The organism is Flavobacterium sp. KBS0721 (assembly GCF_002007065.3).
GTDB lineage: Bacteria > Bacteroidota > Bacteroidia > Flavobacteriales > Flavobacteriaceae > Flavobacterium > Flavobacterium piscis.
In genome coordinates, this window is the sequence record NZ_CP042170.1 from 1,902,999 (window position 1) to 2,133,684 (window position 230,686).

Consider the following 230,686-nt stretch of genomic DNA (forward strand, 5'->3'; position numbering starts at 1 on the left):
AATAAAAGAGTATATTCTATCCTAAGTTTTGGATGGAGTGGTAGAGCTAAAGATTGGCAGCGTTTTGAAGAAGTATCTTTGGTATTAGCTGGTTTAGCTACTCCTCTTGTGCTTTCTGTACACACGATTGTATCGATGGACTTTGCTACTTCTGTAATCCCTGGATGGCATACAACAATCTTCCCTCCGTACTTCGTTGCAGGAGCGGTATTCTCAGGATTTGCAATGGTAAACACATTGTTGATCGTTATGAGAAAAGTTTCTAACCTTGAAGCATATATTACACTACAACATATCGAGTTAATGAATATTGTAATCATGATTACAGGTTCTATCGTAGGGGTAGCATATATCACTGAGTTATTCGTAGCTTGGTATTCAGGAGTAGAGTATGAGCAGTATGCGTTCTTGAACAGAGCTACCGGACCTTACTGGTGGGCATATTGGTCTATGATGACTTGTAACGTTTTCTCTCCACAGTTTATGTGGTTCAAGAAATTAAGAACAAGTATCATGTTTTCATTTATTATTTCGATTGTTGTAAACATCGGAATGTGGTTTGAAAGATTCGTAATTATTGTTACTTCTTTACATAGAGATTACCTTCCATCTTCTTGGACAATGTTCTCACCAACATTTGTTGATATTGGAATTTTCATCGGAACGATTGGTTTCTTCTTCGTATTGTTTTTATTATACTCTAGAACATTCCCTGTAATTGCTCAGGCAGAGGTAAAAACAATTTTGAAAGGAACAGGAGATAATTACATTAGAGAAAGAGCAAATAAAGATACACATCATGAGTAATAAAGTAATATACGCCATTTATAATGACGATGATATTTTGATGGATGCAGTAAAGAAAACCAGAGCTGCTCATCATCATATTGAAGAGGTTTTTACTCCATTCCCAGTTCACGGATTGGATAAAGCAATGGGTTTAGCACCAACAAGATTAGCAATTTGTGCATTTTTATATGGATGTGTTGGTATTTCTGTTGCAACAACCATGATGAGTTATATCATGATTCATGACTGGCCACAAGATATTGGTGGAAAACCAAGTTTTAGTTTCATTCAGAATATGCCTGCATTTGTGCCAATTATGTTTGAAATGACAGTATTTTTTGCTGCCCACTTAATGGTTATTACTTTTTATATGAGAAGTAGATTGTGGCCATTCAAACAAGCTGAGAATCCTGATGTAAGAACAACAGATGACCATTTTTTAATGGAAATTGCCGTAAATGATAACGAAGCAGAACTAGTTTCTTTTTTCGAAGGTACAGGAGCTGTTGAAGTTAAAGTAATTGAAAAGAATTAATTGTAGCTATGAAAAGGATATATAAAATAACACTTTTAGTTGGTATAACTATTTTAGTTTCATCATGCCACAATACTTCGGCACCAAACTATCAGTATTTCCCTAATATGTATGAGTCTTTGGCATATGAGCCATATTCAGAGGCAAAGATATTTAAAGGAGGAAAAGAAGGACAACTTCCTGCAGAAGGAAGTATCAATAGAGGTTTTGAGCCTTATGAATATGAAAATTCAACTGCTGGTTATGAATTGGCTAAAGCTAATTTAAAATCACCTTTGGATTCTATCGAAAGAAATTCCGGAAAGGGAAAAGAACTTTTCGAAATTTACTGTATCAGTTGTCATGGTGCAACTGGAAACGGTAAAGGTAAATTGGTTGAAAGAGAAAAATTTCTTGGAGTACCTAGCTATAAAGACAGAGAAATCACTGAAGGAAGTATCTTTCACGTTGAAACTTATGGTTTAAATGCAATGGGTTCACATGCAAATCAATTAAGTGCCCACGAACGTTGGTTAGTTGCTGACTATGTTCTAAAACTAAAAAGCCAATTATAATTGTTGAACAAACTGATCGTAATAGATATGTATACATTTTCAAGTAAATTAAAAACTTTTTCTATCATCCTAATGGCCCTTGGTATATTAGGAATTGGATATGGTTTTTTAACTGCTCCTAAAGATATTCAAGAAGTTGAGAAAATTCTAGCTGCAGATGCACATGGTTCTCATGGTGCTGCACATGAAGCAACAGCAGAAACTTCACATCAAGAAGCTGGACATCACGAGGCTGCTGAAGCTTCACATGATTCGCACAAAGGTGGTGAGCATGCAAAAGTTAATGCTGCTGATGAGCACGAAAAACATTTAACTCACGTATTGCACCAATTGCAAAATAAGCCTTGGTCAGCTTTATACGTAGCTTGTATTTTCTTCTTGCTGCTTTCTATGGGAACTTTAGCATTTTATGCTATTCAACAAGTTGCTCAGGCAGGTTGGTCTCCGGTTTTGTTTAGAGTTATGCAAGGGATCACAGCTTATTTGCCTGTAGGTTCTGTTATTTTCTTTATCATTTTAATTCTTTGCGGATTACACTTTAATCACATATTTGTATGGTTAGGTGAAGGAGTTACAGATCCTAATAGTCCAAATTATGATAAAATTATTGCTGGAAAAGCAGGTTACTTAAACTTTCCTTTCTGGCTTATTAGAGCAGCTATATTTTTAATTGGATGGAATTTATATAACTACTTTTCAAGAAAAAATTGTTTAGCTCAGGATGAGGCTAATGATGATCTTTACTACAAAAAGAACTTTAAGCTAACTGCTGGTTTCTTAGTTTTCTTTATTGTGTCTGAGTCTATTATGTCTTGGGACTGGATTATGTCGATTGATCCACACTGGTTTAGTACATTGTTCGGATGGTATGTATTCGCATCTTTCTTTGTAAGTGGTATTACTGCAATCGCATTAGTTACTGTATATTTAAAGTCAAAAGGATATTTAGAATATGTAAATACAAGTCACATTCACGATTTAGCAAAATTTATGTTTGGTATTAGTGTTTTCTGGACTTATTTATGGTTCTCTCAATTCATGTTAATCTGGTATGCTAATATTCCTGAAGAGGTAACATACTTCGTAACAAGAATTCAATTATACAATTTGCCATTCTTTGGTGCTGTAGTTATGAACTTTGTGTTCCCATTATTAATATTAATCAATACAGACTTTAAACGTCTTAGCTGGGTAATTGTAATGGCAGGTGTTGTTATCTTACTAGGTCACTATGTAGATTTCTTTAATATGATTATGCCTGGTACAGTTGGAGATAAATGGTTTATTGGAATTTCTGAAATTGCATCTATACTTTTCTTCTTAGGTTTGTTTATTTTTGTAGTGTTTACTGCATTAACTAAAGCTCCTTTGTTAGCAAAAAGAAATCCTTTCATTGAAGAAAGTAAACATTTTCATTATTAATATTTAAAGAAGTAAACAGATGACAAGTTTGTTGGTAATTATAGTTTTAGTTTTATTAGCAGTTGCATTATGGCAATTGACCAAGATATTTGATCTTACTCAAGTGGGATCTTCTTCGGACGATTCTCAGGTTGCATCAGATAATGATAATAATGTTCAGGGATATGTTATGTTTGGCTTTTTAGCTTTCATATATATATTTACTATTTACGGTTTACTAAAATGGGGTAATTTAGCACTTCATACTCCTGCTTCAGAGCACGGATTGTTGGTAGATAATTTAATGAATATTACTTGGGTTTTAATTTTTGTAGTTCAGTTTATTACACAAGGATTATTGTATTGGTTTTCTTTTAAAAACAGAGGACACAAAGATAAAAAAGCTTTATTCTTTGCTGATAGTAATAAATTGGAAGCGATTTGGAGTATTATTCCATCTGTAGTTTTAGCTTGTTTAATTCTTTATGGATTGTACGCTTGGAACAATATCATGTTTGTTGATAAAGACGAAGATGTAATTGAAATTGAATTATACGCACAACAGTTCAAATGGACTGCAAGATATGCGGGTAATGATAATGTTTTAGGAAAAGCTAATGTTCGTTTGATCGAAGGTATTAATACTTTAGGTGTTGATATGTCTGATAAAAACTCGGCTGATGATATTGTAGTTTCTGAATTGCATATTCCAAAAGGTAAAAAAGTACATTTCAAAATGCGTTCTCAGGACGTATTGCACTCAGCTTATATGCCTCACTTTAGAGCGCAGATGAACTGTGTTCCAGGAATGGTTACGGAGTTTGCTTTTATTCCAACTTATACAACTGCTGAGTACAGAGAGTTGCCGTTTATGGTTGAAAAAGTTGCAAACATCAACAAACTTAGAGCTGAAAAAAGCGTTGAGTTAGTTGCTAAAGGAGGTACAGCTTTAGATCCTTATACATTTGATTATTTATTATTATGTAATAAAATTTGTGGAGCTTCTCACTACAACATGCAAATGAAAGTGGTTGTTGATACTCCGGAAGATTATAAAAAATGGTTAAGCGAAAAAACTACTTTAGCTCAGGATATTAAAGCGGCAGCAGCTGCTAAAGCACCGACTGAAGGAGCAGGGGCTACTACAGATAGTACAGCTAAAGATACTGTTAAAGCGGTAATTGATACCGTGAAAGCAGCTATAGCTAAAGTTGCTATGAAATAATATTTATTAAGAAAATTTAAAGTACACATATATGTCAGCAGAAGCGCACGGTCACGATCACGGACACGATCACGAGCACGAACATCATCATAAAGAAACGTTCATTACTAAATACATTTTTAGTATTGATCATAAAATGATTGCTAAGCAATACTTAATTACCGGTATCATCATGGGTATTATTGGTATTGCAATGTCCTTGCTTTTTAGAATGCAATTAGCATGGCCAGAGGAGTCTTTTAAAATCTTTAATGTTTTATTAGGAGATAAATTTGCACCTGATGGTGTAATGGCAAATGATATTTATTTGGCTTTAGTAACAATTCACGGTACCATCATGGTATTCTTTGTACTAACGGCTGGTTTAAGTGGTACTTTTAGTAACTTACTTATACCACTTCAAATTGGAGCAAGAGATATGGCGTCTGGATTCATGAACATGATTTCGTACTGGTTATTCTTCTTGTCTGCTGTGATTATGTTGTCTTCTCTATTTGTTGAAGCTGGACCAGCTTCTGCGGGTTGGACAATTTATCCTCCATTAAGTGCTTTACCACAAGCGATTCCAGGATCTGGAACAGGTATGACTTTATGGTTAGTTTCTATGGCTATCTTTATTGCATCTTCTTTAATGGGATCTTTAAATTACATCGTAACGGTTATCAACTTAAGAACTAAAGGAATGTCTATGACTAGACTTCCACTTACAATCTGGACATTTTTCGTAACAGCGATCATTGGTGTTATCTCTTTCCCTGTATTGTTATCAGCTGCGTTATTATTGATTTTTGACAGAAGTTTTGGTACTTCATTCTTCTTGTCTGATATTTATATCGCAGGAGAGGTTTTACATTACCAAGGAGGTTCTCCAGTATTATTTGAGCACTTATTTTGGTTCTTAGGACACCCAGAGGTTTATATTGTAATCTTACCAGCAATGGGACTTGTTTCTGAAATTATGGCTACGAACTCTCGTAAACCAATTTTCGGATACAGAGCGATGATTATGTCAGTTCTTGCAATTGCATTTTTATCAACAATTGTTTGGGGTCACCACATGTTTATTTCAGGTATGAATCCTTTCTTAGGATCCGTATTTACCTTCACAACTTTATTGATTGCAATTCCGTCTGCTGTAAAAGCGTTCAACTGGATTACAACTTTATGGAAAGGTAACTTACAATTCAACCCTGCAATGTTATTCTCTATCGGAATGGTTTCTACTTTCATCACTGGAGGTTTAACCGGAATCATCTTAGGAGATAGTACTTTAGATATTAACGTTCACGATACTTACTTTGTTATTGCTCACTTTCACTTAGTAATGGGGATCTCTGCACTTTACGGAATGTTTGCTGGTATTTACCACTGGTTCCCTAAAATGTACGGAAGAATGTTAAACAAAAACTTAGGTTACATTCACTTTTGGGTAACTGCAGTTTGTGCTTACGGAGTTTTCTTCCCAATGCACTTTATCGGATTAGCTGGTTTACCAAGACGTTATTATACAAATACAAACTTCCCATTATTTGATGATTTACAAAATGTGAATGTTTTAATTACAACATTCGCTCTTGTAGGAGGTGCGTTCCAATTAGTATTCTTGTACAACTTCTTTAGTAGTATTTTCTACGGTAAGAAAGCAGTTCAGAATCCATGGAAATCAACAACATTAGAGTGGACTACTCCTGTAGAACATATCCACGGTAACTGGCCTGGAGAAATTCCTCACGTATACCGTTGGCCATATGACTACAGTAACCCAAATCACGATGTAGATTTTGTACCTCAAAATGTACCGATGAAAGAAGGTGAAGAAGTTTTACATCACTAAAAATATTTAAAAAAGACCATCTGAAAAGAGGGTCTTTTTTTTGTATAATATCTAAATGATTAATAAATTCCAATATTTTAAAATTCCAACAATACTAACATTGTTGGAATTTGGAATTTTCTATTTAGAGCTTTTGGAATTTCCTTTTTTTATTTGAAATTTATCTATTTTACAAACTGATTACTTTGTCTATCTTTGTAAAATGAATGAGAACCTCGATCCCACTACAAATGGGTACAATCCAGAAGAATTAGATCTTGAAAAAAGATTACGTCCGCTGTCATTTGATGATTTTGCCGGGCAAGATCAAGTTTTAGAGAATTTAAAAGTTTTTGTTGCTGCAGCCAATCAGCGTGGTGAGGCACTTGATCATACACTTTTTCATGGACCTCCCGGATTAGGAAAAACAACTTTAGCCAATATTCTGGCAAATGAACTTGAAGTAGGGATTAAAATTACCTCTGGTCCTGTTTTAGACAAACCTGGTGATTTAGCTGGTTTGTTAACGAATCTTGATGAAAGAGATGTTTTATTCATTGATGAAATTCACCGTTTGAGTCCAATTGTAGAAGAGTATTTATATTCGGCAATGGAAGATTTCAAGATTGATATTATGATTGAATCCGGACCAAATGCCAGAACGGTACAAATCAATCTGAATCCATTTACATTAATTGGTGCTACAACCCGTTCAGGATTGCTGACCGCTCCAATGCGTGCCCGATTTGGGATTTCATCACGATTACAATATTATACTACAGAGCTTTTGACTAGTATTGTCGAAAGAAGTTCTTCTATACTTAGAATGCCCATCTCCTTAGATGCCGCTATAGAAATAGCAGGCAGAAGCCGTGGTACACCTCGTATTGCAAATGCTTTATTACGTAGAGTACGTGATTTTGCACAGATAAAAGGAAACGGAACTATCGATCTTGAAATTGCTCGTTATGCCCTAAAAGCACTGAATGTTGATGCGCATGGATTGGATGAAATGGATAATAAAATCCTGTTGACCATAATCAATAAATTCAAAGGCGGACCTGTTGGACTTTCGACTCTGGCAACTGCAGTTTCTGAAAGCAGCGAGACGATTGAAGAAGTTTATGAACCGTTTTTGATTCAGGAAGGTTTTATCATGCGTACACCGCGTGGTCGTGAAGTAACGGATAAAGCTTATAAACATTTAGGTAAATTAAACACTAACATTCAGGGTGGATTGTTTTAATTCTGATCAAAATGTCTGAAAATAAAAAATATAATTATCCAACCAGACTTTCAATATTGAGATTCTTTTTGGATGCAGAAGGAGTACGTAAAAATCCGATTCCTTTTCATAAAAGATATTTTGATCAGTTCGGCGATTCTTTTTCTCTTAAAATTGGTGTTTCAAAACATATAATTTTATCCAGAGATAATGAAGTTGCACAGTATATTTTACAGAAAAATCAAAAGAATTATCATAAATCAAAATTTCAATCGGTATACCTTTCAAAATATTTAGGAAAGGGACTTTTAACTGTTGATGGAGATTTTTGGTTGAAACAAAGAAGATTAATTCAGCCTGCATTTCATAAACAAAAAATGAATCAATTGGTTGAAAATATGAATCAGACTATTGCTGCAGAATTAGAAGATTTAGTAGAAGAAAAACCAATTGATCTTTTTCCTGTAATGAGTCAGTTAGCTTTTAATGTGGTAGCGAAGTCATTATTTCAGCTTTCGATTTCAGACGAAAAATTAAACAGAATAAAATTCATTATTGAAGAAGTCCAGAATTTCTTGATCAAAGAAATTAGACTTCCGCATAAAGCATGGTGGTTTTCATTAAGCGGTCAAGTAAAAAAACATCTGGAACTGGCTGAAGAAAATAATAGTATTATTCAGGGAATTATTGAAGAAAGAATGACTTCGAAAGAAGAAATTAATGATTTGCTCAATATGCTTTTGGAAACCCGATATGAAGATACAGGAGAGGGGATGTCTGTTAGTCAGTTGGTAGATGAAATTAAAGTTTTGTTTATTGCCGGACATGAAACCACAGCAAATGCTTTGACTTTTACACTGCATCTTTTAGGAAGAAATCCTGAAGTACAACAAAAGGTTTTTGATGAGATTTTAGCAATAGCATCTCAAACAAATGATCTTGTCGAGCAGCTACAGAAAATGACATATACTAATGCCGTTTTAAATGAATCAATGCGCTTGTACCCGCCTGCGTGGATTACCGACAGACAAAATGTTACTGATGATACACTTGCCGGTTATCATATAAAAAAAGAAACTCTTATTGGTGTTTCTTTCTACGAATTGCATCGAAACCTAAAATATTGGGAAAACCCGGATGAGTTTAATCCCGAACGATTTCTTGGAGAGCAGAAAAAACTTTCCATGCAATATTTTTATCCCTTCGGTGCCGGACCCAGAATGTGCATCGGAGCGGGATTTGCTATTTATGAAATGTGTTTGACCATCGCTCAAATTGTAAAAAAATACAAGATTATATCCAGTACAGATACAGTTCTGTTCAATCCTTTAATTACATTAAAACCAGTTGGAGTAGAAGTTTCATTTTCGAAAAGATGAGCATTAATGCAAAAGAGACATATTCGAATTTTATAAAATCAGAAGCAAAACGCCTCGGTTTTCTTTCTTGTGGAATTTCTAAAGCAGGATTTCTGGAAGAAGAAGCTCCACGTCTTGAAAAATGGCTCAGCAATAATCATCATGGTCAGATGGCCTACATGGAAAATTATTTTGACAAACGCTTAGATCCAACTTTGTTAGTTGATGATGCCAAAAGTGTTGTTTCGCTTTTATTAAATTATTATCCCGAAGAAACTCAAACTGAGGATAGTTTTAAGATTTCAAAATATGCTTATGGTCAGGATTATCATTTTGTAATCAAAGAGAAACTAAAAGAATTTTTGCATTCTATTCAGGAAAATATAGGCGATGTTTCAGGTCGCGCTTTTGTTGATTCGGCACCTGTTTTAGATCGTGCCTGGGCGGCCAAAAGCGGCTTGGGATGGATAGGTAAAAGTGGCAACCTTCTAACTCAAAAAGTAGGTTCTTTTTACTTTATTGCTGAACTTATTCTTGATTTAGATTTAGAGTACGATCATGCTACAACAGATCATTGTGGATCTTGTACTGCTTGTATTGATGCTTGTCCTACTCAGGCAATTGTTGCTCCTAATATTGTTGACGGAAGCAAATGCATCTCTTACTACACCATTGAACTCAAAGAAAATATTCCTTACGAAATGAAAGGAAAATTTGACGAATGGATGTTTGGTTGTGATACCTGTCAGGACGTTTGCCCGTGGAATCGCTTCTCAAAACCTCATTCAGAACCTTTATTTAATCCAAATCCGGAACTGCTTTCTTTTTCTAAAAAAGATTGGATTGAGATTACGGAAGAAACTTTTCGTGCTGTTTTCAAAAACTCCCCTATTAAAAGAACCAAGTATGAAGGCTTAAAACGAAATGTAAGATTTTTAGAATAGTATTTAAAAATTAAATTACATTTTTCTTATTTTAAGAATCTTTATTTTGAATATCATTTGTAAGATTTTTTGCATTTTTATCTTGTTTTTATTTAAAAACAGACAATATGATAAAAAATTAAGAATTTTCTGCTGTTTTGTTATGAAATAGTTAAGTTTTTTGCGTCTTCAGGTTAATTTTTGTCGATAAAAAGTGTAATTCAACGTTTATCTGTGTAGTTTGTCGACTAAAGTAGTTAGTAATTAGGTGTTTGCATACTTTCGCGCCTCCAAAACTACTAATTTAACCTAAGGACAATTTATTGTGCCTTGACTATATACATTTATGGCGCAAAAACTACTTTATTTTTGTAAAAATCCTAAAACTACTTTTTTAAGATTTTCAAAATCCATTTCACTTATTTTATCGTATCTGCTTCAAATTCTGGAAACCACAATAGGTTCTCTAGTATCCAATATTTCTATTCTTAAATTCACAGTTGTCTATGCGTAACTTTACTCTTAGTCAGTCTAAATTTTTTAGACTAATTTCTCTTGTTTTATTATTATTTATTACCAGTCAAACAAGGGCTCAGTTTTACACACAACACTTTATAGCTCCTGCACCTTGGCAATACTTTAGCAAGGCCAATGAGGTTGTAATCGCAACAGATTCCCCTTCGACAGTAAATATTACTTTAAAAAGAAGCGATGGTACTGTAGAGGCCAATTTAACGGCTAAAAAAGGAGAGCCGGCTATCTATAGATTTAAAGCGTTTGCAGCAACGCTACCTCTGAATCCATTAAACAAGGTTTTAAATGGAGCTGGATTAATTATAGAAAGTACCTTACCTACGTCTGTCAATGTACGAAATATCGCATCTGATGATTATAAGGACAATGAAAATGCAGATGCTAACATAAAAGGAAATGCAGCCCTAACAAGCTTTGGTAATGCAGGAGTTGGTATACGATTTAGAGTAGGATATTACAGAGATGGCTCTTTAGGAAATTTTGGAAGCTTTGGTGAGCAACGCCCAATTTATAGTATTATGGCTACTGTTAGTAATACTTCTATAAAGATTAATGATAAAGTTGTAACTACATTAAATGCAGGACAAAGCTATTTGTTTAAAGCGGATATGGGGACTTTAGTTGAATCGTCAAATCCAGCTGTTATGAATACATCGGCTGCTATAGATATGCCTGGTGGATGTGGTGACGGGGCTTCCAATCAAATTCCGCCCGAATCAGTTTTAGGAACAGAATATTTTCTTGAGCGTGGAACAGGAAATGATACAGCGGAACAGACTACTGTTGTAGCGACAAAAGATAATACAACTTTGACAGTAGAAGGTTATAATGCTAATGGAACTTTAGCATCAAGTAAGACTGTGACTTTAACGCAAGCAGGAAAATTTTACACTTTTGTAAATGGTGTTCCGGGTGTAAGTTTTACGGCATCTCATATTTCAGCAGATAAGAAAGTTGCTGTATATTCAGGGACTGCACAAAACTGTGAAGTTGATATTTCAACAATAGCACCGGTGTCTGAATGTGGAGGATCTAACTTTATCGAAACAGCAAAGTTTAGAAATTATCGTGGAGCAACCTTAGATTATTTTGGATATATTCTTTTAAGAAGTGCTACAGAGCCAGTAACGGTAAATGGAAAAGATATTACAACGATAGCTGGTGTCGGAGCCCGTTATCAAATAGGTTCAACGGGTTGGTACTTAATTAACTTCAATAGCAAACAAATTGGAGGACCGGATGTTCTTTCTATCGCAAGTAAGGCTAAATTAACAGTTTCGATAGTTCAGCAAGAAGGCGGGTTCTCGATGGCAGGTTTTTTCTCGAGTTTTGCTGCACAGCCTGAAGATCCAACAATGGCTTATGTTTCTGGAGGCGGATGTAATAATAATACTGCTACATTAACGACACCTTCAAATTTTGCGCCATATCAATGGTATTTTAATGGTGTTGCAATCACAGATGCAAATTCAGATTCTTATATAGCAACTAAAACCGGTTCATATTCAGTTGCTTCAACTTTAGCTTGTGGAATTCAGGCACAATCTAAACCTGTGAGTGTTACTTTATGTACTGATTTAGGAGTAAAAAATACTGTTGATTTTGCTACGCCATGTGTGGGATCTAATGTATTATTTACAGTTGAATTAAGTAATTTAGGTGTTAATAATGCTACAGGAGTTTCGGTAAATGATTTACTTCCTACAGGTTATTCTTTTGTTAGTTCAATTCAAACAGTTGGTAGTTATGACTCTGGAACAGGTGTCTGGAGTATAGGAGATGTAAATGGAGGAGTTAAACATACATTAAAAATTACAGCAAAAGTTAATGCATCCGGAATTTATACAAATAAAGCGTGGTTACCAACTACAACAGCCGATAGTAATTTACATAATAATGAAGCTAGTGTTTTAACTACACCAAATCCGTTGCCAACTGCTTCGATAACAGGAACGTTAACTGCTTGTTTTACGACTACTTTAACTGCGGTAACGAATGCCACATCACCAGCATATGTTTGGTATAAAAATAATGTTGTAATTTCTGGTCAAACATCTTCTACGTTAGTTGTAAATTCTGATGGAGATTATAAAGTAAAAGTCACTAATTCTTTAACAGGATGTGAAACAACTTCTGCTGCTTCTACAGTTAAAGTTAGTGATACAGACAAACCGGTAAAACCTGTTTTGGCAGATGTTACAGGTCAGTGTTCTGTAACAGTAACAGCACCAACCACCACAGATAATTGTGCAGGAACTATAACAGGGAAAACGGCAAATCCGTTGACTTATAATACTCAAGGAACTTATACAATCACATGGGATTTTAATGACGGTAACGGAAATACAGAAACAGCAACCCAAAAAGTAATTGTAAAAGATACCCAGAAACCTGTTCAGCCTGTTTTGGCAGATGTTACAGGCGAATGTTCGGCAACAGCAACAGCTCCAACCACTACAGATAATTGTACAGGAACTATAACAGGAACTACATCAGATCCTTTGACTTATAATGCTCAGGGTACTTATACAATCACATGGGATTTTAATGACGGTAACGGAAATACAGAAACAGCAACCCAAAAAGTAATTGTAAAAGATACCCAGAAACCTGTTCAGCCTGTTTTGGCAGATGTTACAGGCGAATGTTCGGCAACAGCAACAGCACCAACAACCACAGATAATTGTGCAGGAACTATAACAGGAACTACATCAGATCCTTTGACATATAATGCTCAGGGTACTTATACAATCACATGGAGTTTTAATGACGGTAACGGAAATACAGAAACAGCAACCCAAAAAGTAATTGTAAAAGATACCCAGAAACCTGTTCAGCCTGTTTTGGCAGATGTTACAGGGGAATGTTCGGCAACAGCAACAGCACCAACAACCACAGATAATTGTGCAGGAACTATAACAGGAACTACATCAGATCCTTTGACATATAATGCTCAGGGTACTTATACAATCACATGGAGTTTTAATGACGGTAACGGAAATACAGAAACAGCAACCCAAAAAGTAATTGTAAAAGACACTCAAAAACCTGTTCAGCCTGTTTTGGCAGATGTTACAGGCGAATGTTCGGCAACAGCAACAGCACCAACAACCACAGATAATTGTGCAGGAACTATAACAGGAACTACATCAGATCCTTTGACATATAATGCTCAGGGTACTTATACAATCACCTGGAATTTTAATGACGGTAACGGAAATACAGAAACAGCAACCCAAAAAGTAATTGTAAAAGATATCCAGAAACCTGTTCAGCCTGTTTTGGCAGATGTTACAGGCGAATGTTCGGCAACAGCAACAGCACCAACAACCACAGATAATTGTGCAGGAACTATAACAGGAACTACATCAGATCCTTTGACATATAATGCTCAGGGTACTTATACAATCACATGGAGTTTTAATGACGGTAACGGAAATACAGAAACAGCAATCCAAAAAGTAATTGTAAAAGACACTCAAAAACCTGTTCAGCCTGTTTTGGCAGATGTTACAGGCGAATGTTCGGCAACAGCAACAGCACCAACAACCACAGATAATTGTGCAGGAACTATAACAGGAACTACATCAGATCCTTTGACATATAATGCTCAGGGTACTTATACAATCACCTGGAATTTTAATGACGGTAACGGAAATACAGAAACAGCAACCCAAAAAGTAATTGTAAAAGATATCCAGAAACCTGTTCAGCCTGTTTTGGCAGATGTTACAGGGGAATGTTCGGCAACAGCAACAGCACCAACAACCACAGATAATTGTGCAGGAACTATAACAGGAACTACATCAGATCCTTTGACATATAATGCTCAGGGTACTTATACAATCACATGGAGTTTTAATGACGGTAACGGAAATACAGAAACAGCAATCCAAAAAGTAATTGTAAAAGACACTCAAAAACCTGTTCAGCCTGTTTTGGCAGATGTTACAGGCGAATGTTCGGCAACAGCAACAGCACCAACAACCACAGATAATTGTGCAGGAACTATAACAGGAACTACATCAGATCCTTTGACATATAATGCTCAGGGTACTTATACAATCACATGGAGTTTTAATGACGGTAACGGAAATACAGAAACAGCAATCCAAAAAGTAATTGTAAAAGACACTCAAAAACCTGTTCAGCCTGTTTTGGCAGATGTTACAGGGGAATGTTCGGCAACAGCAACAGCACCAACAACCACAGATAATTGTGCAGGAACTATAACAGGAACTACATCAGATCCTTTGACATATAATGCTCAGGGTACTTATACAATCACATGGAGTTTTAATGACGGTAACGGAAATACAGAAACAGCAACCCAAAAAGTAATTGTAAAAGACACTCAAAAACCTGTTCAGCCTGTTTTGGCAGATGTTACAGGCGAATGTTCGGCAACAGCAACAATTCCAACAACTACAGATAATTGTGCAGGAACTATAACAGGAACTACATCAGATCCTTTGACTTATAATGCTCAGGGTACTTATACAATCACCTGGAATTTTAATGACGGTAACGGAAATACAGAAACAGCAACCCAAAAAGTAATTGTAAAAGATATCCAGAAACCTGTTCAGCCTGTTTTGGCAGATGTTACAGGCGAATGTTCGGCAACAGCAACAGCACCAACAACCACAGATAATTGTGCAGGAACTATAACAGGAACTACATCAGATCCTTTGACTTATAATGCTCAGGGTACTTATACAATCACATGGAGTTTTAATGACGGTAACGGAAATACAGAAACAGCAAACCAAAAAGTAATTGTAAAAGATACTCAAAAGCCAACAATTAGTTGTCCGGCAACTGTAATAGTTTCTGCTGATTCTAATTCATGTACAGGATTAGGAGTGACTTTAGGAACTCCAACAACATCAGATAATTGTGGATCAGTAACAGTAACCAACGACGCACCGTCAGTTTTCCCAATCGGAAATACAATTGTGACGTGGACAGTAAAAGATGTAGCAGGAAATATAGAAACTTGTACTCAGACAATACAAGTAGTCGGTCCGATTATAGCAAATGAAGATAAAGTAGGTTCATTTAATGGATATGAAGGTGGAATTGCTATTGCTGACGTTTTAGCAAATGATTTGCTTAATTGTTCAGCTGTAGTTAGAGGTGAGATTGCTTTAACTTTAGATTCTACACTACCTTCAGTTTTAACTTTTGATACGACAACCGGAGCAGTTACTGTTAAATCAAATACACCAGTTGGAACATATTCATTTGATTATAAAATTTGTGAAGTTTCAAATTCTTCAAATTGTAACATAACAACTGTAGAAATAAAAGTTGTAGCTCCATCTATCCTTGCAGTAAAAGAAAACCTGGGACCAATAAACGGAACCATTGGCGGAACAACAACCTCGCTTATTGCTTCGGATAAATTAAATGGAGTTCAGGCAGTTATCGGATCAAATCCGGGAGAAGTGACCTTGACGGGAACGGCTCCGGCAGGACTTACTGTTAATACAGACGGAACCGTAACGGTAAATGCAGGAGTAAAAGCAGGAAGCTACGATGTAGAATATACCATCTGCGATAATAATAATCCCGGAACCAATTGTTCAACAGCAACGTCAACAGTTGTTGTAACAGCAGCAGATTTAGTTGCCAATTTAGATTCGGCAGGATCGGTAGTGGGAGGAAATACTTCTCAAATCCTTATCAATGTTTTTGATAATGATACCAAAAATGGAACAAAATTAAATCCATCGGATGTAAAACTGACTTCTGGCACAGATCCAAAAGTATACCTGACAATTGATGCCAACGGAAATGCAGTTTTAGGGGCGAACGCTCCGGCAGGAAATTATGAATTAACGTATGAAATCTGCGAAGTTTTAAACCCAGGAAATTGCAGTACCAATAAAGTACAAGTTACGGTAACAGCTCCAGCAATCCTTGCAGTAAAAGAAACTTTGGGTCCAATTAACGGTACAATCGGCGGGAAAACAACCTCGCTTATTGCATCAGATAAATTAAATGGAGTTCAGGCAGTAATCGGATCAGCTCCGGGAGAAGTGACCTTGACGGGAACGGCTCCGGCAGGACTTACAATAAACACTACAGACGGAACTGTAACGGTAAGTGCGGGAGTAAAAGCGGGAAGTTATGATGTGGAATACACAATCTGCGATAATAATAATCCTGGAACCAATTGTTCAACAGCAATGTCAACAGTTGTTGTAACAGCTGCAGATTTAGTTGCCAATCTTGATTCGGCAGAATCGGTAGTAGGCGGAAATACATCTCAAACGCTTGTCAATGTTTTTGATAATGATACTAAAAACGGAACAAAATTAAATCCATCGGATGTAAAACTAACACCGGGAAAAGATCCAAAAGGATACCTGACAATCGATGCCAACGGAAATGCAGTTTTAGGGGCCAATGCACCGGCAGGAAATTATGAATTAACGTATGAAATCTGTGAAGTTTTAAATCCAGGAAATTGCAGTACCAATAAAGTACAAGTTACGGTAACAGCTCCAGGAATCCTTGCAGTAAAAGAAACTTTGGGTCCAATTAACGGTACAATCGGCGGAAAAACAACCTCGCTTATTGCATCAGATAAATTAAATGGAGTTCAGGCAGTAATCGGATCAAATCCGGGAGAAGTTACTCTAACAGGAACGGCTCCGGCAGGACTTACAATAAACACTACAGACGGAACTGTAACGGTAAGTGCAGGCGTAAAAGCAGGAAGTTATGATGTAGAATATACGATCTGCGATAATAATAATCGTGGAACAAATTGTTCAACAGCAATGTCAACAGTTGTTGTAACAGCTGCAGATTTAGTAGCTAATTTAGATTCTGTTGGATCAGCAGTGGGAGGAAGTACTTCTCAAACCCTTATCAATGTTTTTGATAATGATACCAAAAACGGAACAAAACTAAATCCATCGGATGTAAAACTGACTTCTGGAACAGATCCAAAAGGATACCTGACAATCGATGCCAACGGAAACGCAGTTTTAGGGGCCAATGCACCGGCAGGAAATTATGAATTAACATATGAAATCTGCGAAGTTTTAAACCCAACCAACTGCAGTTCAAATAAGATAGAAGTTACGGTAACGGCACCGGCAATCCTTGCAGTAAAAGAAACTTTGGGTCCAATAAACGGAACCATTGGCGGAACGACAACCTCGCTTATTGCTTCGGATAAATTAAACGGAGTTCAGGCAGTAATCGGATCAGCTCCGGGAGAAGTGACCTTGACGGGAATCGCTCCAAAAGGACTTAGCATTAATACAGACGGAACTGTAACGGTAAGTGCAGGCGTAAAAGCAGGAAGTTATGATGTGGAATATACCATCTGTGATAATAATAATCCTGGAACCAATTGTTCAACAGCAACTTCAACAGTTGTTGTAACAGCAGCAGATTTAGTTGCCAATTTAGATTCGGCAGGATCGGTATTAGGCGGAAACACATCTCAAACGCTAATCAATGTTTTTGATAATGATACTAAAAACGGAACAAAATTAAATCCATCGGATGTAAAACTAACACCGGGAACAGATCCAAAAGGATACCTGACAATTGATGCCAACGGAAACGCAGTTTTAGGTGCGAACGCTCCGGCAGGAAATTATGAATTAACGTATGAAATCTGTGAAGTTTTAAATCCAGGAAATTGCAGTACCAATAAAGTACAAGTTACGGTAACAGCTCCGGCAATCCTTGCAGTAAAAGAAACTTTGGGTCCAATTAACGGTACAATCGGCGGAAAAACAACCTCGCTTATTGCTTCGGATAAATTAAACGGAGTTCAGGCAGTAATCGGATCAGCTCCGGGAGAAGTTACCTTAACAGGAACGGCTCCGGCAGGACTTACAATAAACACTACAGACGGAACTGTAACGGTAAGTGCAGGCGTAAAAGCAGGAAGCTATGATGTAGAATATACCATCTGTGATAATAATAATCCTGGAACAAATTGTTCAACAGCAACGTCAACAGTTGTTGTAACAGCAGCAGATTTAGTAGCCAATTTAGATTCGGCAGGATCGGTAGTAGGCGGAAACACATCTCAAACGCTAATCAATGTTTTTGATAATGATACTAAAAACGGAACAAAATTAAATCCATCGGATGTAAAACTAACACCGGGAACAGATCCAAAAGGATACCTGACAATCGATGCCAACGGAAATGCAGTTTTAGGTGCCAATGCACCGGCAGGAAATTATGAATTAACGTATGAAATCTGTGAAGTTTTAAATCCAGGAAATTGCAGTTCAAATAAGATAGAAGTTACGGTAAAACCATCAGTTTTACAAGCAAATGACGATAATGCAGGAACTTTAGATAGTAGTAAAGGACAAAGCTCAACAACAAGCATATTTGATAATGATACTTTAAACGGATCAAAGGTCAATCCTGCAGATCTTGTTTTAACGACTCTTATTCCAAATCCTAATTTGATTTTAAAAGCAGACGGTACAGTCGAAGTAAAACCCGGAACACCAACAGGTAATTACGAATTAACGTATCAAATCTGTGAAGCTTTAAACGGATCAAATTGTAGTCAGGCAGTCGTGAAAATCTCGGTAGTAAATAATCCGCCAATAACACCACTAATACAACTTATTATTAATAATGATGGAGTGGTCAGCGTTGACGGAATAAATGGTGCTCTTGAGTTTATCAATGTTTTGGATAATGATTTAATAAAAGGATTGCCAGTTAATCCTTTAGAGATTGTACTTTCAAATACACCAAGTCCATATTTTGAATTCAATTCAGACGGAACTGTAAATGTGAAGCCAAATACACCTGGCGGAAGTTATTCATTAACCTATCAGGTTTGCGAAAAGTCGAATCCAAACAATTGTGCTTCAGCAATATTGAGCGTTTTTGTAGAAGTACCTTCTGTTGCAATCATAAAAACAGCAGTATTTAATGATGAAAACGGCAGCGGATTTGCCAATGCAGGAGAAACGATTACTTATAAATTTAAAGTAACCAATACCGGTAATGTTCCATTAAATGGCGTTATAATTTCAGATCCATTGCCAGGCGTGGTAGTTTCAGGGCAAGCAATTAATTTAAATGTAAACGAATCCGACGAACATAATTTTACGGCTACTTACAAAATTACACAAATCGATATCAATAAAGGAAGTGTAAGTAATCAGGCAAGTGTTCAGGCACGAAGTGCAAAAGGAGTTCTTGTTGACGATTTATCAGATGATGAAAACGAAACGGGAGATAAGCCTACAGTTCTGGCCTTAAATGGTTGCGAAATAAAAGTCTTTAATGCATTTTCTCCAAACGGAGATGATATAAATAGTAGATTTTATATCCGAGGTTTAGAATGTTATCCTGACAATACGGTAGAAATTTATAATCGTTGGGGAATTTTAGTGTATAATATTGACAAATATAACAATGACGACCGTGCTTTTAAAGGTTTCTCTGAAGGACGTACAACCATAAAACAATCAGAAGGATTGCCAGTAGGAACGTATTTCTATATTCTGAAATACAAAGACAGCGGCTCAAATCCGCATGAACTTTCAGGTTATTTATATATCAACAAATAAAAAAAAATATGAGCGGTTTGGTGGAAAACTGAACTGCTTTTAAAAAGCCTTCTTAAATGAAAAAGATAATTTTAATTTTCATGTTTTTCACGGTTGTGTGTTCAGCGCAGCAAGATTCTCAGTATACACAATATATGTACAATACCATTGCGATAAATCCTGCATATGCAGGTTCTCGCGGAGCTTTAAGTGTTTTTGGGCTATATCGTACACAATGGGTTGGACTCGACGGAGCTCCTGAAACCAGTACTTTCTCAATAAATACACCTTTAAATAATAGCAATTTAGGATTAGGAGTTTCTTTAGTAAACGATAAAATTGGACCAACAAACGAAAATACTTTGTCAGCAGATTTGTCATACACAGTTCCAACATCTGAAACCTATAAACTTTCTTTTGGGATAAAAGCCACAGCTAATCTTTTTAATTTAGATATGAATAAATTAACTCCCGAAACTCAGGGTGATCCGCAATTTCAGGATTTAAACAATAAAATCACACCCAATATAGGAGCAGGTATTTATTGGCATTCAGATAAAGCATATTTAGGATTATCCGTGCCTAATTTTATCGAAACAAGCAGATACGATGATAATGATACTGCAATATTTAAAGATAAAATAAACTACTATTTTATGGCAGGTTACGTCTTTAATTTAGACCATTTAGAGTACATAAAATTCAAACCCGCGTTATTAACAAAAATGGTTCAGGGCGCTCCTTTGCAGGTTGATGTTTCGGGTAACTTTATGTTCAATGATAAATTTGTAGTGGGTCTTGTATATAGATGGAGTGCATCACTAAGCGCTATGGCGGGATTTCAGGTAACAGATGGCTTATATATAGGATATGGTTATGATCATGAAACAACAAATTTAAGAAAGTACAATTCTGGATCGCACGAAATCTTCCTTCGTTTTGAATTCTTTAATAATTATAATAAAATGATATCTCCAAGATTCTTCTAATAATACCTACTATGAGAATTAAAAATTTAAGTTTTACTATTTTTTTTCTAAGTTTTTTTTGCCAGATAAATGCGCAAACATCTAAGACAATAGAGGCTGATAAAAAGTACAATGAGTATGCTTATGCAGATGCTATAAAAGCATATGAAATTGTTGCCAACAAAGGTTATAAAGACGAAAAAATGTTTCAGCGCCTGGGTAATTCCTATTATTTTAATTCAGAATTCGTACAAGCTTTACACTGGTACGATCAGTTATTTAGCATGAATGAGCAGCAAGAACCGGAGTACTTGTACAGATATGCACAATGTTTAAAATCAGCAGGAAACTATTCTAAGTCAGATTCGATTTTAGAAAAGTTCAATCAAAAAACAAACACTGATCAAAGAGGTGTTTTATTTGAAATGAACAAAAATTATTTAGAAGAAATAAAGTTTAATTCCGGAAGATACGAAATTGCAGATGCCGGAGTTAATTCTAATTTTTCAGATTACGGAAGTACTTTCTTATACAATAAATTAGTTTTCACATCAGCCAGAGATACAGGAGCAGTAGTAAAGAAAAACTTTAAATGGACCAATAAATCCTTTACTAATTTATATACTGCCGAATTAATGTCGGATGGAAGTGTTGGAATTCCCAAACTTTTTCAGAAAAAAGTAAATACTAAATTCAACGAGTCAACTCCTGTTTTTACAAAAGACGGAAGAACAATGTATTTTACCCGAAACAATTTTTTAAACGGAAAAAGAGGGGCAAACGAAAAGGAAATTACGTTATTAAAACTATATAAAGCCAGTTTAATTGAGGGTGAATGGATAAATATCGAAGAACTTTCTTTTAATAGTGATCAATACAGTGTGGCACATCCTGCTTTAAGCAGCGATGATAAAACCTTATATTTTACATCAGATATGCCGGGAACATTAGGGCAATCTGATTTGTTTAAGGTAAGTGTAAATGAGGATGGAACCTTTGGTAAACCAGAAAATTTAGGTGCTTCAATTAATACAGAAGGACGAGAAACTTTTCCTTTTATCTCTGAGGATAATGAACTTTATTTTGCCAGCGACGGACGACCGGGTTTAGGCGGACTTGACGTTTTTGTTTCGAAAATAAATAAAGACGGTTCTTATGATGAAGTACAAAACTTAGGAGAGCCAATAAATAGTAAACAGGATGATTTTGCTTTTATAATTAATAGCAAAAACAGAAATGGTTTCTTTTCTTCGAATAGAGAAGGCGGACACGGATTTGATGATATTTATCGTTTTACCGAGACCCGAAGACTTATTTGTGAGCAGGAATTATCAGGTACAATTACTGATGCAGAAACAAATGAAACTCTTTCAAACGTAAACTTAATTTTATTTGATGAAGCTGGTAAATCTGCCGTTGAAGCAAAATCTAATGCTAACGGAAATTATGTTTTTTCGAATGTAAAATGCGGAAAAAAATACTTTATAAAAACATCCAAAGAAGATTATTTGTTTAAAGAAGTTTCTGTGACCCTGAAAAAAGCAACAGGTTCAGTTTCTTTGCCAATAGCTTTAGAAAAGAAACCAAAACCTATAATTGCAATTCCGGTTGTAATAAAAGCAACAAATTCTATTAAAGCAGTTAAGGTTAATATTACAGTTGGAACCGATTTAGGAAAATTATTAAAAATCCCGATGAACTTTTTTGATTTAGGAAAAGCAACAATCAAAAAAACATCTGAGCCTCAATTGCAGAAAATTGTGGATATGCTAAAACAATATCCAACAATAAAATTAGATATTCGTTCGCATACAGATAGTCGTTCATCGACCGAAAGTAATCAGATTTTATCAGACAAAAGAGCAGAATCAACGAAGAATTGGCTGATACAAAAAGGAATTGATGCAAGCAGATTAACAGCGAAAGGATACGGAGAAACACAATTAGTAAATAAATGTGCCGATGGCGTGAAATGTTCTGAAGCACAACATCAGCAAAACAGACGCAGTGAATTTATTGTTACTAATATGTAACATACCAATAAAAAAGTAAAAAGGACTTTTCTAAAACTAGAAAAGTCCTTTTTTGTTTGGAATAAATCTGTAATGATTAAAAAACATTGCGTTTTTCTTAAAAAAGTATTAAAATTCATTCATTTTTTTAAGTTAAAATACACCTAAAAGAGAATTTAGCTTATTATGTTTAAAATGAATGTGTTAAGTTCTAAAAAAACGTTTTCGTTGTTGTATATATGCATTTTTTTCTAACTTTATAGATCTAAAATTTTTCAGATATGACTGTAAATCAAATACTAAACGCAAAAGGGAAAAATGTTTATTCAGTTCTTTCAACAACAACTGTTTATGAAGCCTTAAAAGTGATGGGAGACAAAAACATAGGTGCAATCCTTGTTATCGATGATAACGATTTAAAAGGAATATTGTCTGAAAGGGATTATGCTCGAAAAATTGTATTGAAAGATAAGTCATCAAAAGAGACTTTTGTTCATGAAATTATGGAAAGCAACGTTTTTTCGGTAAAACTTTCGGATAATTTAGAAAATTGTATGGAACTAATGAGTACGAAAAGAATCAGGCATTTACCAGTTTTGGAAGATGGGATAGTAGTAGGAATAGTTTCTATAAGTGATGTCGTAAAAGCAATTATTGAAATTCAAAAAGATACCATAAATCACTTAAACTCCTATATTTCTCAGTAACAGAAATTCAAAAAACAAGCTTTATCAAATAGTCCAAACAATAGTGGACTATTTTTTTGGTTGATCTAAACGTTATTTTAAGAAAAGAAAACTTTAAAAATACGCCATTTTAAACCAAGACTTATATCTTTGTAAGCTAGAATAAAAGCTAAAATAAATGAACAAAGAGAGTAAAAGAAGAGAAGCGTTACTGTATCACTCAGAACCAACTCCAGGAAAAATTCAGGTAGTTCCAACAAAAAAATACGCAACCCAAAGAGACTTGTCTTTGGCTTATTCGCCGGGAGTTGCAGAACCATGTTTAGAAATTGCAGCAAACGTAGACGATGTTTACAAATATACAGCAAAAGGAAATTTAGTTGCCGTTATCTCAAACGGTACAGCTGTTTTAGGACTTGGGGATATTGGCCCGGAAGCTTCTAAACCAGTAATGGAAGGAAAAGGATTGTTGTTTAAAATATTTTCTGATATCGACGTTTTTGATATTGAAATCGGAACAAAAGATATCGAAGAATTTATTCAGACCGTAAAAAATATTGCTCCAACTTTTGGAGGAATTAATCTTGAAGATATCAAAGCACCGGAATCTTTCGAAATCGAAAGAAGATTGGTAGAAGAATTGGATATTCCTGTAATGCATGATGATCAGCACGGTACAGCAATTATCTCCTCGGCAGCTTTAATCAATGCACTTGAATTAGCAGGAAAAAAAGCCGAAGACGTAAAAATGGTAGTTTCCGGAGCAGGTTCGGCAGCGATCGCTTGTACAGATTTATATGTATTGCTAGGCGTAAAAGTCGAAAATATACAAATGTTTAATAGTAAAGGACTTTTAACAAAAGACAATCCTTCATTATCAGAACTTCAATTAAAATACGCTGTTGACGGAGCAAAAATTGAATTAGCAGAAGCTGTAAAAGGTGCAGATGTTTTCATCGGATTATCTTCAGGAGATATTTTGTCGTCTGAAATGTTATTGTCAATGAAAGACAATCCAATTGTTTTTGCAATGGCAAATCCAAATCCGGAAATCGATTATAACTTAGCCACAGAAACTCGTAAAGATGTTATTATGGCTACAGGGCGTTCAGATTTTCCTAATCAGGTAAATAACGTTTTAGGTTTTCCATATATCTTTAGAGGAGCATTGGATGTCAGAGCTACTAAAATTAACGAAGCCATGAAAATGGCAGCGGTAAAAGCATTAGCGATATTAGCAAAAGAACCAGTTCCAGAGCAGGTAAATGTGGCATATGGCGCGACAAAATTAGGTTTTGGTAGAGATTATATTATCCCTAAACCATTTGATCCACGATTGATTACGATAGTGGCACCTGCTGTTGCAAAAGCAGCTATGGATTCAGGAGTGGCTAAGAACCCTATTACAGACTGGGCAGCTTATGAAGAAGTGCTTCGCGAACGTATGGGGAATGATAATAAAATGGTTCGTTTGATTACCAACCGTGCTAAAATGGATCCTAAACGAATTGTTTTTGCTGAAGCAGATCAATTAAATGTATTAAAAGCAGCTCAGATTGTTTATGAGGACGGAATTGGTTTTCCAATTTTATTAGGAAATAAAGAAGTAATATTAGAGCTTAAAGCAGAATTAGGTTTTGATGCTGAATTGGAGATTATTGATCCTAAAACAAACGAAGAAGAAGCAAGACGAAACAAATTTGCAAATTCATATTGGGAAACAAGAGAAAGAAGAGGTGTTTCACTACTTGACTCTCAGAAATTTATGCGCGAAAGAAACTATTTTGCAGCAATGATGGTAAATGAAGGTGAAGCAGATGCGTTGGTAACAGGTCATACAAGAAGTTATCCAAGTGTGGTAAAGCCAATGTTGCAGTTAATAGGAAAAGCGCCCGGAGCTTCACTTGTGGCAACCGCAAATATGATGTTGACTGCTCGTGGTCCTATGTTTTTATCAGATACAGCAATTAACATAAATCCATCAGCAGAAGATTTAATTAATATTGCGATTATGACGGCCAAAACAGCTAAAATGTTTGGAGTTGAACCGGTTATTGCAATGGTTTCATTCTCAAACTTTGGTTCTTCACCAAGTCAAAGTGCTTCAAAAGTGAGAGAAGCAGTAGCCTATTTGCATAAAAATCATCCGGATTTGATCGTTGATGGAGAAATTCAGGCAGATTTTGCATTAAATCAGGAAATGCTGGCAGAAAAATTTCCTTTCTCTAAATTAGCAGGTAAAAAAGTAAACACTTTGATTTTTCCTAATTTAGAATCGGCTAATATTACCTATAAATTGCTGAAAGAGTTGAATAAAGTAAACTCAATTGGACCAATTATGATGGGAATGGGCAAACCAGTCCACATTTTTCAATTAGGAGCAAGTGTCGAAGAAATGGTAAATATGGCAGCAATAGCGGTAATTGACGCTCAGGAAAAAGAAAATAAAAAAAATAAATTAGCGAAATAGTATAAAAAATAAGGATCGAATAATATTGTCGTATTTTTATTGCATTTTTATTATATTTGACCCTAATAAATTATACTATGATAGCACATTTACAGGGGAAATTAGTGGAGAAAAATCCTACCGAGGTCGTAATTGATTGTGGAGGTGTTGGGTATCAGGTTAATATATCCTTACATACCTTTTCATTAATTCCTAATGTAGAAAATATAAAACTGTATACGCATCTTCAAATTAAAGAAGATGCGCATACTTTATTTGGTTTTGTAGAGAAATCGGAGAGAGAAATATTCAGAATGTTATTGTCTGTTTCCGGAATAGGAGCCAACATTGCAAGAACAATGTTATCCTCAATTGAGCCAAGGCAAATTATTAACGCAATCGCCTCTGGAGATGTTGTTACAATACAGTCAATAAAAGGTATTGGAAACAAAACAGCACAAAGAGTTATCCTTGATTTAAAGGAAAAAGTGTTAAAGTTGTATGATTTAGATGAAGTTTCAGTGGTTCAAAACAATACAAATCGAGATGAAGCGTTATCTGCTTTGGAAGTTTTAGGATTTGTTAGAAAAACTTCAGAAAAAGTAGTAGAGAAAATTGTAAAAGAAGACCCGGAAGCTACTGTAGAGACAATCATTAAGAGAGCTTTAAAAAGCCTTTAAATTCTATTTATATAAACGAATTGTATGCGTAAAATTTGTATTTTTTTACTGTTTTTGTCTTGCTGTAATGTTTTGCGTGCGCAAGTAAATCCAGCGGTTAAAGATACAACGAAAACTCAATTCTCTGTTGGTAAAATCGAACTGCAAGATCCACCAAGTGTAATCTCAGCCTATAAATACGATCCAATTACTGATCGCTATATTTATACCAACTCAGTTGATGGCTTTTCAATCAATTACCCTATTATATTAACTCCAAAGGAATACGAAGACTTGGTTCTTAAAGAATCCAGAAGAGATTACTTTAGAAAAAAAGCAGATGCAATTGATGGCAAAAAGGCCGGAAGTGAAGCTGCGAAAAAAGATCTATTACCTCGATATTACATTAATTCCAGTCTTTTTGAAAGCGTTTTTGGTAGCAATACAATCGATGTAAAGCCCACAGGATCAGTAGAAATGGATTTGGGTGTTCGATACACCAAACAAGATAATCCTTCTTTTTCTCCAAGAAACAGATCAAGTCTTACTTTTGATTTTGATCAGAGAATCAGTATGAGCTTAATGGGGAAAGTAGGAACCAGATTAGAGGTAAATGCCAATTATGATACTCAGTCTACATTTGCTTTTCAAAACTTGTTTAAACTGGCTTATACACCCGATGAAGATGATATTATTCAAAAAGTAGAAGTAGGTAACGTGAGTATGCCATTAAATAGCACACTGATTCGTGGCGCCCAAAGTTTGTTTGGGGTTAAGACACAGCTGCAATTTGGTAAGACAACCGTAACGGGTGTTTTCTCAGAACAGAAGTCACAAACAAAGAGTATAGTTGCAGAAGGTGGCGGAACAGTGCAAAACTTCGATTTATATGCTTTGGACTACGATAATGACAGGCATTTTTTCTTATCACAATATTTTAGAAACAAATACGACGCTTCTTTACTAAAATATCCATTTATCGACAGCCGTGTCCAGATTACAAGAATAGAGGTTTGGGTGACCAATAAACAAAACAGAGTAAGCACCAACAACAATAACTTAAGAAATATTATAGCACTTCAGGATTTAGGTGAAGGGCAAATGACGGGTATCCCTGATAATGAAATTGTTGTAGTAACTCCTACAACGGGCTTTTTTAATAATCCTATAGATTCACCAACAGATAATAGAAATAACAAATACGATCCGGCGACAATTGGTCAGCCAGGTGCTTTTTTAAATTCGAATATTAGAGAAATTGTAACAGCAAAATCCGGATTCAATAACGCTAATACAAGTGAAGCTACAGATTATTCTGTCCTTGAAAATGCCAGAAAGTTAACAACAAACGAATTTACTTTTAATGCACAATTAGGATACATCTCTTTGCAACAACGTCTTGCAAATGATGAAATCCTTGCTGTAGCCTTCGAATATACAATAGGAGGAAAAGTGTATCAGGTTGGAGAATTTGGTAGTGATGGAGTTGACGGGACTGTAGTAACAGGAAACAACAATGCAAACCAGGCCATTATTACACAAAGTTTGGTTTTAAAAATGCTGAAAAGTAATTTGACAAATGTTCAAAATCCGGTTTGGAACCTGATGATGAAAAACGTGTATCAAATTCCGCAGGCTTACCAAATCAAACAAGATGATTTTAGATTAAACATACTTTATACAGATCCTTCTCCAATAAATTATATAACGCCTGTTCAGGGAAGTACTTTTCCAACCAACCCAACAGCAGATAACAAGGTCGATCAGACACCTTTGTTAAATGTATTTAATTTAGACCGATTAAACTATAATAACGATCCGCAAACTGGCGGAGATGGTTTCTTTGATTATATACCTGGAGTAACAGTAGACGTGCAAAACGGACGAATTATTTTTACCACCAAAGAGCCGTTTGGAGAACTTATATTTAAAAAATTGCAAAACGCAGGATCTGGCGAAAGTTATAATGATCCTACTACATACAACGCAAATCAACAGAAATACGTGTTTAGAAACATGTATAAAAACACACAATCCGGAGCTTTACAGGACAGTGATAAAAATAAATTCCTTTTAAGAGGAAAATACAAATCATCAGGAAGCAATGGTATTCCAATTGGTGCGTTTAACGTTCCTCAAGGTTCTGTTGTCGTAATGGCTGCAGGAAGAAGATTGGTAGAAGGTATAGATTATAGTGTCGATTATCAATTGGGCCGCGTTCAGATATTAGACCCCTCCCTTCAGGCATCCAATACACCAATTGAAGTATCGTTAGAAAACAATTCGATCTTTGGGCAACAAACCAGAAGATTTATGGGATTCAACGTCGAACATAAAATTTCTGAGAATTTTGTTATCGGGGGAACCTATTTAAAAATGACAGAAAGACCATTTACTCAAAAATCGAGTTATGGACAGGAATCTGTAAACAATACCATTTTTGGATTTAATGGAAATTATTCTACTGAAGTTCCTTTTTTAACCCGATTAGTAAATAAATTACCAAACATTGATACTGATGTTCCATCGAATCTTTCGATACGAGGAGAAGTAGCTTTTTTAAGACCTGATGCACCAAAAGCAAGTGATTTTGAAGGAGAAGCAACAATTTATGTAGATGATTTCGAAGGCTCACAATCGACAATCGATATGCGTTCTGCATATGCCTGGAGTTTAGCTTCGACCCCCTTTGTAAATTCTATAAACGACAATACCTTCAATGCAAGTTCTAGCGCTTTAGATTACGGTTTTAAACGTGCAAAATTATCATGGTATACCATTGATCCTATTTTTTATTCCTCAAAACCATCTGGTATCTCAAATGATGATTTGTCATTAAATACAACAAGACGTGTTTACAGCAGAGAATTGTATCCAAATACAGATATTGCTCAGGGACAAATTCAGGTAATCAATACACTTGACTTAACGTATTATCCATCTGATAGAGGACCTTACAATAACAACCCAAATTTTGGTACAAGCCCTGCAAGTTCAAATTTTGGAGGAATTATGCGAGCTTTAAATTCAACGAATTTTGAACAAGGAAATGTCGAGTATATTCAGTTTTGGGTTTTAGATCCATATGTTGGAAATGCAGAAGCACCAGCGAGTAATTCAGGAAAAATCTATTTTAACTTAGGTGAAATTTCTGAAGACGTATTAAAAGACGGAAGAAAACAATATGAGAATGGTTTAGGTCCAGGTCAGATTATGGTAAATCCACGACCACTCTGGGGAGATGTTCCCGCATCACAATCATTAATTTATGCGTTTGATACCAATGCTGAAAATCGTAGAAATCAGGATATTGGATTAGATGGTTTGCCAAGTTCAAGAGAGGGAGAGGTTTACACCAATTATGCAGGAGAAGCAGATCCGGCGGCAGATGATTATACCTATTACTTAAATACTGAAGGAGGAGTCCTTGAACGCTATAAAAATTATAATGGCACCGAAGGTAATTCAGCAGTAAGTATAGATGATCCAAATAGAGGGGCAACAACGTTGCCTGATGTTGAGGATATTAATCGTGATAATACAATGAGCACGATCAATGCGTATTACGAATATAGTATCGATTTGAAACCCGGGATGCAAGTGGGACAAAATTATATTACAGATATTCGTGATGTAAGTAATGTCGAATTGCCAAACGGATCAACAACAACAGCAAGATGGATTCAGTTTAAAATTCCGGTTGCTCAGCCACAAAATACAATTGGTAATATTACAGATTTCAGGTCTATTCGATTCATGCGTATGTTTATGACTGGTTTTAGCAGCCAGATGACCGTACGTTTTGGAGCTTTAGATTTAGTAAGAGGTGAGTGGAGAAGATATACTGGGACATTAGATGCAAATGATACCGACCCAACTAATGATGGTACTGAGTTTGACGTTTCAGCAGTTAATATTCAGGAAAACGGTACAAAATGTCCTGTAAATTATGTTGTTCCTCCAGGAGTTCAGAGAGAGCAATTATACAATAACAACACTATTATCAATCAAAACGAACAAGCGTTGGCGTTGCGTGTTGGTGGTTCGGGTTTACAATATCAGGATTCAAGAGCAGTCTTTAAAAATGTAAGTGTTGACATGCGTCAGTATAAAAAATTAAAAATGTTTTTACATGCTGAATCTTTACCTAACGAAAATACATTGGAAGATAACGAAATGATTGGTTTCATTCGTTTTGGAAATGACTTTACACAAAACTTTTATCAAGTCGAAATTCCGTTGAAAGTAACCAGAACCGGAGGATCTTGTGCTATAAGTCCTGATCAGGTATGGCTTGAAGATAACAATATTGACTTAGCACTTGAATTATTGACCAGAATGAAAATTAAGGCCATGTCTATTGATATTAATTCAGGTAAAAGAGATATTAATGGAATATATTATCCTGATAATGATCCGGATGCTGCAGGCGGAGACGGAGATGGTAAACTTACACTAGGAATAAAAGGAAATCCTAATTTTGGTTTGGTTCGAAATTTAATGGTAGGTGTCAAGAGCAAAACAGATCATAAAGGTTTAAAAGGAGAAGTGTGGTTTAATGAACTTCGTTTAGCTGATTTGGAGAATAAAGGCGGGATGGCTGCAATATTGAATATTGATACCAATATGGCCGATTTTGCGACAGTTTCTGCTACAGGTAAAAAGAGTACGATTGGTTTTGGATCTTTAGAGCAAGGTGCAAATGAAAGAGATCGTGAAGATATCCAGCAATATAATATTGTAACCAATATCAATTTAGGTAAATTATTACCTCCTAAATGGGGAATAAACCTTCCTTTTAATTATGCTATCGGAGAAGAAGTAATTACGCCGGAATACGATCCGTTTAATCAGGATATAAAGTTAGATCAGTTATTAAGAGAAACTACTGATGCGGCAGAAAGAGAAAATATCAGAACCCGTGCGGTAGATTACACAAAACGAAGAAGCATCAATTTTATTGGAGTAAGAAAAGACAGGGCGCCGGAGCAAAAACCACATGTTTATGATGTTGAAAATTTTACATTCTCGCAATCATATAATCAGGTAGAGCGTCATGATTATGAAGTAGAAAGTTATCTTGATGAGCAATCGAATACAGCTGTAAATTATGCTTATACTTTTCAGCCAAAAGAAATAGTGCCTTTCAAGCAAACTAAATTCATGAAAAAAAGTGAATATTGGAAATTGTTAAGTGATTTTAATTTTAATTACCTTCCTTCTAATGTCTCTTTTAATACCAATATTTTAAGACAAAGTAACCGTCAGCAGTTTAGAGAAGTCGAAGTGCAGGGAATTGGTCTTGATCCTTTGTTCAGAAGAAATTTTGCCTTTAATTATCAATATGGTTTTGGTTATAATTTGACAAAATCGTTAAAATTAAATTATACCGCGGCATCGAATAATATAGTGAGAAACTTTTTAAATGATGATAACACCCCAAAAGAAGATTTTAATATTTGGGACGATTATCTGGATATTGGAACTCCGAATCAGCACTTACAGCAATTAGTGCTGAATTATGAAATTCCTATTAATAAAATTCCGGTTTTTAGTTTCGTAAAAGCGTCTTATTCTTATACGGCTGATTATAACTGGCAGCGCTCTTCTACTGCATTTTCTGAATATGAGGAGCAAAATCCTGATGGATCATTCTCTACTTATAATTTAGGAAATACAATTCAAAATGCGAATTCAAATACGCTTACGACAACTTTAAGCATGAATACGTTATACAAATATTTGGGATTAACGCCAGGATCAAAATCAGCTGCAAAACCAAAACCGGCAGCGCCGCCAAAACCGGGAGAGAAAATTGTAAATACGGCAAAACCAGTAACAAGCAGCAGTCCGTTTTATGATGGTATGATTGGTATTTTGACCAGTATAAAAAATATTCAGGTTAACTATACTAAAAATAGCGGTACCGTTTTACCGGGTTATACGCCGGGCGTAGGTTTCTTTGGGACATCACGACCAACTTTAGGATTTATTTTTGGAAGCCAGGATGATGTGCGTTATGAAGCTGCAAAAAGAGGCTGGCTGACCGATTATCAGGATTTTAATCAAAGTTTTACACAGGTAACTAATAAGCTTTTAAAAGTTACAGCGAATATCGATTTACTGCCGGATTTAAAAGTTGATTTGGCTATGGATCGTGCTTATTCTGAAAATACATCGGAGCAATATAGTGTTATCGACGGAAATTATACACCACTATCGCCTTATACATACGGAATGTTCTCGATTTCTACTGTATTAATTAAAACCGCATTTTCGACAAGTAGTGCAACTGAATCTTCAGCTTTTGATGATTTTAGACAGAACCGTTTAGTGATAGCAAACCGTTTGGCAGAAGAACGCTATGGTGCCGGAACAGTAATTCCAAGATATGGAGATGCCAATAATACTATTACGGATGAAACAGATCCTAATTATAAAATCTATGCTTCCAATCAGGGATATCCTATAGGGTTTACAAAAAGTAATCAGGCTGTTTTGCTACCTGCATTTTTAGCAGCTTATTCGGGAGGTGATGCTTCAAATAGCTCAACTAGTATTTTTAAAAATTTCCCTATTCCAAACTGGAGTGTGAAATATAATGGTTTAATGCGTTATAAATATTTTAAGGATAAGTTTAAGCGTTTTTCATTACAGCACAATTACCGTGCATCCTATACGATAAACCAGTTTAGGTCTAATTTTGATTATACCGAAAAACCTGACGGGCAAGATGTTAATACCAATTTCTTCAATAAAACCATCATGTCCAATGTCAATTTGGTAGAGCAGTTTAGTCCGCTTATCAGGGTAGATTTTGAGCTGAAAAGTTCGTTAAGAATCCTTACTGAAATTAAAAAAGACAGAGCTTTATCAATGAGTTTTGATAATAATTTATTGACAGAAGTAAAAGGTATGGAGTATATCGTTGGGATGGGATATCGTTTTAAAGATGTTATTTTCTCATCAAGACTTGCTGACAGCCCAACCGGAATTATCAAAAGTGACATTAATATCAAGGCAGATTTTTCGCTTAGAAAAAATGAAACACTGGTACGTTATTTAGATTATGACAACAATCAATTGGCGGCAGGGCAGAATATATGGGCATTAAAACTTACAGCAGATTATTCGTTCAGTAAAAACCTTACTGCAATATTCTATTACGATCATTCGTTCTCAAAAGCAGTAATTTCGACATCATTTCCTTTAACGAACATTAGATCAGGGTTTACACTTCGATATAATTTCGGAAATTAATTTTTTAGTTTCTAAACCGGATTTCATTAGAAGATTATTACATTTGTGGCTTAATTATTAAATTATCAATTTTCAAACATAGTATTATGAGCATACCAGCAAATTTAAAGTACACAAAAGATCACGAATGGGTAAGCATCGAAGGAGATGTTGCAACTGTAGGAATTACTCATTTTGCACAAAAAGAGTTAGGAGATATCGTGTATGTTGAAGTAGAAACTTTAGATCAGACCCTTGATAAAGATGAGGTTTTTGGAACAGTTGAAGCTGTAAAAACAGTATCTGATTTATTTTTACCTTTAACAGGAGAAATTATTGCTTTTAATGACAGTCTTGAGAGTGCTCCGGAAACAGTAAACTCTGATCCTTACGGAGCTGGATGGATGATTAAAATAAAAATTGCTGATGCATCAGAAATAGATTCATTATTATCTGACGAAGCTTACAAACAACTTATCGGTGCCTAAACAATTCCTGTTGCTCTGGGCAATATTATGCTCAGGTATTATTACTTATTTTTGTTTAACGGATTCAAGTAATATTCCTGCTGTAAGTTTTCCGAGTATAGATAAAATTGTACATTTTTGTTTTCATTTTGGATTTACAATATCATGGATTTTGTTCTTCAAAAAAGAACTTAAAGGTAAAGCTCCTGATGATTATAAAGCTTATCTGATTTCGTTTATATTTTCTGTTTTTTTTGGAATTACAATCGAAATCCTGCAAGGTGTTTTTACAGTCACAAGAGCGTCTGACGTAACTGATGTTTTAGCAAATGCACTTGGAGCTGTAGTTGGAGTTTTTACTGCAATAGCTTTCAAAAAGCAAATCGATAAAATATAAGAATATAATTACCCACTTCGGTGGGTTTTTTGTTGCCAAAAAATCAAGCTCTAAAAAGTGTGTTTTTTTCTGAATTTTAAATGTATTTTTGTCGCAATTCCATATCATCATGAATGTTAAGCAATATTTAGATTCAACCTACTTAAAAACTGCCTCGCAAGCCGAACTTTCGGAAGCAGAAAATACTATCGTGGTTAAGAATGCAATTCAGGAAGCGATTGATGAAGGTTTTAAGTTAATAATGATCCGTCCTGAACATGTAGTTTTGGCTAAGGAAATGATTTTGAAAGCCAATTCGACTTTATTGGTAGGGACCGTAATCGATTTTCCGGAAGGAAAAGAAAATCTGGAAACTAAAATTAAAGAAGCCAATAAAGCCATCGAAGACGGAGCAGACGATCTTGATTTTGTGTGCAATTATGAAGCTTTTAAAAACGGAGAAACTGATTTGGTAAAACAGGAAATCCTAATAGGAACACAAATTGGTCTTGCGAATAATAAAACAGTAAAATGGATTATTGAAGTTGCAGCCCTAACGGATAAAGAAATTATTCAGCTTTCGGCATTGATAAAAAATGTGGTAATATCCCATTTCAAAGAAGATGATTATGCATCGGTTTTTGTAAAATCTTCAACTGGTTTTTATAAAACTGAAAATGATTTGCCCAACGGAGCAACAGTTCCTACGATTATAATGATGTTAGAAAATGCATCCCCTTTGCCAGTAAAAGCTGCCGGAGGAGTCAGGTCTTATGATGATGCAATAGAAATGATTCGTTTAGGAGTCAAACGAATCGGAACTTCGGCTGCAAAAGCAATTGCAAACGGAGAAAATACCACAAATCAATATTAAATGAAAACCTACATTTACGTGAATAAGATTTTCTTATCTTTTATTTTTACATTTTCTGCCTTGTCAGCTTTTTCACAAGAGAGCAATTCTTCGATTAAACAGGGTTTTACTTCAGAACAATTTCCTGTTTTTCCAAACTGCGAAAATTTACAATCAAAAAAATTAGAGAACTGTTTTTATAAAGAAGTTCAGGATTTTGTATTTCAAAACTTTGAAGTTCCTGAAAATTTAAAACAAGCAAATTACAAAGGCGAAGTAAAAGTACTTTTTGAAGTAGATGCCAATGGAGAGTTTAAAGTAATTTATGTGAATGCTGCCAATGATGCATTATCAGAAGAAGCGAAACGTGTTTTTGGAAAATTCCCCAAAATAAAACCATCGACTTATAACGGAAAACCAACTTATTCAAAATACACAATTTCAATTGATATTCCTTTAAAAAGTGCAGATCAAATTGCTGAAGAAGCTTTGGCTGCAGCACAAATTTTAAAACCGGTAGAAAAACCAATGACAGAGCTGGACAGTATTGTATATAAAAAATACAATAATCCGGAATTCGAAAGTCATCTGAATATTCCATTCTCACACAGTTACTATGCGCAATTTGATGGCGCCATGAATCAGGTTGGGAGTAATAATCACACCGCATCAAAACCATATACCTATGCAGAGGTTTCTAAATATTACAGCTTAAAAGCGGTAAACGAATCACTTCAGAAAAATGTTTCGACTTGGTTAGGAAGAAAATTCTGGAACGAAAATCTGGTTCAGATTCAGGGCGAAGATTATTGGCTGTCCTTAAATCCTATTGTTGATTTACAAATGGGTAAAGCCTCAGATATAGATGCTTCGTACACTTATGTAAATACACGTGCCTTAAATTTTAGGGGAGGTTTAGGTAAGAACCTTAATTTTACAACAACAGTTTTTGAAAGTCAGGGACGATTTGCAGGTTATTTTAATGATTATGCCGAAACACTAAAACCTTCAGGAGGAAATCCTGCCATTATTCCCGGTATGGGAATTGCGAAACGATTTAAAACAGATGCTTACGATTTTCCTTTAGCAGAGGCCAATATTACTTTTGCTCCAAGTAAGTTTTTTGATTTTCAGTTAGGTTACGGAAGAAATTTTATTGGAGACGGATATCGTTCTTTGTTCGAAAGTGACGGAGCAAGTCCGTATCCTTATTTTAAAATCAACACCAATTTCTGGAAAATAAAATACACCAACACCTATATGTGGCTTAAGGATGTTCGTCCTGATGTTACATTAGAAAAAACCTACGCGACAAAATTCATGGCGAATCATTATTTAAGCTGGAATGTGTCGAACAAACTGAATTTAGGATTTTTTGAATCTGTAGTCTGGACAGATACTAATAACAGAGGTTTTGATATTAATTTCGTGAACCCGATTATTTTTTATCGTTCAGTAGAGTTTTCGTCATCTTCAAGAAGTGGAAACGCACTTTTGGGAATGTCAGGAAAATACAAATGGAATAACAATGTAAACTTATATGCTCAGTTTTTATTGGATGAATTTTCAGTAGGAGATATGGCTGGAGGAGAAAATAGCTGGAAAAATAAATTCGGATATCAGTTAGGGGCAAAATACTTCAATGCTTTTAAGATAAAAGATTTATTACTACAGTTAGAGTACAATCATGTACGTCCATATGTGTATTCGCATAGTGCTGTAATTACCAATTACGGACATAATAATCAAAGTATTGGACATCAGTGGGGTGGTAATTTTGAAGAATTTGTCGCAATTGGACGTTATCATAAAGGACGTTATTATGCTGATGCTAAATTTACAGTTGGTAAGCGAGGGTTAGATTTTGACACTGCCGAAGACAGTTATAACTACGGAGGGAATATTTACAAAAGTTACGATGTAGACCGACCATATGACAAAGGGGTAAAAGTAGGTCAGGGAAATAAAACAAATGTTTTTATTGCCGATATTCAGGGAGGTTATGTGGTAAACCCAATGACAAATCTCAAGTTTTTTGGAAGTTTCCTGTATAGAAATTTTGATCCTACACAAGAAACGGCAACAACTTTTAAGCAAAGCACAACCTGGTTCACGATAGGATTGCGTTCAGATATCTTTAACTGGTATTTTGATTACTAGTTTTTAATAAGATTTTTCGAAATAATTATGTTAAAGATTTGCAAGTCCTTATTCTGTAAAGGTTTTATTGAAAAAAATCTAATTTTATAGGTAAGTATTCTACAATCTAATTTGTACATTTGCACCACTCAAAAAAAACATACAAACAAATACCGTATTGAACGCTACTAAAAATACATTTTCAATAAAATCAATATTTAACGATTTCAAAGAGATTACCAAAGCTGGTTTAGCGATCAGTGTATTATTCTCTTCGATTGCCGGATATTTGTTAGGTGTTAATGATGAACATCCTTTTAAATGGAGCGTTTTACTGGTTTTGATGATTGGTGGGTATTGCATGGTTGGAGCTTCTAATGCTTTTAATCAGGTAATCGAAAAAGATATCGATTCATTAATGGATCGTACGAAAAATCGTCCTGTTCCTTCAGGTAGAATGTCTCCAAAAATGGCGTTATTTGTAGCGAGTTTGCTAACCATTATTGGTATTGCATTATTGTATACCATCAATGCAAAGTCGGCAATGTTTGCAGCGATTTCAATATTTTTATATACAAGTGTTTATACACCTTTAAAAACAGTAACTTCGTTATCGGTTTTTGTGGGTGCTTTTCCGGGTGCAATTCCTTTTATGTTAGGCTGGGTTGCGGCAACAGGAGAGTTTGGTATTGAGGCAGGAACACTTTTTTTAATTCAGTTTTTCTGGCAGTTTCCTCATTTCTGGGCAATTGGCTGGTTCTTATATGAAGATTACGAGAAGGCTGCTATATTTATGTTACCAACAGGTAGAAAAGACAGAAAGACTGCTTTGCAGATTATTTTATATACAGTTTGGCTTATAATAGCATCGTTGTTGCCTTCTTTAGGATTTACAGGACAATTATTTATAACGCCAGTTGCAGCAATATTAGTTTTTTTGTTAGGTTTATGGATGTTATTTTACGCAGTGCGTTTGTATCAGTTGCGAACTGCAAAAGCGGCAAGAACATTAATGCTGGTGAGCGTTTCATATATTTCGTTACTGCAAATAGTATTTATAGTAGATAAATTTTTAAGATAGTTATGGAAATGACAATGACAATGACAACAGGTGAAGAGCAATTAAGAAAAGCGAAATCAGCAAAACTGATTTTGTTATTTGCAATGGTGAGCATGACAATGATGTTTGCCGGACTTACAAGCGCATTTGTGGTAAGTAAATCCAGAGCCGACTGGTTGAAGAATTTTGAATTACCAACGGCATTTTATTATAGTACAGCCGTAATTTTGGGATGTAGCATTACTTTTTATCTGGCTAAAAAAGCCATTCAAAAAGATAACAGAGGCGCGACTACAGCATTGCTTTTGGGTACATTAGCTTTAGGGGTTTTATTTGTGGTTTTACAGTTTGTAGGTTTTGGACAAATTGTAAAAAGCGGTTATTATTTTACTGGAGAAGGTAGCTCAATTACTACAACTTTTTTATATGTAGTTACGGTAACGCACTTATTACACTTGGCTGGAGGTTTGATTTCACTTTTAATTATAATTTATAATCATTTTAAACAAAAATACAATTCGACTCAAACTCTTGGTATAGAACTAGGTGCGATGTATTGGCACTTTTTGGATTTATTATGGGTATATTTATTTTTATTTTTATATTTCTTTAAATAAGAAAAAAACGTAAATTTGGGAACTTTTTAACGAATATCTTTTATGGAAGCGACAGTTACTACTGCAAACAACGAAAAAACTTGGGGAGGCGGGCATGAGATCCAGCCATTAGGAGCAAGTTATGGTAAAATGATGATGTGGTTTTTTATCGTATCAGATGCCCTGACATTCTCTGGATTTTTAGCAGCTTATGGTTTTTCTAGATTTAAATTTATCGAAACATGGCCTTTGGCTGATGAAGTGTTTACTCACTTCCCATTTATGCACGGTGTTTCGGCTCCAATGTATTATGTAGCCTTAATGACTTTTATTTTGATTTTCTCATCTGTAACAATGGTTTTGGCTGTTGATGCAGGTCATCAAATGAAAAAAACAAAAGTGGCAATCTACATGTTTTTAACTATTATTGGAGGTATTATATTCGTTGGTTCTCAGGCTTGGGAATGGAAAAACTTCATTAAAGGTGAATATGGTGCTGTTGAAACAGTAGGAGGAAGTTTGTTGCAATTCGTTGATAAAGATGGTAAAAGAGTTGCTCTTGAAGAGTTTGCTGTAAAATTACCAAATCAACCGGAAGCACTTACAAGAGCTAAGTCAACCTGGTTTATGGAAAGTGCAGAAACATTGCCAACATATTCTGTAGCAGATATTCAGGCGGGTTTTAAAGCACACCCTGAATTATTAATAAGAACAGAGCATCTTACAGCGCAAAAGAAAAAAACAGTTTTATCCAGAGCAGAATCTGAAGAGCGTTTAAATACTGCAAAATATGTAGTAGAAGGAGCGAACTTAACCAGAAACGAATACGGAAGTAAATTATTTGCTGATTTCTTTTTCTTCATTACAGGATTTCACGGTTTTCACGTAATTTCAGGAATTATCATTAATATCATTATTTTCTTTAATGTATTATTAGGTACTTACGAAAAAAGAAGAAGCTACGAAATGGTAGAGAAAGTTGGTTTATACTGGCACTTTGTCGATTTAGTTTGGGTATTTGTATTTACAGTTTTCTACTTAGTTTAATTTTAGATTTTAATTATTATGTCACACGAACACGTATCAAATACAAAAAGAATCTGGTTTGTTTTTGGATTACTATCAGCAGTAACTACAGTAGAAGTTATTCTTGGTATTATAAAACCAGCATCATTAGAGTTTACTCATTTTTTAGGTTTGAATTTGTTAAACTGGATTTTTTACATCCTTACAATATTCAAAGCATATTATATAGTATGGGCATTTATGCACATGGAAGGTGAAAAAAGCAGCCTTAGATGGTCAGTTGTTTCACCAGTTATTTTCCTAGTTTTATATTTATTGTTTATTCTGTTGACAGAAGGACATTATATTTATGGGGTTTTTAAAGATTCTACTATTAAATGGAATTTTTAACATGATATTAATTCGAAAAGAGTCCCGATAACATCGGGATTTTTTTATTTTTGTACCTCAATAACTTCCGGTAATAAAATGAAAAAAAATATAGTTCTCTTTGTCCTTTTTGTTTTGCCAATTGTAGCCTATTTGTTTTTTGCTTCAGGTGTAAATAGCTTTACTAAACTTCCCACAATAACTCCTAAAATTGCCGACTTTGGTAATTGGAAATCCCTTAAAGGAGAAAAAGTAACCTTAGATAATAAAATTACCATTCTTGGTTTTTCAGGAACTGAGATTTTAAAAAACAGAGGTAACTTTTTTAATCTAAACGAAAAAATATATCAGCGTTACAACGGTTTCAAAGATTTACAATTTGTAGTCGTTTGTCCTTTGGGAACAGAGAAAGATGCGGAGAAAATTGTTGAATCATTAGGCGCTTTTACAGACGTTTCTGGTTGGCATTTTGTTTTTGCTTCTCCTGAAGAGATTAAAGTGTATTATGATCAATTGCATCTGCAAGGAAAGTTAGATCAAAACCTTGGTACTTCGAATGTTTATATCGTAGATAAAGAACGAAACTTAAGAGGGCGAAAAGATAAAGAAGAATATAAAGAGGGGTATAATACTTTTCATCCTTCTGAGTTGAGTAATGAAATGCTTGACGATTTCAAAATAATTCTATACGAATATCGTGCAGCTCTAAAAAAGAACCACAACGCAACAAAAGAACTTTAATCTTTATATCATGTTTAAAAATAAATCATATATCGGAATTTCGTTTATTATTTTAATATTCGGGATTTATGCCGTACCTAAAATTGTTGACAGAATAAACAAAGGCGAAGTTGTAAAAGGGAATCGTTTAGATAATGTAGGAGTGAAATCCAACTCTGATGCTAAATTGATGACAATAGGACCGGCGCCTAAATTTGAGTTAACGAATCAGGATAACATTAAAGTTTCAAACGAAACTTATAAAGGTAAAGTTTACGTTCTGGAGTTTTTCTTTACAACTTGCCCGTCAATTTGTCCAAAGATGAACTTAAGCATGTTAGAGATCGAGAAAACTTTCTTTGGGAATCCAAACTTTGGAATCGTTTCGATCACTATAGACCCTAGTCACGATACACCACAGGTTCTAAAAGATCATGCGAAATTATTAGGAGTAAAATCTTCTAACTGGAATTTTCTAACAGGCGATAAAGCTACTATTATGGATTTATCAAATAAAGGGTTTAATCTTTATGCGGGAGAGAATGAAAAAGTAAGCGGTGGTTTCGAACATTCAGGTTTATTTGCATTGATTGACAAAGATGGAAATATTCGTTGCAGAAAAGATGAATTTGGAAATCCGAACATTTATTACGACGGACTGGATAAAAAAGGCGTAAGAGATATTCAGGAAGATATTAAAATATTATTAGCAGAATAAAATGGAAGATCATTCATTAGAAAAAAAGTATAGCAAACTTATTGTTGCGGTTTCAATTATTATTCCGGTTGTAGTGGCTATTTTGTTCGGAGTTAAATTAAAAGATTTTGGTGTTAATGTTGAGCCGCTTTCGTTTTTACCTCCAATTTATGCGACAACAAATGGTATTACGGCTGTTGTTTTAGTTTTGGCGGTAATTGCTATTAAAAACGGAAAACAAAAGCTTCACGAACGTTTAATGACTTTTGCGATTGCATTATCGGTTGCATTTTTGGTCATGTACGTGGCTTATCATATGACTGCTGATTCTACCAAGTTTGGTGGCGAAGGCGCGATACGATATATTTACTTCTTTATTTTAGTAACACATATCTTATTGTCTATTGCAATTATACCATTGGTATTAATCACTTATGTAAGAGCTCTTGCAAAACGTTTTGACAGACATAGAAAAATAGCTAGAATAACTTTTCCGCTTTGGTTATATGTTGCGGTTACTGGTGTTATAGTTTACTTAATGATATCTCCTTATTATGTTTAAAATAGAAAATAGAATAAAGAATAAAGAAAATAGAGTAGAAGGCAAATTTAAGAGTTCTTTTTTATCGAAATGCCTCTATGTTCTATTCTCTATTTTCTTTTCTCTTAGTGCTAACGCTCAATGTGCGATGTGTCGTGCTGCACTTGCTGGAGATTCTAATGTGAAAAAAGCGGAGGCTGTAAATAACGGAATCGTTTATTTGATGGTAATTCCTTATTTACTCGTGGTTGTAATTGGAGTTCTTGTTTATAGAATGTACAAATCGAAAACAAAAAAAGCAGAATAATTTTATTCTGCTTTTTTGTTTTTAGTTAAATTGTTTGCTTACTTCAATCCATCAACAGAAACATTTACCGTTCCATTTATTTTTATAAAAGCGATAATCGCCTGGTTGGTTAGCTGGATTTTATCAAACTGAATGTCTTCCATTTTTCCGTTTACGAAAACACCTGGCATTGGCGAATAGTTTTTAAGATAATTGGCCATAGTCTTTTTACCTTCTTCTAAATTGGGCTGAATCGAATATCGGCAGCTTTCTTCCATTTTTCTTACTATATAACCTTGGCCCAGCCAGCTTGCAGTTCTCATTAACTTGCTTTTGGTGTCTAAAACATAATCAAGGTTTTCAAAATAAATTTCTTTTGTCTGAGGGTTGTATTGCGGAACTCCGTTTAAGTAAAGTGTTCCGTTTATTGATCCTAAAACATCAAGTGCAATAACCATTTTACCATTTTTGTGCCAAATAGAAACATTTTTTACCGTAATTTTTTTTCCGCCTGAACCAAATTCCTGACCTGCAAAATTTTTGGTCATGATCTTTGAAGCATCCATATAAGTGGAAATTGCAGCAATATTCGCCGAAATTTGATTTGGAATTTTTGTTACGGGTTTCAATACAATTTTACTGGCACTGAATTTAGATTCAGGTTGTTTGCCTACAATAGTTTCCATATTGCATTTCATTCCCATGTCTAATAAAAACAAATCGTTCTTAAGCTTGGCATTGGTAGAATATACTTCGACAGGAACAATTCTTAGCCAGCTCTCATAAGTATCACTCATCTGGAATGGCGTACATATTTTTTCTAATGCTGTTAAAACATTTGGTTTAAAATCCATTGATTTTTCGATCGCCTCATCAATTTTCTTTTCAATTTTCGATTTAAAAATAGAAATCGCAGGATTTACTAAATAAGTAATAGGCATGCTTTTTCCAAATACCATCATGGTAGGGCTTTCACTCCAGTCCAAAGATTTGAATTCGGTTTTAGTGTTTAATTTCCAGTTCGTCAAAGCTACTTCGCTGGATAAAGTGATTACGCCATTTAAATTAAATTCTCTAACATCGTAAAGTTCTACTCCAAGTTTTTTTGTACCTATTCTGTATTTGATAGTAGCTTTTAGAGGAAGAATTGTTTTTATTTTTTTGTTCGGGTTTGCAGGATCATTCTGGATTTTTATCGGAGCCTGTTTCCAGATTTTCATTTCGATATCATCATCTTCGATGTCGTTGTCTTCATAAATTAAACCATTCAATAAAGAATTTGTTTGATTTTGAATGTCACTCAGCTTTACCGTTATGGGTAAGTTAATAAAAGAAGGATTTGCATCGTAAACTAACGGACTTGCATCATCCGGTTCCGGTTTTAAGGTTTCTAATTTTTGAGTTGTAGAGCAACTTGTAATAGCAGTAAGTACCGTAAACAAAGAGATAATTGAAAAAAACTTCATCATTAAGATTTTTTTAAGTGATGCAAAATTAAGAAAACAATTATATAATCTTAAAAAAGTGTAACAATAGATACAGAATTGAGTCTTATTGAAATAACTAAACGGAATTATTAACGTTTTCTTACCATAAATTACTTATAAAAAATGTTATTATTGTTTTAAAATTTAACAATACCATGATCGAAATCAAAGATTTACACAAGTCCTATAAAATGGGAAGTTCAGAATTGCATGTGTTAAAAGGAATTAATTTTAATATCGAAGAAGGAGAATTAGTTGCGATTATGGGATCGTCCGGATCTGGCAAGTCTACACTCTTAAATATTTTAGGGATTTTGGATGAAGCAGATTCGGGTAGTTATATTTTAGATAAGACTCCAATTAAAAATCTAAACGAAACAATAGCGTCACGATATCGAAATAAATTTTTGGGGTTTGTATTTCAATCATTCAATTTAATAAATTATAAAACGGCACTTGATAACGTTGCAATGCCTTTGTATTATCAGGGGATAAAGCGTAAAGAACGTTACGAGATTGCTATGAAATATTTAGAGAAAGTGGGTTTAGGTTCGCATTCTCATCATTTACCAAATGAACTGTCAGGAGGTCAAAAACAGCGTGTTGCCATTGCAAGGGCTTTGGCTTCAAATCCTAAAGTGCTATTGGCAGATGAGCCAACCGGTGCTTTGGATACAAAAACTTCTTATGAAGTTATGGAACTTATTCAGGGAATTAACGATGAAGGAAAAACAATTTTAATCGTAACGCACGAACCTGATATTGCTGCAATGTGTAAAAGGAATGTGGTCCTGAAAGACGGATTAATTATAGACGATAAAAAAGTAGAACAAGTTAGAGCGTCATCTTATGTTTAATATTGAACGTTGGCAGGAAATCTTTGAAGCGATCTCTAAGAACCGGTTAAGGACATTTCTTACCGGAGTTTCTGTAGCTTCCGGAATTTTTATTTTAGTGATCCTGCTCGGCGCAGGTAAAGGGCTTCAAAACGGAATTGAAAAACAATTTGAACGTGATGCTGCCGGGATAGTTGAAGTTTGGTCAGGAACGACAGCTAAAGAATATAAGGGATTAAATCCTGGAAGGCAAATTCAATTTAGAAATAGCGATTATTCACAATCGGTTCAGAAATTTGAAGATAAATTAGAGTTACGTGCTGCTACATATAATTTTTGGGGAGGCGCATTTACTTATGGCAAAGAATCCGGAAGCTATCAATACAGAGGAGTTGATCCTGATTATGGGGCAGTAGAAAATTTGACAGTTGTTCAGGGCCGATTTATAAATAGTAATGACTTGGCAAACAATGAAAAGGTGGCCACTATTGGAATGAAAGTAAAAACAGATTTGTTTAAAGATAAAGATCCTTTAGGCAAAGAAATCGCTATTAATAACGTCAACTTTAAGGTAGTAGGTGTCTTTACAGATCCGGGAGGAGAAAGAGAAGAAGCTCGTGCGTATTTACCTAAAACAACAGTACAGCGAGCTTACGGTGGAGGAGATAAAATAAGCAATATCTTTTTTACTCTAAAGAAAACGAATGATTATGATGAAGCATTAGCGCAATCAGAGAAATTTACTGAAGACTTAAAAGCTTTACTTAGAAGTAAAAATGTTGTAGCGCCCGATGATGATAGTGGTATAAATGCATATAATTCTGTTAAGGATGCAAAACAATTTTACGATTTAAATCTTTACATCAGATTGTTTTTTTGGTGGGTAGGAATCTGTACAATTATTGCGGGAGTTGTAGGTGTTAGTAATATTATGCTTATTATAGTCAAAGAACGAACTAAGGAAATTGGAATCAGAAAAGCGCTTGGTGCATCGCCATTTTCAATTATTTCGATGATACTTCACGAATCTATTTTTATTACCACTATTGCTGGTTTCGTTGGTTTATTGGCTAGTTTATTATTGCTTGAAGTAGTTGGGCCAATGGTAGAAAGTGAATATTTTAGAAATCCTCAGGTTGATTTTAGTGTGGCTTTAACAACACTTGTTTTACTTGTTTTTGCTGGTGCTTTGGCAGGCTTTTTTCCAGCATACAGAGCGGCCAAAATTAGACCTATTGTAGCACTTAGAGACGAATAATTATGTTTAAGAAAGATAATTGGGATGAAATTTTACAGGCTTTAACAGCCAATGTTTTTAGAACGGTGCTAACTGCGTTTGGGGTATTTTGGGGTATATTTATTCTTGTAATATTACTGGCTGCAGGAAAAGGGTTGGAGAACGGTGTAAAAAAAGGTTTTGATGGAATTGCGACTAATACAATGTTTATGTGGAGTCAAACTACCTCAAAAGCTTACAAAGGCTTACCAAAAACCCGACGTTACGATTTTAGAAATAGTGATGTTGCCGCCTTAAAATCTGCCTTGCCAGATTTATTATATGTATCACCAAGGAATCAGTTAGGTGATTTTAACGGATCTAATAATGTAGTTCGCGGTACAAAAACTGCAGCATTTACTATTTATGGTGATTATCCTGAGTTGATCAAACAACAGCCAATGGATATTATAAAAGGGCGTTTTGTGAATCAACAAGATATTCTGGAGAAGCGAAAAGTTGCTGTAATTGGAAAAGGTGTTATCACTGATTTGTATGGTAAAGAAGAGGAAGCAGTGGGAACGTATGTGAAAATTAACGGAATCAACTTTATGGTAGTTGGTGTTTACAAATCGAAGCAACAGGGAGGAAATGCAGAGCAGGAGCAAAAAAATATATTTGTGCCTTTTACTACTTTTCAACAGGCATTTAATTATGGAGATAAAGTGGGGTGGATGGCTCTTACAGCCAGAGACGAAGTTTCTATTACGGATTTAAAACCCAAAATTTTAGAGCTAATTAAAGTACTACATTCTGTAAATCCTGCAGATGACAGAGCAGTTGGAAATTTTGATTTGTATGAACAATTTAATAAAGTGCAAAGTTTGTTTAATATCTTACAGGTTATTGCTTATTTTGTAGGAAGTTTGGTTTTGATTTCGGGAGTAATTGGTATTTCTAATATTATGCTTATTGTAGTTAAAGAACGTACCAAAGAAATTGGAATTCGCAGAGCATTAGGCGCAACTCCGGCAGCAATTAGAGGTCAGATTTTAGCAGAATCTATATTTTTGACTATCATTTCAGGAATGCTGGGTATTGCGGTAGCAACCGGGATTATTGCCGTACTAAATATGGTGCTGGATTCTATGCCGCCCGGAAATGATACTATGTTTGCAAATCCAAGCGTAGATCTGGGGGTTGTATTTGTCGCATTATTAATATTAGTAGGATCAGGTTTATTAGCCGGATTTATTCCAGCTCAAACCGCAATCAATGTAAAGCCTGTAGATGCTTTACGAACAGAATAAATTATCAATCAAAAATATAATCGATTAAACCAAAACAAAATGAAAAAAGGAGTAACCGTAACCATTTTAATCTTTATTGCTGTAGTTTTCTTTGGCGCACTTTACTATTTATACGCTAAAAATCAACAATCTCCAATTGTTTTCAAAACGGAAAAAGCAGAGATTAAAACAATCGTAAAAAACACAATTGCAACCGGTAACATTCAGCCTGATGAAGAAGTTCTAATCAAACCAAATATCTCAGGTATTATTGAAGAAGTATATATCAAAGCCGGAGAGAAAATCAAAGCTGGAGATATGATCGCCAAAATTAGAGTAGTAGCTAATGTTTCTAATGTTAGTAATACTCAAAATCAGGTGCAAACAGCTAAAATTGCTTTGGACAATCAGGAAAAAATCTATAAAAGACAAAAGACATTGTTTGATAAAGATGTAATTTCTGCTAATGATTTTGATGCAGCTCAATTGGCTTATACACAGGCAAAACAAAATTATCTGGCTGCAAAACAAAGCTTAGATATCGTAAAAACAGGAACAACCACATCATTAGGAAGTTATGCAAATACCCTAATTCGCTCAACGGTAACGGGAATGGTTTTGGCAGTTCCGGTAAAAGTAGGAAATCAGGTTATTGAAAGTAATAATTTTAATGAAGGAACTACGATTGCCAGTGTTGCAGATGTTGGAAGAATGATTTTTATTGGAAAAATTGACGAATCTGAAGTAGGTAAAATCAAAGAAAAAATGCCAATTGAAATTACAGTTGGAGCCATCGAAAACAAAAAATTCGAAGCCTCTTTAACCGATATTGCTCCAAAAGGAGTAGTAGAAAACGGAGCGATTCAATTTGAAATAAAAGCTAAATTAGAAAATAGAGATGCAACCTTCATCAGAGCCGGTTTAAGTGCAAATGCTTCGATCATTTTAGAGAAAGCTGACAAGGTTTTGGCTGTCAAAGAATCATTGGTTCAATTTGATAAAAAAACACAAAAGCCCTATGTTGAAGTAGAAACTGCTCCTCAAAAATTTAAAAGACAGGATTTGGTTTTAGGAGTGAGTGACGGAATTTATGTTCAGGTAAAAAGCGGCCTTAAAAACACAGATAAAATTAAGATCTGGAATCAGGGTTTGATCAATGAAGGAGAAAAGAAATAATTTGAAAGTATAAAAAGAGTTTTTGGTTTTAAAAAATGTTAAATTTGCGTAGCATCATTTTTACTGCGCTTTCATTCAAAATATATGAAAATAAATAAATATAATAGTCTTGTTTTTGCCATGCTTTTCGGGTTTGGATTATCATCTCAGGCACAATCAAAAAAATGGACATTAGAAGAATGCGTACGTTATGCATTAGATAATAATATCACTATTAAATTATCAGAGTTAGATGTAAAAAATGCAGCAATTGATAAAAAAGCGGCTTTTGGTAATTTCCTTCCTGCTGTTAATGCAAATGCTTCGCATTCCTGGAATGTTGGTTTAAACCAGAATATTACAACAGGTTTACTTGAAAATCAAACCACTCAGTATTCTTCTATTGGCGCATCTGTTGGTGTTGATATTTATAAAGGTTTACAAAATCAAAATACACTTCGCAGATCTAAACTTTCTATGATAGCATCGCAATATCAATTGCTGAAAATGCAGGAAGATATTTCTTTGAATGTTGCGAATGCATTTTTGGAAATTCTTTTTAATAAAGAAAATTTAAAAGTAAAAAAAGAACAGTTATCCATTGATCAAAAACGATTGGCGCGTTCTGAAGAAATGGTAAATGCAGGAACAATTCCGCGTGGAGATTTATACGATCTGAAAGCTACTGAGGCTACTGATCAGCAGGCTATAATTGTTGCTGAGAATAGTTTGTTAATTTCAAAATTAAGTCTGGCGCAGCTTTTACAATTAAAAGAATTTGCAGATTTTGATGTAGTCGATGATACAAAAGTAGAAGATGAAAATAATATCATGGCACAAAGCCCAATTGATATTTACAATAAAGCCAAAGAGATCAGAACAGAATTAAAACTGGCACAAACAAATCTTGAAATTGCTGAAAGAAATGTTACAATTGCAAGAGGAGCTTATCAGCCTACCTTAAGTGCTTTCTATAACTTTAATACCAGAGCAAGTTATTCTGATATTATTACAGGTTCTACTTTAAACTCTGCTAATCCAACTTCTCAGATTGGTTATGTTGAGGGAACAAATCAGCCTGTAGTACGTGATAATTATATGTCGGTTTTAGGTAAAGCTGCACCAATTTTTGATCAGTTCAATGATAATAAAGGACAATCTTTTGGATTCCAGCTTTCAATTCCTATTTTTAATGGATTTTCTGTTAGAAATAATGTAGAAAGAAGTAAAGTAAGTTTAGAGAAATCTAAAATAGATTTAGAGCAAAAAAGTTTAGATTTGCAACGTAACGTTTACACTGCTTTTACAGATGCAAAAGGAGCCTTAAATGCTCATGAGTCATCAACAGTAACTTTAGAGGCAAGACAACAGGCTTATAATTATGCGAAAGAAAAGTACGATGTAGGTTTGATGAATTCATTCGATTTTACTCAGGCACAAACATTGTTAACCAATGCTCAGTCAGACGTTATTAGAACAAAATACGATTACATGTTTAAAATAAAAATACTTGAATTCTACTTTGGAATTCCAATTGTACCAATTATCACAAAATAATTTATTATGTCAAAAAAAACAATTTATTTCTTACTTGGTGGTGCGTTAGTCATTATTGCGGTTTTAATAGGTCTTTCGAAAGCAGGAGTAATAGGAAATAAAGATGAAGGAAAAGAAGTAGAAGTTTCAAAAGTAGTAGCTTCAACGATCGTCGAAACGGTTTCTGCAACTGGTAAAATTCAGCCTGAAATAGAGGTAAAACTTTCATCAATGGTTTCGGGTGAAATTATTGCACTGAATGTAAAAGAAGGACAAGTTGTAAAAAAGGGAGATTTGCTCGTTAAAATAAATCCTGATTTATATACCTCCGGATTAGATCGTTCTGTTGCCAATTTATCGGGAACTAAAGCAGGTCTAACACAGTCTGAGGCAAGTTATAAAGAAGCAAAAGCAAGTTACGAACGTAATAAAACTTTATATGATAAAGGCGTAATTTCAAAATCAGATTGGGACAAAGCTATTTCGACTTATGAAGTAGCAAAAGCAACAAGACAAAATGCTTACTATAACGTTCAGAGTGCTTCGGCATCTGTTACAGAAGCAAAAGACAACTTGGGACGTACTTTAATTTACGCTCCTGCTGCCGGAACAATTTCGGTCTTAAATGTTGAATTAGGAGAGCGTGTTTTGGGAACACAGCAAATGGCTGGAACAGAACTTTTGAGAGTAGCAAACCTAAACAATATGGAAGTTGAAGTTGACGTCAACGAAAATGATATTGTAAAAGTAAAAATTGGCGATGAGGCAAATGTTGAAGTGGATGCCTATCTAAAAAAGAAATTCAAAGGTACGGTAACCAGTATTTCTAACTCTGCAAGCACAACGCTAACATCTGATCAGGTAACCAACTTTAAAGTAAAAGTTCGTATCCTGAAAGAATCCTACCAGGATTTGTTAGAAGGACAGCCTGATACTTACTCGCCTTTTAGACCAGGAATGACGGCAACTGTAGATATCATTACAAGAACTAAAAGTAATGTTTTGGCAGTGCCTATTAGTTCTGTCGTTGTAAAAGCAGATACTACTGCTGTAAAAGATTTAAAAATTCAGGGTCCAAGTGATGATGATAAAAAAGCAGCTCCAAAAAGCGATAAAAAATTCGAATGTGTTTTTGTAAAAGTAGGAGATAAAGCTAAAATCAGAGTCATTAAAACAGGTATTCAGGATGATACAAATATCGAAGTAATGTCAGGATTAAAACCGGGTGATGTGGTAATTACCGGACCTTACACTACAGTTTCTAAAGATCTGAATTCGGGTGATAAAGTCAAGCTTAAAAAAGCTGATTTGCCTAAGAAATAAATAAAATCTCTTTAAAGATATTGTCAACCTGAGCGAAGTCGAACGATTAGAAATTAAAAAGAACTTCGACTTCACTCAGTCTGACATATTAATAATAACATTAAAAAAAAAATACATTGTCTTTTATCCTAAATATAGAAACGGCTACTAAAAATTGCTCAGTGTCCATTGCTAAAAATGGAGCAACAATTGTTTGTAAAGAAATTGCAGAAGAAGGCTATTCTCATGCTGAAAAGCTGCATGTTTTTATAGAAGAAGTAATTGCTGAGGCAGGAATCTCGGTTCAGGATTTAGCAGCTGTTGCCGTAAGTCAGGGCCCTGGTTCATACACGGGTTTACGAATTGGCGTTTCGGCAGCAAAAGGATTGTGCTTTGCTTTAAATATTCCGCTTATTGCCATTGATACTTTAGAAACACTTGCTTCGCAGGCTAATGTTGCTGATGGGAAAATCATTCCTATGATCGATGCAAGAAGAATGGAGGTTTATAGCGAAATTTTTAATGCGAATTTAGAAAAAGAAAGAACAATAGAAGCAGAAGTTATTACAGAGGATTCTTTTGCCTCATATACAGAAAAGATTTATTTTGTGGGGGATTGTGCAGAGAAATGCAAACCGGTTTTAACTAAAGAGAACTTTATATTTTTAGAAGAAATCAAATATCCATCTGCAGCTGCAATGAGTAAAATAAGTTTCGATAAATATCAAAAAAGCGACACTGTAGATGTCGCTTATTTTGAACCTTATTATTTAAAAGATTTTATGATGGCACCTCCATCAAAAAAACAATAAACTATTTTATTTTTGAATTGTATAAGGCTGAACTGAAATTCCGGCTTGGTCTAAAGCTATTTTGCAGTTCTCTAAAGTATCTGATACTACGGATCCGTAATTGGCATTTGTCGCCCACGGACGCACTGCAAAATCTATAGAAGAAGCCGTTAAATTTTTTACAAAAACTTCCGGAGCAGGATTTTTAAGCACTTTAGGATTTTGAACTAAAACGTCTAAAAGAACATCTTTCGCTTTTTTAATATCAGAATCGTAAGAAATTGAAAAAGTCAGATCGGCTTTTCGTTCTCCCTGCATAGAGTAGTTGATAATCGTTCCGTTTGATAGAGAGCCATTTGGAACAAAAACAACCTGATTGTTTCCGGTAATCATTTTGGTAACAAAAATCTGAATTTCTGAAACTGTTGCAATAACGCCTTGCGCTTCGATCGTATCGCCAACTTTAAAAGGTTTGAAAACGATAATTAGCATTCCTCCCGCAAAATTAGAAAGTGAACCCTGCAATGATAAACCTACCGCAAGTCCCATTGCTCCTAAAATGGCAACAAATGATGAAGTCTCGATTCCTAGTTTTGCAATGAAAGTAACAAATAATAAAATTCGGAGTGCCCATATCAAAATGTCAGAAAGAAATTTTGTTAAAGTAGGATCTAAATTTCTTTGTACCATTACCTTCGTAATGATTCTGTTTATCAATCTGATGGCATAAATACCAACAAATAAAATGATAAAGGCAGAAACTAATTTAAGAGAATAATCAACTAATAAGTCAGCATATTTAGTAATATAATTGCTAACCTGGTCTGGATTGAGGTTCATATTTTTTTGAATAAAAAAACCTTCTCAAAGAGAAGGTATATTAAGGCTGCAAATATAGATATATTTCTTTTTATTAGAAAAAATCAGTCCTTATTCCTTAGGAGGAATAGTATCAATAATTTCGTCTGTTGCGGTTTCACTCTTTTCAGTGGCATCGGCTGCAGTTTCTACGACTATAGTTTTGGTTGTGCCGGCAGTTTCGGTGGTTTTTTCTTTTACAGAATCGATTACATCGCTCAATGAATCTGAAGCTTTTTCTACATATTCACTTACAATATCTTTTGCCTTGTTTGCATATTCAGCCGCACTTTCAAGGATGGGTTCTGAAGCTTCTTTTGCTTTTGCAATTGTTTCCTCGGCAAAAGTTTCTGCTTTCTCAATATAAGGAGCGGCAGCTTCTTTTGCTTGTTCAAACTTAACCTCGGCCTGATTGGCTAAATCTGTAGTTGAATCTTTGGCTGAGCCAAATAAATTCTTGAAAAATGAAGATAATCCCATAGTTTTATATTGATTGGTTTAGGATACAATATTAACTATTTTTATTGCATAAAAACGGAATAATTTATTGAAAATTAAGCAGATATGAATTCAATAAAAAAGCGCCCCATTTGAGGCGCTTTGTGTATTTATTAGAATAAATAATTATGCATTCACAGCTTCTACCTTAATCGCTTCATCATTCAACATACTTTTTAGCATATTTTCGATTCCGCTTTTTAAAGTAAAAGTAGAAGAAGGACAACCGCTGCAAGCACCTTGTAAAATTACTTTTACCGTTTTGTCTTCTTCATTATAAGAGTCAAAAGCAATATTACCACCGTCAGCCGCAACCGCCGGTTTCACGTATTCTTCTAATATATTGATGATTTGTTGAGAGGTAACATCTAATTTGTCAAATGCTTCATCTTTTGTAACATCATTTTTAGTAGCGACTTCAATTAAACTTTCGTCTAAAACAGTTCCTCCGTTTTCGATATATTGTTTGATAAAAGTTCTTACTTCTAAAGTAATTTCATCCCAATCGTTGATGTCATATTTGGTTACTGAAATATAATTTTCATCTATAAAAACTTCTTTTACATAAGGAAATTTAAACAATTCTTTTGCCAATGGAGAAGAAGCCGTCTGATCGATGTTTTTATATTCAACTGCATTTTTAGTCAACATTCTGCTCACTACAAATTTTAAAGCAGCAGGATTTGGAGTTGTTTCTCCGTAAACCGTAATAGGTTGTTTTTTGGGTGCATTTTCATCCACTTTTATGATGATGCCACCTTTGTCTACAAATGATGCAATTTGTTCAGCAACAGCATCTTTTACATCGTCCCATTCTACAATACTGTATCTTTCGATCGCGATAAAGTTTCCTGAAATATAAACGGTTTTTACAAACGGAAGATAAAATAATTGTTGTGCTAAAGGCGATGCTTGGGCTTCATCGATATTTTTAAATTCGAAATTTTGATTTTTTGTAATGAAATCTTCAAATTCAAACTTTAAGATAGTTGGATTCTGAGTTTCTTTTATGGTGATTTTTGTCATGATTTGTAATTTTCTACAAATTTACTAAAGTTATTTTCTACTAATACCTATATTTGATTTTTTAATAAAATAATTACGGCTCTTTTCAAATTAATCGTATTAAATTATGAGAGTTTAAAATTTATACCAACAACATTGCCTTTATGAAATTTAGAATCAGGGTTTTATTTGTTTTTTTAATCGCAACATTTTATTCCTATTCACAAGAAGGAATACCTGTTTACTCTGATTATTTATCAGATAATTATTACTTGATTCACCCTTCAATGGCTGGTGCTGCCAATTGTGCCAAAATAAGATTAACGGCCAGAAAACAATGGTTTGGCCAGGAAGATGCACCGCAGCTTCAAACCTTAACGTTTAATGGCAGGGTAGGAGAGCGGTCAGGAGCCGGAATTATTATTTTTAATGATGAAAACGGCTACCATTCTCAAAAAGGAGTAAAGCTTACTTACGCACATCACATTATGTTTTCGAGAGATGAACTCGATCTAAATCAGCTTTCGTTTGGTATTAGCGGAGGAATAATCCAGAGCCAGCTCGATGAAACTAAATTTGGCGGAACTTTTGACCCAATTGTTTTTGGTCAGATTCAAAAGGATTCTTATTTTAATGTTGATGTTGGTGCTTCTTATAATTATCTTGATTTTTATGCTCATGCAACCGTACAGGGATTGCTGGAAACCAGAAGAGAGCTGTATACGGATTACGAAAGTGATAACGTTAGAAAATTTTTATTAAGTGCCGGATATGTTTTTGGTAAAAGAAATAGCGTTACCTGGGAACCATCGGTTTTGTTTCAATTATTCGATAAAACGAAAGAAAAATCTATCGATTTGAACATGAAGGCTTATAAAAATATGGATTTTGGCAGTTTGTGGGCCGCATTATCATATAGAAGAAGTTTTGATGGCGTACAATATAGTAATTCAAATAACGGAGTAGCCTCTCAAAAATTGCAATATATCACGCCCATAATAGGCGTAAACTATAAAAACTTTATGTTTGCTTATACGTATTCGCAGGTTACCGGCGATGTAAAATTTGACACCGGCGGATACCATCAAATTACTTTGGGAGTTAATTTATTCTGTAAAAAGGAACGTTACGATTGTAACTGTCCGGCAATTAATTAAATTTTATCATGCTTATTAAATCTGTAAACGGAAAAACACCTTCGATACCGGAAGATTGTTATGTAGCTGAAAATGCTACAATTATTGGTGATGTTGTTTTTGGAGATTCCTGCAGCGTTTGGTTTAATGCTGTAATTCGCGGCGATGTAAATTTTATTTCGATAGGAAATAAGGTTAATATTCAGGACGGAGCTGTTATTCACTGCACATATCAAAAACATCCAACTATTATAGGCAACAATGTTTCGATAGGACATAATGCTATTGTGCACGGATGTACGATTCATGACAATGTTTTGATAGGAATGGGCGCCATCGTAATGGATAATTGTGTGGTAGAAAGCAACTCGATTATAGCGGCAGGAGCTGTTGTTACACGAAATACTATTGTACCTTCAGGAACTATATATGCGGGTGTTCCGGCAAAAAAAGTAAAAGATATCGACCAGTCAGACTTTGCAGGCGAAATTGAACGTATTTCGAACAATTATGTAATGTATTCAGGTTGGTTTAAAAACGAAGAATAGAATTCGAAAATTCCAAAAAATAAAAAATTCCAAATTCCAAAGATGTTTGACACCCTATTGGAATTTGGAATTTTTTATTTTTTGGAATTTAAAGGAACTAAAGGTTGATTCTTTCGAAAAAAGCACTTTTATAACTTTCACTTATTGGGATTCGTTTATCACTAATGAGAACTTTGTTTTTCTGAATCGATTTCACATGTTTTATATTAATGATATACGACCTGTGAATTCGGGAAAATCCTTTGCTTGAAAGCAAGTTTTCCAGTTTTATTAAACTGATTAAAGTCAGCGTGAATTTATTATCTGTTGTGTATATTTTGACGTAATCTTTTAAACCTTCGATAAATAAAATATCCGAAAAATTCATTTTGACGTTTTCATATTCTGCCCTTACAAACATAAAATCCTGTTCTAATTCAGGAGCAGTTGTGTTTTCAGAAATAGCCTGAATAGCTGTTGAGGGGTTTAAAACCTGTTGTGCACGTACAACTGATTTTAAAAAACGATGAAACGGAATGGGTTTTACTAAATAATCTACAGCGCCCAGATTAAAACCTTCAACGGCATAATCAGAATATGCAGTTGTAAAAATAACCAAAGGCTTTTTTTCGATTGTATTTAAAAAATCAATGCCGGAAAAATGTGGCATCTGAATGTCCAGAAAAATCAAATCAACATTATTTTGGTTGATAAATGAAACGGCGTCGATAGCATTATTAAAAGTACTGATGAGTTCAAGCGAGTCTACCTTTCGAACAAAATCTTCTAATAATTCAACCGCTAAAGGTTCATCATCTATAATAACACATTTCATTTGTTGACGTTTTAGATTTAAAGATTTTATTTGGTGCTCAAAAGTAGTTTTAAACCAGTAAAGTAAGTTTTAAAATTATCATAAAATACGGATTGGACTATATCATCCTTATGCCATAATTGTTTTGTTTAATTTATTGCGGTTTGAATTTTATCTAATTTTAAATTGAGATGTACACGATAATATTGATTGTCTTGTGTGATATTGAGTTCGTGCGCATTTGGATAAAGCAAATCCAGTCGGTTTTGAATGTTTACCAAACCAATTCCTGAGTTTTCAGGATCTTTAATATAGTTTTCGATGGTATTTTCTATCCAGAAATCAAGACTGTTTTCCAAAATAAAAATCTTGATTTTTACATGTGCAGCACCTTTGTAATCGGTTCCGTATTTGAACGCATTTTCAACAAACGAAATAAGCAATAAAGGTTCGATAAACTTGTTTCTGGTGTCACCGTGTACATTGATAATAATGTCTTCGATATTGTTGAGCCTTAGTTTTTGTAACTCGATATAATTCTGGATGTAATTGACTTCTTTTTCTAAAGCCACCGTTTTATTATCTGTTTCATACAGCATATAGCGCATGAGTTCGGATAAAGTTACGATGGCATCAGGGACCAAATCAGATTTCTTGTGTGCCAAAGAATAAATACTATTTAGTGAATTGAATAAGAAATGCGGATTGGTTTGTTTGCGCAGATAAATCAATTCGGTGTTTGTTCTGTGCGTTTCGGCAATTAATTTGTTTTGCTGATTGTTATAAAATTCTGTAAGAGTTCTAATAATAGCGCTTATGGTAATAATTAAAATATAAAAAAATGAAGGTCCGATTTTAAAAAATAAAGGCTGTCTTGTTGCTAACACTGCAGCCCTTACTCTTCGGCCTTTATACATTAATTTAAAATCTTCCGGCGGTATGGTGTGCATAATATTGCTTGGCTTTAATTGTCTCACCTGCGAAAAGTCAGGAATAAAATAATTAATCCTTATAATCATAAATAGCAAAATAAGAGCAAATACAAATACAAAATAAAGCCAGTATTTTTTTTCTAAAAGCAATACGGGAACCAAATAAAAATAATTAAGGTAAAACAGGATAATTCCTGTAGCCCATTGTACATAAAAGTCATTGTTGATCCTGAATGGACTTTCGTAAAACTGAATTAATGAAGTCAGTATGAAGAAAACCCAAATGATACAATGGAATAAAATTTTATTTGAACTCGTATTTCTGATAGTATCGATTGTCATTTATAATTTAATTTTTAATAAAATTAAATCATTTTTGGTTACGGTTGGTGATATGTTTTTATTGAGTTTCTCCGCTACTAAATGAGCCACCTTTAAGGCGTCGCTTTCAGTAGTAAAACTTTTAGTGTCGCTTATTACCGGAATTACAGATTGCCTGATTATAATTTTATTTTTAAAAGCAATGGAATAACCCCAACCTGACGTAGTTCTAAAGGATTCCGTTTTAAAATTTTCATTTTTTACACAAGCTGTAAATAGCAAAACCGGTAAAAGCAACATTAGATTCTTCCGGATTTTACTCCAGAAGATTTGTTTTTTTTTATTAATTATCGTCGTCACTTTGTTCGTCTAAAGGTTTAAACTCCCACGCATCATCAAAATAGGTTGAACCTACTCTTCCAAGCATATAAAAACCACGATTATTAATGGCGAAACCAACCGCATCTGTTCTGCTGGCTCCTTCCATTGGAGTTCTTTCTACCCATAAATCTGTTGATGGATTGTATTCCCATGTTGTTTTTACATTTTCCCCACCCACAATATATCCTAATCCGTTCATAGTAAAACTAGAAGCATTCGAACGAACAATTGCGTATTCATCATTATACGTATAATCATCATCTGTATCCTTATCGATGTCACGTTTTCTGGTCCAAACATCTGTTGCAGGATCAAATTCCCAGAAATCTTCCTGGTAAACCCCGTTATTAATTCCAGTTCCAAGATATACTTTGTTTGCAATTACAAAAGCAGTAGCATTACGGCGTTTATTTCCGCTAAATCCATTTACTAATGTCCATGTATTGGTCTGGTCATTGTACTGATAAAAATCTTTCAGGTAATTTCCGTCATAACCGGTTCCAAAATAAGCCTTTCCACCAGCCTGAAAGCCTACTGCGGCGTAACGTCCGGTTCCTGCAAAATCAGCTTTTTGAGTCCAGCTATTACTTGTAGGATCGTATTGATAAAAGTCTTTTAGTTTATTGGTTCCGTCGTAGCCAAGACCAACATATCCTTTATCACTAAGTGTAAAACTAGAGGCAGAACTTCTTCCAATTCCTGTAAAATCAGCTTTTTGTTCCCAATAATCTCCAGTAGAATTATACGCCCACAAATCTTTTAAATAAACGTCACCAGTATAACCCGTTGCTACATAAGCATAATCTCCAATAACAAAACTGGTGGCACTAGATCTTGCAGGACCATCAAATGCTGATTTTTTAATCCAGTTTCCTATTAAATCATCGTCGTCATCGTCGTTGCTGCAGCCTATAAAAAACAGACTCGAAAACAATGTTGCGAATAATATTCCTTTTTTTAAATTATTCATAGTGTATTAAATTTATTTATTGTTTGTATTTGATGCCAACTCCTAAAACATAACCATTACCGGTATTAAAATCATATACTTTATGATTGTCGTTTTCGATGAGGTTGTATTTTTTATTAAAATCATATCCAGCTTTAAAATTTAGAAACCAGTTTTTATCTACATTTCTTTCGTATTCAAGTGACGTAGTTATTTGCGATAAACTCACTTTCGACGCATTATTACTTAGATTATTTTCTGCGTCTAAATGATAAAAATTACCATTGAAACTATTGTTTATACTAAACTTGTTTCGAATATTGTTTGAATATGAAATTTTTGAATCTGGAAAACCAATTAGTACAGAAGCTTCGTTGTTTACTTTGTAGTCCAATGAAACAGTGGGCAGGAATTTGGGAGAACCAAAAAAGGTTGTTCTCGCGACTCCAATACTCACAAACGTTTTTGAACTCAGTTGCTGCTGAACCTTAAAACTCCCTAAAAGCGTGAAATCATTACTGTCTAAATTGCTTTGGAAATTTACCGTTGGTGTAATCGAAAAATTCAGATTTGTTGTATTTGAAAGCTCGTGAGAAAATTCAAACTTGTTCTGAATCTGATTGAATTGATCCAAATTCGCATACGTAATATTGCTGTCTAATTCATAATTCACTTTCAAATTCGAATATTCTAATGTGTTTGTTATTTTATTTTTTGAACCGATTTCTTTAGTAAACGTTATACCAATATTGGTTTCGTTAAATTTAATTTTATCAGTAGGTTCTGTTTTTACATTCGCCTTTACCGAAAAGTTCTCCTGAGCTTTCATATTGAAAATTGAAATCAAAAAAAACGAACAAATTAAAAACCTTGTTTTCATTACTTATTTATTGGTTCAAAAGTAGGTGGCTAGTGGTTTTAAAAAAAAGAAGATATATGTATGGTACTTTTTGATAGACTAAACGGTACTTTTTAAGGGTGAGTGAAGTATTTGATAGTATTAATGTGTTGTAGATCGTTTTTTGCTTTTTATAGTCTAAAAACGCTTGGTTGTATATGTTATAGTGTAGTGCAGGGGAGTGCAATTTATATTTGTTCAAAAAATTGAATATGCACAAGTTTATATTGATGTTGTTTTTGGCAGTAACCGTAATTTCATGCGGAACTGATTCTGATGCCGGCGAATTTGTTGTAGGGTCAGATTATCTTGCTGTGGGTAATAAAGTCATTTTAATTGATACCGTTACAGTCGAGATGTCTACGATAAATTTCGACTCTCTTGTTACTTCTAGTCAAAACCGCATTTTGATAGGGAATTATGAAGATCCAATTTTTGGGAAAGTAAAATCGAACAGTTATTTTCAATTGGCCTCAAATTCGTATGTATTAAATAGCAGCGGTTCTGATACAGAAACGACCAATTATGTTTTTGATTCTATTTCTATGATTCTAAAATATGATAACTATTATTATGGTGATACTACAAAGGTGCAAACTTTTAATATTCACCGACTAACTCAAAAAGTAAAGCCCAATACTGAGGATAAAAGCTTCTATAATAATTCGGCTTTAAGTTATAGTGATGAAAGTTTAGGAACAATATCTTATAAACCCAGACCAATTGAAAAAGACTCTGTCAACATTAAAATGAATGATGTTTTTGGCGCTGCTCTGTTTCAGAAATTAAAGAAAAGAGAAATTACAGATTTTGATAGTTTTAATGAATACCTAAACGGCCTGGTTCTTGTTCCGGCAACTTCAAATTCTGCCAGCGTTATTGGTTTTCACGTAACAACAAGCAAAGTCAGGTTATATTATTCAAAATATCAAGCAGATACTGAAGAGGTTCCTTTTATACTGGATTTTACTATTATTGATGCTTCAAAACAATTCAATGCCATTGCATCCGACAAAACAGGTACTTTGCTTGAAAATCTACCTATATCCAGCAGTAAGCTTTCGAGTACAGTAACAAATAGGCAGGGATTTATTCAATCCGGTGCAGGTGTCGCTTGTAGAATCGATTTTCCGAATATCAAACAGCTTAAAAAAATAGCGGCAAATGGGGCTATTGTAGATGCTAAGATTCTTCTAAAACCCGTTAGCAATACCTATTCTCAAAATTATCCTCTGGCAGATTCCTTAAAAATTTATGTGGCCGATAATTTGAACAGGTTGAGCGGTTCATTAGTAAATTCTGCTGGAACCGCAGTTTTTGGTATTCTCAATAAAAAAAGTGATGAGTTTAATGAAAACATTGGCTATACAATTCCAATTGGCACTTTTTTACAGAAAGAAATGCTCAAAGGTACTGATTCCCGATCGTCTCTTATTCTAACATTGCCTTCAATTTCTAAAGCCGTAGATCGAATTGTTTTAGGTGATCAAAAAAACTTAAACAATAAAATCCAGCTTAAAATTTATTACATCTCTTATTAAATGAAAAGTAAAATAGTGTATTTAAGTTGCTTCATGGTATTGTCGCTAACTTCGTTTTCGCAAAGTATTTCAAGTTCGCCTTATTCGTTATATGGAGTAGGTAGTATATACGATGCTGATTTTGGTATAATTCCGTCAATTGGTTCATCGGGAATTGCTTTGCCATCAGATACTTTTATAAATAATCTCAATCCGGCATCATTAGGATATTTACCTCAAAATCATTTTATGTTTGATATAGGAGGAAAGGCTATTACAACAACGTACCAAAACAGTTCGAAAAGCGAAAGCCGCAATAATTTCCAATTTTCGCATATTGCATTTGCCTTTCCGGTTACTAAAAATTCCGGATTTAGTATTGCTTTAAGACCTTATTCGAGTGCTGCATTTAAAATTTCAAACTTACAAATACCTATAGAAAATAGCCAGGATTATTACTATTTAACTGCGGCAGGTTCTGGTGGATTAAATAATTTTGATTTTTCATACGGATATCGATTAGGGAAGAAATTATCTGTAGGAGCATCGGCAGCTGTATTGTTTGGAAATACAAGTGACGACAGAAGCTTTTTGATTTCGAATTCGGTTACCAGTATTCAGAAAAAAACAACTTATAATGGTTGGCGTGGTACAGTAGGAGCGCAATATAAAATCGATTCTACTTTTACCATTGCTACTACTTTTAAGTTACCGGCCCAAATAAAAGCATCAAAGGTGCAAACGGTTCAGACTATTGCAGATGATGTAGTTACTACCGTAGAGTCTAATGCAGCATCAGATACAGATGATTATTACATGCCTTTAGAAATGGGTATTGGGATCAGTAAACGTTTTAAAAATAACCTCAACCTGACATTAGATTACGAAAAAAGTTTGTGGAGTAACAGTAATCAATCAGAATTATATGGCAATTTTGTTAATCAGGATCGATTCGCACTTGGATTTACGTATAAAAATCAAAAGAATGTTCGAAAATATTGGGATAGAATTCAATACGCAACTGGGGTAAATTTTGATACCGGCTACCTGGAAGTCGACGGAAAACGAGTCAATAATGCAGCGGTTTCTTTTGGACTTTCTTTGCCACTTGAAAATACTTATTCAGCCTTGAATATTTCATATTCGTACGGACAAAAAGGAAGTATTTCAAACAATTTAATAAAAGAAAACTATCATAAATTATCTCTCAATTTATCATTAGACGGTATATGGTTTATTAAGCGAAAAATAGATTAAGGACTAAAAGTCTTTTTGAATCACAGGATATCTATATTCTAAAATTGATTTTAAAACCTCAGGATTTGAGTTTACATAAAATACTGGCTCACTTTTTTGATTGTCAGTAAAACCAACTCTCTCACGCAAAATATTTTGAGTTTGTCTTGCCACAGCTTCTCCGGAATCAATAATCTGAATATGCTCTGGCAGGATTTTTTTTATTTGAGGAATTAGATAGGGGTAATGGCTGCATCCCAAAACAAGATAATCGATATTAGCATCGATCATAGGTTTTAGATATGATTCTAATAATTGAGTCATTTCCGGGGAATTTAAATTGCCGTCTTCAATAAGCTGCACAAGTCCGTAGCCTACTTGTTCAATTATTTTAGTGTTCTGAAACATTTCGGCTGTTTTATTGAATAGCTCACTGTTCAAAGTTCCTTTAGTGGCTAAGATGCCAATTACTTGCGTTTTTGAGTTATTGGCAGCGGGTTTTATTGCCGGTTCAATTCCTATAAATGGGATATCATAATCTGCACGAAGTTCTACTATAGCATTTGTTGTCGCGGTATTGCATGCTACGACAATAAGTTTGCAATTCATTTCAAGTAAAAAATCAACATTCTTTTTGCTAAGTGCTACAATCTCTTCTTTTGTTCTTTGACCATAAGGAGCATTTTTACTATCAGCTAAATAAATCGTTTTTTCGTTTGGAAGTAAGTGGTGAATGGCACTCCAGATGGAAGTTCCTCCAATACCGGAATCAAAAATGCCTATAGGATTGTTATTCGTCATGATACAAATTTAGTGTTTTTTGAAATAAATTAGTATTCCAATTTACGTGAAATGTTCGAATATTATTGTTTCTTAGTTTTAATTAAATGTAAAAAAAAACTGCTTAAATCCATTACAGGTTTAAGCAGTTTTTTTATTTTAAGGAATCTGTTTTTTAGAATCCTAAATCTTTTTTTACATCAGCAGTCAAGTTTGGACCATCAGATAATAAAAGAGTAGAACCATCTAATACATATTGGAAACCTTTAGCTTTTCCAACTTTTTGGATAGAAGCTCTAACTTTTTCCATTAATGGTTTTACAATGTCAGTTTCTTTTTGTTGTAATTCTTTTTGAGCGTTGTCTCTGTAGTCAACAATTCTTTTTTGCATGTCCTGAACCTCTTTAGAGCGCTCTGTGTTTACAGCTTCAGTTACAGTTGCAGCTTCACCTTCGTACTTTTTGATTTTTACTTGGTATTCGTCAACCATTTTTTTGTATTCTGCATCGTATGTACCACTTAATTTTTGTAATTGGTTTTGTGCATCCAGCATTGCAGGCATTTTCGACATAATCTCGCTAACATCAACATGAGCTACCTTAGCCTGTGCGTTCATTGTGTTACTTGCTCCTAAAATTAGTATCGCAGCAATTAGTAAAGTTTTGATTTGTTTCATCATTTTTAAAAATATTAATTAATTATTGGTCGTATTTGATTTTTGTGTTTCGGCTTCTTTTGCTTTTTTAGCCGCTTCTCGTTCTTCTAAAATTTTCTTCCTTCTTTCTTCTAATTCTTTCTTACGTTCTTCGTAAAGTTTTTGTCTTTCTGCTGCTTTGTCAACTGCGGGTACTGTAGTTGTTGGTTCAGTCCCTGTTGTTGTGGCAGGTTTTGCTGTTGCGTCAGTAGCAGTTTTGGTTGCTTCTGTTTTAGCTGGTTCAGAAACCGTGCCATTTTTTTTGGCTTCTCTTTCAGCTGCAATTGCTTTTCTTCGATCGTCGTATTCTTTTTTCTTAGCTTCCTGCTCTAAACGTCTGTCTTCAATTAATTTTTCTCTGGCAGCTCTTTTTTCATCTAATACTTTTTGTCTGTCCTGCATTGCCGGATTTTCATCAATAGCATTTTCGATTTTTTCTTTAGCTTCCTGGTCTTTCAATTGTTTTTTGGTCAATTGCTCACGCTTATCAGTTCTATTCAAAACACGTATAACCTGATCGCTAATATCAAATCTTTTATTACTAAAAAGCATGGTTAAATCTGATGATTTATCAAAGACAAAATCGTAATTTTTAGCTTCGGCTATATCCTGAACTGCTGTAAAAACCTGATCTTGTATAGGTTTTGCCAATGATGCTTTTTGATGGATCAAGTTTCCGTTAGCGCCAAATTGCTTCTCCTGATACGTCAGCATTTCATCTTCCAGAAATTTAATTTCTGTTTCCCTTTCATCAATAAGTTCCTTGGTAAGCAAAGCTCTCTCTGCTTTAAGTCCCTCTTTAAGTTTGTTGATGTCTAGTTTTTTAGCTTCTATATCTTGTTTCCACTTTTGGGCTTTTAACTCTAACTGAGCTTTAGCTTCTTTATAATCTGAAACATTTTCTAGAATATATTCCATGTCGATATAGCCAATCCTTGTCGTTCTCGTCTGAGCCTGACTTGTATGTGCTACAATCACAGCTAAAAATATAAATAAAAATTGTTTTCTCATGATATTAGTCTATTTGAAAATTTCAAACAAATGTACTAAAATTTCTACTAAAACTGTTGTCCAATAATAAAGTGAATTTCTTTACCATGTGCTTTAGTTTCTCCCGGTTGAGGATCAAAACCATAACCCCAGTCAATACCTAATAATCCAAAAGCAGGCATGAATACACGTAAACCAACACCAGCAGAACGATAAAGGTCAAATGGGTTGTAAGCTTTAAAAGTAGGGTATGATGAACCAGCTTCTAAAAAGGCCAACGCATAGATCGATGCAGATGATTTTAATGTAATTGGATAACGTAGCTCCATAGAGAATTTGTTATAGATCGTTGCTCCAATTTGCTCATTGTTTGCATTTACAGGAGTCAATGAGTTATTTTCATAACCTCTTAATCCGATAGTTTCTCGACCATCCATTGAGTAACTCTGCATTCCGTCTCCTCCTAAATAGAAACGTTCAAACGGTACAACACCTCTTGTTTGATCATAAGCCCCTAAGAAACCAAACTCCGTTAATGTTCTAAGAACTAATTTACCATATAGTTTAGTATACCAATCTGCTTTAAATTTAATTTTATAATACTCTAACCAGTTGTATTTCTTTTGATCGACTTTCCCCTGATCAGTATCAGCGCTGGCATAATCAGATCCAACACTTACAGTTCCTGGTTGTCCGCCGTTTATACTTACAGTTTTTACGTAATCACCTGTATTAAGAGGTTGCCCGTCTGCACCTGAAGTGGGTGCACCTGTATATTGTGATTTGTATTCTTTTTCGTTTTGTAAATTTCCGTAATCAATACCATTAAATAATGAATAAGGAGGTGTTACTTTTGCAGAAATACTAAAGTCTGAACCGTAAGTTGGGAATATCGGGTTAAGACCTTTATTACTTCTTGAAAGTCCAATTGTATATGCTAAGTTTCTTGACGCTCCGTTACCAAAAGTAAATAATCCTGTGTTGTAATTATTTAAGTCATAGTGTTGGTAACTCACAGATTGTGATAATACAAAATAATCATCCGGTACAGTAAGACGTTTTGCTAAACCTACTTGTAATGTTAAGATGTTAAAGCTTTTGCTCTTATCTACACTTCTTGTCGCATAATTGTTTAAGAATTGTTTACTATACGATATAGATGAACTAAATTGTACTGGTTTTTTACCTCCAAACCATGGTTCTGAGAAAGAGATACTATAGGTCTGGAAATAAGTACTTCCTTGTAAACGAAGCGATACTTTTTGTCCATCTCCCATTGGTAATGGCTTATAAGACTCTTTGTTGAATATATTTCTGGCAGAGAAGTTGTTAAAAGATAATCCTAAGGTTCCAATGAAACCTCCACCACCATAACCTCCCTGAAGTTCAACCTGGCTGGATCCTTTTTCTACAACATGATATTCAATATCAACAGTTCCTGCACTGGCATCAACATTCTTGAATTTTGGGTCAATTGCTTCAGGGTCAAAGAATCCCAATTGTCCAATTTCACGAATAGTTCTAACCAATTGTTCTTTACTGTATTTTTCACCTGGCTTAGTTCTAAGCTCACGGTAAATAACGTGGTCATTTGTTTTGTCGTTTCCTACTACAGATATTTTATTAAAATAAGCAATAGGCCCTTCTGTAACTCTAATTTCAAAATCGATAGTATCATTTACTGTTTTTACCTCTACGGCATTGATATTCGAGAACAAATAACCATTGTTTTGGTATAAATTCGTAATATCTTCTGCATCAGGTTTTGTTTTGTCGGCGATACGTTTTTCAAGTAAAACTCCGTTATACGTTTCTCCTTTTTTAATTCCTAAATAGCGGCTCAATAATTGATCCGGATAAACAGTATTTCCAAGGAATTTAATATTACCAAAATAATATTTGTTTCCTTCTTCCATCTTTATTTTAATGGCAAGCATATTTTTCTTCTTGTTATAAGTAACAGAATCATAAATAATACGTGCATCACGATATCCTTTTTCTTTATAAGTAGCGACAACTTTTTCTAAGTCGGTTTTGTATTTTTCAGGAATAAACTTTGAAGATTTTAAAATACGAAGTATATTTTTTTGCTTTGTATCTTTCATAGCAGCTCTCAATTGTGAGCTGGTAAGTTGTTTGTTTCCAATGAAATCGATACTGCTGATTTTTACTTTGTCACCTTTATCTACCCTAACGAGCATGTTTACGTGATGACCATTAACGGTATCAAGAGTATTCGTAATGGTAACTTTAGTGTTATAGAATCCGTCTTTTTTGTACTTGTTTTCTATATAATTTTTGGTTGTCGTAATTAAGTTTTCGTTGACAATTTTATTTTTGGTCAAATTATTGTCCTTAATTAGTCCTTCGACTTTACTTTTCTTGACCCCAACGAATTTTACTTCATTTAGTTTAGGAAGCTCAACAATGTTAAGGTCTAAATAAATACTGTCATTTTCGATTTTATTTACATAAAATGCAATTTCATCAAATAGGCCAAGTTTTCCTAATTTTTTAATTGCGCCACTGATTTCTTCACCAGGTACGGCTATTTCCTGACCTTTTTGAAGGCCTGAAAAGGTAACAACAGTTTGTTCATTGAAGCTTATTTTACCAACAACAGAAACTTTAGCAAGAATATATTTTTTTCCCTGATCAAAAGGAACTCTATCTTGTGCTTTAATTTGTGAAAAACTACCCAAAAGTAATAGGGTAAGGACTATTTGTACTCTTTTTTGTAACACTAAAATATTATTTAATTTGTTCACTGGTTTTTCCAAATCTACGTTCTCTTTTTTGATAACTAATAATAGCCTCATATAAATCTTGATCTTTAAAGTCTGGCCACAAGACGTTAGTAAAATACAATTCTGCGTAGGCTATTTGCCACAACAAAAAATTACTTATTCTATGTTCTCCACTTGTTCGTATTAATAAATCTACGTCAGGTAAATTTTGCGTGTAAAGATGCTCATTTATAATTGAATCGTCAATAGCGTCTATTGAAATTATATTATTTTTAACTTTATCACTGATGATTCTCACAGCATTTACCAATTCTTCTCTTGATCCGTAACTTAAAGCCAGGGTTAGAGTAAGACGTGTATTATTTTTTGTTTTGTCAATTACATCTAATAGCTCTTTTTGAGCTGATTTTGGTAATTTATCAATATTACCAATTGCATTAAGTTTGATGTTGTTTTCCTGTAAAGTAACAAGCTCTTTTTTTAATGAATTGATTAATATTTTCATTAATGCGTCTACTTCCAGTTTAGGACGATTCCAATTTTCTGTAGAAAAAGCATATAGCGTTAAATATTCAATACCAAGTTTGGCGCAAGTTGTAATTGTTTTTTTTACAGATTTTGTTCCGTTTTCGTGACCAAATGCTCTTAAAAAACCTTGTTGTTTTGCCCAACGGCCATTTCCGTCCATAATTATGGCCAAATGTTTGGGTAAGTTTGTCTGATCTATAGAGTCTAGTAAATTCATTTTATTAATATGCGCAATAGCAAGGTTTTTGTCCAAAGGTATAAGTTAAAGTGATACCTGAAAACACATACCAGTCATTATTATTTAAATTTCCAAATTTTAGTACGTTTGCACTGTTTGTATTGGGGTTACTTCCGTCAATATTATCTGTAAAAGTATAACGGGCTCCAACTTCGGCGCCTAAAACCCAGTGCGGTGCTATATTCGATTTTACCCCTAATATAATAGGTATAGCAAGTGAATTTCCGCTTTGCTTTTGCATCACATTTGGATTTGTTATGTTGCGATATAACTGATCATACATAAAAAAACTTAATCCCGAATATATATAAGGAGTCACTTTTGTATGATAATCATGAAGATTAAAATCGAAAAAATTAAATTCCAGTCCTGCAGCTAGTTCTTTTACTTTATTTTCGAAACTATACCCTCTCATGTTTCGTCCTGTTTCTTTTGAGTCAAGATCATTTCCCGCTACTGTAGATTGCGTATAGGAAAAACGATACGCATGGCGCGGACTTTTGTTCCATTTATACAAAATACCAATAGCCAGTTTTTCAGGTGCAATATAAGTAGTGCTTCCTACGTCACCAACAAAGTTGCTTCCACCAACAAAAACACCAATCTCATTGATTTGAGCATTTAGTGTAATAAAGGGGAAAAAACATAACAATAAATTAAAAATTTTCTTCATTTAATTCAAAATTGCGTGCAAATATAATAATTATCGATACGAATCAACGTTCCTTTAGTTAAATGTGCTTTTTTTTAAATTTACAATATGATTTTGAGACATTTAATGATGATTCGATACATGCAGAACGGCAAAATGTGGTATTATCGTATAGTGGGAAATTAGAAAAGGTCTTAATTTCTCTTATCTTCTCCCCAAAGTAATTTATTTCGTAAGGTTTTTAAGAAAGTTTCACCTGGAATTTCGATCATATTTATTTTAAAGTTTGTTTTGCAAATTGTTAAAACTGATTCGTTTTTTACCGAAGCAATTCTGGAATCTAATGAAACTAAATATTGGTCTTCTCTTCCTGAAACACGAAGTTTGATCTCTGTATTATCGGGTATTACAAGAGGCCTGGCGTTTAAATTATGTGGAGCAATTGGTGTAATGACTAAGCTTTCGACATTTGGAGTTAAAATTGGTCCTCCACAACTTAACGAATATCCGGTAGAACCGGTAGGAGTAGAAATGATAAGACCATCTGCCCAATAAGAGTTTAAATATTCATCATTTAAATAAGTATCAACCGTAATCATCGATGTGGTATCTTTTCGGCTCACGGTCACTTCATTCATGGCAAAATTCAGATTCTCTTCGATTGCATCGTTTTTTGGTTCACAAGTTAAACTAAGTAAAGTTCTATTAGAAATAGTGTAGTTTTTATCAATTACAAACTGAAGAAAATTATCAATACTTTCTTTAGGTACAGTTGCCAGAAATCCTAATCGTCCTGCATTTATTCCTAATATTGGAACACCAGAATTGCGAACTAAAGTTGCAGCTCTCAAAATAGTTCCGTCACCGCCAATACTAATCAGCATTTCAAAACTATTATCTAAAGAAGTACTTGCCGAAAAAGTTTTGTATTCTTTTTTAATAAGTTGTTTTTCGTAAAGCATTTTCAGAAAGTTTTCTTCAATTACCATTTCGACATTATTGGTATTGAAAAATATAAAGATATCTTTAATAATAGGTTCGGTACTATTTTGATAATACTGTCCGTAAATGGCTACTTTCATTCTTTGTAATTAGATAATGAGTCAATTAGATAATGTGGTAAATGAGTAAATTGGAAAATTTAACCATTAGAAAATCAGACAAATTAATGATCTAATTTTCTTATTGGCACATTTTCTAAATTATGCTATATGTTAAGGTACTTGTCTAAGTAATCTGAGCGTTCTTTCAGGCTATTAATATAAGCATCTTCCTGATGTTCCGAAATAATTTCATAACCATATCTTCTATAGGTCTGAATAATTTCATTCATTGGGCCAACGCCAATTTTTATGGTAATCTGTACATTTTCGAGATCAGCTTCAGATACAAAGCAGCCCAGGATTTTACCATTGTTGCTTTCTACAATTTGAGTTACCTGACCCATAGAGTAATCTAAAAGTCCTTTTTGAACGATAATGATGCCTCCTTGTTCTTTTAAAAATGGAGTTTCCTGAAAAAACTTCATGATATCCTCCATTTCATAATATCCAATGTAGGCATTATTTTCATCAAGAACCGATACTACATTAGTATGATTCTTTGCAAAAACTTCTAAAACATCGAGCCACATCATTGATTTTCGGGCAAAAAATCGTTCCAGAGTGTATTTGTAATCAATAACTTTTTTATCTGTGTCAAAAGTTTCGACATCATCAGCAGCGATACTTCCAATGAAAATTCCATTTTCCAAAACCGGAAAATGCGAAAAATTCAAATCAGCAAAAAAGTCCTGAACCGAGGCTATCGTTTCCTGACTATCTATCGCTCTGAAATCATTGGTGATATAGTTTGTAATTTCTGTCATAAATCTGTTAAGGATATTTGATGCAAAATAATCAAAAAATAGCAAAAACTGCTTCGTTTTACTTTGTATTTTTGTCGTAACAAATATAGTGTTACTAGAATTAATTATCTATTTATATGACAAAGTTAAGTGTAAATATCAATAAAATTGCAACCCTTCGAAATGCACGAGGAGGAAATGTTCCTGATTTACTAAAAGTGGCCACTGATATTCAGAAATTCGGAGCCCAGGGAATTACAATTCATCCACGTCCGGATGAGCGCCATATTCGTTATCAGGATGCACGCGATTTAAAAGCAATCGTTCATACTGAATATAATATCGAAGGAAATCCACAGCATAATTTTATCGATTTAGTTTTAGAATGCAAACCAACGCAAGTAACATTGGTTCCGGATGCCATTGGAGCAATTACATCTTCTGCGGGCTGGGATACGATAAAAAATCAATCGTATTTGACCGAAGTGATTCAGGAATTTCAGCGTAACGGAATCAGAACGTCTATTTTTGTTGATCCTGTTTTGGATATTATCGAAGGAGCAAAAAAAACAGGAACTGATCGCATCGAATTGTATACCGAAGCTTTTGCACATCAATATGACTTAGGAAACAAGAACGGAATTGACCCTTACGTGAAAGCTGCAGAATTGGCCAATGAATTAGATTTAGGAATTAATGCCGGACACGATTTAAGTTTAGATAATATTCAGTTCTTCAAACAAAATATTCCAGGTTTATTAGAAGTTTCCATTGGTCACGCTTTAATTACAGAAGCCCTTTATCTTGGATTGGATAATGTAGTGAATATGTATTTGAATAAATTGAAGTAATATTTTTGCGAGTCTCTGTGTAACAGCTATTTCGCGGAGATTCACAAAGTTTTCACAGAGATTCACAAAGAATAAAATAAAAAATAATGTTATACTCAAAAATAGAAGGCGAAGGAAAACCATTTGTCATCATGCACGGATTTTTAGGAATGTCTGATAACTGGAAAACATTAGCAGGACAATATGTAGAAGCCGGATTTCAGGTTCATATTTTAGATTTACGAAATCATGGCCGTAGTTTTCATTCAGACGAATGGAGTTATGAAGCCATGGTGCAGGACGTATTTGAATATTGCCAGGCAAATCAATTGACTAAAATCGATATTTTAGGTCATTCTATGGGAGGAAAAGTAGCCATGCTTTTTGCCACCACTCATCCTGAAATTGTAGATAAATTGATTGTCGCCGATATTGGTCCAAGATTTTACAAACAACACCATCAGGATATTTTGGCAGGTTTAAATGCTGTTGACTTTTCTGTAAAACCCAGCCGTAATGATGTCGAAGCAACTTTGTCAGAATATGTTGCCGATTTTGGAACGCGCCAGTTTTTGTTGAAAAATTTATATTGGCAGGAACCGGGACAATTGGCTTTTCGATTTAATCTAACCGCTTTCAATAATAATCTGGATGCTATCGGGAAAGCTTTAAATGAGAATTTGGTTTTCGATAAACCAACGTTATTTATTCGCGGAGGAAATTCCGGATATATTCAGGATGCTGATTTTGACGCTATACGTCAGCAATTTCCAAACGTTAAATTCGAAACAATTCCAAATGCAGGACATTGGCTTCACGCCGAAAATCCTAAATTGTTTTTCGAATTAACAACAGAATTTTTAAAAGAGTAATAGTTTTATAAAGTTCAAGAAAAAGGAAATGAGTGATCATAGTATATCTATAGTTTGCAGAAAGTCAGCTTATCATGGTAGTCAAGCTAAAGCAAAAGAAATTTTACAATGGTTAATATCAAAAGATATTGTTAAACCTGAACTTTCAAACTGTATTTTAAGTGCTGATAAAGGTTATGCGATTTCTGATGGTGCAAAACAAATTGTTTCCTTTCCTGACGAACTTCCTTATTTTCTTATTTCGAATGGACTTGATGTTATAACTTCCCGACAAATATTTGATACAGGCGAAACAGGAATAGAAGAATGTATTTGTCCTAATTGCAAAAAAGATATTGCAAAAGAAGATTGGGATTTTTTTAATAATTGGTACGAGGTAAATGATGATCTAATTTGCCCGTTCTGTAATATTGCGGCAGATATTCATCAATTTAAGTTTACACCAGAATGGGGTTTTAGCGATTTGGGTTTTACATTTTGGAATTGGCCTGAATTTGAAGATAGTTTTATAAGCGAATTTAAAGAGAAACTAAATTGTGATGTGTCAGTTGTTTATCAGCATATTTAATTATAATCTCAGCGTGTCATCCATAAAAGTAGCCTGACAAACAAAGCCTGTTGCAAAATTTTATTACTTTTATTAAAATTTTAAATTCAAAAAATATGAAAATATTACTTAGACTCCTTGTTACTGCGGCCTTGGTGTTGTTAATTGCTAATTTTTTAACTGGCGTACATGTTGCGAGTTTTGGCACGGCAGTAATCGTTGCAATTGTTTTAGGATTACTAAATCTTTTTATAAAACCAATATTAGTTATTCTTACTTTGCCCGTAACATTTATAACTTTAGGTTTATTTTTATTGGTAATTAATGCCATCATTATTTTGTTATGCACCAATATTGTAGGAGGTTTTGCAGTCGATTCCTTCTGGACCGCATTGATCTTTAGTGTTATACTATCTATCCTTCAGTCTATTACTTATAAAATATTAGGAGACGATAAATAAAATCGAAATCTAAGCGAGTTAAAAACCGCTTCAAATACAATAGATTAAAAACTTGGTTGGGTTGCAAAAATTTTATAATTTTGCAACCCAATTTTATTATGTAAATTAAAGAAAGAAGATGGATATTAAAAGAGTAGTAATAGACGCTGTGAATGAAACGATTGTATTAAACGTTGTTCACATGGATTATAAAGGTCAGGTAGCAAAAAGAATAAACGAAAAAATGCCATTGGCTACCGTAAAAGGTTTTAGAAAAGGACAAGTTCCTAAAGACCTTGTTGAAAAACAATACGGAAAAGCTATTAAGCAGGAAGAAGTTAAAAAAGTAGTGGATTTGGCTTTAGAGCGTTTTGTTCAATCTGAAAGATTAAATCTTTTAGGAACTCCTCTTGCTAAAGAAAACGAAAACTTTGATTGGGATGCTGAAGAACTAACTTTCGAATACGAAATTGGTTTGGTTCCTAACTTCGAAATTGATTTAGAAGCAAAGAATAATATCGTAAAATATATCGTTACTGCTGATGATAAATTAATCGACGGGCAAGTAGAGCGTATCCAAAAACAATTCGGAAAAGCAATTCCACAAGATAAAGTTGAAGCTGATTCTGATTTAACCGGAACTTTCGCTAACGAAGAAAAAGGGATTAACAATACAACTACAATTTCTGTAGCTACTTTCAAGAAAGCTGCCGGAGATAAATTCATTGGTAAAAAAGTTGGAGATGTTGTAACAGTAAGCACAAAAGGTTTATTCGAAGACGATCACCAATTAATGGATTATTTAAAAGTAGCTCATGATGACGTTCACGGTTTAGATGTTGAAGTAAACTTTACTATTGAAGCGATCAACGGAGCTGAATTGGCTGAATTAAACCAAGAGCTTTTTGATAAACTTTTTGGTGAAGGAAAAGTAGCTTCTTTAGAAGACTTAAAAGCTAAAATTAAAGAAGATGCTGAGGCGCAATTCGCACAGCAAGCTGACCAAAAATTATTATTAGACGTTCAGGATTTCTTGATCGAAAGCACAAAATTTGATTTACCAGCTGAATTCCTTAAAAAATGGTTACAAACTGTTGGAGAGAAAAAACTTTCTGCAGAAGAAGCTGAAGTTGAATACGCAAGATCTGAAAAAGGTTTACGTTTTCAATTAATCGAAGGAAAAGCAATGGCTCAAAGTAATATCCAAATTACATTTGAAGATTTGAAAGCTTTTACAACAAACGCGATCAGACAACAAATGGCTCAATTTGGTCAAACAAACCCAACTGACGAAGAAGTTCAGGGAATCGTGGCTAGAGTTTTATCTAACCAGGAAGAAGTAAAAAGATTATCTGAGCAAGTTGTTGCTGAAAAATTATTGGAAGTGTTCAAAGAAAAAGCAAATCCAACAACTAAAGAAGTAACTTACGAAGAATTTATCGCTGCGTCTTACGGAGAATAATTTCTAAAACAATAAATATATTTGAGCGTCGGGAAGTTTTTTCCTGACGCTCTTTTGTTTTAATTTATTTTTGATTACTTTTCAGAAGCTAATCCAGCTATTCGTTACAAGTTTTTTCTTCCGTTTAAGTTTTTTTTATTCTTGCAAGAGCTTCTTTCAGTCGCTTTCCAAGAATAAAAAAAACTAAAAAACGGAATTCAAAAAGCTTTTCACTGCTATCTGGGCTATTTAAGAAGCAAGTTCAAAAACTTGAAACCTGAAACAAAATTAAACTTGAAACAAAAAACTAAGACAAATTGACATTCTTTATAAAGAGGTATAACCTTTGATGGAAGAATATACAGATATTACGTAAAACTTAGAACACTTAAAATATGAACGACGGTAAAGAATTCAAAAAATTTGCTACAAAGCACCAAGGAGTAAACGCAATGTATTACGATAAAATCGTAGCAGCGATGAACCCAACAAACATGACTCCATACATTATCGAAGAGCGTCAGTTGAATGTTTCTCAATTAGACGTGTTTTCAAGATTAATGATGGACAGAATTATCTTTTTAGGAACTGGTATCGACGACCAAATCGCGAATATCGTTCAGGCTCAGTTATTATTTTTAGAAAGTGCTGATGCATCAAAAGATATTCAAATTTATCTAAATTCTCCAGGAGGAAGCGTTTACGCAGGATTGGGAATTTACGACACCATGCAATACATCAAACCAGACGTTGCGACAATTTGTACCGGTATGGCAGCCTCAATGGGCGCGGTATTATTATGTGCAGGAGCTGCAGGAAAACGTTCGGCTTTACCACATTCAAGAGTAATGATTCACCAGCCATCAGGAGGAGCACAAGGTGTTGCAACTGATATGGAAATCAACTTACGTGAAATGTTGAAACTAAAAGATGAATTATACAACATCATCTCTCAACATTCAGGACAATCTTTTGAAAGAGTGCACAAAGACAGTGAACGTGATTACTGGATGAAAGCTGACGAAGCAAAAGAATACGGAATGATTGATGAAGTATTGAGAAGAGGATAATTTTCTAGTTAAAAATTTGTTTCAAGTTTCAGGTTTCAAGTTAACAAAGCAAACTTGACCCGAGGCTGCAAGCCGAACTGGCGAAGCAAACCTGAAACTTGAAACCTTTTTTAAAAACTTGAAACAAAAATATAAGTTAATAGGTTGCTAAGTTTTTGAGGTTTTAGTGATAAATCTCAAAAACTTAGTAACTTTGTCGCTTAGTAACTAAATAAGAATGGCTAAAGTAGTATTAGAATGTTCGTTTTGTGGAAGAAAAAAGCCAGAAACCAATTTATTGATTGCAGGTATTAATGCACATATCTGTGATAAGTGTATTGAACAAGCACACGGAATTGTATTAGAAGAATTAAAATCAAGCGGAAGCGCGAAATTAGTTGGCGACTTAATTTTAAAGAAACCAAAAGAAATCAGAGCTTTCTTAGATCAGTATGTTATTGGTCAGGATCAGACAAAAAAAGTAATGTCAGTTGCTGTTTACAATCACTACAAACGTTTAATGCAACAGCAATTAGACGATGAAGTAGAAATTGAAAAAAGTAACATCATTATGGTAGGTCAAACCGGAACCGGAAAAACATTGGTAGCTAAAACTATCGCCAAAATGTTAGATGTTCCTTTGGCTATTGTGGATGCGACTGTACTTACAGAAGCAGGTTATGTAGGAGAAGATGTCGAAAGTATTTTGACACGTTTGCTACAAGCTGCTGATTATGATGTAACCAAAGCAGAAAGAGGAATCGTATTTATTGATGAAATTGATAAAATTGCCCGTAAGAGCGATAATCCATCTATAACTCGTGACGTTTCTGGAGAAGGTGTACAACAAGCTTTACTGAAATTATTAGAAGGAACTGTTGTTAATGTGCCACCAAAAGGTGGACGTAAACATCCGGATCAAAAATTTGTTGAGGTAAATACGCAGAATATCTTGTTTATTGCCGGTGGAGCTTTTGATGGAGTGGAACGCATTATTTCTAAACGTTTGAACCGTCAGGCTGTTGGTTATTCTACTTCTAAAAATGTAGATAACATCGACAAAGACAATTTATTGCAATATATTATTCCAAAAGATATTAAAGATTTTGGTTTGATTCCGGAGATTATCGGTCGTTTGCCGGTTTTAACTCATATGGATCCTCTTGACAGAGAAACTTTACGTGCGATTTTGACACAACCTAAAAATGCCTTAATCAAACAATATCAAAAATTATTTTTAATGGATGATGTTGAATTTAATATTTCAGATGAAGCATTAGATTTTATTGTTGATAAAGCGTTAGAATACAAATTAGGAGCTCGTGGATTACGTTCGTTATGTGAAGCTATCTTAACAGATGCGATGTACGAATTACCAAGTTCAGATGATAAAGTTTTGACAATCGATAAAGATTATGCAAAACATACTTTGAATAAAAATTTATTGAAGCGAATGGAAATTGCTTCGTAAATCTTGATATTACTTTGTCAAAGTTCAAAAATTTGACAAAGTTTACCTAAAACCTGCTCCTTTATTTGAGTAGGTTTTTTTATGCTTTTTTCACACTCTTTTCGTTTCAGTTTTTATGTAAATTGGCATTATGAAAAAAATATTCCTCATCATAAGTTTGTTTTTGATGTTGTCCTGTACAAACAATACAGAAAAGCGAGAAGCAAGCGTTTTTAAGCCCGAAAAAGCAGTCGAAATTACTTCTAAAGAAAAACCTCGTAGCGAAATCAAAGACATTGATTACAGTACTTATTATAAAGAAGCTCAACAATATTGCAAACGCAATAATCTCAATCAGGATACATTTTTCCTAATCGATTTAGGGATACATTCCGGCTTAAAGAGATTTTTTGTGTATGATTTTAAAAAGAATAAAATAACAAAATCATATATGGTAAGTCACGGTTGTGGCGATAATAGCTGGGGAGCAACGATGTCGAAAGAAAATGCACCAATAAGTAATGAGTTCGATTCGCATTGTTCTTCGATAGGTAAATTTATTATTCTGGATCGTGGAGTAAGTCAGTGGGGGATAAAAGTGAATTATGTTTTGCAGGGAAAAGAAAAGACAAATTCGCATGCCAGAAGCCGGGCGATAGTATTGCATTCCTGGGAAGCAATTTCAAGCGAAGAAGTATATCCCAAAGGAACTCCGGAAGGCTGGGGTTGTCCTGCGGTTTCAAATGTTGATATGAAAGAAATTGATAAGCTCCTGAAAGAAAATAAAAAAGTCCTGATGTGGATTATTAAGTCTTGAGGTAGTTTTAACTTCCCAACCTGATTGTCTTCTAAAAATAAAAAGTTCTCGTATAGCCCTGATCGAAACGACATCCTTTTGCTGTGGGGTTCACAGCAAAAGATATAGTGGAGAGCAGGACAGGACGTCTTTTGAAAACCGAATTTCTGCTCCTGAAAAAAATTACTGCACTCTAAATTTTTCCCGATATTCTATGGGTTTCATGCCCACCATTTTAAAGAATACTTTACGGAAAGCCTTTGGATCATTATACCCTGTTTTTTCGATAATTTCCGAAATCGTAAGCTGGGTTTGTTCCAAGTATTTCTTAGAACTTTCGACTCTTATATTTTGTAAATATTCAATAGGCGGAATTCCTGTAACTTGTTTGAATCGTCGTGTCATGTTTCGGGCACTTGTGGGGATATCTTTGGTGATTTCTTCCAGTTTTTCGATGGTGTGATACTGACTTTCTATTTTTTGCTGCAACATCGCAACCAAAGTATCGTTGTGCAAATGATTGGGCCTGAAAGTACTAAAATAGCTCTGTTTGTATCGGTTTAAGTCGATCGAGAAAATTTTGGCGATTTGAACAGCAATCTCGTTTCCGCAATATTTCTGAACCAGTAAAATCAATAAATGAAAGGTTGAGGTTGAGCCGCCGCTGGTATATAAACTGCCATCTGCCGTTAGAGTTTCTTCGGCTTTTAGTTTTACCAACGGAAAAGCTTTTGTAAACGCACTACAGGCATCGACATGAGTTGTAGCCAGTTTTTCGTTTAATAATCCTGAAGCCGCAAACAAAAATGCGCCAGTACAAAAACTCGCCAATTCGGCTCCGGACTGATGTTGTTTTTTCAGCCAGGGAATAAAATTCTTGTTCTTGGCGATCATTTCGCTCATATTGTCTGTGGTAAAAGCAGGAATCAAAATGAGATCTAAAACTTGGGCTGAAACTTCGATAGCTTTCACTTCGTAACCAAACAAACGTTCTTCGTTGATTTGTTCTGAAGATTGAAATATCATAATTTCAAAATATTTATCTCCTTTAGAAAGTTTATTGGCCGTTTCAAAAACTTCTAAAATCGCAGCTATGCTTAATAATTTATAGTCGTGCGGTACAATTAAACCTACTTTCTTGCTCATGATGATCTCTGGTTTTAGAAAAATGATAACATACAAAAATAGTTAAATTGTCTTAAATGACCCTAAAGTTGGCTTTTTATGTATGTTAAAGCTTTCTGTAATATTTTAAATTTGTTTAATAAATTTTGTAAGTTTATGTATTAACTAGTATAAATTTAAGAAAAACACAATGATAACAGTACAAAATACGATTAATGCATCGATAGACAAAGTTTGGGAATTTTGGACACAACCTGAACATATTAAGAACTGGAGTTTTGCTTCGGCAGAATGGCATACACCTTATGCGGAAAATGATTTACGAGAAGGCGGAAAATTCAAATCGACTATGGCAGCAAAAGATGGCAGCATGAGTTTTGATCTTGGAGGTGAATATACTTTGGTAGAAAAAAATAAAGCAATTGAATATGTATTAGAAGACGGAAGAAAAGTCGAAATTACTTTTACAGAAACCCCGGACGGAGTAGAAATTATACAAAGTTTTGATCCTGAAACTCAAAATTCAGACGAAATGCAACAAGGAGGCTGGAATGCAATCCTGGATAATTTTAAAAGTTATGTAGAGCAAAATTAGTTTTTTTTGGAGGTCCAAAGGTTAAAAGTTTAGCAAAAAAAACTTTGTGACTTAGTGTCTTTGTGGCAAAACAATAAAAACAACAAACAACAAAAAACTATGACAAAACAAATATGGCTGAATTTGCCAGTTAAGGATGTGGCAAAATCAAAAGATTTTTTCTGGAAAATCGGTTTTTCTTTTAATGAGCAACATGATACGCCTAGTTCAACATGTATGGTGGTAGGTGATTCTCATTTTGTTGTTATGCTTTTTGAAGAATCGTTATTTACCAGTTTCTCTCAAAACAAACTGACAGATACGCAATCAAGTTCAGAAGTTTTAATTTCGATTGATGCCGAAAGTGCTTCAGAAGTTGATGAATTAGCAAAAAAAGTCGAAGAAGCCGGCGGAACCATTTTTTCCCCTCCGGCAGAAAGCCAAGGCTGGATGTATGGCTTTGGTTTTTCAGATTTAGACGGTCATCGTTGGAATGTTTTATTTATGGATTTTAGTAAATTATCATAATTATGGAAACATTAGAATTTAAAATCAGAATCAAAGCTCCGGCCGAAAAAGTGTGGTCGGTTTTATGGAATGATGAAACTTATAAAAAATGGACAGGAGTTTTTTGTGAAGGATCGTATACCATAACGGATTGGAATCAAGGCGATAAAGTACATTTCATGTCGCCAAATGGAGAAGGAATGTATAGTATTATCGAAACTAAAATTCCAAATGAATATATGGCTTTTAAACATTTAGGTGAAATAAAAGACTTTAAAGAATTGCCTATTACCGAAGAAACAAAAAAGTGGAGCGGGGCAATGGAAACCTATCGATTAACTCCGGATGACGAATTTATAGATTTAGTCGCTCAGGTTGATACAGTCGAAAAGTATATCGATTATTTTAAAGGAGTTTTCCCGAAAGGCTTGGAAATAGTGAAGGAGCTTTCTGAAAACTAAATTGCAATTTCAATAAACAAACCATAAGTAATCATGGCAACATCAGTAAACCCTTATTTAATTTTTAACGGAAATTGCGAAGAGGCATTTTTGTTTTACAAATCAGTTTTAGGAGGAGAATTTCCATATATCGGAAAATTTAAAGACATGCCTCCAGGTGAAGATGGCGGTTGTGCCGAAATATCAGAGAAAGATGCTAATAGAGTAATGCATGTTTCGTTACCCATTGGAAATACTATTTTAATGGGAAGTGACAGCAACGACCAATCCGGAGACGTAGTTTTTGGAGGAAATTTTTCAGTGTCTATAAATGTCGAAAGCGCAGCAGAAGCAGATAGAATCTTCAACGGACTTTCGGCAGACGGACTTATTTACATGCCAATGAATAAGACTTTTTGGGGCGCTTATTTCGGAATGTTCAAAGATAAATTCGGAGTAAGCTGGATGGTGAACTTTGATGAGTCAGAACCTATAAAATAATTCAGAAGATAATTCGCCACGAATTCGCGAGTTTTAATTACTTAATTCGTGAATTCGTCGCGGAAAAAATAGCCTAACTTGTTACGTTATTTCGATAGTAAAGTATTATTGTTAAATTACTCAATAAAGTGCATTCTTGTGTGCTTTTTCTTTTCAAAAAAACAAACAATATTCTTTTTTATCAACAATAGATTGCCGATTTTTGTCGCTTCTTAAAATCAATAGATAAAATGGCAATAGAAGGTAAAGAGATTATTTTATTAAAAGTTTCAGGACATGATAAAATAGGAGTAACAGCAGGTTTAACAGCCGTATTGGCTACTTACGATGCCAATATTTTAGATATTGGTCAGGCTGATATTCATGACACACTTTCTTTAGGGATTTTGTTCGAGATCGAAGCCGGTTCAAGTTCAGGTCCTGTTCTAAAAGACCTATTATTTAAAGCCTATGAATTAGGAGTTAAGGTAAAATTTATTCCAATTTCTGTAGAAGATTACGAAACCTGGGTAAAATCACAATCAAAACAACGCTATATCATCAATATTTTAGGAGAGAAACTGGCAGCTTCACAGTTGGCAGCGGTAACTAAAATAATGTCAGATCAAAACCTGAATATCGATTCTATTATCAGATTAACAGGCAGAACTTCTATTGTAGAAAAAGAAGAATATCCGCGTTCTTGTATACAGCTATCCGTTACCGGCGAAATTGTAAATAAGATCATCATGACAGCAAGTTTCATGGAGATTTCAAGAACTTTAAACGTCGATATTTCATTTCAGGAAGATAATATTTACAGACGAAACCGTCGTTTGGTTTGCTTCGATATGGATTCTACTTTAATCCAGACCGAAGTTATCGACGAACTTGCAGAACTAAACGGAGTAGGAGATCAGGTTCGTGCGATTACAGAATCTGCAATGAATGGCGAAATAGATTTCAACGAAAGTTTCAAACAGCGCATGGCTTTGTTAGAAGGTTTAAGTGAAGATGTTTTGCAAAATGTTGCCATCAATTTACCTATTACAAAAGGTGCGCATCGTTTGATGAAAGCCCTGAAATATTACGGTTATAAAACTGCAATTCTATCCGGAGGTTTCACTTATTTTGGAGAATACCTGCAAAAAGAATTGGGTATCGATTATGTTCATGCCAATAGATTAGAGATCAAAGATGGTAAACTAACCGGTAAATATTTAGGCGAAATCGTAGACGGACAAAAGAAAGCCGAATACCTAAAAGCCATTGCCGAAAAAGAAGGAATCCACATCAATCAAACTATAGCAGTAGGAGACGGAGCCAATGACTTGCCAATGATAAATTTAGCCGGATTAGGAATCGCTTTTCACGCAAAACCAAAAGTAAAAGAAAGCGCTTCAACTTCAATATCAAGTTTAGGTCTTGATGGTGTCTTATACTTATTAGGATATCACGACCGATATATTGATATGATGTAATGTAACGTGTCGAATAAATATACAGTTTGTCATTTTGAGGAACGAAAAATCTCCACAAGTAACTCGACAATCTAAATAAATTAGACCTTAGTTTTTTAATAAAAGCTAAGGTTTTTTTATGGGCATGCCCCTCCGGGTCGGGCTATCCGTTCCACACGAGCGATAGCGAACTGACGAAGTAATCTTTTGTGTTCGCCGTGGCGGACACAAAAGGATTTCCACTTCTATCCCTCATGCGATTTAGTATTTATAAGTTCATTTTGGGTCATTTGTGCTTCTATTAAGACTACCTATTATGTTATTGTGAGCGTCTCCCATGAATGTGCGAAACTTTTAAAAATAGGTTGAAAGCCCTAAAGCAATAGCGTAGTGCAACGCACTACAAATTAAGTTAAAAGGGGAAATGCCCCTGAAAGGGCAAAAGAAAATTGATAATACAGATTCAAAGAAAAAGGTGTTTTAAAGCAGTACATCATGTAAAACATGGTGAAAAATGCTTTTTGAAATTAGGCTTCCGCCCTTACAGGGCTTAAAAATTATAATTGTTTTTCATTCATAGTGCTTCGCACCATGCTATTGCTAAGGCTCTTTCAGAGCAACAAGTTGCGGATACTTATAGTGTGTCGATCGAACACACGCATAGCAAAGTAAAAAATTTTTAAAATTATTCTGCTCACGAGCGAGACATTCGCGCCAGCGAGAAGTTTTATTTTGAATAGCCTCCTGCTTTAGCTGGAGGGAATTAATAGAAATGAATTTAATCTATCTCAAAAGTAAAATCTACTTTTGTCCTAACGTGATATCCTTCGTGTTCTCCACAAAGCCATTTCGGAGATTCTTCTAATATTCTCTTAAGTGTTTTTCCTGTTTTGATCCCGTCATCTTTTATAATTGCAACATTCGTTATCGAACCATCCATTTCAACAATAAAATTTGCAAGAATTGATCCTTTAATATTTTTATTAATGTTTGACTTTTTGAAATTTATTTGTACATATTCAAGAAATTTTTCTTTTCCACCAGGAAATTCTGGTTTTACTTGAACTGTTTCAAAATCATAAAGTACTTTTTGAATTGGACTTAGTGGTTCAATATTTTGAGATATCAGGCTTTGAGTGAATAGGATAAAAAGCAGTAGTATGCTATTTTTCATTGCTAATTTATTTTTAAGCTGAGTTCATTGTACTCGTAGAAGTTTTTTAGGTCTATGTAGTCACAAGCTAGGCGATCGCGTCAGCGACATAATTAGTGAAAATTAGTAAAATTAGTGTTTAAGCACACACATCTCCTTCAACTGCTCCAAATAATCCCTTTGATTAGAAAGTCTCGGAATTTTATGCTGTCCGCCTAGTTTATCACGTTCTTTCAGCCAATCATAAAACAAATTCTCACGAGCCACATTAATCACCAAAGGATTCAATGTCATATTATTGTGGCGTTTGGCTTCGTAATCAGAGTTTAGAGTCTGTAAAGTTTCATCCAGCACTTTCTGGAAAAGGCCAACATCAGCCGGTTTTTTCTTGAATTCGATCATCCATTCGTGTGCACCTTTTTCTTTGTCCTGCATAAAAATTGGGGCAACCGTATAATCAATCACTTCAGTTTGGGTAATTTGGCAGGCTTTGGCAATAGCCTGATCGGTATTTTCGACCATTAATTCTTCGCCAAAAACATTAATATGATGTTTGGTTCTGCCTGTAACACGAATTCTGTATGGGTTTAAGGATGTAAAACGCACCGTATCACCAATCAAATAGCGCCATAAACCCGAATTGGTTGTAATGACAATCGCGTAGTTTTTATTCAGTTCAACATCAGCCAGACGAATTACTTTTTGATCCGGAGTTCCAAAGGTATCCATGGATATAAATTCGTAGAAAATGCCGTAATCCAGCATCAGTAATAAGTCGCTGGAATTATTCAAATCCTGAATGGCAAAGAAACCTTCAGAAGCATTATATATTTCGTAATATTTGAAATCTTTACTAGGTAAAATTTTCTTGTATTGTTCTTTATAAGGAGAAAAACTTACGCCTCCGTGAAAGTAAACTTCCAGATTAGGCCAAATTTCCAATAAGCTTTGTTTGCCGGTATTTTCTAAAACCTTATTCATTAAAACCAACATCCACGAAGGAACACCCGCAAAACTGGTCACGTTTTCGTTTTTGGTTTCGTTTATGATGGCAGCAATTTTAGCTTCCCATTCGCTCATCAACGAAGTTTTGCTGCTTGGCGTACTGCTGAATTCAGCCCAGATTGGCATATTCTCAATCAAAATAGCTGATAAATCTCCAAAGAAAGTATTGTTATTTTCGTAGATCTGAGAACTTCCGCCCAAGCGAAGACTTTTTCCTAAAAACAATTCCGAGTCTTCGTTGTTGTTCAAATACAAACAAAGCAAATCTTTACTTCCTTTATAGTGACAATCTTCAAGAGCCTCGTTACTTACTGGAATAAATTTACTTTTTGCATTCGTAGTACCGCTCGATTTTGCAAACCATTTTATAGGCGTTTCCCAAAAAACTCCCTGCTCGCCCTGACGGGTACGTTCTATTAAAGGTTGTAATTCTTCATAAGTTGCGATAGGAACTCTTTCAGCAAAAGTGGCATAGGATGTAATCGATTCAAAATCATATTTCTTTCCTACAATCGTGTTTTCCGAAGCCGTCAATAAATTATGCAGCAGTTCTTCCTGAACTTCGTTGGGATATTTTAGAAAAAGTTCTATTTGATGTATCCTTTGTTTCAGGACCCAAGAGGCAAACGAATTGATTATTGATAAGGGCATGAGTTAATTTTTAGATTGCTGATTTTACATTTTAAATTTCTCTTGACACGAAAATCAAAAAATATAAAATTTGAATATCGATCGACAAATACTAACTTTGCCGTTGTATCAAAAATAGTGTTTTTTTGTAAAAAAACAGTTCTATAAAAGGAAAGATTCCAATTGATAATTGGAATTTTAACAAAATAAAAGTTCATAATACAGAGCAAATCTAATATCTGAAATCTACAATCTAAAATTCTTATGACATATCAAGGAGTACTTACAAAAATGCAAACTGAATTAGGTAACCCAATACAATATTATTTGGTTTTCGAAGATAGTTTTCTACATATGAATCAACTTTTGAATAAAGAGATTGAGATTAATTTTGCAGGTTATGAATGTTTGAATTGTCATAAAAAGAAAAAAATATTCCGTCAGGGTTTTTGCTACGATTGCTTTTACTCCAGTCCTGCAGTTGGTGACTGGATTATGAGGCCGGAATTAAGTACTGCCCATCTGGGGATTGCAGATCGTGATCTGGAGTATGAACAAAAAGTACAATTACAGCCTCACGTTGTTTATCTGGCGTTGGCAAGTGAAGTAAAAGTGGGAGTAACCCGTAAAACCCAGGTTCCGACCCGTTGGATCGATCAGGGCGCAACACAGGCAGTCGCAATTGTTGAGGTTCCAAACAGATATTTAGCCGGAATTACAGAGGTCGCATTAAAAGATCATTATACGGATAAAACCAATTGGAGAAAGATGCTTCAGAATACAGGGGGAATTTTTGATCTTCTTGCCGAAAAAGTAAAAGTAGAAAGCTTAATTCCTGATGAGGCTAAAGAGTATTTTTATTCCCAAAAAAATGATCTGTATGAATTGCATTATCCGGTTCTCAATTATCCTGCAAAAGTAGCCAGTTTAAATTTGGATAAAAATCCATCGTTTCAGGGAAAATTAATAGGGATTAAAGGGCAGTATTTAATTTTTGAAAATGGAACTGTTTTTAATGTTCGCAGTTCAGAAGGGTACGTAGTCACAATAAACGTCTAGCATTATTGGTTATTCGTCTGTTTTTTTTGACTAACTGTCTAGTATTTATTTGATTAAGAAATATTTTTAGTAGTTTTAAATTGCTTTCAACTAGTTGGATATGTGAATGTTGATACATTTGCTTACAATTTTGTAATAATTGCTTATTGAAAGAATTTAATTTTAAAAAATAAAAGAGACTAGTTTTAAACTAGTTTAAACACTCTGTTTTTTTTAAAATTTAAATGAAAATTTAATAACTCCTAAATTATTTACAAGATGGCTATTCTCAATAAAATAAATGTTTTTAGACGCGGCTTAATGCGCAATCTTACTAAGAATATTGGAAAAGCAAGATCACAAGGAGATATTATTTTAGTTGATAAAAATGACATAAAAAAAATCTTAATCTGCAGACCAAACGGAAGATTAGGAAACTTATTATTGATCACACCTCTCGTTCAGGAAGTCACAGAAATATTTCCAAATTGTAAAGTCGATTTGTTTGTTAAGGGAACGTTAGCTCCAATTATTTTTGAAAATTATGATAATATTGGTAAAATAATTGACTTACCCAGAAAGCCTTTCAAAAGTTTATTGAAATATCTGAATGTCTGGATTTCAATAAAAAAGCAAAATTATGATATCGCAATTAATGTAGATCAAAACTCTTCTTCGGGACGTTTAGCCGTTCAGTTTTCAAACGCCAAGTATAAATTTTTTGGAGATTCTAATGAAGAAACCCAATTTGTAAAAAGCGATTATGAGCATATTGCCAAATATCCTGTTTATAATTTTCGAAATTATCTCACCCAGCTGCGTTTTCCAAAAAGCAATAAAATAATAGCTCCTTTAGATCTTAAGTTATCTTCTTTTGAAATGACCGAAGGCAAAAGAATTTTAAATGACTTATTCCATAACGATAAAAAAACAATCTGCATTTTTACATACGCAACAGGCGAAAAATGTTTGTCTGAGGAGTGGTGGGGAAAATTTTACTCACAGCTTAAAGAAGAATATAAAAATTATAATATTATCGAAATCCTGCCTGTAGAAAATGTTTCGCAAATTGCTTTTAAAGCACCTACATTTTATAGTAAGGATATTCGCGAAATAGGAGCTGTCATTGCCAACGCCGATTTATTTATTGGTGCCGACAGCGGTATTATGCATTTGGCAAGTGCTGTACAAACTCCAACAATAGGGTTGTTTTCTATTTCAAAAATGGAAAAATACGAACCTTACGACAATTCAAGTATCGGTATAGATGTCAAATTATATACTAAAAAGGATTATCTAAAAGTCATCAATTCCATTTTGAATAATGGAAAAATAAATAGTTATTCAAAAGCGATTTAATAAAATATAGTATAAAAAAAAGAGGCATCCGTTGTATAGACTGCACCCAAAAGTTTAGACAAATTAATAATTAAGTTTTATAATAATGAGCTCGATATTGTATCGGGCTCATTCCTTTTAGATTAAGTTTAATTCTGTCATTATTATAATAATTTATATACTCAACAATCTCTTGTTTCAATTGATTAATGGAAGTGTATTTTTTAAGATAAAACAACTCTGATTTTAATATTCCAAAGAAGTTTTCAATTATCGCATTATCAAGACAATTACCTTTTCTGGACATACTTTGTTTAATTCCTTTTTTCTTTAATAAATGGTGGTATTGTTTCATTTGATACTGCCAGCCTTGGTCAGAATGCAGAGTCAGATTAGTATTATCGGGTATTTTTTTAAATGCTTTTTCAAGCATATTTAAAACTTGATTAAACACTGGTCTTTGTGATAATTCATAGCTAATTATCTCTCCATTAAACAGATCAATTATCGGCGATAAGTACAATTTATTGCCAGAAACATTAAATTCAGTCACATCGGTTGCCCATTTCTGGTTAGGTCTATCAGCTTTAAAATTGCGCTGTAGTAGATTAGGAGCTATCTTTCCCTGCTCTCCTTTATACGATCTGTACTTCTTGATTCTGATTAAACTTTTTAATCCTAAAAATTTCATCAATCGAAGCACTGTTTTGTGATTAATTAAAATCCCCTCTTTTTTGATTAATAGAGTAATACGTCTATATCCTAATCTACCTTTATGATAATTGTAAATCTGTTTAATTAAATCTTTTATCTCTTGATATTTATCGATTGCCTGACCTTTCTTTTCATAATAATAATACGTACTTCTAACCATGTTCATACAATTTAGTAAAAGATCTAAATCATACTTATGCCTTAATTCCATTATGGTTTGAGCTTTTTGTTTTGATTGGCTTGCTCGGCTTGAACTAAGGCGTTGAACTTTTTTAGAATTTCATTCTCAGCGCGCAGGTACTCTAACTCCTTTAAGAGTTCCTCTTCCCTGGTTAGAGGTTTGTCTGTTTTTCGTTGCTTTCTCTTAAAATTCATAACTGCTGGTCTACCACGTGATTTAAGTTCTAAACCTGCCAAATCATCTTTTGCATATTTTCTTTGCCAGCTTATTATGGTTGACTGCGCTGGAATTTTGAAAATCAAGCAGGCTTCATCCAAAGATAAAGACTTATTTTCAATGGTTTGTATCACTTTTAATTTAAAGTCTGCAGTATAAACTTTATTTTTTTGCCTTGGAAAAAGACCTTCAATTCCAAATTCATTATAGCGGCTAATCCAGCACGTAAGGTTGCTTTCAGCTATCTTGTTTGCTCTAGCTGTGCCTTTAACCGAATTATGTCTTTTCAAAACTTCTTCTACACAACGAAGTTTAAATTCACAATTGTACTTGACTTTTCTTTCCATAAAAATGCCCCCAAATAGTGTCTAACTTTTTGGGGGCAGTTCAGTAATGGATGCCTCTTTTTTTGTGTAAATTTTTGTTTTATTTTTTCTTAAATAAACCATTGATTAAGTCGCTCGCTTTTTTTGTAGCTTCTTGTGTTTTTTGCTCTTTTTCTGTTTTTGCAGCCTGTGTAGTATCTTTTGCTTTTGTATTCTTATTGATCAGGTCAGTAAGAGCCGAAGTACCTTTTTGAGTCAGTTTTTCTTTTTGTTGGTTTACCAGTTGAGTGGTTAAACTTGTAACAGCCGTTTTCATGTCTGTAGAAACTTTCGGGTTAGAAAAATTACCTGTAATCAAAGCGTTTATCGGAATGTTTTGCAATTTTGCAGCATCTGCCGGAGACATTTTAGCAATAAAGGCGTTGGCTTCGGTTCCTAAATATTTTGCCGGTACATCTAACTTTAAGTTGTAATTCATCGTTTGGTCAAAACCATGAGTTCCGCCAACAGTTACTTTGATGTCCTGATATTTAATATCAAATGGTTTTATATTTACTTTTCCATTTTCAAAAGTTACCGCAGCTTTAATATCGTTTAAATTCACCTTACTCATATCAAGAAATTTGATATTTGAAGTTAAGGCATTTAATACCGTTGAATTTTTAGCATTCACAGTTGTCGAAAGCAATTGCCCGATTAAATCTCCTGAAATTGATTTTAAATCCGGAGTAAGTTCGTTGGCATCAAGATTACCGTTTAATTTAATAGTCGAATTTAATTTTCCGTTAATGATTCCGGCAATTGGAGCAATCTTTTTCATCATGTCCAGTTGTGTAAAAGTCTGCGCAATATCCACCTGATTAAAACCTAAATTCATATCAAAAGTAGGTACTTTTGCTTTTGTAGAAACCGTTCCTGTAAGACCAATTGTTCCTCCAAAAATAGAAGTTTTAAAGTTTTCTAAAGTTGCTTTTTCATCCTTTACAATCAGTTTTCCTGAAACAGCAGTTAGTTTTAAATTGTCATACAAAACGGTGTTTGCTTTTGCATTTATGGTGCAATTCAGGAAAGCAGGAATCTTCATTGCATCAGCAGGTTTTGCCGGTGTTGCTTTTGTTTCTCCTTCTTTTCCAGTTGCAGTTCCCGTTTTAGCAGGTTCACCGGCAGTCATAAAATCGTCAACAGCTAACTGGTTCGAACTCATGTTGAAGTTTCCTCTTAGTTCTTGTTTCTTAAACATAAAACCATAGAAATTTTCTAAAACTCCATTAATGCTCAAATCACTTTTTCCGGTTGTAGCATCAAATTTTTTCAGGTTAATTGTACTAGGGTTAAACTCAACTAAAGCCGTACTAATGTTCATCGATTTATTGTTTTCGTCAGTATATTTAAATCCTGACAAACTCATCGTTCCTGCATTTTTAATGTTTTGATATTGACTTTTTTCTACAGATGCCATATCAAATTGTGTCGTTACATCAGCTTTCAAAATACCCGCAAGAGGTTTGTCCATCTTAATTGGATACGCTTTCGAAAGATTGGCTAAATTGATAGTTCCTTTTAAAGCCGCATCTACAAACGGATTGACGGTTATGTTTTTGATATTGGCTTTAGCATTAAAAACATCCTGATCAATTCTAAAAGAAAGTTTGTCTAGGTTTATATAAGTATCATTTAGAATCCCGGTTTCATTGATGATTTTTGTGTCGATTACAATATTCTGAACTGATTTTGGTAAGTTAGGATATTGAAAAGAAGCATTATTAGAAGCAATTGCAATGTTGAATTTGGGAACAGTAGTATCTGTAAGTTCTCCTTTTGCAAAACCAACAACGGTAAAATCTCCGGTTGTTTTTACACCATCTAAGCTTGAAGCATACGCCGAAGGAATTAATCCTAAGAAATTCGTAAACGATGACGTTGGCGTTTTAAACTTTAAATCATAAACCTGACCTTTCTCAACCATCTGGATAAATCCGTCAAATTCTAATGGCAATTGGTTGATTAAAGCTTTATTTTCTTTAAAAGTATATTTACTTTGTTCTAGATCAATTCCAAGAACAGCATCTAAAGTCAGTTTTACATTTTTCATGTAATTCATTTTATCCATATCCAAAGACACGTTGGCAGTAGATTTTGTTGTCAAATCTAATTTAGAATTGGTAAAATCTCCGGTTCCCTCATGGTTCAGACTATCAATTACCATTTTTATTTTAGAACCCTGATCGATATATCTAAAAGTAAAATTCTCGATTTTATAATTTTGGATTTTTAAAGAAAGCGGTTTGCTTGCTTCGTCTGTTTTTGTTTCTTTTTTATCTTTTAAGGCAATATCAAAGTTACCAAGACCGTCTTTATTAAAAATAATATTGATTAAACCATTGGTAGAGCTTATTCCCTGAATATTCAAAGGTTCATCTTTTCCTTTAAAAAGTTCTTTAATGCTCATTTTTAAATTCAGTTCGCCTAACGAAACCAATGTGTCACCTTCAAAAGGAGCTTTGTTGATAATGACTAGTTTTTCGATCCCTACAGTTGCGTTTGGGAAGTTTTTAAACAAACTTAAATCAGCATCGACAAAACTTACTTTAGCATCAACACTTTCGTTGATAGCATCAGCAATTTTAGCTTTTATTTGATCTTTAAAGAAATACGGAATGGCAAATAATGCGGCTACAATCACCACGAGAACTATGGCTGTGATTTTTAAAATTTTCTTTAACATATTAATAGATTTGAGAGTTTAAATTCATAAAATGAGCTCGTACAAAAATAGTTTTTTTTGATTGAGATCAAAGCTAAAGTTTTTACAAAAAGTAGGAATATTTTTATTTTATTAAAAAATAAAAAATCCGTTTGAATATAAGTTCAAACGGATTTTTAATGATTTTATGATTTTGATTATTTTTTAATGAAAGAAATAATCTTGTTGGTCATGATTTCTGAGATTGGTAAGCTTTCATTATTATAACTTTCCATATTTGCCTGAGTGTCACCTTCGATAGTTTTCATGATGTGATTCATTTTGTCTACAATCAAAAGTTCGGCATTTGTATTGGCTTGCGATAAAAGTTCAGCGTCTTTTACTGTAACTTGTAAATCCTTGTTTCCTTGCAAAATTAAAACGGGAACCTTTAAAGCTTTAATCTCTGCCTGTGGATTATATTTAAACCAGGAAATTAAATAAGGCTGAATACTTGGTCTAAAAAGAGAATTCAGCATTGGGTCAATTTTTTGTGCATAATGTCCGCTTTTTAAACTATCAATAATAGGAAAAGTCATTTCTTCTAATTGTTTGTTCGATTTAGAAGCAATTTGCGCTTTAATCAATTTATCAGCAGATTCTCCCGGACCGGCAATAGAAATAAATTTGTTTGCTTTTGCTCCGGCAATCATTCCTATCAAAGAACCTTCGCTGTGCCCGATAACAATTACTTCAGAAAAACGTCTGTCTTGTTTTAATAGATTTATCCAGCTTTTGGCATCTTCAGTATAATTTTCGAATACCAAAGTTTGTTCTGTAACTGCTGAAGCTTTGCTTTCGCCAATTCCTCTTTTATCGTATCGTACTGATGCAATCCCTTTTTTTGCCAGAGCTTCTGCCAGCATTTTTAGCGAATTGTTTTTCATCATCGGATTATTTCCGTTTCGGTCTGTTGGTCCTGAACCCGAAATGATTAACGCCACCGGATATTTCGTTGTGAGATCCGGAGTGGTCAGCGTACCAAAAATCTGATCGATATTAATTTTTAATATTAACGGAGATTCTTTAAACGTAAGTTCTTTTTTATCCTGAGCATTTACAAAACCCAAGAATAAAAAAGCAGCAAGAGCAAATAATTTTTTCATTTTACAAAATGTAATTATTTAATATTTAATCCAAAAGGAAGCATTGCCTGAACTCCTTTTTGTTTCTGAAGTCTTTTTACCTGTTCGATAAGCATATAATTCTCTTCACCAATTTCTTCTTTTATAAAAGCTTCTTTCGATTGTGCAAAAGGCAAACCTGAAAGAATATCATTGAATGTTTTCTCGTATTCAGGATAGTTTTGTGTACTGTATGATTTTACTTTGGCAATTTTTGCAGCTTCGACAATAGCATCATTCAAACCTCCAATTTTATCCACCAAACCAATTTTTAAAGCCTCAGATCCTGACCAGACTCTTCCTTGTGCAATGGCATCAACCTGAGCAAAAGTCATTTTTCTGCCTTCGGCAACATGAGTTACAAAAGTGTTGTAAATGTGTTCAACACCTTCTAAAGTAAAAGCTTTGAATTTTTCGTCAACAGGCACAAACGGACTATAATTAGCCGAGTTTTCGTGTGTTTTTACCTGCTCAGTATTAATTCCTAATTTATTGGCTAAAGGGCTGAAATTTGGTAAAATTCCAAAAACACCAATAGAACCGGTAATAGTATTGCTTTCGGCAAAAATAGTATTGGCATTACAAGCAATGTAATATCCTCCTGAAGCCGCATAATTTCCCATAGAAACCACGACAGGTTTTACTTTTTTGGTAATTTCAATTTCTCTCCAGATCAGGTCAGAAGTTAAAGCGTTTCCTCCAGGACTGTCAATTCTAAGCACGATTGCTTTTACATCTTCATTTTTACGGGCTTCTTGTAAAGAACGACGCATAGAGCCTTCGCCAATTACTGTAACATCTCCTTCGCCGCTTTGTATTTCGCCTTGAGCGTAAATAATCGCAATTTGATCTGTTGCTGTATTCGTTAAAGCAGTTGTAACATTATTTTGAGTATAATCTAAAATCGAGATTTTATTATAATCGTCATCGCCGGTTACTTTTAGGGCTTTTTTAATGGCATTATGGTACACATCTTCGTAAGCGACAATATCTACTAAATGCTGCGCTTTTGCCATTTCGGGAGTTCTGGCCAATAAACCGTTTGCAATTTCATTCAATTTATCAAGCGGAATGTTTCTGCTTTTTGCAATATCGGTAGAAACCGTTGTCCAGATCGAATTTAAAAGTGCCGTAACTTGTTCTCTGTTGGCATCACTCATTTTATTTTCTAAAAACGGTTCAACAGCACTTTTGTATTTTCCGTGACGAATCACTTCCATATGAATGCCTGATTTATCCTGGAAATCTTTAAAGAACATTACTTCAGACGAAAGTCCTTTAAAATCTAAATCACCTGCAGGATTAATATAAACTGTATTGGCGACAGAGTTTAAATAATATTCTTTTTGCGAATAAGTATTGGCATACGCCCAAACAAATTTTCCTGATTTTTTGAAACTTTCAAGTGCGTTTCTTAAATCTTTATATTGAGCTAATCCTAAAGAAGATTCATCATTAAGTATTGAAATTCCTTTAATATTATCATCTGTTTTTGCTGCTTCGATCGCATTGATAACATCAGTTAAACCAACTCCTTTTTTATCAGAGAAAACAGTTACCCACGGATCTTTGTATTTTCCGGCATAATCGTTTTGAATTTGTTTTAAATTTAATTCTATAACAGAATCACTTTTGACAGAAACAGTGTCGTCTCCTCCAAAAATAGCTCCAATAAGAATTATTCCAAAAAAGAAGAACATAATAAATACAAAAATACCGACAACTGTGGCAATTACATTTCCTAAAAACTTCATAAGTATATTTTTTTTAATAAGTAGCGAAAAAGGCTGGTTTGTTACAAATGTACTCTAAAAACAAATTATTTCGAATATACGATTTGATCAAATAGTTGTACTTTTTACATTTTTAACTATCTCAATTAAAGATAGGATATTTTGTATCATATCAGCAATTTTTTAGGAAGTTATAAGAAATAAAAAATCAGAAACAGTTCGAAACTTCTAATTCTTGATTTAAATAATATAGGTAATTCTAAAATAGTTTTAGTTAATTTGCATTTATTATGAAGTCACAGCATCAAGTCGTTTTATCTATAGGGAGTAATCAGGGAAACAGGTTAGCAAACATCGAAAGTTGTATCGATTTGATACATCAGGAAGTAGGAACTGTAATCAGGGTTTCAAAACTATACGAAACTCCGGCATGGGGTTTTGAAAGCGATGCTTTTTATAACTGTGCTCTCCTTTTACATACTACTTCATCAGCACAAAAAATACTAAATCAGGTTTTAAAAGTCGAAAAACATTTAGGGCGAATCCGATCGAATCAGGAAGGATATCAATCCCGAATTATCGATATTGATTTAATTGCTTTTGATGATGAAATTATTGATTCTGAAAAACTGAAAATTCCGCATCCTTTAATGCAGAACAGAAATTTTGTTTTGTTGCCGGTTCAGGATTTAAAATTAGACTGGAAACATCCTGTTTTTCAAAAATCGGTTTCAGAATTAATTGCCATTTCACCAGATGACAGTGTTTGTACAGTAGTTCAGGATTTAAAAAATCCTCTACGCGAAATAGCCTTAGAAACCTTTAATTATATTGCTTTTGAAGGAAATATTGGAGCAGGAAAAACGACTTTGGTTCAAAAAATTGCCGAAGATTTTAATGCCAAAACAGTCTTAGAGCGTTTTGCTGATAATCCTTTTTTACCTAAATTTTATAAAGATCAAAATAGATATGCTTTTCCATTGGAAATGTCTTTTCTTGCAGATCGTTATCAGCAATTATCAGATGATTTGGCGCAGTTTGATTTATTTAAAGATTTCATAGTAGCCGATTATCATATTTTTAAATCTTTGATTTTTGCCAAAATTACCCTGGCAGAAGATGAATATCGTTTGTATCGAAACTTATTCGATATTATTTATAAGGAAATGCCAAAACCCGATTTGTATGTTTATCTGTATCAGAATTCAGAACGATTGCTTCAGAATATTAAAAAACGCGGTAGAACATACGAACAGAATATTGAAGCAGAATATTTGGATAAAATTAATAATGGTTACCTGGATTATATTAAATCTCAAAAAGATCTCAATGTCCTTATTATCGATGTTTCAGATCGTGATTTTGTAAAAAAGCACGAAGACTATCTTTTTATATTAGATGAAATTCAGAAAAAAATAAATTAATTAGAGAATAATTCTAATAGCGTATTTTTAATTATCTCATTTTCTAATTGACAAATTTTCTAATTAACAAAATTATCTCTTCAAAGAAAAATGACCTTTGAAAACAGGATGCGTGTTGTCAATTTTTAACGCATACCAATAATCAGAAGCGGGAAGAGGCATTTTGTTAAAAGTTCCGTCCCAACTCATTTTAGAAGCGCTAAGCTGTGCAATTAATTTTCCGTAGCGATCAAAAATGGTGACTTGTGCCTGCGGATAATTTTCCATTCCGGTTACTTGCCATACGTCATTATAAGAATCATTGTTTGGAGTAAAAAAAGGAGGGAACACAAGTACAACAAATTCTTGGGTAATTTGTCCGCAACCGCTTTTTTCTCTAACATAAGCTGTTTGTAATCCTCCGGGAACATCAAAAAAGGTATTCGAATCCTGAAAGCTTATTCCATCAACAGAAAATTCAAAATAATCGGCTTCTTTTTTAAGATAAATTACAGCTGTAGTTCCGTTTACATCAATTCGATCTATTTGCGGAATTTGATGTTCTTCGACTACTATTGTTTTTCTGCTCGTGCAATTTTCGGGAGCAGGACTTGTAACGTCTACGGTGTAAGTTCCGCCTGTAGTAACATCAATAGTGGGCGATGTTGCACCGGTATTCCATACATAAGTCATTCCCGAAATTCCTGCGTCAAGTGTTATAGCCTGAAATTGACATAAAGGTAAAGTTTCGTCAGTGACAACAGGAGGCGTATAGATGACAATGTTTACAGCTGTACGATCAGTATTAATGCAAGTGCCATTTGAGGCCTGTGCGTAATAAATAATATTGTTCGAAATGATCGGTGTTGTAAAACTATTTCCTGCATAAACACTATTTCCTCCAACAGAAGATGTAAACCAACTGATAGTACCCATATTTGAATTGGCTTCGAGAGTTACGCTTCCAGATCCGCAATTATAAACTGTTGAAGATGCTGCAACTGGGGTTGAAGGTGTTGTATTTACAGTAGCAACAACTGATTTTCTGTTTGATTCACAACCGGCATCAACATAATAAGTTGTTGTGGTATTTAGAGTTGGAGTGGTGTAAGTGTTTCCTGTTCCCAGTAAAGTGCCGCCAACTGCTTCGTCGTACCAACTAATTGTTGAGCCAGCTGTTGCTGTAGCGCTAAATGTAAAACTCCCGGAATCACACACAGGACTCGGATTTGCGGCAGGTGTTGCAACGGGAATTGTAATTTTGGTACTCGCAGCAATTTCTAACGGTAATTCGCCAGGCATTCCGCCATATTCTACTACATAACCTTTGGGCTGGTAATTACCGTTTGTATCTCCCATATTTGATAAATCATTCCATGATCCTCTTATTCCAACTCCGGGTTGGGTAATATGGGCATAGTCTTCATCTCCCTGATTATTAGGTTCGCCAGTATTCCAGAAAGCAAAATTTGGAGTAGAGCCATTTACTGCTCCATTCCAGAAGACAGTGCCTTCTTCAGGTCCTGTAACCCATTTCCATACACCTTCAGTTTCTGAGTCGCTTCCACCAATCCATCCGGTTCCTGAAGCTTGTTCACCAATTAATTTAGCTTCATCAGCAGATAAAATAGTGGCGAGATAACCTTGTAATCCGTAATAATTACTGTTTTCGGCAGCAGTTTTTGCTGCGGTCCAGGAAATACCAATGCTGGGAACAAATAAATAGTAATGTTGAGTCGATGGAAGATAATTGGCGTTACCAATCGTGATAGAAAAAGTTTTGGTTCCGGAAGCGGCAGCCGAAGAATTGGAGAATACCACATCTTTGATAGCTTCTTCTAAATCAGTATATAAAACATTACCGCCTGTTGCGCTTGATATTTTTAATTTTCCGGCAGTAGCATCCCAACTTGTAGTGATTGAAGGATGTGCTGCAGCGTTTGAAAGAGCTAATTGATCGAAACCACTGGAATAACCTGAAGAGACCTGGATATATCCGGCTTCAGTTCCCGGTTCTAAGGGATCATGAGTAATGATAATGCTGGTTACAACATTAGTAGTAGTTTGTGGACAGTAAAATTGATCTCCGGCAGCTTTAATTGACGGAGGAACGATAGCAAGACCTAATGAGCTCTTTTTTTTGTTTGGCTTAAGAGTGTCATTCGTTATCTTAATTAGGCATCTGTCTAAAGATCTAATTTTTTCAATTGAATAAGACTGTTTAAAGCTTAATACAGAAAATATTATGATTATTTTTAAGAAATTGATACTTTTCATTTTATAAAAGTATCAATTTTATAATAACAAAAAAATATATTTAAATATCTAACATTTAAACCTTAAATCTTCTTTAAAAATAACATTTTATGAAAGGAAATTCTGTTATTAAATAGTGCTTGGCCAATTTAATTTTTGAAATAAATCCCAAACCACAATTCCTGCGCTTACCGCAATGTTTAAGGAGTGTTTTGTTCCTAGTTGAGGAATCTCGATACAGCCATCACAAATTGCAACTGCTTCCTGTGCTACGCCATAAACTTCATTTCCAAAAACAAGAGCATATTTTTGATTTTGCTTCACTTTAAAATCCTGAAGAAAAACAGAACTTTCAACCTGTTCAATAGCCATTGTTATTACGTTCTCTTTTTTAAGATTTTCAATAACTTCCAAAACATTTTCATGATGTTCCCAAGCCACAGTTTCGGTAGCGCCAAGAGCAGTTTTATGAATTTCTTTATTGGGAGGAGTTGCTGTAATACCGCACAGAATTATTTTTTCGACTAAAAACGCATCAGAAGTTCTAAATACAGATCCAATGTTGTGTAGGCTGCGAATGTCGTCCAGTACTATTATAAGAGGAGTTTTGTCTGATTTTTTAAAATCTTCAATCGATTTTCTGTCCAGTTCGCTATTTTCGAGTTTTCTCATTTGTGTTGTATTCAGGTCATAAAAAAAGCTTCCAAAGATAAGGAAGCTTTTTCGAATTATTTTATTTTGTTTTTCAGATTAGCTTTTAACCGGATCTGGTAAAACTGTACCTTTAATAGTAAGTACTTTTGTTGGTTGTCCTTCAGCATTAGAAGTTACAGTTACAGTTTTAGTAAAAGTACCTACTCTGTCAGTAGCATATTTTACACCAATAATACCTTTAGCACCCGGAGCGATTGGCTCTTTTGGAGTTGTTGGTACAGTACAACCACAAGATCCTTGTGTATTTGTAATGATTAATGGTTTAGTTCCGTTGTTTACAAAAACAAATTCACGTTTCCCGTCAGCATTGTGAGCGATAGTTCCGTAGTCAATAGTTTCTGTTTCGAAAGCCATTCCGGCTCCTTCAACCTTAGCAACCTTAGCAGCTTTAGCTGTTGTTTTTTTAGCTTGAGCGTTAGAAGCAGTAATTCCAACTACAGCTAACATAGCGAATAAAATTATTTTTTTCATCTTTAGAATCTTTGTTTTAATTATGAACAAATCTATAGAAAAATCTAATATCTTAATATAAAAAAATCTTAAAATATTTTAATTTTTGATCCACTTCGATATTCCTTTAAAATATTATAAATTCGCTATCTTAATTTTTCATTTAAAAGACAATAATTTGGCAGCGAAAGAGAAAGTGGTGAAAGAAACACCCTTAATGAAACAGTACAACGAAATCAAGAGAAAATATCCTGATGCATGTCTGCTTTTTAGAGTGGGTGATTTTTATGAAACCTTTGGCGAAGACGCGATTAGGGCATCAAAAATCCTTGGAATAACCTTGACCAAAAGAGGTGCTGGTTCTGAAACAGAAACAGCTTTGGCAGGTTTTCCGCATCATTCTATTAATACTTATTTGCCAAAATTGGTTAAAGCCGGACTTCGTGTAGCGATTTGTGATCAGCTTGAAGATCCTAAAATGACCAAAACTATCGTGAAACGTGGCGTTACTGAGTTGGTAACTCCGGGAGTTTCTTTAAATGATGAAGTTTTACAATCCAAAACAAACAACTTTTTAGCATCGGTTTATTTTGCTAATAAAAATATAGGAGTTTCTTTTCTGGACGTTTCGACCGGAGAGTTTTTGACGGCTCAGGGAAATGCAGAATATATAGATAAGTTATTGCAAAATTTTAATCCCAGTGAAATTCTGGTTCCTAAAAATAATAAAGGAGATTTTAAAGCTTCTTTCGGCGAAGATTTTCATACTTTTTATCTGGAAGACTGGATTTATAAAGAAGATTATGCTGTAGAAACCCTGACTAAACATTTTCAGACCGTTTCATTAAAAGGGTTTGGAATCGAAGAATTAAAAGAAGGGATTATTGCTTCGGGAGCGATTTTGTATTATTTGTCTGAAACGCAGCACAATCGTGTACAGCATATAACCGCAATTCAGCGTATTGCAGAAGATGCTTATGTTTGGATGGATCGTTTTACCATTAGAAACTTAGAATTATATCATAGTTACAATCCAAATGCAGTAACGCTTTTAGATGTTATTGACAGAACGCTTTCGCCAATGGGCGGTCGTTTGTTGAAACGTTGGCTGGCTTTACCATTAAAAGATAGTAATAAAATAAAAGGACGTCACGATGTGGTTTCGTATCTGAAATCAAATTCTGAAGTTCTGTATAATATTCAATATCAAATTAAGCAAATTTCAGATTTAGAGCGTTTAATTTCTAAAATCGCTGCAGGGAAAGTTTCACCGAGAGAAATTGTGTATTTAAAAGAGTCTCTGGATGCTATTATTCCAATAAAAACTTTGGCTTTGCAAAGTCCGCAGGAAGCTGTAAAAGTTATTGGGGATAGTTTGCATGCTTGTGATTTATTGAGAGAGAAGATCAAAACGACTTTGAATCAGGATGCGCCTGTCGCAATTGCAAAAGGAAATGCAATTGCAAGAGGTATTAGTGAAGAGTTAGATGATTTACGTGATATTTCAACTTCTGGGAAAGAATATCTGGAAGGAATCGAAAAAAGAGAATCAGAACGAACAGGAATTTCTTCTTTAAAAATATCCTTCAATAATGTTTTTGGATATTATATTGAAGTAAGAAATACGCATAAAGATAAAGTGCCGACAGAATGGATTCGTAAACAAACTCTTGTAAATGCCGAACGTTATATTACAGAGGAATTAAAAGAATACGAAACGAAAATTCTGGGTGCCGAAGAGAAAATTCATAAAATCGAATCAGAGCTTTTTGAGCAATTAGTAGCCTGGATTGCGACTTATATCAAACCAGTTCAAATGAATGCTAATCTAGTAGCGCAATTAGATTGTTTGTGTTCGTTTACGCAATTGGCTGTTGAGAATAAATACGTTTGTCCTGAAATTGATGAAACATTCGAACTCGAAATCAAAAACGGTAGACATCCTGTTATCGAAAAACAATTGCCGGTAGGAACGCCTTATATTGCCAACGATGTTTATTTAGACAGAGAAACGCAGCAAATTATAATGATTACCGGACCCAACATGTCGGGTAAGTCGGCTATTTTAAGGCAAACTGCTTTAATTGTATTATTGGCTCAAATGGGAAGTTTTGTTCCTGCTGATAGTGTTAGAATGGGAATTGTAGATAAAATCTTTACCAGAGTAGGAGCGTCGGATAATATCTCGATGGGAGAATCTACTTTTATGGTCGAGATGAACGAAACGGCTTCAATTTTGAATAATATCTCAGATCGTAGTTTGGTGCTGTTAGATGAAATTGGTAGAGGAACCAGTACCTATGACGGAATCTCGATTGCCTGGGCGATTGCTGAATTTTTGCACGAATATCCAGGAAAGCCTAAAACTTTGTTTGCGACACATTATCACGAATTAAACGAAATGACGGAATCGTTACCGAGAATTCAAAATTACAATGTTGCGGTAAAAGAATTAAAAGATACCGTTCTTTTTATCAGAAAGCTGGTAAAAGGAGGAAGTGCTCATAGTTTTGGAATTCATGTTGCAAAAATGGCGGGAATGCCTCAGATTGTAATTTTGAAAGCGCAGAAGCTGTTGAAAAAATTAGAAAAGAATCATTCAAGCGATGCATTAAACGGGATAAAAGAAACTGCTGACGAAATGCAAATGAGTTTCTTTAATCTGGATGATCCTTTGTTAGAAGAAATAAAAGAAGAGATCATGAGTCTTGATATAAATGCGATAACACCAGTAGAAGCATTGATGAAGCTTAACGAGATTAAAAGAATGTTGGTTAAAAAATAATTTCAGATTTAAAGTTTAGGTTATCAGAAAGTTATAAAATAAGTAGATTTTTTTTCAAAAAACGCTTGTATAATTGAATAAATGTCCTAAATTTGCACTCGCAATACAGAACAAGTCAGGTATTGCGTAGTTCTTACAAGAATTTGAAATGCGAAAATAGCTCAGTTGGTAGAGCGCGACCTTGCCAAGGTCGAGGTCGCGGGTTCGAGCCCCGTTTTTCGCTCAATGTCATATTAATGCTCGGATGGTGAAATTGGTAGACACGCTGGACTTAAAATCCAGTGAACAGCAATGTTCGTGCGGGTTCAAGTCCCGCTCTGAGTACTAAAGCCTCTTCTTTTGAAGAGGCTTTTTTTATTGTGTAAACTCGCACAACATAAAATAAATTTGCGAAGTAAATTTATTTTAAAGAATCTAAGAATCTATCCCGATAGCTATCGGGACTAAGAATTTAAAATCAACAATCTAAAATCTAAAATAATAAATGGGTGCTTTCGTAATTAGCAAGAGGTTTAACGATGAGTATAAGTTCGTGTTTACTTCAAGAAAGGGTAAAGTGATCTTTACGAGTTTGAGTTATGAATTGAAATTTGAAGGTGAGGAGGATATTGAAAAGTTTAAGGCAAATATAGATCAGGCTAAGTTTTTAAAATTTAAAGGTTCTGGAGGGAAATATTTCTTTAAGTTAATGTTAGGTGAGGTTCACTTCGCAACAAGTCGTAAGTATACTACGGAGTTGCTTTTGCAAAAGGGAATAAAGGAGATTGTAACGTACGGTGCAAGATCTGAGATTTTAGATTTTTCGTCGAGTGAGTCGATTTTTGAGGATGAAGAGGAAGAGGTGGAAGTAGGAGAAGAGGTGGGAGATTAGAGTAAAATTCCAATGCTGTAAATTCTAAATTCCAATAGTTTGGTCGCTTATTTGATTTTGTTTAATAAGTTTTGAAAAAAAAATCCCGAATTCCAAAAATACATTGAGTGTTGTTGGAATTCGGGATTTGTGCTATTGAACTTGGAGTTTAAAATATTGGAAATTTTAAATTAGTTTTTGAGCATAAAAAAAACCATCTCAAGGATGGTTTTAAAATTTTTAGAACTTAGGTTCTAATTATTTTTTTACTTCTTCTACTTTAGCAGCAGCAGAATCAACTTTAGCAGCAGCAGAATCAACAGTTGCAGCAGCAGAATCAACTACAGCAGCAGCAGAATCAACAGCAACAGCAGTAGAATCTACAGACTCAGTAGCTGCAGCATCAGCTTTTTTACAAGAAACAACAGTTAAAACAGCAACAACAGCTAAACTTAAAAATACTTTTTTCATCTTACTTTATTATAAAAGGTTAATTATTAATTCGTGGCAAAGATATAAATTTTTTAATATGTAAAATATTTTTTCACTTTTTTTTTAAAATATTTTCATTGCTCACGATTATCTTAGTTATCAAATAATATGCCAAAATACTAAAATTATGTTATATTGTTGTATTTTTCGAATAAATTATTTTTTGTTGAATATTCAATAAGAGAATTGGCTGTTTCTATTCTCTTCCTTGCGGTTTATTTTGTTTTTGATTCATTATTTGATAAGTTAAAAAAGCGAAAAAGAGCTTGTTTAAGCTCTTTTATAAATAATAACGACAGGAAATCTTATTTTACATGAATAAATCGCTTAAGAAACGATATTCATAATGGTATTTGTAGCTCCTTTATTGTCCTGAATATAAGATCTGCAAATGCTGCTTTTTTCATCAAAGAAATTAGTATCATTAAGCAAACGATCCAGTGTTTCTTTTAACTCCTTACTATTAGAAATTGTAATACATCCTTCAAGTGCAACTAATTGGACTGCTTCTGCGAAATTAGAGTAATTTGGACCAATTACAATCGGAATTCCAAATGTTGCAGGTTCAAGAATATTATGAATTCCCGGATTTCCAAAACCGCCTCCAACATACGCTATTGTTCCATAGCTGTAAATTTTAGTCAATAATCCTATTGTATCTATAATGAAGACATTATATCCAGATAAGTCAAGGTCTCTCTTTTCTGAAAATAATACAGTCGATTTTGTGATTTGACTTTTTAAACTTGTTATTTGATCTGGTTTAATGTTATGAGGAGCAATAATAAATTTTACATGCTCAGGCGCCTGATTAATATATTCTGCTAATAAAGCCTCGTCTTTTGGCCAGGAACTTCCTATTACTATAGTAGGGAAATCATTTTTGAAGTTTTCGATAAAGTCAAGTGTGTTGTCTCTTTCTAAAATTGCATTAACACGGTCAAAACGAGTGTCACCGGAAACGATCACATTATGAAAACCTATTGCTTCAATTTTTTCTTTAGAACTTTCATTCTGAACAAAGAAATAAGTAAAAGCCTTTAATGCTTTTCTGTAAAAACCACCATACCATTTAAAAAACATCTGATTGTCTCTGAAGATTCCGGAAATTAAATAAGTAGGTGTTTTGCTTGTTTCCAGTTCTTTTAGGTAGTTGAGCCAAAATTCATATTTAATAAAAAATACCAATTCAGGATGTGCTAATTTTAAAAATTGCTTCGCATTGCTTTTAGTATCTAACGGAAGGTAAACAGTTATATCGGCAACTGTGTTATTTTTACGCACTTCATAACCTGATGGAGAGAAAAAAGTAACAATGATCTTATGGTCAGGATATTTTTCTTTGATTTTTTCGATTACCGGTAAACCTTGTTCGTATTCGCCAAGTGATGCCGAATGAAACCAAATCGTTTTATCTGAGGGTTTTATTTTTTCCTCTAAAATAGAAAAAACATTTTTCCTACCGTTTACAAAAAGTTTAATTTTCGGACTAAAAAGTGCCACAATTTTCAGAAAAAACCCCGCAATAGAAATGACTAAATTATATAGAAAAAGCATCTGTTTATTTTTGTGGCTAAATTACGCTTCTTTCGATTATTTTCATTGGTTTGAAGGTATTAAATAACTATTTTTGTTCCTCCTTTTAGAGATTCTGATTACAAAACAGGTCTTTAATTTTAAAATATATTGAAAATGAAAAAAATTCAAATGGTTGACTTAAAAAGTCAATACGAAAAAATAAAAACTACCGTTGATGCTTCGATTCAAGAAGTTTTAGATACAAATACTTATATAAACGGACCTTTAGTACATCAATTTCAAAAAAATCTTGAAGATTATTTGGGAGCAAAACATGTAATTCCGTGTGCAAACGGTACAGATGCTTTACAGATTGCTATGATGGGGTTAGACTTAAAGCCAGGCGATGAGGTAATTACTGCCGATTTTACTTTTGCAGCAACTGTTGAGGTTATTGCTTTATTGCAATTAACACCGGTTTTGGTTGATGTTGATATGACTAATATGAATATCGATATCGAAGCTATTAAAAAAGCAATTACGCCAAAAACTAAAGCAATTGTTCCGGTACACTTATTTGGACGTGCTGCCAACATGGATGCAATTATGGAAATTGCAACTGAACATAATTTATATGTAATTGAAGATAATGCGCAGGCAATTGGAGCCGATTATATTTCGAAATCAGGAACAAAAAGCAAAGTAGGTGTTATTGGTCACGTGGCTGCAACTTCATTCTTTCCGTCTAAAAACTTAGGCTGTTATGGAGATGGTGGAGCGATTTTTACCAACGACGATAAATTAGCACACATCATCCGCGGAATTGTAAATCACGGAATGTACGAGCGTTACCATCATGATGTTGTAGGTGTAAATTCACGTTTAGACAGTATTCAGGCAGGAGTTTTAAATGCGAAATTGCCGCTTTTAGACGAATATAATGCAGCACGTCGTTTGGCAGCTTCAAAATATAATGCAGCTTTTGCCGGAAATGCACATATCATTACGCCGGAATTTGATGCAAACGAAAATGATCACGTTTTTCATCAATATGTATTGAGAATTATCGATGCAGACAGAAATGCTTTATTACAGCATTTGCAGGATAAGCAAATTCCATGTGCAATTTACTATCCAATTCCATTGCATTCTCAAAAAGCGTATGTTGATCCTCGTTATAAAGAAGAGCAATTCCCGGTTACCAATCAATTAGTGAAAGAAGTTATTGCTTTACCAATGCATACTGAGCTTGATGATGAGCAAATTAAATTTATTACAGATTCTGTTTTAGAATTTTTAAATAAATAATTATGAGAAGTTTACGTGTTTTAATTTTGATGGTTCTGGTTTCGTTTTCGGCTTTTGCTCAAAAATCGAATACGAAAGATGAAACTGCTATTATTAATCAGGTTGAAATTTTGCGTAAAGCAATGATTGATGCTGATGGAGCGAAATTAAAAGCATTAACTTCTGATAAATTGACCTATGTTCATTCGAACGGTAATTTTCAAAACCAGGCAGAATTTGTGGACGGAATCGTGAGCGGAAAATCTGATTTCGTTACTATCGAATTTCAGAATCAAACTATAACGATTCAGGATAATGTTGCAATAGTACGACATGTTTTGTCTGCCCATACCAAAGATGACGGAATCGACAGAGATATAAAAATAGGAATAATGCTTGTTTGGCAAAAGCAAAAGAACAACTGGATTTTGATTGCCAGACAAGCTTACAAATTAACTACATAATAAAAACAACCGCAAAATGAAAGTATTAGTAACAGGAGGATTAGGTTTTATTGGTTCTCACACCGTAGTCGAATTGCAAAATGAAGGCTTTGAAGTAGTGATAATTGATAATCTTTCTAACTCTACAGAAGATGTTTTAAAAGGAATTACAGCCATTACAGGAAAAACGCCTTTATTTGAAAAAATTGATTTAAGAGAGAAAAGTGCCGTTCAGGATTTCTTTAAAAAACACAATGATGTTACAGGAGTAATTCATTTTGCAGCTTCAAAAGCGGTAGGTGAAAGTGTAGAACAACCTCTATTATATTATGAAAACAATATTGCTTCGTTGGTTTATTTGCTGCAGGAATTACAGCAAAAACCAGAGGCAAGTTTTATTTTTAGCTCGTCTTGTACAGTTTACGGTCAAGCCGAAAAAATGCCAATTACAGAAGATGCTCCCGTACAGGCAGCAATGTCTCCTTACGGAAATACCAAGCAAATAGGGGAAGAAATAATCACAGATACAGCTAAAGTTACTAATATTAGCGCCATTTTATTACGTTATTTTAATCCTGTGGGAGCGCATTCAAGTACTGAAATTGGAGAACTACCATTGGGAGTTCCTCAGAATTTAGTACCTTTTATTACGCAAACCGGAATGGGATTGCGTCAGGAATTATCAGTTTTTGGAAATGATTACCCAACACCTGACGGAACTGCAGTTCGTGATTATATTCACGTTGTCGATTTGGCAAAAGCACACGTAATCGCTTTACAGCGTTTATTCAATAAAAAGAATTTGCAAAAGGTTGAAACGTTTAATTTAGGGACAGGAACGGGAAGTTCAGTTCTTGAAGTAATTCATAGTTTCGAAAAAGTAAGCGATAAAAAACTACCATATGTAATTAAGCCACGCCGCGAAGGTGATATAACAGAAGCGTACGCCAATACAGATAAAGCAAACGATGTTTTAGGCTGGAAAGCAGAATTAAGTTTAGACGAAGCAATGGCAAGCGCCTGGAAATGGGAGCAGAAAGTTCGCTCTTAATTTAGTGTTCAGTCTCAGTCACGGTTTACAGTTGCTGACGATAAAACAAAAAGTCCCAAATAATATTTATTTGGGACTTTTTTATAGATATAGTTTTTAAACTGAAAACTGCGACCGAAAACTGAATACTAAAAATTAAGCATTCGCAGTAACCGCTTCTTTATCGATTTTGTTGATCAAACCGGCTAACACTTTTCCCGGACCAACTTCAGTAAACAAAGTAGCGCCGTCAGCGATCATTTGCTGAACTGATTGTGTCCATTTTACAGGAGCAGTCAATTGAATGATTAAATTCTTTTTAATTTCGTTTGCATCCGAAACTGCGCTTGCAGTAACGTTTTGGTAAACAGGGCAAATAGGTGTAGAGAAAGTTGTAGCTTCAATTGCAGCTGCTAATTCTTCTCTCGCTGGTTCCATCATTGGTGAGTGAAATGCTCCTCCAACAGGTAAAATCAGCGCCCGTTTTGCTCCTGCAGCTTTCATGGCTTCACAAGCTTTTTCAACTGCTGTAGTTTCTCCGGAAATTACTAGTTGTCCAGGACAGTTGTAATTTGCAGCAACCACGATTCCGTCTATCGAAGCACAAACTTCTTCAACAATGTTATCCGCCAATCCTAAAACAGCAGCCATTGTAGATGGAGTAATTTCGCAGGCTTTTTGCATAGCTAGAGCACGTTGAGAAACTAATTTCAAACCGTCTTCAAAAGATAAAGTTCCGTTGGCAACTAAAGCTGAAAATTCGCCCAATGAATGTCCTGCAACCATTTCGGGTTTAAAATCTTCACCTAACGTTTTAGCTAAAATAACCGAGTGTAAAAAAACCGCTGGCTGAGTCACTTTAGTTTCTTTTAGTTCTTCGGCAGTACCTTCGAACATGATATCTGTAATTCTGAAACCAAGAATTTCATTGGCTTTTTCGAATAATTCTTTGGCTAAAGCCGAACTTTCATATAAATCTTTGCCCATTCCTGTAAACTGTGCGCCCTGACCTGGAAATACGTATGCTTTCATTTGTCTAATTTAAGATTGAATTTTTTTAAATTGAAAATTAGTTTCAATTGAAAGGCAAAAATAGTATTTTTTTAGCTCGTATAATCCTTAAACATGTAAATCCATGCTAATCTTGAAAATCGGAGATTGAAAGAAGTGAGTAAGATAATTACAACGGCAATAATAGGAATGATTCTTAAATCGAAATTTTTCTCAAAGAAAAATTGAGCAACGCAGTAAGTTGCAATACCCTGAGCGACTGTTAATCCGTAATTTACATACATCGCACCAAAGAAATAACCAGGTTCTTTCTGGAACTTGTAATTGCAATGACTGCAGTATTCATTCATTTTTGGCAAACTAAAATTTAGAAAAATATTTTTGTCTTTAAATACTTTTCCTTTATGACAAATAGGACATTCGTTACTTAAAATATGAGTTAATGCACTTGACATGATTTTGTTGTTTTTTATTTATACAAAGGTAATTTGTAATCTGTTAAAAGTCTTTTTTATATCTTCGCTACTTATAGCATAATAAAGACATTTTGGGATAAAAATTCCAATAAAAAAAATCCAAATTCCAAAACTGAAATTCCAAATTCCAAAAAATCTAAAAGCTGCAATCTAAAATCTAACCTCGTATGAAAAGATATCCCGTTTATAGTGTTCAGAATTTTAGCTGTAATGATATTCATCGTGATTTTTATGTGAATACTTTTAAGGAACATCTAAAAAGTCACAGTTTTGTCGAAGAACCACATCGTCACGATTCCTATTTAATGGTATTTTTTACCAAAGGTTCAGGACAGCATGAAGTTGATTTTGATCAATTCGAAATCAAAAAAGGAAGTTTGTTTGTGTTGCAGCCAGGACAAATGCATCATTGGAGTTTGTCTGAAGATATTGAAGGATTTGTGATAATCTTTTCACAGGAATTGTATAATTTGTATTTCGGGCAGAAAAACATCAATGAATATAATTTTTACCATTCTATTCACAATCGGCCGGAAATGGTTTTTGAAGAAAAAGAAATTCCAAAAATCCTTCCGTATTTTGATTTGCTAATTCAGGAAAATAATCAGGAAAATAAATATCAACTCGATAAAATGCTGAATTTGTTAGACTGTATTCATATCGAAATCACCAGGAAATACAACGAAACCTATTCGCATCAAACGCATTCTTATAATATTAAGATCGATAAGTTCGAAATACTTTTGGAACAATATTTTAAAGAAGAAAAACTTCCCTCTTTTTACGCTGAAAAATTAAACATTACATTAAAACACTTAAACAGAATCTGCAATGAGATTCTACAAAAAACAGCCACAGAAGTAATCACAGATCGCGTAGTTTTAGAAATAAAAAGAATGTTAATCGACAAGCAATTAGCAGTAAACGAAGTGGCGTTTAAAGTAGGTTACGAAGATTACTCTTATTTCTCCCGATTCTTCAAAAAACAAACCGGAATGTCTCCAAGTGACTTTAGGAATGCTACTCGGTAGTTTTTCGCCACGAATTCACGAATTAAGTTCAACTCAAAGCTTAAATTAATTCGTGAATTCGTGGCTATTTTTTTCTAATCTAAACAAAAAAATCCTGCACTTCCAAAAAAGTACAGGATTTTAAACCAACCAAATTAAATTCTATTATTGTCGGATTAAGCTTGTTTTACAAATTGTAATTCAATGTTTAATTTTACTTCTTCGCCTACTAAAACACCTCCGGTTTCAAGAGCAGAGTTCCAGTTTAAACCCCAGTCTTTACGATTAATTTTTCCTTCTATGCTTAAACCTACTTTAGTATTTCCCCAAGGATCAGTCAGGATTCCGCTATATTCTACAGGAAAAGTTACGGTTTTAGAAACACCTTTAATGTTTAAATCTCCAGTGATTTCATAGCTTCCAGAATTAATTTTTTTGAATGATGAAGCTTTGAAAGTTAGTTTTGGATGATTTTCTACATCAAAAAAGTCACCACTTCTTAAATGTCCGTCTCTGTCTGCGTTTGCAGTATCGACAGAAGCAATGTCAGCAGAAAATTCGATAGCTGCATTTTCGAAGTTGTCTCCGTCTGTAGTAATTGTAGCATCGTATGTTCCAAATTTTCCTGAAACATTTGTAAACATCATGTGTTTAACTTTAAAACCAATTTCTGAATGTGTTGGGTCGATTGACCATTTTGTAGTTGCCATAATTTTTATTTTTAAATAATTAATTTCATTTTGATAGGACAAAGTTACGTCCGTAGTACTCGAAACACACTTAACCTAGATTAAGAAATGAAAAATGTGATTTTTAATTTTTTTAAATTGATTATCTTAAAAATACAATTCTCATGTAGATTAAAATTATCTTTTAGGAAAAGTTTAGTAAAAAAAGAAACGATAATAAGTTGAATGTCAGCTTATATATCGTTTCTTGAAAAAAAATATTAATTGTAATCTTTGAATTAGTAGTTCATCGGAATATCCATCAATAGAAATTCAGCATCAGTATTTGCTTTTATAGTCAAAACATCAGTTCCTGAAATTCCAACAGCATCACGAGTGTTTAATTCCTGACCGTTAATGGTAACATTTCCTTTTAATATGAAAGCGTAAACTCCGTTTCCTTCTTTTTTGATTTTATATTCAGTAGATACACCTGAGTCAAAATTCCCCATGTTAAACCAGGCATCCTGGTGAATCCAAACTCCCTCATCATCAGCATTTGGAGATAAAATTTGCGCTAATTTATTGTGTCTGTCCGCAACGTTCAAAGTTATTTGTTGGTAACGAGGATCTACATTTCTTTTGTTTGGAAACAACCAGATTTGCAATAATTTAGTTTGCTGATCTGCATTCGGGTTAAACTCACTATGCTGAACTCCGGTTCCGGCACTCATCACCTGAATATCACCATTTTTGATGATTTCAGTATTTCCCATACTGTCTTTGTGCGCCAAATCTCCTTCAAGCGGAATCGTAATGATTTCCATATTATCGTGAGGGTGCGTTCCAAAACCCATTCCACCAGCGATTGTGTCATCGTTCAAAACACGAAGAGCGCCAAACTGAATTCTTTCCGGGTTGTACCAGCTTGCAAAACTAAAGCTATGATAAGCGTTAAGCCATCCGTGATTTGCATTTCCTCTTGTTTCTGCTTTGTGTAATACTATATTTTCCATGATCTGTGTGTTTTGTTATTTTTATAGTACAAAGATACCACCGAGGTGAATGAAAGGCACTTAACCTAGATTAAGAAAAAGATGCTAAGATTCTGAGGAGCTAAGAGGCTAAGGTTTTTCTGGAGCAGAAATTTTGGTTTTCAAAAGACGTCTGGTCCCGCTATTCCTTCCAATCTTTTATGTCCGCCGCGGCGGACACAAAAGGATTTCCAGTGCTATCGGGGCTAAATTAGAAGTTTTGTTTTCAGAAGATGTATCGATGCAAAGCGACAAAGTAACCACGTAGCTTTGTCATCTCGACGAAGGAGAGATCTCCGCAAGTAACTCCGCACAGTAAGTCGCTAATCTTTACAGAGCTTCTCGCGGAGATCTCTCCTTCGTCGAGATGACAAGATTATGCTGAGATAATTATATTGAAAGGGAAATAAAACGTTTTGTGACTTCGCGGGATCAAAAGAAACTAAATTACTTAATTTTAATCAATTTCCCTTTTCCAACGACTTCGTCAAGATAATTCGCAGCCGAACTTTGCTTATCATGCATATCAAACAAGATAGTGTCTTTTTTGATTTGATCTTTTGGAATACTTATAATTAAGTCTCTATTGATAAAATTATCCAATACTATTACATTACCATACGATATTTTTCCTTTTGGCAGATACTTATTATCAAATACAAAAACGCTATCCTTAAAAGTGATTTTATCTTTTTGAACGTAGACATTATCATCTTCTAACAAATAATTATAACGGCCATTGAGTTTATCTGTTTCCTGATTGAAGTTAATAGAAAGCAGCGTTATTATTAAAACAAGATATTTCATAATATTCTAACTAAATTGATTTATAAATTGCTGAACCACTGCATCCGTATTCTCATGTCGTCTTTTCTTCTCTAATGCAATTGGCGGTGCAGCTCTTTCAAGACAATTTTTTACGTCACAAGTCTCACAAGTTACGCCCACAATTCTTTTTACCAAAGGTTTTCCTTCGATAAATTTGAATTTCTTTTTCATGGTCGGATTAATTAAAATTCCAACTGAAATACTTCGAATGGTATCCTGCAAAAAAGGATCTTTTGTGGCTGATGAAAAAACCAAATATTCATTGCCACTGTGTGCATAACTTGAAATTTGAGCGTCAAAAAAATGAGGTTTATTTTGTATAATAGCTTCATCAATCGTTTTTACCGAAACCCATCTTCGGCAATAATGTTCGTCGGTTTCGTTGGCATGCGGTTCTTGCTGATTGGTAATGTGTAATTCTTTTTTGATTTGATATTTATCAGAGCCAATTTTATGGGACATTCTTAAAAAGAATAAATTTTTAAGATGAAAATCTTTTGGCAATAGATTGGTCAGTCTCTGATAGAAGGATTCCGGCGAAACCTCAAAACTCTCGATGAGCGATACAAATTCTTCGGGATTAGGTTTTTCGTTGTTTAAGAAATCATTGATTTTGCTGGCAACCAATTGTCTTGGCAACAACAAAGCTCCTGCAAAGTACGAAGCATAAAAGTTATGCAGCACCTGATCAAAATTTTCGAACTTAATCCAGCTAAAAGTGAGTAATCTGTCTGAAATTTTCAAATAATTATAGGCGATTTCTTTGGCTAAAATAAACGCTTTCTGCGGATTATCTAATTCTGTAGAGAGTAATAATGTTTTGCTTTTAGGAACGAAAATAGAGCGTAAATCGCCTAAAGCTTCCTGTTCAGAAAATACTATTTCTTTTATTTTATAATCATATTCTACTTTTAAAATGGCCTCTAATTCTTCGATACTCACTTTTGAATCTAAATTGATCTGAAATGATTTCGAAAAAGAAATGACTTTCTCTTCCAGATCCTCGAAATAATTATTGTGCGCTTCCTGATACGATCGTAAAGCGGCCAAAAAGAAACTTTCGCGACTTAAATTATAATGCTGCGCGATTTCGATAATCGTACTAATAAAGGCATTAACCTTAGCTGGTGCATTAGCAATAATGTCTATTAGGTCGGCTTCCTGAATTCCAAAAAGTTCTAAAGGAATTTCTTTTAAAATACCTGATTTCAGAATTTCTCCAATGGGAGCGAGATTATTATCAAGTTTTAAAGAGACCATTTGGTCATAACTTGTTTCTAAATGCTCGCACAGAAGTAAAATTTTATCTGTTTTTGGATATTTTTTTCCCTTTTCAATCTCGTTTAAATACGATTTTGAAAGATTGGTCAATTTGGCTAAGCCAAAAAGAGAAAGATTTTTTTGAGTTCTGACTTGCTTGAGTTTTAGCCCAAATATCAGCTTTATATAGTCTTTTTCGATATCCATGTCTCAAATATAGTCATATTAAAAATAATCGCCAAAAAATAATTTTCAATATTTAGCGAACGTTCGCTTGTTTTGTAAAAATCTTTTTTCTAATATTGTCGTGTAGAAAATATTAGATATCAGATTGTTATGGTTTTAATTTTTAAAAGAAACACAGGCGATTCGATTATTACTAATTAAAATAAAATCCACAGCTATGAAAAACCAATTAGAAATTACCGCAACGGCAATGGAATTTTTAGCCGAAAAGAAACTTTCTTATCCAAAGATCTGGACCGAAGAAGCAATTGTTTTTATAAATGAATTGCATCGAAAATTCGAATCGCAACGAAAACTGTTATTGTTACAACGCGAACAAAAACAAACTGCTTTTGATCAGGGTATCATGCCGGTTTTTACACCTGAAACGAAAAGTGTCAGAGAAAGTAATTGGACAGCTGGCGAAATCCCCAAAGATTTATTAGATCGTAGAGTAGAGATTACCGGTCCTGTTGATCGCAAAATGATAATCAATGCATTGAATTCTGGAGCAAAAACTTTTATGGCTGATTTTGAAGACAGCACTTCGCCAACCTGGCAAAATTTGATGGAAGGGCAGCTGAATTTAATCGACGCAGTAAACAAAACCATTACGTATACCGATTTGGTGAAGCAAAAATCTTATCATTTAAATGAAAAAACAGCAACATTAATCGTGCGCCCAAGAGGTTTGCATTTGCCTGAAAAGCATGTTTTGATAGAAGGAAAAGAAGTTTCGGGTTCTTTGGTAGATTTTGGTTTGTATGTTTTTCATAATCATAAACGACTTTTAGAAAACAATTCAGCACCCTATTTCTATATTCCAAAATTAGAGCATTATCTCGAAGCACGTTGGTGGAATACCGTAATTGATTTTACTGAGAATCATCTAAAATTGAAAAGAGGAACAATAAAAGTGACGGTTTTAATCGAAACGATAACGGCAAGTTTTCAATTGGATGAAATTATCTACGAATTGAAAGAGCATATCGTAGGCTTGAATTGCGGACGTTGGGATTATATTTTTTCTTACATCAAAAAGTTCAGAAAGAATCCAAAATTTATTGTTCCGGATCGCGATCAGGTAACTATGACCTCGCCTTTTATGAATGCGTACTCTAATCTTGTAATTCAAAGATGTCATAAACGCGGTATTCACGCGATTGGCGGAATGGCCGCACAAATTCCGATTAAAAATAATGAAGAAGCCAATGCGATTGCTTTCGCAAAAGTAAAAACCGATAAAGAACGAGAAGTTCGAAACGGTCATGATGGAACATGGGTAGCACATCCGGATTTGGTGGCAATAGCAAAAGAAATTTTTGATAAAGGAATGCCAACTCCAAATCAGATTCATATTAAAAGGGAACATCGCAAAATAACAGAAGCAGATTTGATTGAACCACCAATTGGAATCATAACAGAAAACGGTGTTCGAAAAAATATCAATGTCGGAGTTTTATATCTGGCTTCATGGCTAAACGGACAAGGGGCAGCAGCTTTACATAATTTGATGGAAGATGCTGCAACGGCCGAAATTTCGAGATCGCAATTGTGGCAATGGCTTCAGAATAAAGTGGTTTTGGATAATGGAAAAAAATTAGATGTGGCATATTACCACGAATTGGCTTTAGACGAATATCAAAAGATTAAATCGGAATTAGGAGAGGAAAATTACGAAAAACGTCAATTTCCTTTAGCCGAAAAAGTACTGGAAAGATTAGTAGTAAATACTGATTTTGTTGACTTTTTGACTATTCCATGTTATAAATACCTGTAAACAATTAAAAATTTAGAATTAAAAATTAAAAATCTGCGGTATCTGCTAAATCTGCGGGCAAATAATTTTTCACGCAGATTTAGCAGATCAGGCAGATAAAATGAGATTGTAAAATTTTCGCAGATTATAAACAAAACAAAACAATTAATGCTTTTTAGTCTTAATTAAAAATTTAGAATTAAAAATTAAAAATCTGCGGTATCTGCTAAATCTGCGGGCGAATAATTTTTCACGCAGATTTAGCAGATCAGGTAGATAAAATGAGATTGTAAAATTTTCGCAGATTATAAATTAAACAAAACAATTAATGCTTTTTAGTCTTAATTAAAAATTTAGAATTAAAAATTAAAAATCTGCAGTATCTGCTAAATCTGCGGGCGAATAATTTTTTACCAAGATTTTGCAGATCAGGCAGATAAAATGATAATATAAAAAAATCTGCGAATGATTTTAAACACATAGAAACATAGATTAAAATGTGAATAAAAAGAGTTTAAAAAAAATCTGGATTTTCATACATAGCTATGTTTGTTTAGACAAATGAAATGACTTAACCACAACGAAAAGCTATGTTTCTATGTGTTTAAAAAAATAAGTCCAGTTAAAACTGAATACTTATAACTGCGACTGCAAACTTTACTTACTAACCAACTTAACTATAACATTTATGAAAACAACAGAAGACAGAATTCAGGAATTGATTAACGATTGGATTACGAACCCAAGATGGAAAGGTGTTGAACGTCCCTATACAGCTACAGAAGTAGTTACGCTCCAGGGTTCGTATCAAATTGAGCATTCTATTGCCAAAATGGGAGCGCAAAAATTATGGAGAAAGTTAAAAAGTCAGGATTATGTTGCTGGTTTAGGCGCACTGACAGGAAATCAGGCGATTCAGGAAGTCGATGCTGGTTTAGAAGCGATTTATTTAAGCGGCTGGCAAGTCGCGGCCGATGCAAATTTGGCGGGAGAAATGTACCCGGACCAATCGCTTTATCCGGTAAATAGTGTGCCAATGGTGGTAAAAAAAATTAATAATGCTTTGTTACGTGCTGATCAGATTCAGACCGTAAATGAAGTGGAAGATAAAAAAGATTATTTGGTTCCGATTGTGGCTGATGCCGAGGCTGGTTTTGGGGGAAACCTAAATGCTTTTGAACTAATGAAGTCAATGATTGAAGCCGGAGCTTCCGGAGTTCACTTTGAAGATCAATTGAGTTCTGCTAAAAAATGCGGGCATTTGGGCGGAAAAGTTTTGGTTCCAACACAAGAAGCAATTAATAAACTAATTGCAGCTCGTTTGGCTGCGGATGTTATGGGAGTTTCGACTTTGATTGTGGCACGAACAGATGCAGATGCGGCTAATTTATTAACCAGCGATGCTGACCCAAGAGATGCTAAATTTATTACAGGCGAAAAAACAAACGAAGGTTTTTTCTATGTAAACAGCGGAATCGATCAGGGAATTGCAAGAGGATTAAGCTACGCACCTTATGCCGATTTGATTTGGATGGAAACCAGTAATCCGGATTTAGTTTATGCTAAAAAATTCGCTGATGCCATGCGAAAAGAATTTCCGGATAAAATGCTGGCTTACAATTGTTCTCCTTCTTTCAATTGGGCGGCAAAATTATCTGTTGCTGAAATGGAAACGTTCAGAGAAGATTTGGCTGCAATGGGATATAAGTTCCAGTTCATCACTTTGGCAGGATTCCATGCTTTGAATACAAGTATGTTTGAATTGTCTAAAGCATACAAAGAACGCGGTATGGCGGGTTACTCTGAATTGCAGGAGAGAGAATTTGCTTTACAGAAAAACGGATTCAGAGCGGTAAAACACCAGGCTTTTGTAGGGACTTCTTATTTTGATGCTGTTCAAAATACGGTAACAATAGGAAGGTCTTCAACTACAGCGATGAAACATTCTACGGAGGTTGAGCAATTTTAATTCAATAGAACACGGTTCTTGATTGAGCCGTGTTTTGTTTTGCCACAGATTTCACAGATTAAAAGGATTAAAAAAAATGTTGCCACGAATTTCACAAATTCACACGAATTTTAATTTGATTTTTTAAGTCAATTAATTAGTGAAAATTTGTGAAATTCGTGGCAAACAAAAAATCATTTTAATCTGTGAAATCTGTGGCTATTATTTTTTCAAAAGCCTTGCTTTCATTTTGCTGAAAAATTCTGGTGTAACACCAATGAAAGAAGCGATTTGTTTTTGAGGAACTTTATGAACCAGTGATCCGTATTTGGTCGTGAATTTCTCAAAACGTTCTTCGGCAGTTAAGCTCAAATTATCCATTAATCTTTGCTGATTGGCAACTAAAGAGTTTTCGATCAAAATTCTAAAAAACCGTTCCAATTTTGGAATTTCAAGATACAATTGTTCCTGATTTTCTTTGGATAAAGAAACTACTTCGGCTTCTTCAAGAACTTCAATAAAAAGCTGTCCGGGTTTTTGCGAAAAAAAACTGTACATATCGCTCATCCACCAGCCTTCGCAGGCAAATGAAAGAACGTGCTCAACAATATTATCGTTGATGTTGAAACTTCTTAAAATTCCCGAGTTTACGAAATACGAATGTTTACAAACTTCGCCAGCGTTTAATAAAATCGTTTTGGGCTTGTAAGTATTCGTTTCTAGTTTAGATAAAAAAAGTGCTTGCTCTTCTGAAGTCAATGAAACGTGTTTGGCAATGTTTTCAAGAATTAACTCCATTATTTTTTGTCATCTATTAAAGTGAATGATGTCGCTTTAAAACGATCTTTTTCGATTGTTCCCGTTACAGAAGCCTTTCTAACAGCATTGCAAAAACCATTATCAGCATGTGCGTCGCCGTGATCGTGAATGGTTGTTCCATCAACAAAATAGGATTTTCCGTCAATACGAACGGCTAAATCACAACTTTTACCTTTCATTCCAAATTGACATTCTCCGCAAGAAGCCTCTACAATTGTTGGTTTATCAAATTTCTTTTTAGTTTGAGCCTGAGCTGCAATTCCTATAATCAGGAAAAGCACGAATATAAGTTTTTTCATTTTTTAAGAATTTACAGTTATTAATTTAGAGGTAGTTTTAGCACGTTCTACTATTTCTTCGATTGGGGTTGCTAATGAATCATGACTTAAAACAACGCCCATTCGGCGATACGGTCTTGAAGTTGGTTTTCCGAAGATTCTGAAATCGGTTTTTGGCAAGGCTGCTACTTTTTCTATTCCGCTAAAAGTTGGATTTGTCGAATCTTCAGAAGCTAAAATTACGGCACTTGCTCCGGCTTTTTCTAAAGTAATTTCGAAAATTGGCAAACTTAAAATAGCGCGTAAATGCAATTCAAATTCGTTGAAGTTTTGCGTTCCGGCCAAAGTTACCATTCCGGTATCGTGTGGGCGAGGAGAAAGTTCAGAGAAATAAACGCCTTCATTAGTTAAGAAAAATTCTACGCCAAAAAGTCCTGCGCCGCCAAGTGCTTCCGTTATTTTTTCGGCCATGTCCTGAGCTTCGTACAAATCTTTTTCTGAAACTAAAGCGGGTTGCCAGCTTTCCTGATAATCGCCTCGTTCTTGTCTGTGTCCAATTGGAGCGCAAAATAAGGTTGGATTATTATTCTGTGTAATGGTTAAAAGTGTGATTTCTGAATTGAAATCAACAAATGCTTCTACTATTACTTCGATAACATCGCCACGTGAACCTTCAACAGCATATTGCCATGCTTTTTCGATATCACTTTCTGTTTTTATAGTCGATTGTCCTTTTCCTGATGAAGACATTAAAGGTTTTACCACACACGGAATTCCAACTTCCTGAACTGCTTTTTGCAATTCTTCTGCTGAAGTGGCATATTGATATTTGGCAGTTTTTAATCCAAGTTCTTTTGCAGCTAAATCACGAATGGCTTTACGATTCATGGTAAAGTTGGCCGCTTTCGCTGAAGGAACAACGGTAATTCCCTGTTTTTCGTAATCGTAAAAACGTTCTGTGCGAATGGCTTCTATTTCGGGAACTATAAAATCAGGTTTGTGTTTGGCTACGATTCGGTCCAGCTCTTCGCCGTCGAGCATATTAATCACTTCAAAACCGTGAGCAACTTGCATAGCCGGAGCATTTTCGTAACTATCAACAGCAATTATAGTTTGTCCGATTCGTTGTGCGGCAATGACAAATTCTTTGCCTAATTCGCCTGAACCGAGGAGTAGTATTTTCATTTTGTTTGATTTAGAGATTGAGAATTTTGGCTTGCTTTGACAATTATTAAACTGCTTATAAAAGTTAGAATCATTAATATAAATGATAGGAATAGAATCATTAATAATGAGAATAAAATTTGATAAGGAATTGGTGAATTAAATACTGATGAAATTCCATTTACGAATAATCCAATAACATATATTGCTAAAAGAGCGATAATAATTTTTGAACTTACTCCAAAAGAAAATTGTGAACAAGCTTTGAGGTAATGTATTTGATTTAGTGATGGGCTTATTTTTGTAGCTGTATTCCAAAATAGAAAAACTATAAATATTGGAAACAAAATTCCCCAGAAAATGGGATTCCAAAACATGCCGAAATTGCAAATTTGTATGCATTGAAAAATAAAATAGCTGTCTGAAAATATTAATAAAGGAAAAAAAAGACACACAAAAAATCCAGCTATAATTGAATGCTTTTGGATGCTATTTTTGGTTTTCATTTAAATTCAGTTTTGAGAGTAAAGATAAATAAAATGGAATTTATTCTCACGCAGATTTTGCAGATTCAGCAGATTTAATATTTTAACCGCAAAGTTCGCAAAGGATTACGCGAAGCACGCAAAGGAAAATTATTCGCATGCATTAACGTAGAGACGCACTGCAGTGCGTCTACGTGATCTATATTTAACCGCAAGGTTCGCAAAGGGATTGCGCGAAGAGCGCAAAGCTTTGTTTTGAAGTAAAATAAAAAAGGTTCGCAAAGATTATTAAAATCTTTGCGAACCTTGCGTAATCCCTTTGCGAACTTTGCGGTTAAATTCTAATGAAAATGATCTTCTTCAATCTCAAATTCGGCGTCTTTTTCCCAAATTTCCATTTCACAAGGTTTGCAGTTGAATTTTAGTTTGTATTCTAATTCGCCTTGTTTCAATACTAATGGTTCTTTTACCTTAACACCCACTATGTCTCTTTGGTGTATTGGACATTTTTTTAATTCGTATTTGATACAGTATTTGGTTGTCATTACACGAGATTTTCCCGGATCCCATTGTAATTCGAATGCTTTTTCGATTTCGGTAACACCGTGACGTTCGTAGAATTTACGAGCCGTTTTGTTTGATACATTGTACATGAAATCTAATTTGGTTTCAGGATACGGATGTGATGTTTTTACTATTTGGTATTCTTCGCGTTTGTAATTTTTCAAACGAATTTCGGTTAACTGATCGTAAACCGTTCTTCTCATTTCGTTGATTTTTGAAATAGGAAGGAACCAGTTTTGCGAGAACATAATATTAATTTCATCAGCAGTATAAGGCGTAAAACCTGTTTTTGCTAATTGTGTTTTGATGTTCTCTTCGATCGATTCGCTAGTTTTGGTCTGCTCTTTTGCGTGTTCTAAATTTACGATACTTACATTTCCGTCTTCGTCGGTTGCGATTAGTTCAAAACCAGTTTCTGTTTCTGTAAGTAATAAAGTTGTACTTAATTTACGAACTGCACTGTCTTCTCTTTCTACAATTTTAATGAAAGCGGCGTCGTTATTTCTATATATGAAAGTTCCGTCTTTTACTTCTTTTAAAACATTCGGGTAAATTTTACCGTTTTCGGCTTTGTTTACGTAGATTCCATCCGCTTCGTTGTTTTCGTTGATGAAACAAAGTCCGTCGCCGTTGTTTAGTAATTCCCCGTTTTCGATTTCGTAAGCGTTTCCAACCGTTCTGATTAATTTACCAATATATTGACCTTTTGATTTTGGACTTTCCCAAGAACCAATAGAGCTATGTCTTTCGTTTACAAAATAATCGGTATAACCACGGTTGAAAGTTCTGTTTAAAGACGAATCAAAAGTATACGTGCAAGTTCCAGATGAAGCTTTCCTATATTTATCGCTTCCTGCTCCTTCTAAATAACTGTCTAGTTTTTGACGTAAGTAGGAAACGTTATTTTTTACATAAACGACATCTTTCAATCTTCCTTCAATTTTAAAAGAAACAATTCCGGCTTCAATCAAATTCGGAATCTGTTCTGAAATATCTAAATCTTTTATCGAAAGTAAGTGACTGTTTTTGATTAAAGTTTCTCCGTTTCCGTCGATTAAGTTATAAGGTAAACGACAGTTTTGAGCGCAAGAACCACGGTTGGCGCTGCGTTCTCCGTTAGCCACACTCATATAACAGTTTCCGCTGAAGGAAACACATAAAGCTCCGGTTACGAAAAACTCTAACTCAACATCAGCATGATCATATATTGTTTTAATTTGATGCAGGTTTAATTCACGGGCTAAAACCACACGTTTGATTCCGGCATCTTTTAAGAATTTAATTTTATCAGCATCACGGTTATTGGCTTGTGTGCTGGCATGAAGTACGATAGGAGGTAAGTCCATTTCCATAATTGCCATATCCTGAATGATCAGTGCATCAACTCCAATATCGTATAATTCCCAAATCATTGAGCGACAAGTTTCTAATTCGTTGTCGTACAAAATGGTATTCATAACAACAAAAACCTGAGCATTAAATAAATGCGCATATTGTACCAAAGCGGCAACATCTTCAATAGAATTGTTGGCGTTAGAACGTGCGCCAAACTGCGGTGCACCAATATAAACTGCATCGGCGCCACTGTTGATGGCGGCCATTCCTCCAATTAAATCTTTAGCAGGAGCTAATATTTCAATTTTCTTCTTCATTTTTAGAACTTTAGGCTTTTGTGGTATTCGTGGAAAAAAGTTTGCAAAGTTCTTATAAATATTTCGAGTTTACTAATGCTGAAGTGACTTTTTTTGAAATAGTTAGATTATATGGAATGATGATGATTAAGCAATTACGGTTTATTTAAGATATTTAATACTTCTGGTCGTTTCAGATTGCTTTATATATTGTCCGTTCTTAAAAGCGGAATATTTCTTTTTAATCCAATTGCCAAATTTATCATATTTAATTTCCATTTGATATTTAGCAGTTTTGATTATATCTCCATATTCGTTTATAATATCTTCCGGGTCGGTTTTTGAAGAATCAATTTTAGTTGTTTGTGAAGTAATAAGTTCATCGTTATTATTGTAGTATTCAATAATTACTTCATTTGCTTCGTAATTATATTTATTCTTTTCTTTTCCGAGGATTTGATCTCCAACGTAACCAGTAAGTTCGATTGGATCTCCTTTTTCATTATTTATTATATCTGTTTTTCGAAAAACTTTGCCATTTTGATCTTTGTCAGTAATATTAATTAAATAATATTTTGAATCATAATTATAAAAAGCAATTTCTATAGTATGCCCTAAATAACGATGCCAGTTTTCAAATTTTCTTGCTGTGCAACGAATTTCAGTGCTATCGTATACTCTTGTTAAGCGTTGTTTTAAATTATTGTCACCATCATATCTAAGTTCGATTACGACATTGTTTTTGGAGTTATAAGTAGTTATTTCTTTAGTTTTTTCTATTGTATTATTTGAGTTATAAAAAGTAGTATTTGTTACGGTTTCAGAAACTAATTTAGTGGAATGGAAATTATTGTTTTTTCCAAAATTTAAGGAAGTTAAAGTGCTCTGTGAATAAATACTAATATTTAAGAAGAGAACGATTATAAAAATTAATTGTTTCATATTAAAGTAATTATTCTAAATAGTATTTAATCTAAAGGAAAAGAATATCCTGCTGCAAATCCTCCAAAAGATTGTTTAGTAGATAAATTTGAATAGAAAGAAACTCCGATTTCGATATTGTTTTTCCGACCCAATGCAAGACCTAAGCCAATAGGAATATGAGCAAATACACCACTTTTTTTCTCATTGACATAATTAGTGTAGGTTTTGAAAGAGCCTATCGATGCGCCAATACCGGTTTCTATAAATGGTGCAACCCATGGAATGGGAGCACAAAGACGAACTTTTGTTCCTAATAAAAACGCGTTAGTTTCTACTTTATAGCCTTGTGGGTTTTTAATTTTATCGTCATCAGTTGAGGTAAAAATAGCTCCGGCATACGGCCTTACACTAAACCATCTTGTTAAACCAATTATATATTCTCCTTGGGTATAAAAACCAAATCCATCGATCACTTCTGGATTTTCTTCTTCGTAATCGGAAGTGCTTGATCCAAAACCAATTGAGGCTTTAATAAATCTTCCCTCTGTTTGGGCATTTGCCTGATTTGAATAAAATAGTGTAAAAATTAAAATTAAAGAAAGGTTACGTACAGTTTGTGTCATGAATATTTACGATTTACAAAATGCCACAAATGTAGGATTATTTTTCAATTCAAATAAAAAAAAACTACCCAGTCTAAGTAACCGGATAGTTTCATTCTCAAAAAAATAGTGCCAAATATTATGACAGTTTTTTCGCTTTGATTTTAGTCAAAGTATTTTCGATACTGTTTAATTGTTTTGAAACGATACCAATTTGACTTGAATCAAGATGGTTGTGTTCAAGAGCCATTTTATATTTTTCGATGGCAGCTTCTTCCCCGGTAATACAAGCATTAATAATCGCTTCTGTATCTCCGCTTGTGAAAGAAGATTTAATATCGATCCAGGCACGGTGTATTGCTCCTAATGGTCCGCCGCCTGAAGTATCAGTTGATTTTCCTAGTTTGTTGATTTCGTCTTGTATTTCTACAATAAATAGCGCACGTTCGCGGGCATATTCTAAAAAGTCGGTTTTGATTGCCGGGCTGTCTACATGTTCTGCGGCATTGGTGTATCCTAGTTTTCCGTCTTCAAGAATTGAAATTAATCCTTCTAATGTGCTAACTGCTTTTTCTGTGGTTTCATCTGTATGTATCATAATAAATAATTTTTATATTAAAGTATAATACAAAGTTGGGATTTTGTAAGAGGTTATGTCTTATAGAATTACAACGGGTGTTTATAAAATTGTGGAATGGGAATTTTGAAAGACTTAGTTATATTTTTACTTTAATATCTTTTGAAATACCATATATTTTTGAATAAAAGAAAATAGTATTGTCAAACGCAAAATCGTGTTCGATTACATTGTAAAATCCATTTTCTTTCATTTTTTGTAATTTCTCTACTGGTAAAAGTTTTTTCAACTCTTCTTTAGTGATTTTTCTATTTAATTTAAAAATATTGTAAAGGTCTTTGTAGATAAGATAAGACATGTTTGATCCCAATTTTCTTTCATTTTTATTATTGATGTCAAGTGCCCAATAATTAAAATTTTCAGCTTTTTTATTGAATTCATTACTTTCGTTTAAAACATCAAAGACAAAAATTTTGTTATAAATTTCTACTATTTTTATTTCCTTTTTATTTATTGAAAACGTAGTAATTAAATTTGATTTATTTAATTTTTGAATAGCATAGTCTGTCAAGATTTTTACATTATATGTGGCAAATCCTGTTGCTTTTTTTGAAGAAGTATTAATGTTATCCTGAAATTTGATAGTATGATAGGTTAAATCTTTGTCTAAAAGCGTACCTCCGTTCTCGCTTGTGGTATGGATGCTGTCAATTACTATTTTCTTTTTATTTTCATTAATTGCATCAAAAGATTTTAATTTTATTTTGACAAAATCGAGATCATTGTTTTTTTGAAAGAAGCTCGGGAAATTTGATTCAAGTACAAGTTGTTGCTTGTTAAATTGAGTCACTAAGCTTAATCTTGAATTTTTTGAAAGTGAATCGATACAGGAAATTAATTTTTCGTTGGAAAGAGTACTTTTAAAGAAAACTTCTTTTTCATCAAATTTTTTAAGGCTTACTTCTTTTGAAATGGCATTGTAGTTTTCAAACATACCATAAATTGCATCATATATAGCCGAAGAATTTTCGTTATTAATCTTTTCACTTTCGCCTTTGTAAAAAACGGAAAGCATGATGTTTGGATTTTGCTGTGCGTTAATTTCTTTAGAAAACAGTATAAATGTTAGAACAAGAAGTAATCTTTTTTTCATTTTTGTCGGTGGTTTTGTTAACTTAAGTTGCAAACATATCATTTTACATTAACTTCTGAATTATAAAGATTATAATTAATTTGAAGTGTTATATACATCAAAAAAAAGCCTCAGGGATTTCCTGAGGCCTTATTTTTATAAATTTGAATGTGTTGATTACACAGCCAAAGCTTCTTTGATTCTGCGTAATGCTTCTTTTAAGATATCGTCGCTTGTTGCGTAAGAAAAACGAATACAATTTGGATTTCCAAAAGCATCTCCTGTTACTGTTGCTACGTTTGCTTCAGCTAAAAGGTACATTGAAACATCGTTTGCATCTTTAATTTCGGTTCCTCTTAAAGTTTTTCCGAAGAAAGAAGAAACGTCTGGGAATACGTAAAAAGCTCCTTCCGGAACGTTGATTTTTACTCCAGGAATTTCTTTTAATAATCCAACTACTAAATCTCTACGAGTATGGAAAGCCTGAACCATGTGGTTTAATACGCTTGGATCAGCTTCTACAGCCGTAATTGTAGCACGTTGCGCTACTGAATTTGCTCCTGAAGTTACTTGTCCCTGAATTTTTGTACATGCTTTTGCGATGAATTCCGGTGCTCCGATGTAACCAATTCTGTATCCTGTCATAGCAAATGCTTTTGCTACTCCGTTTACAGTGATGGTTCTTTCTAACATTCCCGGGATTGACCCGATGCTGCAGAAAGTTCCTGAGAAATTGATGTGCTCATAAATCTCATCGGCAACTACATATATGTTTGGGTATTTTTCTAAAACTTTTGCAAGAGCTGTAAGCTCTTCTCTGCTGTAAACAGATCCAGATGGGTTACAAGGAGAAGAGAACCACATCATTTTTGTTTTTGGTGTGATGGCCGCTTCTAATTGTTCTGGTGTAATTTTGAAATCAGTATCTACAGATGTTGGAACTTCAACCGGAACTCCTCCTGAAAGTTTTACAATTTCAAAGTAAGAAACCCAGTAAGGTGCCGGTAAAATAACCTCGTCACCGTCGTTTAACATTACTTGTGCAATGTTGTACAAAGATTGTTTTGCTCCTGTAGAAACTACGATTTGTGATGGTTTGTACTCTAAATTATTGTCTCTTTTGAATTTTTTACAAATTGCCTCTCTCAATTCTAAATAACCTTCTACCGGAGAATAGGTGCTGTAGTTTTCATCGACTGCTTTTTTTACAGCTTCTTTGATGAAGTCAGGAGTATTAAAGTCAGGTTCGCCTAAACTTAAACTGATAATGTCTTTTCCTTGTGCTTTTAACTCACGTGCTAAAGCAGCCATTGCTAAGGTTTGTGATGTTGCTAAGTTGTTGATTCTGTCTGAAAGAATATGATTCATTATAAAATTTTTGAATGTCCTTAATTTCAACTTTAATTAAGGAAGGTTAATTATTAATAGTTTTTTATTTTATGCTAGTTCTGGTTTCATTCCAAGATCTTTAAGATGCTTGTAATGCGCGATAACAGCTCCTCTCATGGTTCTGAATTCATGATAAGGTAAGTTGCATTCGATGGCAGTTTGTTTTACGATTTCGGCAATTTTCCCGTAATGGATATGACTGATATTCGGGAAAATGTGGTGTTCAATCTGATGATTTAATCCTCCGGTAAACCAGTTGATTACTTTGTTTTTTGGAGCAAAATTAGCTGTTGTGTACAATTGGTGAATTGCCCAGGTGTTTTCCATTTCGCCATCTTCATTAGGAATCGGATTTGCAGTTTCCTCTACTACGTGAGCCAATTGAAAAACAATACTTAAAATTAATCCGGCTACGTAATGCATTACGAAAAATCCAATAACAACTTTCCACCATGTTACGCCAAGTACCATTGGTAAAACCATCCAGATTAAAACATAGATTATTTTTGTGATAACCAAAACAGTCCATAATTTGGCAGGACTTTGAGGTGTTCCATAAGATAATTTTCTTTTAAGATAGTTTTTCATTTGCTTGAAATCGGTTGTTAAAGCCCAATTGAAAGTCAATAGTCCGTATAAAAAGAAAGAATAATAGTGTTGGAATTTATGAAAGCGTTGCCATTCGGCATTTTGTGTAAAACGAATAATTCTTCCGGCATCAAGATCTTCATCATGACCGTGAATATTGGTATATGTATGGTGCAATACATTGTGTTGTACTTGCCAGTTGTGAACATTTCCTGCCAGAATATAAATACTTCCGCCCATAATCTTGTTGATCCATGATTTAGAAGAGTATGATCCGTGGTTTCCGTCGTGCATCACGTTCATTCCAATTCCGGCCATTCCAACTCCCATCAAAATGTTTAATAGCAATTGTGCCCAAAAAGGCATCTCAAGAGTTAGTATCAGGAAATAAGGTGTTAGGAAAACTGCAAAAAGAATTATTGCTTTTAAATGCAATTTCCAGTTTCCTGTTTTCTGAATGTTATTCTCCTTGAAGTAATTGTTTACTCGTGAGTTAAGTGTTCTGAAGAACTTCAGATTGTCTTGCTTGGCAAATGTAGGCGCAGTGTTATTCATAATTAATTTAAATAGTTTTCAAAGGTAATTATTATAAATTTTCAATTTGCAAAATTGAGTTAAATATTTCAACTCTAAAGTAGTACTTTTGTTAAAAAATTAAAGCAATGGATGAGATATTGAAATATTTTCCTGATTTGACCGACATTCAAATCGAACAATTTCAAAAATTAGACTTTTTATACCATGATTGGAATGAAAAAATCAATGTTATTTCGCGTAAAGACATTGATGCATTATATACAAAACATGTTTTGCATTCGCTTGGAATTGCAAAAATTATGAAATTCGAACCTGGAACATTTGTTCTTGATGTTGGAACCGGAGGAGGATTTCCCGGAATACCGTTGGCCATTCTTTTTCCTGAAACACGTTTTTATCTTATTGATGTTATTGCCAAAAAAATAAAAGTAGTTCAGGGCGTTGTTGATGCATTAGAATTAAAGAACGTAAAAGCAGAACAATTGCGTGCCGAAAATGTAAAAGGCGATTTTGACTTTATTGTAAGTCGTGCCGTGACAAATATGCCGGATTTTGTTTCGTGGATTAAAACTAAAATCAAAAAGCAACACAAGCACACGTTGAAAAACGGAATTTTATACCTAAAAGGTGGTGATTTGACCGAAGAATTAAAGGATTTTCCAAAAGCAACTTTATATGATTTGTCTACGATTTTTGAAGATGAATTTTTTGAAACCAAAAAAGTAGTGCATTTGCCTTTGAAGTTTACCGTTTAATATTCTTTAAAAAATAAAAAAACCGACAGCATGCTTATTAAGTATGCTGTCGGTTTTTTGTTTGTCCTTAAAATAAGATGTTTTTGAGCAATTATCATAACACAATGATAATTTTGTGGTTGAACGTATTTCTTTATCTTTGAAATTACTATAAATAAAGTAATAATGGATAGAAGGAAGTTCTTTAAAAATGGTTCTTTATTAACGATTGGAGCCGCAGTTATGAATCCGTTTCAGGGTGCTGCAAACATTTTAGATTTAGAATCGGTAAATAAAAATAAGAAAGCCAAAAATATTATTTTACTCGTTAGTGACGGAATGAGTACCGGAACACTTAATATGACCGATTTATTCCTGAACAGAAAAACGGGAAAAGGTTCTAACTGGATTCAATTGTACAAAGATAACAGGGTTTCAAGAGCTTTGATGGATACGGCTTCTGCCAGTTCTATTGTAACTGATTCCTCGGCTGCGAGTTCCTCCTGGGGAGGCGGTTTTAGGGTAAATAACGGTGCGCTTAATGTGAGTCCGCAGGGAGAACCCCATTTACCAATTTGGCAAAAGTTCAGGAAATCCGGAAAAATGGCAGGCTGTGTAACAACAGTTCCTATAACTCATGCTACTCCGGCGGGTTTTTGCGTAAACAGTAAAAGCAGAAATGCGCAGGATGATATTGCCCAACAATATTTAGATCTTGGTTTTGATGTCATGATGGGAGGAGGTTCAAACTATTTTAGTCCGGAGTCCAGAAAAGATAAAAAAGATATGTTTGCTGCTTTTAAAGCAAAAGGATATCAGGTGGTAAAAAATCGCACTGATATGGATTCGGCTTCAAATTCTCAGCCTATTTTGGGTGTATTTGCAGAAGATGGTGTACCGTATTACGTGGATAGAAATAGTGATCAAAATTTACAAAATACGATTCCTAGCCTTGCAGAAATGGCGCAGAAAGCTATTGAAAGAATGAAAAATCATAAAAATGGTTTTGTTTTGCAAATAGAAAGCGGTAAAGTCGACTGGGCCGCGCACGCAAATGATATTGCCGGTTTAATTCACGATCAGATAGAATTTGACGAGGCTGTGAAAATTGCCATAGATTTTGCTGAAAAAGACAAAGAAACATTAGTTATTATTACGACAGATCACGGAAATGCCAATCCTGGAATTATTTATGGTAAAGATGCCAATGATAATTTTGACAGCATCCAGAAATATACTCAGACAAATGAATGGATTTTGAATCAGATAAAACCACAATCTTCTATCCCGCAAGTAAAGGAAATTATCGAAAAGGCAAATGGACATTCGGTTTCTGATGAAGAGGCTAAAACGGTATTATCTTATTATGACGGATTGCATAAAGAAGATGGACTTTACAATTATAAAAAATTACCCTATAAAGCTTTTGCAGAAATGCAGGGAAAAATAAATTCTGTAGGATGGATTAGTATGGACCATTCTGCAGATTATGTAGAGTTGGCGATGTTTGGTCCCGGAAGTGAACTTTTAAAACCTTTCGTAAAAAATACCGATTTACATTATCTGATGCTGCAGGCTGCAGAAGTTGAAAATAAGTTTTAATTGAATTTAAAAAATAACCCCACAAGTTCACTGAAGTTTGTGGGGTTATTTTTTAAACGATATATCAATTAAGAGGCTCTTTTGGAGAAACACAAAAACTGATTGGCTTTAGTATCTACATTATGAATGAGTTCGCTTATCGCTTTTTCTGTTGCATCAATAGAATTTTCAAATTCTGGATTAAAGAAAAAATCACGGCAAATTACAGCTTCGTTAGATGAGTCGTAAATTGCTTCGTAATCGTGATCTGCATTATTATTATTATTATTATTATTATTATATTGACATGGGTAATCAAGTTTTAAAACAGTTATTGTTCTGTTAAACCATTTATCAAAAACTCGTTTTCGTGGTGTAATATGACGCGCCAATAATACCAGTCCAATGAGTTCGCTCTGAATAAAATAAGATCCTTTTCTGTACATAACATCAATCATTGTTACGTTCATGTGGGCGATCCACAATGGTCCGTTTACATGTCCTGAGGCCGAAATGTCAAAGTCAGTATCAAAATCCAATGGTTTTGTATTTTCGATATTACCAATAGAACACCATAAAGCCTCGATTCTTTTTTGGGTATCATTATTCATTTTTGTATATCCTGTATAGCGCCAGTATATCCATTCGAGCAAAGCTGCTGTAAGTCCCATAGAAGCTTTATGGTTAATTTGCATTAATGCATGTTCAAGATCGTCATTCCCATCTAAAGGGTCTAAAAATTGGTCTATCTTTTTTTTATTCCATTTAAAGTCAATTGGGTGTCCGATACTTTTTGCCTGTACAATTACTGGCGGTGTGTTTTGTAAATTTCTCATTGTGTATTTTTTTATTTTTTCTTAATTGCTGTCAATTTTGATTAAAAAGCTCTTTATTAATTGTCTTAATTTTTTCAACTTTAAATAGGATATAAAAGTATGTTGAGATATATTTTTAGAGTATCAAAAAAAGCTTTAAAAATAACAGAATAGGATTTTTAATCGTGTATCATATTGATAATCAATATAATAAGAAAAGTATTACAAATAATACGAAGGTGAGATCGTCTGAATAACGATATTTTTACTTTTGTTTTATGTTTTTTAATTATAACTATTTGTTTTTTAGTTGTTTTAACTCACGTGATAAAAAAAATAGAAATAATAAATGACTACTCGGGATATTGTATGAAAAACAACATCAATAGGCATTCATCCTCTATTATTTTGCGTTCCTGTACTTTTATTTGCTCAATCTTTAATAGAGGAATACTTTTACGACAGGACTAAAAAAAATTACTTTTGAAAACAACTACTGTACTATCGACATATTGGAAAATTCAACTTACAGGATGGATTATTGCTTCTTTATATTGGGGATTATCGGCCTTCCTGAGTGGTAATTTTATATGGGAAATGGGTATAGTAGATTTAATGCTGGATGTATCAATTGGTATTGTGCTAACACATATTTACAGGAATTTTGCTTTAAAAAACGGATGGAATAAACTGAATCTGAAAATGTTATTACCAAGAATTGTATTCAGTATTTTATTACTTTCATTATTGTATACGGTTTTGATCATTGGTAAGCTTTATTTGGTGCGTATGTTTATTTTTAAAAATGAAATGGGTTCTTTTTTACTATTTTTTAAATCAGTACAATTACAGGTTTTTATCACCGGTACAAGATTAATGTCTATTTGGGTGTTGGCTTACCATCTTTATCATTATTCAAGACTCGAATTAGAAACAGTAAAGGAAAATGCCCGATTATCCATTATAATAAAAGAAGCACAACTGAATAGTCTGAGTGCACAGCTCAATCCTCATTTCTTTTTTAATTCATTAAACAATATAAAATTTTTGGTTATAGAAAATCCCGATGCCGCCAGAAGAGCTATCGATCTATTGTCTGAACTTTTAAGAAATTCCTTAAACAGTAATATTGAAAGATTAATACCACTGGACGACGAAATTAATCTGGTAAGGGATTATCTGGAATTAGAAAAAATACGATTTGAGGAACGTCTGCAGATCAAAATTGAAACCAGTGTAAACATATCTCAACATCTAATGCTGCCTTTTAGTATTCAGTCATTGGTTGAAAATGCCATAAAACACGGCATCGAAAAAAGAAAAACTGGAGGGTTTATTACGGTGAAAATTGAAACGAAAGATGATTTTATAAAGATCACTGTTCAAAACACGGGAAAACTAAACGGAGAGATTCAAAATTCAGGTATTGGAGTAAGGAACCTCAAAGAAAGATTATTATTGCAATACAACGGAAATGCTTCTTTTGAGATTAAAGAGCTGGAAGATGAAACGGTTTTGGCTACTATTTTAATACCATCAAAATGAAAAAGATAAATGTTATTATAGTAGACGACGAACGTCTAGCAAGAGAAGAAGTGAAAAGAGCTTTAAAAAACTATGAAGACTTTGTGCTTATTGGCGAAGCTGAAAATGCAGATGACGCTAAGATTTTGATCGAAAAAGAAATGCCTGATTTAATTTTTCTTGATATTCAGATGCCTGAGAAATCCGGTTTCGATTTATTAGAGTCTTTAGAAAATGTGCCACATGTTTTATTCATTACAGCTTATGATCAATATGCAATACAGGCGTTTGAGGTAAATGCTCTAGATTATTTAATGAAGCCTATCAGGGAGGAACGTTTTGCAAAAGCCATTCAAAAAATAAGAGATACAATACAGCTAAAATCTTCCTTAAATGATGCTGAGGCAAAAGATCGAAAGATTTTCATAAAAGATGGAGAAAAACGGTTCTTTATTCAATTAGATGAAATTTATTTAATTGAATCTTTAGAACATTATACCCGATTGTTTTTTCAGGATAAAAAAGCACTTCAAAGACGTTCTCTCCGCCAATGGGAAGAAATTTTAGACGAAAATATTTTCTTTAGAATAAACAGAACCGAGATTATAAATATAAAATACATCCAGGCAATCAATACAACAGATAGTGGAAGGTTAGAGGTAAAACTGAAAACCGGAGAACTATTAGAAGTGTCAAACCGCCAATCAGTGAAATTCAAAAACCGGAACGGGATCTAATTCATCACTTTCAAATTATTTTAATACGTACAGCTAATGCTATTAGTTGTAGATCTGCATGCTTTCTTCAGATGTAATGAAAGCAGTTTATTATAAACAACAAAAGCTTTTAAAATAAAGCTTCCTAATAAAAAACTATCAAATGAAAACAATTTTAAATTTTGTCTTTCTTATCCTGATCGTCTCCCATACATTCTCTCAGCAAACCAGGAGGACAAAATCCGAAGATCTAAAAAGTGCTTATGATATTCAGGATAGTGTAATGATCAAAACTCGTGATGGCGCTTTTATATCGGCAATTGTAGTACGCAAGAAAGGAATTTTGGTTCCCAAACCTGTAATACTTCAACATACAATTTATGTTGCCGAAGAAGGAAAAGCAACTAAATCCTTGAAAGAGGCAGCAGATAAAGATTATGTTGGTGTTATATCGTATTCCCGTGGTAAACGATTTAGTCCTGATGAAATATTTCCTTATGAAAATGAAGCCAATGATACTTATGATGTCATCGATTGGATTAGCAAACAAGAATGGTGTAACGGAAGTATCGGAATGTTTGGTGGTAGTTATAATGGAATGACGCAATGGGCAGCGTGCAAAAAAATGCATCCGGCGCTTAAAACTATTGTTCCTTATGTTGCCAATAGAGCCGGAATGGGTTTGCCGATGGAAAACAATGTGTTTATAAATCCTAATTACGAATGGTCATTTTATGTTGGCAGTAATAAATATCTCGATACAGTTGCAGGAAATGACAGGCAGCGATTTAGAAATATGCAGTTTAAATGGTGGGAAACCGGAGTTGCCTACAAAAAAATGGACAGCATAGACGGAACTCCAAACAGGCTATTTCAGCGATGGATACAACATCCTTCGTTTGATGAATATTGGCAGAAAATGTCGCCATACAAAAAGGAGTTTGCCCAAATAAATATTCCGGTTTTAGTCATCGATGGTTATTATAATGATTCTCAAAATTCGAGTTTGTATTATTTAAGGGAACTTCAAAAATACAATCCGAAAGCCAATTCTTATGTAATCATTGGTCCGTACAGTCATTTTGGGGCGCAAAAAGGAGGTTCTCCTGTAATAAATGGTTATAAAGTTGATGCAGCTGCTTTAATTAATACCAAAAAAATAACGTATGAATGGTTCGATTACATTTTAAAAAACGGACCAAAACCCGAAATTTTAAAAGACAGGATTAATTATCAGGTAATGGAAGCTAACGAGTGGAGAAGTGCTCCGTCTCTTGGTAAAATGAGCAATGGTATCCTGAAGCTATATTTAACGAATAATAAAGCTGGAAAATTTTATGATTTGAATGCTTCAAAGCCTTCTAAAAATAGTTATTTATGGCAGGAAGTGGATTTTGCCGACAGACAAACTCAAAATAATGAATACTATCCGGATCCGATTATCAAAAAAGAAATTGATACAACAAACGGATATATTTTTATAAGTGATCCTTTTAAAGAATCGATATTGGTTAACGGATCATTCGTAGGAGAAATAAAGGCAAGCATCAATAAAAAAGATATGGATATTGGCGTTACGTTATATGAATTAACACCAAACGGAGAATATTTTCATTTATCTTATTTTTTGGGACGTGCGAGTTATGCCAAAGATAGTACAACAAGAAATTTATTAGAACCCAATAAAATAGAATCGATTCCTTTTTCGAATACACATTTGGTCAGTAAACAATTAAGTAAAGGAAGTCGTTTAGTGGTAGTATTAAACGTAAATAAAAACCCTTTTTCAGAACTCAATTACGGAACAGGAAAAACGGTTATCGATGAAACCATTCAAGATGCAAAAGAACCATTAAAAGTAAAATGGTTCAATGATAGTTTTGTAAAAATCCCGATTTGGAAGTAAATTAATAAAAAGTAAAAGCCGCAAATTTCAAAATGAAGTTTGCGGCTTTTTTTATAATCTAAAATCTGAACTCTAAAATCAGAAATTATCCTAAGAAAGGGTATCTGTAATCCTCAGGAGTTACAAAAGTTTCTTTAATCGTTCTAGGAGAAGCCCAACGTAGTAAGTTCAATGCAGAACCTGCTTTATCGTTAGTTCCTGAAGCTCTTGCACCACCAAAAGGCTGCATACCTACAACCGCTCCTGTTGGTTTATCGTTGATGTAGAAGTTACCGGCAGCATTTTGCAATTTCGTAGTTGCTACTTCAATAGCATAACGATCCTGGCTAAATACAGCTCCTGTAAGAGCGTATTCAGAAGTAGTATCAACTAATTCTAAAGTATCTTCCCATTTTGCATCTTCGTAAACGTATATAGTAATAACTGGTCCGAATAATTCGGTTTCCATTGTAGTATATTTAGGGTTTGTTGTTACGATAATTGTTGGCTCAATAAAGTAACCTACAGATTTATCGTAATTTCCACCAGCAATGATTTCAGCATCAGCATCTTTTTTAGCCTGATCGATAAAACCTGCTAATTTATCAAAAGAACCTTCGTGAATCACTGCAGTAATAAAGTTTCCAAAATCTTCCGGAGAACCCATTTTCATCGATTTTACATCAGCAATTAATTGTTCTTTTACAGCTGGCCATAAACTTTGCGGAACATAAGCTCTTGAAGCAGCAGAACATTTTTGCCCCTGAAATTCAAATGCACCACGAGTAATTCCTGTAGATACTTGTTTTGCATTAGCGCTTGGGTGAGCAATGATAAAATCTTTACCACCAGTTTCTCCAACGATTCTTGGATATGTTTTGTAGTGGTGAATATTAGCACCAATTTTAGCCCAGATATCTTTAAATACATGAGTCGATCCTGTAAAGTGAACTCCGGCAAAATCACGACTTGCTAAAACAGTATCTGTAATCATTAAAGCATCTCCAAAAACAACGTTGATAACGCCATCAGGAACACCTGCTTCTTTGAAAACATCGATAATGATTTTTGCAGAAAAAACCTGGCTGTCACTTGGTTTCCAAACCACAACGTTACCCATCATTGCAGCGCTTGCAGGAAGATTTGCAGCAATAGCAGTAAAGTTAAAAGGAGTAATCGCATAAATAAAACCTTCAAGAGGTCTGTATTCTAAACGGTTCCAAGTAGTAGAATCAGACTTAGGCTGATCTCCGTAAATTTGCGTCATAAATTCTACGTTGTAACGTAAAAAGTCGATCAATTCGCAAGAAGCATCAATTTCTGCCTGATGAATATTTTTAGACTGACCAATCATTGTCGCAGCGTTAATACGTGCTCTGTATGGTCCTGCAATAAGTTCTGCAGCTTTTAAGAAAATAGCAGCACGTTGTTCCCATGCCATGTTTGCCCATGCTGTTCTTGATTCAAGAGCATTAGCAATTGCTTTTTCAATATGTTGTTTTTCAGCTAAGTGATAAGTTCCTACAATGTGTTTGTGATCGTGAGGAGCTGATATTGTTCTTGTATTTCCAGTTCTGATTTCTTCGCTTCCAATGTATAACGGAACGTCAATTTTAGAATTCCACAATGTTGTGTAAGCTGCCTGAACAGCTGCTTTTTCTGGTGAGTTAGGTGCGTAGCTTTTTACGGGCTCGTTTACCGCTTTTGGTACATGAAAGAATCCTTTTAGCATTTTATTTAAAATTAGATAATTAGACAATTTAAGGGTTAGATGATTTGATTTGTTACGAATAATCTAACGCTGCACAAAAGTACAAAGGATAAATTAATAATTTGACAAATTTATGATTAAGATAACGATAAAAAAGAGCAGGTTTTTTTAAACTTTTTTTAGTTTAAAGCAAAAGGAGCACACATTCTAAAAGTAGGAACAATTACTTTGAATGTTTTTGTAGAGGTAAAATTGATCATATTAAAATAACCTTTCATTGCACCATAAGGAGATGACAATAAACAACCTGAACTATACGTGTGATTTTCTCCAGGTTTTAAAACTGGTTTTTTACCAATAACGCCTTCTCCGTCTACAACCTCAAGATCATTCAACGAATCAAATATTTCCCAGTGACGAGAAGTTAACTGTACTGAATCTTTGCTGTGATTTTCGATTGTAACTACATAACTAAAAGCAAAGTGGATCTTGTAGTTCTTGAAGTAAGTACCTTCAAAACTAGTCAAAACAGATATTTTTATGCCTCGTGTTATCTGAGAAACCATACTAAAGTAGTTAATATGTGTGCGTTATACGTGCAAATCTACAAAAAAAAATCTTTCGATCTAAATCCTTAACAATGTTTTAATTTATGATGTTTATAGAGTTGGCATTTCCTTTTCCTATAACTCTTTGATAACGATCGGTACTTTCTTTATAATAAACCAATATCGTATACTCATTTTCAGTTTGATAAAAGTTTCCATCTATAGCATTTTCATAATCAATAGCCCCTTTTTTATCGGCAATTGTATATTGAAAATTGGTAAAACCTTGTTTGATCATTACAGCTTTTTCAAAAACACCTTTTTCGGTATTATAGTCCATTTTGTATTCTGGCGATAAACTATAATTGTTAAACATTCCTGTAATATAAATGTCTTTGCTGTTTGATCTGAAAGTAGGAGCCGAAAGTGTAAAATAAACCCAGGCATAATCGGCTTCGATTTCGTTGTTTGAAGCATTGATGTTTTTCACCACAAAATTTCCGTTTACATCCTGATACACGGTATAAATCTGATTGGCTCTTGCCGGATTAGTATATAAGTACGAATTGTAAATGTCATTATTGGCACCAACTCTTCCTACATTATTGCTTGCTGCACGAATATCTTTATTTTCGAAATATAAAAATTCATTTCCACCCCAGAATTGCGTTTCCTTATTGTATTTGTACACGAGCTGATTTCCTATTGTATATTGCGGAGGAACATTTTTAATAGCAGTATCAAAATTGCCATTTTGCAATAATAGAATTTTTACATTTTGTGTTGGCGTTTGAAAAACAATGTCGTTTGAAACTATTGCAAAATCTAAGTTTTGTTTGTAATCAATATTGGTTACATCACGGCTGCGTTTTACCTGTGCCGCTACGGTTGAATGATTTTCGTATAAAATAAATTTTCGGGACAAAACAACTTCTTTGTCTTCATTAAGAATTCTCAGCATATAATTTCCTGAAATTCGTAATTGTGTTGTAAACTGATTTGGGAACGAAAGTCGGTAATGTGAATATACCTGAAGCGTATTAAAAGAATTAGAGTAATCCGTAATTCTTTGATTATCAAAACCAGTAATATAATCTGTTTTCGGGATATCTGTTGGTTTCCAGTTGTAATCGCAATGTATAACTTCAAAATAATAATTGGCTTCATTACCAAATAAATCATCAAACTGAAAAGTAAAAGTATCGCCCAACTCAAATATAGGCACTACATTACTGCCGTTTTGAACAAACGAAATAGTTTTTATATTATATGGAGGATCAATCTCGGTTTGTATTCCCTGGGCTGTGGCCGAAGCAAAAATGAAAATAAGAAGAAGATTTCTAAACAAAAATTTTGGCATCATATTACAATTGTAAGATTGTAAATATAAGAATTTTATATAATGTAATAAGATGCCATTTTTTACTGCTTCTGAAAACAAATTGATTAAGAGCTCAAAATGTATTCTAAATTCACTTCGATTTCGTCATTAATATAACTTTCCTCTAAAAGCGAATCAGATAATAACTTTTTGTTTTCCTGTAGTTTGATGATTTTTTCTTCAACCGTATTTTTCGAAATAAACCTGATAACATTTACTTTATTCAATTGTCCAATTCGGTGTGCTCGCCCAACTCCCTGCTTTTCAGCAAAAGGATTCCACCACGGATCTAAAAACAAAACATAAGAAGCTTTCGTAATATTCAAACCAACGCCACCCGCTTTGAGCGAAATAAAGAATAACAATGGCTTTTCTTTTTCCTGAAATAGTTTTACCTGTTGTTCTCTTTTACTGGCAGGAGTTTCTCCGGTAATCTCACAAAAGTCTATTTTGTTTTCCTTACACCAATCTGTATAAAAATGCAAATTAGTCACAAACGAACTAAAAATGATCGCTTTTTGTTTCTCTTTTACTAAAGTTTCCAGATAATTAGTGACTGCGTTATATTTTCCCGAATCAATTTCAGATTCCTGATCCACCATTTTTGGGTGATTACTCAGTTGTCTTAACTTCATCAGCGTATTGATAATACTAATTTTGTCCGGGCTCGATCCGTCTGTTTTTAGTAAAAAGTTCCTCGCTTTCGATTTTTCTTTCTCATATAATTTTTCCTGTTCAGGATCCATATCGCAATAATAAATCTGCTCGGTTAATTCAGGTAAATCTTTTAAAACCTGCTCTTTGGTTCGTCTTAAAATATAAGGCTGGATGAGGTTTTTTAGTTCGGACAAAGTATTTTCGTCCTGCTTTTTCTCAATCGGAATTTTAAAATTCTGAGCAAAAAAATCATAACTACCCAAAATATCCGGATTTATAAATTGCATTTGTGACCATAAATCATCCAGTGAATTTTCGATAGGAGTACCGCTTAAGGCAATTTTATGAGCCGTATTTATTTTATTAATGGCTTTAAAAATCTTAGAGTTTTTATTTTTAATGTACTGACTTTCGTCTAAAATTAAATACCGGAAATTGTATTTTTCTAAAATTGAAATATCACGGTGAACAATGCTGTAGCTGGTAAAAACTAAATCAGTTGATGCTAATCTGCTGGCTAATAATTTTCGGTCATTGCCTACATATTGCATTTTTGAAAAATGCGGAGTAAATTTTGCCGCTTCATTGTACCAGTTAAAAACCAGTGAAGAAGGTAAAACAATCAAAGCTTTTAAAGGTTCTCTTTCAATAGTAGTTTCATTTTGAAACAAATCAAAATTCGTGGTTTTAGTCGTAAATCCCAGTTGTTCCTGTACGGCAACAAGAACAGCAAGAGTTTGTAATGTCTTACCAAGTCCCATATCATCAGCCAGACAAGCACCTAAATTAGAGTTAAAATGACCCAAAAGCCATTTTACGCCATCGATTTGATAAGGTCGTAAAGCTGCTTTTAATAAATCAGAAGATACGTATTCGGCTTTGTGAATGATATCATCTTTGATTTCCGGAATCGCATCCAAAGCGGCAAAATTGCTTTTACGTAAAAGTAAATTTCCGTTTTCTGTTTTGGCCAACTTGGCCAGCGAACCATATTTACTCAGCCATTCTAACGGAATCAAAAAGTAGTTTCCGTCAGGCAATAAAAAGAGTCTTTCTTTACTTTTTATGTTCGGAATAATTTCACTGAAATTGATAGTATAAGCGCCAATCGTAATAACTATTCTGATATCGAACCAATCTTCTTTTGTTTCTTCTTTCGAAGCAGAAACAGTATGGTTTTCTGTAATGATTTCTTTGCTTTCCAGTTTTAAATTACAAATCGTGAATCCTAAACTTTCCAGTTCTTCCTTACGATCAATAATAAATTGAATATTCACATAAGGATCAGGATTTTCTGCATCAGAATTTAATCCAAACAATTCATTTTTGATTTTTATTAAACCCAGTGCAAGTAATTTGTCTGTATATAAAGTTTCGTCATCACTGCGTTTAAACTGAATGATTTTAGGTTCATTGGCAACGCTAAAATCAACAAACGAATGTGTTTTTTTAGTTTTACTGCTATCAAATGAATAACCGTTATAATCAAAATAAAGGTTGAGGTAATAGCAGTTTTTAAAGAAATCGTAAACAGGCTGAATCGTACCTGAAATAATTTGATCACGATGTTCAATATCAAAACCAGTAGCTTCGATGTCTATTTTTTTTGCTATTTCAGGAATGAAACTTTTAAAATAATTGTCAACTAATTTTGAAGGTATTTCAATTGACTGTTTCTTTAAAAACGGCGTAAGTTTTTTAGAATTAAGATCCTTTAACTGTCCTAATTTTTTATCAATAATCAACCAGCTTGGCTGATCGAGCAGTATTTCGACACTGCTGTTCATTGGTGAAAATAAAGTTTCGTTTTCTTTTAAAGATAAAGTATACGTAATTCCTTCGACATGTTTATTAAATTGAATCTGAGGTTCAAAATACAACGGATTGGTGTTTACTCTGGATCTGTAAAAATCCTTTTCAGCACTCATATTTAGGGATAACGGAAATTGTTTTTGTACAATAAGACTATAAAAAGAACCTAAGTTTAATTGCAGATGCTGACGAATGGCAAATTCAATTTTGGAATCTTTTTGCAAATCAGCAATTGTTTTTGCCGATTTGATTTTTGTACTGAATTTTTTAAAAATAAACTCAGGCTTTAAAGATTCGCAAACCGTCAATATCTTTTTTGTGTCAGGATCTAAATGATCAAAAACAATAAAAAAACTTTCAAGTACGTCTTTAGTAGCTTTTTTATTTAAATATTTAATGTCATCGGTACTCTCAACGATGTAGGCGGTTGGAATATAATGATTCAGATTTTTTTCAAAACTGATATCAAAACAAAATTGAAATGAATTTGAAAGATCCAAAATAAGGCGGTTAGGTTGGTTGTAATTTGGGAAGTGGTTTAAACTAAAAAAGTTTTCAAAATACTGCTATTCTGAAAACTTTTTTAAATGAACTTATATCACTTATATGGTGAAAAATCCGAACGATTTAGTTTTCTGGTTTGAAGCAAAGCGGAATAATTTCTCCTTTTGCCAAACAATATTTCTCTACTAATTCCGGTGTAATTTTATTGGTATAATCTTCTTCGATTACGATAAAGCCAATGCTTCTTAATTTATCAAAATAATCGCGGCCGTAAATACGAACGTGATCATATTGTCCAAATATTTTAGCGCGTTCTTTTTGATCTGTAATAGTATCATCAGCAAAAGTTACCGCTCTCGATAAATCTTGTGGAATTTGAAGAATCGCCATTCCGCCTGGTTTTAAAACACGAAATAATTCCTGCATGGCTTTTGTGTCGTCCGGAATATGTTCCAGAACGTGATTGCACAAAATCACATCGTATTCGTTGTCTTTAAAAGGTAAATTACAAATGTCTGCTTTTACATCGGCCAAAGGCGAAAATAAGTCAGTTGTCGTGTAATCAAGGTTTTTTTGCTTGCGGAATCTTTTATAAAAAGCTTGTTCCGGAGCAAAATGCAATACTTTTTTTGGAGCTGTAAAAAAATCAGTCTGATCGTTTAAATACAACCATAATAAACGGTGTCTTTCTAAAGAAAGCGTACTTGGCGAAAGCACATTGTTACGTTGTTTTCCATATCCATAAGGTAAAAACGATTTAAAACTTCTCCCGTCAATAGGATCAGTATATTTTGTTCCTTTTAATGAAAATGCCAAAACCGGACGAGCCACATAGCTCAAACGAATTAATAATGGACGCGGTATTGTATTGAGTACGAGTTTAAAAAGTTTCTTCACAGTTTAATAGATTTGAACACGAATTTCACAAATTTACACGGATTAATGTAACGGTGAAATTTCACGAATCTTAGATTTGGGTTACAGTATTATTCTTTTATATTTAAGGCTATCTTCTCCAAAGTTTACTAGTAAACCTAGTTTGTTTTTTGATGCAGCCAGGTAATTTAATGTTTGTTTTATTTCGCTGGTCGAAAGAGCTACAATTGCTTTTAGTTCTAAAATGATTTGATCAAAAACTACAAAATCTGCGAAATAATAGCTTGATAAAATAATGTCTTTGTATGCGATATTGTATTTCAATTCGCGGCTATAGGGTATGCCATTTTTTTGAAACTCATATTCCAAAGCATCACCATAAACTTTTTCACTATGTCCTTTGCCTAAAATTTTATGGACTTCCATACAGATTCCTATAATTTTATAAGATTCTTCTTTTAAATACAATTCGCTCATCATCATCAATCATCAGTGAAATTTCGACAAAATATTATTTCGTGCTAATTCGTGAAATTCGTGTTATAATACCAACGGCACTTTTCTGAATTCATCTTCTTCAGTACTTTCAATTCCTAAAGCTTTGTAGATGTATTGGAAAGTCGATAACAATTCTGGTTTTCCATCAATTAAAGCTACATCATGTTCGAAATGCGCGCTTGGTTTTCCATCAGAGGTTGTAATTGTCCAGCCGTCTTTATGTTGTTTGATGTTTTTGGTTCCCATATTAATCATTGGCTCAATGGCAACGACCATTCCTTCAACAAAAAGTTTTCCGCGACCACGTTTTCCGTAGTTAGGCATTTCTGGTTCTTCGTGCATTTTTTGACCTAAACCGTGTCCTACCAATTCGCGAACGACTCCGTAACCGTGAGCTTCAGTATATTTCTGAATCGCATTTCCAACGTCTTCAACACGATTTCCTGCTTTAAATTCTCTGATTCCTACGTAAAGAGATTCTTTAGTAACCTGCAAAAGTTTTTTAACTTCAGGTGCAACTTCTCCAATTTCGAAACTATATGCGTGATCACCGTGATATCCGTTTTTGAAAGCGCCACAATCTACAGATATAACATCACCGCTTTTCAAAGGTGTATTATTAGGTATTCCGTGTACGACTTGTGAGTTTGGACTCATACAAAGTGAATTCGGAAAATCATATAATCCTAAAAAGCTTGGTACAGCACCGTGATCTCGGATAAATTCCTCAGCTAATTTGTCTAAATATAATGTGGTAACTCCTTCTTTAATTTCAGAAGCAATCATTCCTAATGTTTTAGATACGATCAAAGCACTTTCGCGCATTAATTCGATTTCTTCACGTGATTTTACTATAATCATAATTTCGGATTTTCAGTTGGCAAAAGTACGACTTTTTATTTAAAATTTTTCGCCACGAATGGCACGAATTGGCACAAATTAGAATTACTTTAAAATTGAATTTCACTAATGTAAATTGAGTTTTAAAATGAGTGATAATAATATAATTTATAAATTAGTGTCAATTCGTGCAATTCGTGATGAACTGACAATTAAGATCAATTAGTTTTTCCAATTACTATTTGCGAGAAAAAACGTAAATTAGTAAGTGTTAAAAAATAATAAGTTATGGAAACGTCTATAGATCAGGAAAATATATTAAAAAAGAAAGCTTTAAATAAAATGAAAGGCAGCGCTTTGGCACTTTTAGGTGTTGCAGTGCTTTTATTTATCATTGCAATTTATTTTAAAATTCCCATGTTGCAGGCTTTTAGTGAAGCAGCAATGGTGGGGGGAATTGCCGATTGGTTTGCTGTCGTGGCATTATTTCGTCATCCGTTAGGAATTCCCATTTGGCATACGGCAATTATACCGACCAAGAAAAATGAGATTGGCGAAAATCTCGGGAATTTTGTTTCGGAAGAATTTCTGAATCGCGAAAAATTAGAAATTAAATTAGAAGAATTCAACTTCGCCACAAAAGCATCAGATTGGTTGTCACAACACGAAAATGCCAATAAAATTGCCAATCTGGTCGCGGTGAATATTATTCCGGGAATTTTAAAAACAATAAAAGATGAAGATATAAAGCGATTTATTCAATATCAATTTAAGGAAAAACTGGAAGGAATCAATTTTGGAGATTGGGTAGCATTGGCTTTAGAGCCTTTGCAAAAAGGAAATGTAAAAGATGAATTGCTTACCAATCTTCTGGATGTAATGAGTACAGAACTGAGTAATAACAAAGATCTGATTCGTAAAAAAGTGAAAGAATCTACGCCGTTCTTAAGTTTTGGTCTGGCTGATAAAAAGATTTCTGAAGGTGTTTTTAATGGACTGGCGGAGTTTTTACATGAAGCTAAAAATCCGGAAAGCGCAGTAAGAATAAAAATAGACGAATATGTTTATGATTTTCTGGATAAAGTAAAAAACTCCGAAGAAATGCGAATCAAGATCAATAACATGATTTTGAGTTTTGCAGGTAAAAAAGAAGTTCAGGATTATATCAACGGAATTTGGGATGAAATAAAACTATCAATTTCGAACGATTTAGACAAAGGTGATCAGTCTGCTATTAAAAATAGTATTTCGAATTTGATTCAGGGTTTTGGAAATGGAATAAAAGAAGATCCTGTAATGATTGATAAGATCAATAATTTTATCAAGAACGATTTACTTTCGATTCTTTTAAACAATAAAAAAGTGATTGGAGATTTGATTTCCTCTACAGTAAAAAGCTGGGACGGTAAAGAAGTTTCAGAAAAATTAGAATTAGAAATAGGGAAGGATCTTCAATACATCAGAATCAACGGGACTCTTGTTGGAGGTTTAATAGGGATTCTAATTTATTGCATCGAATGGACGTATCACTATTTTGTTTAAAAAAATAAAACCATATAAGTAATATAAGTTATTATAAGCTTTACGCAGCTTTATTAAATGAACTTATATCACTTATATGGTTTTTAAAAAATAAGTGTTTCTACAACAATGAATGACAAGTCATTGCATTTGGCTGCTGAACTCCCATTAGTTCTAAAATTGTAGGAGCAATGTCGCCAAGAACACCATTCTGAATATTTTTTAATTCTTTGTCAACCAAAATAATCGGCACAGGATTCGTTGTGTGAGCTGTATTTGGGCTTCCGTCAGGATTAATCATTGTTTCGCAATTTCCGTGATCCGCAATTACAATTGTAGTATAATCATTGGCAAGAGCTGCTTCGATCACTTGTTTTACACAAGCATCAACCGCTTCGCAGGCAAGAATAGCCGCGCTCATAATTCCGGTATGACCTACCATGTCTCCGTTAGCGAAGTTTAGGCAAACAAAATCAACTTCTTTTTTGTTCAATTCCGGAACAAGAGCTGCCGTAAGTTCATAAGCACTCATTTCTGGTTGCAAATCATAAGTCGCTACTTTTGGGGAATTTCTCAAAATACGGGATTCACCTTCAAAAGGAGTTTCTCTACCGCCAGAAAAGAAAAATGTCACGTGAGGATATTTCTCTGTTTCGGCAATACGAATTTGTTTTTTACCAGCTTTTTCAAGTACCTCACCAAGAGTTTCGGTAATGTTGTCTTTATTGTAAACTACTTTTACATTTTGGTACGTTTCGTCGTAATTGGTAAGTGTTACATAATACAAGTTTAGCTTGTGCATGTTTTGCTCATGAAAATCGTGTTGCGAAAGTGCTTCTGTAAGTTCGCGACCTCTATCGGTTCTAAAATTAAAGAAGATCACCACGTCACCTTCAACAATTGTAGCTAATGGTTTTTCTTGTTCATCTACCATTACAATTGGTTCGATAAATTCATCTGTCACATGGTGTGAATAACTGTCGAGCATGCTTGCAACTGCATTTTTAGATGGAGTTCCTATTGCATTAACAACTAAATCGTAAGCTAATTTTACACGTTCCCAACGTTTATCACGGTCCATCGCATAATAACGACCAATGATTGAAGCGATTTTTACAGGAGTATCTTTGATATGTTCCTCTAAATCCTGAATGTATTTTGCGCCTGATTTAGGGTCAACATCACGGCCATCTGTAAAAGCATGAATGTATACCTGATCTAAGCCGTATTCTTGCGAAGCATCAATTAATCCGCGTAGGTGAGAGGTATGAGAGTGAACTCCACCATCAGACACTAATCCTAAAAAATGTACTTTTTTATTGTTTTCTTTAGCATAAGTAAAAGCATCAACAAGAACTTGTTCTTTGGCAAGTGTTTGGTGTGCTACAGCTAAGTTTATTTTGGCTAAATCCTGATATACAATTCTTCCTGCACCCAGGTTCATGTGGCCTACTTCACTGTTTCCCATTTGCCCTTCAGGTAAACCAACATTCAATCCGTCGGTTCTAAGTTGTGCACTTGGGTAGTTTTGGTAGAGGCTGTTTATAAAAGGAACGTTTGCATTGTCTATTGCAGATACTTTAGGGTCAGGAGATTTTCCCCACCCGTCTAAAATCATAAGTATTACTTTTTTGTTCATCATTTTTAGTTTTTTACAAAGATAAGTCATTTCTAAAATGTGCACGAAAGCATTTGTACAATTATGTTTAATAAAATGAAGTGTATTAAAATATAATAAATTAATTAAAGAATTCTTTATTTTTTAAAATAAATTCATAGTAAGCTCTTTTTCTAATCTTATTTTTAGATGCGTTAAAGTGGATAATGTAATCTATACTTACAAAAAAGTGTTTTTTTAAGCCGCTATTATCGGTTAATCGAAATGTTGTTTTTTGGAATTCATTTAGAGATTAAATTTGAAATTGCAGGCATTTTTTAATAGAATAAACAAAGGCAGATTTACAGAAATGCGGTAGATTATTTAATCCCTTTTTCTGATTTGTAAAACAATAGTTTTCGGGAGAATAAAACACTTCTTTTTAATGAAATTGTCATAATTTACAATAAAACAGACACTTTTTTGTTTTATTTATTAGAGAAGAAGTTTCAGAATTACCATTAATTTTTGTTTTTATTAAGAAAATTGCTATAATTATTAAGATTGTTTGCAGAAGAAAAAATCTTACAGAAACAATGTTTTTATGTTAATAATGTTAAAATTTCAACAAAAAAGCCTTGATTTTCAGGCTAATATTTTGAGAGCGTAAAAATATTTATACTTTTGCCCTACCCAGATTTTTTATTAACCTAAAGAAATTCAATGATTTACAAAATTTATCCATTGCTAGTGTTTTTGCTATTATCTTTTGGTAAAGATTCAAATAACACTCCCGAAATTAAAGAAGCAACTACAAAAAGTATTGCTAAAGTTGAAAAATTTACTGTCGAAGCAAAAATTGAAAGTGTTTATCATATGCTAAATTCTAACAATTTTAATTTGCCAGGGCTTAAAACTTTTTCTGAGGCCTTAAAAGGGTTTTATTTATTAAAAGAAAAAGGAGTTATCCAGAAAGATATTTTAACTGTTATTGATTTTAGTTTGTCATCAAATACAAAACGCCTTTGGGTAATTGATTTGACAACAAACACAATCCTGTTTAATTCTTTAGTTGCTCACGGAAGAAATACCGGAGAAGAATTTGCATCGAATTTTTCAAATTCAAATTCATCTTTTAAAAGTAGCTTAGGTTTTTATGCAACAGGAGAAATTTATCAGGGAAAACACGGAGCTTCTTTGCGTTTAGATGGTTTAGAAAACGGAATCAACAGTAATGCCCGTCAAAGGGGAGTTGTAATGCATGGTGCCGATTATGTTTCTGAATCTTTTATCAGAGATCATAAAAGATTAGGCAGAAGCCAGGGATGTCCAGCTCTTCCAGTCGAATTGACGGATGAAATAATAGAACTAATAAAAAATAAATCGTGTTTGTATATCTACCATCCGTCAAGAAGTTTTGCGATGGAACAAAGATTAATTTCTTAGTTTAGCATACAAATTCGAATCAAGATTATAAATATCAGCTCTGAAAATGAGCTGATTTTTTTTGCTCCATGCCGTCCAGTACCACTGATATAAAGCGTATTTTTTTGTAATTCTGATACTCGTTGTCTTTTTTGAGGCAATGATCGTATCGATTCTGTCTTTTGACCATTTCTCTGAATCGTTTAAAATATGTTCGGCCAACTCCAGAGGATTCTCCACACGCACACATCCGGAACTCAACGAACGATTGCTTCTTCCAAAATTGTTACGATGATTGGTATCGTGTAAATACACGCTGTGATGATTTGGAAATAGAATTTTCATTAACCCCAAAGCATTATTATAACCTGGGCTTTGCACATAACGATAGTTTCCGGGTCTGTTTTCGTTCCAGTTGTTAGGGTCAACTGCGTTTCCGGCAGTATCATATATAGTAATGTTTTTATTGGCTAAGTAATTGCGATTTCGTTTCATTGCCGGAACGACATCTTCTTTTAATATCGTTGGCGGAACGGTCCATGTAGGATTAAAAACAACCGTTTTTAGCGTAGATGTTATAATAGGTGTTTTTCTTTTACTGGTTCCTACAACAACATTGCGAACCAAAGTAGTGTCCTGAGTCTCGACTACATTCAGGCTGTAATCCGGAATGTTTATGATGAAATAGTTTTCGGCTAAATCATTAGTATACCATCTCCAACGCTCTAAGTTGACGATAATTTGTTGCTTTCTTTTTTCTTTAGAATAATTTAAAGCGCTAATGGTCCCGGCGCCAATTACGCCATCAGAAGCTAAGCCATGTCTTTCCTGGAATTTCTTTATAGACTCAAAAGTTTTTTGATCATAAATTTTAGTCAGACTGTCTTTTTTAGGCATGTCTTGCCAGTAAATAAGTCTTTTTTTGATGTTTATCAAGGCTGCATTGGTGTCGTTTAAAGTGATTTTTTCTGCAGATTCAATATTTTTGATATCATCATCGGGAAAAGTATTAATAATTTCAAGTGACTTTAAAAGCTGTTTATAGATATACGCCTTTGATTGAATGTTATCAACCACGCTGTCTAATTTATTTTTATTAAAAGCTTTTATAAGAACATTATTTACATCAAAAGTTTTTTCCTCTAAATCCCAATCGTTATATAGTTTTTTAGGATCTAATTTTCCTTTGTAAAGGTGATTTAAATACTTTTCGAAGTTATAAGTAATCAGTATGTCGTATGTTGCAAGATCAGCATCGCTTAAAGAAGCAATTTTTTCTTCGAACTTTTTTAGCTTAGAGGCTTTGTAATCTTCAGGATCTAAGCCTAATTCTTCGGCTTTTGATAATTGAGATAAAACGTAAGTTCTCTTTTTTAAGTTTCCCCAAACCGTTTTGTTTTCAGATGAATTATAAAACTGTTTAAGTGTTTCGCTTTTAAAAGTACCAATAAGTGCAGTATCTATTGCTACTTTTCGTTCATCAGTAAGTATGATAGCTGGTGCGGTTTTTTTTACCACGGCAGGAATGATTTTTGGAGCATCTTTCTTGCAGCCAACAAAAAGTAATATTACCAATAAGAAGTAAAGTTTGTTCATTCTGTGTTTTTTAAACATTAAATAATGTTCTTTTTTTTATTTAATAGTTTGCCCTTGGGTTGGCGTTCCATTTTTTTATATAAAAGCCATTTGTGGCAGTTTTGATGCTAAAATCAGGCCAACTTTTTTGAATTGCAGTAGGTTTTGCAATCCATAATTGAAGTCTTTTTTAAAATCTTTTTTTCGATGCGTTTGTATTGCAATCATTAAAGAAATCTGTTCCCGATTTTGCTGGGCAAATATAACATTGATTTTATTGAATAAGGAAATAATTCCTATTAAATTTTTATTGCCATATAAATCAAAAATCTACTTTGGTTTTTTAATTATAGTATTGAAAGAGGTAACCGTCTGCTTTTTTTATTTTTTACTAATCAGTTGTCAGGCGATCTCAGCTTTTTTGGTGCTATTATTTAATAATGTTGCTGTTTTTTTGAAAAAAAATGATGTTATAACTTTTTAGTTTTAAATGTCTTATAAATTATTGTTGTTTTTTATTGAATTTTTTTGCGAAAAAGCTTGTTTTGAACTTAACTTTATTTTTATATTTGCACCACAGTAATGCGAAAGTAGCTCAGTTGGTAGAGCTCCAGCCTTCCAAGCTGGTTGTCGCGAGTTCGAGCCTCGTCTTTCGCTCTAAAAGACCGGAATTTCATTATTTCGGTTTTTTTATCAAAGTTAAATAATTATTGTTTTTTATTTTTTTAAACCATTTAATTATTTATATTTGCACCCTGTTAATGCGAAAGTAGCTCAGTTGGTAGAGCTCCAGCCTTCCAAGCTGGTTGTCGCGAGTTCGAGCCTCGTCTTTCGCTCTTCAAGATCCTCAAACAATTTGTTTGGGGATTTTTTGTTTTTACCATTAAGATATTAAGTTTATTAAGGACTGAACTTAATATTTTAATTTGAAAAGTTAGTTGCTAAAATTGAACTTAATTTTCTTAATATCTTAATGGTTAAAAAGGAAACTTTATTTTAGGCTACTTAAATCACTTTCTGTTTTTAATTCTTTCGGCGTTTCATTTTGTAAAAACAAACGTGCCGATAAATTTCCTTTTAAAGTGATTTTATCACCTTTTACTTCAATCCAGCTTCCTTCTCTTAAACCTAAAACAGGAATGGCATTAAAAGCATGAAACTCTTTGATTCTTGTTTCGCGTGTTTCTCCCATATGTTTAGATTGCGTGTCAGGGTCTAAATAATGAGGATTTAAGTTGAAAGGAATCAGTCCCAAGGTCTGAAAACTTGGAGGGTAAATGATAGGCATATCATTCGTAGTTTGCATGGATAAACCGCAAATATTGGATCCTGCACTTGTTCCCAGATATGGAGTTCCGTTTTTCACAGTTTCTGCGAGAATTTGCATCACATTGTGTTTGTACAATTGTGTAACGAGTAAAAAAGTATTTCCTCCTCCTGTAAATATTCCTTCGGCATTTTTGATTGCATCTCCGGTATCTTCAAATTCATGAATTCCTTTAACAGAAATATTTATTGATGCGAAAGCTTCTGAAACTTTGCTGGTATAATCCTCATGCGAAATGCCGCCCGGACGCGCATATGGTATAAATAAAATGCTTTTGCAATCTTTAAAATGAGATTGTAATGTTGGAAGTAAATACTCTAAGTAGCTGCCTTCGTGAAGAGTAGAAGTGCTGGCAATGATAATGCTTTTCATAAAATTTAAACTCAAATTGATGAGGTTAAAGATATTAAAAAGTCTCTTTTTACTGGTGGTACATAAACTTTAATTAACATATTTTTACCATGTCCTTAATACTAAATTTGCAATACATTAAGATATTTTTACACCTTTAAGAAAATCTCTAATTTTTTGTCATTTTGATTCATAAGGCTATATGTGTTTTGATGTTTGTTACAGTTCAGGCCGGTTGGTCTCAAGCTGAAGAAAGAACTGCGTTTAATGGGCGAATAACTGCAAACAGTACCGACTTAGAAGGTGTCTATGTTATTAATGCACAAACAGAGGTCATGACTACAACCAATGATTTGGGAGCTTTTTCGATTGCTGCAAAACCAGGCGATGAAATTGTTTTTTCGTCGATACAATTCAAAGAAAACAGAGTTTTGTTGCAACAGGAAAATTTTTCTGATATCAATTTCTCCGTGAGACTTAATGTAGTAATGCATCAATTGCAAGAAGTTGTTATTAAGAATTATAATGGTATAAATGCTGTTGCTTTGGGTATTATTCCCGGAAATCAAAAAACATATACAGAGGCAGAAAGGAAATTGCATACTGCAACTGCATTAAATGCCACTGCAAACGCAGGAAGTATGGCCGGAGGATCAGTTTCTGCAGATCCGTTGTTGAATTTTCTTTCCGGTCGTACGGCAATGCTTAAAAAAGAATTGGCGGTTGAGAAAAAAGAGTTTTTCTTAAAGCTTTTAGAACGCATGTTCACGCTGGAGCATTTTATTGACCGATTGAAAATTCCGGCAGAATATGTAAAAGGTTTTGAATATTATGCAGTCGAAAACGATAAATTCACAGTAATTTTGAATTCTAAAAACAAAACTTCAACAGAGTTCTTATTAGGAGAATTAGCTGTAAAATATAAAGAAATAATTGAACGTGAGAATAAATAGGATTTTACAAATAATACTTTTTTTATTGACAGTTCAGATTGGTTTTGGTCAAAACAATACTTCAAAAGAAATTACCGGACAAATATTTGAACAATCGTCGAATGTCGAAGGGGTAAATATTATTAATAATACAACTCAGGTTACGGCTGTATCAAATGCAGCGGGTGTGTTTACTATTGTGGTAAGAGAAGGTGATGTTCTGGTTTTTTCGGCTGTTAATTTAGAGCCTTTTAAACGGAGAATTACATTTGTGGACTTAAATTCAGCTTCTGTTATAATCAAAATGTCAGCTAAGGAAATAGAACTGAAAGAAGTAATTGTAAATGATAATGGGGGTATTACAGCAGAGAATTTAGGTGTGATTCCGTACGGTCAAAAAAAATACACCCCGGCCGAAAGAAAAGTTTATACCGCTACTTCAACTCCTGGAGATATGTTATTTAACGCAATTTCCGGGCGAACTGCAATGCTGAAGAAAGAAGTAAATGTGGAGAAAAAAGAGATGCTTTTCAGGAAAATTGAATACCTTTTTGATGAGAATTATTATACGGAAAGATTGAAAATTCCGGTGGCAGATATCAAAGGATTTCAATTATATTGTGTAGATGATGCTGAATTTGCCGTATCTTTGGATACAAAGAACAAAACGATGAGTATGTTTTTAATAACAGATTTAGCAAGGAAATATCTAACAATTCTCGAAAATGAAAAATAAACTAGGAATACTCGTTGTGTGCTTATTTTGCCAGATTGCGCTTGGACAAAATAATTCAAGGAAGCCACTACATGGACAAGTTGTGAATGATTCTATAACTCTGGAAAGTGGTTATGTAATGAATTTAAATGCCAATATCAGAACCTTTATCAGTTCAAATGGTTTGTTTGATATTATGGCAAAACCAAAAGATACTTTACTGATCACAAGTATGGCTTTTCAGTCTAAAAAAATTGTACTAACAGAAAAAAATTGTGCCGACAGACTTTTCTTAATACAGATGGATCTCGTAAGTAATCAGTTAAAAGAGGTAGTAGTTCATAAAGATTTAAAAGTAAAAGCATTTGATAAAAATAGTCAGGCTATAGTGGATACTAAATTTGTTGATGATGAAAAGTCGTCTCCAAAAAATAGGTTTATTTACGATGGAACAATTGAAAATGGAGTTGATTTTGTGCGAATATTTAAAGACGCAAAAAAATTAATGAGAAAGAAAGATGTTGATGTAGTGCCGGAAGAAGAAGCGAGCGATTTTGCTTTTACGATGTATGCAAAAGCCAATTTTACTCCAGATTTTTATACAGATACATTAAAATTGAAAAAAGAAGAAGTAGATATATTTCTGTTGTTTTGTGCTGTAGATCCGGAATCTAAAAAACATTTAAAACAAGAAGAAAAGTTTGAATTAATGGATTTTCTGATCACTAAAAATCAGGAATTCAAAAAAGTGAAGGTTGCCGGGAAATGAAAAAAAGATTAACTTATTTTTTTATAGTAATACTGTTTTTATCGCTCACAGCATTTTCATTCCATAAATTTTACATGGGAGTTTTTCAGGTTAATTATGCTGCCGAAAAGAAGATGATTCAAATTACTTCCCGAATTTTTATTGATGATTTGAATAACGGGATGGAAAAGAAATACCATCAAAAAACGTTCGTTGGTACTGATAAAGAGACTCAGGCTGATATTGATTTATTAAAAAAATATCTTTCTGAAAATTTTACTATAAAAATAAACGGTCAGTCAAAACCTATTACTTTTTTATCTAAAGAAGTAGAGTCAAACGATGTTTTGGTTTGTTATTCCAGAATAAAAGATATTAATACATTCAAAACAATCGAAATTCTAAATACTATTTTATTAGATTGGAATACCGAACAGCAGAACATTACACATATTTCAGCATTTGGCACCAAAAAGAGTGTTCTTTTTACAGAATCTTCAAGGAAAGAATTGTTAAAGTACTAAATGATAGTTAAAATTATTATTTTAATTGTTATTTTCACACCCTGATATAATTACCATTAAAAATTTATGAAAAAGCTTTCATTATTATTGATTTTTCCTGCAATCTTAATTGCTCAGGAAAAAACAATTACTCCAAAACAACAAGGAAAGTACGATACGAACAAATTCAGCCAAATGTATGATTTGTTAGCAACACCCAATATGTTTCGTACAGCTTCCGGAGCTCCGGGACCGGCATATTATCAGCAACAGGCAGATTATAAAATTGATATTGAATTAGACGATAAAAATTCAAAAATAAACGGTTCTGAGGTTATTACTTATTCAAACAATTCACCTGATAGTTTAGAGTATTTATGGATTCAGTTGGATCAGAATCAGGCAAAAGCAAAAACTCAGACCTCTTTGGCCGAAAGCGAAAAAATTAATCAGGTTTTTCCACTTGAAGGTTTTTCGAGCAAATATTTAAAAAAAGATCTGGAGCGTGGTTTTAATATCGAATCTGTAAAAGATTCAAAAGGAAGTCCAATGTCGTACACCATCAACGAAACGATGATGCGTATTAATCTTGTAACACCTTTAAAGCCTGGTGAAAAAATTTCAATGGCTATAAAATGGTGGTACAATGTAAATAATTACAGAAAAGAAGGCGGACGTTCAGGTTATGAATTCTTCGAAAAAGACGGAAACAAATTATACGTAATTGCACAGTTTTACCCAAGAATGGCCGTTTATAACGATGTCGAAGGCTGGCAAAACATGCAGTTCTGGGGAAGTGGAGAATTTGCTTTACCTTTTGGAAATTTTGATGTAAACATTACAGTTCCTGCAGATCATGTAATAGATGCTACAGGAGAATTAACCAACAGAAGCGAAGTTTTTACACCAGAACAGGTAAAACGTTACGAGCAAGCTCAAAAATCATTTGATAAACCTGTTGTAATTGTAACGCAGGCAGAAGCTGAAGCAGCGGAGAAAGGTTTCTCTGAAAAGAAAAAAACATGGAAATTTAGTGCAAAAAATGTTCGTGATTTCGGAATTGCTTCTTCAAGAAAATTCATTTACGATGCAATGGCGGTAAAGATTGGTAACAAAGTGGTTATGGCCGAATCTCTTTATCCGAAAGAAGCAAATCCGCTTTGGGGAGAAACATCAACAATGGTTGTGGCGCATACCTTAAAAAGTTATTCATCACACACATTCGATTATCCTTATCCAAAAGCAGTATCAGTTTCTGCAGAAGATCAAGGTATGGAATATCCAATGATTTGTTGGAATTTTGGTCGTCCTGACGAAAACGGAGTGACCAGTAAAGAAGTTAAAAACGGAATGATTGGTGTGGTAATTCATGAAGTAGGGCATACTTTTTTCCCAATGATTGTAAACTCTGATGAGCGTCAATGGAGCTGGATGGATGAAGGTTTGAATTCATTTTTAGAGTATTTGGCAGAGCAGGAATTAGATCCTAATTTCCCGTCAAGACGTGGTCCTGCAAAAAATATCGTTCCTTACATGAGTGGTGATCAAAAGTTTTTAGAACCTATTATGTCCAACTCTGAAACGATTCATCAATTTGGAAATAATGCTTACGGAAAACCGGCTACAGGACTTAATATTTTAAGAGAAGTAGTAATGGGAAGAGAACTGTTTGACTATGCTTTTAAAACCTATGCAAACAGATGGAAGTTCAAACACCCAACCCCTGAAGATTTCTTTAGAACTATGGAGGATGCTTCTGCCGTAGATCTTGACTGGTTTTTTAGAGGGTGGTTTTACTCAACAGATTTTGTCGATATCGGTATCAAAGATGTAAAACAATATTATGTTTCTGAAACTCCAACAGCCGATCTTAAAGATGTAAAAGTTAGAAAAGGACGCTTTGGTTTCGAAAAAGGACCATTTGTTTATTTAGTAGCAGGAGATAATGCAGAGGTAAATAATTCGAGCAAAAAAGCTTTAAAAGTAGAAGATGTAAAATCATTGGCTGATTACGTAAGCCAAACCTTTACGGCTCAGGAAAAAGCAGAACTTAAATCGCCTAAATATTTCTATGAAGTAGAATTCAACAAACCAGGCGGAATGATTATGCCAATTCTGGTAGAGATTACTTACGAAGACGGAACAAAAGACAATTACCAGTATCCGGCTCAAATCTGGAGAAAAAGTAATGATACCGCAAAGAAAGTTTATGCAACTTCAAAAGCGATAAAAAGTATTCAAATAGATCCAAAATTAATGACTGCTGATATTGATGTGACCAATAATTCCTGGCCAAAAGTAGAAGTAAAGTCTAAATTTGACTAATAATAAATCTAAAAGACTCTGAAAAGAGTCTTTTTTTTTAAGTAAATTTTAAAACTCACAGCTACAAAATTTAATATCTTTGTGGCACACTAAAATAAAAGATATGTTTGGTATAGGAGGAGGAGAACTAGTTTTTATATTGTTTATAGTATTAATGCTTTTTGGTTCAGACAAAGTGCCGGAAATTGCGCGTACAATGGGTAAAGCAATGGCGCAGCTAAAAAATGCAACCAATGATATTAAAAGTGAAATTCAAAAAGGAGCTGAGTCCAATGGTCTTGACCAGAATGCTTTAAATAGTATCACAGGTAATATTAATGCTCAGATCAACGATGCCAAAACAAATCTATTAGGAGACAGTACAAATTTAACTTCAAACATGTTAGGTGATACGGCCACAGAAATAGATAAAGTAAAAGAAGATATCGATTCTATCTCAGGACCTGTAAAACGCCAATTATAATGCTTGAAAGAATAAAAGAATTAGATATCAATTTATTGGTATACCTTAACAGTTTAGGATCTGAAACATTCGATAAATTTTGGCTTATTATTACCAATCAGTTAAATTGGACACCACTTTTTTTATTAATGTTTTATGTCATCTATAAAAAAATAGGAGGAAAGCAAACCTTGTATGTACTACTTTTTATCGCGATTTTGATCACTTTTACAGATCAGACAACCAATTTGTTTAAACATACTTTTCAACGTTTGCGTCCTTGTAATAATCCTGATATCAATTCGATTATACGTGTTGTTCAGGTGCGTAAATCCTATAGCTTTTTCTCAGGACATGCCGCAAATACTATGGCAGTGGCCACCTTTTTATTTTTGGTTCTAAAGCGCTATTTCAAGTATTTAGGATTCTTGTTTTTATGGCCATTAATTTTCGCTTATAGTAGGATTTATTTAGGATTGCACTATCCTGGAGATATCTTAACAGGTTATTTCTTTGGAGCACTTTTCGGGTTCTTGATTTATTTAGTCTATCGAAAACTAAAGCCACAATATTTTCCGGGATAATTTTCAGGAGCTATTTACTTCGTCAGTTCGCTGTCGCTCTTGTTCAGCTATCCGTTTCAATCTTTTATGGCAAACCCTGGATAAAAGTATTTACACTTCTATCTGGGCTAAGGCACTCTTTTCAAAATAAAATTTAATTCTCAAGAATAGTCTTTTCACTCCATTCTAGATCTTCAGGAAGCTGTTGTTTGCTCAATTCAATATGAATAACCCTTCTTCTTTCGTTATTGGTAGTTTTGTTTGATGCGTGAAATAATAAAGGTTTCATAATCATAATGCCACCTTTTTCTACTTCACACATGGTTTCTTTTTCTTTCTCGAAATCCATGTTTTCAATTCTCAAAATTCCTTTAGAATGAGAGTTATTGATAACCTTGAGAGCGCCATTATCTTTCGTTGTTTTATCAAGATGAATCCTTATTGTAAAATTATCTTCTAAAATTTCTTTAGGAGGCTGAACAGCAAACTGATTTTGTTTTACGGTCCAGTTTTCAAAGTTTGCAGTTTCAGTTTTTTTATTAACCGAAATAGTTAAATCCTGATGGTAAGCCACAAACCAATTCGATTTTTCAGGCTTATCAAAATAAATTGATTTGGTTATAAAATAGCCTTTTCCAAAATTCGACTCTACGATACCTTTTAAATTCTCATTAAAAATATAAGGCAGCGTTTCAGGAATTTCTTTGTGAAATTGTCTGATTGCAAATAGATCCTGAGATTTTCGAAAGGTTGCATTCTTAGTTTTATTTTCTGTGCTATTTTCAATTAAAGAAATCAGTTTTCCGATTTCATTTTCAGAATAAATATCATTAATAATTGTAAAACCTTTTGAATTTATTTCGGCAATATTTTTCATCATTAATTTATTTTTTGTGAATAGCCTTCTGCTTTGAAGGATATTATATGAAAAAAGAATGGGGCTTTAGCCAAAAAAAAGACTTAGTAGTTGGTTTCGGCTAAAGCCATAATCTTTGTCTAAAATTTGAACCTCCAGCTAAAGCAGGAGGCTATTCAGATTACAGAATTAAAAAACTTAGCATCTCAGCATCTCAGCAACTGAGAATCTTTTTCTAAAGCACCCTACTAACCGTCAGCCCATCACGAATAGGCAATAAAACCGTTTCTACTCTGGGATCATTTTTCAAAAGTAAGTTATATTCTAAAAGTACTTTTGTACTCACATCATTAGGGTGAACAGGTTCCAGGATTTTTCCGCTCCACAAAACATTATCAGATAAAATAATTCCGCCCTTATTCATTTTCGGAACAATCATTTCCCAGTAATTCAGATAATTTTCTTTATCGGCATCAATAAAAACCAAATCAAACTTCTCATCAAGATCCGGAATAATATCAACGGCTTCACCTAAATGTTGAAAAATTTGTTTTCCCCAAGGCGATGCATCAAAATATTTACGCTGAAAATCAACCAATTCTTCTTTAATGTCAATAGTATGCAATTGTCCGTTTTCCTGCATTCCTTCACACAAACACAAAGCAGCATAACCTGTATAAGTACCAATTTCAAGAATATTTACCGGACGAATCAGTTTAGACAGCATACTTAATACACGACCCTGAAAATGTCCGCTTAACATTCTTGGTAAAAGTATCTTCTGGTACGTTTCTTTGTTAAGTTTCGCTAATAATTCCGGTTCGTTTTCAGAATGTTGTTCGATATAATCTTCTAATTCTTGTGATATAAAATGCATATTGTAGTATTGTAAATTTGAACAGCAAAAATACAAAAAATATTGCTTTGCTTTTTTTGCATAAAAAAACCATCCACAGCGGTGGATGGTTTTAATTTTAAAATAAAAGGAAACTATTTTTTCAAAGCTTCATTTACATCTTTAGCAGTTTTTACTGTTCCGTCTTTGGCTGCTTTTGCAGCTGCTTCGGCTTTAGTAGCTGCTTTTTGAGAAGCTTCTTTTACATCAGTAGCTGTTTTTTTAGCAGCGTTTTCTACATCATTTGCTGTTTTTTTGGTAGCATCTTTTACATCCTGAACTGCATTTTGAGAGGCTTCTTTAGCGTTTGCAGCAGCATTTTCGGCTTTAATGACTGCACTGTCTTTTACTTCTTCAATATCTGTTGTCAAAGTATCTACTTTGTTTCCAAGAGTCAATTCATCTTCTCCCGGTTTTGGTTCTTTCTTTTCGCAAGATTGAACAGCGAATGCTAATAAAGCCACGACAGCTAAGCTTAAAATTTGTTTTTTCATAATGAATGATTTTTTTTAGGTTGATAAATTTTAAAGGTTATAAAGCTGAAAAATAAAGATACACATTTTAAAATGACTGAGCTCTTTGTAAGATTATTTTCCTTTCGAGGCTAAGACAATTCTCGTGCCAAATTTTAAGATCTAAAAAAATACTATGAAATTTGTAAAATAAAAAAAAGGTATCTCGCCACAAGATACCTTTAACAATAAATCAAACATGAAAACAAATTTAAAGTGAAATTATAAATTAGATTTTTAGTTTTTATATAAACTAAAATTAACTACGATTTCATCTCTAACTTTTATTAATCCCGCCATTTTTACGGGAGGTTCTAATTCTATATCAGAAAAATTTAAATTAAGTGATCCCTGAACTTTATTGTCAGAGCTGTACAATATAAAATCTTTGTACTTAAGTGTTTTGTTTGTTATTAAAAAGGTAAGGTTACATTTGTAATTTTTACCAAATTGTCTTACATCTGTAATCGTTACAGTACTGTTAGGAAACGTTTTTACTTTTACTGTTCCTTGTAAATCTTTAGTCATGATTTTGTTTCCACAATCAAAATCCGACATTTTGATTTCAGTATTAAAGTTGTTTTTTTTGCTCGAATTCAGGAAAACAGTATCTTTTTTTGAAAATGTATTCGAGCAATTATATTTTCCAACTGTAGATACTCCGGTGATTTCTATTTTAATTTTATTTATTACCAGCGTTGTATCTTCTGTTAAAAAAGTGGGTTTAGCACTTCCGAAAAAAAAGAAAAGAACTAAACCCATAATTAAGATTGAAAATCTTGTTTTCATTTTTTTTTAGAATGAAATTGTAGCTTCAAACATTAATCCTTCAAATTTGCCACCGTATAAATCATTTGGCATAGAAACACCACCTACGTTACCAAATTGTTGGTAATTTTTGTAGTTTTGTTGTACGTATGAAAGTTTAGCAAGGATATTTTTAGTCATAAACCAACCTGCAGCAGCTTCGAATCTATTTACCTGAATAGCTTCAGCATCAGAATTTCTTAATTTTCCATCTACTAAGTTATATTTTGCACCTATATATAAATTTTCATGGCTTCCAAAACGATACACTAAATCTCCAACATATTGGTTGACTTTACGAGTGTCATCTGTTCCTTTGTAATCACCTCCAGAAGCAAACTCTAATGTACCAAAGAATTCAAATCCTTTATATTTTACAAAAGGGTTGATCATGTAAGAAGTTGCCCAGTTTCCAAATCCTGGATTAAATCTACCAGTGTCTTTGTTAGTTTCAGAATCTAAGACATTTGCAGTAGGATAACCAATTGTTCCGGCATGTGTCATAACACTATAAAAACGGCTTCCTGCTCTATCTGAAGAATATAAGTTTCCGCTAGAATTTGCTGTATGATAGTAAGATCCTGTAAGTCTAATTCTTAAATCGCTATCGATTTGCTTGTCCCAACCTAATTTAGCCAAAATTGTAGGGCTAATAGTTGTATTTTGATCTGGGGTAACAGCAGTTGTAGGTCCTGGAATAACTTCTTGTACATTTTGATTCAGTTTAGAGTTTGTTGCTCCAATCATACTTACAAAACCGTTTCTGTTATAATATATTTCAGCTCCCATTTCAGTTGTAAAAGCGTCCATGATATTGTTTCCTATAAAAGGATTTGTGATGGTGTAAGCGTTGTTACTTCTTCTAAAATGCGCATCACCATAGTTGTTTTCCATTTGACCTATTTTAATGGTCGTATATTTCATAACATCTTCCAAAAGACCTTTTTTTATGAAATCTAGTTTGTCGATTTGCAAGTATCCACCTTGTACCCAAGTTTCATGGTGGTGTCTAGAAGCAAGATAGAGATCTAAGTTTACACGTACTCCATCTGCTAATTGCGCACCTATTGTCATATTAGCATTAGGTAAATTAAAGTCGTTCGTTAGATTATTTAATCTATAACCAGCATTTGCTCCTGTTAAATCTTTTTGGTCATTGAACGAATTTATAGCTTGAAATTGTAATGCAAATGCACCACCTAAGTCAATACTAATACCTTTATAAGCTGTGGTATCTTTTCTAACATCGAACACATTAATAGCTCTTTGATCACGAGGAACCTGGTTTTGAATATGTCCAAAGCTAAGTTGTTGTGCATTTACAGCAAACGTACTTGCTAATGCTATAAATAGTAGATAGATTTTTTTCATGGTTATTATAAATTAAAGTTTAAATTAAATTTTAAGGTCAGATCCTGACCAGTTTTAATGGTGCCTAACATTGCAGTGGGAGATTTCATTCCAAACTCAGTAAAAGTGATTTTGTTCGTTCCCTGCAAGTTTAGTCCGTCTTTTGTAACAGTTGTTTTTACAGTCGTTTTAAGTAATTTGCTCACTCCTGCAATGGTATACGTTCCAGTTAATTCCCATGTAGTTTCATTTACTTTTTCAGCAGATTTAAGAACATATTTGATGTTTTTATTTTTATCCGTTTTTAAAGTTTCATAAGCTACTTTATCCATGCTTTTTTTCTCACTTTTTACACTTTCTGCTAAAAGGGTTATAGATAAAGATTCTATGTCCGTAAGTTTAGAATTTGCAATGGCCAGGTTTGCAGTTCCTGTTCCTGATGCTGATTTCATTTCCCAATCATGTAAGGTTGATGTTCCTGCAACTGAAAATGTAGATTTACTATCTAGTGTATAACTTTTTTGAGCTGTTGCAATTGTAGTTATTCCTAAAAAGGAGATAACAAATGCTAGTAATTTTATTTTTGTAGTTTTCATAATTATTTGTAGTTTGAAATATTAGATTTCTGAGTTAATTTTATTTTTAGTACTAATGCTTTAACTTGTGTCAAATGTAGGGGCATTAAAAAGTTAATTATATGATAAAAGTCATTGTTAAAATTTTATTAAAAATGTATTTAATAACTACAACGTTTTCTTTTTGCTGAAATATCCTTAAAATCGATAATAAATTTTATTAATTTATTATTTATGAGGTTTTTGAGTAATCGTTTTTAAATAGATTAATTTTTGGTTAACTTAAATATCAGTTTGTTTTGGATTTTCAGAATTCCTTAGCTTAAAATAATATTGAAGATTACAGTTAAGTCTTTTCCTGTTTTAACAACTCCAAGTGCTGCCTTTGGAGGTGTCATTTCAAAATCACCAAAAGTAATTTGATTAGATCCCTGTAAAGTAAAAGTGCCGCCATCTGCAATTACCTTTACCTGAGTTTTGTATTCTTTGCTGACACCTGCAATGGTGTAAATTCCGGTTAGAGTCCAGGTTGTTTCATCGATTTTTTCTGCAGATCTTAAAACGTATTCGATAGTTTGATTTGTTTCTGTATTTAAAGCTTCGTAAGCCACTTTATCCATGCTTGTTTTGCTGCTTTTTAAGCTTTCAGCCATTAAAGTAATAGTCAGGCTATTTACTTCGGCGAGTTTAGAATCCTTAACTGTTAGATTGGCAGTACCAGTTCCTTCTGTAGATTTCATTACCCAATCGTGCACAGTGGAAGTTCCGGCAACTTCAAAAGTTGATTTATTTACCGTGTAGTTTTTTTGGGCATTTGTGTGTAATGACAATGTGGTAAATAACATTGTCAATAAAATTGATTGTAGTGATGGAATTGTTTTCATTCGATGATGCATTGGGTTATCATTCAAGTATGGAATTGATTTATTAGTATTTTGCAACTAATAAGTGGTATTATTTCTTAGACCAAAAGTATTGTGCATACGCAGAAAAGGATATGATAAAAATCATTGTTAAAATTGTATTAAAATTCTATTTATAGCTAAAACGTTTTCATCTTTCTCTTTAAGAAATAAAAACTTACAAGAAGCCTATAATTTTCAGTTATTTAAAATGATATTTTTTGTAATTGAATCATTTTTTAAGATTGTGAGGTACTTTATACCATTAGAAATGAACAAATACTTAAATTTGCACCATGCAAATTGAGAAAAAAGACATAAGAGCCTTATCAAAAGATCAGTTACGAGATTTTTTTGTCGCTAATAATGACAAAGCTTTTCGCGGAAATCAGGTCTATGAATGGTTATGGAGTAAAGGAGCACATAGTTTTGAAGATATGACGAACGTTGCTAAAACAACGCGTTCTATGCTCGAAGATAATTTCGTTATCAATCATATCAAGGTTGATACCATGCAGCGCAGCAGCGACGGAACTGTAAAAAATGCAGTTCGTTTGCATGACGGTCTTGTGGTTGAATCTGTTTTGATTCCTACTGATACAAGAACAACAGCTTGTGTTTCAAGTCAGGTGGGTTGTAGTTTAGATTGTAATTTTTGTGCTACCGCACGTTTAAAAAGAATGCGAAATCTGGAAGCCGGAGAAATCTATGATCAGGTTATTGCAATAGATAAAGAAAGTCGTTTGTATCACAATCATCCGCTTTCGAATATTGTTTTTATGGGAATGGGAGAACCTTTGATGAATTATAACAACGTCATTAAAGCTATTGATATGATTACTTCTCCGGAAGGATTAGGAATGTCGCCAAAACGTATTATGGTGTCGACGTCAGGAATTCCAAAAATGATTAAAAAAATGGCTGATGATGATGTAAAATTCAAATTGGCAGTTTCGCTGCATTCGGCTATTGATGAAATTCGTGCTCGAATCATGCCTTTTAGTAAAAACTTCCCGCTGGCAGATTTAAGAGAAGCATTAGAATATTGGTACAGAAAAACAAAAAATAAAATTTCATACGAATATGTAGTCTGGAAAGGAATCAATGATGATAAAGCTTCAATTGATGCTTTGGTGAAGTTTTGTAAATATGTACCATGTAAAGTAAATCTAATAGAATACAATCCTATTGATGATGGAGAATTCCAGCAAGCATCCGAAGAATCTATTTTGGCTTACATAAAAGCTTTAGAGAATATAGGAGTAGTTTGTAAAGTACGTCGCAGCCGAGGAAAAGATATTGATGCCGCTTGTGGGCAATTAGCCAATAAGGAAGCAGAAATGTAATTCCCTCAGGAAATCATCAACCTTAAACATTTTCCAAAGGAAAATTTCATAACTAAAGCATTAAAAACGAGATTGATTCTTGTTCTTAATGCTTTTTTTTGGGCAAAAAGGATGCTGATTTTTTGGGACAATCTTTTTTGAAAATATATTGGTGTTCAATTTTCTTTTAATTTGATGGATTCAAATTGGCAGGTAAATTGAGAATGTTTTAGGGGTGTTTTCTTAATTATTCTATAAATTATTGATATACTAACCTAAAATACACAACGTTTTTTTATTTAAAATAGTATATTTGGGATCGAAATGAATATTACTTCTCAAATAAAACAGCCCATTTTTAACGAGATGGAACTTTTTGAAAAAAAGTTCCATGAATCGATGACTTCAAAAGTGGCTTTACTGAACCGTATTACGTATTATATCGTAAACCGAAAAGGAAAACAAATGCGTCCGATGTTTGTTTTTTTAACCGCAAAGATGGTTTCAGAAGGCAATGTAAACGAAAGAACCTATCGTGGTGCTTCGGTAATCGAACTTATTCATACTGCAACTTTGGTACACGATGATGTGGTAGATGATAGTAATCGCCGTCGCGGATTTTTCTCTATTAATGCCCTTTGGAAAAATAAAATTGCCGTTTTGGTTGGAGATTATTTATTGTCTAAAGGATTATTGCTATCTATAGATAATGGTGATTTTGATTTATTAAGAATCATTTCTGTCGCTGTTCGCGAAATGAGCGAAGGAGAATTATTGCAGATCGAAAAAGCCAGAAGACTTGATATTACAGAAGATGTTTACTACGAAATCATCAGAAAAAAAACCGCAACACTTATTGCCGCTTGTTGTGCTCTTGGTGCAAAATCAGTAATTGAAGATGATAATAAAGTAGAGAGCATGCGTAAGTTTGGCGAACTTATCGGGATGGCTTTTCAAATCAAAGACGATTTATTCGATTATAGCGAAGAAGCCATTGGTAAACCAACCGGAATCGATATTAAAGAACAAAAAATGACCTTGCCTTTAATTCATGTTTTAAATACCTGTACTCCACAGGAAAAAAAATGGCTGATCAACTCCATCAAAAACCATAATAAAGACAAAAAGCGCGTAAAAGAAGTGATTGCTTTTGTAAAAGATAATAATGGTTTGGCTTACGCCGAAAATAAAATGGTGCAATTCCAACAGGAAGCACTTGCATTATTAGAAAATTTCCCGGATTCTGAGTTCAAAGATGCCCTTACTTTAATGGTAAACTATGTAATCGAGAGAAAAAAATAATTTCATCCTCTATTCTTAATATTTTTATTGTTAAATTGGACATTAATTTAATAATGAAATATGATTATTTTACTCGTAATACTTTCGATAGTTGTTATTTTAGGTGGTTACCTGATAATACTTTACAATAGCTTTGTTTCTAAACGCAATATGCTTCAGGAAGCATTAAGCGGGATCGATGTTATTCTAAAAAAACGATTTGATTTAATTCCGAATCTGGTTGAAACCGTTAAAGGATATTTAACCCACGAAAAAGAAACACTTGCCAATATTGTAAGTTTGCGTAATCAAGCCTTAAATGCTGGTAGTGCAGATGAAAAATTGCAATTCGACAAGAAGCTAGGTAATGCTGTGGGAACTATTTTTGCCCTTGCAGAAAATTATCCCGATTTAAAAGCCAATACCAATTTTTTGAGTTTACAGGAAGAATTGAGCGAAATCGAAACCGAAGTAGAACGATCAAAACGATATTATAATGCAACTGTTAGAGATTACAATATTGCTGTAGAATCTTTTCCGGGCAATATTGTGGCGAATTCTTTTGGTTTTCCAAAGAAAAACTTCCTTGAAATAGAAGACGAAAAACAAAGAGAAACACCTAAAGTTCAGTTTTAATTGTATTATACTATGCTCCTAAGAAAAATATACTTTGTTCTGTTTTCTATTGTTTTCTTTCAGGCTCAGGCACAGGAAAGAATTTTAAATTTTGATGTTAAAATTAAGATAGAAAAGTCCGGTAATATCAATGTAGTCGAAAACATTACCATAAATGCCGAAGGTAATGATTTTAGACACGGACTTTTAAGGGTTTTGCCATTAAGCAGACGAGATAAAGATGGCCATCAAATTGATGTTAAATACACAATAAACTCCATAAAAAAAGATGGTGCCACAGAAAATTACTTCACAAAAGAAGAATCCGGTGACTGGAAAATCTATATAGGCAATAAAGACATCGATCTGGAAAGAGGAATTTACGACTATCAAATTAGTTATACCGTTCCTTTTCAGGTAGGCTATTTTGATAAATACGATGAGTTGTATTGGAATGTAACCGGAAATGGCTGGAATTTGCTAATAGATAAAGCAACATGCGAAATTTCTCTTCCGTCAGAAAATAATGCATTCGAAAATTTACATTGTTATACAGGTACGGCAGGATCTAAAGCGTCAGATTGTATAAGTTCCCTAAATACGAATCGCACTGTTGCCAGTTTTGCTGCAATACAGCTTAATAATTATGAAGGCTTAACGATTGCTGCATCATTTCCTAAGGGAATTGTTGATCCTCCTACTTTTTTGCAGGAAGCAAGTTCATTTTATAAGCAGATAAAAACAAATTTGTGGTCTGTTATTTACGGAATAGGCATGGCGCTTTTCTTCTTTTTTAGTTGGAAGAAATACGGTAAAGACCCCGTTAAAAAAACATTGATGCCTGAATTTATGCCGCCTTTCGATTGGTCTCCTGCGATTATAGGTTATGTGTACGACAGAAAAATTACGCGTAAAGCGTATATGTCATCTGTTATAAATGCTTCTGTAAAAGGCGCCATTAGAATTTTGTCTACGGTAGAAAATGGAGTTTTTAAAAACAAACAAACCTATGAGATCGAAGTTTTAAATAATTTATCACAAAAATTAAGTGCAGAAGAATCAGATATAGTAAGCGGTTTTACAAAAAAAGATAAAATAAAAGTATCCGATTCTAACTATAAGATTTTTGAAAAAGCATATTCTAAATGGCTTAAAGCGGTAACAAAACAAATAAAACTGGAAGAGTTTTACCAAAACAATACTCAAAAAAAATGGCTTGGTTTTGCTATTTTTTTAATTGCAGGACTTGCTTACCAGTTGCTATCTAATAATAAAGGATATATTAATTATGCTTTTTATTTAGGACTAATCGTTGCGGTTTCAGGGCTGGCTTATTGGTTTACAAAAAAAGAGATTGGTGTTGGAATGCTTGTTTTAAGAGGTATTCTCGCTTTCTTTATTTTACCAGCAGCGCTTTTCATATTTTTCGTTTCTATTGCTTTTTTAAGCACGATACAAATCGTTGTTATTGGCGTTGTTTTCTTAATGTATATTTTTTACGCAAGAACTTTAGGAAAGTATACACAAAAAGGTGCTGATGCATTGCATAGATTAGAAGGTTTTAAACACTATATGCAAACGGCAGAGAAAGATAGAATGAATATGTTGAATCCTCCTGAGCTGACTCCGCAATTATTCGAAAAATTATTTCCGTATGCTATTGCATTAGGAGTCGAAATAGAGTGGGGAAAACAATTTGCAGAAATTTTAGAATTAGCCAAATATGATCCTGCGTGGTATCAGGGAGAAGATACGTTTTACATGCAACCTGCAATGTTCCTGTCCAGTTTTGGAAATTCTGTGAGCAGTGCAGCAGTTGATCCTAGTCCTCCTTCATCATCATCAGGTTCTTCATCGAGTTCCAGCGGAAGCAGTGGAAGCTGGAGCAGCGGAAGTTCAGGTGGCGGAAGCTCCGGAGGCGGCGGAGGCGGCGGTGGCGGTGGCGGTTGGTAAAATTTTAGCAACCAGCGGCTATTTAAAATATTGTATTAAGGAAACCTTGTATTATTTATAATAGTACAAGGTTTTTTTATTTTCAATTGGGTTTGATTTAGATTATATTGCCTGAGTGAAGAAAAAAATAGATAATTTGTTAATTAGATAATTGATTTTAATGTTTTGAAAATCAGTTTGTTGTTTTTATTGTTTGGAATTTGGAATTTTTTTATTGATTTTTTTTCCCTTTGATGCAACCATTTTAAAACTTAACTCGTCTATGCTAATAGAAGATCATTACTAAACCAAAAAACCAAAAGCTTATAAATGAAAATTATTCATTTACATCAGGAAGAAACTGAAATTATAAAGTTGGCTGTCGAAAATAATCGACAAGCGCAGCAGCAAATTTATGGTCGGTTTTCTTCAAAAATGTTAAGTGTTTGCCGGCAGTATATAAAAGACATTCAACTGGCAGAAGATGTAATGATCACGGCTTTTATGAAAGTGTTTACCAACTTAAACAAATTTGAAAATAAAGGAAGTTTTGAAGGCTGGATTCGCCGAATCATGGTGAACGAATGTATATCGTATTTAAGAGTTCAGAAAAAAGTAAAATTTGTTGAAGATGAAATTTATGTCGAAGAAAGTTTTAATGCAACCGATAGTCAGTTTTCAATAGACCAGATTCAGTTTTTAATAGATGCTTTACCAGACGGATATAAAATGATTTTTAATTTATACGCCATCGAAGGATACAAACATAATGAAATTGCAAAGATGTTAGGGATTAATGAGGGAACATCAAAATCGCAATTATCGCACGCCAGAAAGATGCTGCAAACACAAATTACTATTTTAAAAAAACAAGATAATGGAACCGAATAATTTTGAAAAGGATTTCCGTGAAAAACTAAACCAACGTAAAATTGAACCAAGCGACAAAGCCTGGGATCGATTAGATGCGATGCTTAGTGTTGCTGAAGAAAAGAAACAACCCACAGTTGGACTTCGTTCACTGCAAACTTCTAAAAAAAGGTGGTGGTACATTGCAGCCAGTATTGTTGGTTTTTTATTAGTGGGAACATTCTTTTTTAATCAGGAAAAAAGTGTCCTTAAAACACCAGAAAACACAGTGGTTGTCAAAGAGAATTTACAGAAGGATTCTGTTGTAAAACCAGCTTTAAACGTAATAAGTCCCGTAAAGACAGAAGTTGCAGTTTCAGAAAAAACAGCAAATCAGAATTTAATAAAAGAACAAAAAAGGCGTAATGTAGAACCAATTAAAACCCTCAAAAACAAATCAAATCAAGTAGCGGAGTCTTCAATCATCATCAAAAACAATCAAGAAAAACAATCTGTAAATAATCAATCTTTAGCTGTTGAAACTTCTAAAAAAGAAACAGTAGATCAATTATTGCAATCGGCCGAAAAAACTATTGTTGCAGAGAATTCGGTAAAACCAAAATCAAAAGTAAAAATCAATGCTAATGATTTGCTCCATCAGGTCGATGGCGAATTAGAGCTTTCGTTTAGAGAAAAAATGATTACAAAAGTCAATAAAAACTACCAAACGGTAAAAGTAGCTTTGGCGAATCGAAATCAACAAGATTAAAAGGATACAGAATATAGAATAAACATTATAGAATACAGAGTATAGATTTTTAGTTCCGGAGGAACGATCTATATTGTAGCGTCGGGTTTTAACCCGATGGAGATGGAATAAAGAATACAGAGTATAGATTTTTAGTTCCGAAGGAACGATCCATATTGTAACGTCGTGTTTTAACCCGATGGAGATAGAATAAAGAATACAGAGTATAGATTTTTAGTTCTGGAGGAACGATCCATAGTATAGCGTCGTCCCGAGGCTTCGGGATTAACCCGATGGAGATAGCATATGTAATTCACAATTAATAATTAAACAATCATCAATCACAATCAATTTTAAAAATCAATCAATCATGAAAAATTTTACACTTTACCTCGTTGTCCTTATTTTTTTATTTGTTAGTAAGGTTCTGGGGCAGGAAACATTTGAGTCGAAAGCAAAAAAAATTGCGAATAAAATCGAGAAGATTACCAAAGAAGAAAAAGCAGCTTTGAAAGAAGAAGTAGAAGTTGTAAACGTGCAATTGTCTGAAGGGAAAATTACCCAGGAACAAGCAGACAAACGCAAAAAAGAATTGGCAGAAGCCAGAGCTACAATTATTGAGGAAAAAGTAACAGAGGCACAAAATGAACTTAATGATTTGGTTCAGCAAAAAGTCGACGGAAAAATAAAAGAAGATTCATTAACTAAAAAATACAGCATTGTATTTCATGTTAGAGATAGAGATAGGGATAAGTCTAAAGATTCAATTCATGGAGAAAAAAGAACCACTTCGCAGTTTGTATTTGCAATGGGTTTAAATAATATGATGGTCGATGGTAAGCTTCAGGATTCTAATTATAGTTTTGGAGGTTCACATTTCTACGAATGGGGTTTTACCTATAACAGCAGATTAATGAAAAACGATAATTTATTACATGCCAAATACGGACTTTCGTTAATGTACAATAATATTCGCCCAACAAATAACAAGAGTTTTGTAGTAAATGGAGATCAGACTGAATTGCAAACCAATGCTATAAATCTTGATGAATCACGTTTTAGAAATGTTTACATCGTGTTGCCGCTGCATTTAGAATTCGATTTCTCAAAGCCTCAGGTAAGTAATGGAAAAACATATTTTAGAACCCACGAAAGTTTCCGTTTTGGGATTGGAGGTTATGCTGGAATAAATGTAAAATCGAAACAAATTCTAAAATTTGATCAGGATGATTTAGATTATAAAACAACAATAAGAGGAGATTATAATGTAAATAATTTTATTTACGGACTGAGTTCTTATATCGGCTATAGAGAATTTAGTTTGTATGCAAAATATGATTTAAATCCCCTATTTCAGGATAATTTAATTAAAGAAAATAATATTTCACTGGGTATAAGAGTTGATTTAAATTAAGAATGCAGTTTAATTAGTTAGTAGAAAAAGCACTTCATAAGAGGTGCTTTTTTATGTTAAATGAACAAATTTCAAGATTCATTTGTGTACTTTTACAGACTTCAAATTTTTAAAAATATTTTACGTTTTGATTTCACAAGCTACTATTGATTCTGTTTTTGAAACTGCTCGTGTAGAGGAGGTTATTGGTGATTATGTTAATTTGAAACGTGCAGGGAGTAACTATAAAGGATTGAGTCCTTTCTCAGATGAGCGCTCTCCGTCGTTCATGGTTTCGCCTGCAAAAGGAATCTGGAAAGATTTTAGTACAGGAAAAGGAGGAAATTCTGTCAAGTTTTTGATGGAACATTCACAATTTACCTATCCGGAAGCCATTCGATATTTGGCCAGAAAATATAATATCGAAATTGAAGAAACAGAACAAACAGATGCAGAAAAAGCGATGACCGATGTTCGCGAAAGTATGTATTTGGTTTCAGAATTTGCAAAAGATTATTTTAATAAAACGCTTTTAAATTCAGAAGAAGGAAAAGCAATTGGACTCTCTTATTTTAAAGAAAGAGGTTTTACCAATGAAACAATCAAAAAGTTTAGTTTAGGATATTCACCCGAAACCTGGGATGCTTTGACCAAGGAAGCATTGGGTAAAGGATATAAATTGGAGTTTCTGGAAAGCACCGGTTTAACCATTGCGAGAGAAGATCGACCTTTTGACCGTTTTAAAGGTCGTGTTATGTTTCCTATAGAAAGTATGTCCGGCCGTGTATTAGGTTTTGGCGGACGTATTTTAACCAATGATAAAAAAGCGGCGAAGTACCTGAACTCGCCTGAAAGTGATATTTACCATAAAAGTAAAGTGCTTTATGGTATTTTCCAGGCCAAACAATCCATCGCCAAACAAAACAATTGTTATCTGGTTGAAGGTTATACAGATGTGATTCAATTTCATCAGGCTGGGATCGAGAATGTTGTGGCTTCATCGGGAACCGCTTTAACGCCGGATCAGATTCGTTTGATCAATAGATTAACAAGAAATATTACAGTGCTGTTTGACGGAGATGCTGCAGGATTACGTGCTTCTGTTCGAGGAATCGATTTGATTCTGGAAGAAGGAATGAATGTAAGGGTTTGTGCTTTTCCTGACGGAGAAGATCCTGATAGTTTTGCACGAAAAACTTCGCATGATGAGCTTGTTGCCTATTTAGAAGAAAACAGTAAAGATTTTATACAATTTAAAGCCTCCCTCTTAATGAAAGAGGCTAAAAACGATCCTATCAAAAAAGCCGATTTGATTCGCGATATGGTCGTGAGTATTTCGAAAATTCCAGATCGTATCCAGCGTGAAATTTATACGCAGGAATGTGCCAGAATCATGGATATTTCTGAGCAGGTATTAGTGAGTACTTTAGCTCAGCTAATTCAAAAAGATCTTACAGAGGCTAGTAAAAAACAAAAGCAGGAACAAAAACCTTTTGAAGTTTTTAGAAACCAAACTCCAAAACAAGGCAGTTTTTCAGGAGGAGATCCTGAGGATCCAAGAAATGGGCCTCCGGAGGATTATTATCCGGGAGAGCCTGGATATCCGGTAGGAGAACCTACGGAAAAAGTAGATATTCTGTATCGTTTAGAACGAAAAGTAATTGAGATTTTATTGCTTTACGGAGATAAGACTGAAGAGTTTGAAGATGTGCTTTTAAAAAATAACGACGAAGGTGAAGTAGTAATGGTCTCCGAAATGAGAGCTTACAAAGTATACCAGCGTATTTATTTGAGTTTGCAGGAAGATGAGGTAGAACTGTCTAATAATTTATTCCGTGATATTTTTACAGACTTAATTGGGTTTTATAACCAACACGAAAAATTTAGTCTCGAACAGTATTTAATGCGTTTACAACCAGATTTTGCTCAGGAAGTTACTGATATTTTGATGGAGGATGAGCGACTAACGCTTCACGACTGGGAAGGGCAGAACATTTTTTCGAAAATGAAACACGAAACGATTGCACAATACGTTACAGAAACTATTATGTCTATGCGTTGGTTTTTGGTGGGTAAAATCATCGAAGAATTAAAAAGCTCTATACAACCTGATAATTCAGATAATACAGAGCTTTTGTCTATGGTTGTCGATTACTCAAAATTAGTTAATGCATTCTCAAAAAAACTAGGAAGAGTAATGTCGAGGTACCATTAAATAATTTCTAAAGTCTTCGCTTTATTAACTAAGTCAACTAAATTAGTAACATTTAATTTAGTCAATAATCTTAATTTGTAAGTACTGATCGTTTTCTCGTTCAGGTTTAAGATTTTAGAGATTTCATTGTTTTTCTTACCATCACTTAAGTAACGTAAAACTTCGATTTCACGATTTGAAAGTTTTCTGTACAAACGTTCGCTCTTGCTTTGTTTAGCAATAAGAGCCATGTTTTTACGTACAGTTTCGTTGATGATAATTTTTCCTTCGTGTACTTTAATGATAGAAAGACCTAATGTTTCAAGTTTTTCTGTTTTGTGTACATACCCGGAAACTCCTGCTTTAATTGCATTTGGAGCATACATTTGCTCGGCGAGGTCACTAAAAATTACAATTTTTGTTTTTGGAAAATTTTTCAAAATCGACTTCACTTCGAAGATACTCGATAGGCCTTCAAGCTCTAAGTCGAGAATTAGGATGTCAATTTCCTTCGTTTGAAGGATATCTCTAACCATTGAAAAATTGCCTACGTTGGCAACAATTGAAATTTGATCGTGGTCTTTAAAATAAGACTTAACGCCAAAGTGAGTCACAGGATGATTGTCTGCAAGACATACTTTAATCATAATTTTTACCTTTTTTAGAATTGTTCATGTTTTTGGAACTGTAAAATTAATAAATAAATTCTGTAATTAATTGCAGACAAATGTTAAAATGTTTTATTTTAACGTTTTTGGTATTATACAAACCGGAATTGCATCCATTTTATGCTTGTTGCTGGTGTTTAAACGTTTATAAATTTCAAAGACAGATTTTTCTCTCTCTATGAAGTCAGCTGGCGTTTTTCCTGACTCCGCGGCTAACATGGCCCATTCAAGTTCGTCGTAACTGGCGCCTAATTGATCTTCGTCAGTACGATTGTCACCAAATAATCCATCTGTAGGTGCAGCGGTTAAAATTGAGTCCGGAATCGCTAAAAACTCTCCAAGAGCATAAACATCCGACTTCATTAAGTCAGCTATCGGACTTAAATCGACTCCGCCGTCGCCGTATTTAGTATAAAATCCTACGCCAAAATCTTCTACTTTATTTCCAGTACCTGCAACCAAAAGCCCATGAATTCCGGCTAAATAATATAAAGAGGTCATTCTCAGACGTGCACGAGTGTTCGCTAATGATAAATTAACTTTTGTTGAATCTTTTGTTGTGGGCACAGCAGTCTTAAAAGCTTCAAAAGTATCTGTTAAGTCAGTTTTTACATCCAAAACGTTAGAAAAACGTTTTTTTAATTGTTCGATATGTTCTCTTCCTCTTAAAACTTGATTTGGCGCTTGATGAATCGGCATTTCAACACATAAAACCTGTAAGCCCGTCTGAGCGCATAAGGTAGAAGTTACCGCAGAGTCAACTCCGCCTGAAATTCCAATTACAAAACCGTTTGCTTTTGCGTTGTTAGCATAATTTTTTAGCCACTCTACAATGTGGATATTTACTTTTTCTGTTTGAATGGTACTTTTTTTAGCCATAATAGTTCAAGTTTTAAAATGCAGGGATGTATATTTGCAGAATTATTTTTTAAGTATGCATTTACTTAAAATCCAGCAACACAAATCTAATTAAAATAAAATGAAAATTTATCGCTTTGTAGTGGTTCTGTGCTTGTTTTTTTTGTCATGTGAACAAAAAACCAAAGTAGAAAAGGCAGTCGAAGAAATCCCGGTTGATATAAAAGTAGAACGTTTTGATAAGGTATTTTTTGAAACTAAACCCGAAGATTTAGAGAAAGTAAAAAAACAATATCCTTTCTTCTTTCCTGCAGGTAATGATGATACTATCTGGCTAAAAAAAATGCAGGATCCTTTATGGAGGGAAGTATACACTGAAGTGCAAAAAAAATACGCCAATTTTGAACCTGTTCGTCAGGAATTTAATAAGTTGTTTCAGCACGTAAAATATTATTTTCCAAAAACTAAAATTCCTAAAGTGATTACTGTAATTGGAGAAATGGATTATAACGCTAAAGCGATTTATGCCGATAGTCTTGTGATTGTTGCTTTAGAACTGTATTTGGGAAAAGAACACAAGTTCTATGAATTTCCAAACTATCTAAAACAGAATTTTGAGGAAAAACAAATTATGCCGGATGTGGTTTCTAGTTTTGCTTTTAGAAACATTCCTGCCTTTCCGGATAAAAATTTAGTTTCGCAAATGATTTTCGAAGGAAAGCAATTGTATGCAAAAGATTTGCTTTTACCTGAATATACAGATGCTGAAAAAATTGGTTATACGCCGGAACAAATAAAATGGAGCCAGGAAAATGAAGCTTATATGTGGCGCTTTTTTATAGAAAGCGAACTGTTATACAGCGAAGATCCTAAATTAAAAACCCGATTTATTGCACCTGCTCCGTTTTCTAAATTTTATTTAGAAATCGATAATGATTCTCCCGGACGAATTGGTGCTTGGCTCGGATGGCAAATGGTACGTTCTTATATGAAGAATAATACTAATGTTACCTTGTCGGAATTATTAAAAACAAACGCAAAAGAAATTTTTGAACAGTCAAAATATAAACCTAAGAAATAATGTCAGATACAATAAACTCAGAAATTAAATTCAATATAGAATTAGATGAAAACCGCGTGCCGGAAAAACTAACCTGGAGCGCTCAGGATGGTGGTGTGCAGGCAGAAGAAGCAAAAGCTATTATGTTGTCTATTTGGGACAGTAAAGCCAAAGAAACGATGCGTATTGATCTTTGGACAAAAGATATGCCGGTAGATGAAATGAAAATTTTCTTTCACCAAACATTAGTAGCGATGTCAGATACTTTTAAGCGTGCTACAGATGACGAAAAAATGTCAGATACGATGAAAGATTTCTGTGATTATTTTGCAGAAAAACTGGAACTTGCGAAATAAAGAAATTCCAATACAGAAAGGAAATTCAAAAATAAAATCCCAAATTCCAACCTTACAATTGGAATTTGGGATTTTTTATTTTTTGGAATTTATTTTACTTAACAGATCTTTTGTCTAAATCTTTAAATATTCGTTTTAAAGCTCCTTCTATTAATTGATTTGCATTTTTGTAAAGCATAATATTGTCTTTAAGTTTACCGGAGCTTTGACTATTATGGTCAGATGGAGTGTTTACTTTTGAAGTAGTGCCAATTACATTTTGAGAGTAAATAATCTGCTGTAAATTTAAATCGTAAATCTCGACAATTACAGAGGCTTCGTTTCTTCCTGCGTCGTTAGCTTGCTGATAAAGTTCGAGAGAAGAAAAGTCGCTTTTGTTTTTTTGGGTAGAAATATTAATAAAGAAATCAAAACCAGTTCCGTCTTTGAGCTCCTTCATTTTTGTTTTACCCGGATTTAAGTTAATCTTTCGGGGAACCAGTAATCCATTAACATCATGAATATATGATAATCGATCTCCTGTATGTTTTTTAAAATATTTTAAGCACTCTTCGGTTAGTTTGTCTTTAGAGCCGTTGGGGCAATCCAATTCGTTTAAGAGCCATTTTCCTGATGTAAAATCAACTCCGGTTCGCTGACCTGTAGCAAATGTATAGGATGCTGTGGTGCAAGATGAAAAAGAAATTGAGATAAAAAAGAAAACGAGGAGTGTGGTATTCTTCATATATTACAAATTGATTCGTGTCAAATGTAATATAAAATGCGTTGTGTTTTAATTTGTTGTAAAATATCTTTGAAGATTTTAACTACAAATAAAAAAAAATCCAAATTCCAGTTTTAAATTGGAATTTGGGATTTTTTTTATTTTTTTTAATTTCCTTCCAGTTTTAGAATTTGGAATTTATTTTTTAAAACTGTGAGTTGTTTTTAAATACTTCCTGATTTACTTCATCAATATAACTTAAAACATCCTCTTTTCCTGTTTGTTCTGTTGCCGAAGTCACAAAATAATGTGGCATTTCTTCCCAGTTATTGGCAAACATTTGTTTTTTGTATGCTGCAATGTGCGAATCGATTTTTACTTTACTAATTTTATCAGCTTTGGTAAAAATAATGCAAAACGGAATCTCACTTTCGCCCATATACGACATAAATTCAATGTCGATTGCTTGTGCTTCATGGCGAATATCAATCAAAACAAAAGCACAAACTAATTGCTCTCTGGTTTCAAAATAATCTGTAATGAATTGTTGGAAAACCGATTTTGTCTTTTTTGATACTTTAGCATAACCATAACCAGGTAAATCGACAAGGAACCAATTATTGTTAATCTTAAAGTGATTAATCAATTGGGTTTTTCCCGGCCTTCCTGAAGTTTTAGCTAAATTTTTATGATTGGTAAGCATATTGATCAACGAAGATTTCCCCACGTTTGATCTTCCGATAAAAGCATATTCCGGCAAAAAATCCTGGGGACATTTTGCAACTTCGGAATTACTGATAATAAATTCGGCGGTATTAATTTTCATGTTTTTTGTGTTTAAGACCTCCTTAAAGTCGAAAGTTAGGTGCTACAAATTCGTTTTAACGAGCCATTCTTCAAGAATTGTATTGAATTCCTGAGGATGTTCCATCATAGCAGCATGTCCACATTTGTCTATCCAATACAAAGTTGAATTAGGCAATAGTTTGTCAAATTCTTCTGCCACATTTGGCGGAGTTACAGCGTCATTTTTACCCCAAATAATACAGGTTTCCACTGTCATTTTTGGTAAATCTTTGGCCATGTTATGACGAATTGCACTTTTGGCAATCGTTAGGGTTTTGATCAGTTTAATACGATCATTAACCGTTGCATAAACTTCATCTATAAGTTCCGGAGTTGCAATTTTAGGATCGTAAAATACATCTTCAGCCTTCTTTTTGATGTATTCATAATCGCCTCTTTTTGGATAACTATCTCCCATTGCGCTTTCGTAAAGACCAGAGCTTCCGGTAATTACAAGTCCTGCAACTTTTTCAGGATATAGTTTTGTGTGATAAAGTGCGATGTGACCTCCTAGTGAATTGCCTAGTAAAATTACCTTATCATAACCTTTAAAAGTGATAAAGTCTTTAACGTATTTAGCAAAGCTTTTTACGTTCGTTTTTAAAATACTCTGAGTATATATTGGCAAATCCGGGATAACAACTTTGTATCCTTTCGTTGGGAAATATTCTGCTACAGCATCAAAGTTACTAAGGCCTCCCATTAAGCCATGTAAAATAACGATAGGAGTTCCTTCTCCAGCTTCATAATAGCTGTATTTGCCTTCTTTTTTGTAGTGTTTGTCCATTTAATTTAATGCCAATTTCAATTGGGACAAATATAGGGTTTAATAAATAAAAATGAATTTTTGCCACCCTTTTTTAACTAGATAATTTTAGTAGAACTTGTAAGTCGTTAAAAATCAGCTTTTATAGGTGTTTTTGATGTATTTCTTAAATGTTAAGAAAACTGCATAATAACTAATTTTTTAAGAAATATTATGCATTATTTTTTTGATGTCGAAGTGTTATTGACTTTTCGTTAATTATAAGTTAAAGTATTGATTGTCTATAAATTAAGGATAGTGGGAAGAAAGTGGTTAAACTTATTAACAAAGTGGTATATTGTGGTAAAATGTGGTAATATTTTTTATATTTTTGCTGTATAACATATTAATGTAATATTCTTGAATACAATTGTTGGAACATATGAGTGTAAAGTCGATGCTAAGGGGAGGCTAATGATGCCTGCGCCCTTAAAAAAGCAATTGGCTTCATCTCTTCAGGACGGATTCGTTTTGAAGCGCTCTGTTTTTCAGCCGTGTTTAGAATTGTATCCAATGGATGAATGGAACTTGATGATGCAAAAAATCAACAAGCTGAATCGTTTCGTAAAAAAGAACAATGATTTCATTCGAAGATTTACTGCCGGTGTTAAGATGGTAGAGATTGATTCATTGGGAAGGTTATTGGTTCCAAAGGATTTGGTAGCTTTTTCAAGTATTTCTAAAGATGTGGTTTTTTCATCTGCGGTTAATATTGTGGAGATTTGGGATAAAGATTTATATGAAAAATCAATAAGCGGCGAAGATATGGATTTTGCCGATCTAGCCGAAGAAGTAATGGGAAATATTAATGACGACGACAATGGAATATCATAATCCGGTTTTGCTTCACCCTACAGTTGATGGTTTAAATATTAAACCAGATGGCATATATGTAGATGTTACGTTTGGTGGCGGTGGTCATTCAAAAGAAATTTTGAGACGATTAGGGCCAAACGGAAAATTATTTGCTTTTGATCAGGATGAAGATGCTCTTGCAAATGCGTTGCCGGATGAACGGTTTACCTTAATAAATGAGAACTTTAGATTTATAAAAAGATTTCTACGTTTTCACGGTGTTAAAAGTGTAGATGGGATTTTGGCTGATTTAGGTGTTTCATCGCATCAGTTTGATGTTCCGGAGAGAGGTTTTTCTACAAGATTTGATGCCGAACTCGATATGCGGATGAGTCAAAAAAATGATTTAAGTGCTTATCGTGTGGTTAACGAATATGAAGAACAGGATTTACGTCGTGTTTTTTTTGATTATGGGGAGTTGAAGAACGCACCGCTTTTGGCAAGAACAATTGTAGAAGCAAGAGAGCATTACCCAATTAAAACAACAGACGAACTGAAAGATGTTTTAGCGAAATTTTTACCTGAAAGAGTAAAAAATAAAATACTGGCTCAGATTTATCAGGCCATTCGAATTGAGGTAAATCAGGAAATGGATGTTTTAAAAGAATTTATTGAGCAGTCTCTTGAAATTCTTAATCCGGGCGGAAGATTTTCAGTAATCTCTTATCATTCTCTCGAAGACAGACTGGTAAAAAGATTTATAAAAAACGGAATGTTTGAAGGAGAACCGGAACGCGATTTTTTTGGAAACTTTTCTGTTCCGTATAAAACAATAGGAAAATTAATTGTTCCTGATGATGCTGAAATCAAAATCAACAATAGAGCAAGAAGTGCAAAATTAAGAATTGCCGAGAAGATATAATATATATAGGTAGAAAATGAAAAGTGGAGTATTTGGCATATTAAAAGCAAGATTTCTGTTAAACGATGACGCGGTGAAGAACTGGAGGTTCATTGTTTTTATCATTCTGCTTGCTATACTAATGATTGCCAATACACAGCGATACGAACAAAAGGTTTTTGAAATTGCAAAAATAAGCAATGAAGTAAAAGAATTACGATCAGAATTTGTAGATCGCCGTTCAGAATTAATGAAGTTGAAGATGGAATCAACGATATCGGATAAAATGCTTGAAAAACAAATTTTCCCATCAACGGTTCCTCCGGTTAAAATAGAAGTAACAAAAGAAGAAGAAAAAAGTTTCTTTAAAAGAATATGGCAGTAGAAGATAAACATATATCCTACAGAATTTACCTCGTAGCAGTTTTCATCTTTGTGATGGCAATTGCTATTGTTGTTAAGTTAACCAATATTCAGTGGGTTGAAGGAGATTACTATAGAAAACTGGCGAAACAGCGTACCGTTAGAAATTTTGTGATTCCGGCGAACAAAGGAAACATTTATTCTGCTGATGGAAGTTTATTGGCAACATCAATCCCTAATTATGAGATTCGATTTGATGCCAAAGCGCCAAAAACAGAAACTTTTGAGAAGTATATAAAAGCATTGTCAGATTCATTGGCAACGGTTTTAGATAAACCGGGAAGCTATTTCGAAAAAGAATTAAGAAAAGCTAGAGATAATAAAAACCGTTATTATTTGATTGCCAGAAAATTGAGTTATACCGAATATGTAAAAATAAAAGGATTTCCATTATTCAATTTAGGCGCTTTCAAAGGCGGTATTATAATCGAACAGGAAACTGTTAGAAAACATCCGATAGGGAAAATTGCAGAAAGAACAATTGGTTATGACAAAATCGATCCTGCAACAGGAGTCGAAGTGGGTAAAGGAATCGAATGGGCTTTTAAAGATTACCTGAACGGAAAAGACGGCAAGATTTTAAAACAAAAAATTGCAAAAGGCCAATGGAAACCTATTCGTGATTTAAACGAGGTAGATCCAATTGATGGTTATGATGTAATCTCGACAATTGATGTTTTTATTCAGGATATTGCACACCACGCTTTATTGAAACAGCTTGAAGAATACGAAGCTGATCACGGTTGTGTAGTAGTAATGGAAACAGAAACGGGGCATGTAAAAGCAATTTCGAATTTAGGAAGAGCAGAAGACGGATCGTATTTTGAAACTACAAATTATGCTGTAGCAGAATCTCATGAGCCGGGATCTACTTTTAAATTAGTCGATTTAATGGCAATTTTAGATGATAAAGTAGCAGATACAAGTACTGTTTTTGACAGTCACAACGGACAAGTAAAATATTATGGTCGTTCGGTTACTGATTCGCACAGAGGTGGTTACGGAAAAGTTACATTAGCACGTGGTTTTGAGCTTTCATCTAATACAGTAATGGTTCAGGCAGTTTATGATAATTACAAAAGCAATCCATCCAAATTTGTGAATCATATTAAGAGTTATGGATTAGATAAACCATTAGGATTGCATTTTAAAGGAGAAGGAAGACCTTATATACCACAACCTGGAGACAAACACTGGTCAGGTGTTTCACTTCCGTGGATGGCATTTGGATACGGAGTTTCGGTTACGCCAATGCAGACTTTGGCTTTTTATAATTCAGTAGCCAATAATGGTGTAATGGTGAAACCACAATTTGTATCAGAAATTAAAGAGTGGAATAAAACCATTAAAAAGTTTGATGTTGAAGTAATAAACCCAAGAGTTTGTTCGCCGGAAACCATTAAAAAACTGAAAGCAGTATTAGCGAATGTGGTTAAAAAAGGAACAGGATCAAAACTGTATTCGAAAGATTTTTCGATGGCGGGTAAAACAGGAACAGCTCAGGTAAATTACGGAGGAAAAGAAGGGAAGTCGGCATTGTATTACGCATCTTCTTTTGTGGGTTATTTTCCGGCAGATCATCCTAAATATTCTTGTATTGTAGTGGTTCATAAGCCTAATACATCAAAAAATAATTATTACGGAGCAGACGTTGCAGGACCGGTTTTTAAAAGAATCGCCCAAAAAATATTTACAGATGCACCTTCGACAAATAAAATTAAAAAACTGGATTCTAAAATTTCAAAACAAGAGATTAGTTACGAAAAGTACGATATAGAATCCAGAAAAAAGTCAAGTCAAATCCCTGATTTAAAAGGAATGCCAGGAATGGATGCCATTGCTTTACTGGAGAATTTAGGTTTAAAAGTAAAAGTGAACGGAGTAGGGAAAGTAAAAAAACAGTCTTTGCAGGCTGGACAAAATATTAGTAAAAACACAACAATAGTATTAGAATTATCGTGAAAATACTGAAAGACATATTATATAAAGTAGCTATTGAGTCTGTAACAGGTTCGACAGAAATCGACATACATAAAATTGATTTTGATTCAAGAAAAATTGAAGAAAAAGATGTTTTTGTAGCGATTCGCGGATCCCTTTCTGATGGTCATGATTATATAGAAAAAGCGATTCAATTAGGTGCTGTTGCAGTGATTTGCGATACGTTGCCTGAAAATATTGAAAAAGGAATTACTTATATTAAAGTAAAAGATACGAATACCGCTTTGGCTTTTATGGCGGCTAATTATTTTGGAAATCCTTCAGAAAAATTAAAATTAGTTGGCGTAACAGGTACAAACGGAAAAACAACAATTGCTTCATTATTGTTTCAGTTGTTTCAAAAAGCAGGATTTAAAGTTGGTTTATTATCAACTGTAAAAATCATGGTGGATGAGACTGAATATAAAGCAACGCATACTACACCGGATTCAATAACAATCAATCATTATTTAAATGAAATGATCGAAACCGGAGTAACGCATTGTTTTATGGAGGTAAGTTCACACGGAATTCACCAAAAACGTACAGAAGCGTTGCATTTTGTGGGTGGAGTTTTTACAAATCTTTCTCACGATCATTTAGATTATCATCCAACGTTCGCTGAATACAGAGATGTAAAAAAGTCATTTTTTGATTCGTTGCCAAAAACAGCTTTTGCATTATCAAACATCGATGATAAAAATGGAACTGTGATGTTGCAAAATACGGTTGCCAGAAAATTTACATACGCCTTAAAATCGTATGCTGATTTTAAAGCTACAATATTAGAAAGCCAACTGTCAGGTTTATTACTAAAAGTAAATGATAATGAAGTTTGGGTAAAATTGATCGGAACTTTTAATGCTTACAACGTTTTGGCAATTTACGGAACCGCTGTAGAATTAGGAATGGATAGTCTTGAAGCACTAAGATTATTGTCTGATTTAGAGAGCGTTTCAGGGCGCTTTCAATATATTGTTTCAGAGGGGAATATTACAGCTATTGTAGATTATGCACATACTCCGGATGCTTTGGATAATGTTTTAAAAACGATAGGAGATATTCGTACTAAAAACGAGCAATTGATAACAGTTGTGGGCTGTGGCGGAAACAGGGATAAAACAAAAAGACCAATTATGGCTAAAATTGCTACGGATCTTAGTGATAAAGCAATTTTAACTTCGGATAATCCAAGAAACGAAGATCCTGAAGTGATTCTGGATGAAATGGAAAAAGGTGTTGAAGCCCATAATTACAAAAAAGTACTGAGAATTACCGACAGAAAACAGGCCATAAAAACAGCTTGTCAATTGGCTCAGCCAAATGATATTATTTTAATTGCCGGTAAAGGTCATGAAACGTATCAGGAAATAAATGGTGTTCGTTATCATTTTGATGATATGGAAACTGTAAAAGAAATTTTAAATCAACTAAATAAATAATTAATCAATTTAAATTCTAAAATACCACAGAACAAAATTGGAATTTGGAATTTCAACATTGGAATTTAAAATAAAGAAATATGCTATACTATTTATTTGAATACTTGAGGAAAACATTAGATATGCCAGGGGCTGGTGTTTTTCAGTACATCACTTTTAGATCAGCTTTAGCATTTATGCTTTCGTTACTTCTGTCAACAATTTACGGAAAAAGAATTATTAATTTTTTACGTAGACAACAAGTTGGTGAAACAGTTCGTGAGCTTGGTCTTGCAGGTCAGAATGAAAAAGCCGGGACGCCAACAATGGGTGGACTGATTATCATTTTTGCAACTCTTGTACCCGTGTTGTTATTTGCTCGTTTACAAAACATCTATATAGTATTGCTTATCGTAACCACATTATGGATGGGAACCATTGGTTTTGTTGATGATTATATCAAGATATTCAAAAAAGATAAACAAGGTCTTAAAGGAATTTTTAAAGTTATTGGTCAGGTAGGTTTAGGTCTTATTGTAGGAACGGTACTTTATTTTAATCCTGCTGTTACTGTGAGAACAGATACAGGCTATAGCGGAGGAGTAAAAGCATCTTCGTCGATAGTTATGCCTGCACAAATTGAGGAAAAGTCTACAGCAACGACAATTCCTTTTGTAAAAAATAATGAATTTGATTACGCAGAATTATTGGCATGGACTGGTGAAGGATATGAAAAATGGGCTTGGTTAATTTTTATTCCGGTGGTTATTTTTATTATCACAGCGGTTTCAAACGGAGCTAATTTAACAGACGGAATCGATGGTCTCGCTGCAGGAACTTCGGCAATATCGGTCTTGGCGCTTGGGATATTTACTTTTGTTTCCGGTAATATTATTTTTTCTAATTATCTGAATATAATGTACATCCCTAATTCGGGAGAGATGACTGTATTTATATCCGCATTTGTTGGGGCGTTAATTGGTTTTCTTTGGTACAATTCCTTTCCCGCATCCGTGTTTATGGGAGATACAGGAAGTTTAACGATTGGAGGAATCATTGCCGTTTTAGCCATTGCAGTTCGTAAAGAAATATTGATTGTATTATTCTGTGGAATTTTCCTTGCAGAAAGTGCTTCGGTGATTATTCAGGTAGCTTATTTTAAATATACAAAAAGACGTTTTGGCGAAGGCCGAAGAATTTTTCTGATGTCGCCATTGCATCATCATTATCAAAAGAAAGGATACCACGAAAGTAAAATCGTAACCCGTTTTTGGATTGTTGCAATAATGTTAGCCATATTATCAATTGTTACTTTAAAATTAAGATAGAGTTTTAATTAAAAATTGAGAATTAAAAATTAAAAATTGTGTGTTTGGGTAGATGAAGGAGAATATTATTCAAGAGAAGTCATTTCTCTTTGCGGTTAGAGTAGTCAATTTATATAAATACCTAACTGATACAAAAAAGGAGTTTGTTTTAAGTAAACAACTTTTAAGATCGGGGACTTCAATTGGAGCAAACATTGAAGAGTCGATTGGAGGACGTTCTGATAAAGAGTTTCTGTTTAAGCTTGAGATTTCATATAAAGAAGCCAGAGAAACGATTTATTGGTTGAAATTATTGAAAGCAACAGATTATATTTCTGCAAATGAGTTCGAAAGTGTTCATAAAGAAGCAGAAGAAATATGTAAAATATTAGCGAAAATTATAATAACCTTAAAAGGGAAAACGTGATGGAATTAGAAACTTTATATGTTAGATTTTTAATTTTTAATTCTCAATTTTTAATTTATAAAGTATGAGGTTAGTAGTACTTGGTGGAGGAGAAAGTGGCGTTGGAACGGCTATTCTCGGAAAAAAACAAGGATATGAGGTTTTCGTATCTGATTTTGGAAAAATAAAGGAGAGCTATAAAGAAGTTCTTATCATTAATAAAATTGCTTGGGAAGAAGAAAAACATACCGAAGACCTGATTTTAAATGCCGACGTGGTTATGAAAAGTCCGGGAATTCCAGAGAAATCTCCCATAGTACAAAAACTGATCGCTGCCGGAATTAAAGTAATTTCGGAAATTGAGTTCGCTAAACCTTTTACAGAGGCATTGACTATCGGGATTACAGGTAGTAACGGTAAAACCACCACTACGATGTTAACGCATCACTTGTTAAAGTCGGCCGGTTTGAATGTAGGTTTGGGAGGAAACATCGGAAAAAGTTTTGCCTGGCAGGTTGCCGAAAATAAATACGATGCTTATGTGCTTGAATTAAGTAGTTTTCAGCTCGACGGAATAATAAATTACAGGCCGGATATTGCCATAATTACGAATATCAGTCCGGATCATTTAGACCGGTACGAATATAAATATCAAAAGTATATCGATTCAAAGTTTCGAATAACAATGAATCAGACCGAAAGCGATTATCTTATTTACGATGCAGATGATGAGGCAATTGCAGAATGGTTAAAAAACAACACAACAAAAGCAAAATTAATTCCTTTTTCATTGACTGAAAAATTTGATGAAGGGGCTTCTATAAATAACAACAAAATGGAAATAAAGATCAACCAAGAAGAGTTTACAATGGAAACAGAATACATTGCGTTAGAAGGAAAACATAACATGAAAAACGCAATGGCAGCAAGCTCTGTAGCGAAATTGATGCAAATTAGAAACGCAACAATCCGCGAAAGTTTATCTAATTTTCAAGGTGTTGAACACCGTTTAGAAAAAGTTCTAAAAATTCAGAATGTACAATACATCAACGATTCAAAAGCAACAAATGTAAACGCTACTTTCTTTGCTTTAGACAGCATGAATGTGCCAACCGTTTGGATTGTTGGAGGTGTTGATAAAGGAAACGATTACAACGAATTGATGTCATTGGTTCGTGAAAAAGTAAAAGCTATTATTTGTCTTGGAGTTGATAATCATAAAATCATCAATGCTTTCGGAAATGTAGTAGATATCATGGTCGAAGTAAATAACATGAACGATGCGGTGAAAACGGCACAGCGTTTAACAGAAAAAGGCGATGCTGTTTTATTGTCTCCAGCCTGCGCAAGTTTCGATTTGTTCGAAAACTACGAAGATCGCGGAAAACAATTCAAACAAGCAGTACATAACTTGTAAAAAATAGTCTCAAGTTTCAGGTTTCACGTTATGTGGGAACCTGAAACCTGAAACAAGAAAAACCTGAAACTAAAAACATGAAGGAATTAGTAAACAAATTAAAAGGAGATAGGGTAATATGGTCATTCGTGGCTTTATTGGCGTTGTTTTCGTTTATGCCTGTTTTTAGTGCGAGTAGTAATTTGGCTTATATAGGTCACGGAACCGGTAACACACTTGGGTATCTGGTAAAACATTTGGCTCACATTTGTATTGGTTTCCTTATTATTTATTGGGTACACAGGATTCCGTATCATTATTTTAGAGCAATTTCAAAAATAGCATTGCCAGTAGTTTGGTTCTTGCTTTTGTACACATTGTTAAAGGGAACTGTAATTGCGGGAGCAAATGCAAGTCGTTGGATTCAGGTACCATTTATTGGTATTACGTTTCAAACCTCGACTTTCGCGGCTAGTATATTGTTTATTTATGTTGCGCGTTATTTGTCAAAAACAAGAGAAGAAAATGAGCCGTTTCAAACGTCATTAATACAGCTTTGGTTACCTGTTTTTATAACATTAGCGTTGATATTACCAGCTAACTTTTCGACCACAGCGTTGATATTTTCGATGGTAATTATGTTGACGTTTATTGGTAGGTATCCGCTAAAGTATATTGGTTTTATCATTGGTTCAGGAATCGGAATGTTGTTGTTTTTCCTTTTGGTGGCGAAAGCTTTTCCGGATTCTAGATTCTTCAGCAGGGTATCCACTTGGGAAAGTCGTATTATGAACTTTACCACAGATAAGCCGGATGAAGACGATTACCAAATCGAAAAAGCAAAAATTGCAATTGCATCAGGAAAACTGGGCGGATTAGGACCGGGGAAAAGTGTTCAGAAAAACTTTTTACCACAATCATCTTCAGATTTTATTTATGCGATTATTGTCGAAGAATATGGTTTGGTTGGCGGAGTAGCTATTTTGGTTTTATACTTATTACTGTTGTTCAGGTTTGTAATTGCATCGCACAAAGCCAATACGCTATTTGGGAAGTTAGTCGTCGTCGGGTTAGGTTTTCCGATGATATTTCAGGCGATGATTAATATGGCGGTTGCAGTAGAATTATTACCGGTAACCGGACAAACTCTTCCGCTGATTAGTAGTGGAGGTAGTTCCATCTGGATGACGTGTTTCTCTCTTGGCATTATCATTAGCGTAACGAAAAAAGAAGAAGAAATCGCAGAAGAACAGGAAGAAAAAGAAAGAAGAAAAGAAGCGCTTCAGCGATTAATTGATAAAGAACTGGCCGAAGAAGATTTGGTTCATAATGAAAAAGAACCAGTTTATGAAGAAGAAGGGATGTATTCGATAGAAGATAATTCCAGAAATCCGATGAATGCAGTTTTGAATAAGTAAAAAAAAGAATACAAATAGGTTTTTAAAGCGAATAACTTTTAAAAATATGACAAATTATAAATTCATATTAAGTGGTGGCGGAACAGGAGGGCATATCTATCCTGCAATTGCTATTGCTAATGAATTAAAAACGCAATTCCCTGATGCTGAGTTTCTTTTTGTAGGAGCTCAGGACAAAATGGAAATGCAAAAAGTGCCTCAGGCTGGTTATGAAATCAAAGGACTCTGGATTGCGGGTTTGCAAAGAAAATTAACCTTGCAAAATTTGATGTTTCCGCTAAAATTGGCAACAAGTTTGCTAGAGTCAAGACGAATTATAAAACAGTTCAGACCTAATGTAGTTATAGGAACAGGCGGTTTTGCAAGTGGGCCTTTATTACAAGCAGCGGGAGGAGCAGGAATACCAACGGTGATTCAGGAGCAAAATTCATTTCCGGGAATTACCAATAAATTGTTGAGCAAAAAGGCCAATGCAATTTGTGTAGCGTATGGGAATTTAGAGCGATTTTTTCCTAAAGAAAAAATGGTTTTAACAGGAAATCCGGTTCGTCAGGATTTAATCGATATCGAAAGCAAACGTGATGAAGCAATCGCTTTTTATGGTTTAGATCCTAATAAAAAAACATTATTGGTTTTGGGCGGAAGCTTAGGTGCAAGAAGAGTCAACCAGTTAATCGAGAAAGAATTGCAAAATATGCTTTCACAAGATGTTCAGATTATCTGGCAATGCGGAAAGTTATATTTTGAAGAGTATAAAAAACACAATCAGCAGCACGTAAGGGTAGTTGATTTTATCGAAAGAATGGATTTTGTGTATGCTGCGGCAGATGTGATTGTATCGCGAGCAGGAGCATCATCAGTATCAGAATTATGTATTGTTGGGAAACCGGTAATTTTTATTCCATCACCAAATGTAGCCGAAGACCATCAAACTAAAAATGCGCAGGCAATAGTAGATGCAAAAGGAGCGATTTTGTTGAAAGAATCAGAATTAGACAGTCAGTTTAGTATTGTTTTTGAAGCTTTGATGAAAGATCATGGAAAACAAAAACAATTGAGTGATAATATCAAAAAGCTGGCAATGCCAAATGCAACGAAAGTGATTGTGGATCAAATTAAAAAGTTGTTATAATATAACTTTTTAAGAAAATTATAGAACATAATTAAAAAATTAGAACGCTATTTTTAAGCGTTTTGAGTTATTAAGATAAGAAAAGTACAAAGGTCTAATTACTAGTTTTTTATAAAATAAAACAAACTGTAAATAGCTCAAAAACAAAGTAAAAATGAATTTAAATCAAATACAAAACGTTTATTTTATTGGCATTGGAGGCATCGGAATGAGTGCGCTGGCCCGTTATTTTAAAAATATCGGGAAACAGGTTTCTGGTTACGACAAAACGCCATCGATGTTAACGAGCGAGTTGATTGAAAGCGGTATTGATATTCATTTTGAAGATAATATTAGTCTGATTCCTTCTGACTATTTTGTTGAAAATACGTTGGTGATTTTTACGCCTGCGGTTCCCAGTACACATTCTGAATGGCATTATTTTATCGAAAGAAATTACGAAATTAAAAAACGTGCCGAAGTTTTGGGAATTATTACCAAAGACACTTTTAGTTTTGCTGTTGCCGGAACACACGGAAAAACAACAACATCAAGTATTTTAGGGCATATTTTATATGAAAGCGGAGCAGATGTTACTGCTTTTGTGGGCGGAATTGTAGAGAATTACAATTCGAACCTAATTGGGAACGGTAAAACGGTAACCGTTGTAGAAGCAGATGAATTTGATCGTTCGTTTTTGCATTTGCATCCCAATATTGCCTGTATTACTTCGATGGATGCAGATCATTTGGATATTTACGGAACAAGTGAAGCAATCGAGGCTTCGTTTGTAGAATTTGCGTCGAAAGTAGAAGATAAGAATAACTTGTTTATAACAAAAGAATTGCCTCTTGAAGGAGTGCAGTGTGCTATAAATGAAGATGCTGTATATAAAGCTTTCAATGTTCGTATAGAAGACGGAAGCTATGTTTTTGATGTTCAGACACCATCAGAAATCATGAAAGATTTACATTTTGGATTGCCAGGAAAACATAATTTAATGAATGGATTAATGGCTATTGCAATGGCTAAGACGTTTGGCACCCCGACCGACTCAATTGCAAAAGCCATTGCTTCGTTTAACGGAATCAGAAGACGTTTTTCGTACCAGATTAAGTCGGATAAATTAGTTTATATAGATGATTATGCACATCATCCAACAGAAATAAATGCTGTACATCAGGCAGTAAGAGAGTTGTATCCAAATCGTAAAGTGCTGGCCATTTTTCAGCCTCATTTATTTAGCAGAACAAGAGATTTTGCTGATGGATTTGCAGAAAGTTTATCTCGATTTGATGAAGTGTTTTTGATGGATATTTACCCTGCACGTGAGTTGCCGATGGAAGGGATTACATCGGACTGGCTGTTAGGGAAAATGACAAATTCGAACAAAAAAATTGTTGCAAAAAATGATTTATTAGCGGAAATCAAAGCCAGTGATGCGCCAATAATTGTAACAATAGGAGCTGGTGATATTGGAGAAATGGTTCCGTCAATCAAAAAAATGCTAAATGAAAATATTTAATTGGACAAATATTCGATTAATTCTCATTTTAGGGCTTGTTTTATTTTTATATTCTTTTGCTCAACATCGAAATGGGGATCGAAAATTAAAAAAATCGATGGTGGTTTTTGTAGGAGAAAATACGCTTTTTGTGAAGCCGGAAACGGTTAATAAATTGTTGATAGAAAATAAAAGAGACGCTTCCAGTATCCGAAAAGATGAGTTAGATTTGAATAAGATTGAGAAAAACCTTGATACGCAAGAGATGATTGAGAAGTCAGACGTTTTTGTAAGTATCGATGGGGTTCTAAAAGCAGTAGTAAAACAGAAGACACCAATAGCAAGAGTTTATGATGGTGACGCTTCTTTTTATATTGACTATGAGGGTAATAAAATGCCTTTGTCAGACAATTATACTGCTCGGGTTCCACTTGTTTCTGGGGCAATAAATAAAAAAAATAACGAAGATTTAGCTACTTTATTTCGCACAATTTATGACGATGCGTTTTTGAGAAAAAACATCATTGCAATTCAAATTATGCCGAATGGTAGCTTAAAAATGTTTAATAGAAATTATAATTACTTCATCGATTTTGGCAGAACGATGAATGTTCATAAGAAATTTAATAACTATAAAGCCTTTTTTCAAAAAGCGGTTTTAGATAGTTCGTTATATAAATACAGTAAGATTGACCTTAGGTTTACGGAACAAGTAGTTTGCACAAAATAATAGAAAATGGAAAAAGATAACATTGCAGTAGGTCTAGATATTGGAACGACAAAGATAGTTGCCATGATCGGCAAGAAGAATGAGTATGGAAAGTTGGAAATTTTGGGTATTGGAAAATCCAAAAGTTTAGGAGTTGCGAGAGGAGTTGTAAACAACATTACGCAAACTATCCAGTCCATTCAGCAAGCAATACTTGAGGCGGAAAACAATTCAGGTTATAAAATAAAAGATGTTGTTGTGGGTATCGCAGGACAACACATCAGAAGTATACAGCATACAGATTACATCAGCCGTAATAATCCGGAAGAAGTAATTGGAGAAAAAGACATTCAGCTTTTGATTGACCAGGTAAACAAACTGGCCATGTTACCGGGAGAAGAAATTATTCACGTTTTGCCGCAGGAATTTAAAATCGACGGACAGTCTGAGATAAAAGAACCAATAGGAATGTACGGTGGAAGATTAGAATCTAGTTTTCACGTTGTAGTTGGACAAGCTTCTTCAATCAGAAATGTTGGAAGATGTATTCAGAGTTCAGGAATTGAATTGTCTGGATTAACATTAGAACCATTAGCTTCGGCAGATGCTGTTTTAAGTCAGGAAGAAAAAGAAGCAGGTGTAGCCTTAATTGATATCGGTGGCGGAACAACAGATTTGGCCATTTTTAAAGATGGAATTATTCGTCATACAGCAGTGATCCCTTTTGGAGGAAATGTCATTACAGATGATATCAAAGAAGGTTGTTCGATTATCGAAAAACAAGCAGAACTTTTAAAAATAAAATTCGGATCAGCCTGGCCGGGAGAAAATAAAGACAACGAGATTGTTTCTATTCCGGGTTTAAGAGGCAGAGAACCAAAAGAGATTTCGCTTAAAAACCTATCTAAAATTATTCATGCCCGTGTGGTAGAAATTGTAGAGCAGGTTTTTGCAGAAATTAAAGCTTATGGACACGAAGATCCTCGTAAAAAATTAATTGCAGGAATTGTTCTTACCGGTGGTGGAGCTCAACTAAAACACATCAAACAATTAGTAGAGTATATTACAGGTATGGATACCAGAATTGGATATCCAAATGAGCATTTAGCAGGAAATTCAAGCGAAGAAATTTCTAGTCCGTTATTTGCTACTGCAGTTGGTTTAGTAATGAACAGTATCGAAAATAGCACGCAAAGTGCTGTTAGAATGGAGATTGTAAATGAGCAGCCAAAAGTGATTTACAGAAATGTTCCTCCGCAAGTGCAACAACCTGTACAACAACGATACGAAGTAGAAGAAAACTACGTTGAAAGAGTAGAAACTATCGAAGAATCAAGAGAAGTAAGAGGTACTGCAACTAAGGAAGAATCCACTGAAACAAAAATTAGAAGATCATTTTTTGACCGATATGTCGATAAAATCAAAGATTTTTTAGACAACGCAGAATAAATAATAAGAGAAAAGGAATTACTATTGGCCCCAAGTCAAGAAGTAAAAAATGTATTAAATAAGAATTTCAAAAACCAAAAAGATGATGAGCAACTCAGAATTTGGAAGTATTTCATTTGATTTACCAAAAAACCAATCAAATGTTATCAAAGTAATAGGTGTAGGTGGAGGTGGTAGTAATGCTATCAACCATATGTTTAAACAAGGTATTAAAGGCGTTGATTTCATCGTTTGTAATACTGATTCACAGGCACTACAAAACAGTTCGGTACCCAACAAAATTCAGTTAGGTATGAACTTAACAGAAGGTCTTGGAGCAGGAGCAAATCCTGATGTAGGACAGCAATCTGCTATTGAAAGTATCGCTGATATCGAGAAAATGTTAGACCGTGGTACTAAAATGGTATTTATTACCGCTGGTATGGGTGGTGGTACAGGTACTGGTGCAGCTCCGGTAATTGCTCAATTGGCCAAAGAAAGAGAAATACTTACCGTTGGTATCGTTACTATTCCTTTTCAGTTTGAAGGAAAAGTGCGTCAGGAACAAGCGCTTTTAGGAATCGAAAAATTGCGCAAGCAAGTCGATTCGCTAATTGTAATTAATAATAATAAATTAAGAGAAGTATACGGAAATCTTGGTTTTAAAGCAGGATTTTCTAAAGCGGATGAAGTTTTGGCAACAGCCTCAAGAGGTATTGCTGAAGTAATTACGCACCACTATACTCAAAATATCGATTTACGTGATGCTAAAACTGTTTTATCAAACAGCGGAACAGCTATCATGGGATCTTCTGTTGCAGCGGGTGAAAACAGAGCCAAAGAAGCTATTGTTTCAGCATTAGATTCTCCGTTGTTAAACGACAACAAAATTACAGGAGCCAAAAACGTATTGTTGCTTATCGTTTCTGGATCAAACGAAATTACATTGGATGAGATTGGAGAAATCAATGATCACATTCAGGTAGAAGCAGGTCATAATGCTAATATTATCATGGGAGTTGGTGAAGACGAAACTCTTGGTGATGCTATTGCCGTGACTATTATTGCAACAGGTTTTGATGTTGAACAACAAAATGAAATTGTAAATACAGAGCCTAAAAAAATTATTCATACGCTGGAAGATGAGCAAAGAAGTGTTCATAATTTAAGCAATAAATCAGTTACTTCTTTTGATGTAAATGCAGAAACACCTACTGCAAAATCTGAAGAGAAAATTGTTTTTGATTTAATGGATGATGAAGATACTGAAATGCCATTTACAGCTACGCATGTTGCTCCAGTTGAAGTTGCTCCAATTGAAGTTGCACCAGTTGCTGTTACTCCGTCAATGAATGTTGCAGGTAATCCACCAATGAATGTTGTAGGTAATCCATCAACGAATGCAACAAGCAATCCATCGATGAATAAGGAAGAATTAGTGGTGATGTCTGAGTTTATCAAAAACCTTGACGTAACTTTCGAAATTGTTTCACCTATTACAGATATTGATTTTACTATTACGACTCCTGAGACTCAAACTTTTCAGGATGTAAAACCAGTTCAGCAAGTTCAACAAAGAACTTTTGAAAGAGAAGAGCAAACCACTTTCTCATTCGATTTACCTCTTTTTAGATCAGAGCCAGAAGTTAAAAAAGAACCGGTTGCAGAACAGGAAAATAAAATTTTATTCGAATTATCGAATGAGACCCGTAACATAAAAGTAAATGATCCGGTTCAGTTTGTTCCGGTAACAGAACTCTCAGAAAAAGGAATCATCAAATATTCTTTGGAAGAGTATATGGAGGTTGAAAATGAGTTAGTAGCATCAAAACCTGTGGATAAAGTGGTAGAAGATGTAATTCCTGCGGAATTAAATATCACTATGAAGCAAAAAAATGATTTTGCAAGTGAAGCTCATTTTACAACAACTTCAGAGGTTTCTCCGATGGAATTGACAATTGAGGAAACTTTACGTTTGAGAGCTGAAGAAAGAAGAAAGAAACTAAAAGAATTTAATTATAAATTCCATAATAATGTTTCCAGAATTGATGAACTTGAAAAGGAGCCTGCTTATAAAAGATTAGGTATCGATTTATCAAATAATCAATCAAATAATAACAATTCGAGAATATCAGTTGGAACAGATAGTAACAACGATTTGCAGTTGCGTTCAAACAATTCATTTTTGCACGACAACGTAGATTAAGTTTATAATCCTAATAATTAAGATAGCCCGAAAATTGGATTTAATTTTCGGGTTATTTTTTTTATCTTCGCACAGAATTTAAAATTTGACTTCTTTACTTAACTTTTAAAGTTAATTTTGTTGTCAGTTCAGGCGTTGGTCGGGAACAACTTTCAAATATATCAATTATAGGTTAGTACCTATTTAAATAAAAAATAAGATGAGTTTACAAGCATTAATCATGGACGAGATTAAAACCGCCATGAGAGCAAAAGATACAGTGGCATTAGAGGCATTAAGAGCTATTAAATCTGAAATGTTATTAGCTGCAACAGCATCAGGATCTAAAGAAGAATTAACAGAAGACGATGAAGTTAAATTACTTCAGAGATTAGTTAAAACCCGTAAAGAAAGTGCTCGTATTTTTACAGAGCAAAACCGTCCTGATTTAGCAGAGCCGGAATTGGCTCAGGTTGCTGTAATCGAGAAATTTTTACCTGCACAATTAAGTGAAGAAGAAGTAGAAGCTGTAATTGCCAAAATTATCGCTGAAACCGGAGCTTCAGGAATTGCTTCAATGGGTAAAGTTATGGGATTAGCTTCTGCACAATTAGGTGGAACTGCTGAAGGAAAAACTATTTCTGCAATCGTTAAGAAATTATTAGTTTAAAAATATTAGATTTTAGAGTTCAGATTTTAGATTTCATTCAATAATCTAAAATCTAAACTCAACAATCTGCAATCAAAAGACCACGTAGTTCAACTGGATAGAATATCAGATTTCGGCTCTGAGGGTTGGGGGTTCGAACCCCTCCGTGGTCACTAAATAATAATAAAAGCCTGCAAAATTTATATTTTGCAGGCTTTTTTGTTCAATAAATTTGGTTCGATTATTACTTTGATATTTGTTAAGCTTAATATTTAAAAAATAGTTTAATGTTAAGCTATTTTTAAAATTTGTGGTTTTTATAGTTGTTTTATTTCCATATTCTATGTTCGCATGTAAAATCGAGTATCTTTACCCGCAACTGTAATAAAGAATATCTGGATTATCGAATAGTTTTCCTTTTCATAAATCAAAATTCGTGTTGGAATTTTAAAGTTATAAATAAACAAAATTTCCTTAATAAATTATAATCATTACTAGTGCCAATTCCTTTTAGGGTTTTTATTAGTTTTTGGACTCAACCTTAATCGTAATAACATATGACATTAATATCCAAAGAAAAATTTTCTGAAGCTGCCGGCCTTTCTAAAATTCCTATTCCCGGATTAAGCTCTTATTTAATGAAAGTAATGAAAATTAATAATTTAAATACTATTGTAAAAGAGGGAGGTGATCTTGAGGGCGCAGATTTTGCTAATTACGTTTTAAATAGAATTGGAGTCAAGGTCCAATTTGATGATACAGAATTACTAAACATTCCTGGCGAAGGTGCTTTTATTGTTATTGCAAATCATCCTTATGGCGGTATCGAATCGTTAGCTTTATTAAGTACAATTGCTAAAAGACGTCCTGATACTATGTATATGGGTAATTTTTTATTAAAGGAAATTCCAAATCTTGCAAAATGTATTATTGCTGTTAATCCATTTGAGAATGTACAAAATTCTGCGAGCATTACGGGATTAAAAATGACACTGAAAGCATTAAGTGAAGGTATTCCTGTTGCAATTTTTCCTGCGGGAGAAGTTTCATCTTATGATTTTAAGACAAGTGAGATCACAGATCCGGAGTGGCATCCTGTAGTAGGCAAGGTTATTAGTAAAGCAAATGTGCCTATTCTACCTATCTATTTTCATGGAAATAATGGTTTTTTCTTTAGTATGCTAAAGTCAATTCATCCTATGCTGCAAACTTCAAAACTAATTTCTGAGCTCTTTAATAAACAAGGACATGCGCTAAAAATGACTATTGGAAAAACAATATTTTTAACTGAGGTAAGTAGCAAAGCTTCAGATCCTTTACTATTGAAAAATCTTAGAAATAAATTGTACGCTCTTAAAAACCAATTGCATAATTAGTACAAAAAATTGAATATTAATAAGGAGGTGATGGTTTTTTTGATTTTTAAGAGCTTTTCTTTGGCTTTTTTACCAGAAAGTAAAGTGCTGCAAGAAAAACAATTATATAAAGAACTGCAAGTGCTGGTTTCTCAAATTTTAGGCTTTCAAAGTCAAACTGTTTATATAATGTTACTCCTAAAATGATTACAACAACCATCAAAGGAAACGATAATGATTTTTTATTTTCCATTTTATTAATGTTTTACAATTAGATCAATATATTTCTGTTACAACTTTTTCACAATTAATTCGTTGCAATTAATTCGTTGCAATAAATTTAGTGAAAATACTGTAAATATAGTTATACTGATTTTTTGGGAAATTACAACAACTTCTGCACTTCCAATTCTGCAATAATTTGCTTTTTCATTATAGTATGAACATAATCTTTTGCCTCAGCATAAGAGATGGAATATTTACGCGGAATATCTTGTAAATGGGTAGGGAAGTTTGCTAGTAATTTATCGTAATAAAGATCTAATTCGCTTTCGTTGGGCATTTCGAATTGTAAGCGCAATTGAAATCGTCGCAATAAAGCGGTGTCAATAGTGTGGTAATGATTGGTAGCACAAATGAGCAAACTATCAGCGGGTAAATAATCAATCAACTGAATAATTGTGTTTACCAGGCGTCTCATTTCGCCAACGTCTTTATCATCGCTGTCACGGCTTTTACCAATCTGGTCGAACTCGTCTAAAAATAATACAGCCTTTTCTCTAATCGCTTTATCGAAAATTGCTTTTACATTTTTTGAAGTTTCACCAATTCGCGCATTGATTAAAGTACTTAGATTGATGATTACGATATTTTTGTTTAAAGCAGTCGCAATAGCTTTTGCCGTGGTTGTTTTGCCACAGCCGGAATGACCATGAAGTAATATTTTGTTATCTACTTTAAGATTATACTTTTTTAATTCGTCAAGATATTGATGCTCTTTGATGGTTTGATGTAAGGCGGCTTTGTTTTCTTCGCTAAAAAGTAAATCGGCTAAAGCTATTTTTTCGGTATCGTTTACGGTAAGTTCGTATAGATTCATCTCAATTTTTATTTGATGCAAAATTAGATTTTATTCTGCAATATTTTCATTCCATATCTCTTTTCCTAAAAATCGGTTTCCAAAAATCGAAGTGCCAATTCTCACCATATTAGATCCTTCGGCAATAGCCATTTCCAAATCCTGCGACATTCCCATAGAAAGTTTTAGTTCGCTTATTCCTTCTATTTTTGCTTTATAAATTTCATCCCTGATTTCTCGGAGTAATCTTAACGAAGGCTGCATTTTTTCTTTTTCGACATCTAATAAACCAATCGTCATCAAACCTTTTATTTTTAAAGTCCCGTAATGGTTCATTTCACGAATAAAAGAAATTACTTCATCAGGTTTAAGCCCAAATTTACTTTCTTCGAATGAAGTATTCACTTGTATAAAAACATCCAAATTTCTTCGTTCTTTTTGTAATTGTTTGTCGAGTTCCTGTGCAAGATTCAGTCGGTCAAGTGATTGTATACAAGAAACATATTTTAAGACATCTTTTATTTTGTTGGTTTGAAGATGACCAATAAAATGGCGTTCTATGTTTAATTCTTTTAAGTTAGGATCTTTATCCCGTAATTCCTGCATTTTGTTTTCACCAATTAAATTTTCACCGGCTTCGATTGCAATCCTGATTTTATCTGCAGGAACCGTTTTGGTAGCCAGTAATAATTGTACGTCAAGAGGATTCCTGCCTGAAAGTTTACACGTAGCTTCGATTCGATCATGAACCTCTTTTAAATTGGAAATTATCATCTCTTTCATTTGGCAAAATTAAGATTTGCCCCGATTAAAGCTGCGATCCAGTTTTTTGTATTTAAAGTAGTCCAGTTTTTATTTTGTTTTTAAAATTATAACCAGACCAGTAATAGGTAATAAATACGAAAACTGGATGATGCAGCATCTTAGTAACAGCAGTAAATTTGTTCTATCAAAAAACATCAATTATTTAATAGTATATAATATGAAAGTAGCAGTATGGGATACTTATGTAACCCGAAAAGACGGAAAAATTATGCATTTTGATATTCTGGTAGATGAGAATACAAATGATGCAAATGCAATTTTTGAATTTGGTAAAAGTTATTTAAAAACAGTTTCGCAAGAAGGTCAGCCTTTAACTTCAAAAGAATGCAGGTTTTGCCACATAGATAAAGCTCCTGCCGAAGTAGAAAACCAAATTCGTAAAAATGGTTTTTCTATTATCGAAATGGAAAATTGCAATTAATTATTCTGCCAAAATAGAACAGAAGTGATGATAGACTGAAAGTGTTTTTACTTTTTCAGTCTTTTTTATAAGTACTCTGAAAGTGCTATAATTCCCTGTTCCATTTGTTGTTCTGTCAGCGATGCATAACCTAATCTAAATCCGGAGGCAGAATTGGTACAACTAAAATTTTCAGGATTCATAATTTTAATGCCTTTAGCCAATAATTGCTGGCAAACAAACGGTAAGTCAATTGTAGCATTTGGAACTATCCAAAAAGCCAAGCCTCCTTCTGGTTTAGTAAAAGTAATTTTATCTTTGAGATGCTGTTTACAGAGACTTTCAAAATAATCTCTTTTTGCTTTATAAATCAAGTTAGTTTTTTTAAGATGCCTTTTGATGATGCCTTCATTGATAAGATGCAATACCGCTTCTTCCATAATATTATCACCTTGCACATCGATTATTTTTCGATGTTCTCCTACCTTCTCAATTCTTTCAGGCGTACTTACCAAATAACCAATTCGCAATGCCGGAGCTACAATTTTGCTTAAAGTGCCAATGTAAATAAAGTTTTGTGCACTTTCATAACTCGAAATAGGTAAAATTGGGCGCTGACCAAAATGAAATTCATGATCATAATCGTCCTCGATAATCGTAAAACCGTATTTATTGGATAATTCGATAAGCTTTAATCTTTTTTTAAGGCTCATTGTTACCGTCGTCGGAAATTGATGGTGAGGCGTAACGTATATGGCTTTTATAGCGTTATATTTTTTCAGGTATTCTTCGACTTCTTCCAAATTCAAACCATCCGGAGTAATGCTTACCGGCAGTAAAGCTGCGCCGGCATTTTCAAAAGCTTTCCATGCCGGCTGATAACCCGGATTTTCGATCATAACAAAGTCTCCTTTCGAGAATAAAGAATGTGCTGCCAAATACATTGCCATTTGGCTGCCGCGCGTAATACAAATTTGATCGAGTGAAATATTCATTCCTCTTTTAAAATTCAGCATTTGGGCAATTGCTTTTCTAAATTCAGTATTCCCAAATTCATTGCTGTAGCCCATGATTTGCCAACGCGATTTCCTGTTGAATATTTCTCTGTAAGCACGCGCCAGATCTGTCATAGGAGCAAGGCGGCTATCAGGGAGACCGTCATCAAAAACAAGATGCGGTTTTATCTCTTCCTCAGTTGTATTTGCTTTTTGTTGCTGTTTTTTTTCGAGTCCACTTTCAGGTAATACATCAGCCACAAAGGTTCCTTTTCGATCCATTGTAATCAGCCATCCTTCGGCAGTCAAAATATCAAGGGCTTCAATTACGGTGTTGCGATTTACATGAAGTAAAACCGCTAACTGCCTGCTTCCTGGCAAAGCATTGCCACTGGATAATTTGCCTGATTTTATAGCATTGATGATCGCATCGGCAATTTGCAGATAAAGTGCCGTATTCGATTTTTTGTCTAACTGAATTTCCAATGACCAAGGTCGTAACATCTGGACTAGTTTTTTATATTAAAACTATATTATATTAATAGACCAAAGTTAGGTTTTTTTGTGAAGCAAATAAAATCTGATTAATACATGAAAAAGATCTATTTTTTAATTCATTGCCAACGATTTTATTCTTCCAATATTTTTTCAGTATCAATGGCATTCTTTTCCTGATAAAGCATTTCACCCGTCATACCACTATCTCCTAATGCACGCCCTTTTATTAACCAGGCAATCCCGAAAGCAAAGAGAGATAATGCTTCGAGAACCAAAGTCGAATATTCAAATCGCTCTAGTTTCTCAGATATGGGTACCAAAACAACAAATAGGATAATTGAATAACCACAAGTTCTGTAAATATTATTTTCGTTCAGGATGCTTTTTGGAGTTCTGGTTTCGTTTTTTTGTCCTATCGTAAAAACATTAATGGCGAGTAAGGCCATTATGAGGAATAAAAGAGCAGCAAAACCATAATGAAGCCAGCCGAGCCATTCCTGATTAGAAGAAATGAGCGTGTAAATTTTTGGGTTTATCTCCTGTTTTTCAGGATTGGTAGGGAAAAAAGCAACGCCCAAAGCCATGATTCCGGCAATATTTGTGAGTAAATTATCGTTTTTCCAAATCGAAACATTTCCATGACCTTTATATCGAATTAAAAATAAACCAACAGCACATAAAGTTCCGGTAAAAAACTCTCGTAAATGAGTATAATAGTAATGACTGATAGAAGGCTGAATGGGAGTTTGAAAGTAAGAAATCAAAGATAGCCCCACTAAAAGTATCGGAAGACTTATACCAAGATAGCCAATGGCGCGCCTGATTCTTCTGTATGTGAAAACATCATAACTTTCAATTTTAATTTCATTATTGATATCAATTTTCATTTTTTTTGATGTATTGATTTGACAATGATAAAGTTAATTTAAAATTGTAAAGGAACGTAAAAGATGAAAAGTATGTTTTTTCATTGCGATTTCTTTGATAAAGTAATTTTTTTTTCAGGAGCTAATCCTGCGCCCGAAGCTTTGGGCAATACCATTTAGTGAAGCTTTTAAAAAAATAAATTAATCTCGCAAAGGCGCTAAGACGCAAAGTTTAAAGAAAAGATTGCGTAAAAATCATTGTAAATATTGTCAGAGTGAAGCGAAGTCCAAGTCCTTATTAATAAAATCTATTGATAAAAGGGATTTTTATAGTAATTAAAACCCTATTTTGAATTACTACTCACTTAAAGGATTATAATTCTGATATCTTGTATGAACTTCTAAATCCTTTACGTATTCTTTTTTTAGCGTTTTTCTGTTTCCTTTTTTGTCAATGATATAAATTTCACGTTGGTTCTCCTCTAAGGAAACGCCGGCAAACTCTCTTAAACTATCTTTTTCTATTTTTAAAAATACGGTTGAACTTCCGCCATAAACCAACCAGGCATCAACACAGTTTAAAAGTTCGTTATATTGTAAGTTAGGATAATGATCGGAGTTTTTCATCAGAATAAATTCCTTTTTTGACGGATCAAAAATGAGCAGTTTTCTTATTTCATTCGCGCCTCTTGCAGCAACTGAAGATTGAAAAGTAAGATCATTAAATCCGTCGTTATTGAAATCTGCAAGTTCAGGATCACAATTTGTTATGCCATCTTTCAGGTATTCCAGTTTTTGTTTGATCTGCCATTTGCTGTTTCTTTTTTCGAAAAGATGAATTGCAACATAAGTGCTGTCATCAGATCTAAATTGGTCAACGGTTAATTTAAATTTTCCCTTGATTCCAACCTGAGTACTATCTGTAAAGGTTTCTTCTAAAACAGTTTTAGTAGAATCTCTTTTGGTTTCAGGTTTAATAATTTCTTTTTTTGCGGTAGCTTTTTTAGAAAGAAGCGAGGTTTGTTCTTTGCTTTTTTGAGCACAGCTTGCTATCAAAAGTAATAAGACCAGAAGTATTGATTTTGTCATTATTGGTTCGCTTTTTTAGAAAATAAATTTTCAACAACCCAAGCCGGACCAATCATCAGGAACTGAAGATCTTTTAAGAATGATGGTTTTTTGCCTTCGATATTATGTCCGTAAAATTGACCAATCCATGCGATCACAAAAACGCCTATCGAAAACATCCATAAAGCAACAAATTGGCCTATATAATAATTTACGACCAAACATATTGCTGATAAAATAGCAATTTTAAAAGCCATAGAAACCGATAAGCGAATATAGAAAATGAGTACAAAAATGAGCACTACAGCAGCCCAATTTTCGATAATAGGTGCATTTAGTTTTAGTGTATTGGCAATAAAACTACTCGGAATACTCATTAACAATCCCACTATAGAAAAGTAAATCGCAGGAACACATATAAAATGTATCGCTTTGTTTTTTGGATTTTGATGACTTACGGCATATTCATCAAACCATTGTTGTAATGTTCTCATTGTTTTGGTTTTGAGGTTAGTTGCGTAAATCTAATGAAATTTCTTTTTGGTTGATCGATTTATGAATTTGACTTAAAAATAATAAAGCCATTATTCGTGAGTTTTCAGGAGCTAATCCCGCTATCCGTTTCAAACGAAGTTCACTCACGCAGGAAGGATCACACAAGAAGCTCGACAATCTTTGTCATAGCACGCGGATGATACGGATTTGCTTCGCAAAAACGCGGATTTACACAGATTTTTTGTTTTGTTCATCCTTGACGCAGGAAGGATCTTACAAGAAGCTCGACAAAGATTGCGGGAATTTATCATGAAAACGAGTGCCCTAGCCCTGATAGAAGCGGTATCCTTTTATGTTGGGGTTCACCATAAAAGATACAAGTGGATAGCAGGATTAGCTCCTAAATATTGACAGGCGTATTGGCATATTCAAAAACATTATCCCACAATTCATCGATCGTAATAAGAGCTTTGTCTAGCGGAATCACATGCCATTTTCCGTTGGTTTCTATGCCAAGGCCTATGTTTTTTAGTTTCAGTAAAGCATCTTTTACATTAAAATCAAGATCGGTGTTGAGCTTTGTCGAGAACCAGGATTCTATTTGGTTGTCGAGTTCTTCTGCGGTTAAAGGTTTTTCGCTTTGGTATAAAAAAGTATAGGCCAAAATGGTTTCTTTGAGTACTTCTTCTTCGGATGAATTTAATAGCGAATAAAAGGCGCCGCTGTTGTTCCCGAGATTCTTAAAATAAAGACTGTCTGAAAGTATTTTTGAGTATTTGATTTTCTTGTTTACAAAATTGCTGTACTGGCGAAACAGATATAAGGACAAAACGCCAAGAGCAATTAAACCCTGATTTAGCGAAGCTTTGCTGTTGAGTAAATCAATCGTTTCGCCGGATTGATATGCTGCATACATACCAATTAAGGCTGGAATTACGGTGGTACTTAATAACGAAATTCCGCCGCCAATTCCCGGAACCCAAAAGAACAATTTATCCTTTGTAGACATTCTTGGAATGGCATTGGGAAAAATCGTTTCGAGATCGTTTTTAGGAACACGCTTAAAGATTTTTAAGGCGATTGTTCCGGGATCAATAGGCATTTTACCCAATTTGACTTTGTTTTCGCTTAGATATTCTTTCTCGTTATAGTTAAGGTAAATAAGTACACGATCGTAGTATTCGATTTCGATTTCTTTTTTCCAGAAGATATATTTTTTTACTTTTTCTTTTGCCTGATGATGACCGCGAACGTACAATTCGTAATCTTTGAAAGCATTAAAATCTATGGAAAGATTCAGGCCTATTAAATCCGAATCCTTAAAGGCTTTGTCCAAAGTTTCCTGATCAATACGGCGATAGTTACCCTGGTCTAAAACTTTTAGAAGGGTTTGTTTGAAAACAGAAAAATCACTTTTGCCTAAAAATGCCTGACGTTCTTTGAGACTTAAATCCGGATCGAATAAGGCGTAGTTTTGCTTTAGGTTTCGGTTGAGATTAAAGGCTTCATAATGAAAATAGTGTTCTATGATATCAAATAATTTTTTGAAATCTTCGACTTTTTTTTGATCATCAGAGAAAGCGGCGATTTGTTGTTCGAGTAAGAATTCCTTGTTAAAGGGAATGTAATGTTCTCGCTTCATACATTTTTTGGACTTAAATTTAGGAGTATTTCTAAAACGCAAAAATACCATCGTAAATTTGATTTCTAAACGCATTTTATATTAAAATTTAGTTATTTTCTTTTGAAAGGTTCAATGACGGTAATGACATGGATATCACACAACAATTCCGGCAGAATTTTGCAAATAATACACTACATATTATCGTAAATTTGAAAGGATCTGGTGTTGAATAACTTAAGAATTTGAAACTGAAAATAAAAAAAAATACGCTAATACATATCTAAATGGAAAATATACCTACTTCTAAAACTCAGAATTTTGCTCGAATATTTTTAGGAATTTTTATGATTATGGCCGCCATTGGCCATTTTACTTACCAGCGGGAAGATTTTCAGGCGCAGGTTCCTAATTGGGTTCCGATGGATAAAGATCTGGTTGTGATACTCTCCGGAATTGTCGAAATGGCTATAGGACTTGCCCTGGTATTTATGACCAATCATAAAGTGAAACTCGGAATTTTTCTGGCTATTTTTTATGTAATGGTTTTTCCGGGAAATATTGCACAATATCTCAACGGAATTGATGCTCTGGGCATGAACACAGATCAGGCGCGATTGATCAGATTATTTTTTCAGCCGGTTTTAATTTTATGGGCTTTATGGTCTACTGGGGCAATAGATTTTTTTAAGGGACTAAGACGCTAAGGTTTTTAGAAAAGATACTAAGATGCTGAGTTGCTAAGGGACTAAGGTTTTTTTAGAAAGTTAAAGAAGGCAAACTTTCGAATTTGGAATTTATCCTGAAGATTTTGGATTGGAATTTTTTTCTGTTTTGGAATTTGGAATTTTTTAATTGGAATTTCTTTTCCCAATACTATCATCATTATAGCCAGAGCCATTTCTATTAGCCTACCTTACCAAAAAAAGGATGGGGATAGAAGACAAAGTTAGACAGGTTGAAGCATTATTTGAGCGACTTGAAACTGAAATTGCTGCTTTTCAGTCAGAAACTCATTTGTATTGTAGTGCGGGCTGTGGCAAATGCTGTACGACACCTAATATTGATGCTTCGCCTCTGGAATTTTTGCCTTGGGCATTTCATTTGTTTTTGAATGGCAAAGCCGAGGAAACCTTAGCGCTTTTAAATCAGACTAATACTCATAATTGTCTGATATACCGTCCGCTTTCTGTTTTAGAACATAAAGGCAATTGCGGCAATTATCGCTACCGCGGCTTGGTATGCCGACTTTTTGGCTATGCGGCAAATACTGATAAATACGGAAAGCTACGTCTTGCTACCTGTAAAATTATAAAAGAACAACAACAGGAAAATTTTATCGCAGCAGAAGAAGCTATTAATAACGGGAAATATGTTCCAATTTTTACTGATTATTATATGCGACTGGCACAAATAGACCTTAGAATGGGTGTTATTTTAGTACCCATAAACCAGGCGCTCAAAATAGCAATCGAAGAAGTTTTACATTACTATGCCTATAGGCCACTACCAGACGGACTTGGAAATATTGCTTAGTTCTATGGAAAGTTATAAAACAGATAAATTAGAAATTTGGAATACATTCTGATTTTTTTATATTTTAAAATTTAGAATTTATATTTTCAATTTCTTAAAATCACACTGCCATTGTGTTTGTTCGTGGTGCATAATTAAAGCTCGTTTCATTTTATAATTTGAAACATAATTTGTCACTAAAAATTGATTTATTTCCTTTTAACCTTATAATTTTATAATACTTTATACTGCCTAAAATTGATAAAGAAAATGATCTATAAAAAATAGAATGATCTGTAACAGTACTCATCGCAATGAAATTTATTGAAGAAGAAAGAAAAACTTAACTTTTAAGAATTTTCAAATCATTTTTTTAATTGCCCCGTAAAGTAGCTTAACCTGTAGTGTTTTTAATTTTACTTTATTTAATTTAAAAAAAATCATTCTATGTCGCTCCCTAACGAATTGTATAACGCAAAATTTGCTGAATATATAGAATCTATTAAGATAATGTATTTGGTAGACGATCGATTTAAACTGATTTGTGATGATTATTGTATTAGTAAAATAAATGCCGAAAAATTTCGAAAAAAAATAGAAAGGGATTTTCAGCATCAGCTCAGGCATGAAAACTTATCTAAAGAATTAGAAGATGAGATTTTGATTTACATTATCAAAAATCTTTAAATGAGCTCTATCCTGATTTATTTTCTAAATACGATTCCAAAAGTTGTAGTGTTTCGCTATCCAGTCTCCAAAATGCACGTCTGTTTTTATTAAGGCCAAAGCGTCTGAAATTTTTAGAATTTAGATTAAAAGGAAGCTCTTTATACAAACTGGCTATAACTTGATACATCCTTTCTTCGTTTGATGAATAAGGCAGAATCATATAAAGGTCTACAAACAATTTACCGGAATCAATGATATAGTTTATTTGTGCATTCTCGGTTACTGTTGTACCGTAATGATAAAATTGTAATAAAGTAAAATGAAACAGAGGTAGAACTTCATTTTTATTTACTTTGAGAAATTCTAAAATATCTAAAATATTTTTAGAAGAACTTTCCCAACGTATCGAAGTCTTAATGTATTCGTTACCTGAATTTTCCCATTTATGTACTGGTAATCCCAGAAAAATATTCATTTTTGAAATCGTTTGCTGTGCCAGTATTAACTCTTGTTCATTATCTTTTTTAAAGAAAATTTCTAGCTGTGTATTTCCGCACTGATATCCTGCAAAATTTTTTTCGAAAGTATCAATTACTTTTTTAAGCCCACAAACGATGTCTTTATTTTTTACATAATGTCCAAGCGAATTTGATTTTGGGAGTGTATAAACAAAAAAGGATGAATTTGTGTTCATTTCTTCAAGGTTAAAAGATTGCATTAAACGAAAAATTTTAAAGTTTTATTTTTAAAGATTCACCGCAAACAGCTTAGTGATTGGAGGTGCACTTTGCATGTCTTTGCAGCGGTGAATAGGCAGTTATAATAAGAAACTTTAAAAATGAGACTAATAATTAGAGTTTAAACCATTTTTTTTAGTTCTGGTGAATTATTGTATTATTTTCTTTTTTATGTTTTATTATTAAAAATTTGAATCATGTCTTTTAGTTTTTTTTCTAATTCTTTGTAATCTGCCTTTATTATATCAGCAGTAATACTATTAGAATTACGGTTTAAACATTGGCGAATGTAAAAAGGAGTATATCCATATTTTTCGACCAAAGCCTTAATCAGGCTCGGATCGTAAGTATATTTTGTGTTTTTTTCCGTACGTTTGTCCATTGCTTAATTTGTTTCTTATTACGTAACAAATATAGTAAGATATTTCTTAATAGTCTAATTTATATAAGATTTTTTCTAAAAACTATGCTTTATGGCAGAAAATACACTACAGAGAATTAAACACTATCTTGATTATAAAGGAATTAAGGTGAGTGCCTTAGAGAAAGAAGTTGGCATGTCTAATGGCTCTTTTGCAAGTCAGCTAAAAAACAATAAAACTATAGGTCTCGACAAATTAGAAAATATCTTAAGTAAGCATTCTGACATTAATATTGAATGGCTTTTGACGGGTGAAGGAAATATGCTGAAATTTGATGTTTTACAAGAAAAAGGATCAGTAAGCTACAAAAAAACGCAGAAAGATGCTAAAAATCAAAATATTCCGCTTTATAGTATTCAAACCACTTCCGGAATTATTGACTTGTTTGGTAACAACGAATATCAAAATCCAGTAGACTCGATCTCGATACCTAAAATTTCTGAATGCGATGGTGCCCTATATGTTACAGGCGATAGTATGTCACCTTTGCTAAAAAGTGGTGATATTGTGGTTTATAAAAAGGTATATAATCATGAAAAGAATATTATTTGGGGCGAAATGTATCTTGTTTATATCAACAATGATGGTAATGAATTCTTTTTTACCCGTTTTTTAAAACAATCAGAGCAGGAATCATTTGTGCAGTTGGTAGCACAAAACCCCGATCATCAAACTATAGAATTTCCTGTTAGCAGTATTAAGGCATTGGCTTTAGTAAAAGCTTCAATTAGGGTTAATTCGCAGTTTTAAGATTTAAGCGGCTGAGGTAGTGTATTTCTAAAAATTTTACTGAAATAAAATATTAAAAAAAGTGAGACTTTTAATCGTTGGCGTCGATTAGAAATCTCACTTTAAGGTTCCAAAAAAAAGTCATCATTTTAATAATTTCCCTGTTATGGAAATTACAAGTTCAAGTAAAAATTATTTACTGCAAAATTATTCCTAAAAGAAGATGTGGCTATACGTATTTATACCTGTTTTTGGAGTTTCTTTTATCAAAAAATACGCAGACATAAGATTTTTATTGCCAAATCGTAATAACGATGTTGAATGACAGCAGGATAATCCTTTTGATGTATTAATTAAATTCAGTTTTTTTGAATTCAATTATTTTTTCGAAGTATTGTATTAGGATTTTTCTTTCTACCGAGTATAAAGCAGTTTCCTCTTCTGTTTTTAAATACAAATCGGCAATACTTTCAGCATCCAGTTGATGATTTAAAAAATGATTTTCGGCATATTTTATAAGGTCGTCCAGAAAAAGTTCGTACAATCTTCCCTTTTCCAGTGTTTCTGTATCACCTTCTTTTATTTTTTCCATTTCAGATTCCGGCAAATCAATGGTCAGATAAGTACAGTCTACTGCAACTTTAGAAAGCATTTCTTTATTTACTTTTCCGGTGCCTAAACAATACGCGCACGGGGCAGGTGTCCATTTTAGTGCTTTGTTCATGCGATGTATATCTTCCCAGTCAACAAATGTTTTGCCAAGGCACCTTGGGCATTCTATATTTAATTTTCGAAATAGGAACTTAAAAAGGGTCATTTTTCTGGAATTAATTTAAGATTTAGTGGCTTGGCTAATATAATTATTTATATAAGAAAAATTAGTTCAGTAGTAACTTTTTTGGAAGAAAAGATTTATGAGTAATGAGAATTGAAAATGTATAAAGCTAAAAAAAGCTGTAAATAGTGTTTTTACAGCTTTTTTCTTTTGTGTTTTATTGTTGTCAGACTGATGCAAAATTACGTTGTTGACAGGTTTAGGCCTTTTTTTTCATTAAATAATAGTAAATATTTTCTCCGCCTTCAGGCACAATATTCGAATGTATAAATTCGTAGCCATACGCCGCCATAAAGTTTAAAGCATCGATAATTGAATTAAAGACTAAGACTTCTCCGTTTTTATCTTTCAAACGCGCTGTATCATTATTGCTCGACATCAGTTTTGTTCTTTGTCCAATGTCGATCGAAACCTTAACTTTAGAAGACATATATTTTGAAGTGCCAATAATCTGAAGGTATTCTACATCCAGATCCTGAATAGGAATTCCGTTGATGGTTTGTGCAAAACTTGTTAAACTTAATAATATCGTAAGAGTTAGTAGTAGTTTTTTCATGTTTTAGTTGTGGTTAGATATTAGTAGTTGAGCTATGATAATTGCGATCTAAGAATTGCAATTTTTTATTTATAGCTTTGATATAGGATCTTTTAAGCGATATCAAGATTTATACCATAAAAAATGAAAGCTAACTTTGAGAATAGGGGGATATATGTCTGTGTTTAAAGTTTGAAATGAAAAAAAGCTGCAATTTTAAGTTTGCAGCTTTTTTTATGTTATTGTTGTGGTCAATAACTGTAAATGTTTACTATTGATTTGTAGGTTATTTGGTGTATTTCTTTAAATGTTTTTATAAACTTCAGTAGCAATTGTATAAGCGATTTCCATTCTGTTTAATAAGTCTTTAAGTTTGTCAGAGGCATTTTTCCTAGCATTATTTAATTCTTTTGACATTCTTGGAAGTGCTTCAATTGACATAAGAAACTCTGTCATATTTTTAATTGTTCCTGGAGTAGTGTCTATTAAACTTTTTAATGAAATTTTAGCTTCATTAATTTCCTCATTTTTATTTTCAAAATCGGATTTATATATTGTTATAAGTTTAGAAAATGCATCAATACCTTTTTCGAAATGGGTAAAATAGATTGGGATTTCTGGTTGGATTCTATTAGCGTAATCATTCATAGCTTGGGCTGTTCGGTTATATATACTACGTTGAGCTTTAAAACTGACAGGTTGATTGTGATTTTTTTCAACTAACTTGTTGATTTCACTTGTTTTTTTATTTATTTCTTTTCCAATCCAATTCGTTGCGTCGCTTATTGCGTGTAAAGAGTGTGTAGAGGTTGAGAAAGAATCTTCGATCAATTCTTGGTAGTCAAGAATACCGTATTCTTCTTCAATGGTGTTTTCAATAAATACATCTGTATTATTTTCGCTGTTTTCAATATCTGCTATCGGTAAAGTTGAAATGTGCTTTAAACTTTCTATTCTAGCTGGAATGTGAGCTCTTAAAAATCTACATAAATCCTCATTTTGATCGAAATCCCAATATAATATATTTTTCTCACCTAAGGAAGATTTGAAGTTTTTTACTTTTGAAAATTGTTCAGGATTAATGTCGTTTAATGATGCCGGAAGTGCATTTTTAAAATAGAACAAAATTTGTATGGAGTTCGGGTTTTTAATAAATTTTGCATATGCAAGTTCAAATTCTTCTTCAGTTCCAGAGCCAAATAATCTTGTTGGAGTGCCAAATTTCATCCATAACAATCCGATAAATAAATCATATTCTGGGATATCAGTATTTATTAAATCTTGAACGCTTTCAGTACTTATTCCTGGTGCAGTATTAGTTTCCCACTTAAGTAATTCAATGATAATATTATTTGGATTTCCATAAGTAGAATTTAATTCTGAAATTACTCCCGAAATTGCTTCCCTTTCTTCTGTTAGATCAGAAGGTGAAGCGATAAATACACGATATTTATTAATTGTGGCTGGCATGTTTAGGATAGATTTAGATTAGAAATTATTATTTTGTTTGTTTGACAAAAATCTCTGTTTTTATGATTTTTATTTTACGGAAATCCATAATTCAATAAATTTATTTCCAGACAATTATACCACAAAAATAAATCCTAACAACCAAGTATTTATACCTGTTTTTAAAACCTAAAAACAAAAAAAGCCCAAACATAAAAGTTGAGCTTTTCAAATTATCTAATTTCCCGATTATCCAATAAAATCTGATATTTCCTTCCAACAGGAATAATTTCGCCATTAAACATCGTAAGCGTTTTAAAAGTTACAGCCGCAATTTTGGTGATATTTACAATAAAAGAGCGATGTACCTGAACAAAATTAGTACTGTCAATTTCTGTGGCAATGCTCGCGAGTGAACCGTAAATAATAATGGGTGATTTTAGTTTGGTGCTGTAGAGTTTCATGTAGTTGCCCAGGCTTTCGATATAAATAATATCGCTCAGGAGGGTTTCTGTCATTTGTCCGTTTACGCGGTGCGAAAGGACTTTGTTATCAGTGTTGTTTTCTTTTTTTGAAATAGCACCAGTAAAATAAATTTTGGCTTTTTCAATCGCTTTAGAAAATTTATCGAACGAAATAGGTTTTAGTAAATAATCTATTGCATCGTTTTGGTATGCCGAAAGGGCAAAATCAGAATAGGCTGTGGTTACAATCGTAAGCGGTCTTTTGGGTTGTAGCTCCATTAATTCTACACCTGAAATTACGGGCATATTAATATCCAGAAAAATAATATCATACGTATTCTCATTGAGCATTTTTACCGCTTCCATACCGCTAAAAGCACTTCCGGAATGTTCCAGATCGTCAAATTTTGAGATGTGCGATGCAAGCGCCTTATGTGCCGGCGATTCATCGTCTATGATAAGACAGCGGTAGGTAAGTGCCATATTTTTAGTTTTACGATAAAGATATTCTTTTCTTTTTTGCAGTTTAGTTCATGTCGTAAGCCGTAAACTTCTAGACGTCTTTTTAGGTTTTCGATTCCAATTCCCGTGCTTGAAAGCCTTGAACCCGATTCCAGATAATTGTTCTTTAAAGTAAAGGACAATTGGTTGCATTTTACCTTCAAATCAATATTTATAAAAGGTTTTGGCGTTTCGGCAGAGAATTTAACGGCATTTTCAACCAACGGCAAAAAGAACAAAGGCGGAATATCGATACTGTCGTAATCGCCCTCAAAATGCTGAGTCACCACAAGGCGTTCGTTCTGAAAAGTATAATATTCGATATATTTTTTTATAAAGGCAATTTCTTCCTCCAGAAAAACATAATCTTTTTTAGTGGCTTCAATCTGGTAGCGAAGCATGTCTGAGAGGTTCAATATCCTGTCCGGCAATTTATCAGGGTCAGATAACGATTCTCCGTATAAATTATTCATGGCATTCAATAAAAAATGCGGATTCAATTGCTGCTTCAAAAACGAAAGTTCAGACTTGAAATTCATAATATCCTTATCTGCATCCGTAATTTTTTTAGTGATAACAACATGAATAAAGTAAAAAAACATTCCGTTTATAATCAGCGATAATATTTGGAGTGTCTTGAAATTTCCCAAGCCAACCAACGGAAAAAACCAATTCATAAAAAAGTAAAAAGAAGTCCAGTAAATTACAAAGAGTGTAAAAAATGTTTTAAGCTTTTTTTTAAATAAAAAAGGCCGAATGATATAAATGTTAAAGATCGTTACCCATACAATACAAGGCAAATATCCAACTGCTATTTTACTAATCATAAAAGACCAATCGTGACCATCTAATCGTATTTCGTCATAAACGCAAGCAAAAATAACCAAAATGATAAAGGCGTTTACGATGATGTTACGGAGAAAAAAGTTCTGATAAATTTTAAGAATCTTCATAACAGCAAAAATAGGTTAATATTATATGTTGTAATATTTTAGAGCTCATAAATTATACAAACGCCATTCGTATAAATGATACGCCATTGGTATAATTGTGCTATTGTAATAGGAGTTTGCCCATTACTTTTGCCCTGGGTTTCGATCCTTTTTCAATAAACAAATTTTAATTCATCTCAATTTATGAAAACAAAAATCATTTGTGTTTTATTCATTTGTGCGTCGATACGAACTATGGCTCAGGAAAAAGAAGCTCCTATGCAAACAGTCGTAAAAGCGGTAACAGATAAATTTCCTACTACGCGAATTTTAGACGTACAATACGAACAATTGGGACCAACAAATTTTGATTCAAGACTTTTTGGAGATCGATTTGAAAAAGGAAGAATCGACGATCATAACCGTTTAAAAGTAGCGATCAATGTGCCGTTTTTTGCCACGCCATCTAAACGTTTTGTTCTAACGGGTTCTTTACGGTATAAATATGAAACCTATGATTTTGGCGATGTTTACAATTATGCCACAGCGTCGACTTATACAAAAGAAAAAGAAGAATTTCATTATTTTGCAGGAGCTTTGAGTGCAACTTATATGGCTAAAATTTTTAATAAACCCGTTATTTACAATGCTACCGCAACTGTCGACGGAAACGAAGATAATGTACAGCGTGTTAAAGGATTTGTAACCGCAAATATCGTAATTAAACGAACTGCCAATACTACGATTACTATTGGAGCATTGGCGATGCTGGATCCTTCAGCAATTATTCCCATCACACCACTTTTTACTCTTAACCATAAATTTAAGGATTCAAAATGGGATTTGGATTTCATTCTTCCGCAGCGTTTATTGTTTAGAAGACAATTATTAGAGAATGGAAGAATTTCTTTAGGAACAGAACTAAATTCTGAAAGTTTTTATTTAAATTTAAATGCTTCAAATTTAAAAGGAATTTACGAGTTAAATCAACTGGAATTAAAATCAGGTATTACCTATGAATACCGTATTACACCGCAAATAATTGGTTTTTTAAAAGGCGGTGTCAATAATATTTTAAGTACTCGTGTAACAGAAAGGGGTGAACGAACGTCTAAGTATATTTATGATCATAAAGAAGATGCTCAGGGGTATTTTAGATTTGGAATCTCTTACAATCCTTTTTAATTAAAATTGGTTCTATAAGTTCATTTATTATTTTTTATCGTATTAAAATAGATAATTATGGTTGTTGAAGTTTTTAAAACAAATGTTCAAAAAGAAGCAGATACCAATTACATTATTGCTGTAATCCTGACACAGTTTCCTGATTATAAAATTAATTTTGATCTCGAAGATTGTGATAAAATATTACGCGTTGAAGGTGTAGATCTGGAACCCAATAATATCATAGACTATGTAAATTGTCTGGGATATACGTGTGTAAAATTAGAATAGTTTTTTAGGTTGAATGGATGAGGTTGTAATAGTATATTTATTTATTGTTTTAATGAATTAAAAACAGGTATAAATACGCAGCTTTATATATCATTTTATAAATAGTTTTGTACGATAATTTCTTTTGAAAATTAAGATATGACAAGTTTTATTCTTTCGCTTTTACTTTTACTTTTAAAACAGTTTAGTTAATTGTTTTAATTCGGTATTATTTTTCGTGATGCTTTTTCAGATTTGAAAAGGTGTAATGTTCTTTTGGGCATTATTTTCTACATTTGTGGCCTATGAAAAAAGCGCTCCATCTCTTTGACTTTACTCAAAAAGTAAATTACAAAAACGAAATTTTAGCCGGTCTGACAGTTGCGATGACCATGATTCCTGAATCGTTGTCATTTGCTATTCTTGCCGGTTTTCCTCCTTTGGTAGGTTTATATGCTGCTTTTATTGCCGGTTTGGTTACTGCTATTTTTGGCGGAAGACCCGGAATGATTTCTGGCGGGGCAGGAGCAACTGTTATTGTTTTGATTGCTTTGATGAAATCGCATGGTATAGAATATGTTTTTGCAGCCGTTGCGCTTGGCGGTATAGTCCAGATATGCATAGGACTTTTTAAACTCGGAAAATTTATTAGGTTAGTGCCTCAGCCCGTTATGTTCGGTTTTGTAAACGGATTGGCAGTTGTTATTTTTATGTCGCAGCTGGAGCAATTTAAAACGGTTGTAAACGGACAAGTTTCCTGGCTGCAGGGAACTCCTTTGTATATTATGCTGGGTTTGGTCGCGCTGACAATTGGAATCGTTTTACTTTTTCCGAAACTTACCAAAGCAGTTCCGGCTTCGTTGGTAGCAATAATGGTGGTTTTTGCCATCGTACTAATTTTTAATATCGAAACCAAAACGGTCGAAGATATTGCCTCTGTTCAGGGCGGATTTCCACCTTTTCATATTCCTAATATTCCTGTTTCTTTTGAAACTTTCAAAGTCATATTTCCCTATTCTGTTATTGTTGCCGCCGTAGGTTTAACCGAAGGTCTGCTGACATTAAATCTTGTCGATGAAATTACCGGAACGCGAGGAAACAGCAATCGCGAATGCATTGCGCAGGGAAGTTCGAATATTTTAAACGGTTTCTTTTTCGGGATGGGAGGCTGTCCAATGATTGCTCAGACTTTAGTCAATCTTTCGGCAGGTTCAAGAGCCCGACTGTCGGGAATTATTGCAGCTCTTACAATTTTATTAATTATCCTTTTTGGTGCGCCTGTTATTGGCAAATTACCTATGGCGGCTTTGGTAGGAGTAATGATGATGGTGGCGATTACGACTTTTGAATGGGCAAGTTTTAAAGTCATCAATAAAATGCCTAAACATGATATTTTTGTCGGAATTTTGGTAGCCATAATTACCATTGTATTGCACAATCTTGCTTTGGCGGTTTTAATTGGTGTCATTATTTCAGCGCTGGTTTTTGCCTGGGAAAGTGCCAAAAGAATCCGTGCAAGAAGTTTTATTGATGATGCAGGAGTGAAGCATTATGAAATTTACGGACCATTATTTTTTGGTTCGATAGCCGCTTTTTTCGAAAAGTTTGATGTTGCAAATGATCCGGATCACGTGATTATAGACTTCAAAGAAAGTCGCGTCGCTGATATGTCGGCAATTGAAGCTTTGAATAATTTGACAAAAAAATACAATCAGCTAAATAAAGTAATAGAACTCCAACATTTAAGCCCAGATTGCATCAAATTGCTTAAAAACGCCGAAGCGGTTATTAAAGTGAATGTTATTGAAGATCCTACTTATAAAGTGGTTTCGAGATAATGGTTAATTGCGAATTAATTTACGACCCAATTTTATCGTTGAGGCGCATAGCAGTGCGTCTAATGTGAGATGCGTTTAGTAAGTGTTAAAACCTGTAGGTTTTGTTGCGTACAGATTGTTGCGCATAAGACGCTCTGCGTCTCTACCGATATGCTTTGAGTTTGATTTTAAGATTAACAAATTATCTAATTGTATTTGTTTGATTTTTGTAACTTTGTCAAATGAAGCTAACAGAAACCTTAGAAGATTTTTACACCATCAAAGTAAACGGAATGCCTGAGAATCTTAGAAAAGAAATCGGACATTTTAATGTTTTTAAATTAGATGATTTTGTTGGTAATACTTGTAAACCATTTCCTTATACCCGAAAAGACTTTTATAAAATAAGTTTAATCATCGGAAAAAATAAAGTGCACTATGCAGATAAAATTTCTGTAATAGAAGATCAGGCATTGTTTTTTGCAAACCCACAAATTCCGTATAATTGGGAACAGGTTGATGAAAATCAAACTGGTTTTTTTTGCATTTTTACAGAAGCTTTTTTTAATCAGTTTGGCAATTTAAAAGAATATCCTTTATTTCAGCCCGGCGGAAATCCGATCGTTCCTATTTCAATGGAATTGGCAGAATCTTTGAAAAAGGTTTATTTAAAAATGTTTGACGAAATCAATTCTGATTATACTTTTAAATATGATGTTCTCCGCAATCTTGTTTTTGAAATTATTCATCAGGCTTTAAAAACACAAACTGTAACTACTTCATTATACAGTAAGTCGAATGCAACGATTAGGGTTTCGTCTTTGTTTTTGGAATTATTGGAAAGACAATTTCCAATTGAATCCATATCACAGCAAATTAATTTCCGGTCACCTTCAGAATTTGCGAATCAATTAAATGTGCATGTCAATCATCTTAATAAAGCATTAAAAGAAACCACAGGAAAAACCACTTCGCAGATTGTATCCGAAAGGATTGTACAGGAAGCGATGATTCTGCTCAAACAAACCAATTGGAATATTAATGAAATTGCCTGGTGTTTAGGTTTTGATGAATTGTCTCATTTTATCAATTTCTTCAAGAAAAATGTTCAGGTTTCACCTAAAACCTATCGCGTAACCCAAATTGTTTGATTTTTGTAACTTCTCATTTGATTGCTTTAATTTTTGGCAAGCACTTCGCTGATACCTTTGTACCATAATATTAATGTAAAAATTTAAAATCATGGAAAATAACAAAGTTTGGTTTATCACAGGTGCTTCAAAAGGACTTGGATTAGAATTGGCTAAAAAATTATTATCAGAAGGCAAAAGGGTAGCCGCGACATCAAGAACTGAAAGCGCGTTAATTAAAGAATTAGGAAATCCATCTGAGTATTTTCTTCCTCTTGAAATGGATTTAACGAATGAACAAAGCGTTAAAAATGCGATTGAAGTAACCGTAAGTCATTTTAAAACTATTGATGTTTTAGTAAACAATGCAGGGTACGGTTTATTGGGATCATTAGAGGAACTTACCGATGCAGAATCCAGAAAAAACTACGAAGTAAATGTTTTCGGCTTATTAAACGTAATAAGAAATACAATGCCATACATGCGTGCCAATAAATCAGGACATATTTTTAATATTGCTTCTATTGGTGGTTATAACGGAGGTTTTCCGGGTTGGGGAATTTACTGTTCCACAAAGTTTGCTGTTGCCGGTTTAACGGAATCTCTGGCTGCAGAAGTAAAAGAATTTGGAGTAAACGTAACGTTGGTTTATCCGGGTTATTTTAGAACCGATTTCTTGAAAGATAGTTCTTTATTATTGCCTCAGAGTCCTATTGCAGATTATAAAGCAGTTAGAGAGTCTGAAGTAGCACATAAAGATAGTATCAACGAAAATCAGCCGGGAGATCCTGCAAAATTTGCAACCGCTTTAATCAAAATGAGCGAAGAAGAAAATCCTGCGTTGCATTTATTTGTGGGAGAAGATGCTTATAATATGGCAAATGTAAAAATTGCAGAGGTTCAAAAAGAATTGCAGCAATGGAAAGCCGTTTCTGTTTCGACAGGTTTTTAATTAGATAATTTGTCAATTAGATAATTCGGAAATGTACCAATTGGATAAATAATTTCCATTCCAATTTATCTTAGAGGCACACAGCAGTGCGTCTCACGCAACGTAACCACAATTTATTCCGTTGCAACAAACCCGACAGGTTTTTAAAACGTGTCGGGTTTGTCATTTAAAATCGCGATGTGCTTATTATCTAAATCTTCTAATTGACACATTAACTAATTTAATCAACAAGCATGTTTTTTACTTCGCTAAATTTCCCGTCAACTTCTTCAATCTTTAAATCTAAAATATGAGCAATTAAAGGATAAACTGAAACATTCTGAAAAGTAGATACTTCTTTATTTGCTTTAAAAGCCGGACCTTTTGCATAAAAAATGGCGTGCATATCTTTTTCGTTATTGTCATAACCGTGCGTTCCGCCTTTTATATGTGTACTTTCTTTGCCTACTAAGCTGTATCCTTTAGCTGCTTCAACAACAAAATCATGAACTCTTGGATTGGTTCCGTAATGCAGTCTTTTGGGAACGTCGACCGATTTCCAGAATTTAATATGTGGTACTTTCTTCAGCGCTTTTGCAATCGAATCCTGATAACCTGGTTTTGCCTGAAGACTCATAATAGGATTAATTACATCTTTGTAACCCAGCCATTCGGGTTTTAGATAATCCAAAACAGCTACTTTTTTGTCATTATTAATATCGGCCATTCCGTGATCTGAAACAATAATCAAATTGATTTGTTTTCCAATGGTTAACTGATCTAATTTTCGGGATAATGCTCCCATTATAGAATCCATTTTGATCACCATTTTTTTGTTTTCCGGCGAAAGCGGACCAAAATTATGTCCGGTATGATCAGGTTCATCAAAATACAAAGTAACCAAATGCGGGCGTTGTTTTTCAGGAAGCTGTAACCACTTTAAAACCGTATCAATTCGGGCTCCATAAGGGATTTTATTGTCATAATTTTTATATATACCAGGATTTCTTTTGTCAATGTCAGATCCTGGCCAGAAGAAAGAAGCTGTTTTTACACCTTGTTGTTCGGCAACATTCCAAATAGGATTTCCGCCATAAAAACGCGAATCATTTTTTGCCTTGCTTGATAATGAAAAAGATTCGTTTAGTTGAGCATCATAAAAAACATTATTGATGATCCCGTGATGATCAGGATAAAGTCCGGTTATTATAGAATAATGGTTGGGGAAAGTTTTTGTGGGATAAGAAGGTTGCATCGATTTGGCGTGAACACCTGCTTTAGCAATTTGCTTCAAATTCTGAAGATTAAATTGTTTTTGATAATCCCAACGAAACCCATCCATAGAAACTAAAACTACATAAGTGTCTTTGTTGGTTTGAGAATAAGAAAAAGTGGTAAGAAGTAAGCATGTAAAAAGTAATAGGCGAGTGGTGAATTTTCTCATTATGCAATTTTAATAGAACCGCAAAGATACTAATAACCTGTTTTTTAAAGAAAAACAGAATGTTAAACTAAGTGAAAGTTTGCCACGAATTTCACGAATTTTCACGAATACTTTGTGCAAAAAAAGGTTACCGCAAATTTCACAAATTATTTCCCTAGGTACTCTGCTTAAAAATTTGTGCTAATTTGTGAAATTTGCGGCAAAAAAATCTTTTTAATCCTTTAATCTGTGGCAAAAAAAAACGCCAGATTTATATCCGGCGTTTTAAATTTTAAGAAGTGAGAATGATTACATCATTCCTGGCATACCGCCACCCATTGGCATTCCGCCGCCGTTTTCTTCTTTAATATCAATTAATGCACATTCTGTAGTAAGGATCATTCCGGCAACAGATGCAGCATTTTCTAATGCTACACGAGTTACTTTTTTAGGATCGATAATTCCAGCTGTAAGCATATCTACATATTCGTCAGTTTTTGCGTTGTATCCAAAATCACCTGAACCTTCAGAAACTTTAGCAACAACTACAGAACCTTCAAGACCTGCATTTTCAACAATAGTTCTTAATGGAGATTCAACAGCACGAGATACAATCTGAATTCCAGTTGCTTCGTCAGCGTTATCAGCAGTGATTCCAGCTAATGCAGCTTTTGCTCTTAATAAAGCAACACCACCACCAGCAACAATTCCTTCTTCAACAGCAGCACGAGTCGCGTGTAGCGCATCATCAACTCTGTCTTTTTTCTCTTTCATCTCCACTTCAGAAGCAGCACCAACATAAAGAACAGCAACACCACCAGCTAATTTAGCCAAACGTTCTTGCAATTTTTCTTTATCATAATCAGATGTTGTAGTTTCCATCTGACCTTTAATTTGGTTTACTCTGTTTTTGATGATATCAGCTTCACCAGCACCACTTACAATAGTAGTGTTGTCTTTATCGATAGAAACTCTTTTTGCAGTTCCTAACATTTCGATAGTGGTGTTTTCTAGAGTGTATCCTCTTTCTTCAGAAATTACAGTTCCACCAGTTAAGATTGCAATATCTTCTAACATTGCTTTTCTTCTGTCTCCAAAACCAGGAGCTTTTACAGCAGCAATTTTAAGAGCACCTCTTAATTTGTTTACTACAAGAGTAGAAAGAGCTTCTCCGTCAACATCTTCAGCAATAATCAATAATGGTTTTCCTGATTGTGCAACTGGCTCTAAAACTGGAAGTAATTCTTTTAAAGAAGATACTTTTTTGTCGTATAATAAGATATATGGAGAGTCTAATTCAACTTCCATTTTCTCAGGATTTGTTACGAAATATGGAGAAAGATATCCTCTGTCAAACTGCATACCTTCAACAACATCCACGAAAGTGTCCGTTCCTTTAGCTTCTTCAACAGTGATAACACCTTCTTTTCCTACTTTAGCGAAAGCTGTAGCAATTAATTCACCAATAACTTCGTCATTATTTGCAGAGATCGAAGCAATTTGTTTGATTTTATCAGAATCGCTTCCAACTACTTTAGCTTGTTTTGCAAGGTCAGCAACGATAGCTTCAACCGCTTTGTCAATACCACGTTTCAAATCCATTGGATTTGCACCTGCAGCAACGTTTTTCAAACCTTCTTTAACGATTGCCTGAGCTAAAACTGTAGCAGTTGTAGTTCCGTCACCCGCTAAATCATTGGTTTTAGAAGCAACTTCTTTAACCATTTGAGCGCCCATGTTTTCTAATGGGTCTTTTAATTCGATTTCTTTTGCAACAGAAACACCATCTTTAGTAACAGTTGGTCCACCAAATGATTTCCCAATAATTACATTACGACCTTTTGGTCCAAGAGTTACTTTTACAGCATTTGCTAATGCATCAACACCACGTTTTAATCCGTCACGTGCTTCAATATCAAATTTTATATCTTTTGCCATTTTTTATTTGCTTTAGGCAGTAGGCTTTAAGCTTTATGCTTTCTACTGCTGAATTAATTTTTGTTTTAATTTGTAAATTTTGCTTTTAATGCTATTGATTTTTTCTATATGATTCTCTGCAATTTCATTATTAAGATATTGCAAATCTTTAGCTAAAATCAAAAGATATTCTGTCTCGCTGGCAGAACCTAAAGCTATATTGAGAAATTGATTGAATTCTTTGTCGCTATTTCTTCCACAACCCTCGCTGATATTAGTAGGGATTGATGAAGATGCTCGTCTAATCTGACTAGTTAATCCGTATAATTCTTCTTTAGGAAATAAAGAAGTCATTTTGTAGATTTCTAAAGTGAAAGAGTGACTTAGCTGCCAAATATCGTATTTTTTAAAATCTCTCATTTTTTTTGTTGGCTTTAAGCTTTAGGCAGTAAGCTTTAAGCTTTAGGCAGTAAGCTTTAAGCTTAAAGCGTATAGCTTACAGCAATCTTTAGATTATAGCTAAGATATCATCTTCGCGCATAATCAAATAATCAGTTCCTTCAAGTTTTAATTCTGTTCCTGCATATTTACCATAAAGAACAGTATCACCAACTTTAACGGTCATAGTGTGATCTTTAGATCCATTTCCTACTGCAACTACAGTTCCTTTTTGTGGTTTCTCTTTGGCAGTATCCGGAATAAAAATCCCTGACGCAGTTTTAGTCTCAGCTGCAACAGGCTCAATAAGTACGCGGTCTGAAAGCGGTTTAATGTTTAAAGTCATGATTTATATTATTAATAGTTTATATTTTTTTAATGCTAAAATAACTTTCAGAAATTGTGCCATGCTCTTAAAACTGACATTATTTCCTAAAAAAAATGCCAGCTTTGACAGGCTGGCATTTTATATTTATTTCAAAATTATTATTTTGCTGCAGGAGTTGCCGGAGCAGGTGTTTGTTGAGCTGGAGCAGCAGGTGTGCTAGCAGCAGGAACTTCAGATTTGTCAATAATTTTAGAGTCAGTATCACTTAATGATCCTGTAAAACTTAAACTTGAAAGCAAGATTAAAGCAATCAAAATAGTAGCTAATGTCCAGGTACTTTTATCTAAAAAGTCAGTTGTTTTTTGTACTCCACCTAACATTTGAGTTCCACTAATTGTAGACGACAATCCGCCTCCTTTAGGGTTTTGAACCATGATTACTACGATCAATAGAAAACAAACTATTGTGATTAAAACTAAAAAAATTGAAAATGTGCTCATTGCTTAATTATTATTGTTATTTTGTTGTAAAATCTTGATATCCGAAATACGGTCTGCAAAGAAACTAATTTTTTCTGGATATTTCAAAATTAATATTTCATATGCTTGTATTGCTTTTGTATATTTTTTTTGTTCCAAATATACTCTGGCTAAAGTCTCTGTCATTAAGTAAGAATTATCTTCTTTGTTAATGTCGAATTGTACCGCAGGTGTTATTGCAGTTTGTTTTATAGGAGATATTTTGGGATTGGTCTCTATAAATTTATCTATTATTTCTGCTTTTTTCTTTTTCTCAGGATCAATTATTTTTGCCTCATCTTTTGGTTGTGCTGCTTTTTGAGTTTGTCTTGCCTCCTGAGGACCTTCTTCTGTCCTGTCTATTGGTTCTGTTCGGGCTAATTGAAGCCATTCCTGAAACGAATGTTTTTCATTAACAGAAAAATCAAGTGGTTTTCCTATTTCAAGGTTTTCCGCTGCGATTTTTACATTTTCCTGAATTTCAATTTTAGGTTCATCAATAATTTTTGGTTCTTCAAAAACCACTGAGTTCGCTTCTTTGATCGAATTCAATATCGATTGCTCAATAGGATCAACTCTTACTGCGGGAATTTCCGGCTCTGTTATTTCCTCTTCTTCTACTATTTCTTCAAAAAATGTTGGAGTATGTTCTTTAACCGAAGTTAAAATTGGCTCCTCAACAATAAGTTCTTCTTTTTGCTCCTCGATTGTAGCTTCTTCAAAAGTTATATTCGAAACTTCTTTTATAGATTCTAAGATAGACTGCTCAAAAACCGGATCAATTGGTTTTTCTTCAGTTTTTACAGGTCCTTCAAAAGTGGTTGGTGTTACTTCCTTAAAAGTGTCTAAAATAGATTGCTCAGTAATCGGTTCAATTGGTTGCTCTTCAATTTTTACCGGTTCTTCAAAAGTGGTTGGTGCTACTTCTTTAAAGGTATCAAGAATTGCCTGCTCAGTAATTGTAATTGGTTCTGTAATTGGCTCTACTTTAATCTCTTCGGTTTTTACCGGTTCTTCAGTAGCAGGTATTACTTCTTTAAATGAATTTAGAATCGCTTGCTCATCGATTATTTCAATTGGCTTTTCTTTACTATTTACTTGTTCTTCAACAGTATTTGGTGTTACTTCTTTAAAAGAATTTAGAATCGCGTGTTCATCAATTATTTCAATTGACTTTTCTTCTGTTGCTGTTGGCTCTTCAAAAGTTTTATTTGCGGCTCCTTTTATAGAATTCAAAATCGATTGTTCAATAGGATCAATTCGAACTTCGGTGGCTTTTTTAATTTCTTCAAAAGATACAATTTCGCTGTCGATTACTTTTATTTCTAAAAGATCTCTTAATTTTCGATCATAAAGATCGTTCTGGATTGAAGTAAAAGTTTCTGAAGTAATAAAATCAAATAAAACAGCGCGATCAGTTGTGTGAGCGGCCGTTACTTTTAAGGCATAATTATACTTAAAGCTATTTTGATTGTAAAGTCCTTTTAATCGCAATGCTCTCGCACTTTGAAAATACGGAAATTCATTCAAAACACTTCCTAATGCGTCCGCTTGCCTTTCTGTGATAGCATCGGGTTTGTTCATTAAGTAGGTATAATCAGTTACATTCATTTTTTATTCTTTTGTTTAATCTTGTTGTTTAACTGTTTACGCATTTAAAAAATCGATTAAACTATATAATCGATTTCAATAAATAAACAATCTTACCATTTAGCTAGCGAATCATTAAAAATATCCTGCGTGATTCTTTCAAAAATAGTCTGAAGTGCTGTATTTAAAGTTGCACCAGTAGGTAAGCCGGTTCCCGGGAAATCATAGTAGAATTCGAATGGTTTTTCGAAATCATCTGTTTCTTTATTTTTATTGGTAAACCTAACATTGATACGAATCGTTAAACGGTTTTGGGCCGCTTGCTGATCTGCAGTTGCAGTCATTGGAGTCGTTCTGTAATCTACAATTTCTCCTTCGTAAACCAGGTCACCGCTATTGCTTACTAAGTTAAGGTTGGTTTGGTTTTGAATTAAATCCTGTAATGCCAAAGTAAACGTTCTGTCAATTCCAGGTTCAATTAAATCAGCATTATTTTGGAAAAAGTTAACCTGAAACGTTTTGGCATCAATTTTTCCTGTTCCTGTAAAATTGTAAGGCCCGCAGCCACTTAGCATAAAAAGGCTCATTAAAGCTAATAAAGAATATATTTTTTTCATAAAATTAATAAGTAATCAAATTCTAATTTTTTAAAATTCCAAATTCCAATTGAAGGAATATTTTTTTCAAATATACTAATTTGAAACCGGGCGTTAGCGAACAGATAAAGCTATTTGGAATTTGTTTTTTAGGTTTTAACCTTTCTAAAGTTAGAATTTGGAGTTTTAAAAAATTGTAATTTATTTATTTTTATAAATCGAATTGTTTGATTTTTCGATATAAAGTTCTTTCCGAAATACCTAACTCATCAGCAGCAGCTTTTCGTTTTCCTTTATTTTTTTCTAATGATTTTTTGATCATTTCGATTTCTTTTTGTTCCAAACGCAAAACTTCCTCTTCTTCGATTGTTTCGGCAAACAAATAATTATCATCTTGCATTTGATAATTATCTTCGCGCGTTGCAGGCGTCATGACAGCAGTTCTGGGTTCTTCTTCAAAATCTATCTCGCTTTCATTTTCCTGAGAACCATATATTTTCTGAATTAAATTAGGGTTGATGTCCTGTACTTTTGAAGTACCGTTTTTCATCAATTCCAAAGTTAGTTTTTTCAAGTCATTTAGATCGCTTTTCATATCAAAAAGGACTTTGTATAAAATGTCTCTTTCGGTACTAAAATCACTTTCTTTTTTCTTATCGCTAATTACAGACGGTAAATTGCTGCCTTCAGTTGGTAAATACGATTTTAAAGTGGCCAAAGTAATATCGCGATTAGTTT

At 33.8% G+C, this 230,686-nt stretch carries 206 protein-coding genes and 5 tRNA genes (2 of these 211 only partly in view); 118 read left to right on the top strand and 93 right to left on the bottom strand.

Annotated features, from left to right (window positions below; all coding sequences use genetic code 11):
- From nrfD to B0M43_RS08510, 28 genes are all read left to right on the top strand, one after another.
- Positions 1-807, top strand: partial view of an NrfD/PsrC family molybdoenzyme membrane anchor subunit gene (nrfD, locus tag B0M43_RS08375; protein ID WP_055096849.1) — the 3' portion only. It extends 594 nt beyond the left edge of the window; 807 of the gene's 1,401 nt are visible here — the last part of the coding sequence; its start codon lies beyond the left edge, outside the window; its stop codon occupies positions 805-807.
- Positions 800-1,324 carry a DUF3341 domain-containing protein gene (locus B0M43_RS08380; protein ID WP_065448006.1) on the top strand — a complete coding sequence of 175 codons (525 nt, stop codon included), beginning with the start codon at positions 800-802 and terminating at the stop codon, positions 1,322-1,324. Before nrfD ends, B0M43_RS08380 begins: the two co-directional genes overlap by 8 nt.
- A gap of 8 nt (positions 1,325-1,332) precedes the next feature.
- Entirely contained in the window at positions 1,333-1,878 is a 546-nt protein-coding gene (locus B0M43_RS08385; RefSeq protein ID WP_065448004.1) for a cytochrome c, read from the top strand.
- A gap of 27 nt (positions 1,879-1,905) precedes the next feature.
- Entirely contained in the window at positions 1,906-3,300 is a 1,395-nt protein-coding gene (locus B0M43_RS08390; protein ID WP_065448003.1) for a quinol:cytochrome C oxidoreductase, read from the top strand.
- A gap of 19 nt (positions 3,301-3,319) precedes the next feature.
- Positions 3,320-4,504 carry a cytochrome c oxidase subunit II gene (locus B0M43_RS08395; protein WP_078006185.1) on the top strand — a complete coding sequence of 395 codons (1,185 nt, stop codon included), beginning with the start codon at positions 3,320-3,322 and terminating at the stop codon, positions 4,502-4,504.
- A gap of 31 nt (positions 4,505-4,535) precedes the next feature.
- On the top strand, positions 4,536-6,338 hold the full coding sequence (locus B0M43_RS08400) for a cbb3-type cytochrome c oxidase subunit I (protein ID WP_065448000.1): 1,803 nt from the start codon (positions 4,536-4,538) through the stop codon (positions 6,336-6,338).
- Positions 6,339-6,540: 202 nt separating this feature from the next.
- Positions 6,541-7,563: a Holliday junction branch migration DNA helicase RuvB gene (ruvB, locus tag B0M43_RS08405; protein ID WP_065447998.1), complete on the top strand. Its 1,023-nt coding sequence runs from the start codon at positions 6,541-6,543 to the stop codon at positions 7,561-7,563.
- A gap of 11 nt (positions 7,564-7,574) precedes the next feature.
- Positions 7,575-8,921, top strand: coding sequence for a cytochrome P450 (locus B0M43_RS08410; protein ID WP_078006184.1), 1,347 nt, complete (start codon positions 7,575-7,577; stop codon positions 8,919-8,921).
- Positions 8,918-9,844: a tRNA epoxyqueuosine(34) reductase QueG gene (gene queG / locus B0M43_RS08415; RefSeq protein WP_078006183.1), complete on the top strand. Its 927-nt coding sequence runs from the start codon at positions 8,918-8,920 to the stop codon at positions 9,842-9,844. The genes B0M43_RS08410 and queG overlap by 4 nt, the downstream gene beginning before the upstream one ends.
- 485 nt (positions 9,845-10,329) lie before the next feature.
- On the top strand, positions 10,330-19,935 hold the full coding sequence (locus B0M43_RS08420) for a gliding motility-associated C-terminal domain-containing protein (RefSeq protein WP_144825143.1): 9,606 nt from the start codon (positions 10,330-10,332) through the stop codon (positions 19,933-19,935).
- A 56-nt stretch (positions 19,936-19,991) separates the two neighbouring features.
- Positions 19,992-20,903 (top strand): type IX secretion system membrane protein PorP/SprF, encoded by a 912-nt coding sequence (locus tag B0M43_RS08425; protein ID WP_078008689.1) that lies wholly within the window; start codon positions 19,992-19,994, stop codon positions 20,901-20,903.
- An 11-nt stretch (positions 20,904-20,914) separates the two neighbouring features.
- Complete coding sequence (locus B0M43_RS08430) at positions 20,915-22,915, top strand: OmpA family protein (RefSeq protein ID WP_078008688.1); 2,001 nt, start codon at positions 20,915-20,917, stop codon at positions 22,913-22,915.
- Between the two features lie 260 nt (positions 22,916-23,175).
- On the top strand, positions 23,176-23,601 hold the full coding sequence (locus B0M43_RS08435; protein ID WP_065452035.1) for a CBS domain-containing protein: 426 nt from the start codon (positions 23,176-23,178) through the stop codon (positions 23,599-23,601).
- A 157-nt stretch (positions 23,602-23,758) separates the two neighbouring features.
- On the top strand, positions 23,759-26,050 hold the full coding sequence (locus B0M43_RS08440; protein WP_078008687.1) for an NADP-dependent malic enzyme: 2,292 nt from the start codon (positions 23,759-23,761) through the stop codon (positions 26,048-26,050).
- A gap of 77 nt (positions 26,051-26,127) precedes the next feature.
- Positions 26,128-26,709 (top strand): Holliday junction branch migration protein RuvA, encoded by a 582-nt coding sequence (gene ruvA / locus B0M43_RS08445; RefSeq protein ID WP_065452037.1) that lies wholly within the window; start codon positions 26,128-26,130, stop codon positions 26,707-26,709.
- 24 nt (positions 26,710-26,733) lie between these two features.
- A complete protein-coding gene (sprA, locus tag B0M43_RS08450; protein ID WP_065452038.1) occupies positions 26,734-33,948 on the top strand; it encodes a cell surface protein SprA in 7,215 nt (2,404 codons plus the stop codon).
- A gap of 86 nt (positions 33,949-34,034) precedes the next feature.
- Positions 34,035-34,415 (top strand): glycine cleavage system protein GcvH, encoded by a 381-nt coding sequence (gene gcvH, locus B0M43_RS08455; protein WP_056188370.1) that lies wholly within the window; start codon positions 34,035-34,037, stop codon positions 34,413-34,415.
- A 10-nt stretch (positions 34,416-34,425) separates the two neighbouring features.
- Positions 34,426-34,791: a VanZ family protein gene (locus tag B0M43_RS08460; protein WP_246860211.1), complete on the top strand. Its 366-nt coding sequence runs from the start codon at positions 34,426-34,428 to the stop codon at positions 34,789-34,791.
- Positions 34,792-34,900: 109 nt separating this feature from the next.
- A complete protein-coding gene (gene deoC, locus B0M43_RS08465) occupies positions 34,901-35,644 on the top strand; it encodes a deoxyribose-phosphate aldolase (protein WP_078008685.1) in 744 nt (247 codons plus the stop codon).
- Positions 35,645-37,783: an energy transducer TonB gene (locus B0M43_RS08470; RefSeq protein WP_243397524.1), complete on the top strand. Its 2,139-nt coding sequence runs from the start codon at positions 35,645-35,647 to the stop codon at positions 37,781-37,783.
- A 157-nt stretch (positions 37,784-37,940) separates the two neighbouring features.
- Entirely contained in the window at positions 37,941-38,843 is a 903-nt protein-coding gene (gene cyoE / locus B0M43_RS08475; RefSeq protein WP_078008684.1) for a heme o synthase, read from the top strand.
- 8 nt (positions 38,844-38,851) lie between these two features.
- Positions 38,852-39,439, top strand: a complete 588-nt coding sequence (locus B0M43_RS08480) for a cytochrome c oxidase subunit 3 (protein ID WP_065452212.1) — start codon at positions 38,852-38,854, stop codon at positions 39,437-39,439.
- 42 nt (positions 39,440-39,481) lie between these two features.
- Positions 39,482-40,465, top strand: coding sequence for a cytochrome c oxidase subunit 3 (locus tag B0M43_RS08485; protein WP_065452041.1), 984 nt, complete (start codon positions 39,482-39,484; stop codon positions 40,463-40,465).
- A gap of 18 nt (positions 40,466-40,483) precedes the next feature.
- Positions 40,484-40,834, top strand: a complete 351-nt coding sequence (locus B0M43_RS08490) for a cytochrome C oxidase subunit IV family protein (RefSeq protein ID WP_065452042.1) — start codon at positions 40,484-40,486, stop codon at positions 40,832-40,834.
- A 78-nt stretch (positions 40,835-40,912) separates the two neighbouring features.
- Complete coding sequence (locus B0M43_RS08495) at positions 40,913-41,554, top strand: hypothetical protein (RefSeq protein ID WP_078008683.1); 642 nt, start codon at positions 40,913-40,915, stop codon at positions 41,552-41,554.
- Between the two features lie 10 nt (positions 41,555-41,564).
- Positions 41,565-42,251, top strand: coding sequence for an SCO family protein (locus tag B0M43_RS08500; protein ID WP_065452044.1), 687 nt, complete (start codon positions 41,565-41,567; stop codon positions 42,249-42,251).
- A gap of 1 nt (position 42,252) precedes the next feature.
- Positions 42,253-42,792, top strand: a complete 540-nt coding sequence (locus tag B0M43_RS08505) for a DUF420 domain-containing protein (protein WP_078008682.1) — start codon at positions 42,253-42,255, stop codon at positions 42,790-42,792.
- Positions 42,785-43,078, top strand: coding sequence for a hypothetical protein (locus B0M43_RS08510; protein WP_065452046.1), 294 nt, complete (start codon positions 42,785-42,787; stop codon positions 43,076-43,078). Before B0M43_RS08505 ends, B0M43_RS08510 begins: the two co-directional genes overlap by 8 nt.
- Before the next feature lie 38 nt (positions 43,079-43,116).
- Here the strand turns inward: B0M43_RS08510 and B0M43_RS08515 are convergent, their stop codons facing one another.
- Positions 43,117-44,523 carry a DUF4403 family protein gene (locus B0M43_RS08515; RefSeq protein ID WP_065452047.1) on the bottom strand — a complete coding sequence of 469 codons (1,407 nt, stop codon included), beginning with the start codon at positions 44,521-44,523 and terminating at the stop codon, positions 43,117-43,119.
- Between the two features lie 176 nt (positions 44,524-44,699).
- On the opposite strand from B0M43_RS08515, the gene B0M43_RS08520 reads away from it, so the two are divergent.
- From B0M43_RS08520 to tsaB, 7 genes are all read left to right on the top strand, one after another.
- Positions 44,700-45,401 carry an ABC transporter ATP-binding protein gene (locus B0M43_RS08520; protein ID WP_078008681.1) on the top strand — a complete coding sequence of 234 codons (702 nt, stop codon included), beginning with the start codon at positions 44,700-44,702 and terminating at the stop codon, positions 45,399-45,401.
- Positions 45,394-46,638: an ABC transporter permease gene (locus tag B0M43_RS08525; RefSeq protein WP_078008680.1), complete on the top strand. Its 1,245-nt coding sequence runs from the start codon at positions 45,394-45,396 to the stop codon at positions 46,636-46,638. Before B0M43_RS08520 ends, B0M43_RS08525 begins: the two co-directional genes overlap by 8 nt.
- A gap of 2 nt (positions 46,639-46,640) precedes the next feature.
- Positions 46,641-47,906, top strand: coding sequence for an ABC transporter permease (locus tag B0M43_RS08530; protein ID WP_078008679.1), 1,266 nt, complete (start codon positions 46,641-46,643; stop codon positions 47,904-47,906).
- 39 nt (positions 47,907-47,945) lie between these two features.
- The gene (locus B0M43_RS08535; protein WP_065452051.1) at positions 47,946-49,061 is read left to right on the top strand and encodes an efflux RND transporter periplasmic adaptor subunit; all 1,116 of its coding nucleotides are present in this window, start codon (positions 47,946-47,948) and stop codon (positions 49,059-49,061) included.
- Positions 49,062-49,145: 84 nt separating this feature from the next.
- The gene (locus tag B0M43_RS08540) at positions 49,146-50,597 is read left to right on the top strand and encodes a TolC family protein (RefSeq protein WP_065452052.1); all 1,452 of its coding nucleotides are present in this window, start codon (positions 49,146-49,148) and stop codon (positions 50,595-50,597) included.
- Positions 50,598-50,603: 6 nt separating this feature from the next.
- Positions 50,604-51,899 carry an efflux RND transporter periplasmic adaptor subunit gene (locus tag B0M43_RS08545; RefSeq protein WP_065452053.1) on the top strand — a complete coding sequence of 432 codons (1,296 nt, stop codon included), beginning with the start codon at positions 50,604-50,606 and terminating at the stop codon, positions 51,897-51,899.
- A gap of 116 nt (positions 51,900-52,015) precedes the next feature.
- Positions 52,016-52,690 (top strand): tRNA (adenosine(37)-N6)-threonylcarbamoyltransferase complex dimerization subunit type 1 TsaB, encoded by a 675-nt coding sequence (tsaB, locus tag B0M43_RS08550; RefSeq protein WP_065452054.1) that lies wholly within the window; start codon positions 52,016-52,018, stop codon positions 52,688-52,690.
- A 6-nt stretch (positions 52,691-52,696) separates the two neighbouring features.
- Here tsaB and B0M43_RS08555 read toward each other — a convergent pair whose 3' ends face one another.
- The 3 genes from B0M43_RS08555 to B0M43_RS08565 form a co-directional block, all read right to left on the bottom strand.
- The gene (locus B0M43_RS08555) at positions 52,697-53,509 is read right to left on the bottom strand and encodes a mechanosensitive ion channel family protein (RefSeq protein ID WP_078008678.1); all 813 of its coding nucleotides are present in this window, start codon (positions 53,507-53,509) and stop codon (positions 52,697-52,699) included.
- A gap of 90 nt (positions 53,510-53,599) precedes the next feature.
- Positions 53,600-54,007 carry a hypothetical protein gene (locus tag B0M43_RS08560; protein ID WP_078008677.1) on the bottom strand — a complete coding sequence of 136 codons (408 nt, stop codon included), beginning with the start codon at positions 54,005-54,007 and terminating at the stop codon, positions 53,600-53,602.
- Positions 54,008-54,151: 144 nt separating this feature from the next.
- A complete protein-coding gene (locus B0M43_RS08565; RefSeq protein ID WP_065452057.1) occupies positions 54,152-55,051 on the bottom strand; it encodes a NifU family protein in 900 nt (299 codons plus the stop codon).
- Positions 55,052-55,194: 143 nt separating this feature from the next.
- Between B0M43_RS08565 and B0M43_RS08570 the strand changes: the two genes are divergently transcribed.
- Together B0M43_RS08570 and B0M43_RS08575 are read left to right on the top strand one after the other, a co-directional pair.
- Positions 55,195-56,187, top strand: a complete 993-nt coding sequence (locus B0M43_RS08570; protein WP_078008676.1) for a type IX secretion system membrane protein PorP/SprF — start codon at positions 55,195-55,197, stop codon at positions 56,185-56,187.
- A gap of 8 nt (positions 56,188-56,195) precedes the next feature.
- A complete protein-coding gene (locus tag B0M43_RS08575) occupies positions 56,196-56,714 on the top strand; it encodes a gamma carbonic anhydrase family protein (RefSeq protein WP_078008675.1) in 519 nt (172 codons plus the stop codon).
- A 97-nt stretch (positions 56,715-56,811) separates the two neighbouring features.
- On the opposite strand, the gene B0M43_RS08580 is transcribed toward B0M43_RS08575, so the two are convergent.
- The 5 genes from B0M43_RS08580 to B0M43_RS08600 form a co-directional block, all read right to left on the bottom strand.
- Positions 56,812-57,528 carry a LytTR family DNA-binding domain-containing protein gene (locus tag B0M43_RS08580; protein WP_065452060.1) on the bottom strand — a complete coding sequence of 239 codons (717 nt, stop codon included), beginning with the start codon at positions 57,526-57,528 and terminating at the stop codon, positions 56,812-56,814.
- 128 nt (positions 57,529-57,656) lie between these two features.
- On the bottom strand, positions 57,657-58,781 hold the full coding sequence (locus B0M43_RS08585; RefSeq protein WP_065452061.1) for a sensor histidine kinase: 1,125 nt from the start codon (positions 58,779-58,781) through the stop codon (positions 57,657-57,659).
- Positions 58,782-59,060: a DUF4907 domain-containing protein gene (locus B0M43_RS08590; protein ID WP_078008674.1), complete on the bottom strand. Its 279-nt coding sequence runs from the start codon at positions 59,058-59,060 to the stop codon at positions 58,782-58,784.
- 43 nt (positions 59,061-59,103) lie between these two features.
- The gene (locus B0M43_RS08595; protein WP_065452063.1) at positions 59,104-60,111 is read right to left on the bottom strand and encodes a kelch repeat-containing protein; all 1,008 of its coding nucleotides are present in this window, start codon (positions 60,109-60,111) and stop codon (positions 59,104-59,106) included.
- 16 nt (positions 60,112-60,127) lie between these two features.
- Positions 60,128-60,919 carry a DUF6268 family outer membrane beta-barrel protein gene (locus B0M43_RS08600; RefSeq protein WP_246860212.1) on the bottom strand — a complete coding sequence of 264 codons (792 nt, stop codon included), beginning with the start codon at positions 60,917-60,919 and terminating at the stop codon, positions 60,128-60,130.
- Positions 60,920-61,200: 281 nt separating this feature from the next.
- Between B0M43_RS08600 and B0M43_RS08605 the strand changes: the two genes are divergently transcribed.
- Complete coding sequence (locus B0M43_RS08605) at positions 61,201-62,529, top strand: DUF4270 family protein (protein WP_246860213.1); 1,329 nt, start codon at positions 61,201-61,203, stop codon at positions 62,527-62,529.
- Positions 62,530-63,765 carry an aromatic hydrocarbon degradation protein gene (locus tag B0M43_RS08610; protein ID WP_078008671.1) on the top strand — a complete coding sequence of 412 codons (1,236 nt, stop codon included), beginning with the start codon at positions 62,530-62,532 and terminating at the stop codon, positions 63,763-63,765.
- 3 nt (positions 63,766-63,768) lie between these two features.
- Here the strand turns inward: B0M43_RS08610 and murI are convergent, their stop codons facing one another.
- From murI to B0M43_RS08650, 8 genes are all read right to left on the bottom strand, one after another.
- Positions 63,769-64,545 (bottom strand): glutamate racemase, encoded by a 777-nt coding sequence (gene murI / locus B0M43_RS08615; RefSeq protein ID WP_078008670.1) that lies wholly within the window; start codon positions 64,543-64,545, stop codon positions 63,769-63,771.
- A 154-nt stretch (positions 64,546-64,699) separates the two neighbouring features.
- Positions 64,700-65,203 carry an OmpH family outer membrane protein gene (locus B0M43_RS08620; protein WP_174548800.1) on the bottom strand — a complete coding sequence of 168 codons (504 nt, stop codon included), beginning with the start codon at positions 65,201-65,203 and terminating at the stop codon, positions 64,700-64,702.
- Between the two features lie 15 nt (positions 65,204-65,218).
- Positions 65,219-66,229, bottom strand: a complete 1,011-nt coding sequence (locus B0M43_RS08625; protein ID WP_078008669.1) for an OmpH family outer membrane protein — start codon at positions 66,227-66,229, stop codon at positions 65,219-65,221.
- 47 nt (positions 66,230-66,276) lie between these two features.
- On the bottom strand, positions 66,277-69,027 hold the full coding sequence (locus B0M43_RS08630; RefSeq protein ID WP_078008668.1) for an outer membrane protein assembly factor: 2,751 nt from the start codon (positions 69,025-69,027) through the stop codon (positions 66,277-66,279).
- On the bottom strand, positions 68,960-69,700 hold the full coding sequence (locus tag B0M43_RS08635) for an isoprenyl transferase (RefSeq protein ID WP_065452214.1): 741 nt from the start codon (positions 69,698-69,700) through the stop codon (positions 68,960-68,962). Before B0M43_RS08635 ends, B0M43_RS08630 begins: the two co-directional genes overlap by 68 nt.
- Before the next feature lie 4 nt (positions 69,701-69,704).
- Positions 69,705-70,394, bottom strand: coding sequence for a DUF6089 family protein (locus B0M43_RS08640; protein ID WP_078008667.1), 690 nt, complete (start codon positions 70,392-70,394; stop codon positions 69,705-69,707).
- Between the two features lie 173 nt (positions 70,395-70,567).
- Positions 70,568-71,455: an NAD kinase gene (locus B0M43_RS08645; protein WP_065452071.1), complete on the bottom strand. Its 888-nt coding sequence runs from the start codon at positions 71,453-71,455 to the stop codon at positions 70,568-70,570.
- 125 nt (positions 71,456-71,580) lie between these two features.
- On the bottom strand, positions 71,581-72,240 hold the full coding sequence (locus tag B0M43_RS08650; RefSeq protein ID WP_078008666.1) for a CBS domain-containing protein: 660 nt from the start codon (positions 72,238-72,240) through the stop codon (positions 71,581-71,583).
- Between the two features lie 116 nt (positions 72,241-72,356).
- Between B0M43_RS08650 and B0M43_RS08655 the strand changes: the two genes are divergently transcribed.
- The 8 genes from B0M43_RS08655 (at position 72,357) to B0M43_RS08690 (ending at position 79,665) form a co-directional block, all read left to right on the top strand.
- The gene (locus tag B0M43_RS08655; protein WP_078008665.1) at positions 72,357-73,070 is read left to right on the top strand and encodes a pyridoxine 5'-phosphate synthase; all 714 of its coding nucleotides are present in this window, start codon (positions 72,357-72,359) and stop codon (positions 73,068-73,070) included.
- 86 nt (positions 73,071-73,156) lie between these two features.
- The gene (locus tag B0M43_RS08660) at positions 73,157-73,921 is read left to right on the top strand and encodes an alpha/beta fold hydrolase (RefSeq protein ID WP_078008664.1); all 765 of its coding nucleotides are present in this window, start codon (positions 73,157-73,159) and stop codon (positions 73,919-73,921) included.
- Positions 73,922-73,949: 28 nt separating this feature from the next.
- A complete protein-coding gene (locus B0M43_RS08665) occupies positions 73,950-74,489 on the top strand; it encodes a hypothetical protein (protein WP_078008663.1) in 540 nt (179 codons plus the stop codon).
- 95 nt (positions 74,490-74,584) lie between these two features.
- Positions 74,585-74,929, top strand: a complete 345-nt coding sequence (locus B0M43_RS08670; protein WP_065452076.1) for a phage holin family protein — start codon at positions 74,585-74,587, stop codon at positions 74,927-74,929.
- Positions 74,930-75,047: 118 nt separating this feature from the next.
- Complete coding sequence (locus B0M43_RS08675; protein ID WP_078008662.1) at positions 75,048-76,370, top strand: trigger factor; 1,323 nt, start codon at positions 75,048-75,050, stop codon at positions 76,368-76,370.
- A gap of 374 nt (positions 76,371-76,744) precedes the next feature.
- Positions 76,745-77,419, top strand: a complete 675-nt coding sequence (gene clpP / locus B0M43_RS08680; protein ID WP_078008661.1) for an ATP-dependent Clp endopeptidase proteolytic subunit ClpP — start codon at positions 76,745-76,747, stop codon at positions 77,417-77,419.
- Positions 77,420-77,636: 217 nt separating this feature from the next.
- Positions 77,637-78,869, top strand: coding sequence for an ATP-dependent Clp protease ATP-binding subunit ClpX (clpX, locus tag B0M43_RS08685; protein ID WP_065452079.1), 1,233 nt, complete (start codon positions 77,637-77,639; stop codon positions 78,867-78,869).
- Positions 78,870-78,999: 130 nt separating this feature from the next.
- A complete protein-coding gene (locus tag B0M43_RS08690; protein WP_078008660.1) occupies positions 79,000-79,665 on the top strand; it encodes a murein L,D-transpeptidase catalytic domain-containing protein in 666 nt (221 codons plus the stop codon).
- Between the two features lie 162 nt (positions 79,666-79,827).
- On the opposite strand, the gene B0M43_RS08695 is transcribed toward B0M43_RS08690, so the two are convergent.
- On the bottom strand, positions 79,828-80,790 hold the full coding sequence (locus tag B0M43_RS08695; RefSeq protein ID WP_078008659.1) for a GlxA family transcriptional regulator: 963 nt from the start codon (positions 80,788-80,790) through the stop codon (positions 79,828-79,830).
- A 169-nt stretch (positions 80,791-80,959) separates the two neighbouring features.
- On the opposite strand from B0M43_RS08695, the gene B0M43_RS08700 reads away from it, so the two are divergent.
- The 5 genes from B0M43_RS08700 to serB all read left to right on the top strand — a co-directional run bounded on the left by B0M43_RS08700 (position 80,960) and on the right by serB (position 84,251).
- On the top strand, positions 80,960-81,364 hold the full coding sequence (locus B0M43_RS08700; protein ID WP_065452082.1) for an SRPBCC family protein: 405 nt from the start codon (positions 80,960-80,962) through the stop codon (positions 81,362-81,364).
- A gap of 99 nt (positions 81,365-81,463) precedes the next feature.
- Positions 81,464-81,871, top strand: a complete 408-nt coding sequence (locus B0M43_RS08705; protein WP_078008701.1) for a VOC family protein — start codon at positions 81,464-81,466, stop codon at positions 81,869-81,871.
- A 2-nt stretch (positions 81,872-81,873) separates the two neighbouring features.
- Positions 81,874-82,311, top strand: a complete 438-nt coding sequence (locus tag B0M43_RS08710; protein ID WP_078008658.1) for an ATPase — start codon at positions 81,874-81,876, stop codon at positions 82,309-82,311.
- 33 nt (positions 82,312-82,344) lie between these two features.
- Positions 82,345-82,791, top strand: a complete 447-nt coding sequence (locus tag B0M43_RS08715) for a VOC family protein (RefSeq protein WP_078008657.1) — start codon at positions 82,345-82,347, stop codon at positions 82,789-82,791.
- Between the two features lie 230 nt (positions 82,792-83,021).
- Positions 83,022-84,251 carry a phosphoserine phosphatase SerB gene (serB, locus tag B0M43_RS08720; protein WP_065452086.1) on the top strand — a complete coding sequence of 410 codons (1,230 nt, stop codon included), beginning with the start codon at positions 83,022-83,024 and terminating at the stop codon, positions 84,249-84,251.
- Positions 84,252-85,008: 757 nt separating this feature from the next.
- On the opposite strand, the gene B0M43_RS08725 is transcribed toward serB, so the two are convergent.
- Both B0M43_RS08725 and B0M43_RS08730 read right to left on the bottom strand, forming a co-directional pair.
- A complete protein-coding gene (locus B0M43_RS08725) occupies positions 85,009-85,404 on the bottom strand; it encodes a hypothetical protein (RefSeq protein WP_078008656.1) in 396 nt (131 codons plus the stop codon).
- A 111-nt stretch (positions 85,405-85,515) separates the two neighbouring features.
- Entirely contained in the window at positions 85,516-87,039 is a 1,524-nt protein-coding gene (locus B0M43_RS08730) for a GH3 auxin-responsive promoter family protein (RefSeq protein WP_078008655.1), read from the bottom strand.
- 243 nt (positions 87,040-87,282) lie between these two features.
- Between B0M43_RS08730 and B0M43_RS08735 the strand changes: the two genes are divergently transcribed.
- Both B0M43_RS08735 and B0M43_RS08740 read left to right on the top strand, forming a co-directional pair.
- Positions 87,283-88,077 carry a DUF2797 domain-containing protein gene (locus B0M43_RS08735; RefSeq protein WP_065452089.1) on the top strand — a complete coding sequence of 265 codons (795 nt, stop codon included), beginning with the start codon at positions 87,283-87,285 and terminating at the stop codon, positions 88,075-88,077.
- 258 nt (positions 88,078-88,335) lie between these two features.
- The gene (locus B0M43_RS08740; protein WP_078008654.1) at positions 88,336-89,415 is read left to right on the top strand and encodes a glycosyltransferase family 9 protein; all 1,080 of its coding nucleotides are present in this window, start codon (positions 88,336-88,338) and stop codon (positions 89,413-89,415) included.
- 70 nt (positions 89,416-89,485) lie between these two features.
- On the opposite strand, the gene B0M43_RS08745 is transcribed toward B0M43_RS08740, so the two are convergent.
- The 5 genes from B0M43_RS08745 to sppA form a co-directional block, all read right to left on the bottom strand.
- Positions 89,486-90,319 carry an IS3 family transposase gene (locus B0M43_RS08745; protein WP_078005729.1) on the bottom strand — a complete coding sequence of 278 codons (834 nt, stop codon included), beginning with the start codon at positions 90,317-90,319 and terminating at the stop codon, positions 89,486-89,488.
- The gene (locus B0M43_RS08750; RefSeq protein ID WP_078005728.1) at positions 90,319-90,852 is read right to left on the bottom strand and encodes a helix-turn-helix domain-containing protein; all 534 of its coding nucleotides are present in this window, start codon (positions 90,850-90,852) and stop codon (positions 90,319-90,321) included. The genes B0M43_RS08745 and B0M43_RS08750 overlap by 1 nt, the downstream gene beginning before the upstream one ends.
- A 79-nt stretch (positions 90,853-90,931) precedes the next feature.
- Complete coding sequence (locus B0M43_RS08755) at positions 90,932-93,556, bottom strand: AsmA family protein (protein ID WP_078008653.1); 2,625 nt, start codon at positions 93,554-93,556, stop codon at positions 90,932-90,934.
- A gap of 176 nt (positions 93,557-93,732) precedes the next feature.
- Complete coding sequence (locus B0M43_RS08760) at positions 93,733-94,680, bottom strand: alpha/beta hydrolase (RefSeq protein WP_078008652.1); 948 nt, start codon at positions 94,678-94,680, stop codon at positions 93,733-93,735.
- A 14-nt stretch (positions 94,681-94,694) separates the two neighbouring features.
- Positions 94,695-96,452 (bottom strand): signal peptide peptidase SppA, encoded by a 1,758-nt coding sequence (gene sppA / locus B0M43_RS08765; RefSeq protein ID WP_078008651.1) that lies wholly within the window; start codon positions 96,450-96,452, stop codon positions 94,695-94,697.
- 269 nt (positions 96,453-96,721) lie between these two features.
- Here sppA and folK point away from each other — a divergent pair, with 269 nt between their 5' ends.
- A complete protein-coding gene (folK, locus tag B0M43_RS08770; protein WP_078008650.1) occupies positions 96,722-97,855 on the top strand; it encodes a 2-amino-4-hydroxy-6-hydroxymethyldihydropteridine diphosphokinase in 1,134 nt (377 codons plus the stop codon).
- A gap of 72 nt (positions 97,856-97,927) precedes the next feature.
- Here the strand turns inward: folK and B0M43_RS08775 are convergent, their stop codons facing one another.
- From B0M43_RS08775 to B0M43_RS08785, 3 genes are all read right to left on the bottom strand, one after another.
- Positions 97,928-100,111, bottom strand: a complete 2,184-nt coding sequence (locus B0M43_RS08775) for a T9SS type B sorting domain-containing protein (protein ID WP_078008649.1) — start codon at positions 100,109-100,111, stop codon at positions 97,928-97,930.
- Between the two features lie 108 nt (positions 100,112-100,219).
- Positions 100,220-100,762, bottom strand: a complete 543-nt coding sequence (locus tag B0M43_RS08780; RefSeq protein WP_065452096.1) for an RNA methyltransferase — start codon at positions 100,760-100,762, stop codon at positions 100,220-100,222.
- Positions 100,763-100,840: 78 nt separating this feature from the next.
- On the bottom strand, positions 100,841-101,275 hold the full coding sequence (locus B0M43_RS08785; protein WP_065452097.1) for a DUF1573 domain-containing protein: 435 nt from the start codon (positions 101,273-101,275) through the stop codon (positions 100,841-100,843).
- A gap of 157 nt (positions 101,276-101,432) precedes the next feature.
- On the opposite strand from B0M43_RS08785, the gene mutS reads away from it, so the two are divergent.
- The 4 genes from mutS to B0M43_RS08805 all read left to right on the top strand — a co-directional run bounded on the left by mutS (position 101,433) and on the right by B0M43_RS08805 (position 104,910).
- Positions 101,433-104,039, top strand: a complete 2,607-nt coding sequence (gene mutS, locus B0M43_RS08790) for a DNA mismatch repair protein MutS (protein ID WP_078008700.1) — start codon at positions 101,433-101,435, stop codon at positions 104,037-104,039.
- Positions 104,040-104,189: 150 nt separating this feature from the next.
- Positions 104,190-104,262: transfer RNA gene (locus tag B0M43_RS08795), tRNA-Gly, on the top strand.
- A gap of 15 nt (positions 104,263-104,277) precedes the next feature.
- Positions 104,278-104,363 (top strand) — tRNA-Leu (locus tag B0M43_RS08800).
- Positions 104,364-104,523: 160 nt separating this feature from the next.
- On the top strand, positions 104,524-104,910 hold the full coding sequence (locus tag B0M43_RS08805) for a DUF1508 domain-containing protein (protein ID WP_078008648.1): 387 nt from the start codon (positions 104,524-104,526) through the stop codon (positions 104,908-104,910).
- Between the two features lie 237 nt (positions 104,911-105,147).
- Here B0M43_RS08805 and B0M43_RS08810 read toward each other — a convergent pair whose 3' ends face one another.
- Both B0M43_RS08810 and B0M43_RS08815 read right to left on the bottom strand, forming a co-directional pair.
- A complete protein-coding gene (locus tag B0M43_RS08810) occupies positions 105,148-105,360 on the bottom strand; it encodes a hypothetical protein (protein WP_055095081.1) in 213 nt (70 codons plus the stop codon).
- A gap of 348 nt (positions 105,361-105,708) precedes the next feature.
- The gene (locus tag B0M43_RS08815; RefSeq protein WP_078008647.1) at positions 105,709-106,938 is read right to left on the bottom strand and encodes a 3-deoxy-D-manno-octulosonic acid transferase; all 1,230 of its coding nucleotides are present in this window, start codon (positions 106,936-106,938) and stop codon (positions 105,709-105,711) included.
- Between the two features lie 135 nt (positions 106,939-107,073).
- Between B0M43_RS08815 and B0M43_RS08820 the strand changes: the two genes are divergently transcribed.
- The 3 genes from B0M43_RS08820 to galE are packed head-to-tail and all read left to right on the top strand — an operon-like array spanning position 107,074 to position 109,680.
- The gene (locus B0M43_RS08820; protein ID WP_078008646.1) at positions 107,074-108,207 is read left to right on the top strand and encodes a DegT/DnrJ/EryC1/StrS aminotransferase family protein; all 1,134 of its coding nucleotides are present in this window, start codon (positions 107,074-107,076) and stop codon (positions 108,205-108,207) included.
- A 2-nt stretch (positions 108,208-108,209) separates the two neighbouring features.
- The gene (locus B0M43_RS08825) at positions 108,210-108,650 is read left to right on the top strand and encodes a nuclear transport factor 2 family protein (RefSeq protein ID WP_078008645.1); all 441 of its coding nucleotides are present in this window, start codon (positions 108,210-108,212) and stop codon (positions 108,648-108,650) included.
- A 16-nt stretch (positions 108,651-108,666) separates the two neighbouring features.
- Positions 108,667-109,680: a UDP-glucose 4-epimerase GalE gene (gene galE, locus B0M43_RS08830; RefSeq protein WP_065452102.1), complete on the top strand. Its 1,014-nt coding sequence runs from the start codon at positions 108,667-108,669 to the stop codon at positions 109,678-109,680.
- A 135-nt stretch (positions 109,681-109,815) separates the two neighbouring features.
- Here the strand turns inward: galE and fabD are convergent, their stop codons facing one another.
- Both fabD and B0M43_RS08840 read right to left on the bottom strand, forming a co-directional pair.
- Positions 109,816-110,691, bottom strand: a complete 876-nt coding sequence (gene fabD, locus B0M43_RS08835; protein WP_074659772.1) for an ACP S-malonyltransferase — start codon at positions 110,689-110,691, stop codon at positions 109,816-109,818.
- Positions 110,692-110,762: 71 nt separating this feature from the next.
- Positions 110,763-111,125 carry a DUF983 domain-containing protein gene (locus B0M43_RS08840; protein WP_065452103.1) on the bottom strand — a complete coding sequence of 121 codons (363 nt, stop codon included), beginning with the start codon at positions 111,123-111,125 and terminating at the stop codon, positions 110,763-110,765.
- Between the two features lie 188 nt (positions 111,126-111,313).
- Here B0M43_RS08840 and B0M43_RS08845 point away from each other — a divergent pair, with 188 nt between their 5' ends.
- Entirely contained in the window at positions 111,314-112,177 is an 864-nt protein-coding gene (locus B0M43_RS08845) for a helix-turn-helix domain-containing protein (protein WP_078008644.1), read from the top strand.
- A 155-nt stretch (positions 112,178-112,332) separates the two neighbouring features.
- On the opposite strand, the gene B0M43_RS08850 is transcribed toward B0M43_RS08845, so the two are convergent.
- From B0M43_RS08850 to B0M43_RS08865, 4 genes are all read right to left on the bottom strand, one after another.
- Complete coding sequence (locus tag B0M43_RS08850; RefSeq protein WP_065452105.1) at positions 112,333-112,866, bottom strand: YceI family protein; 534 nt, start codon at positions 112,864-112,866, stop codon at positions 112,333-112,335.
- A 257-nt stretch (positions 112,867-113,123) separates the two neighbouring features.
- The gene (locus tag B0M43_RS08855; protein ID WP_078008643.1) at positions 113,124-113,840 is read right to left on the bottom strand and encodes a pirin family protein; all 717 of its coding nucleotides are present in this window, start codon (positions 113,838-113,840) and stop codon (positions 113,124-113,126) included.
- A 465-nt stretch (positions 113,841-114,305) separates the two neighbouring features.
- Positions 114,306-114,665 carry a hypothetical protein gene (locus B0M43_RS08860; protein ID WP_065452107.1) on the bottom strand — a complete coding sequence of 120 codons (360 nt, stop codon included), beginning with the start codon at positions 114,663-114,665 and terminating at the stop codon, positions 114,306-114,308.
- A 6-nt stretch (positions 114,666-114,671) separates the two neighbouring features.
- On the bottom strand, positions 114,672-116,153 hold the full coding sequence (locus B0M43_RS08865) for a helix-turn-helix domain-containing protein (protein WP_078008642.1): 1,482 nt from the start codon (positions 116,151-116,153) through the stop codon (positions 114,672-114,674).
- Between the two features lie 196 nt (positions 116,154-116,349).
- Here B0M43_RS08865 and aceB point away from each other — a divergent pair, with 196 nt between their 5' ends.
- Positions 116,350-117,951 (top strand): malate synthase A, encoded by a 1,602-nt coding sequence (aceB, locus tag B0M43_RS08870; protein ID WP_078008641.1) that lies wholly within the window; start codon positions 116,350-116,352, stop codon positions 117,949-117,951.
- Positions 117,952-118,618: 667 nt separating this feature from the next.
- Positions 118,619-119,899, top strand: coding sequence for an isocitrate lyase (aceA, locus tag B0M43_RS08875; protein WP_078008640.1), 1,281 nt, complete (start codon positions 118,619-118,621; stop codon positions 119,897-119,899).
- 201 nt (positions 119,900-120,100) lie between these two features.
- Here the strand turns inward: aceA and B0M43_RS08880 are convergent, their stop codons facing one another.
- The 11 genes from B0M43_RS08880 to B0M43_RS08930 form a co-directional block, all read right to left on the bottom strand.
- A complete protein-coding gene (locus B0M43_RS08880) occupies positions 120,101-120,676 on the bottom strand; it encodes a Crp/Fnr family transcriptional regulator (RefSeq protein ID WP_078008639.1) in 576 nt (191 codons plus the stop codon).
- Positions 120,676-120,996 carry a DUF6370 family protein gene (locus B0M43_RS08885; protein WP_065452112.1) on the bottom strand — a complete coding sequence of 107 codons (321 nt, stop codon included), beginning with the start codon at positions 120,994-120,996 and terminating at the stop codon, positions 120,676-120,678. The genes B0M43_RS08880 and B0M43_RS08885 overlap by 1 nt, the downstream gene beginning before the upstream one ends.
- Before the next feature lie 3 nt (positions 120,997-120,999).
- Complete coding sequence (gene purT / locus B0M43_RS08890) at positions 121,000-122,160, bottom strand: formate-dependent phosphoribosylglycinamide formyltransferase (protein ID WP_078008638.1); 1,161 nt, start codon at positions 122,158-122,160, stop codon at positions 121,000-121,002.
- The gene (locus B0M43_RS08895; RefSeq protein WP_123921846.1) at positions 122,157-122,645 is read right to left on the bottom strand and encodes a hypothetical protein; all 489 of its coding nucleotides are present in this window, start codon (positions 122,643-122,645) and stop codon (positions 122,157-122,159) included. Before B0M43_RS08895 ends, purT begins: the two co-directional genes overlap by 4 nt.
- Positions 122,646-122,965: 320 nt before the next feature.
- Complete coding sequence (locus tag B0M43_RS08900) at positions 122,966-124,840, bottom strand: U32 family peptidase (protein ID WP_078008636.1); 1,875 nt, start codon at positions 124,838-124,840, stop codon at positions 122,966-122,968.
- A 141-nt stretch (positions 124,841-124,981) separates the two neighbouring features.
- Positions 124,982-125,761 carry a hypothetical protein gene (locus B0M43_RS08905; protein ID WP_078008635.1) on the bottom strand — a complete coding sequence of 260 codons (780 nt, stop codon included), beginning with the start codon at positions 125,759-125,761 and terminating at the stop codon, positions 124,982-124,984.
- A 26-nt stretch (positions 125,762-125,787) separates the two neighbouring features.
- Complete coding sequence (locus B0M43_RS08910) at positions 125,788-126,366, bottom strand: autotransporter outer membrane beta-barrel domain-containing protein (RefSeq protein ID WP_078008634.1); 579 nt, start codon at positions 126,364-126,366, stop codon at positions 125,788-125,790.
- A gap of 118 nt (positions 126,367-126,484) precedes the next feature.
- The gene (locus B0M43_RS08915; RefSeq protein ID WP_065452116.1) at positions 126,485-126,943 is read right to left on the bottom strand and encodes a PA2169 family four-helix-bundle protein; all 459 of its coding nucleotides are present in this window, start codon (positions 126,941-126,943) and stop codon (positions 126,485-126,487) included.
- 118 nt (positions 126,944-127,061) lie between these two features.
- A complete protein-coding gene (locus B0M43_RS08920; protein ID WP_078008633.1) occupies positions 127,062-128,075 on the bottom strand; it encodes a hypothetical protein in 1,014 nt (337 codons plus the stop codon).
- A gap of 156 nt (positions 128,076-128,231) precedes the next feature.
- Positions 128,232-129,422: a pyridoxal phosphate-dependent aminotransferase gene (locus tag B0M43_RS08925; protein ID WP_065452118.1), complete on the bottom strand. Its 1,191-nt coding sequence runs from the start codon at positions 129,420-129,422 to the stop codon at positions 128,232-128,234.
- Positions 129,423-129,491: 69 nt separating this feature from the next.
- Positions 129,492-130,586, bottom strand: coding sequence for an acyl-CoA desaturase (locus tag B0M43_RS08930; RefSeq protein WP_065452119.1), 1,095 nt, complete (start codon positions 130,584-130,586; stop codon positions 129,492-129,494).
- A gap of 107 nt (positions 130,587-130,693) precedes the next feature.
- On the opposite strand from B0M43_RS08930, the gene rsmG reads away from it, so the two are divergent.
- Both rsmG and B0M43_RS08940 read left to right on the top strand, forming a co-directional pair.
- Positions 130,694-131,323, top strand: coding sequence for a 16S rRNA (guanine(527)-N(7))-methyltransferase RsmG (gene rsmG / locus B0M43_RS08935; RefSeq protein WP_065452120.1), 630 nt, complete (start codon positions 130,694-130,696; stop codon positions 131,321-131,323).
- A gap of 165 nt (positions 131,324-131,488) precedes the next feature.
- Positions 131,489-132,904: an alkaline phosphatase gene (locus tag B0M43_RS08940; protein ID WP_078008632.1), complete on the top strand. Its 1,416-nt coding sequence runs from the start codon at positions 131,489-131,491 to the stop codon at positions 132,902-132,904.
- A 68-nt stretch (positions 132,905-132,972) separates the two neighbouring features.
- Here the strand turns inward: B0M43_RS08940 and B0M43_RS08945 are convergent, their stop codons facing one another.
- The gene (locus tag B0M43_RS08945; RefSeq protein ID WP_078008631.1) at positions 132,973-133,719 is read right to left on the bottom strand and encodes a hypothetical protein; all 747 of its coding nucleotides are present in this window, start codon (positions 133,717-133,719) and stop codon (positions 132,973-132,975) included.
- A gap of 462 nt (positions 133,720-134,181) precedes the next feature.
- On the opposite strand from B0M43_RS08945, the gene B0M43_RS08950 reads away from it, so the two are divergent.
- The 3 genes from B0M43_RS08950 (at position 134,182) to B0M43_RS08960 (ending at position 137,844) form a co-directional block, all read left to right on the top strand.
- Entirely contained in the window at positions 134,182-135,243 is a 1,062-nt protein-coding gene (locus B0M43_RS08950; protein WP_078008630.1) for a sensor histidine kinase, read from the top strand.
- A complete protein-coding gene (locus tag B0M43_RS08955; protein ID WP_078008629.1) occupies positions 135,240-135,959 on the top strand; it encodes a LytTR family DNA-binding domain-containing protein in 720 nt (239 codons plus the stop codon). The genes B0M43_RS08950 and B0M43_RS08955 overlap by 4 nt, the downstream gene beginning before the upstream one ends.
- A 142-nt stretch (positions 135,960-136,101) precedes the next feature.
- The gene (locus B0M43_RS08960) at positions 136,102-137,844 is read left to right on the top strand and encodes a CocE/NonD family hydrolase (RefSeq protein WP_078008628.1); all 1,743 of its coding nucleotides are present in this window, start codon (positions 136,102-136,104) and stop codon (positions 137,842-137,844) included.
- An 85-nt stretch (positions 137,845-137,929) separates the two neighbouring features.
- On the opposite strand, the gene pruA is transcribed toward B0M43_RS08960, so the two are convergent.
- From pruA to map, 7 genes are all read right to left on the bottom strand, one after another.
- Positions 137,930-139,555: an L-glutamate gamma-semialdehyde dehydrogenase gene (gene pruA, locus B0M43_RS08965; protein ID WP_078008627.1), complete on the bottom strand. Its 1,626-nt coding sequence runs from the start codon at positions 139,553-139,555 to the stop codon at positions 137,930-137,932.
- A 158-nt stretch (positions 139,556-139,713) separates the two neighbouring features.
- A complete protein-coding gene (gene apaG / locus B0M43_RS08970; RefSeq protein ID WP_065452127.1) occupies positions 139,714-140,100 on the bottom strand; it encodes a Co2+/Mg2+ efflux protein ApaG in 387 nt (128 codons plus the stop codon).
- Positions 140,101-140,179: 79 nt separating this feature from the next.
- Positions 140,180-141,442, bottom strand: coding sequence for a DUF5103 domain-containing protein (locus tag B0M43_RS08975; protein WP_078008699.1), 1,263 nt, complete (start codon positions 141,440-141,442; stop codon positions 140,180-140,182).
- A gap of 86 nt (positions 141,443-141,528) precedes the next feature.
- On the bottom strand, positions 141,529-144,432 hold the full coding sequence (locus B0M43_RS08980) for a DEAD/DEAH box helicase (protein ID WP_078008626.1): 2,904 nt from the start codon (positions 144,430-144,432) through the stop codon (positions 141,529-141,531).
- Positions 144,433-144,559: 127 nt separating this feature from the next.
- A complete protein-coding gene (locus B0M43_RS08985; RefSeq protein ID WP_065452128.1) occupies positions 144,560-145,333 on the bottom strand; it encodes a class I SAM-dependent methyltransferase in 774 nt (257 codons plus the stop codon).
- Between the two features lie 81 nt (positions 145,334-145,414).
- The gene (locus B0M43_RS08990) at positions 145,415-145,789 is read right to left on the bottom strand and encodes a GxxExxY protein (protein ID WP_078008625.1); all 375 of its coding nucleotides are present in this window, start codon (positions 145,787-145,789) and stop codon (positions 145,415-145,417) included.
- A 63-nt stretch (positions 145,790-145,852) separates the two neighbouring features.
- Positions 145,853-146,671, bottom strand: coding sequence for a type I methionyl aminopeptidase (gene map, locus B0M43_RS08995; RefSeq protein ID WP_078008624.1), 819 nt, complete (start codon positions 146,669-146,671; stop codon positions 145,853-145,855).
- 267 nt (positions 146,672-146,938) lie between these two features.
- Between map and B0M43_RS09000 the strand changes: the two genes are divergently transcribed.
- Complete coding sequence (locus B0M43_RS09000; RefSeq protein ID WP_078008623.1) at positions 146,939-148,192, top strand: DUF445 domain-containing protein; 1,254 nt, start codon at positions 146,939-146,941, stop codon at positions 148,190-148,192.
- Between the two features lie 100 nt (positions 148,193-148,292).
- On the opposite strand, the gene gpmI is transcribed toward B0M43_RS09000, so the two are convergent.
- Positions 148,293-149,810, bottom strand: a complete 1,518-nt coding sequence (gene gpmI / locus B0M43_RS09005) for a 2,3-bisphosphoglycerate-independent phosphoglycerate mutase (RefSeq protein ID WP_078008622.1) — start codon at positions 149,808-149,810, stop codon at positions 148,293-148,295.
- 681 nt (positions 149,811-150,491) lie between these two features.
- Here gpmI and B0M43_RS09010 point away from each other — a divergent pair.
- A complete protein-coding gene (locus B0M43_RS09010) occupies positions 150,492-151,214 on the top strand; it encodes a murein L,D-transpeptidase catalytic domain family protein (RefSeq protein WP_065452133.1) in 723 nt (240 codons plus the stop codon).
- On the opposite strand, the gene B0M43_RS09015 is transcribed toward B0M43_RS09010, so the two are convergent.
- Positions 151,203-152,789, bottom strand: coding sequence for a murein L,D-transpeptidase (locus B0M43_RS09015; RefSeq protein ID WP_078008621.1), 1,587 nt, complete (start codon positions 152,787-152,789; stop codon positions 151,203-151,205). The genes B0M43_RS09010 and B0M43_RS09015 overlap by 12 nt on opposite strands.
- 563 nt (positions 152,790-153,352) lie before the next feature.
- Here B0M43_RS09015 and B0M43_RS09020 point away from each other — a divergent pair.
- Both B0M43_RS09020 and B0M43_RS09025 read left to right on the top strand, forming a co-directional pair.
- Positions 153,353-153,425, top strand: a tRNA-Gly gene (locus B0M43_RS09020).
- 106 nt (positions 153,426-153,531) lie between these two features.
- Positions 153,532-153,604: transfer RNA gene (locus tag B0M43_RS09025), tRNA-Gly, on the top strand.
- A gap of 155 nt (positions 153,605-153,759) precedes the next feature.
- Here B0M43_RS09025 and pepE read toward each other — a convergent pair.
- The gene (gene pepE, locus B0M43_RS09030; protein ID WP_123921845.1) at positions 153,760-154,467 is read right to left on the bottom strand and encodes a dipeptidase PepE; all 708 of its coding nucleotides are present in this window, start codon (positions 154,465-154,467) and stop codon (positions 153,760-153,762) included.
- Positions 154,468-154,658: 191 nt separating this feature from the next.
- Here pepE and B0M43_RS09035 point away from each other — a divergent pair, with 191 nt between their 5' ends.
- From B0M43_RS09035 to B0M43_RS09065, 7 genes are all read left to right on the top strand, one after another.
- The gene (locus B0M43_RS09035) at positions 154,659-155,399 is read left to right on the top strand and encodes a hypothetical protein (RefSeq protein ID WP_078008618.1); all 741 of its coding nucleotides are present in this window, start codon (positions 154,659-154,661) and stop codon (positions 155,397-155,399) included.
- 25 nt (positions 155,400-155,424) lie between these two features.
- On the top strand, positions 155,425-156,114 hold the full coding sequence (locus B0M43_RS09040; RefSeq protein WP_078008617.1) for a carboxypeptidase-like regulatory domain-containing protein: 690 nt from the start codon (positions 155,425-155,427) through the stop codon (positions 156,112-156,114).
- Positions 156,104-156,862, top strand: a complete 759-nt coding sequence (locus B0M43_RS09045; protein WP_065452137.1) for a hypothetical protein — start codon at positions 156,104-156,106, stop codon at positions 156,860-156,862. The genes B0M43_RS09040 and B0M43_RS09045 overlap by 11 nt, the downstream gene beginning before the upstream one ends.
- Positions 156,859-157,365, top strand: a complete 507-nt coding sequence (locus B0M43_RS09050; RefSeq protein ID WP_078008616.1) for a DUF6702 family protein — start codon at positions 156,859-156,861, stop codon at positions 157,363-157,365. Before B0M43_RS09045 ends, B0M43_RS09050 begins: the two co-directional genes overlap by 4 nt.
- A gap of 66 nt (positions 157,366-157,431) precedes the next feature.
- Entirely contained in the window at positions 157,432-159,669 is a 2,238-nt protein-coding gene (locus B0M43_RS09055) for a M1 family metallopeptidase (protein ID WP_065452139.1), read from the top strand.
- Positions 159,670-159,772: 103 nt separating this feature from the next.
- Positions 159,773-160,132, top strand: a complete 360-nt coding sequence (locus B0M43_RS09060; RefSeq protein WP_078008615.1) for a twin-arginine translocase TatA/TatE family subunit — start codon at positions 159,773-159,775, stop codon at positions 160,130-160,132.
- On the top strand, positions 160,132-160,695 hold the full coding sequence (locus B0M43_RS09065; protein ID WP_078008614.1) for a phosphatase PAP2 family protein: 564 nt from the start codon (positions 160,132-160,134) through the stop codon (positions 160,693-160,695). Before B0M43_RS09060 ends, B0M43_RS09065 begins: the two co-directional genes overlap by 1 nt.
- A gap of 133 nt (positions 160,696-160,828) precedes the next feature.
- On the opposite strand, the gene B0M43_RS09070 is transcribed toward B0M43_RS09065, so the two are convergent.
- The 7 genes from B0M43_RS09070 to B0M43_RS09100 form a co-directional block, all read right to left on the bottom strand.
- Positions 160,829-161,551: a phytanoyl-CoA dioxygenase family protein gene (locus B0M43_RS09070; RefSeq protein WP_078008698.1), complete on the bottom strand. Its 723-nt coding sequence runs from the start codon at positions 161,549-161,551 to the stop codon at positions 160,829-160,831.
- A gap of 214 nt (positions 161,552-161,765) precedes the next feature.
- Entirely contained in the window at positions 161,766-162,407 is a 642-nt protein-coding gene (locus B0M43_RS09075; RefSeq protein WP_078008613.1) for an O-methyltransferase, read from the bottom strand.
- 113 nt (positions 162,408-162,520) lie between these two features.
- Positions 162,521-162,919 (bottom strand): hypothetical protein, encoded by a 399-nt coding sequence (locus B0M43_RS09080; protein WP_065452144.1) that lies wholly within the window; start codon positions 162,917-162,919, stop codon positions 162,521-162,523.
- A gap of 255 nt (positions 162,920-163,174) precedes the next feature.
- The gene (locus tag B0M43_RS09085; protein WP_078008612.1) at positions 163,175-163,726 is read right to left on the bottom strand and encodes a hypothetical protein; all 552 of its coding nucleotides are present in this window, start codon (positions 163,724-163,726) and stop codon (positions 163,175-163,177) included.
- 6 nt (positions 163,727-163,732) lie between these two features.
- A complete protein-coding gene (locus tag B0M43_RS09090; protein WP_078008611.1) occupies positions 163,733-165,115 on the bottom strand; it encodes a hypothetical protein in 1,383 nt (460 codons plus the stop codon).
- 5 nt (positions 165,116-165,120) lie between these two features.
- Positions 165,121-165,690, bottom strand: a complete 570-nt coding sequence (locus tag B0M43_RS09095) for a YceI family protein (protein WP_065452147.1) — start codon at positions 165,688-165,690, stop codon at positions 165,121-165,123.
- A gap of 296 nt (positions 165,691-165,986) precedes the next feature.
- Positions 165,987-166,553 (bottom strand): YceI family protein, encoded by a 567-nt coding sequence (locus B0M43_RS09100; protein ID WP_078008610.1) that lies wholly within the window; start codon positions 166,551-166,553, stop codon positions 165,987-165,989.
- A 314-nt stretch (positions 166,554-166,867) separates the two neighbouring features.
- Here B0M43_RS09100 and rlmN point away from each other — a divergent pair, with 314 nt between their 5' ends.
- From rlmN to dnaG, 8 genes are all read left to right on the top strand, one after another.
- On the top strand, positions 166,868-167,917 hold the full coding sequence (gene rlmN, locus B0M43_RS09105) for a 23S rRNA (adenine(2503)-C(2))-methyltransferase RlmN (protein WP_078008609.1): 1,050 nt from the start codon (positions 166,868-166,870) through the stop codon (positions 167,915-167,917).
- A 303-nt stretch (positions 167,918-168,220) separates the two neighbouring features.
- On the top strand, positions 168,221-169,198 hold the full coding sequence (locus B0M43_RS09110) for a polyprenyl synthetase family protein (RefSeq protein WP_078008608.1): 978 nt from the start codon (positions 168,221-168,223) through the stop codon (positions 169,196-169,198).
- Between the two features lie 60 nt (positions 169,199-169,258).
- On the top strand, positions 169,259-169,813 hold the full coding sequence (locus tag B0M43_RS09115; RefSeq protein WP_078008607.1) for a LemA family protein: 555 nt from the start codon (positions 169,259-169,261) through the stop codon (positions 169,811-169,813).
- Between the two features lie 12 nt (positions 169,814-169,825).
- Positions 169,826-171,745, top strand: a complete 1,920-nt coding sequence (locus B0M43_RS09120) for a DUF2207 domain-containing protein (RefSeq protein WP_078008606.1) — start codon at positions 169,826-169,828, stop codon at positions 171,743-171,745.
- Positions 171,746-172,054: 309 nt separating this feature from the next.
- Entirely contained in the window at positions 172,055-172,615 is a 561-nt protein-coding gene (locus B0M43_RS09125) for an RNA polymerase sigma factor (protein WP_078008605.1), read from the top strand.
- Positions 172,602-173,342 (top strand): hypothetical protein, encoded by a 741-nt coding sequence (locus B0M43_RS09130; RefSeq protein ID WP_078008604.1) that lies wholly within the window; start codon positions 172,602-172,604, stop codon positions 173,340-173,342. Before B0M43_RS09125 ends, B0M43_RS09130 begins: the two co-directional genes overlap by 14 nt.
- A gap of 349 nt (positions 173,343-173,691) precedes the next feature.
- Complete coding sequence (locus B0M43_RS09135) at positions 173,692-174,735, top strand: hypothetical protein (protein ID WP_078008603.1); 1,044 nt, start codon at positions 173,692-173,694, stop codon at positions 174,733-174,735.
- A gap of 127 nt (positions 174,736-174,862) precedes the next feature.
- Positions 174,863-176,929: a DNA primase gene (dnaG, locus tag B0M43_RS09140; RefSeq protein ID WP_078008697.1), complete on the top strand. Its 2,067-nt coding sequence runs from the start codon at positions 174,863-174,865 to the stop codon at positions 176,927-176,929.
- Here the strand turns inward: dnaG and B0M43_RS09145 are convergent.
- The gene (locus B0M43_RS09145; RefSeq protein WP_026730588.1) at positions 176,926-177,555 is read right to left on the bottom strand and encodes a response regulator transcription factor; all 630 of its coding nucleotides are present in this window, start codon (positions 177,553-177,555) and stop codon (positions 176,926-176,928) included. The genes dnaG and B0M43_RS09145 overlap by 4 nt on opposite strands.
- Before the next feature lie 93 nt (positions 177,556-177,648).
- Positions 177,649-178,455 carry an NAD(+) synthase gene (gene nadE, locus B0M43_RS09150; RefSeq protein ID WP_078008602.1) on the bottom strand — a complete coding sequence of 269 codons (807 nt, stop codon included), beginning with the start codon at positions 178,453-178,455 and terminating at the stop codon, positions 177,649-177,651.
- A 100-nt stretch (positions 178,456-178,555) separates the two neighbouring features.
- On the opposite strand from nadE, the gene gldB reads away from it, so the two are divergent.
- Both gldB and gldC read left to right on the top strand, forming a co-directional pair.
- Complete coding sequence (gene gldB, locus B0M43_RS09155) at positions 178,556-179,515, top strand: gliding motility lipoprotein GldB (RefSeq protein WP_078008601.1); 960 nt, start codon at positions 178,556-178,558, stop codon at positions 179,513-179,515.
- Positions 179,515-179,850: a gliding motility protein GldC gene (gene gldC / locus B0M43_RS09160; RefSeq protein WP_065452158.1), complete on the top strand. Its 336-nt coding sequence runs from the start codon at positions 179,515-179,517 to the stop codon at positions 179,848-179,850. Before gldB ends, gldC begins: the two co-directional genes overlap by 1 nt.
- Positions 179,851-179,944: 94 nt before the next feature.
- Here gldC and B0M43_RS09165 read toward each other — a convergent pair whose 3' ends face one another.
- The 3 genes from B0M43_RS09165 to B0M43_RS09175 all read right to left on the bottom strand — a co-directional run bounded on the left by B0M43_RS09165 (position 179,945) and on the right by B0M43_RS09175 (position 182,186).
- Positions 179,945-180,574 carry a hypothetical protein gene (locus B0M43_RS09165; protein ID WP_078008600.1) on the bottom strand — a complete coding sequence of 210 codons (630 nt, stop codon included), beginning with the start codon at positions 180,572-180,574 and terminating at the stop codon, positions 179,945-179,947.
- A 184-nt stretch (positions 180,575-180,758) separates the two neighbouring features.
- Positions 180,759-181,379: a ribosome biogenesis GTP-binding protein YihA/YsxC gene (gene yihA, locus B0M43_RS09170; protein WP_065452160.1), complete on the bottom strand. Its 621-nt coding sequence runs from the start codon at positions 181,377-181,379 to the stop codon at positions 180,759-180,761.
- Between the two features lie 42 nt (positions 181,380-181,421).
- A complete protein-coding gene (locus B0M43_RS09175; protein WP_065452161.1) occupies positions 181,422-182,186 on the bottom strand; it encodes an alpha/beta fold hydrolase in 765 nt (254 codons plus the stop codon).
- Positions 182,187-182,564: 378 nt separating this feature from the next.
- On the opposite strand from B0M43_RS09175, the gene mraZ reads away from it, so the two are divergent.
- From mraZ to B0M43_RS09260, 17 genes are all read left to right on the top strand, one after another.
- Positions 182,565-183,038: a division/cell wall cluster transcriptional repressor MraZ gene (gene mraZ / locus B0M43_RS09180; protein WP_078008599.1), complete on the top strand. Its 474-nt coding sequence runs from the start codon at positions 182,565-182,567 to the stop codon at positions 183,036-183,038.
- Positions 183,013-183,921 (top strand): 16S rRNA (cytosine(1402)-N(4))-methyltransferase RsmH, encoded by a 909-nt coding sequence (rsmH, locus tag B0M43_RS09185; protein ID WP_174548801.1) that lies wholly within the window; start codon positions 183,013-183,015, stop codon positions 183,919-183,921. Before mraZ ends, rsmH begins: the two co-directional genes overlap by 26 nt.
- 16 nt (positions 183,922-183,937) lie before the next feature.
- Positions 183,938-184,285 carry an FtsL-like putative cell division protein gene (locus B0M43_RS09190; RefSeq protein WP_078008598.1) on the top strand — a complete coding sequence of 116 codons (348 nt, stop codon included), beginning with the start codon at positions 183,938-183,940 and terminating at the stop codon, positions 184,283-184,285.
- Complete coding sequence (locus B0M43_RS09195) at positions 184,276-186,285, top strand: penicillin-binding protein (protein WP_078008597.1); 2,010 nt, start codon at positions 184,276-184,278, stop codon at positions 186,283-186,285. Before B0M43_RS09190 ends, B0M43_RS09195 begins: the two co-directional genes overlap by 10 nt.
- The gene (locus tag B0M43_RS09200; RefSeq protein ID WP_078008596.1) at positions 186,282-187,745 is read left to right on the top strand and encodes a UDP-N-acetylmuramoyl-L-alanyl-D-glutamate--2,6-diaminopimelate ligase; all 1,464 of its coding nucleotides are present in this window, start codon (positions 186,282-186,284) and stop codon (positions 187,743-187,745) included. The genes B0M43_RS09195 and B0M43_RS09200 overlap by 4 nt, the downstream gene beginning before the upstream one ends.
- Positions 187,746-187,825: 80 nt before the next feature.
- Positions 187,826-189,052: a phospho-N-acetylmuramoyl-pentapeptide-transferase gene (mraY, locus tag B0M43_RS09205; RefSeq protein ID WP_065452166.1), complete on the top strand. Its 1,227-nt coding sequence runs from the start codon at positions 187,826-187,828 to the stop codon at positions 189,050-189,052.
- A 52-nt stretch (positions 189,053-189,104) separates the two neighbouring features.
- Entirely contained in the window at positions 189,105-189,458 is a 354-nt protein-coding gene (locus B0M43_RS09210; protein ID WP_065452167.1) for a four helix bundle protein, read from the top strand.
- 64 nt (positions 189,459-189,522) lie between these two features.
- Positions 189,523-190,854, top strand: coding sequence for a UDP-N-acetylmuramoyl-L-alanine--D-glutamate ligase (murD, locus tag B0M43_RS09215; RefSeq protein WP_078008595.1), 1,332 nt, complete (start codon positions 189,523-189,525; stop codon positions 190,852-190,854).
- Between the two features lie 77 nt (positions 190,855-190,931).
- Positions 190,932-192,251, top strand: a complete 1,320-nt coding sequence (locus B0M43_RS09220) for an FtsW/RodA/SpoVE family cell cycle protein (RefSeq protein WP_078008594.1) — start codon at positions 190,932-190,934, stop codon at positions 192,249-192,251.
- A 46-nt stretch (positions 192,252-192,297) separates the two neighbouring features.
- Positions 192,298-193,383, top strand: a complete 1,086-nt coding sequence (murG, locus tag B0M43_RS09225) for an undecaprenyldiphospho-muramoylpentapeptide beta-N-acetylglucosaminyltransferase (RefSeq protein ID WP_078008593.1) — start codon at positions 192,298-192,300, stop codon at positions 193,381-193,383.
- 154 nt (positions 193,384-193,537) lie between these two features.
- A complete protein-coding gene (murC, locus tag B0M43_RS09230) occupies positions 193,538-194,887 on the top strand; it encodes a UDP-N-acetylmuramate--L-alanine ligase (protein ID WP_078008592.1) in 1,350 nt (449 codons plus the stop codon).
- The gene (locus B0M43_RS09235; protein ID WP_078008591.1) at positions 194,874-195,596 is read left to right on the top strand and encodes a cell division protein FtsQ/DivIB; all 723 of its coding nucleotides are present in this window, start codon (positions 194,874-194,876) and stop codon (positions 195,594-195,596) included. Before murC ends, B0M43_RS09235 begins: the two co-directional genes overlap by 14 nt.
- A 6-nt stretch (positions 195,597-195,602) precedes the next feature.
- Positions 195,603-197,024 (top strand): cell division protein FtsA, encoded by a 1,422-nt coding sequence (gene ftsA, locus B0M43_RS09240; protein WP_078008590.1) that lies wholly within the window; start codon positions 195,603-195,605, stop codon positions 197,022-197,024.
- 82 nt (positions 197,025-197,106) lie between these two features.
- The gene (gene ftsZ / locus B0M43_RS09245) at positions 197,107-199,209 is read left to right on the top strand and encodes a cell division protein FtsZ (protein WP_078008589.1); all 2,103 of its coding nucleotides are present in this window, start codon (positions 197,107-197,109) and stop codon (positions 199,207-199,209) included.
- Positions 199,210-199,408: 199 nt separating this feature from the next.
- A complete protein-coding gene (locus B0M43_RS09250; RefSeq protein ID WP_065452175.1) occupies positions 199,409-199,858 on the top strand; it encodes a GatB/YqeY domain-containing protein in 450 nt (149 codons plus the stop codon).
- Positions 199,859-199,936: 78 nt separating this feature from the next.
- A tRNA-Arg gene (locus B0M43_RS09255) sits at positions 199,937-200,010 on the top strand.
- 384 nt (positions 200,011-200,394) lie between these two features.
- Positions 200,395-201,213: a hypothetical protein gene (locus tag B0M43_RS09260; protein WP_078008588.1), complete on the top strand. Its 819-nt coding sequence runs from the start codon at positions 200,395-200,397 to the stop codon at positions 201,211-201,213.
- A gap of 46 nt (positions 201,214-201,259) precedes the next feature.
- Here B0M43_RS09260 and B0M43_RS09265 read toward each other — a convergent pair whose 3' ends face one another.
- The 3 genes from B0M43_RS09265 to B0M43_RS09275 form a co-directional block, all read right to left on the bottom strand.
- Positions 201,260-201,445, bottom strand: coding sequence for a hypothetical protein (locus tag B0M43_RS09265; RefSeq protein ID WP_065452177.1), 186 nt, complete (start codon positions 201,443-201,445; stop codon positions 201,260-201,262).
- A 132-nt stretch (positions 201,446-201,577) separates the two neighbouring features.
- Positions 201,578-202,291, bottom strand: a complete 714-nt coding sequence (locus B0M43_RS09270) for an AAA family ATPase (protein WP_078008587.1) — start codon at positions 202,289-202,291, stop codon at positions 201,578-201,580.
- 30 nt (positions 202,292-202,321) lie between these two features.
- The gene (locus B0M43_RS09275) at positions 202,322-203,053 is read right to left on the bottom strand and encodes a YggS family pyridoxal phosphate-dependent enzyme (RefSeq protein WP_078008586.1); all 732 of its coding nucleotides are present in this window, start codon (positions 203,051-203,053) and stop codon (positions 202,322-202,324) included.
- Between the two features lie 199 nt (positions 203,054-203,252).
- On the opposite strand from B0M43_RS09275, the gene B0M43_RS09280 reads away from it, so the two are divergent.
- A complete protein-coding gene (locus tag B0M43_RS09280; RefSeq protein ID WP_065452180.1) occupies positions 203,253-203,516 on the top strand; it encodes a DUF2024 family protein in 264 nt (87 codons plus the stop codon).
- A 65-nt stretch (positions 203,517-203,581) separates the two neighbouring features.
- On the opposite strand, the gene B0M43_RS09285 is transcribed toward B0M43_RS09280, so the two are convergent.
- The 5 genes from B0M43_RS09285 to B0M43_RS09305 form a co-directional block, all read right to left on the bottom strand.
- Complete coding sequence (locus tag B0M43_RS09285) at positions 203,582-204,994, bottom strand: PLP-dependent aminotransferase family protein (RefSeq protein WP_078008585.1); 1,413 nt, start codon at positions 204,992-204,994, stop codon at positions 203,582-203,584.
- A 125-nt stretch (positions 204,995-205,119) separates the two neighbouring features.
- The gene (locus B0M43_RS09290) at positions 205,120-205,875 is read right to left on the bottom strand and encodes a hypothetical protein (RefSeq protein ID WP_078008584.1); all 756 of its coding nucleotides are present in this window, start codon (positions 205,873-205,875) and stop codon (positions 205,120-205,122) included.
- A 336-nt stretch (positions 205,876-206,211) separates the two neighbouring features.
- Positions 206,212-206,943 (bottom strand): hypothetical protein, encoded by a 732-nt coding sequence (locus B0M43_RS09295; RefSeq protein ID WP_078008583.1) that lies wholly within the window; start codon positions 206,941-206,943, stop codon positions 206,212-206,214.
- Entirely contained in the window at positions 206,943-207,416 is a 474-nt protein-coding gene (locus B0M43_RS09300) for a DUF962 domain-containing protein (RefSeq protein ID WP_078008582.1), read from the bottom strand. Before B0M43_RS09300 ends, B0M43_RS09295 begins: the two co-directional genes overlap by 1 nt.
- A 401-nt stretch (positions 207,417-207,817) precedes the next feature.
- Positions 207,818-209,059, bottom strand: a complete 1,242-nt coding sequence (locus tag B0M43_RS09305) for a TMEM143 family protein (RefSeq protein WP_078008696.1) — start codon at positions 209,057-209,059, stop codon at positions 207,818-207,820.
- A 266-nt stretch (positions 209,060-209,325) separates the two neighbouring features.
- Between B0M43_RS09305 and B0M43_RS09310 the strand changes: the two genes are divergently transcribed.
- From B0M43_RS09310 to B0M43_RS09320, 3 genes are all read left to right on the top strand, one after another.
- Positions 209,326-209,745 carry a DoxX family membrane protein gene (locus tag B0M43_RS09310; RefSeq protein ID WP_078008580.1) on the top strand — a complete coding sequence of 140 codons (420 nt, stop codon included), beginning with the start codon at positions 209,326-209,328 and terminating at the stop codon, positions 209,743-209,745.
- 223 nt (positions 209,746-209,968) lie between these two features.
- A complete protein-coding gene (locus B0M43_RS09315) occupies positions 209,969-210,574 on the top strand; it encodes a YkgJ family cysteine cluster protein (protein ID WP_078008579.1) in 606 nt (201 codons plus the stop codon).
- A gap of 426 nt (positions 210,575-211,000) precedes the next feature.
- On the top strand, positions 211,001-211,240 hold the full coding sequence (locus B0M43_RS09320; protein ID WP_078008578.1) for a hypothetical protein: 240 nt from the start codon (positions 211,001-211,003) through the stop codon (positions 211,238-211,240).
- Between the two features lie 7 nt (positions 211,241-211,247).
- Here B0M43_RS09320 and B0M43_RS09325 read toward each other — a convergent pair whose 3' ends face one another.
- Positions 211,248-211,916 carry a hypothetical protein gene (locus B0M43_RS09325; protein ID WP_123921844.1) on the bottom strand — a complete coding sequence of 223 codons (669 nt, stop codon included), beginning with the start codon at positions 211,914-211,916 and terminating at the stop codon, positions 211,248-211,250.
- 212 nt (positions 211,917-212,128) lie between these two features.
- Positions 212,129-212,341, bottom strand: a complete 213-nt coding sequence (locus B0M43_RS09330; RefSeq protein ID WP_078008576.1) for a hypothetical protein — start codon at positions 212,339-212,341, stop codon at positions 212,129-212,131.
- 91 nt (positions 212,342-212,432) lie between these two features.
- Between B0M43_RS09330 and B0M43_RS09335 the strand changes: the two genes are divergently transcribed.
- Positions 212,433-213,131, top strand: a complete 699-nt coding sequence (locus B0M43_RS09335; RefSeq protein ID WP_078008575.1) for a S24 family peptidase — start codon at positions 212,433-212,435, stop codon at positions 213,129-213,131.
- Between the two features lie 328 nt (positions 213,132-213,459).
- Here the strand turns inward: B0M43_RS09335 and B0M43_RS09340 are convergent, their stop codons facing one another.
- The 5 genes from B0M43_RS09340 to B0M43_RS09360 form a co-directional block, all read right to left on the bottom strand.
- Positions 213,460-213,834, bottom strand: a complete 375-nt coding sequence (locus B0M43_RS09340) for a hypothetical protein (RefSeq protein WP_243397518.1) — start codon at positions 213,832-213,834, stop codon at positions 213,460-213,462.
- A gap of 310 nt (positions 213,835-214,144) precedes the next feature.
- Positions 214,145-214,501, bottom strand: a complete 357-nt coding sequence (locus B0M43_RS09345; protein ID WP_078008574.1) for a hypothetical protein — start codon at positions 214,499-214,501, stop codon at positions 214,145-214,147.
- A 282-nt stretch (positions 214,502-214,783) separates the two neighbouring features.
- On the bottom strand, positions 214,784-215,950 hold the full coding sequence (locus B0M43_RS09350; RefSeq protein WP_078008573.1) for a DUF4062 domain-containing protein: 1,167 nt from the start codon (positions 215,948-215,950) through the stop codon (positions 214,784-214,786).
- Between the two features lie 212 nt (positions 215,951-216,162).
- On the bottom strand, positions 216,163-216,876 hold the full coding sequence (locus tag B0M43_RS09355; protein WP_078008572.1) for a LytTR family DNA-binding domain-containing protein: 714 nt from the start codon (positions 216,874-216,876) through the stop codon (positions 216,163-216,165).
- Positions 216,846-217,847, bottom strand: coding sequence for a sensor histidine kinase (locus tag B0M43_RS09360; RefSeq protein WP_078008571.1), 1,002 nt, complete (start codon positions 217,845-217,847; stop codon positions 216,846-216,848). The genes B0M43_RS09355 and B0M43_RS09360 overlap by 31 nt, the downstream gene beginning before the upstream one ends.
- Before the next feature lie 183 nt (positions 217,848-218,030).
- On the opposite strand from B0M43_RS09360, the gene B0M43_RS09365 reads away from it, so the two are divergent.
- The 5 genes from B0M43_RS09365 to B0M43_RS09385 all read left to right on the top strand — a co-directional run bounded on the left by B0M43_RS09365 (position 218,031) and on the right by B0M43_RS09385 (position 223,159).
- The gene (locus B0M43_RS09365) at positions 218,031-219,011 is read left to right on the top strand and encodes a DUF6268 family outer membrane beta-barrel protein (RefSeq protein WP_065452197.1); all 981 of its coding nucleotides are present in this window, start codon (positions 218,031-218,033) and stop codon (positions 219,009-219,011) included.
- A gap of 57 nt (positions 219,012-219,068) precedes the next feature.
- On the top strand, positions 219,069-219,281 hold the full coding sequence (locus B0M43_RS09370; RefSeq protein WP_065452198.1) for a hypothetical protein: 213 nt from the start codon (positions 219,069-219,071) through the stop codon (positions 219,279-219,281).
- 284 nt (positions 219,282-219,565) lie between these two features.
- Complete coding sequence (locus B0M43_RS09375) at positions 219,566-221,098, top strand: SulP family inorganic anion transporter (protein ID WP_078008570.1); 1,533 nt, start codon at positions 219,566-219,568, stop codon at positions 221,096-221,098.
- Positions 221,099-221,319: 221 nt separating this feature from the next.
- Entirely contained in the window at positions 221,320-222,228 is a 909-nt protein-coding gene (locus B0M43_RS09380) for an AraC family transcriptional regulator (protein ID WP_078008569.1), read from the top strand.
- A 91-nt stretch (positions 222,229-222,319) separates the two neighbouring features.
- Positions 222,320-223,159, top strand: a complete 840-nt coding sequence (locus B0M43_RS09385; protein ID WP_078008568.1) for an SDR family NAD(P)-dependent oxidoreductase — start codon at positions 222,320-222,322, stop codon at positions 223,157-223,159.
- A gap of 220 nt (positions 223,160-223,379) precedes the next feature.
- Here the strand turns inward: B0M43_RS09385 and B0M43_RS09390 are convergent, their stop codons facing one another.
- The 8 genes from B0M43_RS09390 to B0M43_RS09425 all read right to left on the bottom strand — a co-directional run.
- Positions 223,380-224,582, bottom strand: coding sequence for an ectonucleotide pyrophosphatase/phosphodiesterase (locus B0M43_RS09390; protein ID WP_078008567.1), 1,203 nt, complete (start codon positions 224,580-224,582; stop codon positions 223,380-223,382).
- Between the two features lie 288 nt (positions 224,583-224,870).
- Positions 224,871-226,499, bottom strand: coding sequence for a chaperonin GroEL (gene groL / locus B0M43_RS09395; RefSeq protein WP_065452203.1), 1,629 nt, complete (start codon positions 226,497-226,499; stop codon positions 224,871-224,873).
- Between the two features lie 42 nt (positions 226,500-226,541).
- On the bottom strand, positions 226,542-226,898 hold the full coding sequence (locus B0M43_RS09400; RefSeq protein WP_139541537.1) for a four helix bundle protein: 357 nt from the start codon (positions 226,896-226,898) through the stop codon (positions 226,542-226,544).
- Positions 226,899-226,986: 88 nt separating this feature from the next.
- Complete coding sequence (gene groES, locus B0M43_RS09405; RefSeq protein ID WP_007806577.1) at positions 226,987-227,262, bottom strand: co-chaperone GroES; 276 nt, start codon at positions 227,260-227,262, stop codon at positions 226,987-226,989.
- 140 nt (positions 227,263-227,402) lie between these two features.
- On the bottom strand, positions 227,403-227,744 hold the full coding sequence (gene secG / locus B0M43_RS09410; RefSeq protein ID WP_065452204.1) for a preprotein translocase subunit SecG: 342 nt from the start codon (positions 227,742-227,744) through the stop codon (positions 227,403-227,405).
- A gap of 3 nt (positions 227,745-227,747) precedes the next feature.
- The gene (locus B0M43_RS09415; protein ID WP_123921843.1) at positions 227,748-229,373 is read right to left on the bottom strand and encodes a tetratricopeptide repeat protein; all 1,626 of its coding nucleotides are present in this window, start codon (positions 229,371-229,373) and stop codon (positions 227,748-227,750) included.
- A 92-nt stretch (positions 229,374-229,465) separates the two neighbouring features.
- On the bottom strand, positions 229,466-229,969 hold the full coding sequence (gene lptE / locus B0M43_RS09420) for an LptE family protein (RefSeq protein ID WP_065452206.1): 504 nt from the start codon (positions 229,967-229,969) through the stop codon (positions 229,466-229,468).
- A 190-nt stretch (positions 229,970-230,159) separates the two neighbouring features.
- A protein-coding gene (locus B0M43_RS09425; protein ID WP_078008566.1) for a sigma-54-dependent Fis family transcriptional regulator crosses the window boundary here: on the bottom strand, positions 230,160-230,686 show its 3' portion. Its footprint extends 730 nt past the window's final position; 527 of the gene's 1,257 nt are visible here — the last part of the coding sequence; the start codon falls outside the window, past its right edge; the stop codon is at positions 230,160-230,162.

What these genes read in the sequence shown, in the direction of transcription:
- B0M43_RS08380 (WP_065448006.1), top strand. Translation starts at nt 800, where the DNA reads ATGAGTAATAAAGTAATATACGCCATTTATAATGACGATGATATTTTG.
- B0M43_RS08385 (WP_065448004.1), top strand. Translation starts at nt 1,333, where the DNA reads ATGAAAAGGATATATAAAATAACACTTTTAGTTGGTATAACTATTTTA.
- B0M43_RS08390 (WP_065448003.1), top strand. Translation starts at nt 1,906, where the DNA reads ATGTATACATTTTCAAGTAAATTAAAAACTTTTTCTATCATCCTAATG.
- B0M43_RS08395 (WP_078006185.1), top strand. Translation starts at nt 3,320, where the DNA reads ATGACAAGTTTGTTGGTAATTATAGTTTTAGTTTTATTAGCAGTTGCA.
- B0M43_RS08400 (WP_065448000.1), top strand. Translation starts at nt 4,536, where the DNA reads ATGTCAGCAGAAGCGCACGGTCACGATCACGGACACGATCACGAGCAC.
- ruvB (WP_065447998.1), top strand. Translation starts at nt 6,541, where the DNA reads ATGAATGAGAACCTCGATCCCACTACAAATGGGTACAATCCAGAAGAA.
- B0M43_RS08410 (WP_078006184.1), top strand. Translation starts at nt 7,575, where the DNA reads ATGTCTGAAAATAAAAAATATAATTATCCAACCAGACTTTCAATATTG.
- queG (WP_078006183.1), top strand. Translation starts at nt 8,918, where the DNA reads ATGAGCATTAATGCAAAAGAGACATATTCGAATTTTATAAAATCAGAA.
- B0M43_RS08420 (WP_144825143.1), top strand. Translation starts at nt 10,330, where the DNA reads ATGCGTAACTTTACTCTTAGTCAGTCTAAATTTTTTAGACTAATTTCT.
- B0M43_RS08425 (WP_078008689.1), top strand. Translation starts at nt 19,992, where the DNA reads ATGAAAAAGATAATTTTAATTTTCATGTTTTTCACGGTTGTGTGTTCA.
- B0M43_RS08430 (WP_078008688.1), top strand. Translation starts at nt 20,915, where the DNA reads ATGAGAATTAAAAATTTAAGTTTTACTATTTTTTTTCTAAGTTTTTTT.
- B0M43_RS08435 (WP_065452035.1), top strand. Translation starts at nt 23,176, where the DNA reads ATGACTGTAAATCAAATACTAAACGCAAAAGGGAAAAATGTTTATTCA.
- B0M43_RS08440 (WP_078008687.1), top strand. Translation starts at nt 23,759, where the DNA reads ATGAACAAAGAGAGTAAAAGAAGAGAAGCGTTACTGTATCACTCAGAA.
- ruvA (WP_065452037.1), top strand. Translation starts at nt 26,128, where the DNA reads ATGATAGCACATTTACAGGGGAAATTAGTGGAGAAAAATCCTACCGAG.
- sprA (WP_065452038.1), top strand. Translation starts at nt 26,734, where the DNA reads ATGCGTAAAATTTGTATTTTTTTACTGTTTTTGTCTTGCTGTAATGTT.
- gcvH (WP_056188370.1), top strand. Translation starts at nt 34,035, where the DNA reads ATGAGCATACCAGCAAATTTAAAGTACACAAAAGATCACGAATGGGTA.
- deoC (WP_078008685.1), top strand. Translation starts at nt 34,901, where the DNA reads ATGAATGTTAAGCAATATTTAGATTCAACCTACTTAAAAACTGCCTCG.
- B0M43_RS08470 (WP_243397524.1), top strand. Translation starts at nt 35,645, where the DNA reads ATGAAAACCTACATTTACGTGAATAAGATTTTCTTATCTTTTATTTTT.
- B0M43_RS08480 (WP_065452212.1), top strand. Translation starts at nt 38,852, where the DNA reads ATGACAATGACAATGACAACAGGTGAAGAGCAATTAAGAAAAGCGAAA.
- B0M43_RS08485 (WP_065452041.1), top strand. Translation starts at nt 39,482, where the DNA reads ATGGAAGCGACAGTTACTACTGCAAACAACGAAAAAACTTGGGGAGGC.
- B0M43_RS08490 (WP_065452042.1), top strand. Translation starts at nt 40,484, where the DNA reads ATGTCACACGAACACGTATCAAATACAAAAAGAATCTGGTTTGTTTTT.
- B0M43_RS08495 (WP_078008683.1), top strand. Translation starts at nt 40,913, where the DNA reads ATGAAAAAAAATATAGTTCTCTTTGTCCTTTTTGTTTTGCCAATTGTA.
- B0M43_RS08500 (WP_065452044.1), top strand. Translation starts at nt 41,565, where the DNA reads ATGTTTAAAAATAAATCATATATCGGAATTTCGTTTATTATTTTAATA.
- B0M43_RS08505 (WP_078008682.1), top strand. Translation starts at nt 42,253, where the DNA reads ATGGAAGATCATTCATTAGAAAAAAAGTATAGCAAACTTATTGTTGCG.
- B0M43_RS08510 (WP_065452046.1), top strand. Translation starts at nt 42,785, where the DNA reads ATGTTTAAAATAGAAAATAGAATAAAGAATAAAGAAAATAGAGTAGAA.
- B0M43_RS08515 (WP_065452047.1), bottom strand. Translation starts at nt 44,523, where the DNA reads ATGAAGTTTTTTTCAATTATCTCTTTGTTTACGGTACTTACTGCTATT.
- B0M43_RS08520 (WP_078008681.1), top strand. Translation starts at nt 44,700, where the DNA reads ATGATCGAAATCAAAGATTTACACAAGTCCTATAAAATGGGAAGTTCA.
- B0M43_RS08525 (WP_078008680.1), top strand. Translation starts at nt 45,394, where the DNA reads ATGTTTAATATTGAACGTTGGCAGGAAATCTTTGAAGCGATCTCTAAG.
- B0M43_RS08530 (WP_078008679.1), top strand. Translation starts at nt 46,641, where the DNA reads ATGTTTAAGAAAGATAATTGGGATGAAATTTTACAGGCTTTAACAGCC.
- B0M43_RS08535 (WP_065452051.1), top strand. Translation starts at nt 47,946, where the DNA reads ATGAAAAAAGGAGTAACCGTAACCATTTTAATCTTTATTGCTGTAGTT.
- B0M43_RS08540 (WP_065452052.1), top strand. Translation starts at nt 49,146, where the DNA reads ATGAAAATAAATAAATATAATAGTCTTGTTTTTGCCATGCTTTTCGGG.
- B0M43_RS08545 (WP_065452053.1), top strand. Translation starts at nt 50,604, where the DNA reads ATGTCAAAAAAAACAATTTATTTCTTACTTGGTGGTGCGTTAGTCATT.
- B0M43_RS08555 (WP_078008678.1), bottom strand. Translation starts at nt 53,509, where the DNA reads ATGAACCTCAATCCAGACCAGGTTAGCAATTATATTACTAAATATGCT.
- B0M43_RS08560 (WP_078008677.1), bottom strand. Translation starts at nt 54,007, where the DNA reads ATGGGATTATCTTCATTTTTCAAGAATTTATTTGGCTCAGCCAAAGAT.
- B0M43_RS08565 (WP_065452057.1), bottom strand. Translation starts at nt 55,051, where the DNA reads ATGACAAAAATCACCATAAAAGAAACTCAGAATCCAACTATCTTAAAG.
- B0M43_RS08570 (WP_078008676.1), top strand. Translation starts at nt 55,195, where the DNA reads ATGAAATTTAGAATCAGGGTTTTATTTGTTTTTTTAATCGCAACATTT.
- B0M43_RS08575 (WP_078008675.1), top strand. Translation starts at nt 56,196, where the DNA reads ATGCTTATTAAATCTGTAAACGGAAAAACACCTTCGATACCGGAAGAT.
- B0M43_RS08580 (WP_065452060.1), bottom strand. Translation starts at nt 57,528, where the DNA reads ATGAAATGTGTTATTATAGATGATGAACCTTTAGCGGTTGAATTATTA.
- B0M43_RS08585 (WP_065452061.1), bottom strand. Translation starts at nt 58,781, where the DNA reads ATGACAATCGATACTATCAGAAATACGAGTTCAAATAAAATTTTATTC.
- B0M43_RS08590 (WP_078008674.1), bottom strand. Translation starts at nt 59,060, where the DNA reads ATGTTGCTTTTACCGGTTTTGCTATTTACAGCTTGTGTAAAAAATGAA.
- B0M43_RS08595 (WP_065452063.1), bottom strand. Translation starts at nt 60,111, where the DNA reads ATGAATAATTTAAAAAAAGGAATATTATTCGCAACATTGTTTTCGAGT.
- B0M43_RS08600 (WP_246860212.1), bottom strand. Translation starts at nt 60,919, where the DNA reads ATGAAAGCTCAGGAGAACTTTTCGGTAAAGGCGAATGTAAAAACAGAA.
- B0M43_RS08605 (WP_246860213.1), top strand. Translation starts at nt 61,201, where the DNA reads ATGCACAAGTTTATATTGATGTTGTTTTTGGCAGTAACCGTAATTTCA.
- B0M43_RS08610 (WP_078008671.1), top strand. Translation starts at nt 62,530, where the DNA reads ATGAAAAGTAAAATAGTGTATTTAAGTTGCTTCATGGTATTGTCGCTA.
- murI (WP_078008670.1), bottom strand. Translation starts at nt 64,545, where the DNA reads ATGACGAATAACAATCCTATAGGCATTTTTGATTCCGGTATTGGAGGA.
- B0M43_RS08620 (WP_174548800.1), bottom strand. Translation starts at nt 65,203, where the DNA reads ATGATGAAACAAATCAAAACTTTACTAATTGCTGCGATACTAATTTTA.
- B0M43_RS08625 (WP_078008669.1), bottom strand. Translation starts at nt 66,229, where the DNA reads ATGAGAAAACAATTTTTATTTATATTTTTAGCTGTGATTGTAGCACAT.
- B0M43_RS08630 (WP_078008668.1), bottom strand. Translation starts at nt 69,027, where the DNA reads ATGAGGCTATTATTAGTTATCAAAAAAGAGAACGTAGATTTGGAAAAA.
- B0M43_RS08635 (WP_065452214.1), bottom strand. Translation starts at nt 69,700, where the DNA reads ATGAATTTACTAGACTCTATAGATCAGACAAACTTACCCAAACATTTG.
- B0M43_RS08640 (WP_078008667.1), bottom strand. Translation starts at nt 70,394, where the DNA reads ATGAAGAAAATTTTTAATTTATTGTTATGTTTTTTCCCCTTTATTACA.
- B0M43_RS08645 (WP_065452071.1), bottom strand. Translation starts at nt 71,455, where the DNA reads ATGAAAGTAGCCATTTACGGACAGTATTATCAAAATAGTACCGAACCT.
- B0M43_RS08650 (WP_078008666.1), bottom strand. Translation starts at nt 72,240, where the DNA reads ATGACAGAAATTACAAACTATATCACCAATGATTTCAGAGCGATAGAT.
- B0M43_RS08655 (WP_078008665.1), top strand. Translation starts at nt 72,357, where the DNA reads ATGACAAAGTTAAGTGTAAATATCAATAAAATTGCAACCCTTCGAAAT.
- B0M43_RS08660 (WP_078008664.1), top strand. Translation starts at nt 73,157, where the DNA reads ATGTTATACTCAAAAATAGAAGGCGAAGGAAAACCATTTGTCATCATG.
- B0M43_RS08665 (WP_078008663.1), top strand. Translation starts at nt 73,950, where the DNA reads ATGAGTGATCATAGTATATCTATAGTTTGCAGAAAGTCAGCTTATCAT.
- B0M43_RS08670 (WP_065452076.1), top strand. Translation starts at nt 74,585, where the DNA reads ATGAAAATATTACTTAGACTCCTTGTTACTGCGGCCTTGGTGTTGTTA.
- B0M43_RS08675 (WP_078008662.1), top strand. Translation starts at nt 75,048, where the DNA reads ATGGATATTAAAAGAGTAGTAATAGACGCTGTGAATGAAACGATTGTA.
- clpP (WP_078008661.1), top strand. Translation starts at nt 76,745, where the DNA reads ATGAACGACGGTAAAGAATTCAAAAAATTTGCTACAAAGCACCAAGGA.
- clpX (WP_065452079.1), top strand. Translation starts at nt 77,637, where the DNA reads ATGGCTAAAGTAGTATTAGAATGTTCGTTTTGTGGAAGAAAAAAGCCA.
- B0M43_RS08690 (WP_078008660.1), top strand. Translation starts at nt 79,000, where the DNA reads ATGAAAAAAATATTCCTCATCATAAGTTTGTTTTTGATGTTGTCCTGT.
- B0M43_RS08695 (WP_078008659.1), bottom strand. Translation starts at nt 80,790, where the DNA reads ATGAGCAAGAAAGTAGGTTTAATTGTACCGCACGACTATAAATTATTA.
- B0M43_RS08700 (WP_065452082.1), top strand. Translation starts at nt 80,960, where the DNA reads ATGATAACAGTACAAAATACGATTAATGCATCGATAGACAAAGTTTGG.
- B0M43_RS08705 (WP_078008701.1), top strand. Translation starts at nt 81,464, where the DNA reads ATGACAAAACAAATATGGCTGAATTTGCCAGTTAAGGATGTGGCAAAA.
- B0M43_RS08710 (WP_078008658.1), top strand. Translation starts at nt 81,874, where the DNA reads ATGGAAACATTAGAATTTAAAATCAGAATCAAAGCTCCGGCCGAAAAA.
- B0M43_RS08715 (WP_078008657.1), top strand. Translation starts at nt 82,345, where the DNA reads ATGGCAACATCAGTAAACCCTTATTTAATTTTTAACGGAAATTGCGAA.
- serB (WP_065452086.1), top strand. Translation starts at nt 83,022, where the DNA reads ATGGCAATAGAAGGTAAAGAGATTATTTTATTAAAAGTTTCAGGACAT.
- B0M43_RS08725 (WP_078008656.1), bottom strand. Translation starts at nt 85,404, where the DNA reads ATGAAAAATAGCATACTACTGCTTTTTATCCTATTCACTCAAAGCCTG.
- B0M43_RS08730 (WP_078008655.1), bottom strand. Translation starts at nt 87,039, where the DNA reads ATGCCCTTATCAATAATCAATTCGTTTGCCTCTTGGGTCCTGAAACAA.
- B0M43_RS08735 (WP_065452089.1), top strand. Translation starts at nt 87,283, where the DNA reads ATGACATATCAAGGAGTACTTACAAAAATGCAAACTGAATTAGGTAAC.
- B0M43_RS08740 (WP_078008654.1), top strand. Translation starts at nt 88,336, where the DNA reads ATGGCTATTCTCAATAAAATAAATGTTTTTAGACGCGGCTTAATGCGC.
- B0M43_RS08745 (WP_078005729.1), bottom strand. Translation starts at nt 90,319, where the DNA reads ATGGAATTAAGGCATAAGTATGATTTAGATCTTTTACTAAATTGTATG.
- B0M43_RS08750 (WP_078005728.1), bottom strand. Translation starts at nt 90,852, where the DNA reads ATGGAAAGAAAAGTCAAGTACAATTGTGAATTTAAACTTCGTTGTGTA.
- B0M43_RS08755 (WP_078008653.1), bottom strand. Translation starts at nt 93,556, where the DNA reads ATGTTAAAGAAAATTTTAAAAATCACAGCCATAGTTCTCGTGGTGATT.
- B0M43_RS08760 (WP_078008652.1), bottom strand. Translation starts at nt 94,680, where the DNA reads ATGAAAAAATTATTTGCTCTTGCTGCTTTTTTATTCTTGGGTTTTGTA.
- sppA (WP_078008651.1), bottom strand. Translation starts at nt 96,452, where the DNA reads ATGAAGTTTTTAGGAAATGTAATTGCCACAGTTGTCGGTATTTTTGTA.
- folK (WP_078008650.1), top strand. Translation starts at nt 96,722, where the DNA reads ATGAAGTCACAGCATCAAGTCGTTTTATCTATAGGGAGTAATCAGGGA.
- B0M43_RS08775 (WP_078008649.1), bottom strand. Translation starts at nt 100,111, where the DNA reads ATGAAAAGTATCAATTTCTTAAAAATAATCATAATATTTTCTGTATTA.
- B0M43_RS08780 (WP_065452096.1), bottom strand. Translation starts at nt 100,762, where the DNA reads ATGAGAAAACTCGAAAATAGCGAACTGGACAGAAAATCGATTGAAGAT.
- B0M43_RS08785 (WP_065452097.1), bottom strand. Translation starts at nt 101,275, where the DNA reads ATGAAAAAAATAATTTTATTCGCTATGTTAGCTGTAGTTGGAATTACT.
- B0M43_RS08805 (WP_078008648.1), top strand. Translation starts at nt 104,524, where the DNA reads ATGGGTGCTTTCGTAATTAGCAAGAGGTTTAACGATGAGTATAAGTTC.
- B0M43_RS08810 (WP_055095081.1), bottom strand. Translation starts at nt 105,360, where the DNA reads ATGAAAAAAGTATTTTTAAGTTTAGCTGTTGTTGCTGTTTTAACTGTT.
- B0M43_RS08815 (WP_078008647.1), bottom strand. Translation starts at nt 106,938, where the DNA reads ATGCTTTTTCTATATAATTTAGTCATTTCTATTGCGGGGTTTTTTCTG.
- B0M43_RS08820 (WP_078008646.1), top strand. Translation starts at nt 107,074, where the DNA reads ATGAAAAAAATTCAAATGGTTGACTTAAAAAGTCAATACGAAAAAATA.
- B0M43_RS08825 (WP_078008645.1), top strand. Translation starts at nt 108,210, where the DNA reads ATGAGAAGTTTACGTGTTTTAATTTTGATGGTTCTGGTTTCGTTTTCG.
- galE (WP_065452102.1), top strand. Translation starts at nt 108,667, where the DNA reads ATGAAAGTATTAGTAACAGGAGGATTAGGTTTTATTGGTTCTCACACC.
- fabD (WP_074659772.1), bottom strand. Translation starts at nt 110,691, where the DNA reads ATGAAAGCATACGTATTTCCAGGTCAGGGCGCACAGTTTACAGGAATG.
- B0M43_RS08840 (WP_065452103.1), bottom strand. Translation starts at nt 111,125, where the DNA reads ATGTCAAGTGCATTAACTCATATTTTAAGTAACGAATGTCCTATTTGT.
- B0M43_RS08845 (WP_078008644.1), top strand. Translation starts at nt 111,314, where the DNA reads ATGAAAAGATATCCCGTTTATAGTGTTCAGAATTTTAGCTGTAATGAT.
- B0M43_RS08850 (WP_065452105.1), bottom strand. Translation starts at nt 112,866, where the DNA reads ATGGCAACTACAAAATGGTCAATCGACCCAACACATTCAGAAATTGGT.
- B0M43_RS08855 (WP_078008643.1), bottom strand. Translation starts at nt 113,840, where the DNA reads ATGGAAAATATAGTATTACACAAAGCAGAAACAAGAGGAAATGCAAAT.
- B0M43_RS08860 (WP_065452107.1), bottom strand. Translation starts at nt 114,665, where the DNA reads ATGAAATATCTTGTTTTAATAATAACGCTGCTTTCTATTAACTTCAAT.
- B0M43_RS08865 (WP_078008642.1), bottom strand. Translation starts at nt 116,153, where the DNA reads ATGGATATCGAAAAAGACTATATAAAGCTGATATTTGGGCTAAAACTC.
- aceB (WP_078008641.1), top strand. Translation starts at nt 116,350, where the DNA reads ATGAAAAACCAATTAGAAATTACCGCAACGGCAATGGAATTTTTAGCC.
- aceA (WP_078008640.1), top strand. Translation starts at nt 118,619, where the DNA reads ATGAAAACAACAGAAGACAGAATTCAGGAATTGATTAACGATTGGATT.
- B0M43_RS08880 (WP_078008639.1), bottom strand. Translation starts at nt 120,676, where the DNA reads ATGGAGTTAATTCTTGAAAACATTGCCAAACACGTTTCATTGACTTCA.
- B0M43_RS08885 (WP_065452112.1), bottom strand. Translation starts at nt 120,996, where the DNA reads ATGAAAAAACTTATATTCGTGCTTTTCCTGATTATAGGAATTGCAGCT.
- purT (WP_078008638.1), bottom strand. Translation starts at nt 122,160, where the DNA reads ATGAAAATACTACTCCTCGGTTCAGGCGAATTAGGCAAAGAATTTGTC.
- B0M43_RS08895 (WP_123921846.1), bottom strand. Translation starts at nt 122,645, where the DNA reads ATGAAAACCAAAAATAGCATCCAAAAGCATTCAATTATAGCTGGATTT.
- B0M43_RS08900 (WP_078008636.1), bottom strand. Translation starts at nt 124,840, where the DNA reads ATGAAGAAGAAAATTGAAATATTAGCTCCTGCTAAAGATTTAATTGGA.
- B0M43_RS08905 (WP_078008635.1), bottom strand. Translation starts at nt 125,761, where the DNA reads ATGAAACAATTAATTTTTATAATCGTTCTCTTCTTAAATATTAGTATT.
- B0M43_RS08910 (WP_078008634.1), bottom strand. Translation starts at nt 126,366, where the DNA reads ATGACACAAACTGTACGTAACCTTTCTTTAATTTTAATTTTTACACTA.
- B0M43_RS08915 (WP_065452116.1), bottom strand. Translation starts at nt 126,943, where the DNA reads ATGATACATACAGATGAAACCACAGAAAAAGCAGTTAGCACATTAGAA.
- B0M43_RS08920 (WP_078008633.1), bottom strand. Translation starts at nt 128,075, where the DNA reads ATGAAAAAAAGATTACTTCTTGTTCTAACATTTATACTGTTTTCTAAA.
- B0M43_RS08925 (WP_065452118.1), bottom strand. Translation starts at nt 129,422, where the DNA reads ATGAATCATATTCTTTCAGACAGAATCAACAACTTAGCAACATCACAA.
- B0M43_RS08930 (WP_065452119.1), bottom strand. Translation starts at nt 130,586, where the DNA reads ATGAATAACACTGCGCCTACATTTGCCAAGCAAGACAATCTGAAGTTC.
- rsmG (WP_065452120.1), top strand. Translation starts at nt 130,694, where the DNA reads ATGGATGAGATATTGAAATATTTTCCTGATTTGACCGACATTCAAATC.
- B0M43_RS08940 (WP_078008632.1), top strand. Translation starts at nt 131,489, where the DNA reads ATGGATAGAAGGAAGTTCTTTAAAAATGGTTCTTTATTAACGATTGGA.
- B0M43_RS08945 (WP_078008631.1), bottom strand. Translation starts at nt 133,719, where the DNA reads ATGAGAAATTTACAAAACACACCGCCAGTAATTGTACAGGCAAAAAGT.
- B0M43_RS08955 (WP_078008629.1), top strand. Translation starts at nt 135,240, where the DNA reads ATGAAAAAGATAAATGTTATTATAGTAGACGACGAACGTCTAGCAAGA.
- B0M43_RS08960 (WP_078008628.1), top strand. Translation starts at nt 136,102, where the DNA reads ATGAAAACAATTTTAAATTTTGTCTTTCTTATCCTGATCGTCTCCCAT.
- pruA (WP_078008627.1), bottom strand. Translation starts at nt 139,555, where the DNA reads ATGCTAAAAGGATTCTTTCATGTACCAAAAGCGGTAAACGAGCCCGTA.
- apaG (WP_065452127.1), bottom strand. Translation starts at nt 140,100, where the DNA reads ATGGTTTCTCAGATAACACGAGGCATAAAAATATCTGTTTTGACTAGT.
- B0M43_RS08975 (WP_078008699.1), bottom strand. Translation starts at nt 141,442, where the DNA reads ATGCCAAAATTTTTGTTTAGAAATCTTCTTCTTATTTTCATTTTTGCT.
- B0M43_RS08990 (WP_078008625.1), bottom strand. Translation starts at nt 145,789, where the DNA reads ATGAGCGAATTGTATTTAAAAGAAGAATCTTATAAAATTATAGGAATC.
- map (WP_078008624.1), bottom strand. Translation starts at nt 146,671, where the DNA reads ATGATTATAGTAAAATCACGTGAAGAAATCGAATTAATGCGCGAAAGT.
- B0M43_RS09000 (WP_078008623.1), top strand. Translation starts at nt 146,939, where the DNA reads ATGGAAACGTCTATAGATCAGGAAAATATATTAAAAAAGAAAGCTTTA.
- gpmI (WP_078008622.1), bottom strand. Translation starts at nt 149,810, where the DNA reads ATGAACAAAAAAGTAATACTTATGATTTTAGACGGGTGGGGAAAATCT.
- B0M43_RS09010 (WP_065452133.1), top strand. Translation starts at nt 150,492, where the DNA reads ATGATTTACAAAATTTATCCATTGCTAGTGTTTTTGCTATTATCTTTT.
- B0M43_RS09015 (WP_078008621.1), bottom strand. Translation starts at nt 152,789, where the DNA reads ATGAACAAACTTTACTTCTTATTGGTAATATTACTTTTTGTTGGCTGC.
- pepE (WP_123921845.1), bottom strand. Translation starts at nt 154,467, where the DNA reads ATGAAAAGCATTATCATTGCCAGCACTTCTACTCTTCACGAAGGCAGC.
- B0M43_RS09035 (WP_078008618.1), top strand. Translation starts at nt 154,659, where the DNA reads ATGTTTGTTACAGTTCAGGCCGGTTGGTCTCAAGCTGAAGAAAGAACT.
- B0M43_RS09045 (WP_065452137.1), top strand. Translation starts at nt 156,104, where the DNA reads ATGAAAAATAAACTAGGAATACTCGTTGTGTGCTTATTTTGCCAGATT.
- B0M43_RS09050 (WP_078008616.1), top strand. Translation starts at nt 156,859, where the DNA reads ATGAAAAAAAGATTAACTTATTTTTTTATAGTAATACTGTTTTTATCG.
- B0M43_RS09055 (WP_065452139.1), top strand. Translation starts at nt 157,432, where the DNA reads ATGAAAAAGCTTTCATTATTATTGATTTTTCCTGCAATCTTAATTGCT.
- B0M43_RS09060 (WP_078008615.1), top strand. Translation starts at nt 159,773, where the DNA reads ATGTTTGGTATAGGAGGAGGAGAACTAGTTTTTATATTGTTTATAGTA.
- B0M43_RS09065 (WP_078008614.1), top strand. Translation starts at nt 160,132, where the DNA reads ATGCTTGAAAGAATAAAAGAATTAGATATCAATTTATTGGTATACCTT.
- B0M43_RS09070 (WP_078008698.1), bottom strand. Translation starts at nt 161,551, where the DNA reads ATGAAAAATATTGCCGAAATAAATTCAAAAGGTTTTACAATTATTAAT.
- B0M43_RS09075 (WP_078008613.1), bottom strand. Translation starts at nt 162,407, where the DNA reads ATGCATTTTATATCACAAGAATTAGAAGATTATATCGAACAACATTCT.
- B0M43_RS09080 (WP_065452144.1), bottom strand. Translation starts at nt 162,919, where the DNA reads ATGAAAAAACAAATTTTAAGCTTAGCTGTCGTGGCTTTATTAGCATTC.
- B0M43_RS09085 (WP_078008612.1), bottom strand. Translation starts at nt 163,726, where the DNA reads ATGAAAACAAGATTTTCAATCTTAATTATGGGTTTAGTTCTTTTCTTT.
- B0M43_RS09090 (WP_078008611.1), bottom strand. Translation starts at nt 165,115, where the DNA reads ATGAAAAAAATCTATCTACTATTTATAGCATTAGCAAGTACGTTTGCT.
- B0M43_RS09095 (WP_065452147.1), bottom strand. Translation starts at nt 165,690, where the DNA reads ATGAAAACTACAAAAATAAAATTACTAGCATTTGTTATCTCCTTTTTA.
- B0M43_RS09100 (WP_078008610.1), bottom strand. Translation starts at nt 166,553, where the DNA reads ATGAAAACAATTCCATCACTACAATCAATTTTATTGACAATGTTATTT.
- rlmN (WP_078008609.1), top strand. Translation starts at nt 166,868, where the DNA reads ATGCAAATTGAGAAAAAAGACATAAGAGCCTTATCAAAAGATCAGTTA.
- B0M43_RS09110 (WP_078008608.1), top strand. Translation starts at nt 168,221, where the DNA reads ATGAATATTACTTCTCAAATAAAACAGCCCATTTTTAACGAGATGGAA.
- B0M43_RS09115 (WP_078008607.1), top strand. Translation starts at nt 169,259, where the DNA reads ATGATTATTTTACTCGTAATACTTTCGATAGTTGTTATTTTAGGTGGT.
- B0M43_RS09120 (WP_078008606.1), top strand. Translation starts at nt 169,826, where the DNA reads ATGCTCCTAAGAAAAATATACTTTGTTCTGTTTTCTATTGTTTTCTTT.
- B0M43_RS09125 (WP_078008605.1), top strand. Translation starts at nt 172,055, where the DNA reads ATGAAAATTATTCATTTACATCAGGAAGAAACTGAAATTATAAAGTTG.
- B0M43_RS09130 (WP_078008604.1), top strand. Translation starts at nt 172,602, where the DNA reads ATGGAACCGAATAATTTTGAAAAGGATTTCCGTGAAAAACTAAACCAA.
- B0M43_RS09135 (WP_078008603.1), top strand. Translation starts at nt 173,692, where the DNA reads ATGAAAAATTTTACACTTTACCTCGTTGTCCTTATTTTTTTATTTGTT.
- B0M43_RS09145 (WP_026730588.1), bottom strand. Translation starts at nt 177,555, where the DNA reads ATGATTAAAGTATGTCTTGCAGACAATCATCCTGTGACTCACTTTGGC.
- nadE (WP_078008602.1), bottom strand. Translation starts at nt 178,455, where the DNA reads ATGGCTAAAAAAAGTACCATTCAAACAGAAAAAGTAAATATCCACATT.
- gldB (WP_078008601.1), top strand. Translation starts at nt 178,556, where the DNA reads ATGAAAATTTATCGCTTTGTAGTGGTTCTGTGCTTGTTTTTTTTGTCA.
- gldC (WP_065452158.1), top strand. Translation starts at nt 179,515, where the DNA reads ATGTCAGATACAATAAACTCAGAAATTAAATTCAATATAGAATTAGAT.
- B0M43_RS09165 (WP_078008600.1), bottom strand. Translation starts at nt 180,574, where the DNA reads ATGAAGAATACCACACTCCTCGTTTTCTTTTTTATCTCAATTTCTTTT.
- yihA (WP_065452160.1), bottom strand. Translation starts at nt 181,379, where the DNA reads ATGAAAATTAATACCGCCGAATTTATTATCAGTAATTCCGAAGTTGCA.
- B0M43_RS09175 (WP_065452161.1), bottom strand. Translation starts at nt 182,186, where the DNA reads ATGGACAAACACTACAAAAAAGAAGGCAAATACAGCTATTATGAAGCT.
- rsmH (WP_174548801.1), top strand. Translation starts at nt 183,013, where the DNA reads ATGACGACGACAATGGAATATCATAATCCGGTTTTGCTTCACCCTACA.
- B0M43_RS09190 (WP_078008598.1), top strand. Translation starts at nt 183,938, where the DNA reads ATGAAAAGTGGAGTATTTGGCATATTAAAAGCAAGATTTCTGTTAAAC.
- B0M43_RS09195 (WP_078008597.1), top strand. Translation starts at nt 184,276, where the DNA reads ATGGCAGTAGAAGATAAACATATATCCTACAGAATTTACCTCGTAGCA.
- mraY (WP_065452166.1), top strand. Translation starts at nt 187,826, where the DNA reads ATGCTATACTATTTATTTGAATACTTGAGGAAAACATTAGATATGCCA.
- B0M43_RS09210 (WP_065452167.1), top strand. Translation starts at nt 189,105, where the DNA reads ATGAAGGAGAATATTATTCAAGAGAAGTCATTTCTCTTTGCGGTTAGA.
- murD (WP_078008595.1), top strand. Translation starts at nt 189,523, where the DNA reads ATGAGGTTAGTAGTACTTGGTGGAGGAGAAAGTGGCGTTGGAACGGCT.
- B0M43_RS09220 (WP_078008594.1), top strand. Translation starts at nt 190,932, where the DNA reads ATGAAGGAATTAGTAAACAAATTAAAAGGAGATAGGGTAATATGGTCA.
- murG (WP_078008593.1), top strand. Translation starts at nt 192,298, where the DNA reads ATGACAAATTATAAATTCATATTAAGTGGTGGCGGAACAGGAGGGCAT.
- murC (WP_078008592.1), top strand. Translation starts at nt 193,538, where the DNA reads ATGAATTTAAATCAAATACAAAACGTTTATTTTATTGGCATTGGAGGC.
- B0M43_RS09235 (WP_078008591.1), top strand. Translation starts at nt 194,874, where the DNA reads ATGAAAATATTTAATTGGACAAATATTCGATTAATTCTCATTTTAGGG.
- ftsA (WP_078008590.1), top strand. Translation starts at nt 195,603, where the DNA reads ATGGAAAAAGATAACATTGCAGTAGGTCTAGATATTGGAACGACAAAG.
- ftsZ (WP_078008589.1), top strand. Translation starts at nt 197,107, where the DNA reads ATGATGAGCAACTCAGAATTTGGAAGTATTTCATTTGATTTACCAAAA.
- B0M43_RS09250 (WP_065452175.1), top strand. Translation starts at nt 199,409, where the DNA reads ATGAGTTTACAAGCATTAATCATGGACGAGATTAAAACCGCCATGAGA.
- B0M43_RS09260 (WP_078008588.1), top strand. Translation starts at nt 200,395, where the DNA reads ATGACATTAATATCCAAAGAAAAATTTTCTGAAGCTGCCGGCCTTTCT.
- B0M43_RS09265 (WP_065452177.1), bottom strand. Translation starts at nt 201,445, where the DNA reads ATGGAAAATAAAAAATCATTATCGTTTCCTTTGATGGTTGTTGTAATC.
- B0M43_RS09270 (WP_078008587.1), bottom strand. Translation starts at nt 202,291, where the DNA reads ATGAATCTATACGAACTTACCGTAAACGATACCGAAAAAATAGCTTTA.
- B0M43_RS09275 (WP_078008586.1), bottom strand. Translation starts at nt 203,053, where the DNA reads ATGAAAGAGATGATAATTTCCAATTTAAAAGAGGTTCATGATCGAATC.
- B0M43_RS09280 (WP_065452180.1), top strand. Translation starts at nt 203,253, where the DNA reads ATGAAAGTAGCAGTATGGGATACTTATGTAACCCGAAAAGACGGAAAA.
- B0M43_RS09285 (WP_078008585.1), bottom strand. Translation starts at nt 204,994, where the DNA reads ATGTTACGACCTTGGTCATTGGAAATTCAGTTAGACAAAAAATCGAAT.
- B0M43_RS09290 (WP_078008584.1), bottom strand. Translation starts at nt 205,875, where the DNA reads ATGAAAATTGATATCAATAATGAAATTAAAATTGAAAGTTATGATGTT.
- B0M43_RS09295 (WP_078008583.1), bottom strand. Translation starts at nt 206,943, where the DNA reads ATGACAAAATCAATACTTCTGGTCTTATTACTTTTGATAGCAAGCTGT.
- B0M43_RS09300 (WP_078008582.1), bottom strand. Translation starts at nt 207,416, where the DNA reads ATGAGAACATTACAACAATGGTTTGATGAATATGCCGTAAGTCATCAA.
- B0M43_RS09305 (WP_078008696.1), bottom strand. Translation starts at nt 209,059, where the DNA reads ATGAAGCGAGAACATTACATTCCCTTTAACAAGGAATTCTTACTCGAA.
- B0M43_RS09310 (WP_078008580.1), top strand. Translation starts at nt 209,326, where the DNA reads ATGGAAAATATACCTACTTCTAAAACTCAGAATTTTGCTCGAATATTT.
- B0M43_RS09315 (WP_078008579.1), top strand. Translation starts at nt 209,969, where the DNA reads ATGGGGATAGAAGACAAAGTTAGACAGGTTGAAGCATTATTTGAGCGA.
- B0M43_RS09320 (WP_078008578.1), top strand. Translation starts at nt 211,001, where the DNA reads ATGTCGCTCCCTAACGAATTGTATAACGCAAAATTTGCTGAATATATA.
- B0M43_RS09325 (WP_123921844.1), bottom strand. Translation starts at nt 211,916, where the DNA reads ATGAACACAAATTCATCCTTTTTTGTTTATACACTCCCAAAATCAAAT.
- B0M43_RS09330 (WP_078008576.1), bottom strand. Translation starts at nt 212,341, where the DNA reads ATGGACAAACGTACGGAAAAAAACACAAAATATACTTACGATCCGAGC.
- B0M43_RS09335 (WP_078008575.1), top strand. Translation starts at nt 212,433, where the DNA reads ATGGCAGAAAATACACTACAGAGAATTAAACACTATCTTGATTATAAA.
- B0M43_RS09340 (WP_243397518.1), bottom strand. Translation starts at nt 213,834, where the DNA reads ATGAACAAAGCACTAAAATGGACACCTGCCCCGTGCGCGTATTGTTTA.
- B0M43_RS09345 (WP_078008574.1), bottom strand. Translation starts at nt 214,501, where the DNA reads ATGAAAAAACTACTACTAACTCTTACGATATTATTAAGTTTAACAAGT.
- B0M43_RS09350 (WP_078008573.1), bottom strand. Translation starts at nt 215,950, where the DNA reads ATGCCAGCCACAATTAATAAATATCGTGTATTTATCGCTTCACCTTCT.
- B0M43_RS09355 (WP_078008572.1), bottom strand. Translation starts at nt 216,876, where the DNA reads ATGGCACTTACCTACCGCTGTCTTATCATAGACGATGAATCGCCGGCA.
- B0M43_RS09360 (WP_078008571.1), bottom strand. Translation starts at nt 217,847, where the DNA reads ATGAAGATTCTTAAAATTTATCAGAACTTTTTTCTCCGTAACATCATC.
- B0M43_RS09365 (WP_065452197.1), top strand. Translation starts at nt 218,031, where the DNA reads ATGAAAACAAAAATCATTTGTGTTTTATTCATTTGTGCGTCGATACGA.
- B0M43_RS09370 (WP_065452198.1), top strand. Translation starts at nt 219,069, where the DNA reads ATGGTTGTTGAAGTTTTTAAAACAAATGTTCAAAAAGAAGCAGATACC.
- B0M43_RS09375 (WP_078008570.1), top strand. Translation starts at nt 219,566, where the DNA reads ATGAAAAAAGCGCTCCATCTCTTTGACTTTACTCAAAAAGTAAATTAC.
- B0M43_RS09380 (WP_078008569.1), top strand. Translation starts at nt 221,320, where the DNA reads ATGAAGCTAACAGAAACCTTAGAAGATTTTTACACCATCAAAGTAAAC.
- B0M43_RS09385 (WP_078008568.1), top strand. Translation starts at nt 222,320, where the DNA reads ATGGAAAATAACAAAGTTTGGTTTATCACAGGTGCTTCAAAAGGACTT.
- B0M43_RS09390 (WP_078008567.1), bottom strand. Translation starts at nt 224,582, where the DNA reads ATGAGAAAATTCACCACTCGCCTATTACTTTTTACATGCTTACTTCTT.
- groL (WP_065452203.1), bottom strand. Translation starts at nt 226,499, where the DNA reads ATGGCAAAAGATATAAAATTTGATATTGAAGCACGTGACGGATTAAAA.
- B0M43_RS09400 (WP_139541537.1), bottom strand. Translation starts at nt 226,898, where the DNA reads ATGAGAGATTTTAAAAAATACGATATTTGGCAGCTAAGTCACTCTTTC.
- groES (WP_007806577.1), bottom strand. Translation starts at nt 227,262, where the DNA reads ATGACTTTAAACATTAAACCGCTTTCAGACCGCGTACTTATTGAGCCT.
- secG (WP_065452204.1), bottom strand. Translation starts at nt 227,744, where the DNA reads ATGAGCACATTTTCAATTTTTTTAGTTTTAATCACAATAGTTTGTTTT.
- B0M43_RS09415 (WP_123921843.1), bottom strand. Translation starts at nt 229,373, where the DNA reads ATGAATGTAACTGATTATACCTACTTAATGAACAAACCCGATGCTATC.
- lptE (WP_065452206.1), bottom strand. Translation starts at nt 229,969, where the DNA reads ATGAAAAAAATATATTCTTTATTAGCTTTAATGAGCCTTTTTATGCTA.